191 protein-coding genes, 1 tRNA gene, 1 other RNA gene and 3 pseudogenes are annotated in these 193,187 nt (G+C 69.1%); 111 read left to right on the top strand and 85 right to left on the bottom strand.

Annotation, left to right across the window (positions count from 1 at the left end):
• Nucleotides 1–175 precede the first annotated feature (175 nt).
• The 3 genes from P7A99_RS11900 to P7A99_RS11890 are packed head-to-tail and all read right to left on the bottom strand — an operon-like array spanning nt 176 to nt 2,268.
• Nucleotides 176–1,093: a DUF4198 domain-containing protein gene (locus tag P7A99_RS11900; RefSeq protein ID WP_277794064.1), complete on the bottom strand. Its 918-nt coding sequence runs from the start codon at nt 1,091–1,093 to the stop codon at nt 176–178.
• Nucleotides 1,094–1,109: 16 nt separating this feature from the next.
• A complete protein-coding gene (locus P7A99_RS11895) occupies nt 1,110–1,622 on the bottom strand; it encodes a DUF2271 domain-containing protein (RefSeq protein ID WP_109100570.1) in 513 nt (170 codons plus the stop codon).
• A gap of 16 nt (nt 1,623–1,638) precedes the next feature.
• Nucleotides 1,639–2,268: a PepSY-associated TM helix domain-containing protein gene (locus P7A99_RS11890; protein ID WP_277794063.1), complete on the bottom strand. Its 630-nt coding sequence runs from the start codon at nt 2,266–2,268 to the stop codon at nt 1,639–1,641.
• A gap of 170 nt (nt 2,269–2,438) precedes the next feature.
• Here P7A99_RS11890 and cytX point away from each other — a divergent pair, with 170 nt between their 5' ends.
• From cytX to P7A99_RS11860, 6 genes are all read left to right on the top strand, one after another.
• Entirely contained in the window at nt 2,439–3,722 is a 1,284-nt protein-coding gene (cytX, locus tag P7A99_RS11885) for a putative hydroxymethylpyrimidine transporter CytX (RefSeq protein WP_277794062.1), read from the top strand.
• Nucleotides 3,723–3,843: 121 nt separating this feature from the next.
• Nucleotides 3,844–5,766, top strand: a complete 1,923-nt coding sequence (locus tag P7A99_RS11880) for a M61 family metallopeptidase (protein ID WP_277794061.1) — start codon at nt 3,844–3,846, stop codon at nt 5,764–5,766.
• A gap of 88 nt (nt 5,767–5,854) precedes the next feature.
• On the top strand, nt 5,855–7,654 hold the full coding sequence (locus P7A99_RS11875) for a DUF885 domain-containing protein (RefSeq protein WP_277794060.1): 1,800 nt from the start codon (nt 5,855–5,857) through the stop codon (nt 7,652–7,654).
• Nucleotides 7,655–7,907: 253 nt separating this feature from the next.
• Nucleotides 7,908–10,319 (top strand): glycoside hydrolase family 3 N-terminal domain-containing protein, encoded by a 2,412-nt coding sequence (locus P7A99_RS11870; RefSeq protein WP_277794059.1) that lies wholly within the window; start codon nt 7,908–7,910, stop codon nt 10,317–10,319.
• Nucleotides 10,320–10,498: 179 nt separating this feature from the next.
• A complete protein-coding gene (locus P7A99_RS11865) occupies nt 10,499–12,418 on the top strand; it encodes a sialate O-acetylesterase (RefSeq protein ID WP_277794058.1) in 1,920 nt (639 codons plus the stop codon).
• Entirely contained in the window at nt 12,415–15,279 is a 2,865-nt protein-coding gene (locus tag P7A99_RS11860; protein WP_277794057.1) for a glycosyl hydrolase 115 family protein, read from the top strand. The genes P7A99_RS11865 and P7A99_RS11860 overlap by 4 nt, the downstream gene beginning before the upstream one ends.
• Nucleotides 15,280–15,444: 165 nt before the next feature.
• Here the strand turns inward: P7A99_RS11860 and P7A99_RS11855 are convergent, their stop codons facing one another.
• Nucleotides 15,445–16,077: an energy transducer TonB gene (locus tag P7A99_RS11855; RefSeq protein ID WP_277794056.1), complete on the bottom strand. Its 633-nt coding sequence runs from the start codon at nt 16,075–16,077 to the stop codon at nt 15,445–15,447.
• Nucleotides 16,078–16,205: 128 nt separating this feature from the next.
• Nucleotides 16,206–18,257: a TonB-dependent receptor domain-containing protein gene (locus P7A99_RS11850; RefSeq protein ID WP_277794055.1), complete on the bottom strand. Its 2,052-nt coding sequence runs from the start codon at nt 18,255–18,257 to the stop codon at nt 16,206–16,208.
• Nucleotides 18,258–18,496: 239 nt separating this feature from the next.
• On the opposite strand from P7A99_RS11850, the gene P7A99_RS11845 reads away from it, so the two are divergent.
• Nucleotides 18,497–19,027 carry a dihydrofolate reductase family protein gene (locus P7A99_RS11845; RefSeq protein WP_277794054.1) on the top strand — a complete coding sequence of 177 codons (531 nt, stop codon included), beginning with the start codon at nt 18,497–18,499 and terminating at the stop codon, nt 19,025–19,027.
• Between the two features lie 178 nt (nt 19,028–19,205).
• On the opposite strand, the gene P7A99_RS11840 is transcribed toward P7A99_RS11845, so the two are convergent.
• A complete protein-coding gene (locus P7A99_RS11840) occupies nt 19,206–21,002 on the bottom strand; it encodes a DUF885 domain-containing protein (protein WP_277794053.1) in 1,797 nt (598 codons plus the stop codon).
• Nucleotides 21,003–21,102: 100 nt separating this feature from the next.
• Between P7A99_RS11840 and P7A99_RS11835 the strand changes: the two genes are divergently transcribed.
• The 5 genes and pseudogenes from P7A99_RS11835 to P7A99_RS11815 form a co-directional block, all read left to right on the top strand.
• The gene (locus P7A99_RS11835) at nt 21,103–21,525 is read left to right on the top strand and encodes a DUF2946 family protein (RefSeq protein ID WP_277794052.1); all 423 of its coding nucleotides are present in this window, start codon (nt 21,103–21,105) and stop codon (nt 21,523–21,525) included.
• 120 nt (nt 21,526–21,645) lie between these two features.
• Nucleotides 21,646–23,691 (top strand): TonB-dependent receptor family protein, encoded by a 2,046-nt coding sequence (locus tag P7A99_RS11830; protein WP_277794051.1) that lies wholly within the window; start codon nt 21,646–21,648, stop codon nt 23,689–23,691.
• 27 nt (nt 23,692–23,718) lie between these two features.
• Nucleotides 23,719–24,174, top strand: a complete 456-nt coding sequence (locus P7A99_RS11825) for a copper chaperone PCu(A)C (protein ID WP_277794050.1) — start codon at nt 23,719–23,721, stop codon at nt 24,172–24,174.
• A 2-nt stretch (nt 24,175–24,176) separates the two neighbouring features.
• Nucleotides 24,177–24,755, top strand: coding sequence for an SCO family protein (locus tag P7A99_RS11820; RefSeq protein WP_277794049.1), 579 nt, complete (start codon nt 24,177–24,179; stop codon nt 24,753–24,755).
• 8 nt (nt 24,756–24,763) lie between these two features.
• Nucleotides 24,764–24,877 (top strand): annotated as a pseudogene (locus tag P7A99_RS11815) (hypothetical protein); the annotation flags it as partial.
• 14 nt (nt 24,878–24,891) lie between these two features.
• On the opposite strand, the gene P7A99_RS11810 reads toward P7A99_RS11815, so the two are convergent.
• Together P7A99_RS11810 and P7A99_RS11805 are read right to left on the bottom strand one after the other, a co-directional pair.
• Nucleotides 24,892–25,869: a zinc-binding dehydrogenase gene (locus tag P7A99_RS11810; RefSeq protein WP_277794048.1), complete on the bottom strand. Its 978-nt coding sequence runs from the start codon at nt 25,867–25,869 to the stop codon at nt 24,892–24,894.
• Nucleotides 25,870–25,902: 33 nt separating this feature from the next.
• A complete protein-coding gene (locus tag P7A99_RS11805) occupies nt 25,903–26,496 on the bottom strand; it encodes a TetR/AcrR family transcriptional regulator (RefSeq protein WP_277794047.1) in 594 nt (197 codons plus the stop codon).
• Between the two features lie 302 nt (nt 26,497–26,798).
• On the opposite strand from P7A99_RS11805, the gene P7A99_RS11800 reads away from it, so the two are divergent.
• A complete protein-coding gene (locus tag P7A99_RS11800; RefSeq protein WP_277794046.1) occupies nt 26,799–27,860 on the top strand; it encodes an LGFP repeat-containing protein in 1,062 nt (353 codons plus the stop codon).
• Between the two features lie 39 nt (nt 27,861–27,899).
• Here P7A99_RS11800 and P7A99_RS11795 read toward each other — a convergent pair whose 3' ends face one another.
• Entirely contained in the window at nt 27,900–28,652 is a 753-nt protein-coding gene (locus tag P7A99_RS11795) for a FadR/GntR family transcriptional regulator (protein ID WP_109100550.1), read from the bottom strand.
• 102 nt (nt 28,653–28,754) lie between these two features.
• On the bottom strand, nt 28,755–29,966 hold the full coding sequence (gene manD / locus P7A99_RS11790; RefSeq protein WP_277794045.1) for a D-mannonate dehydratase ManD: 1,212 nt from the start codon (nt 29,964–29,966) through the stop codon (nt 28,755–28,757).
• A 220-nt stretch (nt 29,967–30,186) separates the two neighbouring features.
• Here manD and P7A99_RS11785 point away from each other — a divergent pair, with 220 nt between their 5' ends.
• The 3 genes from P7A99_RS11785 (at nt 30,187) to P7A99_RS11775 (ending at nt 36,328) form a co-directional block, all read left to right on the top strand.
• Nucleotides 30,187–32,328 (top strand): alpha-glucuronidase family glycosyl hydrolase, encoded by a 2,142-nt coding sequence (locus P7A99_RS11785; RefSeq protein ID WP_277794044.1) that lies wholly within the window; start codon nt 30,187–30,189, stop codon nt 32,326–32,328.
• A gap of 286 nt (nt 32,329–32,614) precedes the next feature.
• A complete protein-coding gene (locus P7A99_RS11780; protein WP_277794043.1) occupies nt 32,615–34,819 on the top strand; it encodes a TonB-dependent receptor in 2,205 nt (734 codons plus the stop codon).
• 192 nt (nt 34,820–35,011) lie between these two features.
• Nucleotides 35,012–36,328, top strand: coding sequence for an amidohydrolase (locus P7A99_RS11775; RefSeq protein WP_277794042.1), 1,317 nt, complete (start codon nt 35,012–35,014; stop codon nt 36,326–36,328).
• A gap of 226 nt (nt 36,329–36,554) precedes the next feature.
• On the opposite strand, the gene P7A99_RS11765 is transcribed toward P7A99_RS11775, so the two are convergent.
• From P7A99_RS11765 to P7A99_RS11715, 11 genes are all read right to left on the bottom strand, one after another.
• Nucleotides 36,555–37,217, bottom strand: coding sequence for a TetR family transcriptional regulator (locus tag P7A99_RS11765; RefSeq protein ID WP_431307663.1), 663 nt, complete (start codon nt 37,215–37,217; stop codon nt 36,555–36,557).
• 20 nt (nt 37,218–37,237) lie between these two features.
• Nucleotides 37,238–38,437 (bottom strand): urate hydroxylase PuuD, encoded by a 1,200-nt coding sequence (locus P7A99_RS11760; RefSeq protein ID WP_277794040.1) that lies wholly within the window; start codon nt 38,435–38,437, stop codon nt 37,238–37,240.
• The gene (gene uraD / locus P7A99_RS11755) at nt 38,438–38,959 is read right to left on the bottom strand and encodes a 2-oxo-4-hydroxy-4-carboxy-5-ureidoimidazoline decarboxylase (protein ID WP_277794039.1); all 522 of its coding nucleotides are present in this window, start codon (nt 38,957–38,959) and stop codon (nt 38,438–38,440) included.
• The gene (gene puuE, locus P7A99_RS11750; protein WP_277794038.1) at nt 38,956–39,867 is read right to left on the bottom strand and encodes an allantoinase PuuE; all 912 of its coding nucleotides are present in this window, start codon (nt 39,865–39,867) and stop codon (nt 38,956–38,958) included. Before puuE ends, uraD begins: the two co-directional genes overlap by 4 nt.
• Before the next feature lie 139 nt (nt 39,868–40,006).
• A complete protein-coding gene (locus P7A99_RS11745) occupies nt 40,007–41,224 on the bottom strand; it encodes a pyridoxal-phosphate-dependent aminotransferase family protein (protein WP_277794037.1) in 1,218 nt (405 codons plus the stop codon).
• Nucleotides 41,221–42,450, bottom strand: a complete 1,230-nt coding sequence (locus P7A99_RS11740; protein WP_431307665.1) for an allantoate amidohydrolase — start codon at nt 42,448–42,450, stop codon at nt 41,221–41,223. The genes P7A99_RS11745 and P7A99_RS11740 overlap by 4 nt, the downstream gene beginning before the upstream one ends.
• Before the next feature lie 335 nt (nt 42,451–42,785).
• Nucleotides 42,786–43,880 carry a mechanosensitive ion channel family protein gene (locus P7A99_RS11735; RefSeq protein ID WP_277794035.1) on the bottom strand — a complete coding sequence of 365 codons (1,095 nt, stop codon included), beginning with the start codon at nt 43,878–43,880 and terminating at the stop codon, nt 42,786–42,788.
• Nucleotides 43,881–43,929: 49 nt separating this feature from the next.
• Nucleotides 43,930–44,658: an anti-sigma factor gene (locus P7A99_RS11730; RefSeq protein WP_277794034.1), complete on the bottom strand. Its 729-nt coding sequence runs from the start codon at nt 44,656–44,658 to the stop codon at nt 43,930–43,932.
• The gene (locus P7A99_RS11725) at nt 44,655–45,185 is read right to left on the bottom strand and encodes a sigma-70 family RNA polymerase sigma factor (RefSeq protein ID WP_277794073.1); all 531 of its coding nucleotides are present in this window, start codon (nt 45,183–45,185) and stop codon (nt 44,655–44,657) included. The genes P7A99_RS11730 and P7A99_RS11725 overlap by 4 nt, the downstream gene beginning before the upstream one ends.
• Nucleotides 45,186–45,275: 90 nt before the next feature.
• Entirely contained in the window at nt 45,276–45,686 is a 411-nt protein-coding gene (locus tag P7A99_RS11720) for a DUF2177 family protein (protein ID WP_277794033.1), read from the bottom strand.
• 14 nt (nt 45,687–45,700) lie between these two features.
• Entirely contained in the window at nt 45,701–46,789 is a 1,089-nt protein-coding gene (locus tag P7A99_RS11715) for an SAM-dependent methyltransferase (RefSeq protein ID WP_277794032.1), read from the bottom strand.
• Nucleotides 46,790–46,936: 147 nt separating this feature from the next.
• On the opposite strand from P7A99_RS11715, the gene P7A99_RS11710 reads away from it, so the two are divergent.
• A complete protein-coding gene (locus P7A99_RS11710) occupies nt 46,937–48,277 on the top strand; it encodes an NAD(P)/FAD-dependent oxidoreductase (RefSeq protein WP_277794031.1) in 1,341 nt (446 codons plus the stop codon).
• Nucleotides 48,274–49,041: a DUF1365 domain-containing protein gene (locus P7A99_RS11705; RefSeq protein WP_277794030.1), complete on the top strand. Its 768-nt coding sequence runs from the start codon at nt 48,274–48,276 to the stop codon at nt 49,039–49,041. Before P7A99_RS11710 ends, P7A99_RS11705 begins: the two co-directional genes overlap by 4 nt.
• A gap of 90 nt (nt 49,042–49,131) precedes the next feature.
• Here P7A99_RS11705 and P7A99_RS11700 read toward each other — a convergent pair whose 3' ends face one another.
• On the bottom strand, nt 49,132–52,542 hold the full coding sequence (locus P7A99_RS11700) for a TonB-dependent receptor (RefSeq protein ID WP_277794029.1): 3,411 nt from the start codon (nt 52,540–52,542) through the stop codon (nt 49,132–49,134).
• A 472-nt stretch (nt 52,543–53,014) separates the two neighbouring features.
• On the opposite strand from P7A99_RS11700, the gene P7A99_RS11695 reads away from it, so the two are divergent.
• The 4 genes from P7A99_RS11695 (at nt 53,015) to P7A99_RS11680 (ending at nt 56,127) form a co-directional block, all read left to right on the top strand.
• Complete coding sequence (locus P7A99_RS11695; protein ID WP_277794028.1) at nt 53,015–53,551, top strand: RNA polymerase sigma factor; 537 nt, start codon at nt 53,015–53,017, stop codon at nt 53,549–53,551.
• Entirely contained in the window at nt 53,548–54,573 is a 1,026-nt protein-coding gene (locus P7A99_RS11690) for a FecR family protein (RefSeq protein WP_277794027.1), read from the top strand. The genes P7A99_RS11695 and P7A99_RS11690 overlap by 4 nt, the downstream gene beginning before the upstream one ends.
• A 90-nt stretch (nt 54,574–54,663) precedes the next feature.
• Complete coding sequence (locus P7A99_RS11685) at nt 54,664–55,227, top strand: helix-turn-helix transcriptional regulator (RefSeq protein ID WP_277794026.1); 564 nt, start codon at nt 54,664–54,666, stop codon at nt 55,225–55,227.
• 36 nt (nt 55,228–55,263) lie between these two features.
• On the top strand, nt 55,264–56,127 hold the full coding sequence (locus P7A99_RS11680) for an alpha/beta fold hydrolase (protein ID WP_277794025.1): 864 nt from the start codon (nt 55,264–55,266) through the stop codon (nt 56,125–56,127).
• Nucleotides 56,128–56,131: 4 nt separating this feature from the next.
• On the opposite strand, the gene P7A99_RS11675 is transcribed toward P7A99_RS11680, so the two are convergent.
• From P7A99_RS11675 to trmFO, 3 genes are all read right to left on the bottom strand, one after another.
• Nucleotides 56,132–56,539 (bottom strand): helix-turn-helix domain-containing protein, encoded by a 408-nt coding sequence (locus tag P7A99_RS11675; protein WP_277794024.1) that lies wholly within the window; start codon nt 56,537–56,539, stop codon nt 56,132–56,134.
• Nucleotides 56,540–56,546: 7 nt separating this feature from the next.
• Nucleotides 56,547–57,251 (bottom strand): hypothetical protein, encoded by a 705-nt coding sequence (locus P7A99_RS11670; protein ID WP_277794023.1) that lies wholly within the window; start codon nt 57,249–57,251, stop codon nt 56,547–56,549.
• Between the two features lie 116 nt (nt 57,252–57,367).
• A complete protein-coding gene (gene trmFO, locus P7A99_RS11665; RefSeq protein ID WP_277794022.1) occupies nt 57,368–58,756 on the bottom strand; it encodes a methylenetetrahydrofolate--tRNA-(uracil(54)-C(5))-methyltransferase (FADH(2)-oxidizing) TrmFO in 1,389 nt (462 codons plus the stop codon).
• An 86-nt stretch (nt 58,757–58,842) separates the two neighbouring features.
• Between trmFO and P7A99_RS11660 the strand changes: the two genes are divergently transcribed.
• The 4 genes from P7A99_RS11660 to P7A99_RS11645 all read left to right on the top strand — a co-directional run bounded on the left by P7A99_RS11660 (nt 58,843) and on the right by P7A99_RS11645 (nt 62,539).
• Nucleotides 58,843–59,793, top strand: coding sequence for a hypothetical protein (locus P7A99_RS11660; RefSeq protein WP_277794021.1), 951 nt, complete (start codon nt 58,843–58,845; stop codon nt 59,791–59,793).
• A gap of 115 nt (nt 59,794–59,908) precedes the next feature.
• Nucleotides 59,909–60,688: a hypothetical protein gene (locus P7A99_RS11655; RefSeq protein ID WP_277794020.1), complete on the top strand. Its 780-nt coding sequence runs from the start codon at nt 59,909–59,911 to the stop codon at nt 60,686–60,688.
• Nucleotides 60,689–60,690: 2 nt separating this feature from the next.
• Complete coding sequence (locus P7A99_RS11650; protein WP_277794019.1) at nt 60,691–61,548, top strand: hypothetical protein; 858 nt, start codon at nt 60,691–60,693, stop codon at nt 61,546–61,548.
• 70 nt (nt 61,549–61,618) lie between these two features.
• The gene (locus P7A99_RS11645; RefSeq protein ID WP_277794018.1) at nt 61,619–62,539 is read left to right on the top strand and encodes a hypothetical protein; all 921 of its coding nucleotides are present in this window, start codon (nt 61,619–61,621) and stop codon (nt 62,537–62,539) included.
• Between the two features lie 78 nt (nt 62,540–62,617).
• On the opposite strand, the gene uvrA is transcribed toward P7A99_RS11645, so the two are convergent.
• On the bottom strand, nt 62,618–65,527 hold the full coding sequence (gene uvrA / locus P7A99_RS11640) for an excinuclease ABC subunit UvrA (protein ID WP_277794017.1): 2,910 nt from the start codon (nt 65,525–65,527) through the stop codon (nt 62,618–62,620).
• A 312-nt stretch (nt 65,528–65,839) separates the two neighbouring features.
• Between uvrA and P7A99_RS11635 the strand changes: the two genes are divergently transcribed.
• Both P7A99_RS11635 and P7A99_RS11630 read left to right on the top strand, forming a co-directional pair.
• A complete protein-coding gene (locus P7A99_RS11635) occupies nt 65,840–66,460 on the top strand; it encodes a hypothetical protein (protein ID WP_277794016.1) in 621 nt (206 codons plus the stop codon).
• 123 nt (nt 66,461–66,583) lie between these two features.
• Entirely contained in the window at nt 66,584–68,164 is a 1,581-nt protein-coding gene (locus P7A99_RS11630; protein WP_277794015.1) for an ABC-F family ATP-binding cassette domain-containing protein, read from the top strand.
• A gap of 137 nt (nt 68,165–68,301) precedes the next feature.
• On the opposite strand, the gene P7A99_RS11625 is transcribed toward P7A99_RS11630, so the two are convergent.
• Both P7A99_RS11625 and P7A99_RS11620 read right to left on the bottom strand, forming a co-directional pair.
• Complete coding sequence (locus tag P7A99_RS11625) at nt 68,302–68,832, bottom strand: nucleoside 2-deoxyribosyltransferase domain-containing protein (protein WP_277794014.1); 531 nt, start codon at nt 68,830–68,832, stop codon at nt 68,302–68,304.
• Nucleotides 68,833–68,905: 73 nt separating this feature from the next.
• Nucleotides 68,906–68,995, bottom strand: a tRNA-Ser gene (locus tag P7A99_RS11620).
• A 157-nt stretch (nt 68,996–69,152) separates the two neighbouring features.
• On the opposite strand from P7A99_RS11620, the gene msrA (P7A99_RS11615) reads away from it, so the two are divergent.
• Together msrA (P7A99_RS11615) and P7A99_RS11610 are read left to right on the top strand one after the other, a co-directional pair.
• On the top strand, nt 69,153–69,803 hold the full coding sequence (gene msrA / locus P7A99_RS11615; protein ID WP_277794013.1) for a peptide-methionine (S)-S-oxide reductase MsrA: 651 nt from the start codon (nt 69,153–69,155) through the stop codon (nt 69,801–69,803).
• A complete protein-coding gene (locus tag P7A99_RS11610) occupies nt 69,803–70,150 on the top strand; it encodes an MmcQ/YjbR family DNA-binding protein (RefSeq protein WP_277794012.1) in 348 nt (115 codons plus the stop codon). The genes msrA (P7A99_RS11615) and P7A99_RS11610 overlap by 1 nt, the downstream gene beginning before the upstream one ends.
• 132 nt (nt 70,151–70,282) lie before the next feature.
• Here P7A99_RS11610 and P7A99_RS11605 read toward each other — a convergent pair whose 3' ends face one another.
• From P7A99_RS11605 to P7A99_RS11580, 6 genes are all read right to left on the bottom strand, one after another.
• Nucleotides 70,283–71,032, bottom strand: coding sequence for a DUF599 domain-containing protein (locus tag P7A99_RS11605; protein WP_277794011.1), 750 nt, complete (start codon nt 71,030–71,032; stop codon nt 70,283–70,285).
• Nucleotides 71,033–71,091: 59 nt separating this feature from the next.
• Nucleotides 71,092–72,534 carry an MFS transporter gene (locus P7A99_RS11600; RefSeq protein WP_277794010.1) on the bottom strand — a complete coding sequence of 481 codons (1,443 nt, stop codon included), beginning with the start codon at nt 72,532–72,534 and terminating at the stop codon, nt 71,092–71,094.
• 74 nt (nt 72,535–72,608) lie between these two features.
• Complete coding sequence (locus P7A99_RS11595) at nt 72,609–72,764, bottom strand: DUF3309 family protein (protein ID WP_058347217.1); 156 nt, start codon at nt 72,762–72,764, stop codon at nt 72,609–72,611.
• 101 nt (nt 72,765–72,865) lie between these two features.
• Nucleotides 72,866–73,258: a DUF983 domain-containing protein gene (locus tag P7A99_RS11590; RefSeq protein ID WP_109100849.1), complete on the bottom strand. Its 393-nt coding sequence runs from the start codon at nt 73,256–73,258 to the stop codon at nt 72,866–72,868.
• A gap of 312 nt (nt 73,259–73,570) precedes the next feature.
• On the bottom strand, nt 73,571–73,705 hold the full coding sequence (locus P7A99_RS11585; RefSeq protein WP_101712307.1) for an entericidin A/B family lipoprotein: 135 nt from the start codon (nt 73,703–73,705) through the stop codon (nt 73,571–73,573).
• Between the two features lie 104 nt (nt 73,706–73,809).
• On the bottom strand, nt 73,810–74,373 hold the full coding sequence (locus P7A99_RS11580; RefSeq protein ID WP_277794009.1) for a beta/gamma crystallin-related protein: 564 nt from the start codon (nt 74,371–74,373) through the stop codon (nt 73,810–73,812).
• Between the two features lie 158 nt (nt 74,374–74,531).
• Between P7A99_RS11580 and P7A99_RS11575 the strand changes: the two genes are divergently transcribed.
• The 3 genes from P7A99_RS11575 to P7A99_RS11565 all read left to right on the top strand — a co-directional run bounded on the left by P7A99_RS11575 (nt 74,532) and on the right by P7A99_RS11565 (nt 76,128).
• A complete protein-coding gene (locus P7A99_RS11575) occupies nt 74,532–75,074 on the top strand; it encodes an Ig-like domain-containing protein (protein WP_277794008.1) in 543 nt (180 codons plus the stop codon).
• 84 nt (nt 75,075–75,158) lie between these two features.
• Entirely contained in the window at nt 75,159–75,611 is a 453-nt protein-coding gene (locus P7A99_RS11570) for a hypothetical protein (RefSeq protein ID WP_277794007.1), read from the top strand.
• Between the two features lie 136 nt (nt 75,612–75,747).
• A complete protein-coding gene (locus P7A99_RS11565) occupies nt 75,748–76,128 on the top strand; it encodes a DUF4282 domain-containing protein (protein WP_277794006.1) in 381 nt (126 codons plus the stop codon).
• A 182-nt stretch (nt 76,129–76,310) separates the two neighbouring features.
• Here P7A99_RS11565 and P7A99_RS11560 read toward each other — a convergent pair whose 3' ends face one another.
• The 4 genes from P7A99_RS11560 to P7A99_RS11545 form a co-directional block, all read right to left on the bottom strand.
• Entirely contained in the window at nt 76,311–77,369 is a 1,059-nt protein-coding gene (locus P7A99_RS11560) for an endo-1,4-beta-xylanase (RefSeq protein ID WP_277794005.1), read from the bottom strand.
• Nucleotides 77,370–77,572: 203 nt separating this feature from the next.
• A complete protein-coding gene (locus P7A99_RS11555) occupies nt 77,573–77,989 on the bottom strand; it encodes a flagellar export protein FliJ (RefSeq protein ID WP_277794004.1) in 417 nt (138 codons plus the stop codon).
• 26 nt (nt 77,990–78,015) lie between these two features.
• Nucleotides 78,016–79,350 carry a flagellar protein export ATPase FliI gene (gene fliI, locus P7A99_RS11550; protein ID WP_058347208.1) on the bottom strand — a complete coding sequence of 445 codons (1,335 nt, stop codon included), beginning with the start codon at nt 79,348–79,350 and terminating at the stop codon, nt 78,016–78,018.
• A 58-nt stretch (nt 79,351–79,408) separates the two neighbouring features.
• Nucleotides 79,409–80,419, bottom strand: a complete 1,011-nt coding sequence (locus tag P7A99_RS11545) for an alpha/beta hydrolase family protein (protein WP_277794003.1) — start codon at nt 80,417–80,419, stop codon at nt 79,409–79,411.
• 116 nt (nt 80,420–80,535) lie between these two features.
• Between P7A99_RS11545 and P7A99_RS11540 the strand changes: the two genes are divergently transcribed.
• The 3 genes from P7A99_RS11540 to P7A99_RS11530 all read left to right on the top strand — a co-directional run bounded on the left by P7A99_RS11540 (nt 80,536) and on the right by P7A99_RS11530 (nt 84,077).
• Nucleotides 80,536–81,309, top strand: coding sequence for a LytTR family DNA-binding domain-containing protein (locus P7A99_RS11540; protein WP_277794002.1), 774 nt, complete (start codon nt 80,536–80,538; stop codon nt 81,307–81,309).
• Between the two features lie 406 nt (nt 81,310–81,715).
• On the top strand, nt 81,716–82,411 hold the full coding sequence (ctrA, locus tag P7A99_RS11535) for a response regulator transcription factor CtrA (protein WP_058347205.1): 696 nt from the start codon (nt 81,716–81,718) through the stop codon (nt 82,409–82,411).
• Between the two features lie 253 nt (nt 82,412–82,664).
• Nucleotides 82,665–84,077: a M23 family metallopeptidase gene (locus tag P7A99_RS11530; protein ID WP_277794001.1), complete on the top strand. Its 1,413-nt coding sequence runs from the start codon at nt 82,665–82,667 to the stop codon at nt 84,075–84,077.
• On the opposite strand, the gene P7A99_RS11525 is transcribed toward P7A99_RS11530, so the two are convergent.
• Nucleotides 84,074–86,188, bottom strand: a complete 2,115-nt coding sequence (locus P7A99_RS11525) for a phosphocholine-specific phospholipase C (protein WP_277794000.1) — start codon at nt 86,186–86,188, stop codon at nt 84,074–84,076. The two genes, P7A99_RS11530 and P7A99_RS11525, sit on opposite strands and share 4 nt — an antisense overlap.
• A 250-nt stretch (nt 86,189–86,438) precedes the next feature.
• Between P7A99_RS11525 and P7A99_RS11520 the strand changes: the two genes are divergently transcribed.
• Nucleotides 86,439–87,320 (top strand): DMT family transporter, encoded by an 882-nt coding sequence (locus P7A99_RS11520; protein ID WP_277794072.1) that lies wholly within the window; start codon nt 86,439–86,441, stop codon nt 87,318–87,320.
• A 199-nt stretch (nt 87,321–87,519) separates the two neighbouring features.
• Here the strand turns inward: P7A99_RS11520 and P7A99_RS11515 are convergent, their stop codons facing one another.
• Nucleotides 87,520–88,626, bottom strand: a complete 1,107-nt coding sequence (locus P7A99_RS11515) for a Zn-dependent alcohol dehydrogenase (RefSeq protein ID WP_277793999.1) — start codon at nt 88,624–88,626, stop codon at nt 87,520–87,522.
• 250 nt (nt 88,627–88,876) lie between these two features.
• Nucleotides 88,877–89,347, bottom strand: coding sequence for a chemotaxis protein CheW (locus P7A99_RS11510; RefSeq protein WP_277793998.1), 471 nt, complete (start codon nt 89,345–89,347; stop codon nt 88,877–88,879).
• A 178-nt stretch (nt 89,348–89,525) separates the two neighbouring features.
• On the opposite strand from P7A99_RS11510, the gene P7A99_RS11505 reads away from it, so the two are divergent.
• The 4 genes and pseudogenes from P7A99_RS11505 (at nt 89,526) to P7A99_RS11490 (ending at nt 92,108) form a co-directional block, all read left to right on the top strand.
• Nucleotides 89,526–89,918, top strand: a complete 393-nt coding sequence (locus P7A99_RS11505; protein WP_277793997.1) for a hypothetical protein — start codon at nt 89,526–89,528, stop codon at nt 89,916–89,918.
• A gap of 140 nt (nt 89,919–90,058) precedes the next feature.
• A pseudogene (locus P7A99_RS11500) lies at nt 90,059–90,205 on the top strand (hypothetical protein); the annotation flags it as partial.
• Nucleotides 90,206–90,427: 222 nt separating this feature from the next.
• The gene (locus P7A99_RS11495; protein WP_277793996.1) at nt 90,428–91,120 is read left to right on the top strand and encodes an MgtC/SapB family protein; all 693 of its coding nucleotides are present in this window, start codon (nt 90,428–90,430) and stop codon (nt 91,118–91,120) included.
• A 55-nt stretch (nt 91,121–91,175) separates the two neighbouring features.
• The gene (locus P7A99_RS11490) at nt 91,176–92,108 is read left to right on the top strand and encodes a nucleoside hydrolase (RefSeq protein ID WP_277793995.1); all 933 of its coding nucleotides are present in this window, start codon (nt 91,176–91,178) and stop codon (nt 92,106–92,108) included.
• A gap of 112 nt (nt 92,109–92,220) precedes the next feature.
• Here the strand turns inward: P7A99_RS11490 and P7A99_RS11485 are convergent, their stop codons facing one another.
• On the bottom strand, nt 92,221–93,651 hold the full coding sequence (locus P7A99_RS11485; RefSeq protein WP_431307662.1) for a M20/M25/M40 family metallo-hydrolase: 1,431 nt from the start codon (nt 93,649–93,651) through the stop codon (nt 92,221–92,223).
• Between the two features lie 147 nt (nt 93,652–93,798).
• Here P7A99_RS11485 and ruvC point away from each other — a divergent pair, with 147 nt between their 5' ends.
• The 15 genes from ruvC to folP all read left to right on the top strand — a co-directional run bounded on the left by ruvC (nt 93,799) and on the right by folP (nt 107,791).
• Complete coding sequence (ruvC, locus tag P7A99_RS11480) at nt 93,799–94,314, top strand: crossover junction endodeoxyribonuclease RuvC (RefSeq protein WP_199229210.1); 516 nt, start codon at nt 93,799–93,801, stop codon at nt 94,312–94,314.
• Nucleotides 94,311–94,931, top strand: coding sequence for a Holliday junction branch migration protein RuvA (gene ruvA / locus P7A99_RS11475; protein ID WP_277793994.1), 621 nt, complete (start codon nt 94,311–94,313; stop codon nt 94,929–94,931). The genes ruvC and ruvA overlap by 4 nt, the downstream gene beginning before the upstream one ends.
• Nucleotides 94,932–95,073: 142 nt before the next feature.
• The gene (ruvB, locus tag P7A99_RS11470) at nt 95,074–96,120 is read left to right on the top strand and encodes a Holliday junction branch migration DNA helicase RuvB (protein WP_277793993.1); all 1,047 of its coding nucleotides are present in this window, start codon (nt 95,074–95,076) and stop codon (nt 96,118–96,120) included.
• A 151-nt stretch (nt 96,121–96,271) separates the two neighbouring features.
• Nucleotides 96,272–96,724 carry a tol-pal system-associated acyl-CoA thioesterase gene (ybgC, locus tag P7A99_RS11465; protein WP_277793992.1) on the top strand — a complete coding sequence of 151 codons (453 nt, stop codon included), beginning with the start codon at nt 96,272–96,274 and terminating at the stop codon, nt 96,722–96,724.
• A gap of 201 nt (nt 96,725–96,925) precedes the next feature.
• Complete coding sequence (tolQ, locus tag P7A99_RS11460; protein WP_101720150.1) at nt 96,926–97,624, top strand: protein TolQ; 699 nt, start codon at nt 96,926–96,928, stop codon at nt 97,622–97,624.
• A 4-nt stretch (nt 97,625–97,628) separates the two neighbouring features.
• Nucleotides 97,629–98,153: an ExbD/TolR family protein gene (locus P7A99_RS11455; RefSeq protein WP_277793991.1), complete on the top strand. Its 525-nt coding sequence runs from the start codon at nt 97,629–97,631 to the stop codon at nt 98,151–98,153.
• A 16-nt stretch (nt 98,154–98,169) separates the two neighbouring features.
• Entirely contained in the window at nt 98,170–99,036 is an 867-nt protein-coding gene (locus P7A99_RS11450) for an energy transducer TonB (protein ID WP_277793990.1), read from the top strand.
• Between the two features lie 46 nt (nt 99,037–99,082).
• Entirely contained in the window at nt 99,083–100,420 is a 1,338-nt protein-coding gene (gene tolB, locus P7A99_RS11445; RefSeq protein ID WP_277793989.1) for a Tol-Pal system beta propeller repeat protein TolB, read from the top strand.
• Between the two features lie 213 nt (nt 100,421–100,633).
• Nucleotides 100,634–101,206, top strand: coding sequence for a peptidoglycan-associated lipoprotein Pal (gene pal / locus P7A99_RS11440; RefSeq protein ID WP_277793988.1), 573 nt, complete (start codon nt 100,634–100,636; stop codon nt 101,204–101,206).
• A gap of 109 nt (nt 101,207–101,315) precedes the next feature.
• A complete protein-coding gene (ybgF, locus tag P7A99_RS11435) occupies nt 101,316–102,170 on the top strand; it encodes a tol-pal system protein YbgF (RefSeq protein WP_277793987.1) in 855 nt (284 codons plus the stop codon).
• Entirely contained in the window at nt 102,158–103,378 is a 1,221-nt protein-coding gene (tilS, locus tag P7A99_RS11430; RefSeq protein ID WP_431307661.1) for a tRNA lysidine(34) synthetase TilS, read from the top strand. The genes ybgF and tilS overlap by 13 nt, the downstream gene beginning before the upstream one ends.
• Nucleotides 103,379–103,454: 76 nt before the next feature.
• The gene (gene ftsH, locus P7A99_RS11425) at nt 103,455–105,332 is read left to right on the top strand and encodes an ATP-dependent zinc metalloprotease FtsH (protein WP_277793986.1); all 1,878 of its coding nucleotides are present in this window, start codon (nt 103,455–103,457) and stop codon (nt 105,330–105,332) included.
• A gap of 81 nt (nt 105,333–105,413) precedes the next feature.
• Complete coding sequence (locus P7A99_RS11420; protein WP_277793985.1) at nt 105,414–106,427, top strand: alpha/beta fold hydrolase; 1,014 nt, start codon at nt 105,414–105,416, stop codon at nt 106,425–106,427.
• Between the two features lie 37 nt (nt 106,428–106,464).
• Nucleotides 106,465–106,947, top strand: coding sequence for a YbjN domain-containing protein (locus tag P7A99_RS11415; protein WP_277793984.1), 483 nt, complete (start codon nt 106,465–106,467; stop codon nt 106,945–106,947).
• 31 nt (nt 106,948–106,978) lie between these two features.
• Nucleotides 106,979–107,791 carry a dihydropteroate synthase gene (folP, locus tag P7A99_RS11410; protein WP_277793983.1) on the top strand — a complete coding sequence of 271 codons (813 nt, stop codon included), beginning with the start codon at nt 106,979–106,981 and terminating at the stop codon, nt 107,789–107,791.
• Nucleotides 107,792–107,822: 31 nt separating this feature from the next.
• Here the strand turns inward: folP and P7A99_RS11405 are convergent, their stop codons facing one another.
• Genes P7A99_RS11405 through P7A99_RS11395 form a run of 3 tightly spaced genes read right to left on the bottom strand, consistent with a single transcriptional unit; the run spans nt 107,823 to nt 109,599 of the window.
• Nucleotides 107,823–108,731 (bottom strand): acyl-CoA desaturase, encoded by a 909-nt coding sequence (locus P7A99_RS11405; RefSeq protein WP_277793982.1) that lies wholly within the window; start codon nt 108,729–108,731, stop codon nt 107,823–107,825.
• Nucleotides 108,728–109,165, bottom strand: coding sequence for a hypothetical protein (locus P7A99_RS11400; RefSeq protein WP_277793981.1), 438 nt, complete (start codon nt 109,163–109,165; stop codon nt 108,728–108,730). Before P7A99_RS11400 ends, P7A99_RS11405 begins: the two co-directional genes overlap by 4 nt.
• Nucleotides 109,162–109,599: a hypothetical protein gene (locus P7A99_RS11395; RefSeq protein WP_277793980.1), complete on the bottom strand. Its 438-nt coding sequence runs from the start codon at nt 109,597–109,599 to the stop codon at nt 109,162–109,164. Before P7A99_RS11395 ends, P7A99_RS11400 begins: the two co-directional genes overlap by 4 nt.
• Nucleotides 109,600–109,685: 86 nt before the next feature.
• Here P7A99_RS11395 and P7A99_RS11390 point away from each other — a divergent pair, with 86 nt between their 5' ends.
• The 3 genes from P7A99_RS11390 (at nt 109,686) to P7A99_RS11380 (ending at nt 110,988) form a co-directional block, all read left to right on the top strand.
• Nucleotides 109,686–110,000, top strand: coding sequence for a metalloregulator ArsR/SmtB family transcription factor (locus tag P7A99_RS11390; protein ID WP_277793979.1), 315 nt, complete (start codon nt 109,686–109,688; stop codon nt 109,998–110,000).
• A gap of 67 nt (nt 110,001–110,067) precedes the next feature.
• Entirely contained in the window at nt 110,068–110,478 is a 411-nt protein-coding gene (locus P7A99_RS11385) for an MliC family protein (protein ID WP_116568121.1), read from the top strand.
• A 69-nt stretch (nt 110,479–110,547) separates the two neighbouring features.
• A complete protein-coding gene (locus P7A99_RS11380; RefSeq protein WP_277793978.1) occupies nt 110,548–110,988 on the top strand; it encodes a hypothetical protein in 441 nt (146 codons plus the stop codon).
• Between the two features lie 86 nt (nt 110,989–111,074).
• On the opposite strand, the gene P7A99_RS11375 is transcribed toward P7A99_RS11380, so the two are convergent.
• Both P7A99_RS11375 and P7A99_RS11370 read right to left on the bottom strand, forming a co-directional pair.
• Entirely contained in the window at nt 111,075–111,818 is a 744-nt protein-coding gene (locus P7A99_RS11375) for a DNA polymerase III subunit epsilon (RefSeq protein WP_277793977.1), read from the bottom strand.
• A gap of 56 nt (nt 111,819–111,874) precedes the next feature.
• Nucleotides 111,875–112,774: a hypothetical protein gene (locus P7A99_RS11370; protein ID WP_277793976.1), complete on the bottom strand. Its 900-nt coding sequence runs from the start codon at nt 112,772–112,774 to the stop codon at nt 111,875–111,877.
• 69 nt (nt 112,775–112,843) lie between these two features.
• Between P7A99_RS11370 and P7A99_RS11365 the strand changes: the two genes are divergently transcribed.
• Both P7A99_RS11365 and P7A99_RS11360 read left to right on the top strand, forming a co-directional pair.
• Nucleotides 112,844–113,173: a DUF1491 family protein gene (locus P7A99_RS11365; RefSeq protein WP_109100886.1), complete on the top strand. Its 330-nt coding sequence runs from the start codon at nt 112,844–112,846 to the stop codon at nt 113,171–113,173.
• 129 nt (nt 113,174–113,302) lie between these two features.
• Entirely contained in the window at nt 113,303–113,683 is a 381-nt protein-coding gene (locus tag P7A99_RS11360; protein WP_058347174.1) for a hypothetical protein, read from the top strand.
• A gap of 16 nt (nt 113,684–113,699) precedes the next feature.
• Here P7A99_RS11360 and P7A99_RS11355 read toward each other — a convergent pair whose 3' ends face one another.
• Nucleotides 113,700–113,837 carry a hypothetical protein gene (locus P7A99_RS11355; protein WP_165256844.1) on the bottom strand — a complete coding sequence of 46 codons (138 nt, stop codon included), beginning with the start codon at nt 113,835–113,837 and terminating at the stop codon, nt 113,700–113,702.
• 209 nt (nt 113,838–114,046) lie between these two features.
• Here P7A99_RS11355 and P7A99_RS11350 point away from each other — a divergent pair, with 209 nt between their 5' ends.
• The 4 genes from P7A99_RS11350 (at nt 114,047) to P7A99_RS11335 (ending at nt 119,872) form a co-directional block, all read left to right on the top strand.
• Nucleotides 114,047–115,615 (top strand): hypothetical protein, encoded by a 1,569-nt coding sequence (locus P7A99_RS11350; RefSeq protein WP_277793975.1) that lies wholly within the window; start codon nt 114,047–114,049, stop codon nt 115,613–115,615.
• Nucleotides 115,616–115,698: 83 nt separating this feature from the next.
• Nucleotides 115,699–117,315 carry a hypothetical protein gene (locus P7A99_RS11345; RefSeq protein WP_277793974.1) on the top strand — a complete coding sequence of 539 codons (1,617 nt, stop codon included), beginning with the start codon at nt 115,699–115,701 and terminating at the stop codon, nt 117,313–117,315.
• 9 nt (nt 117,316–117,324) lie between these two features.
• Nucleotides 117,325–118,923 (top strand): peptide chain release factor 3, encoded by a 1,599-nt coding sequence (locus tag P7A99_RS11340; protein WP_277793973.1) that lies wholly within the window; start codon nt 117,325–117,327, stop codon nt 118,921–118,923.
• 85 nt (nt 118,924–119,008) lie between these two features.
• A complete protein-coding gene (locus P7A99_RS11335; RefSeq protein WP_277793972.1) occupies nt 119,009–119,872 on the top strand; it encodes a TonB family protein in 864 nt (287 codons plus the stop codon).
• 39 nt (nt 119,873–119,911) lie between these two features.
• On the opposite strand, the gene P7A99_RS11330 is transcribed toward P7A99_RS11335, so the two are convergent.
• From P7A99_RS11330 to P7A99_RS11320, 3 genes are all read right to left on the bottom strand, one after another.
• Nucleotides 119,912–120,700: a hypothetical protein gene (locus P7A99_RS11330; protein WP_277793971.1), complete on the bottom strand. Its 789-nt coding sequence runs from the start codon at nt 120,698–120,700 to the stop codon at nt 119,912–119,914.
• Nucleotides 120,701–120,717: 17 nt separating this feature from the next.
• On the bottom strand, nt 120,718–121,920 hold the full coding sequence (locus P7A99_RS11325) for a hypothetical protein (protein WP_277793970.1): 1,203 nt from the start codon (nt 121,918–121,920) through the stop codon (nt 120,718–120,720).
• A gap of 71 nt (nt 121,921–121,991) precedes the next feature.
• Nucleotides 121,992–123,218, bottom strand: coding sequence for a glycosyl hydrolase 53 family protein (locus tag P7A99_RS11320; RefSeq protein ID WP_277793969.1), 1,227 nt, complete (start codon nt 123,216–123,218; stop codon nt 121,992–121,994).
• 167 nt (nt 123,219–123,385) lie between these two features.
• Here P7A99_RS11320 and P7A99_RS11315 point away from each other — a divergent pair, with 167 nt between their 5' ends.
• A complete protein-coding gene (locus P7A99_RS11315) occupies nt 123,386–123,766 on the top strand; it encodes a methylglyoxal synthase (protein ID WP_277793968.1) in 381 nt (126 codons plus the stop codon).
• A 137-nt stretch (nt 123,767–123,903) separates the two neighbouring features.
• Here P7A99_RS11315 and P7A99_RS11310 read toward each other — a convergent pair whose 3' ends face one another.
• Nucleotides 123,904–124,389: a ribonuclease H gene (locus tag P7A99_RS11310; RefSeq protein ID WP_277793967.1), complete on the bottom strand. Its 486-nt coding sequence runs from the start codon at nt 124,387–124,389 to the stop codon at nt 123,904–123,906.
• A 373-nt stretch (nt 124,390–124,762) separates the two neighbouring features.
• Between P7A99_RS11310 and P7A99_RS11305 the strand changes: the two genes are divergently transcribed.
• Together P7A99_RS11305 and P7A99_RS11300 are read left to right on the top strand one after the other, a co-directional pair.
• Nucleotides 124,763–126,145 (top strand): hypothetical protein, encoded by a 1,383-nt coding sequence (locus tag P7A99_RS11305; protein WP_277793966.1) that lies wholly within the window; start codon nt 124,763–124,765, stop codon nt 126,143–126,145.
• 58 nt (nt 126,146–126,203) lie between these two features.
• The gene (locus tag P7A99_RS11300; protein ID WP_277793965.1) at nt 126,204–126,509 is read left to right on the top strand and encodes a hypothetical protein; all 306 of its coding nucleotides are present in this window, start codon (nt 126,204–126,206) and stop codon (nt 126,507–126,509) included.
• A 73-nt stretch (nt 126,510–126,582) separates the two neighbouring features.
• Here P7A99_RS11300 and P7A99_RS11295 read toward each other — a convergent pair whose 3' ends face one another.
• Nucleotides 126,583–127,236, bottom strand: a complete 654-nt coding sequence (locus P7A99_RS11295; RefSeq protein ID WP_277793964.1) for a J domain-containing protein — start codon at nt 127,234–127,236, stop codon at nt 126,583–126,585.
• 58 nt (nt 127,237–127,294) lie between these two features.
• On the opposite strand from P7A99_RS11295, the gene P7A99_RS11290 reads away from it, so the two are divergent.
• Both P7A99_RS11290 and cdd read left to right on the top strand, forming a co-directional pair.
• Nucleotides 127,295–127,567, top strand: a complete 273-nt coding sequence (locus tag P7A99_RS11290; protein ID WP_165257973.1) for a BolA family protein — start codon at nt 127,295–127,297, stop codon at nt 127,565–127,567.
• 89 nt (nt 127,568–127,656) lie between these two features.
• Entirely contained in the window at nt 127,657–128,088 is a 432-nt protein-coding gene (cdd, locus tag P7A99_RS11285) for a cytidine deaminase (protein ID WP_277793963.1), read from the top strand.
• A gap of 152 nt (nt 128,089–128,240) precedes the next feature.
• On the opposite strand, the gene P7A99_RS11280 is transcribed toward cdd, so the two are convergent.
• The 3 genes from P7A99_RS11280 to P7A99_RS11270 form a co-directional block, all read right to left on the bottom strand.
• On the bottom strand, nt 128,241–128,462 hold the full coding sequence (locus P7A99_RS11280) for a YdcH family protein (RefSeq protein WP_058346540.1): 222 nt from the start codon (nt 128,460–128,462) through the stop codon (nt 128,241–128,243).
• Between the two features lie 94 nt (nt 128,463–128,556).
• Nucleotides 128,557–129,006 (bottom strand): TIGR02444 family protein, encoded by a 450-nt coding sequence (locus tag P7A99_RS11275; protein WP_277793962.1) that lies wholly within the window; start codon nt 129,004–129,006, stop codon nt 128,557–128,559.
• A 5-nt stretch (nt 129,007–129,011) separates the two neighbouring features.
• Complete coding sequence (locus tag P7A99_RS11270; protein WP_277793961.1) at nt 129,012–129,629, bottom strand: UbiX family flavin prenyltransferase; 618 nt, start codon at nt 129,627–129,629, stop codon at nt 129,012–129,014.
• A gap of 133 nt (nt 129,630–129,762) precedes the next feature.
• Between P7A99_RS11270 and P7A99_RS11265 the strand changes: the two genes are divergently transcribed.
• Nucleotides 129,763–129,936, top strand: a complete 174-nt coding sequence (locus P7A99_RS11265; protein WP_058346543.1) for a YdcH family protein — start codon at nt 129,763–129,765, stop codon at nt 129,934–129,936.
• 145 nt (nt 129,937–130,081) lie between these two features.
• Here P7A99_RS11265 and P7A99_RS11260 read toward each other — a convergent pair whose 3' ends face one another.
• Together P7A99_RS11260 and P7A99_RS11255 are read right to left on the bottom strand one after the other, a co-directional pair.
• Nucleotides 130,082–130,795 (bottom strand): DUF1013 domain-containing protein, encoded by a 714-nt coding sequence (locus P7A99_RS11260; protein ID WP_277793960.1) that lies wholly within the window; start codon nt 130,793–130,795, stop codon nt 130,082–130,084.
• A 277-nt stretch (nt 130,796–131,072) separates the two neighbouring features.
• The gene (locus P7A99_RS11255) at nt 131,073–132,047 is read right to left on the bottom strand and encodes an NAD(P)H-quinone oxidoreductase (RefSeq protein WP_277793959.1); all 975 of its coding nucleotides are present in this window, start codon (nt 132,045–132,047) and stop codon (nt 131,073–131,075) included.
• Nucleotides 132,048–132,122: 75 nt separating this feature from the next.
• Between P7A99_RS11255 and P7A99_RS11250 the strand changes: the two genes are divergently transcribed.
• The 7 genes from P7A99_RS11250 (at nt 132,123) to P7A99_RS11220 (ending at nt 137,789) form a co-directional block, all read left to right on the top strand.
• A complete protein-coding gene (locus P7A99_RS11250; RefSeq protein ID WP_101712357.1) occupies nt 132,123–132,329 on the top strand; it encodes a DUF1192 domain-containing protein in 207 nt (68 codons plus the stop codon).
• Nucleotides 132,330–132,483: 154 nt separating this feature from the next.
• Nucleotides 132,484–132,996: a DUF1465 family protein gene (locus P7A99_RS11245; RefSeq protein WP_058350123.1), complete on the top strand. Its 513-nt coding sequence runs from the start codon at nt 132,484–132,486 to the stop codon at nt 132,994–132,996.
• A gap of 41 nt (nt 132,997–133,037) precedes the next feature.
• Entirely contained in the window at nt 133,038–133,877 is an 840-nt protein-coding gene (gene thiD, locus P7A99_RS11240; protein WP_431307660.1) for a bifunctional hydroxymethylpyrimidine kinase/phosphomethylpyrimidine kinase, read from the top strand.
• Nucleotides 133,874–134,458 (top strand): nucleotidyltransferase family protein, encoded by a 585-nt coding sequence (locus P7A99_RS11235; protein ID WP_277794068.1) that lies wholly within the window; start codon nt 133,874–133,876, stop codon nt 134,456–134,458. Before thiD ends, P7A99_RS11235 begins: the two co-directional genes overlap by 4 nt.
• A 157-nt stretch (nt 134,459–134,615) precedes the next feature.
• Entirely contained in the window at nt 134,616–136,238 is a 1,623-nt protein-coding gene (locus tag P7A99_RS11230; protein WP_277793958.1) for a family 43 glycosylhydrolase, read from the top strand.
• A 99-nt stretch (nt 136,239–136,337) separates the two neighbouring features.
• A complete protein-coding gene (locus P7A99_RS11225; RefSeq protein ID WP_277793957.1) occupies nt 136,338–136,952 on the top strand; it encodes a DJ-1/PfpI family protein in 615 nt (204 codons plus the stop codon).
• A gap of 15 nt (nt 136,953–136,967) precedes the next feature.
• Nucleotides 136,968–137,789 carry a PhzF family phenazine biosynthesis protein gene (locus tag P7A99_RS11220; protein ID WP_277793956.1) on the top strand — a complete coding sequence of 274 codons (822 nt, stop codon included), beginning with the start codon at nt 136,968–136,970 and terminating at the stop codon, nt 137,787–137,789.
• A 9-nt stretch (nt 137,790–137,798) separates the two neighbouring features.
• Here P7A99_RS11220 and P7A99_RS11215 read toward each other — a convergent pair whose 3' ends face one another.
• Both P7A99_RS11215 and P7A99_RS11210 read right to left on the bottom strand, forming a co-directional pair.
• Entirely contained in the window at nt 137,799–138,146 is a 348-nt protein-coding gene (locus P7A99_RS11215; RefSeq protein ID WP_277793955.1) for a hypothetical protein, read from the bottom strand.
• Between the two features lie 144 nt (nt 138,147–138,290).
• The gene (locus P7A99_RS11210; protein WP_277793954.1) at nt 138,291–140,177 is read right to left on the bottom strand and encodes an ATP-binding protein; all 1,887 of its coding nucleotides are present in this window, start codon (nt 140,175–140,177) and stop codon (nt 138,291–138,293) included.
• Nucleotides 140,178–140,413: 236 nt separating this feature from the next.
• Here P7A99_RS11210 and P7A99_RS11205 point away from each other — a divergent pair, with 236 nt between their 5' ends.
• From P7A99_RS11205 to P7A99_RS11175, 7 genes are all read left to right on the top strand, one after another.
• Entirely contained in the window at nt 140,414–140,677 is a 264-nt protein-coding gene (locus P7A99_RS11205) for a hypothetical protein (RefSeq protein WP_431307659.1), read from the top strand.
• 60 nt (nt 140,678–140,737) lie between these two features.
• The gene (locus tag P7A99_RS11200; RefSeq protein ID WP_277793952.1) at nt 140,738–141,163 is read left to right on the top strand and encodes a hypothetical protein; all 426 of its coding nucleotides are present in this window, start codon (nt 140,738–140,740) and stop codon (nt 141,161–141,163) included.
• Nucleotides 141,164–141,310: 147 nt separating this feature from the next.
• A complete protein-coding gene (locus tag P7A99_RS11195; protein WP_277793951.1) occupies nt 141,311–142,501 on the top strand; it encodes a phosphoserine transaminase in 1,191 nt (396 codons plus the stop codon).
• A gap of 5 nt (nt 142,502–142,506) precedes the next feature.
• Nucleotides 142,507–142,986, top strand: a complete 480-nt coding sequence (locus P7A99_RS11190) for a hypothetical protein (RefSeq protein WP_277793950.1) — start codon at nt 142,507–142,509, stop codon at nt 142,984–142,986.
• A gap of 57 nt (nt 142,987–143,043) precedes the next feature.
• Nucleotides 143,044–144,624, top strand: coding sequence for a phosphoglycerate dehydrogenase (gene serA, locus P7A99_RS11185; RefSeq protein ID WP_277794067.1), 1,581 nt, complete (start codon nt 143,044–143,046; stop codon nt 144,622–144,624).
• A 311-nt stretch (nt 144,625–144,935) separates the two neighbouring features.
• Nucleotides 144,936–145,304 carry a VanZ family protein gene (locus P7A99_RS11180; RefSeq protein WP_277793949.1) on the top strand — a complete coding sequence of 123 codons (369 nt, stop codon included), beginning with the start codon at nt 144,936–144,938 and terminating at the stop codon, nt 145,302–145,304.
• Between the two features lie 37 nt (nt 145,305–145,341).
• Nucleotides 145,342–146,433, top strand: a complete 1,092-nt coding sequence (locus tag P7A99_RS11175) for an acyltransferase family protein (protein ID WP_277793948.1) — start codon at nt 145,342–145,344, stop codon at nt 146,431–146,433.
• A 24-nt stretch (nt 146,434–146,457) separates the two neighbouring features.
• Here P7A99_RS11175 and P7A99_RS11170 read toward each other — a convergent pair whose 3' ends face one another.
• The 4 genes from P7A99_RS11170 to P7A99_RS11155 all read right to left on the bottom strand — a co-directional run bounded on the left by P7A99_RS11170 (nt 146,458) and on the right by P7A99_RS11155 (nt 148,830).
• Nucleotides 146,458–147,162 (bottom strand): HAD family hydrolase, encoded by a 705-nt coding sequence (locus P7A99_RS11170; RefSeq protein WP_277793947.1) that lies wholly within the window; start codon nt 147,160–147,162, stop codon nt 146,458–146,460.
• Between the two features lie 14 nt (nt 147,163–147,176).
• On the bottom strand, nt 147,177–148,043 hold the full coding sequence (locus P7A99_RS11165) for a dienelactone hydrolase family protein (RefSeq protein WP_277793946.1): 867 nt from the start codon (nt 148,041–148,043) through the stop codon (nt 147,177–147,179).
• A gap of 234 nt (nt 148,044–148,277) precedes the next feature.
• Nucleotides 148,278–148,436 (bottom strand): hypothetical protein, encoded by a 159-nt coding sequence (locus P7A99_RS11160; RefSeq protein ID WP_277793945.1) that lies wholly within the window; start codon nt 148,434–148,436, stop codon nt 148,278–148,280.
• A 103-nt stretch (nt 148,437–148,539) separates the two neighbouring features.
• The gene (locus P7A99_RS11155; RefSeq protein ID WP_277793944.1) at nt 148,540–148,830 is read right to left on the bottom strand and encodes a DUF1272 domain-containing protein; all 291 of its coding nucleotides are present in this window, start codon (nt 148,828–148,830) and stop codon (nt 148,540–148,542) included.
• Between the two features lie 243 nt (nt 148,831–149,073).
• Between P7A99_RS11155 and carA the strand changes: the two genes are divergently transcribed.
• Together carA and P7A99_RS11145 are read left to right on the top strand one after the other, a co-directional pair.
• Nucleotides 149,074–150,240: a glutamine-hydrolyzing carbamoyl-phosphate synthase small subunit gene (gene carA / locus P7A99_RS11150; RefSeq protein ID WP_277793943.1), complete on the top strand. Its 1,167-nt coding sequence runs from the start codon at nt 149,074–149,076 to the stop codon at nt 150,238–150,240.
• 134 nt (nt 150,241–150,374) lie between these two features.
• Nucleotides 150,375–150,779: a hypothetical protein gene (locus tag P7A99_RS11145; protein WP_277793942.1), complete on the top strand. Its 405-nt coding sequence runs from the start codon at nt 150,375–150,377 to the stop codon at nt 150,777–150,779.
• A 172-nt stretch (nt 150,780–150,951) separates the two neighbouring features.
• Here P7A99_RS11145 and P7A99_RS11140 read toward each other — a convergent pair whose 3' ends face one another.
• The 3 genes from P7A99_RS11140 to P7A99_RS11130 all read right to left on the bottom strand — a co-directional run bounded on the left by P7A99_RS11140 (nt 150,952) and on the right by P7A99_RS11130 (nt 153,852).
• Nucleotides 150,952–152,568 (bottom strand): carboxylesterase/lipase family protein, encoded by a 1,617-nt coding sequence (locus tag P7A99_RS11140; RefSeq protein ID WP_277793941.1) that lies wholly within the window; start codon nt 152,566–152,568, stop codon nt 150,952–150,954.
• Between the two features lie 258 nt (nt 152,569–152,826).
• Entirely contained in the window at nt 152,827–153,441 is a 615-nt protein-coding gene (locus P7A99_RS11135) for a pyridoxamine 5'-phosphate oxidase family protein (protein ID WP_277793940.1), read from the bottom strand.
• A gap of 48 nt (nt 153,442–153,489) precedes the next feature.
• Complete coding sequence (locus P7A99_RS11130; protein WP_240621608.1) at nt 153,490–153,852, bottom strand: response regulator; 363 nt, start codon at nt 153,850–153,852, stop codon at nt 153,490–153,492.
• Between the two features lie 233 nt (nt 153,853–154,085).
• Between P7A99_RS11130 and P7A99_RS11125 the strand changes: the two genes are divergently transcribed.
• The 3 genes from P7A99_RS11125 to P7A99_RS11115 are packed head-to-tail and all read left to right on the top strand — an operon-like array spanning nt 154,086 to nt 156,396.
• Entirely contained in the window at nt 154,086–154,889 is an 804-nt protein-coding gene (locus P7A99_RS11125; protein ID WP_277793939.1) for a crotonase/enoyl-CoA hydratase family protein, read from the top strand.
• 3 nt (nt 154,890–154,892) lie between these two features.
• A complete protein-coding gene (locus tag P7A99_RS11120) occupies nt 154,893–155,495 on the top strand; it encodes a DUF3052 family protein (RefSeq protein ID WP_277793938.1) in 603 nt (200 codons plus the stop codon).
• Between the two features lie 4 nt (nt 155,496–155,499).
• Nucleotides 155,500–156,396, top strand: a complete 897-nt coding sequence (locus tag P7A99_RS11115; RefSeq protein ID WP_277793937.1) for a bestrophin family protein — start codon at nt 155,500–155,502, stop codon at nt 156,394–156,396.
• Nucleotides 156,397–156,544: 148 nt separating this feature from the next.
• On the opposite strand, the gene P7A99_RS11110 is transcribed toward P7A99_RS11115, so the two are convergent.
• Complete coding sequence (locus P7A99_RS11110) at nt 156,545–157,120, bottom strand: hypothetical protein (protein ID WP_277793936.1); 576 nt, start codon at nt 157,118–157,120, stop codon at nt 156,545–156,547.
• 172 nt (nt 157,121–157,292) lie between these two features.
• On the opposite strand from P7A99_RS11110, the gene P7A99_RS11105 reads away from it, so the two are divergent.
• A complete protein-coding gene (locus tag P7A99_RS11105) occupies nt 157,293–157,754 on the top strand; it encodes a hypothetical protein (protein ID WP_277793935.1) in 462 nt (153 codons plus the stop codon).
• Between the two features lie 20 nt (nt 157,755–157,774).
• Here the strand turns inward: P7A99_RS11105 and P7A99_RS11100 are convergent, their stop codons facing one another.
• Nucleotides 157,775–159,250, bottom strand: a complete 1,476-nt coding sequence (locus tag P7A99_RS11100; protein ID WP_277793934.1) for a flavin-containing monooxygenase — start codon at nt 159,248–159,250, stop codon at nt 157,775–157,777.
• 158 nt (nt 159,251–159,408) lie between these two features.
• On the opposite strand from P7A99_RS11100, the gene P7A99_RS11095 reads away from it, so the two are divergent.
• Genes P7A99_RS11095 through P7A99_RS11085 form a run of 3 tightly spaced genes read left to right on the top strand, consistent with a single transcriptional unit; the run spans nt 159,409 to nt 161,629 of the window.
• A complete protein-coding gene (locus P7A99_RS11095; protein ID WP_277793933.1) occupies nt 159,409–160,302 on the top strand; it encodes a DMT family transporter in 894 nt (297 codons plus the stop codon).
• Nucleotides 160,299–161,024 carry an N-acetylmuramoyl-L-alanine amidase gene (locus P7A99_RS11090; protein WP_277793932.1) on the top strand — a complete coding sequence of 242 codons (726 nt, stop codon included), beginning with the start codon at nt 160,299–160,301 and terminating at the stop codon, nt 161,022–161,024. The genes P7A99_RS11095 and P7A99_RS11090 overlap by 4 nt, the downstream gene beginning before the upstream one ends.
• Nucleotides 161,024–161,629: an FMN-binding negative transcriptional regulator gene (locus tag P7A99_RS11085; protein WP_277793931.1), complete on the top strand. Its 606-nt coding sequence runs from the start codon at nt 161,024–161,026 to the stop codon at nt 161,627–161,629. Before P7A99_RS11090 ends, P7A99_RS11085 begins: the two co-directional genes overlap by 1 nt.
• Before the next feature lie 20 nt (nt 161,630–161,649).
• On the opposite strand, the gene P7A99_RS11080 is transcribed toward P7A99_RS11085, so the two are convergent.
• Nucleotides 161,650–161,925, bottom strand: a complete 276-nt coding sequence (locus P7A99_RS11080) for a type II toxin-antitoxin system Phd/YefM family antitoxin (protein WP_277793930.1) — start codon at nt 161,923–161,925, stop codon at nt 161,650–161,652.
• Nucleotides 161,926–162,019: 94 nt separating this feature from the next.
• Here P7A99_RS11080 and rnpB point away from each other — a divergent pair.
• The 9 genes from rnpB (at nt 162,020) to murD (ending at nt 171,635) form a co-directional block, all read left to right on the top strand.
• An RNA gene (gene rnpB / locus P7A99_RS11075) (RNase P RNA component class A) lies at nt 162,020–162,403 on the top strand.
• 268 nt (nt 162,404–162,671) lie between these two features.
• Entirely contained in the window at nt 162,672–163,139 is a 468-nt protein-coding gene (locus P7A99_RS11070; protein WP_277793929.1) for a division/cell wall cluster transcriptional repressor MraZ, read from the top strand.
• The gene (gene rsmH / locus P7A99_RS11065; protein WP_277793928.1) at nt 163,136–164,077 is read left to right on the top strand and encodes a 16S rRNA (cytosine(1402)-N(4))-methyltransferase RsmH; all 942 of its coding nucleotides are present in this window, start codon (nt 163,136–163,138) and stop codon (nt 164,075–164,077) included. The genes P7A99_RS11070 and rsmH overlap by 4 nt, the downstream gene beginning before the upstream one ends.
• A complete protein-coding gene (gene ftsL, locus P7A99_RS11060) occupies nt 164,074–164,505 on the top strand; it encodes a cell division protein FtsL (RefSeq protein WP_277793927.1) in 432 nt (143 codons plus the stop codon). The genes rsmH and ftsL overlap by 4 nt, the downstream gene beginning before the upstream one ends.
• A complete protein-coding gene (locus P7A99_RS11055) occupies nt 164,502–166,265 on the top strand; it encodes a peptidoglycan D,D-transpeptidase FtsI family protein (RefSeq protein ID WP_277793926.1) in 1,764 nt (587 codons plus the stop codon). Before ftsL ends, P7A99_RS11055 begins: the two co-directional genes overlap by 4 nt.
• A complete protein-coding gene (locus P7A99_RS11050) occupies nt 166,262–167,719 on the top strand; it encodes a UDP-N-acetylmuramoyl-L-alanyl-D-glutamate--2,6-diaminopimelate ligase (protein WP_277793925.1) in 1,458 nt (485 codons plus the stop codon). Before P7A99_RS11055 ends, P7A99_RS11050 begins: the two co-directional genes overlap by 4 nt.
• Nucleotides 167,712–169,097 (top strand): UDP-N-acetylmuramoyl-tripeptide--D-alanyl-D-alanine ligase, encoded by a 1,386-nt coding sequence (locus P7A99_RS11045; protein ID WP_277793924.1) that lies wholly within the window; start codon nt 167,712–167,714, stop codon nt 169,095–169,097. The genes P7A99_RS11050 and P7A99_RS11045 overlap by 8 nt, the downstream gene beginning before the upstream one ends.
• Nucleotides 169,097–170,212 (top strand): phospho-N-acetylmuramoyl-pentapeptide-transferase, encoded by a 1,116-nt coding sequence (gene mraY / locus P7A99_RS11040; protein ID WP_277793923.1) that lies wholly within the window; start codon nt 169,097–169,099, stop codon nt 170,210–170,212. Before P7A99_RS11045 ends, mraY begins: the two co-directional genes overlap by 1 nt.
• A gap of 13 nt (nt 170,213–170,225) precedes the next feature.
• A complete protein-coding gene (gene murD, locus P7A99_RS11035; RefSeq protein ID WP_277793922.1) occupies nt 170,226–171,635 on the top strand; it encodes a UDP-N-acetylmuramoyl-L-alanine--D-glutamate ligase in 1,410 nt (469 codons plus the stop codon).
• 147 nt (nt 171,636–171,782) lie between these two features.
• On the opposite strand, the gene P7A99_RS11025 is transcribed toward murD, so the two are convergent.
• A complete protein-coding gene (locus P7A99_RS11025; RefSeq protein WP_277793921.1) occupies nt 171,783–172,238 on the bottom strand; it encodes a hypothetical protein in 456 nt (151 codons plus the stop codon).
• 328 nt (nt 172,239–172,566) lie between these two features.
• Here P7A99_RS11025 and P7A99_RS11020 point away from each other — a divergent pair, with 328 nt between their 5' ends.
• The 4 genes from P7A99_RS11020 to P7A99_RS11005 all read left to right on the top strand — a co-directional run bounded on the left by P7A99_RS11020 (nt 172,567) and on the right by P7A99_RS11005 (nt 176,860).
• Nucleotides 172,567–173,712: an alpha/beta fold hydrolase gene (locus P7A99_RS11020; protein ID WP_277793920.1), complete on the top strand. Its 1,146-nt coding sequence runs from the start codon at nt 172,567–172,569 to the stop codon at nt 173,710–173,712.
• 81 nt (nt 173,713–173,793) lie between these two features.
• Nucleotides 173,794–174,966: a putative lipid II flippase FtsW gene (gene ftsW, locus P7A99_RS11015; protein WP_101720078.1), complete on the top strand. Its 1,173-nt coding sequence runs from the start codon at nt 173,794–173,796 to the stop codon at nt 174,964–174,966.
• A gap of 76 nt (nt 174,967–175,042) precedes the next feature.
• Nucleotides 175,043–176,131 (top strand): undecaprenyldiphospho-muramoylpentapeptide beta-N-acetylglucosaminyltransferase, encoded by a 1,089-nt coding sequence (gene murG, locus P7A99_RS11010; protein WP_277793919.1) that lies wholly within the window; start codon nt 175,043–175,045, stop codon nt 176,129–176,131.
• Between the two features lie 114 nt (nt 176,132–176,245).
• The gene (locus P7A99_RS11005; protein WP_277793918.1) at nt 176,246–176,860 is read left to right on the top strand and encodes a DUF1134 domain-containing protein; all 615 of its coding nucleotides are present in this window, start codon (nt 176,246–176,248) and stop codon (nt 176,858–176,860) included.
• Nucleotides 176,861–176,888: 28 nt separating this feature from the next.
• Here the strand turns inward: P7A99_RS11005 and P7A99_RS11000 are convergent, their stop codons facing one another.
• The 7 genes from P7A99_RS11000 to P7A99_RS10970 form a co-directional block, all read right to left on the bottom strand.
• Complete coding sequence (locus P7A99_RS11000) at nt 176,889–177,905, bottom strand: hypothetical protein (RefSeq protein WP_277793917.1); 1,017 nt, start codon at nt 177,903–177,905, stop codon at nt 176,889–176,891.
• A gap of 268 nt (nt 177,906–178,173) precedes the next feature.
• Complete coding sequence (locus P7A99_RS10995; protein WP_277793916.1) at nt 178,174–179,634, bottom strand: DUF4139 domain-containing protein; 1,461 nt, start codon at nt 179,632–179,634, stop codon at nt 178,174–178,176.
• Nucleotides 179,635–179,930: 296 nt separating this feature from the next.
• On the bottom strand, nt 179,931–181,244 hold the full coding sequence (locus P7A99_RS10990) for a DUF4139 domain-containing protein (protein WP_431307664.1): 1,314 nt from the start codon (nt 181,242–181,244) through the stop codon (nt 179,931–179,933).
• A 279-nt stretch (nt 181,245–181,523) separates the two neighbouring features.
• Nucleotides 181,524–182,114 (bottom strand): peptide-methionine (S)-S-oxide reductase MsrA, encoded by a 591-nt coding sequence (msrA, locus tag P7A99_RS10985; protein ID WP_431307658.1) that lies wholly within the window; start codon nt 182,112–182,114, stop codon nt 181,524–181,526.
• A gap of 61 nt (nt 182,115–182,175) precedes the next feature.
• Nucleotides 182,176–182,463 carry a hypothetical protein gene (locus tag P7A99_RS10980; RefSeq protein WP_277793914.1) on the bottom strand — a complete coding sequence of 96 codons (288 nt, stop codon included), beginning with the start codon at nt 182,461–182,463 and terminating at the stop codon, nt 182,176–182,178.
• A complete protein-coding gene (locus P7A99_RS10975; RefSeq protein WP_101715332.1) occupies nt 182,448–182,744 on the bottom strand; it encodes a hypothetical protein in 297 nt (98 codons plus the stop codon). The genes P7A99_RS10980 and P7A99_RS10975 overlap by 16 nt, the downstream gene beginning before the upstream one ends.
• A 372-nt stretch (nt 182,745–183,116) precedes the next feature.
• Entirely contained in the window at nt 183,117–184,307 is a 1,191-nt protein-coding gene (locus P7A99_RS10970) for an acetyl-CoA C-acyltransferase (RefSeq protein ID WP_277793913.1), read from the bottom strand.
• Nucleotides 184,308–184,561: 254 nt separating this feature from the next.
• Between P7A99_RS10970 and P7A99_RS10965 the strand changes: the two genes are divergently transcribed.
• Nucleotides 184,562–185,068: a winged helix-turn-helix transcriptional regulator gene (locus P7A99_RS10965; RefSeq protein WP_277794065.1), complete on the top strand. Its 507-nt coding sequence runs from the start codon at nt 184,562–184,564 to the stop codon at nt 185,066–185,068.
• A 5-nt stretch (nt 185,069–185,073) separates the two neighbouring features.
• Here P7A99_RS10965 and P7A99_RS10960 read toward each other — a convergent pair whose 3' ends face one another.
• Both P7A99_RS10960 and P7A99_RS10955 read right to left on the bottom strand, forming a co-directional pair.
• Nucleotides 185,074–185,292, bottom strand: coding sequence for an MbtH family protein (locus P7A99_RS10960; RefSeq protein WP_277793912.1), 219 nt, complete (start codon nt 185,290–185,292; stop codon nt 185,074–185,076).
• A gap of 314 nt (nt 185,293–185,606) precedes the next feature.
• Complete coding sequence (locus P7A99_RS10955) at nt 185,607–186,059, bottom strand: DUF3617 domain-containing protein (RefSeq protein ID WP_277793911.1); 453 nt, start codon at nt 186,057–186,059, stop codon at nt 185,607–185,609.
• A 213-nt stretch (nt 186,060–186,272) separates the two neighbouring features.
• Between P7A99_RS10955 and rpmB the strand changes: the two genes are divergently transcribed.
• Nucleotides 186,273–186,572 (top strand): 50S ribosomal protein L28, encoded by a 300-nt coding sequence (rpmB, locus tag P7A99_RS10950; RefSeq protein ID WP_277793910.1) that lies wholly within the window; start codon nt 186,273–186,275, stop codon nt 186,570–186,572.
• A gap of 392 nt (nt 186,573–186,964) precedes the next feature.
• Here rpmB and P7A99_RS10940 read toward each other — a convergent pair whose 3' ends face one another.
• The 4 genes from P7A99_RS10940 to cobT form a co-directional block, all read right to left on the bottom strand.
• The gene (locus P7A99_RS10940) at nt 186,965–187,267 is read right to left on the bottom strand and encodes a hypothetical protein (RefSeq protein ID WP_058346489.1); all 303 of its coding nucleotides are present in this window, start codon (nt 187,265–187,267) and stop codon (nt 186,965–186,967) included.
• Nucleotides 187,268–187,556: 289 nt separating this feature from the next.
• Nucleotides 187,557–187,868: a hypothetical protein gene (locus P7A99_RS10935; RefSeq protein WP_277793909.1), complete on the bottom strand. Its 312-nt coding sequence runs from the start codon at nt 187,866–187,868 to the stop codon at nt 187,557–187,559.
• A 473-nt stretch (nt 187,869–188,341) separates the two neighbouring features.
• Nucleotides 188,342–189,412, bottom strand: a complete 1,071-nt coding sequence (locus tag P7A99_RS10930; protein WP_277793908.1) for an esterase-like activity of phytase family protein — start codon at nt 189,410–189,412, stop codon at nt 188,342–188,344.
• Complete coding sequence (gene cobT / locus P7A99_RS10925) at nt 189,409–191,337, bottom strand: cobaltochelatase subunit CobT (protein ID WP_277793907.1); 1,929 nt, start codon at nt 191,335–191,337, stop codon at nt 189,409–189,411. Before cobT ends, P7A99_RS10930 begins: the two co-directional genes overlap by 4 nt.
• Before the next feature lie 110 nt (nt 191,338–191,447).
• Here cobT and P7A99_RS10920 point away from each other — a divergent pair, with 110 nt between their 5' ends.
• Nucleotides 191,448–191,627: a DUF1328 family protein gene (locus P7A99_RS10920; RefSeq protein WP_058346966.1), complete on the top strand. Its 180-nt coding sequence runs from the start codon at nt 191,448–191,450 to the stop codon at nt 191,625–191,627.
• 180 nt (nt 191,628–191,807) lie between these two features.
• Here P7A99_RS10920 and P7A99_RS10915 read toward each other — a convergent pair whose 3' ends face one another.
• Nucleotides 191,808–192,947, bottom strand: coding sequence for a DUF3089 domain-containing protein (locus P7A99_RS10915; protein ID WP_277793906.1), 1,140 nt, complete (start codon nt 192,945–192,947; stop codon nt 191,808–191,810).
• 78 nt (nt 192,948–193,025) lie between these two features.
• Here P7A99_RS10915 and P7A99_RS25200 point away from each other — a divergent pair.
• Nucleotides 193,026–193,112 (top strand): annotated as a pseudogene (locus tag P7A99_RS25200) (hypothetical protein); the annotation flags it as partial.
• Nucleotides 193,113–193,187 lie beyond the last annotated feature (75 nt).

The following is a 193,187-nucleotide window of genomic DNA, read 5'->3' as shown; positions in this document are numbered from 1 at the left end:
GGGGGGTGTGGGGGTTTATTCCTCGCCCCCCCCCGGGGGGGGGGGGTGGGGGCCCGCGGCGGGGGGGGGGGGGCGGCGGCGCGCACGGCGCTCCGTCCCTCGCCCCCTCCGTCACGGCGCTGATAGCGCCGCGCCACCTCCCCCGTTGGCACGGGGGAGGAGCTAGGTCGTCAGATCAAGGACGCTGGGCTTCCAGGGTCGCGGTGTAGCTGGCCGAGAAGCCGTTGCCGGCCAGGGCCGTCGGGGCCTGGGGCTGACCGCCGGGAGCGCCGCCGCCCGGACCGCCCGGACCACCTTGGCCGCCGGGGCCGCCCGGAGGGCCGCCCATGCCGCCGCGGCCGGTCTCGCCGGTGCGGACGCTGGCGTTCATCCAGTACATGCCGGCTTCCGGCAGGGTGACCTTGAACGCGCCGTCAGCGCCGGTCTTGACCTTGATCTCGCCCGGCGTGGCGCGATAGCGCGAGTTGCCCGGCACGATGGTCACTTCCAGGTCGGCGGCGGGCTTGCCGTCGATCAGGAACTTGAAGGTCGCCGCTTCCGTGGCCACCAAATCGTTGGGGTGGGTGACGGGAACCAGCTCCAGGCCCTTGCCGGTCGGCTTCAGCACCGTGTCGGTCGGGGCACCGCGGGTGACGAAGGTTTCGTTGCGGTTGAAGCTCTTGATCGTCTTCAGGTCGGCGGCGCCGGCCGGAACCTGCTTGGCGAAGTCGTCGGCGCTGCCGCGGAAGCGCTTCACTGCACCGTTCTCGGTCCAGCTGGCCATCACGCTGTTGGAGGCGGTGCCGATCTTGTAGGTGCCGGGCTTGGCCAGTTCGACGTCGAACACCGAGCGGTACTGGCCGGTGGCGGCGTTCTTCAGCGGCTCGGTCGTGCCGTCCGGGGTGGTGATGACCACGCCGTCCACGCGCATGGCGCGGTGGTCGGGGTAGAACAGTTCGTTGGAGATGGCCGCGTCGACGGTCACCCACGAGCCTTCGCCCGACAGGATGGTGGCCGAGGGGACGAACCAGGCGCGGTGGGCGTGGGCCGCCAGCGGCAGGGTCAGGGCGACGGTCGCCGCCGTGAGGGCGAGAAGGCGCTTGCGAAGGGTCATGGCGTTTCTCTCTTGCTTATTTGACGGTGACCGAGACGGCGCCGAGCTCGGCCGTCCCCTTGGCGGAGGCGGTCTTGCCGGGCTTGCCCCAGGTGAACGGCACGCGCACGGCCTCGTGGCCGCCGACTTCGCGGGCGGCTTCGACCACCAGGGTGTAGGCGCCCGGCTTCAGCTTCGACAGCTGGCTCTTGGCGCCGCTGAAGGTCAGCTTCTGCGGGCCCGGGGCGCGAGTGGCCGAGGAGATGCCGTCGGCCGGGAAGCTCATGGTGCGCCCAGCCTTGCGCCACCACTGGCGCATGTCCTTCAGCCACTTCTCGCCCTTGTCTTCCTTGGAGTCCGGATCGTACCAGACGGCCAGGGTGGCGGCGGCGGTGGCGTCGGGCGCCTCGACCCAGATGGCGACGTAGGGCTTGTGATACTCGGCCACCGAAAGGCGCGGGATCTCGACGGTGACGTTGAGGTCGGCGGCCATCGCCGGAGCGCCGACGGCGGCGCCGGCGAAGGTCAGCAGGGAGACGGTGCGCTTCACGGAAGGCGGCCTTTCTCTAAAGGTGGACGAACAGGATGATGATCAGGAGCGGAATGGCCAGCCCCGCGGCGGTCAGCGGCCAGGTCATCGGCCGCCCGCGGGCGTGGAATTGAAGCAGGATCAGGCCGGTGACGGTGAAGATCACGCAGGCGCCGGCGAAGATGTCGATGAACCAGCTCCAGGCCTTGCCGGTGTTGCGGCCCTTGTGCAGGTCGTTGAGCAGGCTGACCGAGCCGCGGGTGGTCTTCTCGTGCTCGACGGCGCCGGTCTCGCGGTCGATGGCGATCCAGGCGTCGCCGCCGGGACGGGCCAGGGCCAGATAGACCTCGGCGTCGGACCATTCGCCGACGCGGCGGGCGATGTCGGCGTCTACGGCCTTGTCGAGCCAGGTCTCGACCTTGATTGGCAGGGGGCGCTTGCCCTCGGTGGGGCCCAACGCCAGCTCGGCGATCAGTTCGGGCGGCAGGGTCGCCTTCCTGCTGACGACCTTGGGCTCGGCCTCGATCGAGCCGGCGTGGTTCAGGGTGAAGCCGGTGATCGCGAACAGCAGCATGCCCACGAGGCTGATCGCCGCGCTGATCCAGTGCCACTGGTGCAACTGTTTCAGCCAGAAGGAGCGGCGGTTCTGTTCGGCGGCGGCTTTCACGGGATTCCGGAACGGACGAGCTTCAGTGCCGCCGTCCATACTTGAGAGCGACTTGCAATTACAAGACCCGATCGCCGTATGGCCGCGATTGGAAACATTTGCTCACGGATCGGTCCGGGGGGAGGGGTCCCCGCTTTCGCCGGGATTTTACGGAAGGAGAGAGGCGAGCTATGCCTCCCGCCATGGCCAAGCTCGACGACACCTATGATCCGCTGACCCCCGTTCCGGCCGAGCGTCGGGTGTTCGGGGCGCGCGACGCATTTTCGCTGTGGTTCAGCCTGGGCATCGGCCTGCTGGTGCTGCAGGCCGGGGCGTTCCTGGTTCCGGGACTGAGTCTCGGCATGGCGCTGGCGGCGATCGTCACCGGCTCGGTGCTGGGCGCCCTGCTGCTGGCGGCGGCCGGGGTGGTCGGGGCCGACACCGGGCTTTCGGCCATGGGGACGCTGCGGCTGGCCCTGGGCGCGCGCGGCGCGGCCGTTCCGGCGGTGCTGAACGCAGTGCAGCTGGTCGGCTGGGGCGCATTCGAGATCATCGCCATGCGCGACGCCGCCGACGCCCTGGCCAGGCAGACCTTCGGCCTGTCCAACCCGCTGGCCTGGACGGTGCTGTTCGGGGCGCTTGCGACCTGGCTGGCCTTCATGGGGCCGGTGTCGTTCGTGCGGCGCTTCCTGCGCGCCTGGGGCCTGTGGCTGCTGCTGGGCGGGGCCGGCTGGCTGACCTGGCGGTTGCTGTCCCAGCACGACCTGGCCGCACTGTTCGCCAAGGCCGGCACCGGCGAGATGAGCTTCGGCGCGGGCGTTGACCTGGTCGTGGCCATGCCGCTGTCCTGGCTGCCGCTGATCGCCGACTACACGCGCTTTGGCCGCTCGCCGGGCCGGATGTTCCGCGGCAGCGCCGCCGGCTACCTCTTGGCCAACATCTGGTTCATGGGCCTGGGCGCCTGCTACGCCCTGGCCGCCGGGAGCGGGGAGGGGCTGCTGCTGACTGCTTTAGCCGCAGCGGGCGGCGGGATCGCCCTCCTGCTGATCGTCGTCGACGAGACCGACAACGCCTTCGCCGACATCCATTCCGCCGCCGTCTCGACGGCCACCCTGGCGCCGGTGCGGCCCGCGCGCCTGGCCCTGGCCTTCGGCGCGCTGTGCACCCTGATCGCCCTCCTGGCGCCGCTTGCCCGCTATGAAGGCTTCCTGCTGCTGATCGGCTCGGTGTTCGCGCCGCTGTTCGGCGTGCTGCTGACCGACCATTTCGTCGTGCGCCGCCGCAAGGCCGAAGCCGCCACGGCCTTCGCCTGGGGCCTGAACCTGCCGGGACTTCTGGCCTGGGCGGCCGGCGTCGCGGCCTATCAGGGCTTCAGCCGCCTGGCCCCGCAGCTGGGCGCGACCCTGCCGGCGCTGGCGGTTGCGGCGCTCGCCTATCTGTTGCTGGGGTTGATCCAGCGGCGTCCGAAGGCCTGAACGACCAGCGTCGCCGTAACGCCGTCCGGCCAAGTTCGTCTCGACAAGTGGGCCTTAACAAAAGAAACATCCAGGCTTCTTACCGCGAGGGGACGTTCGCGGGCTGCATTGGGGTGGTTTCTTGAAAGCGCTTTTCTTCTCGGTCTCGCTTCTGTCGCTGGTCGGCGGCGCTGCTCTCGCCCAGGACTACCTGCCGCAACCGGCCGCCCCGACGCCGCCGATCGTGGCTCCGCAGGACGTGGCCTATCCGGGCGTGCTGAAGCTCTACGTCGACGCCACCGACCTCGAGCGCAAGATCTTCGACATCAAGCTGACCCTGCCGGTCGCCAAGCCGGGTCCGATGACCCTGTACTATCCGCAGTGGGTTCCGGGCGGCCACTCGCCGCGTAACGACATCGACAAGCTGGCGGGCCTGGTGATCACGGCCAATGGCCAGACGATCCCTTGGAAGCGCGACGTGGTCGAGGTCAACGCCTTCCACATCGACGTGCCGGCCGGCGTGACCGAGCTCTCCGTCGCCTACAAGTTCCTGTCGCCGGTCGAGACCAAGGTCGGCCGCATGGTCATGACGCCGGACATGCTGAACCTGCAGTGGCTGCAGATGACCATGTACCCGGCCGGCCACTTCACCCGCCGCATCACGGTGGAGCCGACCGTCAAGCTGCCGGAAGGCTTCCAGTTCGCCTCGGCCCTGGAGGTCGACAAGACGCAGGGCCAGGTCACCAGCTTCAAGCCGACCACGGTCGAGACCCTGGTGGACTCGCCGATGTTCGCCGGCCGCTACTTCAAGTCGGTCGAGCTGGATCCGGGCGGCAAGGTTCCGGTGCGCCTGAACATGATCGCCGACAAGCCCGAGCTGCTCGAGTACAAGCCCGAGCAGTTGCAGGCCCACAAGAACCTCGTGCAGCAGGCCTACAAGCTGTACGGCTCGCACCACTACGACCACTACGACTTCCTGGTCGCCCTGTCGGACCAGCTGGGCGGCATCGGCCTGGAGCACCACCAGTCGAGCGAGAACCGCGTCGCGCCGAAGTACTTCACCGATTGGGACAAGTCCTATGTCGGCCGCGACCTGCTCCCGCACGAGTTCACGCACTCGTGGAACGGCAAGTTCCGCCGCGGGGCCGACCTGTGGACCCCGACCCTCAACACCCCGATGCGCGACAGCCTGATGTGGGTCTACGAGGGCCAGACCCAGTACTGGGGCTATGTGCTGTCGTCGCGTTCGGGCCTGCTGACCAAGGAGCAGACGCTCGATTCCATCGCCATGACGGCGGCCCTGTACGACAACCGTCGCGGCCGCGACTGGCGTCCCGTGCAGGACACCACCAACGACCCGATCATCGCCAGCCGCAAGCCGCTGTCGTGGCTGAGCTTCCAGCGCAGCGAGGACTATTACTCGGAAGGCCAGCTGGTCTGGCTCGACGCCGACACGCTGATCCGCGAGAAGACCGGCGGCAAGAAATCGCTCGACGACTTCGCCAAGGCCTTCTTCGGCGTCGCCGATGGCTCGTACGTGTCGCACACCTACACCTTCGACGACGTGGTGGCGGCGCTGAACGGCGTGGTCCCCTATGACTGGGCGACCTTCCTGAAGGACCGCATCGAGGGCGTGAACCCCAAGGCTCCGCTCGATGGCCTGACGCGCGGCGGCTACAAGCTGGTCTATACCGACACGCCCACCGACTACTTCAAGGTCTCCGAGACCCGCGGCAAGAACACCAACCTGGCCTATTCGATCGGCCTGACGGTGGGCTCGGACGCGGTGCTGACCGACGTGCAGTGGGACGGCCCCGCCTTCAAGGCCGGCCTGACCCAGGGCCTGACCGTGGTGGCCGTCAACGGCGACACCTATGACGCCGAGAAGCTGAAGGCCGCCGTCAAGGCGACCGCCAAGGGCGTTCCGGTCGAGCTGCTGGTCAAGGAAGGCTCGCGCTACCGCACCGTGAAGCTCGATTACAGCGGCGGCCTGCGCTACCCGCGCCTGGAGCGCATCGCCGGCACGCCGGCGCGCCTGGACGACATCCTGGCCGCCCGCAAGTAAGCATAGAGCCGTCCGGCGTCCGGGGCCGCGAGGCGCCGGACGGCTTTGTTCTCCCAGACGCGCGGCCGCGCCTGTTCTGGAAGAACCCATGTCCGATTCCACGAAATTCGATCGCCGACAGCTCCTGGTCGGCGCGACCGCCGCCGCCGTCTCGACGGCCCTGCCGGCCATCGCCGCCCCGAAAGGCGAGGCCGCCAAGCTCTACGCCCTGTTCGACGCCTTCTTCGATGAAGACCTGACCGAGAGCCCGGAACAGGCGACCAACCTCGGCCTCGACACCGGCGCCCATGCCGGCGCGCGCACGAAGCTTGGCGACCGCTCGATCGCCGCCTGGCTCAAGGAGCGCAAGGAGCCGGCCCAGCGGCTTAAGCGCCTGAAGGCCGTCGACCGCAAGGCGCTGTCGGGCGAGGACGCCGTCAACTACGACACCGCCGCCTACTATTACGGCGCGCGCGACAAGGCTTCGGGCTTCGACTACGGCGCGGTGTCGCGGCCGTTCGTGGTGACCCAGTTCTACGGCGGCTATTCGTCGGTTCCCAGCTTCCTGGACAACAAGCACGAGGTGAAGTCTGCGGCCGACGCCGACAGCTATCTCGCCCGCATGGCCGGGTTCGCCGGCGTGCTCGACCAGGAAAGCGAGCGGGTGCGGGCCGATGCGGCCAAGGGCGTGATCCCGTCGGACTTCATCCTCGACAAGGCCATCGGCCAGCTGAAGCAGTTCCGCGCCCTGCCGCCGGAAAAGAACGTGCTGGTCGCCTCGATGGCCCGGCGCGCCAAGGCCTATGGCGACTACGACGCCAAGGCCGCCGCCCTGCTGGCCAGCGCGATCCACCCGGCGCTGGACCGCCAGATCGAGACCCTGACCGCCGTCCGCGCCAAGGCCGTGCACGAGGCCGGCATGAACCGCTTCAAGGACGGCGACGCCTTCTACGCCGCCCTGCTGCGCATCTACACCACCACCGAGAAGACCCCCGACGAGGTCCATCGCCTCGGTCTGGAGGAGGGCGCGCAGATCCAGGCGCGCATGGACGAGATCCTCAAGAAGCGTGGCTTCACGCAAGGCTCGGTCGGTCAGCGCATGGCCGCGCTCAAGGACCTGCCGGGCGAGAGCTATCCCAACACCGACGAGGGCCGCGCCCAGATCCTGGCCTATTGCAACCGCCTGATCGCCGAGATGCAGCCCAAGCTGCCGCAGTGGTTCGGGATCACGCCGAAGATCCCGGTCGAGGTGCGCCGCATCCCGCCCTACACCGAGGCCGGCTCGTCGGGCGGCTATTACGAGCGCCCGCCGCTGGACGGCTCGCGCCCCGGGGCCTTCTACATCAACCTGCGCGACACGGCCGAGCGTCCCCGCTACGCCCTGCCGACCCTGACCTATCACGAGGCCGCGCCGGGCCACCATTTCCAGCTGGCCCTGACCGCCGAGGGCAGCCTGCCGCGCCTGCGCCAGAACATGTTCTTTTCGGCCAACACCGAGGGCTGGGCGCTCTATGCCGAGCAGGTGGCCATGGAGATGGGCCTGTACGAGACCGACGACCTGGGCCTGCTGGGCATGTACCAGGCGCGGCTGTTCCGGGCCTCGCGCTGCGTGGTCGACACCGGCATCCACGCCAAGGGCTGGAGCCGCGAGAAGGCCATCGCCTACATGGTCGAGACCGGCGGCGACGACGAGGGGCGCATCACCCGCGAGGTCGAACGCTATTGCGCCAACCCGGCCCAGGCTTGCTCCTACAAGGTGGGCCACACCGTCTGGGCCGCCCTGCGCGAGCGCACCAAGGCTCGTCTCGGCGGCAAGTTCGACATCCGCAAGTACCACGACACCGCCCTGCTGGTCGGCCCGACCCCGCTGACCGTGCTGGAGAGCGTGGTCGACGCCTGGTCGGGGTGACCTGAGCTTTCCTCTCCCATGGGGAGAGGAGGGGACCCGCCGCTTGCGGCGGGGAGGTGAGGGGGTACGCCTTTGGCCGTCTAAATCCCTCATCCTCCCACGCCTGACGGCGCGGCCCCCGCCCTCTCCCTCAAGGAAAGAGATAAACGAAAGTGACCGGTAACATTAGGGCTTGAGTGGTCTGACAAGCTCTCCCATAGTGTCAGGCAAGACGGCGCGAAGCCGCCGTGACAGACGCTGGGGAAACGCAAGGATGACCACCACCCTTACTCGCCGCACGCTGGGTGTCAGCCTGGCCGCTCTCGGCGCCGCGATGGCGCCGGCGGTCCGCGCTGCTCCGAAGCCAGCGGACGGCAAGGCGCTCTACAAGGATCCCGCCCAGCCGGTCGACGCGCGGGTCAAGGACCTGCTCTCGCGGATGACGCTGGAGGAGAAGGCCGCCCAGCTGATCGGCATCTGGCTGACCAAGGCCGCGATCCAGACGCCGACCGGCGACTTCTCGCCCGAGACGGCGACCAAGAATTTCCCCAATGGCCTGGGCCAGATCTCGCGCCCGACCGACCGTCGGGGTCTCAAGCCGACGACCGAGGTCAACGCCGCCGCCGGGGCCGAGGACGGCTCGGTGGGCCGCAATGCCCCGCAGACCGCGAAATACGTCAACGCCGCCCAGAAGTGGGCGATGGAAAGCACGCGCCTGGGCATCCCGATGCTGATGCACGACGAGGCCCTGCACGGCTATGTCGCGCGTGATGCGACCAGCTTCCCGCAGTCGATCGCCCTGGCCTCGACCTTCGATCCCGAGCTGGTCGAGCAGGTGTTCTCGGTGGCCGCCAAGGAGATGCGCGCCCGGGGCTCCAACATCGCGCTTGCTCCCGTCGTCGACGTGGCCCGCGATCCGCGCTGGGGCCGCATCGAGGAGACCTATGGCGAGGACCCGCACGTCTGCGCCGAGATGGGCCTGGCCGCCATCCGCGGCTTCCAGGGCAAGACCCTGCCGCTGGCGCCCGACAAGGTGTTCGTCACCCTCAAGCACATGACCGGCCACGGTCAGCCCGAGAACGGCACCAATGTCGGCCCGGCCCAGATCGCCGAGCGGACCCTGCGCGAGAACTTCTTCCCGCCGTTCGAACGGGCGGTGAAGGAGCTGCCCGTGCGCTCGGTCATGCCCAGCTACAACGAGATCGACGGGGTGCCCTCGCACGCCAATCGCTGGCTGCTGACCGATATCCTGCGCGGCGAGTGGGGCTTCCAGGGCGCGACGATGAGCGACTACTTCGCCATCAAGGAGATCATCACCCGCCACAAGCTGACCGACCAGCTGGCCGACACGGCGGTGATGGCGATCAACGCCGGCGTCGACGTCGAACTGCCCGACGGCGAGGCCTATGTGCTGCTGCCGCAGCTGGTGCGGTCGGGTCGCATCCCCGAGGCCGCCGTCGACGCGGCCGTGGCGCGGGTGCTGAAGATCAAGTTCGAAGGCGGCCTGTTCGAAAATCCGTATGCGGATGAAAAGGCCGCCGACGCCAAGACCGCCACGCCGCAAGCCGTCGCCCTCGCCCGCGAGGCGGCCCGGAAGGCGGTGGTGCTGCTGAAGAACGACAAGGGCCTGCTGCCGCTGGACGGCAGGAAGATCAAGCGCCTGGCGCTCCTGGGCACGCACGCCAAGGACACCCCGATCGGCGGCTATTCCGACGAGCCGCGCCACGTGGTCTCGGTGCTGGAGGGCCTGACCGCCGAGGCCAAGGCGCAAGGGTTCGCCCTCGACTACGCCGAGGCCGTGCGGATCACCGAAAAGCGCGTCTGGGCCGCCGACGAGGTCAAGCTGGTCGACCCGGCCGTCAACGCCAGGCTGATCGCCGAAGCGGTCGAGGTGGCCAAGAAGGCCGACGTCGTCGTCATGGTGCTGGGCGACAACGAGCAGACCAGCCGCGAAGCCTGGGCCGACAATCACCTGGGCGACCGCGACAGCCTGGATCTGGTGGGCCAGCAGAACGACCTGGCCCGCGCCATCTTCGCCCTCGGCAAGCCGACCGTGGTGCTGCTGCTGAACGGCCGTCCGCTGTCGGTGAACCTGCTGGCCGAGAAGGCCGACGCCCTGGTCGAGGGCTGGTACCTGGGCCAGGAGACCGGCAACGCCGCCGCCGACGTGCTGTTCGGCCGGGCCAATCCGGGCGGCAAGCTGCCGGTCAGCATCGCCCGCGACGTCGGCCAGCTGCCGATCTACTACAACCGCAAGCCCACGGCCCGCCGCGGTTACCTGTTCGACCGCGCCACCAGCCCGCTCTATCCGTTCGGCTTCGGGCTTTCCTACACCCGCTTCGAGATCGCCGCGCCGCGCCTGTCCAAGGCCCGTATCGGCCAGGGCGAGAGCACGACGGTGTCGGTCGAGGTGACCAACACCGGCAAGGTCGCCGGCGACGAAGTGGTGCAGCTTTACGTCCACGACGAGGCGGCCTCGGTCACCCGTCCGGTGCTGGAGCTGAAGCACTTCAAGCGCGTCACCCTGGCCCCCGGCGAGAAGAAGACGGTGAGCTTCGAGGTGAAGCCGTCGGACTTGTGGATGTGGAACCTGGCCATGAAGCGGGTTGTCGAGCCGGGCGATTTCTCGATCCTCGTCGGGCCGAACTCGGTGGACCTGAAGTCGGCGAAGCTGACGGTGGCTTGAAGACGCTCTCCCTGAAGGGGGAGCTGTCGGCGAAGCCGACTGAGGGGGAAGTCGTTGCTGAAGCGGCTAGCGCTGCGGAAGCTGAAAACGGTCCCCCTCCGGCCCTCTGGGCCACCTCCCCCAGGAGGGGGAGGATCTAGAACAACGAGCCGCCGCAGGCGGCCGAGGGAGTTGACCACATGCGCCGTGTCGCGCCGATCCTGCTGGCCGCCTTGGCGGCCACGCCCGCCGCCGCCCAGGGGCCGTTGCTGAACGGGCTGTTCGCCGACCATGCGGTGGTGCAGCGGGGCCGGCCCCTGCCGGTGTTCGGCGAGGCCAGGCCCGGCGAGGCGGTGACCGTCACTCTTGGCGACAGGACGGCCACGGCCAAGGCCGGCGCGAACGGCGCCTGGCGCGTCGACCTGCCGGCGATGACGGCCGGCGGGCCCTACACCCTGGAGGCCAGGGCCGCCTCGGGCGCGAGCCAGACGGTCAGCGACGTGCTGGTCGGCGACGTCTGGCTGTGCTCGGGCCAGTCGAACATGGAGCTGCCGGTCGAGCGCGGCAACAACTCGTGGTCCGAGATCCGCTCGGCCAATGACGACGGCCTGCGCATGGCCTATGTCGACCACGCTGACAGCCGCTCGCCACGCACGACCTTCACGAAGGCGCCGGCCTGGAAGGCGGCCAAGCCCGATGCGGTGGGGTCGTTCTCGGCCGCCTGCTACTACATGGCTCGCGAACTGCGGAAGACCGACAAGACGCCGCTGGGGCTGGTTCACGCCTCCTGGGGCGGGTCGGCCATCGAGGCCTGGCTGAGCCCGGCCGCCCTGCGCAAGGCCGGCGACTACGGCAATGACATCGCCACGCTCGAGCTGTCCCTCAAGGACCGCCCGGCCGCCGACCGCCGCTGGGGCGAGACCATCAAGGCCTGGTGGAGCCTGCGCCACAAGGGCGCGGCCGGCGGCCCGTGGGCCGGCGACGGCGCCTGGACGCCTGCGCCGCAGGGGCTGGGTGTCTGGGAAAGCTGGGGCGTGCCGGCCCTGGCCGACTTCAACGGCATGGTCTGGTTCGAGACCACGGCGACCCTGACGGCGGCGCAGGCGAAAGGCGCGGCCAGCCTCGAGATCGGCATGGTCGACGAGGTCGACACCACCTTCGTCAACGGCGTCGGGGTCGGCTCGACCTCCGGCGCGGGCACGGTGCGGACTTATCCGGTGGCGGCCGGGACGCTGAAGGCCGGCGCCAACCGCATCGTCGTCTCGGCGCTGGACACCTACGCCAACGGCGGGATGTACGGCGAGGCCGCCCGCGCCCTGGTGCTGGCCGACGGGACGCGGATCCCGCTGACGAGCTGGCGCTACCAGATCGAGCCGAAGGAAACCGGCGAGCCGCCGCGCGCGCCTTGGGACACGCTGTCGGGCGTCTCGACCCTCTACAACGGCATGCTGGCGCCGATGGGCCCTTACGCCTTCAAGGGCTTCGCCTGGTACCAGGGCGAGAGCAACACCGGCCGGCCCCAGACCTACGAGCCGCTCTTACGCGAACTGCTGGCCGAACGGCGCGTGGGCCAGGCCGCCGACATGCCGGCCCTGGTCGTGCAGTTGGCCAATTACGGCAAGCCGCAGCTGGCGCCGGAGGATTCCTGGTGGGCCCAGGTGCGCGAGGCCCAGCGCCTGGCCGTGGCCAAGGACGGCCACGCGGCCCTGGCCGTCATCACCGACATCGGCGATCCCTCCGACATCCACCCCACCAACAAGCAGGACGTCGGCAAGCGCCTGGCCCGGGGCGCCAAGCGCCTGGCGGGGCAGGCGGTGACCACTGGTCCTTCGCCGGTCGCCGCCCGCCGCATGGGTCAGACGGTCGAGGTGGTCTTCGAGCAGGTGGCCGAGCGCCTGGCAACCCGCGGTTCCGACAAGGCCATCGGCTTTGAGCTATGCGACGCGATCGGCTGCCGCTTTGCCGACGCCCGGGTCGAGGGCGACAGGGCGGTGGTCGCCATCCCCGCCGGCCTGACGCCGATCAGGGTGCGGTTCGCCTGGGCCGATGCGCCGACCTTCAACGTCTTCGACATGGCCGGCCTGCCGCTGGGCCCGTTCGAGATCGCAGTCGCCCCGTGAGCAAGGGCGCGACGGGACTTCGCACCGCCGTCTCGGCTCTCGCGCTCGCCGCCGCCGTGGCGGCCGCGGCGGCGCTGGCGGCCCCGACCGCCGCGCGGTCTGCCGAACCCGCCGCCGTGTCGGAAAAGCCCGTCGTCGGCGGCTTTCCGCTGATCGAAGGCGGCAAGCCCGCCCGGGTCGAGGCCGACGTCACCGACTGGCCCGGCGTGCTGCGCGCGGTGCAGGGGCTGCGCGGCGACCTCTCCAAGCTTTCCGGCGGCGCCCAGCCGGCCAAGGACGCGCCGGTCGTCATCGTCGGGACCCTGGGCCGGAGCGCCCAGATCGACGCCCTGGTCGCGGCCGGCAAGCTGGACGTCTCGGCCCTGAAGGGCCGCTGGGAGGGCTTCGTCCAGCAGGTGGTCGAAAACCCGCGACCGGGCGTGGCCCGCGCCCTGGTCATCGTCGGCGCCGACAAGCGCGGGACGATCTTCGGCGCCTATGACCTTTCCGAACGGGCCGGCGTCTCGCCCTGGACCTGGTGGGCCGACGTGCCGGTCCCGGTGCGCCGCGACCTCTCCGTCGCGCCCGGCGCCCGGCTGCAGGCGCCGAAGGTCAAGTACCGGGGCATCTTCCTCAACGACGAGAACCCGGCCCTGTATGGCTGGGCCAACAAGACGTTCGGCGGCTTCAACCACGCCTTCTACGAGCGGGTCTACGAGCTCGTGCTGCGGCTGAAGGGCGACTATCTGTGGCCGGCCATGTGGGGCAAGGCGCTCTATGACGACGACCCGCTGAACGCCGTGCTGGCCGACGAGATGGGCGTGGTGATCGGAACCTCGCACCACGAACCGATGATGCGGGCCCACGTCGAGTGGGAGCGCTACGGCCAGGGGCCGTGGGACTACTCGAAGAACCCGCAGGCCCTGCGCCGCTTCTGGCGCGAGGGCGTCGAGCGAATGGGCGCCAACGAGAGCCTTGTCACGGTCGGCATGCGCGGCGACGGCGACGAGCCGATGACGCAAGGCACGGCCACCAAGCTCTTGGAGACCATCGTCGCCGACCAGCGGAAGATCATCGGCGAGGTCACCGGCAAGGACCCGTCGGCCACCCCGCAGGTCTGGGCGCTCTACAAGGAGGTGCAGGACTATTACGACGCCGGGATGCGGGTTCCGGATGACGTGACCCTGCTGTTCGCCGACGACAACTGGGGCAACATCCGGCGCTTGCCCAAAGCCGGCGAGACGCGGCCTGGCGGCTACGGCGTCTACTACCACTTCGACTATGTGGGCGGGCCCCGGAACTACAAGTGGCTCAACACCAACCAGATCGAGCGTACCTGGGAGCAGATGAAGCGCGCCGACGACCACGGCGCCGATCGGCTGTGGATCGTCAATGTCGGCGACCTCAAGCCGATGGAGCTGCCTACCGAGTTCTTCCTCGACCTGGCCTGGGACCCGGCCGCCATGCCGGTCGAAAAGCTTTCGACCTATACCCGCGACTGGGCGGCGGCGCAGTTCGGGCCTGAGCACGCGGTCGAGATCGCGGCGCTGCTGGACGGCTATACGAAGCTCAATGCGCGGCGAAAGCCCGAGCTGATCGACGCGGCGACCTTCAGCCTGGTCAATTTCCGCGAGGCCGAACGGGTGGAGGCCGAATGGGGCGACCTGGAGGCCCGCGCCGAAGCGGTGCGCAAGGCGCTGCCCAAGGCTCAGGACGACGCCTTCTTCCAGCTGGTCTGGTTTCCGATCGCTGCGGCGGCCAACTTCAATCGACTCTACATCGCCGTAGGTCGGCACCGCCTCTATGACCTCCAAGAACGCAGCAGCCACCTGGACGAGGTCGATCGGGTCGAGGAACTTTTCGCCCGCGACGCGGAACTGACCCGCCAGCATGACGCCATCGCCGGCGGCAAGTGGGTCCACATGATGGATCAGACCCACATCGGCTACAGCGGCTGGCAGCAGCCCGATCGCAACATCATGCCCAAGGTGGCCCGCAAGGGAGTCTATCGCGGCAGCAAGGTCGGGGTGGCCGTCGAGGGGCGCGAGGCCAGGGTCGAGGATGACGGACGGGCCGACCTGCCGCCGCTGAGCCCTTGGAGCGCGGCCTCGCGCTGGATCGACGTCTTCAATCGTGGTCCGGCCAGGATCGCCTTCGAGGCGACCACCGACCTGGCTTGGCTGAAGATCGCGCGGGGCGAGGCGGGACCGTGGGGCGACACGCGGCTGGAGGTCTCGGTCGATTGGGCCAAGGCGCCGACGGGCGTCCACCGCGTTCCGATCACCATCAAGGGATCGGGCGGACAGACCGCGGTCGTGACGGCGGTGGTCGACAACACGCCCCGCAAGCCGGTCAGGGGCGCCTTCGTCGAGGCGGGCGGACCGCTGGCCATCGAGGCCGAGCACCATGCGCGGGCGACCTTGGCGGACGGCGTGTCGTGGAAGACCATCCCCAACCTCGGCCGCACGCTGTCGGGCGTGGCCGGCTATCCGACCACGGCCGCGCCCAGCGCGCCGGGCAAGGGCCCCATGCTCGAATATCTGGTCGACTTCGAGAAGGCCGGGCCCGTCGACCTGACCGTGCTGGTTTCGCCGGGGCTCGACGTCACGGGCGGGACGGGCCCGCGCTTCGCCGTGTCGATCGACGACGCGGCGCCGGTGGTGGTCAACACCATTCCCGACCCGTCCGAGAAGGCCTGGGACAAGGCTGTGGCGGATAACATCCGTTCATTGACGATTTCGCTGAGTATCCCGTCGGCGGGTGCGCACCGGGTGCGGCTGTGGCGGGTGGACCCGGGCGTGGTGTTCCAGCGGCTGGTGATCTCGCGCGGGACGGCGCCGGGGAGTTATCTCGGGCCGGTGGAGGGGATGCGGGCCAAGTGATCCTTCTCCCCTTGCGGGAGAAGGTGGCGGCCGAAGGCCGACGGATGAGGGGTCTCTCAAACATGAGATGCTGCATCCAGCCTACCTGCCGTCGCAACGGACGGGGCTTTCGACCCCTCACCCGACCCGCTTCGCGGGCCACCCTCTCCCGCAAGGGGAGAGGGATCATCTGGACAACGAAAACTCCACCGGCGCGTCCATCTCGATCCGCTCGCCCTTGATTGTGTGCGGCGGCGCAGGAAACGGATCGGCCCGGGCGACCATGGCGCGGACCTCGGCGTCGAGCAGCGCATGGCCCGTGGGGCCGGTGAGGCGGCAGTCCAGCACGTGGCCGGTGCGGTCGAGGACAAAGGTCACCTGGGCCACGCCCTGCTGTTTTCGCATGCGGGCGGCCTTGGGATAGGTCTTGTGGGCTTCCAGCCAGGCCCGGACCCTCGCTGCGTAGGCGGTGCTGGTTCCGGCGTGGGCCTGCACGCTGTCGGCGTCGCGCCGGCCGGCGGGCGGCTTGGCGGCCGAGGCGTCCATGGCCCGGGCGGCGGCCGGCACGGCGGCCTGGGCTGCGGCGGGCGGCGTCGGGCGCGGCGGCGCTTCGGAAGGCGGGGCAGGAGAGGGCGGCGCGGGCGCGGCCTGGGTCAGCCAGCCGTCGGGACGCGGCGGCAGCGGCTTGGGCGCGGGCTTTTCCGGTTGCGAGGGCTGCGGCGGCGCAGGCTCGGCCTCCGGCGTCGGGGCCGGCGCGGCGTCGGGCGAGGTGGCGTTGTCGAGGCTTTCGAGGGCCGGATCGCCCAGGGAGATCAGCATGGCTGCGTCGTCCATGGGCGCGAGGACGGGCCTTTGCTCCCACTGGACGACGGCAAGCCCGAGGGCGCCGTTGATGACCAACGACGCCCCCGTCGCCCAGGCTCGAACGTGCCAGGGCGTCTTCATGGTCAGAACGTCTTGCCGAGCGTGAGCTTGACCTTCCGGCCCTCGGCGTCGAGCGACGACAGGTGGCGGCGGAAGTTCTTGTCGAACAGGTTGTCGACCCCCGCCTGCACCTCCAGGCCCTTCAGCGCGCCCTCCTGCGGCTTCCAGGTCAGGAACAGGTTGTGCACCGAGTAGCCCGGCGTGCGCAGCGAGGCGGTGGTGGTCTCGTTCTGGTCGTCGGCGAACTCGCCGCGCCAGCCGGCCGTCAGGTTGTAGGCCGGGAAGACGTAGCCGACCGTCAGGTTCAGGGTGTCGGCCGGGATGGTGTTCAGGGCCGCGCCCGTCGTGCGGTTCTCACCGTCGATCACCGACAGAGCGCCGCGCACGAACAGCTGCTTGGCGCCGTACTCGGCCTCGACCTCGACGCCCGAATAGCGGGCCTCGCCGATGTTGACGAAGTAGCTCGACGTGGCCGTGCCGCGGGCGATCAGGTTGCTGACGTCGTTGCGGAAGAGGGTGGTCTTGATCCGCGCCTGGTCGCCCTGGCCGAACAGGTTGCGGAACTGCAGCGTGCCGCCGACCTCGTAGTTGTCCGACTCCTCGGGCTTGAGGTTCAGGCTGTAGTTGGTCGAGGCCGTCGCGGTGCGGCTGTAGATCTCGTCCAGCACCGGCATGCGCACGGTGTGGGCGATGGAGCCGAACACCGAGGCCCATTCGGTCAGGCTGTAGAGGGCGGCGATCTTCGGCGAGACGCCGTCGTCATTGACCTTCTTGCTGGTCGTGACACCCAGGCCTGGCTGCAGCTTGGTCCAGTCGACGCGAACGCCGGGGATCACGGTCAGCTTGCCGTAGGTGATCTCGCCCTGGGCGAAGAGGCCGTACTTCTCCATGTCGCCTTCGGGGTGGGTGGCCGCCCCGTGGTTGGTGCCGGTGGCGGTGCGGCGCGGATTGCGGCGCTCCTGCTTGTAGGCCTGGGCGCCGACGGTCAGGAACGCGACGCCGTCGCCGGCGAACTGGAACTCCGAGGTGTTCTGGGCGCGGCCCTGATAGGTCTTGTACGAGAACTCCGACTCCAGCACCCCCGACAGGAAGGTGGTGTCGGTCTGGTTGACCTTGCTGTTGGCGTAGGAGACCTGGGCCTCGAAATCGAGCAGGTCATTGCCCTCGAAGGCGTTCTGGTAGCCGATCACGGCGGTGTCGTCGGTGGTCTTGCGACGCACGGGCGTCGTGGCCATGGCCTCGGACTGGTCGTAGATCTGGACGCTGTCGTTCTTCCAGTTCTGGTACGAGGCCCAGACGCTGTGGTCCTTGCCGAAGGTGTAGCGGCCCTTCAGCAGGTAGCTGTCGGAGGTGGCGTTGGAGGCCGGCACGACCTGGCCATTGCCGTTCTCGTACTCGTCGCTGCGGCGGCTGGTGTACATGCCCAGCACTTCCAGCTTTTCGGTCGGCTTGAAGGCCAGGATGCCCGAGCCGAAGCGGGCCTCGGCGTTGCTCTCGACGCCGCCGCGCAGGCGCACGGCGAAGCGGTCGTCGCCTTGCAGGAAGTCCGAGGCGTCCTTGCTGGTGAAGCTGACCACGCCGGCCAGGGCGCCGGCGCCATAGAGGGTGGAGGAGGCCGGGCCGCGCAGCACCTCGACGCGCTTGTAGAGCTCGGGGTCGCTGAAGAACGCGCCCATCCGATACTGCTCGAAGAACTTCGTGACGCCGTCGATCTGCATCAGGATGCGGCTGTCGCTGTCGGCCAGGCCCGTGCCCATGCCGCGGATGTTGAAGCCCTGGCCCAGGGCGCCGACGCCGCCCATGGTGTTGACGCCGGGGATGCCGGCCAGCAGGTCGCCGATGGTCGACGCCTGGGCCTGGTCGATGGCGTCCTGGTCGAGCGTGGTCACGGCCTGGGGCGTGTCGATCGCCACCTTCTCCTGGCCGGCCGAGACGACGACCTTGCCCAGCGACAGCTTGCTGGTGGTGACGGCCTCTTCGGGCGCGTCGGCGGTCTGGCCGTGGGCGAGGCCGACGAGAACGAGATTGGCGACGCCGGCCAGCAACAGGCCGCGCGTCCGGTTGGAAATGCGCATACGACTATCCCCGTATATATAGCGAATAAGAATCATTCGCACTGCATGGGCGAGCGACTCCCGACAGAGCGCTTCGCCGAACGGCGACGCTTTTGGTCGCCTTTCCGCCTTAATGCAAGTGACTCTTAATAGCGAGTTGCTGCGTGGCCGCAAAGCTGGGCCGAGGCAGGGGCTTTGCGCCCGGCCGCTTTTCCGCGCAACCTCCCGCCAGGCCCTTCGAAGAGGCCGGGGAGATCGCCATGGCCAAGCTCGTCTTCGGAATGAACCAGTCCCTCGACGGCTATGTCGACCACGCGGGTTTCGGTCCGGATCCCGTGCTGTTCCAATACTTCGTCGACCAGGCGCGGAGCCTGACGGGCAGCCTCTATGGGCGTCGCCTCTACGAGATCATGAGCTATTGGGACGAGGACCATCCTGATTGGGACGGGCCTCGGCGCGAATTCGCGGCGGCCTGGCGCGGCTGTCCGAAATGGGTGGTGTCGCGCTCGCTGAAGTCGGTGGGTCCGAACGCGTCGTTGCTCGAGGGCGACCTGGAGACAGCCGTCCGGGCGCTGAAGGACAGCCATGACGGAGTGATCGAGGTCGGCGGGCCCGACCTAGCCCGTAGCCTGACCGCGCTTGGCCTGATCGACGAATACAAGATCTACCTGCACCCCGTGGTGCTGGGCGAGGGCTCGCCGTTTTTCGCGGGATCCAGGCCCAAGCTGCGGCTGGTGGACAGCATGCGGATCGGGGAGGAGACCGTCAGGCTGACCTATGCGCCGGCTTAGCGGCAAAGGGGCGGATACTTCACGCGTCATCCCGGCCGGAGGACCGCGTAGCGGGCCGCAGAGCCGGGACCCAGGGGCCGCCTGCGGTGCGCCCGCCCCTGGGTCCCGGATAAGCCCTGCGGGCTTTCCGGGATGACGAGCCGTTTGGGTGAGATGGCGCTCTAGGGAGCGCCGATCCTCAACTTCCCCGCCACTCGTCGATCACCGAGGCCAGGACGTCGAGCGGCATGGTGCCGGCGGTCAGGCCCGTGTCGTGGAAGCCCTTCAGGCTGAACTTGTCGCCCAGGCGCTTTTCGGCGCGGGCGCGACTGTCGGTCCAGGTGCGCCAGCCCAGCATGTAGCTCGACGCCTGGCCCGGCTGGACGCAGTAGCGCTCGACCTCGCGGGTGACCGAGCTTTCGGCGTCGCCCAGGGTGTCCGACATGTAGGCGATGGCCCTCTCGCGGCCCCAGCGCTTGGCGTGGATGCCGGAGTCGAGCACCAGCCGCGAGGCGCGGAACAGCATCGAGGCGATGTAGCCCAACTGGCCCAGCGGGTCGTCCTTGTAGGCGCCCATCTCGTCGGCCAACTGCTCGGCATAGAGCGCCCAGCCTTCGGAATAGCCCGAGAAGATCGGCAGGCGGCGCAGGGTGGGAATGCCCGGCGCCTCCATCATCAGGGCGTTTTGCAGGTGGTGGCCGGGAATGGCCTCGTGGAACACCAGGGTCGGCAGATCGAAGCGCGGCTGCTCGGCCGTGTCGCGCAGATTGATCGAGAACAGGCCGGGGCGCGAGCCGTCCAGGCTGGGCGGGGTGTAGTAGGCGCCGGGCGCGCCGCTCTCGATCGACGGCGGGATGCGCTGGATCTTCACCCCGGCCTTGGGCAGGCGGCCGAAATAGCCGGGCAGGCGTTCGCGCATGGCCTGGGTCTTGGCCTCGAGGTCGGCCAGCAGGGCGGCGCGCCCGGCCTCGTCGTTGGGATAGAGGTTGGCCGGATCGCGGCGCAGGGCGGCGATGCGGGCGCCGACCGGGCCCTTGGTCAGGCCGCGGGCCTTGAGGATGGCGTCGGCGCGGGCGTTGAACCGGGCCACCAGTTCCAGGCCGAGGCGATGGATCTCCTCGCCGGCCAGGTCGGTGGTCGTCGCCGAACGCACGGCGTAGCGGTAGTAGGCCTCGCCGTCCGGCAGGCGCCAGACGCCCGCATCGTGCGTCGCGGTGGGCAGGGCGGCGGTCAGCAGCTCGGCCTGGCGGCGCAGGGCCGGATAGACCTCGGCCTCGACGATCTTCGTCGCGCGGGCCTCCCAGTCGCCGGGGATCGTGGCGGTGCGGCGGGTCAGGCCGGTGACCAGCTCGGACCTGGCCGGAGCCGGCGCCAGCAGGGCCGAGAATTGCGAGAGCGTGGTGCGCAGCACGAAGTCGGGCGGGGTGGCCCCCTTGGCGAAGTCGGCGCGGGCGCGGGCGGTCTCCTGGTCGAGCAGTCCGGCGAAGGCCGACAGGCGAGACAGATAGGCCTCGGCGTCATCCTTGGTCTTCACCGGATGGGTGTCGGCCAGGAAGCTGGGCACGGCGCGATAGGCGCCCGACAGCTGCGAGACGACGTAGGGCACGGCGACGCCGACGTTCGGATCGCCGAACGGCATGGCGTAGCTCTGCAAGGTGGTGTCGGCCAGATAGGCGGCCGAGCGGTGGTTGACCCGGTCCATGCCGGTCAGGGCCTTGGCGTCGAAGGTGGCCAACTGGGTCTGAAGATCGACGAACAGCTGGCGGGTGCGGGCGATCCCGGCCGGCGAGCGGTCGTCCAGCTTGCCGCGCGCGGCGGCGTTGGGGCCGGCGTCCATGCCGGTCAGCGTCATCAGCTGCGGCGAGTCGAGCATCGCCTTCTGGATCAGCCCCTCCAGCACGGCGGTCAGCCGTTCGCCCTCGGTCTCGCGGGCCAGGGCGGGGAGGGGCGCGGCCAGGGCGGCGGCGGAGGCGAGGAAAGAACGACGGTCGATCATGGGTTCGGTTGTACCTCGCGCCGTGTTTCGCGCCAGGGATGATGTGGCTGGGACCGAATGTCCAAGGACAACCCGCGCTGCTTGAGCTAAAGCCTGAAGGGTGACCCGGCCGACCTTCCATCGCTGGACGAACGCCCGCGCCGTCTTCATGACGCTCGCGGCGCTGGCGGTCGCCTTGAAGGTGCTGATCCCGGCCGGCTTCATGACCGCGCCGGAGCCCCGCAACGCCTTGCCCTTCGCCCTGGTGCTGTGCACCGGCCAGGGGGCCATGGTCGTCGCGCCCGGCGAGCGCCTGGATCACCACAAGGACGGTTCGGACGAGAAGCCCGCCGACGCGCCCTGCGCCTTCGCGGCCCTGGGCGTGGCCATGGGCGCGCCGCCGGCCGACCTGGCCGTCGCGCCAGTCGAGTTCGTCGCCTATGCCGACCAGCCGCAGCCTGCCCGCGTCGTCCATCTGGCCCCCGGCCGGGGCCTGGCCGCGCCGCCGCTGCCGGCCAGAGGTCCTCCCAGCCTGCTGATCTGACCGCCGGTCTCGTGACCGGTGGAGCGCCCGGCCGCGCGCCGGGCTCGCAACGCCGCGCGAGACCGCGTGGCCTGATCCGCCCGCTGATGGTCGCGCAAGGCGCGGCCCAAGGACCTGAAGATGAAATCCGTTCTATTGGCCGCCTGCGCATTGTCCGCGCTCGCGCCCGCCGCCGCCCTGGCCGCGCCCGACGACAGCGAAGGCGTCGTCTCGTCGGTGATCGTCACCGCCCGCCGCAACGCCGAGGACCCCTCCGTCGTCGCCGACGCCCGCAAGCGCCTGTCGGAGACCCCCGGCGCGGTGTCGGTGATCTCGCAGGAGGCCTATGCCAGCCGCCAGGCCCTGGCGCTGGACGACATGCTGCGCGACGCCCCCGGCGTTTACGCCCAGCGCAAGTGGGGCGGGGACGTGCGCATCTCGATCCGCGGCTCAGGGATAGGCAACGCCAGCCACAATCGCGGCCTGCTGCTGGCCCAGGACGGCGTGCCGCTGAACGAGGCCGACGGCTATGGCGACAGCCAGATCGCCGACCCGCTGAACACCCGCTATGCCGAGGTCTATCGCGGGGGCAACGCCCTGCGCTTCGGCGGCGCCTTGCTGGGCGGGGCGATCAACATGGTCACGCCCACGGGCAAGGACGCCGGCTTCAACGCCCGCCTGCGCGTCGACGGCGGCTCGTTCGGCCTGATCCGCGAGCACGCCGCGATCGCCGGCGAGAAGGGCGACTGGGATCTCTATGCCGCCGCCACCAACCAGACCAGCCAGGGCTGGCGCTCGCAGAGCCAGCAGAACATCCAGTTCGCCACCCTGAACCTGGGGCGCAGCTTCGGTCAGGACCGCGAGGTGCGCTTCATCCTCAACGGCTCCAACATCGCCCAGGAAATCCCCGGCGCCCTGACCCTGGCCCAGTTCCAGGCCAATCCGCGCCAGAGCGCCGCCGCCAGCCTCGCCAACGACCAGGCCCGCAACCAGCGCGGCCTGCGCGGCTCGCTGCGCACGACCTGGCGGCTGGACGAGCACACGGTGTTCCAGGGCGCGGTCTATGCGGTGTGGAAGGACCTGGACCACCCGATCTTCCAGGTCATCGACCAGCAGAGCCGCAACTACGGCGCCTTCGGGCGGCTGGACTGGGACGGCGAAGTCGGCGGGCTGAAGGCCGACGCCTATCTGGGCGCCTGGTACCGCCAGGGCGACCTGGACTCGGCCTTCTATACCAACGTCCGGGGCGGACGCGGCGCGCTGCAGTCGCTGGCGCAGCAGAACGCCAAGGCCGCCGACGTGTTCGGGGAAGGGCGCCTCTTCGTCACCGACCACGTGATCCTGGTCGGGGGCCTGACCTGGGGCCGGGCCGAGCGCGACTACCAGAGCTTCAAGGTTCCGGCCGTGGCCTCGACCTTCAACCTGACGGCCGACAAGGACTACGAGTGGGTTTCGCCGCGCGTGGGCGTGCTGTGGCAGGGCGACGACGGTTCGCAGCTGTTCGCCAACGTCACCCGCTCGGTGGAGCCACCCAACTTCAGCTCGCTGTCGCCGAGCAATGTGGGCTTCGCGCCGATCCGGGCGCAGGAGGCCTGGACCGCCGAGGCCGGCGCGCGCGGCCATCGCGGAGCGTTCACCTACGACCTGACCGCCTATCGCGCCAAGCTGAAGAACGAGCTCTTGCAGTTCGCCGTCGACAGCCAGCACCCGGCCGCCACCTTCAACGCCGACGACACGATCCACCAGGGGATCGAGGCGGCGCTGGACTGGGCCTTCGCGCCGCGCTGGCGCCTGCGCCAGACCTATACCCTGTCGGACTTCCGCTTCGACGGCGACGCCCAGTACGGCGACAACCGCCTGCCCATCGTGCCCAAGCACTTCTACCGGGCGGAGCTGCGCTATGACGCAGCCGCCGGCTGGTTCCTGGCTCCGTCGGTGGAGTGGTCCGCCAGCGACCAATGGATCGACTACAAGAACACCAGGACCGCGCCGTCCTACGCGATCCTCAACCTCAACGCCGGCTGGAAGGCGACCGACAAGGTCTCGCTGTTCCTCGACGCCCGCAACCTGACGGACGAGGCCTATGTCTCCAACGTCCAGGCGGCCACCACCTGGACCGCCGTCACCGCAGCCGTCTGGCCCGGCGACGGCCGCTCGGTGTTCGGCGGCGTCACCGTCTCGTTCTGACGCTATCCTTCCCCCAAGGAGTTCGTGATGACCCTTTCGAAACTGATGATCGCGGCGGCGGTGCTGGCGACCCTGCCGCTCGCCGCCCAGGCCGCGCCGCCCGCCCGGGTGGCGCCCAAGGTCGCCGTCGAGGGCGCCTGGTGCCGGGCCGCGCCCAAGGGCGCGCCGGCCGGCGGCTGCTACCTGACCCTGACCGCCTCGGCCGCCGATCAGCTGGTGTCGGTGGAAACCCCGGCGGCGGCCCGGGCCGAAATCCACACCATGTCGATGGACGGCGGGGTGATGCGTATGCGCAAGCTCTCGGAAGGCCTGCCGCTGCCGGCCGGCCAGGCCGTGGCGCTGAAGCCCGGGGCCGAGCACCTGATGGTGATCGGTCCCAAGATCGATCTGGCGGTGGGCGCCAGCGTGCCGCTGACCCTGCGGTTCAAGTCGGCCCCGCCGGTGACGATCAACGCGCCGGTCAAGGCCGTGGGAGGCAAGTAGACGTGCGTATCCTGTCCAAACTCGTCCTGGCGGCGCTGATCTGCGCCGCGCCCCTGGCCGCCTGCGACCGCACGGCCGAACACGCCAAGGCCAACGCCTCGGCCAAGGTCGGGGGAGCGTTCCAGCTGGTCGACCAGAACGGCAAGGCCGTCACCGAGAAGGACCTGCTGGGCAAGCCGACGGCGATCTTCTTCGGCTTCACCTTCTGCCCGGAGGTGTGCCCCACGACCCTGACCGAGATGACCGGCTGGCTGAAGGACCTGGGCCCCGACGCCGACAAGCTGAACGTGGTGTTCGTCTCGGTCGACCCCGAGCGCGACACGCCCGAGCAATTGAAGCTCTATCTGTCGAACTTCGATCACCGCATCCGGGGCCTGACCGGCACGACGGCCCAGACCGACGCGGCGGCCAAGGCCTACCGCGTCTATCACCGCAAGGTGGCGATCGAGGGTGGGGAGTACACGGTCGACCACTCGTCGGCGGTCTACCTGTTCGACGCCAAGGGCCAGTTCGTCGAGCCGATAGGTTATGGCAGCCCGCCCGAGCGGGGGCTGGCGCAGCTGAGGGCGTTGCTGAAGTAGAGGCTCAAATAGCTCGTCATCCCGGCCGCAGCGAAGCGGAGAGCCGGGACCCAGGAGCAACCGCAATGCGCCGGCCCCTGGGTCCCGGGTCTACGGCGCTACGCGCCTTCGCCCGGGATGACGAAACAGGAGTGCATCAAGGCCGCAGCAGCACCTTGCCGGTCTTGCCCGGGGTCAGCGAGGCCTTCACGGCGTCGGACACCTGGTCGAGGCCGTAGACGCCGTCGGTGGGCAGCTTCAGCTTGCCGGTCGCCACCTGGGTCAAGAGTTCACCGATCAGCTTGCGACGCAGGTCCGGGGCCATGTTGGCCGAGACGGTCGAGCCCCAGAAGCCCTTCACGGTCAGCTGCTTGAAGATCACCGTGCCCGACGAGATCTGCATCGGCTCGCCGGTCATAGAGCCGAACGAGACCAAGAGGCCGTTCTCGCCCAACAGGTCGGCCATGTCGCCCGAGGCGGTTCCTCCGATGGAGTCGACGGCGGCCTTGATCGGCGCGCCGCCGGTGATCTCGGCGACCTTCTTCTTCCAGTCGGCGTCGGCGGTGGAGACGGCGTTGTCGATGCCGAGCTCCGCCAGTTCAGCGACGCCCGCGTCGCGGCGCACCAGGTTGATGACGTTGGCGCCGCGGGCCTTGGCCAGCATGGCCAGGGTCTTGCCGACCGCGCCGTTGGCGGTGTTCTGGGCGACCCAGTCGCCGGCCTCGACATTGAGGGTCTCGAGCAGGGTGATGGCGCTGAACGGCATGGCTATCAGCTGGGCGGCGGCCTCGTCGGGAATGGCGTCGGGCACGGGCACGAGACCGGCGGCCGAGGCGACGAAGTACTCGGCCCAGCTGCCGTGCACGCCGGCTACGGCGAAGCGCTGGCCGACCAGGGCCGCATCGACGCCTTCGCCGACGGCGTCGACGATGCCGACCGCCTCGCTGCCGCCGATCGCGGGCAGGGCGGGCTTGTAGCCGTAGTTGCCGCGCACGGTCCAAAGGTCGTGGTTGTGGATCGGCGACAGCAGGGTGCGCACCCGCACCTTGCCGGGACCGGGCTCGGGAACGGGGCTGTCGGCCAGGGCCAGGACTTCGGCCGGATCGCCGAACACGTTGTGGATCGCGCTGCGCATGGGTCTTCTCCTTGTTATTGTGAGGGGCGCGGCTCAGGCGGCCGCGAGCAGGATCTCGGTGGTGGCCAGCGCCTCGCGCAGGGGCGCCTGGTCCTTGGAAAGCTTGGCCAGGATGGCCGCGCCCAGCCACAGGGCGTACATCGCCCGGGCCGTGGCGACCGGATCGCCTGAGCCGGGCAGGGAGCCGTCGTCGCGGCCTTCGACGATGACGGCGGCGATGCGGCGCACCAGGCGCTCGACCCCGGTGTCGAGGATCCGCCGCATGTCTTCCGAGAGGTCGGAGATCTCGGCGCCCAGCTTCACCACCAGGCAGCGGTCGGCCATGCCGCAGGCGGTGTCGCCGTCCAGCCAGACGTTCCAGTAGGCCATCAGGCGCTGGCGGCCGCTGCCGGGCGCGTCGAACAGGGCGGCCAGCTTGGCCCCGTATTCGGCGCAGTAGTCCTCCAGCAGGGCGCAGCCGAACGCCTCCTTGGAGGCGAAGTAATAGTAGAACGAGCCCTTGGGCACGCCGCTGGCGTCCAGCAGCTCCTTCAGGCCCATGCCGCCGAAGCCCTGGCGCAGCACCAGCTCGCGGCCCACGGCCAGGGTGTGTTCGCGGGTGATCTCGGATTTCTTGCGGGCGGTCATGACTCCCATATAGGAAATAATAGACCGGTCGTCTAGTTTGGGTCTCACGTCCGTTCACGGGAATGTTGGCGGCGGCGGGCGAGACGGTGAAAGTCAGGGCGTCCGGAAGACGGTGATCAACGATTATGAAGCTAATTCAATGCGGTATCCCGATCCACCAAGCTTGGCTCAAAGCCTGACGGCGTCGTGCTCGCTCAAAATGCAAGCGCAACCATAGCGCGATATGTTGATCGAGCGTCGCTGCGACAATTCGCGCATGACGTGTATCGTCCCGCCGCCCATAACGGGCTGGGAGAGAGACAATGGGTTCGACCGCGACTCTGGCGCCGGGAAAAATCAAGATCACCCAGGTCAACGACCTGACCAACATCGCCACGCGCTTTCCGCTGCTGTCGGCGCCCGTGGTGGCGATCAACGCCAAGCACCAGGCCCTGGGCGGCGACGCCGGCTGGCTCGGCAAGGCGACGATCGGCCACGCGATCACGCCCAACAAGAAAGGCTGGTACCGGCACTATCAGCACGGTTCGATCTACTGGTCGCAGCCCACCGGCGCGCACGAGGTGCACGGCCTGATCCGCGACAAGTGGGCGGCCATGGGCTGGGAGAACAGCTTCCTGGGCTTCCCCACCAGCGACGAACTGCAGGGCGGCGGCAACGGGCGCCTGTCCACCTTCCAGGGCGGGGTGGTCTATTGGTCGCCGACGACCGGCGCGCACGAGGTGCACGGCCTGATCCTCGAAAAGTACAAGCAGCTGGGCGCCGAGAAGTCGTTCCTGGGCTATCCGGTGTCGGACGAGCTGGACCTGGGCGTCAACAACGGCCGGATCAGCAATTTCGAGCGCGGCCAGATCGCATGGTCGCCGGCTCTGGGCGCGGCCACCTCCGCAACCTCCTACCAGCCCGGAGCCTCGACCGGCACGCCGGGGCTGAAGCCCCTGGGCATCGGCGGCGACGGGGCGCCCGACGTCCGCCGTCGTCTGTCCTGCGCCGTGCACATGGAGCTGACCGACGACGAGACCTTCGGGTCCGATGAGCGCGCCAGCGCCGACCGCCAGAACGAGGCCGTTCTGACCAGCGACCTGATGCAGGACGTCATGGTCATGGAGAAGGGCTGCGGCGGTGAAATGCGGGTCGAGCTGAAGCTGATCGGCCAGGCCAAGCTCAACGGCGACGTGGTGGTCCAGGGCACGGCGCTGCTCTTCGAGGGCACCAGCGAGTCCACCAGCGACCTCGACGGCGATCTGGAGTTCACCGTCCTGGTGCCGCGCGACGGCGTCATCTCTCGCACCGTCACCGTCTGGAACGAGGACGAAGGCGGCGACAAGGGCGTGATCACCATGACGTTCAGCAACGTCGCGGCCTGACGCGGTCGATCTCCCGGCCCTCCCCAGCGGAGGGTCGGGTCAGATCGCCACGCGCTTGGCGATGGCGTCGCGGCGGGCGTTGGTTTCCTGCTGGGCGCGCTCGACCGCCTCGGTTTCGGTGGCGTGCAGCAGGTGCTCGATGACCCGTTCGAGGTGGTCGCGCATGGCTTGGCGGGCGGCGGCCGGGTCGCGGGCCTTCAGGGCCTCGACCACGCGGCGGTGCTCGGCGATGCGGGGCTCCAGGCCCATGCCGCGGGCGCGGGTCAGGATGTTGCGGGCCAGGGCGGAGCGGTTGCGCCAGTCCCACAGGTTCTCGATCGTGGCGATGATGGCGCCGTTGCCGGTGGCCGCGGCGATGACGAGGTGGAACTCGCGGTCGGCGTCCTCGCCCCGGATCTCCTCTTCCTCGTGCATGCGCTCGAGCAGGCTCTCCAGCTGGGCGATCTGCTCCTCGGTGATCGAGGTGGCGGCCAGGGCGGCGGCCTCGCCCTCGAACAGGCGGCGGGCCTCGATCAGCTCGAAGGCGCCGATCTCGGTCTCGCGCTCGGCGGCTTGCGGGGCCACGGGGCGCACGTCGCCGGTGACATAGATGCCCAGGCCGTGGCGGGCCTCGATCATGCCCAGCATTTCCAGGGCGATCATCGCCTCGCGCAGGGTGGGGCGGGAGACGCCGAACTGTTCGGCCAGTTCGCGCTCGGTCGGCAGGCGGTCGCCCAGCTTGTACTGGCCCGCCTCGATGGCGTCGGCGACGGTGTCCGCGATCTTGCGGTAGAGCTTGACGTTGTCCGACATGGCTTCCTGGAATCGACGCGCGGAACCGATGGTCCCTCACCGATAACATAACCCTTGTCGGACGCCGCCGCTATTTGGTCTGACAAGATCGCATCGGCGATCTCACCAGTCGTGCATCGAGCCGTCCTCGCGGCGGGCCACCGGCAGGTAGGCGCGGCTGTAGGGATATTTGGCGGCCAGGTCCTCGTCGATGTCGACGCCCAGGCCCGGCGCCTCGCCGGGGTGCAGCATGCCGTCCTCGAAGCTGTAGGCGTGGGGGAACACAGCGTCGGTTTCGGCCGTGTGGCGCATGTATTCCTGGATGCCGAAATTGGGGATCGACAGGTCGAAGTGCAGGGCCGCGGCCATGCACACCGGCGACAGGTCGGTGGCCCCGTGGCAGCCGGTGCGCACGCCGTGCATGTCGGCGAAGGCGGCGACGCGGCGCAGGTGGGTGATGCCGCCGGCATGGACCACGGTGGCGCGGATGTAGTCGATCAGCTGTTCCTCGATCAGCTGCTTGCAGTCCCAGATCGAGTTGAAGATCTCGCCGACCGCCAGGGGCGTCGTCGTATGCTGGCGGATCAGGCGGAAATTGGCTTGGTTCTCGGCCGGAGTGGCGTCTTCCATCCAGAACGGACGGTAGGGCTCGATGTCCTTGCCCAGGCGGCCGGCCTCGATGGGGGTGAGACGATGGTGCACGTCGTGCAGCAGATGGACGTCCCAGCCCAGCTTTTCTCGCGCCGCTTCGAACAACGGCGGCACGCTGCGCAGATACTTTTCGGTCGACCAGACGCTTTCGCTGGGCAGGGCCGCGTCGGCCGGCTCGTAGAAGAAGCGGTCCTTGGAGACGCCGTAGACGGTCTTCAGGCCCGGCACGCCCGACTGCAGCCGGATGGCCTTGTAACCCTGCTCTACATAGGCCTGGGCGTTGTCGAGGGTTTCCTCGATGCTGGCGCCGTTGGCGTGGCCGTAGACCATGACGCCGGTGCGGCAGGCCCCGCCCAGCAGCTGGTACAGCGGCAGGTTCGCGACCTTGGCCTTGATGTCCCACAGGGCCATGTCGACGGCGGCGATGGCCGACATCGTCACCGGCCCGCGCCGCCAGTAGGCGCCCTTGTAGAGGTACTGCCAGATGTCCTCGATCTGGTGGGCGTCGCGGCCGATCAGGCAGGGAATGACGTGGTCGTTGAGGTAACTGGCCACGGCCAGCTCCCGGCCGTTCAAGGTGGCGTCGCCGATGCCGTAGACGCCGTCGCTGGTCTCGATCTTCAGGGTGACGAAGTTGCGGCCCGGACAGGTGACGATGACCCTGGCGGCGGTGATCTTGAGCATCGGCGTCTTTCTGCGGCGGCGCCGGTAAGGCCGGCGACGAGGTCTTGGCGGGCGAGCGGCCCGCGAGCGATCTTGCTCCTTTCGTTTAAACGCGGCGGGGAGGTTGTCAATCCATTGGTCAGACCAATAAGGTGCCGGAGACTCGACCACCTCGCCGGACATGCGGCGACAGCTTCAGGCCGCGAAGACGGCCGACCCAGATGATCGACGGGGAGATGCGATGCGACCCAGCCACCTGTTTCGAGGGCTCTGCCTGGCCGCCGGCCTGCTGCTGGCGCCGCTGATCGCCCGGGCCGAGGACGGCCATGAGCTGTGGCTCCGCTATCGGCCGGTGGAGGCGAGCGCGGCGGGCGCCTACCGCGCTTCGGTGGGAGCCGTCGCTCCCGTGGCCGACACGCCGACCCTGAAGCTTGCCCGCGCCGAGCTCGAACGGGGCCTGGCCGGTCTGCTGGGCGAGCGCCGCGACGGCGGCGGGGAGATCCTGCTGGGCACGCCGAAATCCTCACCCCGGATCGCCGCGCTGAAGCTGCCGCTCGAAACGGCCGGGGACGAGGGCTTCCGCATCCGCACCCTGGCCGACGGCGGACGACCGCTCACGGTGATCGCCGCCAACACCGACGTCGGCGTGCTGCACGGCGTCTATCGCTATCTGGCGCTGATCCAGACCCGGCAGGCGGTCGACCGGCTGGACCTGCTCGACGCGCCCAAGGTCCGCTACCGCCTGCTGAACCACTGGGACAACCTGGATCGCAGCGTCGAGCGCGGCTATGCGGGCCAGTCGATCTGGGACTGGTGGCGGCTGCCGGACGTCAAGGATCCCCGGTATGTCGACTACGCCCGCGCCAACGCCTCGATCGGGATAAACGGGGCGGTGCTCAACAACGTCAACGCCAAGTCCGACAGCCTGACCGCGCCCTATATCGCCAAGGCCGCGGCCCTGGCCGACGCGTTCCGACCCTACGGGATCAAGGTCTATCTGTCGGCGCGGTTCTCCTCGCCGATCGAGATCGGGGGTCTGAAGACCGCCGACCCGCTGGACCCGGCCGTGCGGGCCTTCTGGAAGGCCAAGGCCGACGAGATCTACAAGGCCATTCCCGACTTCGGCGGCTTCCTGGTGAAGGCCAATTCCGAAGGCCAGCCGGGCCCGCAGGACTATGGCCGCACCCATGCCGACGGGGCCAACATGCTGGCGCAGGCCGTGGGGCCGCACGGCGGGATCGTGATGTGGCGGGCCTTCGTCTATTCGCACGAGCAGCCCGACGACCGCGCCAAGCAGGGCTATTCGGAGTTCAAGCCGTTCGACGGCCAGTTCGCCGAAAACGTCATCGTTCAGGTCAAGAACGGGGCGATCGACTTCCAGCCGCGCGAGCCGTTCCACCCGCTGTTCGGGGCGATGCCGAAGACCAACCTCGGCATGGAGTTCCAGATCACCAAGGAATATCTCGGCTTCTCCACGCACCTGGCCTACCTCGGGACCATGTGGGAGGAGGTGCTGAAGGCCGACACCTTTGCCGCCGGTAGGGGCTCGACCGTGGCCAAGGTGGTCGACGGCAAGCTGCATGGTTGCAGCCGCACCCTGATGGCGGGGGTGGCCAATATCGGGTCCGACCGCAACTGGAGCGGATCGCAGTTCGACCAGGCCAACTGGTACGCCTTCGGGCGGCTGGCCTGGGATCCGGAAGCCTCTTCGGAGGCTGTCGCCCGCGACTGGGCGGCCATGACCTTCACGCCTGACAGGCGCTTCACCGGGCCGGCCGTGAAGATGATGATGGGCTCGCGCGAGGCGGTGGTCGACTACATGACCCCGATGGGCCTGCACCACCTGATGGGGCGCAGCCATCACTATGGTCCAGGGCCCTGGGTGGCCGGCGGCGAGCGCGCCGACTGGACCAGCGTCTACTACCACAAGGCCGACAAGGCGGGGATCGGCTTCGACCGCACGGCCAAGGGCAGCGACGCGGTGGCCCAGTACGCCCCGCCGGTGGCGGCCGCCTTCTCGGATCTGTCGAAGGTCGACGAGAAGGACCTGCTGTGGTTCCACCACCTGCCGTGGGACTACCGCACCAGGTCCGGCCGGCCGCTGTGGGACGAACTGGTGATCCGCTATTCGCGCGGGGTGAAGGCGGTCGACGGCATGCAGGCGACCTGGTCGGATCTTTCGCCCTATGTCGACGCCGAGCGTCATGGCGAGGTGGCGACCTACCTGGCCATTCAGTACCGCGAGGCCCAGTGGTGGCGCGACGCTTCGGTCGCCTATTTCCAGTCGATCAACGGCCTGCCCCTGCCCAAGGGCGAGGCGCCGCCGCCGCTGAGCCTGGAGGCCTACGAGGCGATTGCATTTCCCTACGCGCCGGGGATCTGAGGGGTGCCGATCCTCATCCGATCTTCCCCGCGAAGGCGGGGATCCAAGCCGAGTTGGCGGCGGCCCGGTGGAGATTTCATCCTGAAATTCAGCTTGGGTCCCCGCCTTCGCGGGGAAGATCGGGGGTTGTTGGCTGTGCAGGGGGTGTAGCGCCCATTCCGCGGGCATCGATATCGATTCAAATAATATCGATACAAAAGCGTTGACATATTTTCGCCGCGTACCCCAGCCTGGGGACCGACCCGCCTTCAGAGCGGGCGCTCTCATGCATGCACTGGGGAATGTTATGCGTACCGACCTCAAGATACTGCTTTCCACGGCGGCGCTGGCCGCCCTGGCCGCGCCGCTGGGGGCGGCCGCCCAGACGCCTGCCGCCAAGCCTGCGGCCGACGAGACCGTCGAAGAGATCGTCGTCACCGCGCTCAAGCGCTCGACCACCCTCCAGACCACCCCGATGAGCATCAGCGCCGTCACCGGCGACAGCCTGCAGAAGATCGGCGCCACCGGCCTGCAGGACTATTTCCGCTCGGTGCCGGGCGTGAACCTGACCCAGGGCCAGCTGGGCCAAAGCCGCGTGACCATCCGCGGCGTGCAGGGCTCGGGCGAGGCCACCACCGGCCTCTATTACGACGAGACCTCGGTCACCGGCCCCTCGGGCACGACCCAGGACCCGGCCAACAACGCCGCCGACCTCAACCTGTTCGACGTCGAGCGGGTGGAAGTTCTGCGCGGCCCGCAGGGCACGCTGTACGGCGGCGGCTCGATGGGCGGCACCATCCGGGTGATCTACGCCAAGCCCGACAGCAGCCAGTTCGGCGCCTCGATCGAAGGCCAGGCCAGCGCCACCAAGGGCGGTTCGCGTGGCTCGTACCTGAAGGCCATGGGCAACATCCCGCTGATCGAGGGCAAGCTGGCCGCCCGCATCGTGGCCTATACCGAGGACCGTCCGGGCTTCGTCGACAACGTCCGCACCGGCGCCAAGAACATCAACGACAGCCACGCCGACGGCTATCGCGCCATGCTGGGCTTCACGCCCACCGACGACATCTCGCTGGTCGTCACCAAGGTTCACCAGAACTCGTCGGCCGACGACCTGGAAGGCTGGTACGACCGCCTGGGCGGCTACAACACCGACAGCGCCGTGAAGCTGCCGCTCGACACCGAGATGGACATGACCAGCGTCACCGGCAAATGGTCTAGCCCGGTCGGCGAGGTCACCGCCTCGAGCGCCTACTACAAGTACGACATGCTGCGGACGATCGACTTCACTCCGCAGTACAAGCCCTATATCGGCAGCGCCAACGGGGTGATCGGCTACCAGCCGGCCTATCTGGGCGCCTGGAACCACGAGTTGCGGCTGTCGTCGAAGGGCGAGGGCCAGCTGCAATGGACGGTCGGCGGCTACATGGAGCTGCGCAAGGACCACATCGACAGCAACACGGTGCTGACCAGCCTGACCACGGGCCAGCCCTACAGCCCGATGCAGTACCTGCAGGGCCGCTACGTCAACACCGGCGTCAAGCAGACCGCCCAGTTCGGCGAGGCGACCTGGACGCCGCCGCAGGTCGAGGGCCTGTCGCTGACGGTGGGCGCGCGCCACTACGACTACACCAAGACCACCGGCAGCGCCGGCACCAAGAGGAACGTGCTGACCGGCGCCGCGCCGGCCGCCTATTCCGAACAGACCGCCGAGGCCTCGGGCTGGGTCTACAAGTTCAACGCCAGCTACAAGATCACCTCCGACGTCATGGTCTACGCCACGGCGGCCGAGGGCTTCCGGCCGGGCGGGGCCAACAACGTGCCGGGCCTCAATAGCGCGCTGGTGGTCTACAATCCCGACAGCCTGTGGAACTACGAAGCGGGCGTGAAGACCACTTGGCTGGGCGGCAAGCTGACGGCCAACGCCGCCGCCTACCGCATCGACTGGAAGGACCGCCAGACCAGCGCCATGACGGCCGACGGTCTCTACCAGTTCATCACCAACGCCGGCGCGGCGCGGATCGAGGGCCTGGAACTGGAGGTCGCGGCCCGTCCGATCCACGGCCTGACCCTCAACGGCTCGATCGGCTACACCAAGGCCGAGCTGACCGAGGATCAGGCCAACGCCAACATCCTGGTCGACGGCTCGACCGGCAAGAAGGGCGACCGCATCGCCAACGTGCCCGACTGGACGGCCTCGGCCTCGGCCCAGTACGTCTGGCCGCTGCCGGTCGCCGGCCTCAACGGCCTGCTGCGCGCCGACTACGCCTATACCGGCGAGATGGTCTCCACCTTCCGGCCGACCTACGTCTATTTCGACAAGTTCGGCAGCTTCTCGACCGTGAACCTGCGGGCCGGCGTCGAGGCCGAGGACTGGGGCGTCTACGCCTTCGTGACCAACCTCACCGACGCCGAGGGGATCATGAACAAGAACAGCAACGTCGGGTACCAGGACCTGCTTTATGGATTGACCCCACGCACCGTCGGGGTGAACGCCCGTAGGAAGTTCTGATCCTAGATGTTCTCCCTTCCCCCTTTGATGGGGGAAGGGCCGGGGATGGGGGTGACACGGGTTCAGGACCTGGCTCCGCTGGGGTGACGTCCACCGCCGCTTCCACCCCCAACCCCGCCCTTCCCCCATCAAGGGGGAAGGGAGCGTTTGCGTAACGACAGAAGGAAGGGCGCGGCCCGCCGCGCGAGCAGCATGACCTCCAAGACCTTCACCCTCGCCGCCGCCATGGCCCTGCTGGCCGCGCCGGCTGTCGCGGCCCCTCTGAACGTTCCGGCGACCAAGGCGGCCATCAAGGCCCAGCTCGACCGCGACTACCCGCAGCTCGACGCGCTCTACAAGGACCTGCACGCCCACCCCGAGGTCGGCTTCCAGGAGGTCGAGACCGCCAGGAAGCTGGCCGAGCAGATGCGCGCGCTGGGCTTCACGGTCACCGAAGGCGTCGGCAAGACCGGCGTGGTGGCGGTGCTGAAGAACGGGGAGGGGCCCAGCGTGCTGGTCCGCACCGAGCTCGACGCCCTGCCGATGGAGGAGAAGACGGGCCTGCCCTACGCCAGCCGGGCCAAGACCACCTGGAACGGCGCGGAGGTGTTCGTCGCCCACTCCTGCGGCCACGACGTGCACATGGCCGCCTGGATCGGCGCGGCCCGCCAGCTTGTGGCCCAGAAGGCCAAGTGGAAGGGCACGCTGGTGTTCGTCGCCCAGCCCTCGGAAGAGACGGTCAGCGGCGCCAAGGCGATGATCAACGACGGCTTCTTCCAGAAGTTCGGCAAGCCCGACTACGGTTTCGCCCTGCACGTCGGCCCCGGCGCGGCGGGGCAGGTCTATTACAAGGCCGGCGTCCTGACCTCGACCTCAGACGCCCTGGAGCTGACCTTCAACGGCCGCGGCGCCCACGGCTCGATGCCCGCCGCCTCGATCGACCCGGTGATGATGGCCGCTCGCTTCACCGTCGACGTGCAGAGCGTGATCAGCCGCGAGAAGGATCCGGCGGCGTTCGGCGTGGTCACCGTTGGCTCGATCCAGGCCGGCAGCGCAGGCAACATCATCCCCGACAAGGCCAAGGTGCGCGGCACCATCCGCACCCAGGACGACGGCGTGCGCGACAAGATCCTGGCCGGGGTGACCCGCACCGCCAAGGCCGTGGCCGAGATGTCGGGCGCGCCGGCCCCCGATCTGGAGATCGTTCCGGGCGGCAAGGCAGTGGTCAATGACGCAGCCCTGACCGAAAAGACCGCCGCCGTCTTCAAGGCCGCCTTCGGCAAGGACGCGGTCGCCGTGCCGTCGCCCGGCTCGGCCAGCGAGGACTATTCGGAGTTCATCATCGCAGGCGTGCCGTCGGTCTATTTCTCGATCGGCGGCTTCGATCCCAAGGCGATGGCCGATGCGAAGGCGGCCGGCAAGCCGCTGCCCGTCAACCACTCGCCCTTCTTCGCCCCGGTCCCCGAGCCGTCGATCCGCACAGGCGTGGAGGCGATGACGCTGGCGGTCATGAATGTGATGGCGAAGTAGGGGTCAGTCACTTTCGGGTGGGGGCGTCTCTTCGGACGTCCCCCACGACAGAAGCCATGTCTTCATGCGGTCGTGTGGAATGATGTGACCCGCTTCCAGATCAGCAATTCCTTCCTGATCGGCGGCATTGTCGCTGTCTGAGAAAGGGAGCTGCATACGTTGCAGGCTAACACGATCGCCTGAGTATGTGTCCAAAGATCCTCCCCCTTCAGGGGGAGGATCCTGATCAAGCCGCCGTCAGATACCCCTCCAGCACGTCCAGCGCGTGCTGGAGCCTGGCCCGGCGCCATTCGGCGGTGCTCATGTCGGTGTCGAGCGTGACCGACAGCGACCAGCCGTTGGCCAGGTGGAAGCGGCTCATGGCCGCGATGGTGACGTAGATCTGGATCGGGTCGAGGTTGTCGCGGAACAGGCCCTGTTCCTGGCCGCTCTCGATCAGGCGCTCGATGGTGCGACGCAGGGGGAAGGCCGTCTCGGTGACCTTGCGGCTCTGCGCGACGAACTTGCCCTGCATCAGGTTCTCGTTGCGCAGCAGGCCCTCGAAGCGGGGGTTCTTCTCAAAATACTCGAAAGTGAAGCGCTGAAGTTCGAGGAAGCCTTCCAGCGGCTTGTCGAAGTCGATCTTCAGCTCGGCCTCGCGGTTGCGCAGGTCCTCGTAGGCGGCTTCCAGCACGGCGACATAGAGGCCCTTCTTGTCGCCGAAGTAGTGGTAGAGCATGCGGATGTTGCACTTGGCGGCCTTGACGATCCGCTCGATGCGCGCGCCCGCGAAGCCGGCCTGGGAAAACTCCTTCGACGCCGCCGACATGATCGCCTTGCGCGTCCGCTCGGCGTTGCGCTTGCGCGGCGCCGGGGCGTCGGGGGCGGCCTCGTGATCGGCGTCTGACAAGGCGAGTGTCTCCAGGGACGTCAGGGCAGTTTGGCGCCGGATTCGATCCAGGCGCCAAGCTTGGCGCGCTCCTCATCGGTCATATGGGTCTCGTTGCCAAGCGGCATGCTGGTGCTGACCACGGCGCGTTCCTTGATCTTGGGCGCATAGCGGGCGATGTGTTCGGGACTGTCGAAAGTCACGCCATTGGGCGGGGCGCCGAAGCCGCGGTGCGTGGGCTTGGCGGCGTGGCAGGTCACGCAGTGCTGTTCCATGATCGCCTGGGCCTCGAAGAAGCTGACCGGGCCCAGCACGGCGGGCGTCTTGGGCTTCTGGCTGGCGATCACGCTGACGGCGAACATCAGCATGGCTCCATAGAACAGGAAGTCGTGCCGGATGATCCCATGGTGGCGCAGGTTGAAGAAGTGGCGGATCGAGATCCCCGCAGCGCCCACCAGCGCCAGCAGCAGCCAGGCCAGCGGGTGGCCGGTGATCGCCGGATAGTGGTTGCTGATCATGATGAACAGGATCGGCAGGGTCATGTAGTTGTTGTGCACCGAGCGCTGCTTGCCCGCCGCGCCCAGGCGCGGATCGACCTCGCGGCCCGCCAGCATGTCGGCGACGATCTTCCGCTGGTTGGGAATGATCGTCAGGAAGACATTGGCCGCCATGGCCGTGCCGATGATGGCGCCGACATGGATGAAGGCCCCGCGGTCGGTGAAGAGGTGTTGCAGGGCGTACGCCGCGCCGATCAGGGCGCTGAACCACACCAGGCCGAACAGGCGCGGGCGCTCTACCAGCGGCGAGCGGCACAGGCCTTCGTAGACGGCCAGGCCGCCGAAGATGAAGACAAGGCCCACGCCGACCGCCTGCCAGTGGCTGAAGGCGTGCTTGGCCGGGTCGATCAGGTAGACCGGCGCGCCCCAGTAGTAGAGCACGAACAGCAAGGCGAAGCCCGACAGCCAGGTGGTGTAGGCCTCCCACTTGAACCAGTGCAGGTGGCTGGGCATGTGGGCCGGCGCGGTCATGTACTTCTGCGAGTGGTAGAAGCCGCCGCCATGCACGGCCCACAGCTCGCCTTTCACCCCATCCTTGGGGGGCCTTCCATCCAAGGACTCTGGGGCGCGCAGATTGTTGTCGAGCCAGACGAAGTAGAACGAGGCGCCGATCCAGGCGACGCCCGCGATCACGTGCAGCCAGCGGAGCGCCAGGTTCAGCCAGGCGGCGAGGTCGTAGTCCATCTATTGCGTCACCGCGTCCTGGATGCGGAGCTTGGAGATCAGGCCGATCTGCTGGATCGCCTCGGCGATCTCGGCCTCGCGGTCGTTGGAAAGGCGCGCCTGCATGGCCCGCAGGATCGAGGTCTTGTCGTTCAGCCGCACGGCGATGATGAACGGAAAGCCGAAGGTCTTGCCGTAGGCGGCGTTTAGGTCGTGGAAGCGGGCGAACTCCTCGGGCGTCAGCTTGTCGAGACCGGCGCCGGCCTGTTCGGCCGTGCTCTCGGCGGTCAGCTGCCTGGCGATCGCCGCCTTGCCGGCCAGTTCGGGGTGGGCGCGGATCAGGGCCAGCCTGTCGTCGAGGGGGGCGGCGTTCAGCACCTCCATCATCGCGCCGTGCATGGCCTCGACGCTGTCGAAGGGGCGGGCGCTCCAGGCGCGCTCGACCACCCAGGGCGACAGCTCGAAGGCGAAGCCCAGGGCGGTGACGAAGCCCGTCTGGTTCATGCTGTTGAGCAGGGCCAGGGTCAGGGGCGGGGCGCTCATCCCTTGGCTCCGTACGGATGGGTCGCGATCCAGTGGCGGGCGATGTCGATGCGCTTGGCCACCCAGACCTTGTCGTGGCTGGCGATGTGCTCGAGGAACCGTCGCAGGGCCATGATCCGGGCCGGCTTGCCGACGATGCGGCAGTGCAGGCCGATGCTCATCATCTTCGGCGCGGTCTCGCCCTCCAGATAGAGGGCGTCGAAGGCGTCGCGCAGATAGGCGAAGAACTGGTCGCCGCTGTTGAAGCCCTGGGGCGCGGCGAAACGCATGTCGTTGGTGTCGAGCGTGTAGGGCACGATCAGCTGGGGCCGGCCATGCTGGCTGTCCCAGTAGGGCAGGTCGTCGCTATAGCTGTCGGCGTCGTAGACGAAGCCGCCTTCCTGGGCGACCAGGCGGGCGGTGTTAGGGCTGGTGCGGCCCTGATACCAGCCGAGCGGACGTTCCCCCGTCAGGCGCTTGTGCACCTCGATGGCTTTTTCGATGTGCTCGCGCTCGAGATCTGCGGGGAAGTGCTGGTAATCGATCCAGCGATAGCCGTGGCTGGCGATCTCCCAGCCCGACTTCATCATCGCCTCGACGACGTCGGGCGCGCGCTCCATGGCCTGGGCGACGCCGTAGACGGTCAGCGGCAGGCCGAATTCCTCGAACAATCGCCGGATGCGCCAGAAGCCGGCGCGCGAGCCGTATTCATAGAGGCTCTCCATCGACATGTGGCGCATGCCCTCGATGGGCTGGGCGCCGACCATCTCCGACAGGAAGTATTCGCTGACCTTGTCGCCGTGCAGCACGCTGCGCTCGGCGCCTTCCTCGTAGTTCAGCACGAACTGCACGGCCACGCGCGCGCCGTCCGGCCACTGGGCGTGCGGCGGGTGCTCGCCATAGCCGGCGAGGTCGCGGGGGTAGGTCATGCCAAGACCCTCCCCCTGAAGGGGGAGGTGGCCGCGCAGCGGTCGGAGGGGGAAGTCGTTTCCCGAGCCTGCCGAACTTCCCCCTCCGTCGCCTTCGGCGACACCTCCCCCTTCGGGGAGAGGGTCTTGAAGCGCACGCTCATCCGAACACCCCCAGAGCCGCATCCACGCCCGCGCCGGCCGGGGCGGCGAAACCTTCCCAGCGCAGCACCGCCTCCAGCGCCGCCAGGGTCTGCAGCACCGCGTGCTTGCGGGCGTTCACGCCCATCGTCCCGATCCGCCAGATCTTGCCGGCGAGGGGACCGAAGGCCGCGCCGATCTCGATCTCGAACTCGGTGCGCATGCGGGCCTTCACCCGGTCGTAGTCGACGCCGGCCGGGGCGATCACGCCGGTGACGTTGCTCATCTTGTGGGCCTGGTCGCCGTAGACTTCGAGGCCCATGGCCTCGATGCCGGCGGTCATGGCGGCGCCGGCCTGGGCATGGCGCGCGAAGCGGGCTTCGAGCCCTTCCTCCAGCACGATGCGGGCGCATTCGCGGGCGGCGAACAGCATGCTGGCCGCCTCGGTATGGTGGTTCAGCCGCTTGTCCGACCAGTAGTCCATGATCATGGCCAGGTCGAAATAGTTGGAGGCGATGCGGCGGCCGTTCCCGGTCATGCCGGCCGTCGCCAGGCCCTTCTCCACGTGGCGGCGGGAGAAGATGTGGTCGGCGGCCTTGTCGCTGATGGTGATCGGGGCCGAGCCGGACGGGCCGCCCATGCACTTCTGCAGACCGCCCGTGACGATGTCGGCCTTCCAGGCGTCGACCGGCACGCTCATGCCGCCCAGGGTGGCGGTGGCGTCGACATAGAGCAGCGCGCCGTGGCGCTGGCAGATCTCGCCGATCGCCTCGATCGGCTGGGCGATGGTGGTCGAGGTGTCGCCGTGCACGCAGGCCACCAGCCGCGGCTTCACGCGCGCGACCGCGTCCTCCACCGCCTGGGGATCGACGACCTTGCCCCATTCGCCCTCGACGAAGGTGACGCGCGCGTCGCAGCGCTCGGCGATCTCGGCCAGCAGCAGGCCAAAGCGCCCGGCGTTGACCACCACGATGTCGTCGCCGGGCACCAGGGTCGAGACCAGCGCCGCTTCGATGCCGGCCCGCGAGGTGCCGTCGACCACGAAGGTCCATTGGTTCGAGGTCTGGAAGACGCCGCGATACAGCGCCATGACCTCGTTCATGTAGCCGGTGAACTCGGGGTCGAACTGGCCCAGCAGCTGCACCGACATGGCCCGCAGCACGCGCGGGTGCACGTTGATCGGGCCGGGACCCATCAGCAGGCGGGCGGGGTGGTCGAGTTCTTTGAAGGTGGTCATGCTTGCGTCTTCGAGAAATCGTTGTTCATCGCCAGCTTCTCGACGAAGCCGACCATGGCCCGGGCGGCCAGGGCGCAGTCGGCGTCGGTAACGGCTTCGGCGGGGTTGTGGCTGATCCCGCCCTCGCAGCGGATGAACAGCATGGCGGTGGGGCAGAGGTCGGCGATGACCATGGCGTCGTGGCCGGCGCCGCTGGGCAGGCGGCGGTCGGGCTGATCCAGATCGCCGACGGCCGCGGCCAGCAGGTCGGCCAGGTCCGCGTCGCACGGGCTTTCGGCCAGTTCCTGCATCAGGGTGACGCTGACCTTCAGGCCGCGCCGTTCGGCGATGGCCTCGATCTCGGCCGTGATCGCCGCGACGGCGGCGTCGCGGGTGGCCGAGGTCTCGGCGCGGATGTCCATCGAGAACTCGGCGGCGCCGGGAATGACGTTGAAGGCGCCGGGCAGGGCGGTCATCCGGCCGACGGTGCCGACCAGGCCATCGATCCCGCCCAGCGGGCCCTCGCGGCAGATGCGTTCGAGCGCCAGCACCGCCTCGGCGGCGGCGGGGCCGGGGTCCTTGCGCAGGCCCATGGGCGTGGTGCCGGCGTGGCCAGCCTGGCCCTTGAACCGCACCAGGATCCGCTTCTGGGCGGCGATGGCGGTGACGACGCCCAGGGCCAGGCCCTCGGCCTCCAGCACCGGACCCTGCTCGATATGGGCCTCGAGGAAGGCGAAGACCTCGCCCGGCTTGCGGGCGGCCTCGACGAGGCGGGTGGGGTCCAGGCCGAAGGCGGCGTAGGCCTCGGCCAGGCTCACACCGTCCGCGTCGGTCATCTCGACCACATAGGGATCGACCGTGCCGGCGACGGCGCGGCTGCAGGCCATGGAGGCGGGAAAGCGCGAGCCCTCCTCGTCGCCGAACGCAATGGCTTCGAGCGCGAAGGGCAGGCGGCGGCCCTGGCGATAGAAGGTCTCGATCAGGTCGACGGCCAGCATCACGCCCAGCGCGCCGTCATAGCGGCCGCCGTTGCGCACGCTGTCGATGTGCGAGCCGATCAAGAGGGCCGGGGCGCCGGGGGGCTCGCCTTCATAACGGCCGACCAGGTTGCCGGCCGGATCGAGGCGGACGGACATGCCGGCCTCCTCCATCCAGAACTTCAGGGTGTCGAGGGCGGCCTTGTGGGCCGGGGTGAGGAAGCGGCGAACGAGCATGTCGTCGGCCTCGCTGAAAGGCGCCGCGCCCATCAGGTCGCAGCGGGCCTTGGCTCTGACGCCGATCTCGAACGCTTGAGTCACTCCGCTCCCCGCCGTTTCGTCGCCCCACCCGATAGCAGGCTGCGCCCGCCGGTCTCCCCCGGCAAGCGCCTCGACGGCGAAGTCTCCGCCGAATGCCCGCGCAAGCGCCAGCCGCACGCGCGGGCGCCTGCTTGTAAGTCATAAATCACTTACTTGGTGTCTGTCTCCCTTCCCCCTTTGATGGGGGGCGGGGATGGGGGTGACGGCGTTTCAGGCGTTGGTGCGAGCTGAACCGCCGCAGCCACCCCGACCCCAGCCATTCCCCATCAAGGGGGAGGGAGCTTTCAGGCCTCCGCCGCCAGCGCCAGGCGCTTCTTCGGGAAGGCGTCGGGCAGTTCCTCGCGCAGGAAGGCCATCATCTTCTCGCGCACCTCGCAGCGCAGGTCGAAGGTGGTGGGGGCGTTACGGGCGCTGACCAGGCAGCGCACCTCCATGACTTCGGGCGTGATGTCGGTGACGGCCAGGTTGACGACCTTGCCGTCCCAGCGCGGCGAGGCCTTGGCGATCTCCTCCAGCTTCTCGCGCAGGCGGTCGACCGGGGCGGACGGGTCGACATAGAGCATGGCGGTGCCGATCAGAGCGGCGCTTTCGCGGGTCCAGTTCTGGAACGGGGTCTGGATGAAGTAGCTGAGCGGCAGGACCATCCGCCGCCAGTCCCACAGGCGCACCACCACGTAGGTGGCGTTGATCTCTTCGATGTTGCCCCACTCCTTCTCGACGATGACGGCGTCGTCGATGCGGATCGGCTGGGTGACGGCGATCTGGATGCCGGCGATCAGGTTGGTCAAAAGGGGTTGCAGCGCCAGACCCACGATCAGCGAGGCCGCGCCGCCGGCGGCCAGCAGGCTGACGCCCCATTGGCGCACGCCGGGGATGGTCATCAGCGCCAGGGCCAGGGTGAAGATGCCGATCAGGATCGCCATCGCCCGGCGCAGGATGCGGATCTGGGTGATGTGCTTGCGGGCCAGCAGGTTGTCTTCGACGTCGACCTTGAAGCCGCGCATGTAGAGCGCGGCGCCGATGTCGAGGGCGGTCATGGCCATCCAGCCCAGCAGGATGATGAACATCACCAGCAGCAGGTGCTTGGCCGTGGCGGCCTGGGCCACGTCGAGCGGCGCGATCGACACCGCCGCGCCCAGGGCGGCGACGATGAAGGCCATGCGCGTGGGGCGGCGGGTGCGGGCGATCATCGCCTGCCAGAAGGCGTCGCGCTTGGCGAAGCCGTGGCGCACGATCCGCACGGCGACGGCGTGGACGGCCAGGGCGAGGGCGATCGCGGCGACGATCAGCACCAGGCTGACGATCCAGGGCGGGGCCCAGGCGATCAGCCACACGGAGTCGTTCAGCCAGTCAGGCAGCCAGGCGGGAAGATCCTTCATGACCGGGGCCAACGCGCCCGGGCCCTTATGGCTCCCCGAAAAACGCCGTTCAGGCCTTGGCGAACTTGCCCGCCGCGCGCACCGAGCCGGTGGCCACGCCGGTGGGCGAGCCGCCGATCGGCTCGTCGGTGACGGCCAGCAGGGCGGTGTAGGTTCCCTCGCCGCGCAGGTCCTTCGGCATCGGGATACGCATCGGCTTGTCCATCGGGATCACGCCCAGCGAGATCGCTTTCTGGCCCTCGGGGATGATCCACAGTTCGGCGTCGCGGCCTTCCGGCATCTTCATGCCCATCGGCGTCAGCATCACCTGGTCCATGCCGTGGTCGAGGGTGGCGACGATCATCGGTTTGTTGGTGGCCGGATCGGCGATCAGCGCCACCTCGGCCGCCTGCGGCCTGGCGGGGGCCGGCGTCGCGGCCGGCGGCAGGGCAGGGCGCGGCAGGATGGCGATGACCACGCAGGCGGCCGCCAGGGCCATGGCGCCGGCGGTCAGGCCACGCCACAGGGCGACGTTGCTCCAGGCCGAGGGCTTCAGCGGTTCGGCGACCAGGGCCTGGATGCGCGGCCACAGGCCTTCGGAGGGCTGCACGCCGGCGACGTCGGCGGCCAGGGGCGTCAGGCGCTCCTCCCACCAGGCCACCGAGCGGGCGAAGGCCGGATCGATGCTGAGCCGGCGTTCGGCCTCGGCGCGCTCGGACGCATCCAGCACGCCCAGAACGTACTCGCCGGCGAGGGGGCGCTCTTCACCTTCGGGCGGGATGTCGGTCGCGTCGGTCATGCTTCGAGACAGGCCCGCAGGCTGATCAGGCTGCGCCGGATCCAGCTTTTCATGGTGCCCAGCGGCACGCCGACCGCCTGGGCGAGGGCGTCATAGGTCAGGCCCTCGAAGAAGGCCTTGCGAACGGCGCCGGAATGCTTGGGGTCGAGCTGGTCGAGGCAGCCGTCGAGGCGGAGGCGATCCTCGTCGGCCTCGACCCGGGCCGAGGCCAGGGGCGCGGCGTCGGGCAGGGCCTCGGCCTCCTCGACGCCGGCCATGACGCGGGTCCCGCGCGAGCGCAGCCGGTCGATGGCGCGATTGCGGGCCAGGCTGACCAGCCAGGTGATCGGGCTGGCCTTCTCCGGGTCGAATCGGTCGGCCTTGTTCCACACCGTCAGATAGACGTCCTGCAACACGTCCTCGGCCTCCTCGCGATCGTTCAAGATACGCAAGACGACCCCCAATAGCTTCGCGGAGGTGTGGCGATAGACGTATTTAAGGGCGTCGTGGTCGCGGTTGGCGACGCGGGCGATGGCCCGCGATAGCAAGGCGCGGCTGCTGTCAGCGTCCAAGCGACGTCCCCTCCGGCATGATGCCCAGGGTGGACGCTCGCATGCTGTCCCGGGGCTGGCAACGGCCTACCGCCCGGCGAACCGACTGGCGACGAAATAGCCCGCCGAGGCCGCCGCCGTGGTGACGAAGGCGCCCCAGGCCATGTCGGCCAGGGTGACGGCCGTCGACCAGGTCTTCAGCGTCGCCTGGTTGGTCAGGTCGTAGGTGGCGTAGGCGGCCAGACCGAACAGGGCGGCGTTGGTCAGGAGGCGCGGCCAGCCGCCGTCGGGGCGCAGCGCCGGAACCAGCGCGAACCATGTCACCGCCCCGATATAGATCAGATAGAAGGCGACCGCCGGCGGCAGGCTGGGGGTGTCGGCCATCAGGGTCCCGATGCGCGGCCGATAGAGGCGGTCGGCCATCTGGGTCAGCCAGACGGCGTCCAGCGCCAGGAAGACGACGGCGGTCGACAGGTAGCCGAGAGCGTAGCGCAGCATTTTCGGGGACTCCTTCAGGCCACGGGCCGCAGGCGATAGTGGCTGACGCCCCATTCGGCGCCGCCGCGATGGCGAAACAGGCCCGCCGTGGCCAGGAAGAACAGCCGCCAGCGCCGCCGCCAGATTCGCGCGTCGGCGCCGTAGACCTGCGTCAGCAGGGGATCGATCGTGGCGCGGGCCGCGTCGAACCGTTCCAGCCAGTGCTCGGCGGTGCGGGCGTAGTGGGTTCCGCTCCAGCGCCAGTCCATGGCCACCTCGAACAGGTCGGGAAACTGCCGGGGCAGGTCGTGGCTGGGCATGATCCCGCCGCTGAAGAAGTGGCGGGCGATCCAGTCGTCCGGGTCCTCGGTCTCGAAGCGATAGGGCGTCGCGGCGTGGGTGAAGACGTGCAGGAACAGCAGGCCGTCGGGCTTCAGCCAGGTCCGCACGCGGCTCAGCAGCGCGCGCCAGTTGGTCATGTGCTCGAACATCTCGACCGAGACCACGCGGTCGAAGCGGCGGGCGGTGTCGAAGACGTTCATGTCGGCGGTGACGACGGAAAGGTTGGATAGCCCGCGCTCGGCCGCGCGGGCCTGGATGAAGGCCCGTTGCGAGGTCGAGTTCGAGACCGCCGTGATCGTCGAGGCGGGAAAGCGCTCGGCCATCCACAGCGACAGCGAGCCCCAGCCGCAGCCCAGTTCCAGCACGTCCTGGCCGTCGCGCAGATCGGCATGGGTCTGGGTTTCGCGCAGGGCGGCTTCCTCGGCCTGGGCCAGGGTCTCCACGCCCGGCGGATAGAGCGCGCTGGAATACTTGAGGCGCGGCCCCAGCACCGCCTCGAAGAAGGCGGCCGGCAGTTCGTAGTGTTGGGCGTTGGCGTCGGCGGTGTGGGTGGCGATCGGGCGGTCGCTCATGGCTTCGGCGAACAGAGCGCCTGCGTCCGGCGGAGCGCGATCCAGCGATCGCCGGGCCCCGGCCACCAGCCGGTCGATGGCGAAACGCGACAGGAAGTCGGGAACCGGCGCGTCCTGGGCCAACCGCGCCAGGGCCTGGATCGGCCCGCCGCCGCTGCGGCCGCGGCCAGGGTCCAGCGCGGCGTCGGGCAGGTTGGTCGTGTCGGTCATCGGTCCTCCGTCGCTGGCGGGCGGCCGCCTTTCCGTCGGGGCGGCGACCTTCGACGGGGAGTTACGCGGAACATCGTCATCCGGATGCGTCCAGGCGCGGCTTTGCTTCGTAGCTGCCAGCGAAGCCTTGCCGACAGGAGCCGCGCCTTGCCGACCCACGCCTCGTTTCCCCGCCAGCGCATCGCGGTGGTCGGCTCCGGGATCTCCGGCCTGTCGGCCGCCTGGCTGCTGTCCAAGCGCCACGAGGTCGTGCTGTACGAGGCCGACGGCCGGCTGGGCGGCCATGCCCATACGGTGCAGGCCGGCGGGACCGCGGTCGACACCGGCTTCATCGTCTACAACGAGCCGAACTATCCCAACCTGACGGCCCTGTTCGCGCACCTGGGCGTGGAAACGGCCGCCAGCGACATGTCGTTCGGGGTGTCGCTGGACGACGGGGCGCTGGAATATTCGTCCAGCAACCTGCTTGCCCAGAAGCGCAACCTGGTGAATCCGCGCTTCCTGGGCATGCTGATCGACGTGATGCGCTTCTACCGGTCGGGCACGCGCGACGCGCGCGCGCTGGAGGCCGACGGCGGTTTCTGCCGGCTGGCGGACTATCTCGACGCGCAGGGGTTCGGCCGGGCTTTTCAGGAAGACCACCTGCTGCCCCAGGCGGCGGCGATCTGGTCGGCCTCGCTGCGCGACATCCGCGAGTTTCCGGCCGGGGCCTTCCTGCGGTTCTTCGACAATCACGGGCTGATGCTGCCGATCGATAAGCGGCCGATCTGGCGGACGGTGGCCGGCGGCAGCGCTCGCTACGTCGCCGCCCTGGCGGCCGACATGGACGGCGAGATCCTGCTGTCGCGGCCGGTCCGGCGGGTTCTGCGCCATGCCGACCACGTGGTCGTCGAGGACGGGGCGGGGCAGACGAGAAGCTTCGACCAGGTGGTGATCGCCGCCCATGCCGACCAGGCCCTGGCCATGCTGGCGCGGCCGACGGCCGAGGAGACGGCCTTGCTGGGCGCCTTCCGCTACAGCCGCAATCGCGCGGTGCTGCACCGGGATCAAGGTTTGATGCCGCGCCGGAGCGCCGCCTGGGCCAGCTGGAACCATGTCGGCCAGAGGGGCGCGCGGGGCGAGGGCGGGGTCACCTACTGGATGAACCGGTTGCAGCCGCTGGGCGAGGCCGATCCTTGCTTCCTGTCGCTCAACCCTGATCGCGCGCCGGGTGCGGTGCTGCACGACCAGGTCTATGAGCATCCCCTGTTCGACGGCCCGGCCATGGCGGCTCAGGCGCGGCTGTGGTCGTTGCAGGGGACGCGCCGAACCTGGTTCGCCGGCGCCTATTTCGGCTCGGGCTTCCACGAGGACGGCCTGCAGGCGGGCCTGGCCGTGGCCGAGCAACTGGGCGGCGTGCGCCGGCCCTGGCGGGTGGCCGAGCCGTCGGGCCGGATCTTCCTGGGCGAGGCGTCGGCGGCGCGGGACGAAGAGGCGCTGGTCGCATGAGCCTGAACTCGGCCCTCTACAGCGGCGTCGTGGTCCATGCGCGCGACCGTCCCCGGCGGCACCGGCTGCGCTACCGCGTGTTCATGCTGCTGCTCGATCTCGACGAGTTGGACGCGGCGGGCCGGGCCTTGCGCCTTTTCTCGCACAACGCCCTGAACCTGCTCAGCTACCATGATCGCGACCATGCCGGCCGCCTGGGCGCGCCGGTGAAGCCGCAGGTCGAGGCGCTGCTGGCGGCGCGCGGGCTGTCATCGCCGGGCGGCCGGATCATGGCCCTGTGCATGCCGCGCGTGCTGGGCCACGGCTTCAACCCGCTGACGGTCTATTTCTGCCACGACGGCGAGGGACAGCTGGCGGCGGTGGTCTATGCGGTCAGCAACACCTTCGGCGAGCGCCACGACTACGTGCTGCCGGCGGCCGCACGCGACGACGGGCTGGTGGTCCAGGGCTGCGACAAGACCTTCTACGTCTCGCCGTTCCTGCCGATGGACCTGCGCTACGCCTTCACGATCGCGCCGCCCGGCGAAGGCGTGCGGGTGGGGGTCGACGTCCATGACGATACCGGGCGGGTGCTGTCGGCCAGCTTCTCGGGACGACGCGAGCCCCTCGGCGACGGCGCCCTGCTGCGCGCGGCTCTGGGCCATCCCTGGCAGATGGCCGGGGTGCTGGCGGCGATCCACTGGGAGGCGGTGAAGATCCTGCTGAAGGGCTTTCGCTTCTTCGCCAATCCCCGGCTGGGCCAAGAAAAGGCGGCGCGGACTTAAAGTTCGCCCCCTCTTCACCAAAAAAGAAAAAGCGGCGCGGACTTAAGGTCCGCGCCGCCAGTCGTTCCGGGGAGAAAGACGCGATCGGCGTCAGTAGACGAAGCGCGCGCCCATGAAGACCGAGCGGCCGGTGGCGGCGTAGCGCGACACGACCGGATCGTCCTGATAGGCCCAGCGCTCTTCTTTCTGGTCCGTCAGGTTGAGGGCTTCCAGCGACAGGGTGATGTTCTTGGTCAGCTTGTAGGTGGCCGAACCGTCGAGGTTGAAGGTCTTCTTGCTGCCCGCGAAATCGTTGACCAGCGGGCTGTCGCAATAGCCCGGGTCGCAGGTGCCGGCGGCGACCGGATAGGTCTGGCTGTAGCCCTTGCGGTAGGACGACGACAGGCGGGCCGAGAACTTCTCGACTTCATAGAAGACCGTGAAGTTGAAGGCGTCCGGCGAGGCGCCCGTGAACGGGGCCTTGGCGGTGATCGGGGCCGCGCCCGTGCGGGCGTTGGCCGGGGTGACGATGTATTCCAGTTCCGACTCCAGGTGAGTGGCGTTGAACTGGACGCCCAGGTTCTTGAAGTACCAGGGCAGGAAGGTCAGGTTCTGCTGGTAGTTGACCTCGACGCCGCGGATGTAGCCGCCCGGCGCGTTGTCGAACTGGCGGATGTCGAAGGTGTTGTCGGCGTCGATATAGGCCAGGGCGTTGACGTTGGTCTGGGCGGCCCGCAGGGCGGCGATGCCCGCGGCGTCCAGGATCTGGCTCAGCGGGGCGTTGTTGATCAGGGTCTGCGGGAAGTTGTTGATCTGCTTGTCGAAGACCGCGACCGACACCAGGGCGCCCGAGGTGAAGTACCACTCGAAGCTCAGGTCGTAGTTGACCGCACGGAACGGGTCGAGCTTCGGGTTGCCGACGGTCATCGTGCCGCCGACCACGGCGCCGGCGCCGGTGGGCACGCTGATCGCCGTCACCGAGGGCGACAGGTTGCCGAGCATCGGGCGGGCCATGACCTTGGCCGCGCCGAAACGGATGTACATGTTGTCGGCCACCTCGTAGGCGGCGTTCAGCGACGGCAGGACGTCGGTGTACTTGTTCTCGCCCGAGATCGGCCGCGAGCCGTTGGTCAGGCCCGAGGATTCCAGCTCGGTGATGGCGTAGCGGGTGCCGATGTTGCCGCGCAGTTCGCGCCCGAACAGTTCGGTGTTGTAGTCGAACTGGACGAAGGCGCCGGTATCCTTTTCCTCGACCGAGTAGCGGTTGGCCGCGCTGCTCAGGTACGACAGGCGCCAGTCGCCCCACTTGTTGACGCAGTTACAGTCGAAGTCGAACAGGCTGACCATCTTCTGCAGGTCGGGCGCCAGGAAGGCGGTGGTGCCGCCGGACGGGACGTCCAGGCCGGTGCCCCAGTTGATGACCTTGCTGACCGAAGCGATGTTGGTGCCGGCTTCCTTCAGGCTGGGGTTCAGGGTCTCGCCGCTCAGACGGCGATACTCGGCGGTGTCGAAGCCGTACTTGCGCTGGCTGACGCCGAACCGGATCGCGTAGTTGTCGTCCAGGTCGTACTTGAAGTCGAAGCGCAGGGTCTCGTAGTCGTTGTTGGTGAAGCGCTGGAAGTGGCGCAGGGCCGAGTAGCCCTTCACGAAGTCCCAGGCCGAGGCCTGGGTGGCGTCGAAGCCCAGGTTCAGCAGCGGCATGTCGCCGCCGCCGCGGGCGTCGTAGACGAGGTAGTCGTCGCCGGCCACGCCCTGGCCCGAGTCCAGGCGGATGAAGTCGGCAAGCAGGCCTTGGGTCTTGTTCTTCGACGACGACTTGCCCCAGACGGCGCTCATCGTGAAGTTGTCGCTGAACTCGTGGTCCAGCTTCAGCGACGACTGGCGGAAGTAGGTCGTGAAGAACGCCGCGTCGGCGGCCGAGCGCAGGTCGACATTGCCCAGCTTCAGATAGTCGGCGTTGGCCCCGGTCGGCGACAGCGCCGCATCGATCAGGCGCACGCTGGGACGGCCGATGAACTTGTCGACCATCGCAGTGCCGTTCGCGCTGGGCACGTAACCCACCGACGAGACGGAGTTGTAGTAGTCGTACGGATCGAGGTTGAACGGGTTGTAGCTGTTGGTCGTGCCGGCGACCAGGCCGCCGCCGTTCAGCTGCTGGCCGCAGTCGATGGCGTCGCGGACTTCGTTGGCGGCCTGCGCGGCGCACGACGCGTAGAACGCCCGCTTCTGGGCGGCAGTGGTGGCCGGGTTCAGCGTGTAGAAGGGGTTGCCGGTGCTGTTGTTGGTGTTGTTGCGGTTCAGGCCGACGGTCTGGACCTGGTAGTTGACCGACGACTGCTGCAGCTCCGAATAGACCCAGTCGTACGAAATGGTCGTGCGGCTGGTCGGGCGCCATTGCAGGGCGCCGGTCAGGCCCAGGCGCTCCTGCTCCAGGTCCTGCTGGTTCAGCGTGGCCAGGGCGGGAATGCGGGTCAGCGGACCGGGCGCGGTGATCGTGCCGGTGCCGGTCAGGCTGGTGGCGTTGGTCGTCGCGCTCGAGGGATTGTTGATCAGGTTGTAGGCGGCCGCGTTCGAGCCCACCAGCATCGAGCAGATCGCCGTGTTGGTGATGTTGATGCCCGGGATCACGCCGCCGTTGCAGGCGGTGCCGGTCGGGGCGGCGAAGCCCTGCCGGCGCGGCGAGGTGGCGGTCGAGTTGGTCGCCAGGAAGGTCGACTGGCGATAGGTGTAGTCCGACTGGCCGGCCTGGCGCTGATAGCTGTCGATGATCTGGTTGCGCTTGTTGTAGGCGACCGAGAACAGCGCGCCGAAGTCGCCCCAGTTGGTTTCCCAGCGATCGGAGACGAGGCCCGCGAAGCGCGGCGAGTGGGTGCCGCCGTTCTTATAGTAGGCGTCCTGCACCGACAGGGCCAGGCGGCGGTCCTTGAAGTTCAGCGGCTTGCCGGTCTCCAGGTCGACCGTGGCGCCGAGCGAGCCTTCGTCGGTCTCGGCCGAGGCGGTCTTCTGCACCTTCAGGGCGCTGAACAGCTCGGAGGCGAAGGTGTTGAAGTCGAACCCGCGCGAGCGGTTGGCGGCGTCGCCGGCGATCGACGGGCCGGCCGTCGACAGGGCTTCCAGGCCGTTCAGGCGAACGCGGGTGAAGTCGCTGCCCAGGCCGCGGACGGTGATGGTGCGGCCTTCGCCGTTCTCACGGTCTACCGACACCCCCGGCAGGCGCTGCAGCGACTCGGCGAGGTTGGCGTCGGGGAAGTCGGCGATGTCCTCGGCGTTGATGGCGTCGACCATCACGTTCGAGCTGCGCTTCAGGCTGAGGGCGCTTTGCAGGGCGGCGCGGTAGCCGGTGACGACGACTTCCTCGACCGCGGTCTCCTCGGTCTGGCCCGAGGCCTGAGCGGCGGGGGCGGCGTCTTGAGCGAAGGCGGTTCCGGCCAGCAGCAGGCTGCCGGCGATGGTCAGGGCGCCGAGCGACGCACGATCGCACAGCACGCGGGCGCGGCTTCGCCGCGAAGTGACTTGCAACATATTCCCTCCCAGTTTCTTCCCGACGGGGAGGCTCTTGAGCGGCCGACCCGTGATCTCGTTTCTTAGTGGTAGCGTTATCCGCCACCGGTGTCATTAAAATAGCTACCGGTGTCATTAAGCCGAATTGACCGAGCGGGATCAAACTAAAAACGGCCGTTCGGTGGCGAAGCCGGCAAATCCGCGGCGCGGCGTAGCGGCAAAGCAACAAAACGCGGGTTTGCGAGCTTGGCGCACGGTATCGAGCGGCGCGACCGCGCCCGGCCAAAGGCGGCCTGGCCGGCCCCCGTGGCGTGGAATCGGTTCGCGCGCCGTAGCCGTTGGGGTGGTTCTCGGCGATGCTGTGCGGCCGCGATCCGCGGTGACGGAATTTCGTTGGGGGCGATGAGGGTTTCGGCGCCGGCTGCGTGTTCTGGGGGAGACCCGCGCCTCGACCGTCCGGCCGAGCGCCGGAACGGCGTGAGTGGAGCGTAAGGTGGCGGCAGCCCATCCGCAGTCGACGGAAGGTCCAAGGGCGGCGGCCGACCCGGCGCGCGCGCTTGCCCTGCAGACGGCCGTGACCGCCTTCTTCCGTCGCCGCCTGGGCGCCGACGCCGAGGTCGAGGACCTGGTGCAGGAAGTGTTCGTGCGGGCCGCCGATCAGCTGGGCCTCGACGACGAGGAGTACGCCCGCGCCTATGTGTTTCGCACCGCCGCCAGCGTCTGGGCCGATCGCCACCGGCGGCGGCTGGCCAGGCGCACCGACCAGCACGTGCCGTTCGATCCCGAGCGCCACGGCGAGACCGACGACGATCCGGCAAGCCGGTTCGACGCCCGGGAGGCCCTGCGCGCGGCCAGCGCCGCCCTGCTGACCCTGCCCGAGCGTACGCGGACGATCTTTGTGCTGCGGCGGATCGAGGGCATGACCGTCCGCGAGATCGCCAGCCGCCTGGGCATTTCAGGCAGCGCCGTCGAGAAACACACGGCCAAGGCGCTGGAACGCCTGCTGGCCCATGCGGGGGACCTGCGATGAGCGCCTATCCCCTGGATGCGGAAGACATGGCCCGCCTGCCGCGCGAAGAGGCGGCGGCGCTGCTGTGGCTGAACGTCGACGAGTCGGATCCGGACCAGGCCGCCGTTCTCGACGCCTGGCTGGATCGGGAGCCCGGCAATCGGGAGGCCTGGCTGCGCGCCCAGGCGATCTGGAGCGGCTTCGACGAGGTCGGCGACGAGGCGACGATGCGGACGCTGCGCCGCCGCGCCAGGAAGGCAGCCGTGCGTCTTCCCTCGCCGCGCTGGATGGCGGCGGCGGCTGTGTTTGTGGTCGCCGTCGGGCTTGGACTGTGGCTGGCCGAGCGTCCCGTCCCGCCATCGCCGCCGCCGGTCCCGCAGGCGATCGCCATGTTCGGCGAGCCCGATCTCGTCGCGACCGGGGCGACGCAGACCTTCGACCTGCCGGACGGCAGCAAGGCCAGCCTCGCGCCGGGCAGCGCCCTCGATCTGGCCTACGATCATGGCGGCCGCGCGATACGGCTGGTGCGGGGGCGGGCGTTCTTCGACGTCGCCCCCGACCGCGAGCGGCCGTTCACGGTCGAGGCCGGCGGGCGCAGGATCACCGCCCTGGGCACGCGCTTCGACGTTCGCCTCGACCAGGGGCCGCTACGGGTGACCCTGGTCGAGGGTCAGGTCTCGGTGGCCCGCACGCCCGACGCCCTCGACGGACCCGGACGGCCCGTGGTGCTGGCCCCGGGTCGGCAGCTGACCGCGGCCCACGGGCGCGACATCGTCGCTCCGGCCGACGAGGCCGAGGCCGCGGCCTGGCGCGAGACCTCGATCACCTTCGAGGACAGGCCGCTGTCGGAGGTGACGGCCGAACTGAACCGCCACAGCGCCGGCAAGCTGGTCGTCGAAGACCCGGAGGTGGCGGCCATGCGGCTGACGGGCCGCTTCCGCACCGGCGATCCGCGACGCTTTCTTCGCACCGTGTCCCAGGTCCTGCCGGTGCGCGGCGAGGCGGCGGGGCCCGGCCGCTACAGGATCGTCCGGGCCGACTGAAGCAATCGAAAGAGCGCCGGTGTGGGTTTTGCCGGCCGCTGCGTGTTCTCCCCCGGGAGCCGGTCGAGCTCCGGTCGAGGGGACGAGGCGATGGAACGGCAGATCGTTCGCGAGCAGGCTTCGGCCAGGGTCGGCGCGCTGCTGGAGGAGATACAGCAGCGGCTGCTCAGCGACGTCGAGGGCGCCCGGCGACTGCTCGACCAGGCGATCCTGGTGTTGCAGGCGCCGCCCCTGGCCGAAGCGGCGCGGAGCGGCGGGCTGGCGCCGTGGCAGGCCCGTCGGGTCGCCAGCTATATAGACGACAACCTCGAGCGCGGCCTGACCGTGGCCGAACTGGCCGCGGCCGCCGGGGTCCGGTCGGGCTATTTCGGCAAGGCCTTCAAGAGCAGCTTCGGCGTCAGTCCCCACGCCATGGTCGTGCAGCGGCGCGTGGCGCGAGCCAAGATCCTGATCGCCCAGGGCGAGGATCCGCTGAAGGACATCGCCCTGGCCTGCGGCTTCTCCGACCAGTCGCACCTGACCAATCGCTTTCACCGCCTGGTGGGGATGACGCCGAACGCCTGGCGGCGCCTGCATGCGGGGGCGCTGGAGTTCGGTGACCGCGACGACGATCACGGCGGCTCCGTCCAACTCCCGCGGCGCGCGCAGGCCTAGGCTGCCGGCGGTTCAACCCTGCCTTCGAGGTCTTTCATGAACGCCGTCGCTTCAGTCCATCGCGCCGTCTCGGCCCCAAACCAGTTCGTCGAGGTTGGCGGCCGCACCCTGGCCTACCGCTCGATCGGCGAGGGCCGGCCGCTGGTGCTGTGCACCCGCTTTCGGGGCAACATGGACGTCTGGGATCCCGCCTTCCTCGACGGCCTGGCCGACGAGGGCTTCCGGGTGATCACCTTCGACTATTCGGGCCTTGGCCTGTCGACCGGCGAGGCGACCTACAATCCCGCCGAGATGGCCCGCGATCCGATCGACCTGATGACCGCCCTCGACATCAGCGACGTCGTGCTTGGCGGCTGGTCGCTGGGCGGCATGGCGGCCCAGGTGGCCTTCGCCGTGGCCGGCGCGCGTATCAGCCACCTGCTGCTGATCGGCACCACCCCGCCCGGGCCGTTGGTCAAGCCGGCCGAGCAGCTGTTCTTCGACACCGCCGTCATCGAGGACTATGCGCTGAAGGAAGAAGAGATCCTGTTCTTCGAGCCGAAGTCACAGGCCAGCCGCAAGGCCGCCGCCGAATCCTCGGCCCGCATCGCCGAACGGACGCAGGGGCGTTCGCCTCCGGTGCCGATCGCGTTTGCCCGCGCCAATATCGGCGCCGGGCCCAAGAACCCGATCTTTCCCGCCGACGCGGTGCTGGAGGTTCTGAAGACCACAGACAAGCCGATCCTGCATCTGGGCGGCGACCACGACATCATCTTCCCGGTCGAGAACTGGTACGCCCTGAACCAGGCGCTGCCGACGCTGCACCTGATCACCTATCCCTCGGCCGGGCACGGCCCCCAGCACCAGTATCCGCGCGCCTCGGCCGAGCACATCGCAAGCTTCGTGCGCTCGACCCGCTAAAGGTTCAGAGGGACGCCTGGCGTCGTTCGCGACGCCAGGCGTTCGGCGGCGCGCCCTCGCGTCGCCTGAAGACGCGCGACAGGTGGGCCTGGTCGCTGAAGCCGCAGCTGGCGGCGATGCCGCACAGCGGCTCGTCGGTGGTCAGCATGATCCGCTTGGCGCGGGCGAGGCGGCGTTCGACGACATACTTCTGCGGCGACAGGCCGAAGGTCGCCTTGAAGGCGCGCGAGAAATAGGACGGGCTGAGGCGCGCGGCGCGGGCCAGATCGACGACGCGGATCGTCGCCTCCAGCCGGCGCTCGACATGGGCCGCTGCGCGGCTGGCCTGCCAGGGCGCGAGGCCGGCTGGCCTTGCGCCCACGAAGGCGCCGGGCGGCGCGAGGCCGCCCGGTTCGGGATCGTAGAAGCACATCCGCCGCTCAGCGGGTGATCTTGCCGGGCAGGCTGAGGTCGCCCGAGGCCACGTCGAAGATGTCGGAGATGCACAGCAGCGGCGCGTGCAGGTTGGCGTTGACCTTCAGCGCCGAGGTGACGCCGTCGAACTTCACGCCCTCGACCGCGCCGATGACGCCGGCCGGCACGCTGACCTCGACGGTGTCGGTGGCCAGGGTGGTGGGATAGGTCGGGCTGTCGATCAGCAGCGGCACGCCGGGCCAGGTGGCCGGCACCTTGGGTTTGGCCCCTTCGGGGATGTCGCGGACCTTCAGCGCGCCCTTGCCGCAGGCGTCGTCGGGAACCAGGACCACCCAGTGCGGGTGCCAGACGTGACGGTTGACCCCGCCATAGGCCGCGTCGTCGAAGTCGGGGTGGAAGGTCACCGCCAAGGCGAGAATGCCCTGGCCGCCCTCGAAACCGACGCTGCCGCTGTCGAGCGAGGTGGGCCACACGTAGCTCCACACCGCGCTGCCGGCGAACTGGCCGACGGCCTTGGGCTTCATCTCGCCGGCCTTGCCGCGCACCTGCACGCGGAAGACGACGTCCGGGCCGACGCTCTTGACCTCGGTGCGGACGATGTCGAAGGACGCCATGATCGCGTCCTTGGTCGGCGAGACCACGTCCTGGGCTAGGGCGGGGGCGGCGAGGAGGGCCGTGGCGGCGACGGCGGCGCTGAACTTGCGGAGCATGGGCGATCTCGCATGAGACGCCGCGCTGTAGTGGCGCGGCCGGGAACGCCAAGGTTCCACGGCCGCGCTTTTCCGCCTTGGATCGGGCGGAGGCCTATTTCTTCAAATCCCGGGGATCAGTTCCCCAGCCAGGCGTCCAGGTCCTTCAGCGCCCGGATGCTCATCAGTCGCTTCTTGGCGCGGCCGCGTTCCTTGAGCGGGATCTTCTTGCCGTCCTCGTCGACCTTTGGGGCCTCGAGCGGCGGCAGCAGGCCGTAGTTGATGTTCATCGGCTGGAAGGAGCCGCCGTCCATGTGCCCGCCGGTGATATGCTCGACGAGAGCGCCCAGGGCGGTGGTCGCGGGCGGGGCCTCCAGCGAACCGCCCTTGCGCTCGGCGGCGGCGAAACGACCGGCCAGCAGGCCGATGGCGGCGCTCTCCACATAGCCCTCGACGCCGGTCACCTGGCCGGCGAAGCGCATGCGCGGCGCGGCCTTCAGGCGCAGGGCCTTGTCCAGCAGCTTGGGCGAGTTGATGAAGGTGTTGCGGTGCAGGCCGCCAAGGCGCGCGAACTGGGCGTTCTCCAGGCCCGGGATCATGCGGAAGGTCTCGGCCTGGACGCCGTGCTTCAGCTTGGTCTGGAAGCCGACCATGTTCCACAGGGTGCCCAGGGCGTTATCCTGGCGCAGCTGGACGATGGCGTAGGACTTCACGGTCGGGTCGCGCGGGTTGGTCAGGCCGACGGGCTTCATCGGACCATGGCGCAGGGTTTCGCGGCCGCGTTCGGCCATCACCTCGATCGGCAGGCAGCCGTCGAAATAGGGGACGTTCTCCCACTCCTTGAACTCGGCCTTGGGGCCGGCCAGCAGGGCGTCGATGAAGGCCTCGTACTGCTCCTTGTTCATGGGGCAGTTGATGTAGGCGGCCGCGTCGCCGCCGGGGCCTTCCTTGTCGTAGCGCGACTGGCGCCAGGCGACGTCCATGTTCACGGACTCAAGGTGGATGATCGGCGCGATGGCGTCGAAGAACGACAGCTGGCCTTCGCCCGACAGGTCGAGCACCGCCTGGGCCAGGGCCGGCGAGGTCAGCGGGCCGGTGGCGACGATGACGTTGTCCCAGTCCTGCGGCGGCAGGCCGGCGATCTCCTCGCGGACGATCGTGACCAGCGAGTGGGCTTCCAGGCGGCGGGTGACCTCCTCGGAGAAACCGTCGCGGTCGACCGCCAGGGCGCCGCCGGCCGGCACCTGGTGCTGGTCGGCCGCCGACATGATGATCGAGTCGCAGCGGCGCATCTCGGCGTGCAGCAAACCGACGGCGTTGAACTGCCAGTCGTCCGAGCGGAACGAGTTGGAACACACCATCTCGGCCAGGCCGTCGGTCTGGTGGGCGTCGGTGGTGACTTTGCCGCTGGCGTCGTCCTTGCGCATCTCGTGCAGGATGACGGGAACGCCGGCCTGGGCGATCTGCCAGGCGGCCTCGGAACCAGCGAGGCCGCCGCCGATCACGTGAATGGGGGAGGTGGTCATGGCGTCCTCATACCTCCGCCCTCGCCAAGACGGAACCGCCGTGTAAGCTCGCGCGCAGCGAGTATGGGGTTCTGGGGGTCTTCAGGGTGGCGAAGAAGTTTTCCGCGGCGTCGGCGGCAGTGTCGGGCTGGGCGCTGATCGGGCGCGAGCCGGTGGCGGTTCTGGTGTGGAGCGGGGTGATCCTGTTCGGGCTGATCCTGCCCCTGGTGCTGCTCTTCCTGCCTATGCTGGACAGCATCCTCCGCCTTATCCAGATCGTCGGCCCGACGACCGACCCGGAGAACCCTGAGGTCATGTCGCGGGCCATGGAGCTGCAGGCCCGCATGGGGCTGGTCAATCTGGCTTCGATGGTGCTGAACGTCCTCGTGCCGGTCGTCATTGTCGCCGCGGTCTTTCGCGCGGTGCTGGCGCCCGAGGACCGGCGGGGCTTCTATCTCCGCATCGGCGCGGCCGAAGGCTGGATGATGCTGATCTATCTGGTGTTCCTGTTCGGCGCCTATTTCGCGATGTTCGTCGCCTTCGTGCCCGCCTTGCTGCTCGGCGGAGTCGGCTACTTCGCCATGGCGGCCGGCGGTGACACAGAGGCTGGCGCGGTGGTCGGCGTCCTCATGGGCTTGCTGGGCCTGCTCGCCGGCTGGGGCGCACTGCTATGGGCCCTGCTGCGGCTTTCGATGGCGCTGCCGATGACCTTCGCCGGGCGCAGCTTCCTGCTGTTCGAATCCTGGGGCCTGACCAGGGGCCAGGCGCCCCGCCTGTTCGGCATGGTGCTGCTGATGGGGTTGACCAGCGCCGTCTTCCAGCTGGTGGTGACGACGATCATGATCGCTGTCGCGGTCTTCGCCGGCATGGGGATTGTCGGTCGTCTGCAGACGGCGCGCTCGGCGGCCGAGGTCCTGCCGCTGCTGTGGCCGTTCCTGGCAGCGGCCGTTCCCGTGGCGGCCGTCGTCCAGGCGGTGATGATCACGGTCGCCGCCGCGCCCTTCGCCCGCGCTTATCAGGGCCTGAAGGGCGTGGAGGAGGTCGAGGCGGCCGTCTGACAGCGGCGCCCGGGCCACGGCGCGGCAAAATCCACGCTGACCGGCGCGCGACTCGTCGTTTGATGACGCCGCGCACGCTAGGATGGCGATGGCTGTTCGAGGGATCTGGAACGACATGGGCGAGGCATCGATCGCGATCGGCGCGACGGCGCGGGCCGGGATCGACGGCGTGGGCCGTCTGACGCCGCGCACCTGGGCGGCGTTGGCCGTGGCCTGCCTGATCGGCTTGTTTGGCCGCTATCTCGGCGCGGCCTGGATCCTGCCGGCCGATTTCGTCGCCGCCGCCCTGGCCTACGGCGCGCTCTATCGCGCCGCCTTCGACGGTCCGGCGGGCCTGGTCGGACTGCGCTGCGGACGCGAGGAGGCGCTGATCGCCGGCGTGCAGCTGCTGCTGGGCCTGGTGTTCCTGGTCGTGGCCGTCGTGCTGCTGGTGCTGGTCGGGGCCGTGGCCTTGGGCGTAGCCCGCGCCGCGGCTCCCGGCTTTGACGCCACTTCCGCCGAGGCCTGGCGGGCGGCGCTGTCAGGACCGCTGGCCGCCTTCGTCACCGCCCTGGCCCCGCTGGCCAGCCTTGCGGTCCTGGCCTGGCTGGCCGCGCGCCTGGCCCTGGCGCCGGCCGCCTCAATCGCCGCCGGACGCCTGCGGGTGCTCAGCGCCTTCGACCTGACCGAGGGACGGGCGGGCCTGCTGGTGGTGCTGGGCCTGATCTTCTATCTGCCCAGCGTGCTGATCGCGGCCAGCGGCAAGGCCGCCTTCGATGGCGTCGGCGCATGGCTGGTGCAGGTGGCGGCCGTCGGTCTCTACTATTTCTGTGTCGCTCCCGCCTGGACGGCGGCCTGCGTCCACGTCTACAGACACGCTCCGAGCTTGGCCGTCGCCCAGCCGTCAGAAGCCTGATCATGATCGCCTTGTCGCCCGTCGCCGCCGCCCTGGAAGGGCCGCGCACCATGCGCCGCCACCCCGTCTCCCTGCTGATCTGGGGCGGGCTCTATCTCGGCTCGCTGATCCTGCTGTCGGTGCTGCTGGTCGCCGTGTTCGGCGACGAGGTGCGGCGCGACCTCGCCCAGACCACCTTCACCGCCGACCCCCGCGAAGTGCTGCAGCTGATCTCTCACCTGGGCGGGGCCATGGCGCTGATCATCCTGCTGGCCGCCGCCATGAGCGCGGTGCTGGCCGGGGCGATCCTGCGGTCGGTCATGCACCCCGAACAGAGCCAGGGCGCTTATCTGCGCCTGGGCGCCGACGAGGTCCGGCTGTTCGTGGTGGCCCTGATCGCCTGGGCCGCGGCGCTGTTCGTCGCCGCCATCCCCAGCGGCGCCCTGACCCTGCTGACGGCCACCGTCGCCGGCGCCGGCGCGCGCGGTCTGTCGGCCTGGATCGCCTTCCTCGGCGGCCTGGCGGTGATCGGCCTGTCGATGTGGGTGGGCGTGCGCCTGTCGCTGCTGTCGCCCCAGACCTTCGCCGAGGGCCGCATCAACGTCCGCGAATCCTGGGTGCTGACCCACGGCCACTTCTGGGGCCTCCTGGGCATGTTCGTGCTGAACCTGCTGATGGCCCTGGGCGCGACCATGGCGATGACGCTGGTCGGCGGCCTGCTGACGGGCGTGATCGCCCTGATCGGCGGCGGCTCCAAGCTGTTCGTGATCCTGGGCCTGCTGGTCAACCTGCTGATCGCGCCGCTGATTGTCACCGTCCAGACGGTGATCCTGACCGCCGGTCCCGCGCGCGCCTATCGCCAGCTGCACCCCGATATTTGATCGGCGGGACCTGTCCCTCGTCATCGAAGCTTGTTACCCGTGGATCCACTAGGGTTTGCAAGGGGCTAAGATGAAGACCTTCTCGGCGACGGACGCGGCCATTTCCGGCTTCGGTCTCGTGCGCGAGCATCCGAAGGCCGTGGGGGTCTGGGTGCTGATCTCGACGATCGTGTCGGCCGTCGTGGCGTTGATCACCGTGGGGCTGTTCGGGCCCCAGCTGGAGGCGTTCGCCAACCTCAGCCAGAACAGCGCCTCGCCCGATCCGGCCGAGACCCTGCGGCTGATGAGCGGCCTGGCCCCGGCGATGTTCTGTTCGCTGATCTACAGCATCGCCTTCTATTCGGTGCTGATGGCGGCGATCTATCGCGCGACCCTGCGCCCGGCCGACAGCCGCCAGGCCTATCTGCGCTTCGGCGCCGATGAACTGCGCCAGGCCGGGGTGTCGATCCTGCTGGTGCTGCTGTTCTTCGCGGCCTATCTCGGCATCGTGCTGCTGCTGGCGATCCTGATCGGTGTGCTGTCGGCTATTTCCAAGCCCCTCGGCGGCCTGGCCGCCGTGCTGCTGGTGCCGGCGGGCCTGGGCGCGCTGCTGTACTTCGCCGTCCGCCTGTCGCTGGCCAACGTGCTGACCTTCGCCAAGGGCAAGATCGACATCTTCGGCTCCATGGCCCTGACCAAGGGCCGCTTCTGGCCGATGTTCGGCGCCTATCTCGTGGCGACGATCCTGGCCGTCGTGGTCTATCTGCTGCTGTTCCTGATCGTGACCCTGCTGGGCGGCGCGCTGAGCGGCTTCAACATGGAGACCCTGAGCGATCTGATGCAGTCGCAGACCACGTCTCTGGAAAGCCTGATGACGCCGACCGGCATTCTCAGCCTGGCCGTCGGCGGCCTGATCGCGGTGCTGACCAGCGTGACGATCTATACGCCCTCGGCGATGATCTATCGCGAGATCGGCGCCGATCCGACGACCGAGAGCGACTACTTCGCCTGACCGGCGACATGCAGGGCGCAACAAAAGAGGCCGGCGGAGCGATCCGCCGGCCTTTCTCGTTTCCGGGCTAGGCTGTGATCAGGCCCGTTTGGTCTTCTTCAAGTCGGCCACGCGCGCCAACCGGCGCTCCTCGTGCTTGGCCAGCAGTTCCTTGAGGTACTTGCCGGTCCAACTGGCCTCGACCTTGGCCACGTCCTGGGGCGAGCCCACGGCGACGATCTGGCCGCCGCCGTCGCCGCCCTCCGGGCCGAAGTCCAGCAGCCAGTCGGCGGTCTTGATGACATCGAGATTGTGCTCGATCACCACCACCGTGTTGCCCTGGTCGGCCAGCTCGTGCAGCACCTCGAGCAGCTTCTTGGTGTCCTCGAAGTGCAGGCCCGTGGTGGGCTCGTCGAGGATGTAGAGCGTGCGGCCGGTGGCCCGGCGCGACAGTTCCTTGGACAGCTTCACCCGCTGGGCCTCGCCGCCCGACAGCGTCGTCGCCTGCTGGCCCACCTTGATGTAGCTGAGGCCCACGCGCTTGAGGGTCTCCATCTTGTCGCGGATCGGCGGCACGGCCTTGAAGAAGTCGGCGGCCTCTTCCACCGTCATGTCCAGCACGTCGGCGATGGTCTTGCCCTTGAACAGCACGTCCAGGGTCTCGCGATTGTAGCGCTTGCCCTTGCAGATGTCGCAGGTGACGTAGACGTCGGGCAGGAAGTGCATCTCGATCTTGATGACGCCGTCGCCCTGGCAGGCCTCGCAGCGGCCGCCCTTGACGTTGAAGCTGAACCGGCCGGGTCCGTAGCCGCGCGCCTTGCTCTCCGGCAGTTGGGCGAACCAGTCGCGGATCGGGCCGAAGGCGCCGGTATAGGTGGCCGGGTTCGAGCGCGGGGTGCGGCCGATCGGCGACTGGTCGATGTCGATGACCTTGTCGAAGTTCTCCAGGCCCTCGATCCGCTCGTGCGCCGCCGGGGCGTCGCTGGCGTTGTTCAGGCGGCGCGCGGCGGCCTTGTAGAGGGTCTCGATCGTGAAGGTCGACTTGCCGCCGCCCGAGACGCCGGTGATGCAGGTGAAGGTGCCCACGGGGATTTCCCCGGTCACGTCCTTCAGGTTGTTGCCCTTGGCCCCGATGACCTTGAGCGTCTTCTTCTTGTTGATCGGGCGGCGCTCTTCGGGGACGGCGATCTCGCGCTCGCCGGTCAGGTACTGGCCGGTGACGCTGGCCGGGTTGGCCATGATCTGGTCGGGCGTGCCCTGGGCGACGATCTCGCCGCCATGGACGCCGGCGGCCGGGCCCATGTCGATCACGTAGTCGGCGGTGAGGATGGCCTCCTCGTCGTGCTCGACGACGAGCACCGAGTTGCCCAGGTCCCGCAGGCCCTGCAGCGATTGCAGCAGGCGGGTGTTGTCGCGCTGGTGCAGGCCGATCGAGGGCTCGTCGAGCACGTAGAGCACGCCGGTCAGGCCGCTGCCGATCTGGCTGGCCAGGCGGATGCGCTGGCTCTCGCCGCCCGACAGAGTGCCCGAGCCGCGCGACAGGTTGAGATAGTCGAGGCCGACGTCGACCAGGAACCGCAGGCGATCGTTGATCTCCTTCAGGATCCGCCGGGCGATCTCCAGCTGCTTGTCGCTGAGGTGGCCTTCCAGGGCGCTGAACCAGTCGCGGGCCGGACGGATGGCCAGGTTCGAGACGGCGGCGATGTCGAGACCGTGCACCTTCACGGCCAGGGCTTCGGGCTTCAGGCGCTTGCCACCGCAGGCCTCGCAGGGGGTGTCGGACTGGTAGCGGCCGAGCTCTTCACGGACCCACGAAGAGTCCGTCTCGCGCCAGCGGCGTTCCAGGTTCGGCAGCACGCCCTCGAAGGGCTTGTCGACCTCGTACTTGCGGGCGTTGTCGTCGTAGGTGAACTTGATCTTCTCGCCCTTGGAGCCGTTCAGCACCACGGTCCGGGCCTTTTCCGGCAGCTTGTACCAGGGCTCGTCCATCGAGAAGCCGTAGTGGCGCGCCAGGGCCTGCAGGGTCTGGGTGTAGAGCGGCGAAGGTCCCTTCGCCCAAGGGGCGACCGCGCCCTTGTGCAGGCTCTTGTCCTTGTCCGGTATGATCAGGTCGGCGTCGAAGGCCAGCTTCGCGCCCAGGCCGTCGCAGGTGGGGCAGGCGCCCGCCGGATTGTTGAACGAAAAGAGGCGCGGCTCGATCTCGGCGATGGTGAAGCCGCTGACCGGGCAGGCGAAGCGTTCGGAGAACAGAAGGCGCTTGGGCTCCTTCTCACCTTCCTCGATGGTCGCCCATTCGGCCACCGCCAGGCCGTCGGCCAGGCGCAGGGCCTGCTCCAGGGAGTCAGCCAGGCGCTGCTCCATGCCGGCCTTGGTCACCACGCGGTCCACGACCACGTCGATGTCGTGCTTGAACTTCTTGTCGAGGGCCGGAGCGTCCTCGATCGGATAGTATTCGCCGTCGATCTTCAGCCGCTGGAAGCCGGCCTTCTGCCACTCAGCGATCTCCTTCCTGTACTCGCCCTTGCGGTCGCGAACGACGGGGGCCAGCAGGTAGAGGCGCGTGCCTTCGGGCAGGACGGTGATCTTGTCGACCATCTGGCTGATGGTCTGGCTCTCGATCGGCAGGCCGGTGGCCGGCGAGTACGGCACGCCCACCCGCGCCCACAGCAGGCGCATGTAGTCGTGGATCTCGGTCACCGTGCCGACGGTCGAACGCGGGTTGCGCGAGGTGGTCTTCTGCTCGATCGAGATGGCGGGCGACAGGCCCTCGATCAAATCCACGTCCGGCTTGCTCATCAGTTCCAGGAACTGGCGGGCATAGGCCGACAGGCTCTCGACATAGCGGCGCTGGCCCTCGGCATAGATGGTGTCGAAGGCCAGCGAGCTCTTGCCCGAGCCCGACAGGCCGGTCAGCACGACCAGCTCGCCGCGCGGAATGTCGACGTTGACGTCCTTGAGATTGTGCTCGCGGGCGCCGCGGACGCGGATGAAGTTCAGTTGCTCGGCCATGGTGTCCGGAACGCTCGAAGGTCGGATTGGGAGCCGCGTGGGGAGCGCGGCGCAGCGGCTATATGTAGGGTTCTGGCGCGGCATTAACACAAGAACAAGATGCGAACAAACGCCGCAGCCATCCTGCTGCCAATCCTGCTGACACCAGATGTCAGCAGATGGGGTCGCGAAGGGCGCAAAGCGGGCGCCGCGCGGTCGAATTTCGGACGCCATCGAAGCGTGACTGTTGGGCGTCGGACAATCTTCGGTGGCGGGGCGATGGGGCGGGGGCGGACAGGCGCTGGACGATGGGCGATCGCCGTCCCGGCGGGTGTGGCGGCGAACCTGCTGCTGATCGGCCTGCTGTCGCTGGTCGAGCGGGAGACGCCGCTGTCCGAGATCCCGCCCATGCTGTTCGAGATCGACAGGCTGGAGGACGAGCCGCTTCCGGCCGAGAAGCGCGCGTCGGCCAAGGCGGCGTCATCTGCTGCCCGCTCGCACAAGGCGTCTTCGCGACCGGCCGCGCAGTCTGGAGCGATCGCCGCGTCCGGTGAAGGCGAGGCCGCTCCGACGGCCGGGCCAGACGCTCCGGCCATCGACCCGGCGTGGAAGGTCGACCCCAAGGCCGTCGACCGCTGGAAGCTGACAGAAGGCAACCCGAAGTTCCGCTGGGGCCGCTATCAACGCGCCTGCCAGGGCCTCTCCAGCGAGCACCTGACCGACGAGGAGAAGGACAGATGCTGGGGCGGCTTCGCGGCCAAGGCGCCGCCGACGGAGCTGGGGCCGTCGGGGCGGCGCGGTCCGCGCCCGCCTTCGCGCTTCGACGCCCAGGCCCGCCAGCAGGAGCGCTGCCGGGGCTACCGCGGTTCGATCACGCCGGGATCGAAGTCCGGCTCGGTGCTCGGCTTCGGCGGCGTCGCCGATCCGCCCCGCCTGCGCGACGGCGGCTGCTGAGGCGCCGCTTGCCCAGCGGCGTCTCAACCTCTACATCCGCTGCTCCACCCCTGATGGAGGCCGCCATGATCAGCCAGACGGAAGACCGCTTCGTCCTTCCCGTTTCCCTGCTCGTGGTTTCCCATGCCTGTCTTCATCACTCTGGATTCCGTTTCCGCCGCCGCGCCTGACGGCCGCGTTCTCTTCGAAAACCTGAACCTGTCGGTTGGCGCCGAGCGCGTCGGCCTGGTCGGTCGCAACGGCGCGGGCAAGTCGACCCTGCTGGCGCTGATCGCCGGCGTGCGTGCGCCCTTGGTCGGAACCGTCGCCCGCTCGGGGACGATCGGCGTGCTCGACCAGACGCCGGACCTGGCGCCGGACGCGATCCTGGCCGACCGCCTGGGCGTGGGCGAAGCCTGGCGGCGGCTGTCGCGCATCGAGGCGGGGCAGGGCGAAGACGCCGACTTCGCCGAAGCCGACTGGACCCTGCCGTCGCGGCTGGATGAGGCTTTGGCGCAGGTCGGGCTCGGCGGCCTGGATCCCGACCGCCCGGCGAGCGCGCTCAGCGGCGGCCAGCAGACCCGCGCGGGCCTGGCCGCCCTGCTGCTGGCCGCGCCGGACCTGATCCTGCTGGACGAGCCGACCAACCACCTCGACGCCCAGGCCCGCGATCTGGTGGCGCAGGTGCTAGAGCGCTGGAAGGGCGGGGCGATCGTCGCCAGCCACGACCGTTCCTTGCTTCGCGGCATGGACCGCATCGTCGAGATCACCAGCCTGGGCGCGGCCAGCTATGGCGGCGGCTACGACCTCTATGCCGAGCGCAAGGCGGCCGAGGTCGAGGCCGCCGGCCGGGCCCTGGAGAGCGCCGAGCGCGACGAGCGCCGCGCCGCCCGCGAGGCCCAGGCCGCCATCGAGCGCAAGGCCCGCCGCGACGCCGCCGGCAAGCGTTTCGCCGCCAGGGGATCCGAACCCAAGATCCTGCTCGGCGCCCGGGCCGAGCGGGCCGAGAACACCGGCGGCAAGGAGCGCCGCCTGGCCGAGCGCCTGCAGACCAGCGCCCGCGAGGCGGTGGAGACGGCGCAGGCCCGCGTCGAGCGCGCCCGGACCCTGGGCTTTGACCTGCCGCCCACCGGCCTGCCGGCGGGCCGGCTGGTGCTGGCCATGGAGGACGTGGCCTTTGCCTGGCCTGGCCGTCCGCCGGTGCTGGACGACGTCTCGCTACGCATCGCCGGTCCCGAGCGGGTGGCCGTGCGCGGTCCGAACGGCGCGGGCAAGTCGACCCTTCTGAACCTGGCCGCCGGGGTGCTGGCGCCGACGGCGGGCACGGTGACGCGCGGTGTCCCGGCGGTGATGCTCGACCAGTCGCTGGCGATCCTGCGCGACGACGAGACGCTATTGCAGGCCTTTCTGCGCCTCCACCCGAGCGCCGATCGCAACCTGGCCCAGGCCGCCCTGGCCCGCTTCCTGTTCCGCAACAGCGCCGCCGACCGGCTGGCCGGCGCCTTGAGCGGCGGCGAGCGCCTGCGCGCGGCTCTCGCCTGCGTTCTGGCCGGCCCGACCCCGCCGCAGCTCTTGATCCTCGACGAGCCGACCAACCACCTGGACCTCGACTCGGTGGCGGCCGTGGAGGTGGCGCTCGCCGGCTACGACGGCGCGCTGCTGGTCGTCAGCCACGACGAGGATTTCCTGGACGGGATCGGCGTGGAGCGGGCGGTGGGGCTCTAAGATCCTCCCCCCCGAAGGGGGAGGTGGCCCGGAGGGCCGGAGGGGGAAGTCGCTGCTGACGTTGGGGCGGTCTCTGGCTCACAGGCCACATCCCCCTCCGTCGGCTTCGCCGACACCTCCCCCTTCAGGGGGAGGGTCTATCGGGCGACCCGCGCCTTAACCTCGGCGATCAGCGCGTCCAGCGTCTCCACCTGCTTGACCCCGTACCGCTCGGCGGTGATGTCGACATTGCCCTTGCGCCAGAAGCCTTCGGGGCACAGCACGACCAGCTTACCCGTCCGCGCGTGCAGGCCCATTTCCAGCAGGCTGATCGGGGCCTGCGAGCCGGGCGTCAGGTAGAGCACGATGACGTCGGCGCTCTCCAGCGCGGCCAGTTCCCATTCCACCTGGCGGCGGAACTCCGGCTCCTGGGCGACCGGCTTCCAGGCCGGGTTCCAGTCGGGGCGGCGCGGATTGAGGATCACCACGTCCTGGTCGGAGAGGGCGGCGATGATCTGGGCCTGCCAATCGACGGCCTTGCCCATGTCGATGCTGCCGCCCAGGAACACGCGCGGCTTGTCGTGCGCGGCGGGCAGGGCCTCGGGCGAGGTCACGACGGTCGGGGCGGCCAGGGCGGCGGTCGCCGTGGACAGGGCGATGGCGGCGGTGAGAAGGGCGGCGCGGATCATGACGCGGTTCTACGCCGGACGCGCGACGGCGGCCACGAAACTCGACGGAACAGTGATTTCGAAGGGAAGGGCGTGGCGGTGAGAGAGGGATTCGAACCCTCGATAGAGTTTCCCCTATACACGCGTTCCAGGCGTGCGCCTTCAACCACTCGGCCACCTCACCAGCGCACTCGGGTCGGGGGCGGTTGAGACCCCCGGCGCGGGAAGGGGCGCAATATACTCAGGCAGCGACTCGTAGCAAGCGCCGTTACGGGATGAAAACGAGCCTGCGACGACTTATATCGGCGGGCAAGGAACTCCCGCCTCCGAAAGGCCCCGCCATGCTGTTCAAGAAAAGCCTCGAGATGCCCACCGTCGACACCGCCCTGCCGGGGCGCGAGGCGGCCATTCCGACCGCCCAGACCCACTTCGTCAACGGCGCCCAGCTGAAGGGCCCCTATGCCGACGGCCTGGAGACGGCCGTGTTCGCCATGGGCTGCTTCTGGGGCGTCGAGCGCGTGTTCTGGAAGGTGCCGGGCGTGCTGGTCACCGCCGCCGGCTACGCCGCGGGCATCACCCCGAACCCGACCTATGAAGAGGTCTGCTCGGGCCGCACCGGGCACACCGAAGTGGTGCTGGTGGTGTTCGACCCCAAGGTCGTCACCTACGAGGCCCTGCTGAAGGTGTTCTGGGAGAATCACGACCCGACCCAGGGCATGCGCCAGGGCAACGACATCGGCACCCAGTACCGCTCCGGCATCTACGCCACCAACGACGCCCAGGCCGCCGCCGCCGTGGCCAGCAAGGAAGCCTATCAGGTCGCCCTGTCGGCCAAGGGGCTGGGCGATATCACCACCGAGATCGCCGCCGCCGGCCCGTTCTACTTCGCCGAGGACTATCACCAGCAGTACCTGGCCAAGAACCCGGGCGGCTACTGTGGCATCGGCGGCACCGGCGTGACCTGCCCGATCGGCGTGGGCGTCGAGGCCTGATGACCCCCGAGGCCTTCCACGCCGCCGCCATGGCGCTGCCCGCGGCGACCATGACCGTCCAGTGGGGCGACGACCAGGTCTACAAGGTCGGCGACAAGATGTTCGCCGTCATGGGGCCGGGCGCCGCCCAGGGCGGGGTGTCGTTCAAGGTCTCGGACGTCGCCTTCGAGGTGCTGACCGAAACGGGGCGGGCCATTCCCGCCCCGTATCTCGCCCGCGCCAAGTGGGTGAAGCTGGACGACCTGGCCGCGTTCGACGACGCCGAGGTCGCCGACTGGCTGAAGAGCGCCCACGCGCTGGTTGCCGCCAAGCTGACGAAGAAGGTGCGGACGCAGCTGGGGCTCTAAGAGAAATCCTCCCCCTATGGGGGAGGTGGCCCGGAGGGCCGGAGGGGGGACGTTCTCAGCTTTTGCTGAGCGGGCCGACCTTCCCCCTCCGTCGCCTTTGGCGACACCTCCCCCTTCAGGGGGAGGATCTTATTAAATCCGATCCTCCGGCGGCTCCTCCGCCTTGCTCCGCATGTGCGGGCCGTGCACCACCGGCTGGCGCTCGAGGATCTGGCGGACCTTGCGCACGGCCACCGAGGCGCGGCTGCGGCGCTGGCGCCAGACCAGCAGGACCAACGCCCCGAGGCTGGCCGCCAGGAAGGCGTAGGGGCCCAGCAGCCAGGCGGCCGCCGCCAGGGCGAAATAGTAGCCGCGAACGCCCGCGTTGAACGCCGACAGGGCCGGATTGAGGATGCCGCCGGCGGCCTCGGCATATTCGGCCAGCACGGCCGGGGGCGACCAGACGGGCGTCGCGCCGATGGCGGCCAGGCAGTAGTTCATCTGGCGCAGCGCCCAGATGAAATCGAGCAGCCCCCGCGCCAGGGTCAGCAAAACGAGGCCCAGCTTGATCTGGAACATCACCGGCGTGGTCTCGGCCAGCACCTTCAGGCCTTCGACGCTTTTCAGCGCCGCGTCGCCGCCGAACAGCACGCCGGCCGCCGCGGCGATCAGGATCAGGTTCGACGAGGCGAAGAAGCTGGCCGAGTTGATGGCGTGGCCAAGAAGCTGGCCGTCCAGCAGGGCGACCTCGCGCACCGCCATCTCGGTCATCCACCGGCGGCGGATCACCGTCATGTCGGTGTTGATCAGGTTCTTGCCCTGGCCCAGGCGCCGCAGCAGCGGCTCGTAGAACAGCCAGGCGAAGACGAAGAGCCCGAGGGCCAGGATGTCGAGAATCGGCATGGTGGACGCTGCGAAGGAACGGGAGTCGACGACAGGGGATATCGGGCGGGGCGCGCGGGTCAATCCTCGGCGATGAGGCTGTGTCTTGCGGTGTCACGCAACAGGACCGAGACGACGAGGCCCACGGTCATGATCGCGGCGACATAGAGGTAGAAGCCGCTCTCGATCCCGCCGTGCTTGAAGGCCAGGCCGACCATCTCGGCGGTGCCGCCGAACAGCACGTTGGCCACGGCGTAGGGCAGGGCCACGCCGAGGGCGCGCACGTGGGCGGGAAAGAGCTCGGCCTTCACCACGGCGCTGATCGAGGTGTAGCCCGACTGGAAGGTCATGCCGACGATGATCAGGGCCAAAGCGACGCCGATGGAGTCGGTGGCGGCGATGCCGCTCATGATCGGCCAGATGGTCAGGGCCCCGCCGGCATAGGCGGCGATCAGCAGCGGCTTGCGGCCCACCTTGTCCGACAGCCAGCCGGCGATCGGCTGCATCAGCATGAAGACGATCATGCTGATGGCGCTGATCTCGGAGGCGGCGGCCTTGTCGAACCCGGCCGTGTTGACCAGGAACTTCTGCATGTACGTCGTGTAGACATAGAAGGTCAGCGAGCCGCCGGCGGTCAGGCCCATGATCATCAGGGTCTCGCGCGGGTGGCGGGCCAGCAGCGGCGCGATCAGTGTGGCGAAGAAGGCGACCAGGAAGGCGCCGGCCAGCACCTGGGGAACCAGGCCCGGCCGGGCCAGCACCCAGCCGCCGGCCGCCAGGGTCAGCACGAAGAACAGGCTGGCGAGGTTGCGTTGCGACTTGCCGATGCCCTCGGCCGGCTTGTCGGCGGCCTTGAACGAGGCGCTTTCGTCCAGGCCCCGGCGGATCCAGAACACCACCACGGCCAGCAGGGCGCCGATCACGAACGGGATGCGCCAGCCCCAGGCGGCCAGGTCGTCCTTGTGCAGCAGGCGTTGCAGGATGATCAGCACGGCCAGCGCAATCAGCTGGCCGGCGATCAGGGTCACATAGTGGAAGCTGGACCAGAAGCCGCGGCGGCTCCTGCCGGCCATCTCGCTCATATAGGTGGCGCTGGCGCCGTATTCGCCGCCCACCGACAGGCCTTGCAGCACGCGGGCGATCAGCAGAACGGCCGGGGCGAAGAGGCCGATGGTCTTGTAATCGGGCGTGACGGCGATGATCAGCGCCCCGGCGCACATCAGCGACACCGAGACGCTCAGGGCCGCACGGCGCCCCGAGCGGTCGGCGTAGTGGCCCATCAGCCAGGCCCCGACGGGGCGGGCCACGAACCCCAGGAAGAACACCGCCGCGGCCTGCAGCAGCTGCACGGTCTGATCGCCCTTGGGGAAGAAGTGCGGGGCGAAATAGAGGGTGAAGGCGGCGTAGGCGAACCAGTCGTACCATTCGACGAGATTGCCGGCCGACCCGCCGAGTATGGCCCGTGCGCGCTGCGCCGGGGTCAGGGTCACGGCGGCGGGCTGCGGCGCGGCGGCGTCGGTCATGCGGGCTCCCCTCGTCGGCCCTGGGCCGTTGGCAGAACCTTATGCGCGTTCGCCGCCGCGCTCCAAGAGCGGCGTCAGATCCTGCCGATGAGCACCAGGATAATGATGATCACCAGAACAAGGCCGAGACCGCCGCTGGGGAAATAGCCCCACGAGCGGCTGTGGCCCCAGGTGGGCAGGGCGCCGATCAGGGCCAGGATCAGGATGATGATGAGAATGGTGCCGAGCATTCGGGTCTCCCAGGTATGCCGGCGAACCGTGTTCGGTCCGCCTGGACTTCGGGGAGGGAATGCGGCCTGTGCGGCGACGGTTCCGCCGCCGCTAGTTCGCCTCAGCCGCCGGGGGCGTCCTCGGCCTTGCGCAGGCCGTTGGCCCACAGGGCCCCGATCACCGCGCCCTTGACCCGGGGCAGCAGCATCAGGGTCAGGGCCGCCAGCGGCAGGATGGTCAGCGGCGCGACCAGCCACGGCGAGGCCTGCCAGATGAACGGGAACAGCAGCAGCGGGGCCACGAACAGATGGCCGACGATCAGGATCGTGAAATAGGCGGGACCGTCGTCGGCGGGGTAGGCGGCCAGATGGTGGCCGCAGGCCTCGCAATCGAACTCGACCTTCAGGTAGCGCGAATACAGCTTGCCCTCGCCGCAGTTGGGGCAGCGATGGCGGACGCCTCTTTTCATGCCGGTCAGGACGCTGGGTACGGGTCGGTCGGTCATGGCGTCCATATGGCTCCGGCGACGCTTGGTGCAAATAGCACTTTCGGTCGCATGTGCGCTTTGGAAGCAGATATTCAGCCCTGAAATGGGCGATTGTCGAAAGACTTCATCCTCAGCGCGTGTCGCGTGCGAATGAATCTGCCGGCAAGGTTAATGGTGGGCGGCTTCCGGTTAAGCTTTAAACGTCGAACGTCGTCATGCGGATTTACTTGCCGCGACGCCGGAAACTCTGGGTCGCCATTGCGGCCAGGATGGGGCGAGCCGGCGCGCCTGCCCTGCGACAAAACGCCGGCCCCCTTTCGAGGTCTCTCGAGGCGAAGGCTATTTGGCGTCGCGAGCGGTGTCGGCGACCGCGCGGCCGGCGGCCGAGACGTCGCGGCCCACGCCTTCGATGGTGTTGCAGGCCGAGACCAGCAGGGCGGCCGCGGCGGCGGCGAGGACGATGATCTTGCGCATGGGCGTTTCCCCGAATGAAAAGGCGCGCGGAGCTTAGCCGCCCCGCGCGCCGCTTCAAGGTCGAGTTCTCGACCAAATTAGGGCGGGCGAAATCAGGTCCGAGATCAGCGGATCCGGCGGATCGAGCTGACGCGGTCGTTCATGTCGCGCGGGAAGACGCCCATGTCGGCCGACACCCGCCAGCAGCGGCCGCGGAAGTAGGCGTCGTCGCACAGCTCCCACTCGCCGCGACGGATCTGGATCGACGAGGCCTTGTCGTTGAAGCCGATCTGAACGAAGTCGGGCATGTCGCCGCGAACCTCGTAGGCGCGGCCGCCATAACCGGCGTGCTCGAACAGCACAGCGTCGGCGCCGCGGCCGCCGCCCCAACCGGAGCCGCCGGGACCGCCCGGACGACCGCCGCCGCGGACGCACACGAGGCGGCCGTCCTGGTTCTCCATCTCGCGGCAGTCGGCGCTGGCGCTCGACCATTGCCAGCGGCCGCGACGGTCACGGCACTCGGCGGTGATCTCGCCGCGGCGAACGTTGATGTTGCGGCAGCTCTGCTCGTAGGAGCCGCGGGGGCGCTCGTCATAGCGGTCGCCGCGGCCGGGACCTTGGGCGAGGGCGGGGGCGGCCGTGGCGGCGAGGGCGCTCGTCGCGGCGATCAGGGCGAGGGCGGTGCGCATGGCGAGGGTCTCCCGAAAGGCCGGCCTCGAAGCCGGTTGATGCGGCCAAGCTAGTATCGCGGCGCGTGAACGTCACCTGAATGAAAACCTTGTAACGAAAGGGCGACGTCGCCGAACGGCGCCTTGAGAAGGCCGCGCTTGATCGCCATTGTCAGGGCATGCGCACAGCCGTTCTCGCCCCTTCTGTCCTGGCCGTCCTCGCCGTCGCGGGGGGCGCGCTGGCGCAAGCGCCGCGACCCGAGCCGACCCCGGTGTCGCCGGTGACGGTCATGCCGCCGACCCTGCCGCCGAAGGTGACCGCCACCTGGCCGGCGGCCGGCGAGACGATCGCGCCGGGGATCCTGGTTCTGAAGGTCGGCTTCGATCAGAAGATGACGCCCGGAGCCTGGAACTACGCAGCGGGCTCAAGCGGCGAAAAGCCCGAATGCGTGCGTGCGCCGCGCCTGCTGAACGACGGCCGCACCTTCGTCCTGCTGTGCAGCACCAAGCCGGGCAAGAGCTATGCGGTCACCTTCAACGGCGTGCGCGAGGGCGGCTTCGCCAACGAGGCCGAGAACCCCGCGCTGACGGCGGAACTGGCGTTCACGACCAGCAAGGATCCGTCGGTCTACACCCTGAAGTCGGCGATGAAGGCGGCCGGGCTGAAGGACGACGAAGCCCCGATCCAGGAAGCGCCCAAGCTTGTCGCCACGACCCCGTGAGGTCGCGATCACGCGCTGTTTCGGAACCGTTACAAACCGACCTGCGTTGGTTGATCGGGCAGGGGCCCTCCGACGGAGCGCAATATGAAGACGAAGTTTGCTTACCTCGCCGCCGCCGCGACCCTTTCGCTGGCCGGCGCCGCCTACGCTCAAGACGCCACGCAGCCGCCGGCCGATCCGGCCGCCGCCTCGCAGCCTTCGACCACCAGCAGCACCACTTCGACCACCACCACCACGACCCCGGCTGACAGCAGCGCCGCGGCCGCCGGTCAGGCCGGTACGCCGTCTTCGGCCACTGTCTCGGGCGACGTCGCGGTCGGCACCGAGATCAAGGACCCCGCCGGCGCCGTCGTCGGCACGGTCAGCGGAACCTCGACGGGCGCCGACGGCTCGGCCAATGTCGTGGTCGCCAGCGGCGACAAGAAGTTCGCCCTGCCCAAGGCCAGCCTGAGCGCCGGCGCCGACGGCAGCGTGAGCACCACGGCCACCAAGGCCCAGATCGACGCGGCCCTGGCCGGCGCTGCGGCTCCGAAGTAACGGGTCCGCGTAACAGCGTCCCTTCTTCCGAACACGCACGAGGCCCGCCCGGCATTGCCGAGCGGGCCTCACGCTGCTAGCGATGCAGCGTAAACTTCGGCGGTCTCCGCCAGTCCGCTGACATGAGGTGTGTCGGATGGCTCCGGCCAGGAAATCCAAGGCGCGTGGTTCGGGCGCGCTGTTCTGGGATCTGTTGACCTTCGACCGACTGGTGACCGGGCCGGTTGTCCACCTGATCTACTGGGCGGGCCTGGGCGTCGTGGCCCTGTTCGCCTTTTCCGTCGTCGGCGCGGCCGTGGGCCTGGCGCTGAAGGAGCCGGGCGTTTCCTCGCTGCTGCTGGCCTTCCCGGTGCTGATCGCCGGCCTGCTGGTCGCCGCCGGCATGGTGCTGCTGTGGCGCGCCTTCTGCGAATTCTACGTCGCCGTCTTCCGCATCAGCGAAGACCTGCGCGCCCTGCGCCAGGCCAACGACGCCGACCACGCCGTAGCCAGCAGCGTTCGCGGTCCGGGCGGCTGAGGGCCGTGGATCCGGTTTCGCGCCGGGGCGGCTTCCAACTCCGTTAGATCCCCGCGCAGGCGGGGACCCAAGCCGATGTTCAGGATCTGGAACGGTCGAGCAGCCGTCTCCAACGCCGCTTGGATCCCCGCCTGCGCGGGGATGCTCGGAGATAATGGGCCTGTTTACGGGCCAGTGGGCGCCTAGCTCCGCCTGAACGCCTCCACTAGCGCCGCCGCGGCCGCCTTGGGGCGGCCGGCGTCGTCGAACGGCGCGGGAGCGTCCGACGCGTTCTCCTTCTTCAGCCACGAATCCTTGTCGCGCAGGCCCCACAGGGTGAAGGCGAACCGCTGGCGCTCGGGCAGGGCCATGAACGCCTCGGCCGCCTCGCCGTAGGTGCGGGCCTGGCGGCGCTCCAGCTCGGCGCGGCCCAGCAGCTTGTTGTCGGCGCGCACCAGCGACACGTCCAGTTCGGAGAGGTGGATCGGCAGGCCAAGGCTGGCCAGATCCTTCATCATGGTGGTGATCTCGCCGGGCCGGATGTCGGCGGCGACGTGCATCTGGGTGCCGATCCCGGTCAGCGGCGCGCCGGAGGCCAGCAGGCGCTCGGCCAGCTTCATGAAGGTGGCCCGCTTGCGGGGCATGTATTCGAGATTGTAGTCGTTGAGCAGCAGCGTCGCGCCGGGGTCGGCCTCGCGCGCCGTGCGGAAGGCGAGAGCGATGTGGTCGAAGTCGCCGAGGCGTTTGGACCAGAGGCTGGTTCGCCAGCCGTCGCCGTCTTCGGCCACGGCCTCGTTGACCACGTCCCAGCCGACCACCTTGCTGCGATAGCGTCCGGCCACGGCCAGGATGTAGTTGCGATAGGCCTGCTCGAAACTGACCCGGTTTTCGTCCAGCCGCTCGAAGGCCTCGGGGGCCTGGGCGTACCAGACCAGCACGTGGCCCAGCAGCGCCATGCCGTTGGCCTGGGCGAAGGCGGCGATCCTGTCGGGGGCGTCGAAGCGGAAAGAGCCGTCCGGCTGGACGATATATTCCATCTTCATCTGCCACTCGGGCGTTAGCTGATTGACCTGGCGGCGCAGCAAGTCGGCCAGGGCCGGATCGTCCAGGTGCAGGGCCTGGACCGAGGATCCGATCCGGAACGGCGAGACCGTCTTCAGCGGCGCCAGGTTGGCCGGGACCGGCTGACCTTGCGCCTTCTGGCCGCAGGCGGCCAGCGCCAGGCTGGAGCCGAGCACGGTGCGGCGTGAGACGTCGGACATCGTTTGCTCCCTGGCGATCGGCGCGAGGAAAGCACGGGGAGGTTGGGGAAGGGTGAACCGGATTATCCCTCTCCCCTTGCGGGAGAGGGTGGCCTCGCGGAGCGAGGTCGGGTGAGGGGTCTCTCAGAAGCTTGCGGAGAGGCCGTGCGACCCCTCATCCGTCGGCTGGCGCCGACACCTTCTCCCACAAGGGGAGAAGGAACCTATCGGCCCATCGCCGCGCGGCGCAGGCCCAGCTCGTCGAGCGCGGCCATTTCCAGCTTGCCGACCTTCTTCATCATCGCGACCTTGGCGGTCTCGGCGACGTGTTCGTACTTCTTGAGGTTCTCGAAGGCCATCGACAGGGCGTCGCGGGCGCCGGTTTCCTCAATGCCGATCTGGTCGATTTCCAGCAGGGTCTCGGCGCGGCGCACTTCCAGGCCCTTGCGGTAGCCGATCATGTACCAGCCGGCCGAGGCGTCGCCCTCGGCGTTGCGCATCTCGATCTCGGCTTCGGCGTCCATCGTGGCCAGGCGCATCTGCGCGGCTTCGCGGCGGTCGACCACCTCGGCCAGGCGCTTCTGCAGCGTCTCTACCTCGTGGTTCGAGATGCGGATCAGGGAGGCGGCCCACTTGGTCATGCTGGGTTACTCGACACGCTGGCGCTTCAGGCGGCGCTTTGGAGAATCTGGCCGAGGAAGTTGAACGAATCGTCAAGACTCGTGGCTTCGTCGGGGTTCTGGCTGAGGAAAGCCTCGACCGCCGGATTGAGCTGGATGGCCCGGTCGACAGTGGGGTCGGCGCCGGCGCGATAGGCGCCGATGCGGATCAGCTCTTCCATGTTGGAATAGGCCGACAGCACCTGGCGGGCGGATTTGACGATGTCGCGCTCGTGCGGCAGCTGGCAGCCCGGCATGGTCCGGCTGATCGACTTCAGCACGTTGATGGCCGGGAAGCGGCCGCGCTCGGCGATCGAACGCTCCATGACGATGTGGCCGTCGAGAATGCCGCGCGCGGCGTCGGCGATCGGTTCGTTGTGGTCGTCGCCGTCCACCAGCACGGTGAAGAGAGCGGTGATCGGGGCGGCCGTCGTGCCGTCGGCGCGAATGGGGCCGGGTCCAGCCCGCTCAAGGAGCTTGGGCAGTTCGGTGAATACGGTGGGGGTGTAGCCCTTGGTGGTCGGCGGCTCGCCGGCGGCCAGGCCGATCTCGCGCTGGGCCATGGCGAAGCGGGTCACCGAGTCCATCAGGCAGAGGACCTCCTGGTCCTGGTCGCGCAGGAACTCGGCGATGGCCAGGGTCATGTAGGCGGCCTGGCGGCGGGTCAGGGCCGGCTCGTCCGAGGTGGCGACCACGACGATGGCGCGGCGCAGGCCTTCCTCGCCCAGGGTCTCCTCGATGAACTCGCGCACCTCGCGGCCGCGTTCGCCGATCAGGCCGACGACGACGGCGTCGCAGGTGGCCTCTTTCGCCAGCATCGACAGCAGCACCGACTTGCCGACGCCGGAACCGGCGAAGATGCCCAGGCGCTGGCCGCGGCAGGTGGTGGTGAAGACGTTCATCGAGCGCACGCCCAGGTCCAGGCGCTCGCCCACCCGGCCGCGGGCGTGGGCCGGCGGCGGCGGGGTCTTCAGCGGATAGGGAACCTCGCCCTGCGGCAGGGGCCCGAGACCGTCGATCGGCTCGCCGAAAGCGTTGATGATGCGACCCAGCCAAGCCTTGGTCGGGCGCACGGTGGCGCCTTCGGGCATGATGCGGATCTCGGCGCCGGGGGCCACGCCCTCGACCGGGCCGAAGGGCATGAGCAAGGCGCGGGTCTCGCGGAAACCCACCACCTCGGCCGGCAGGGTCGGGGCGCCGATGCGCTCGATCTCGACCCGGGCGCCGACCGCCAGGCGCGTCAGGCCGCCGCGAGCCTCGATCAGGAGGCCGTTGACGGCCGCCACGCGTCCGAAGACGGTCAGCGGGTCAAGACGTTCGACGGCGGCGATGAGACTGCGCAAGACGGCTCCTTGGGCGACCCGCGCAGACTCGGCCATCATGGTTAATCGGGCATGAAATTCAGCGTTCGCCGACGCCCAGTTGGGTGGCGAAGAATGTCGCAACCCGGGCGTTGAAGTCGGCGTGAAAAGCCGCCCGATCGAAGCCCGGAGCGCTTGTGCACAAAGGCTGGGGCAACTGTTTGGCCGCCTGCGGCCCGCAGGGCGCCAGGAAGTCGAAATGTCGCGCCCCCGCAACGACGCGATAGTCGTGGGCGCTGGGCAGGGCGCGATGCACGGCCTCGGCGTAGTCGTCGCCCGGCAGGATCTCGTCGTCGGCGGCCTTCCACAGTTGCAGCGGCTGGGTGACGCCCTTCAGGCCCGGCTTGCCGAAGGTGAAGCCCAGCGCGGGCGCGGCGGAGACCACGGCCTTGATCCGCGCATCATGGGTCCAGCGCCCGGCCAGGGCGCCGGCCGGCAGCGGCTTGCCGGCGCTGAGACGGCAGTCGTAGTTGGCCGGATGTTTCAGGCAGTGCTCGGGGAAGGTCGCCGCCAGGTTCGGTTCGCCGCCGGCGGCCGCCAGCACCGTGAAGCCGCCCGACGAGAAGCCGAAGGCGCCGACCTTGGCCGGGTCGAGCCGCGCGTGCATCGGCGAGGCGTCCAGCATGTAGCCGATCAGCACGGAAAGCTGGCGGGGGCGCTCGGCCATGTCCAGCGCCCGGCTCTGGTCGCGGTAGTTGTCGCCGGTGTGGGTCAGGGCGGCGACGGCGAAGCCCTTCTTCACCAGCGCGGCGGCGGTGTCGTAGTGGCCGCCGAACCAGCCGCCGTTGCCGTGGGACATGACCACCAGCGGCAGGGTCTTACCCGAGATCGGCGCGCCGGCGGCGACGGGCAGGCTCTCCATGCCGCCGGCCGGGGCGGTCTCGGGCGTGTCGGTGGGGTACCAGACCCCGACCTCGATCGGCGGGCCGGCGGGATCGGGCGCGGACAGGCGCATGAAGCCGACATGGGGTTCGGCAGCCCAGGTGGGGGTGGAGACCGCTCCGGCGAAGGCGAGGGTGGCGAGCAGGGCGAGAAGGCGAGGGGAACGCATGGAGAGCTCCGGTTGGCGATGACCCTCGATTGCGGCCCGATCCCTTGCGCCGCCACGCTTCATGCGTGAACGGGCGAATGGGTTCGCCAAGCGGCGAACGGCGCTATAGATCGGCCATGACCGCAAAGCCGCCCATCCTGGGAACTGCCCGCGAATGGGCGATCGACCTTTCCGTCGCCACGGCGGTGGGGGTGTTCCTGGGCGTGGTCGGACCGTTCGGCAGCTACTTCAACGGCCCCGTCCTCGCGCGCGCGTTCTATTGGGCGGGGTGCTTCTGGGCCGGGGTGGTGATCTTCGGCCTTTCGATCCGCCTGGCGATCGTCGCCGCTGAACGGCTGAAGGTTCCGGCCTGGCTGATGGTCGGCGGGGCGATCCTGATCGGTTGCGGTTTGCAGACGGCGATCGTGGCGCCGCTGGCCTCGACCCTGTGGCCGTTCCTCAAGTCGCTGTCGCTGCTGGACTGGTACGGCCAGTGCCTGGCGATCTCGGCGCCGATCGCGGCGGGCTTTACCTATCTTCGTGCGCGCCTGCAGGCCGCGCGGGTGGTTCCCGTGATCCCGGGCGCGCCGGCCGAGCCGGCGCTCGTTCCCTCGAGCGTCCTCTATCTGAAGATGGAGGACCACTATGTTCGCGTACGGACCGAAACCGGCTCGCGGCTGGAGGCCGGACCGCTGGCGCGGGTGCTGGCGGGGCTGTCGGGCCTGGACGGTCTGCAGGTGCACCGCTCGTGGTGGGTGGCCCGGCGCGCCGTCGTCGGGGTCGAGCGGGACGGCCGCAACCTGCGCCTGCGGCTGGTCGACGGCGAGGCCGCGCCGATCGCACGGGCCTCGGTGGCCCGCCTGCGGGCGGCCGGATGGCTGACCGATGGGGAATCGGCCGCGACCGGGTGACGCGGAGATCGCCCGCTCAAGCTTTCGAGCGCATGCGGTCCGCACGCGGAAGGCGAAAAAATGGGTCGAAAATTCCAGCGACAGAACGCCGCAATCTCGCCCTAAAGACGAACGGAGCCTTGAGGCTTCTTAACGCGGTAACGGCGTCCGATCCCCTGTTAACCCTTGGGTTTGCTGGCTTTTCACCATGCCAAGGCGCAGCTTGAAAACCGCCTGCGGCCAATGTGCACAACGGTTTTCTGGGCGCTTGCACCCGATTCGCAAATCATATTAACCATTTCGCCAGACGACGCGTTCACCATTAACCAGTCTTAAATTAACTGTCCGCCAGATTGGTGGACGGGTTTCACCGGCGGTTGTCCGCCTAGCTGTCGAATAAGCGCCGCCTCATGGCGGGGAGGGTTTCATGCGGGTACTGTTGATCGAGGATGACAGCGCCACCGCGCAGACGATCGAGCTGATGCTGAAGTCGGAAGGCTTCAACGTCTACACGACCGACCTGGGCGAAGAAGGCGTCGACCTGGGCAAGATCTATGACTACGACCTGATCCTGCTCGACCTGAACCTTCCCGACATGAGCGGCATCGACGTGCTGCGCACCCTGCGCGTGGCCAAGGTCAACACGCCGATCATGATCCTGTCGGGCACGGCCGAAATCGACACGAAGGTTAAGACCTTCGCCGGCGGCGCCGACGACTACATGACCAAGCCCTTCCACAAGGACGAGATGATCGCCCGCATCCATGCGGTGGTCCGTCGTTCGAAGGGTCACGCCCAGTCGGTCATCAAGACCGGCGACATCATCGTCAACCTGGACGCCAAGACGGTGGAAGTGAACGGCAACCGCGTTCACCTGACCGGCAAGGAATACCAGATGCTGGAGCTGCTCTCCCTGCGCAAGGGCACGACCCTGACCAAGGAGATGTTCCTCAACCACCTGTACGGCGGCATGGACGAGCCGGAACTGAAGATCATCGACGTCTTCATCTGCAAGCTGCGCAAGAAGCTGGCGGCCTCGGCCCAGGGCAAGCACCACATCGAAACCGTCTGGGGCCGCGGCTACGTGCTGCGCGACCCGAACGAGCAGGTCAGCGCCGCCTGATTTTTCGCTCGCGCGAAACCCGAAATTCGACAGAAGACGCCCGCTGCTCGCAGCGGGCGTTTTTCTTTTTCCGGCTCTCGTTTTCCGAGCCGGGACAACGGGTTAACCATATCCGTGACAAAACGTCCAAAGCACCGGATAGTCCTTGATCGGCGGCCCCTGCGCCGTCATGTTCCGGCCCGACGATTGCTGGGGGGCTTCCCGGCAGTGCCGTTCCTGTACGAAAACGGCATCGCTACCGAACGGGGGACCGATGCAGGAATTTGATCCGCGACGCCCGACGATGCGTCTCGCGCCGCGGCTGTTCACCGCTGTCGCCGGTCTGGCCGCTCTGGCGCTGGGCTGGAAGCTGACGGCGGGCGACGCGCCGCAAGCCGTGGTCGCCACCCATGCGCCGCTGGACGCGGCCGCCATGGTGGCGCTGCAGCACGTGGCCTTCGCGCAGGCCGAAGCCCAGCCCGGCTTCGACCGTCCCGAAACCGTTTCCGTAAAGGTCCGTCCCGGCGAGACCCTGCAAGGCGCCGTGCAGCGCTCGGGCGTCGGCGCCGACGAGGCCAACCAGGTGGTCAGCACGCTGCAAAGCGCCATGGACACCGTCAACATCAAGGCCGGCATGGCCTTCGAGGCCGCCATCGCCCGTCGCCGCGACAACGACCGCGGCCCGGCCCGCCTGGTCGGCCTGTCGATGCGCACCAGCCCGTCCTCGACCGTCACCGTGTCGCGCACCTTCGACGGCGCGCTGAAGCTGCGCGAGATCGAGGAAGAGGTCCGCGACGAGACCAAGGTTTCCTGCGGCGCCATGAACGGCTCGTTCTACGAGAGCGTGGCGGCCGTCGGCGGCAGCCCGGCGGTGATCAGCCAGGCGGCCAAGCTGTTCTCGCACAAGATCGACTTCTCGCGCGACATCAAGGACGGCGACCAGTTCTGCCTGGTGTTCGACCGCAAGGTCACCGAGAGCGGCCGCACCATCGAGGCCGGCGACCTGGAGTACGCCGAGGTCAAGGGCCAGCGCTTCTACGCCTTCGAGCGCGACGGCAAGACCCAGTTCTTCGACGAGAGCGGCAAGAACATCAAAGGCTTCCTGCTGCGCACCCCGGTCGACGGGGCCCGCATCACCTCGACCTTCGGCATGCGCCGCCACCCGATCCTGGGCTATGCCCGCGGCCACAAGGGCGTCGACTTTGGCGCCGGCACCGGCACCCCGATCCTCGCCGCCGGCGACGGCGTGGTGCTGGAGGCCAAGCGCTGGGCCGGCTACGGCAACTGGCTGCGCATCCGGCACGCCGGCAACTGGGATACCGGCTACGCCCACATCTCGCGCTACGCCAAGGGCATCCGTCCGGGCATGCGCGTCTCGCAGGGCCAGGTCGTGGCCTATGTCGGCTCGACCGGCATGTCGACCGGCCCGCACCTGCACTACGAGGTCTGGCTGAACGGTCAGCGCGTCAACCCGATCGGCGCCAAGGTGCCGCAGGGCACGGTGCTGTCGGGCGGCGAGCTGGCGGCGTTCAAGGCCAAGAAGGCCCGCGTCGACACCCTGCTGGCTCAGGCCGGCCGTGAGGACAGCAACTACGCCCAGGCCTCCAACGCGACCGCATCCAGCAAGGACACTCCGCGCCTGGCCCTGGCCGAGCTGAAGTCGCCCAATACGAGCCGGCTGCGCTAGCGCGACAGCGGGGCCGACCCGCCCATCAACGGATCGCTGTGCGAGTGTCGGCCCGACTCCGCGCGTCCCACGGCGCGGCGGCGCCAGGACGGGCGCTCTTCGCAGCGGGCCGACAGGTCGTACCAGTCGGCGCCCGTCGGCCATTCGCGGTTCCGCGTCTCGCCCGCCGCCAGCGTCACCGTCCAGGGCTTGGGCCTCAGCAAGCCGGCCGGCTCGATGGTCACCGTGCGCGCCTCCGAACTGGTGTTGTAGAGGGCCATCGCCACCGTCTTCCCGTTGAGGTTGGGGACGATCAGCCATTCCAGCCCGTCGGACGGCTCGCCCGCATAGTGTCGGTGGAAGCTGTTGGGGCCTAGCAGCCACAGGTCGTAGGCGCCTGCCGGCCAGGCGTCCTTGAGCTGTCCGCCCGCGCCCAGGGTGTAGCGGCGCGGCGGCTGGTCCAGGCGCAGGCGGTCATAGACGTGCAGCACGGCCCCGGCGGCGCCGGGATTGTTCAGGAGCAGGCTCGCCGCCCCGTCGCCGATCCTGGCGTACACCTCCAGTCGGTAGGGCAATGCGCGCGAGTAGCGCGTGCCGATTTCCTGATAGGGCGCCCGGACCGCGGCCGGCGTCGGCGGGGTCGTGGTGTTCTTCTTGCGGGCGGCGAAGCGCGCCGCCTTGGCCAGGGTCTGCATGTCCAGCATCGCGGCAGGCGGGTCGGCGTTCGGCGTCGCGAAGTTGAAGCACGAGGTCAGGTCGCCGCACACTGCTCGCCGCCAGGGCGAGATGTTGGGCTCGGCCACGCCGAAGCGGGTTTCCAGGAAGCGGATCACCGAGGTGTGGTCGAAGACCTCGCTGTTGACCCAGCCGCCTCGGCTCCAGGGCGAGATCACGTACATCGGCACCCGCGGGCCCAGGCCGTAGGGGCGGCCCATCAGGTCGTCACGCTCGGCCTTGGCCTCGGTCGGATTGCGCACGAGGTGATACTCGCCGGCCGTATCCACGGTCGAACCGCCCAGTTCCTTGCCGGCGGCGTCGCGCGACGGCGGGGCGGGCGGCGGGACGTGGTCGAAGAAGCCGTCGTTCTCGTCGAACATCACCAGCAGCGCCGTTCGCGACCAGACCTTGCTGTTCAGGGTCAGGGCGTCGAGCACCCGGGCCAGGTAGAAGGCGCCTTGGGCCGGGCTGGACGGGCCCGGATGCTCGGAGTCGGCGGCCGGGGCGATGATCCACGAGACCTGGGGCAGGCGCCCGGACAGCACGTCCTGGCGCAGCCCGTCCAGATGCCAGGTCGACAGGGCCAGGTCCTTGAGCCGCTGATCCGAGCCGGGGGCGCCGGCATGGGCGGCGCGATAGGCCGCGAACCCCGCCAGCGGGTTGTCGGTGAAGTTGTCGGCCATGTCCTGGTAGATGCGCCAGCTGACGCCCGCTTCCAGCAGCCGTTCGGGATAGGTGGTCCAGCGATAGGACTCCGCCGCGCCGCCCTTGTCCGGAAAATCGTCGTGCGAGTTCGAGATCGACGGCCCGCTGGCCTGGCCCGCGCCGTCGTTGGTTCCGCTCCACAGGAACAGGCGGTTGGTGTTGGTGCCGGTCTGGGTCGAGCAGTGATAGGCGTCACACAGGGTGAATTCCTGGGCCAGGGCGTACTGGAAGGGGATTTCGGCCTTGGTGTAGTAGCCCATGGAGTGGGGCCGCTTGGCGACCGGCCAGCGGTCCATGCGCCCCTCGTCCCAGGCGTCCTGGGCGTCGGCCCAGCCATGCGGCGTGCCCTCGACGCGGATCAGGTCGCCAAACGGACCGGTGCTGAGCGCGAAGGGCGCGATCACGTCGGGGCCGCCCTGCTGGCCATAGGCCTGGAGGAACGCCGTGCCGTCCTTGCGTCCGGGCGCATCGCGCACCGGAACGGGGAAACGGTCGCCGAAGCCGCGCACCCCGGCCATGGCCCCGAAATAGTGGTCGAAGCTGCGGTTCTCCTGCATCAGGATCACCACGTGCTCCACGTCCTGAATCGTGCCCGTGCGGTCGTCGGCGTCGATCGCGGCGGCGCGGGCCAGGGTCGAGGCGAGGAAGGTCGGCAGGGCGCCGGCGGCGGCCCCGCCCAGCAGCAGGCCGCGGCGATCGATGTCGGACAAGGCGAATCTCCCCCTCTGGAGCACTGCCGGTAGCATGTCGCGCCTGGCGATCTCGTGACAGCGCGCACAAGGGCGGCCCCGCGGTTGAAGCCCGGCGGCGAGGAGCCTAGAAGCGGGGCGCAGACATAATCGCCGCCCCGCTTTCCGTGGGGCGGCGATGCTTTTTCCGACAAGGCCCGCCCCCGTGACTTCGCCCAGCGTGACCTCGCCCCGCGTCGATCTCTACCGTGATCGCCGCTTCGTCATCGGCATGGCGGTGCTGTGCTGCCTGCTGTGGGGCAGCGCCTTTCCGGCGGTGAAGGCCGGCTATGCGATGCTGCACGTGGCCAAGACCGACACGGCCGCCCAGATGCTGTTCGCCGGCTGGCGCTTCCTGGCGGCCGGCGCGATCCTGCTGGTGCTGGCCGGCCTGACCGGCAAGTCGCTGGTCCCGCCGCGCGACCAGGCGCCCAAGGTGGTGGCTCTGGGGATCGTCCAGACCACGGTGCAGTACGTCTTCTTCTATATCGGCCTGGCCCACGCCACCGGCGTGAAGTCGTCGATCATGAACTCCACCGGCGCCTTCTTCGGCGTGATCCTGGCCCATTTCCTCTACGCCAACGACCGCCTGACCCGGCGCAAGGCGCTTGGCTGCCTGCTGGGTTTCCTGGGCGTGCTGGCGGTGAATCTGGGCGGAAAGGGCCTGGATTTCGAGTTCAGCCTGCTGGGCGAAGGCTTCGTGGTCATCGCCGCCTTCGTGCTGGCCGCCGCCGGCATCTGGGGCAAGACCATCTCGCAGAAGATGGACGCCATGGTCATGACCGGCTGGCAGCTGGCCATCGGCGGTGGGGCCCTGCTGGCGATCGGCTTCGCCTTCGGCGGCCGGCTGGAGGGCTTCGACATCCGCTCGCTGGCCCTGCTGGCCTACATGGCCGGCCTGTCGGCGGCCGCCTTCGCCCTCTGGAGCCTGCTCCTGAAGCACAACCCGGTGGGCATGCTGGCGGTGTTCAACTTCCTGATCCCGGTGTTCGGGGTGCTGCTGTCGGCGCTCTTCCTGCACGAGCCGGTGCTGGCCTGGAAGAACGCCGCCGCCCTGGCCCTGGTCTGCGCGGGAATCTGGCTGGTGACGCGGAAGGGACGGAAAAGAGCGTAGACCCCTCTCTCTTTGAGAGAGGGAGGGACCCGCCGCGAAGCGGTGGGAGGGTGAGAGGTTTCACCGTTGGCCGGGAAACCCCTCGAACCTGCAGCGCTGACTGGTGGCGCCCGATCGTCGCGCTAGTCGGACAGGCTGAAACCTCTCACCCTCCCATGGCTCCGCCATGGGCCCCTCCCTCTCTCTCAGAGAGAGGGATTTAATTGTCGAACACGATCACCGACCTGGCCAGTTCGCCTCGCTTCAGCTCCTCGAAGGCGTCGTTGACGTCTTCCAGCTTGATGCGCCGGGCGATCAGCTCGTCGAGCTTCAGCTTGCCGTTCATGTAGAAGTCGACGAAGCGCGGCATGTCGACCGGGAAGCGGTTGGAACCCATGTAGCTGCCCTGGATCTTCTTCTCGCCGAGGAAGTCGGGGCCGTGCAGCTCGATCATCGTGCCGACCGGGATCATGCCGATGATGTTGGCCGTGCCGCCCCGGCGCAGCATCTTGAACGACTGCTCGGCGGTGACCTTCAGGCCGATGGCCTCGAAGCTGTGGTGGACGCCGCCGCTGGTCAGTTCCTGCACCTGCTTGACCACGTCGCCGTCATTGGCGTCGATCACGTCCGTCGCGCCGAAAGTGCGGGCCAGGGCCAGCTTCGAGGGCTGGCGGTCGATCGCGATGATCCGGCCCGCGCCGGCGATGGCCGCGCCGTTGATGGTGGCCAGGCCCACGCCGCCGCAGCCGATGACGGCCACGGTCTCGCCCGGCTGGACCTTGGACGTGTGGATCACCGCGCCGATGCCGGTGGTCACCGAGCAGCCGATCAGGGCGGCGCGGTCGAACGGCATGTCCTTGCGGATGGCCACGCACGCATGCTCGTGCACCAGCATCAGTTCGGCGAAGGACGACAGGTTCAGGAACTGGGCCATCGGGCCGCGCCCGTTTGCGGCGCTCAGGTCTTCCTTGAAGAGACGCGGCTCCGAACCCTTCGGCCGCTTGGTCTCCGAGCTGGTGCACAGGCTCATGTGGCCGGTGAGGCAGACCTCGCAGTGGCCGCAATAGACCGACAGGCAGGTGATGACATGGTCGCCGACCTTGACGGTGCGCACCTCGTCGCCGACCGCCTCGACGATCCCGGCGCTCTCGTGGCCCAGCACGGCGGGCAGGGGGTGGGGGTAGGAGCCTTCGACGAAGTGCAGGTCGGAGTGGCAGACGCCGGCGGCCTTGGTGCGGATCAGCACCTCGCGCGGGCCCGGCTTGCCGATGGCCACGTTCTCGATGACGAGGGGCTTGCCCACCTCGCGCAGCACCGCAGCCTTCATCCGCTCGTCTCCCGCTTTATGGTTGTGCGGCAGACCCTAGCCCCGGCGGAGGGGCGAGCGGAAGAGGCTATCGAAACATTTGTTTGAAGGGGGCGTCGGCGCCAAACCTGATCCTGCTTCCCTGGGCCTCGTGCCCAGGGCCCATCGTTCAGCCGCTCAGATCTTTCAGGACGGACGAGGTCTGAGCGGTCGCCGGCATGGGCCCTCGCCACAGGGGCGAGGCAAGCGAAAGAAAGAGACGTTTGAAACCCTAGGCCGCCAGGTCGATCGGGCGCTCGGGCAGGATGGCGTCGACGGTCAGCAGAACCACCATGGCGGTTTCGGTGGTGATCACGGCCGAGACCAGGGCCGAGGCTTCGTCGCCGACCGACGGCGGCGGGCTGATCTGGCTGGCTTCGACGATGAAGCTGTCGCACACGGCGTCGACCAGCAGGCCGGCCACGTCGCGGCCGTTCTCGACGACGATGATCACCTGGCGCGGACCGTCCTGGGCCGGACCCTTGCCGAGGCGGGCCGACAGGTCGATGACCGGCATCACCTGGCCGCGCAGGTTGATGACGCCGCGCACGTGCGGCGGGGCGTCGGGCAGCGGGGTGGGGGGCGTGACGCCGCGGATCTCGCGAACCGTGCCGACCGGCACGCAATAGGTCTGGGCGCCGACCTCGAACGACAGCACCTGCAGGGCTTCGCCGGGGGTATAGGCCGTGTTGTTGCTCGACATCGCTTTCGTCCGCCTTCGTCGCGTCGATGGCCTTCTGGCCACGTTCGAGCAAAAGCATCGCCCAGAAAGGTGAACAAAAAAGGCGCCTTGGCGCAGCTTTCCACCTGACAGCTTCGTTCACACGGGGTTCAGGCGCGGACGCGCAGGCTTGGGACAAGCTTTTCCGAAGGAGGCCGCCATGGCTTTCAAACCGCTCAAGATCTTCGGGGGCGCCGCCGCCGGCCTCGCCGCCCTGACCATGATCGCCGCCAGCACCCAGGCCTCGGCCGACGACTGGCGCCGCCACCGCCACCGTGATCGCGGCAACGACGCCGCGGCCGCCGCCATTGTCGGCGGCATCGTGGGCCTGGCCATCGGCTCGTCGCTGAACAACGACCGCCGTGACCGGGGTTATTACGACCGCGGCTATTACGGCCGTCCGGCCTATGGCTACGACTACGGCTATCGCGCCCCGCCGCCGCGCTATGGTTATGGCTACGGCTACGGCCGCCGCCACCGCAGCGACTGTTGGACCACCCGTGACTACGACCGCTACAGCGGCTCGGTCTACGAACGCACGGTCTGCCGCTAAGGCCGCTTCAGCCCCGGCGCCGAATCCTCGGCGCCGGGGCTTGCCACTGAGAACAAAAAATGAACATTGTGGCGCCTCCGGTTCCTGAAGAGGCCAGTCCCATGTCCGCCGCCGCCATCGTTCCCGACCGCCAGGAAGTGGCCCTGGCCGCACTGCTGGGCGCCTGGCGCACCCTTCGCGCCGCCGGCCTGGAGGAGGCCGAAGTCCAGGCCCTGTTCCTCCAGATCGCCGACCGCCCCGAGGACGTCGCCCGCCGCCTGCGCAAGATGGTCAACGGCTTCAGCTGATTTTTCGGGGGCGCGCGCATCCGTCCGGCGACGGCCGCCGTAGCTGTGAACATGGAGGCGGCGTCCACGTGAGGGCGCCGCCCTGCCGCGCGCCCGCCGACCCCCGTCCCCCACCCTGGAGGCGGGCGAGCCGGGGTTCCTTCCGCCTCTTTCCCCCGTTGGAGGCGGAAGGGCCTTGGGCGAGCCGGCGAACCTCTTGCCCCGCTTGGCCGTTTCACCGCCATGGACGGCGCTTCCCTGCAATATGTGCTGCCCGTGCTGGGCGCCCTGGCCGCCGGGGCGGTGGTCGGGTTCGAGCGCGAGTACCGCTCGCGTCCCGCCGGCCTGCGCACCCACATGCTGGTGTCGCTGGCCTCGGCCCTGCTGATGCTGGCGGCCGTGCACCAGCTGAAATGGATGGGCGACACGCCGCTGGAGACGGTGCGCATCGATCCCGTCCGCATGGCCCATGGGGTGCTGACCGGCGTCGGCTTCCTGTGCGGCGGCGTCATCTTCCAGCAGGGCGTTTCGGTGCACGGCCTGACGACCGCGGCCTCGCTGTGGATCACCTCGGCGCTGGGCATGCTGTTTGGCATGGCGCTGTACGACCTGGCGATCGCCGGCACGGTGCTCAGCGTCGTGGTGCTCAGCGCCGCCCGCTGGCTGGACCGCCACATGCCGCAGAAGAACTATGCCGAGATCGCCGTGCGCTTTCGCCGCGACGCCCTGGTCGACGAGGCGCAACTGCGCGGGCTTCTTGCGATCTATGAGCTGGAAGGGGGGCGCATCAATCAGCGCCTGATCGGCGGCGGGACCCTGTTCGAGCTGGCCGGCTCGTTCTCGGGCAAGGGAACCCTGCGGCTGGGCGAACTGGCCCGGCGCCTGGAGGAAGACCAGCGCGTGGTCGAGTTCGACATCCTGCCCAGAAAGGACTGAACGACGCTCGCCGACGGCTTCCGGGCGCGCCCGCTGATCGGCTATGATCGCGGCCATGGCGCTTCGTCTGCACATCGACACCGACTGCGGCGTGGACGACGCTCTCGCCCTGGCCCTGCTGGCGCGGGCGCGCGAGGCCGTCGAGGTGGGCTCGGTCTCGGCCGTGTTCGGCAACACCTATGTCGACCAGGCCGCCGCCAACGCCCGGGGCGTGCTGCGTCTCGCCGGCTGCGCGGCCGAGGTCTATATCGGCGCCGGCGCGGGGCTGGCCCGGCGTCGGGTCGAGCGGATGCGCCCGGCCCACGGTCCGGACGGCCTGAACGGCGCCGGCTTTTCCCAGCGCTGGAAGCTGCCCGAACTGGATCGCGGCCACGGCGTCAGCCTGCTGGCCTTCCTGGCGCGGCGACGGGTGAAGGGCCTGTTCCTGGGGCCGCTGACCAATCTGGCGCTGGGCCTGCTGGACGATCCGGCCGCCTTTCGTGGTTGGTCGCCGACGATCATGGCCGGCGCCTTCGCGGTGCAGGGCAAGGCCGCCGGCGGAGCCGACTTCAACAGCTGGAGCGATCCCGAGGCCCTGGCCCGGATCCTGGAGGCGGGGGTCAGGCCGCGCCTCGTGCCGCTGGACGTCACCAGTCTGGTCACCATCACCGCCGCCGACCTCGACAGCGGCGCGCGCTGCTGCGGCAGCCCGCTGTCGGCGCGGCTGAGCCGGGCGGCCGGGCCCTATATCGCCTTCCACCAGAAGGCCTGGAGCGCGGAGGGCTGTCACCCGCATGACGCCGTCGCCGCCGCCAGCCTGGTGTCGCCCGAGGCCTTCACCTTCGAGCCGGCGCGCCTGCGCGTGGTCTTGGATGGCGACCGCCAGGGCCGCATCGAGCGCGTCGAGGGCGAGCCCAACGCCGAGGTCTGCGTGTCGGTGGACGCCCCGGCGGTGCGGGCGCTGATCCTCAAGGCCCTGTTCGGCTGGGTGGAGATGGCGGGGGTGTAGTGGGGGCGGAAACCTCGTCCTTCGACAAGCTCAGGATGAGGTTTCACTGCTGCCTCGGCCTCAAGAATGGTCCTCACCCTGAGCCTGTCGAAGGGCGAGGACCACGCACTGCCTACTTCCCGCCCGCGTAGTCCTTGACCAGCGCGTAGAGGAAATCCCGCCCGTCATAGAGCGATTTCACCCGCATGCGCTCGTTGAGGCCGTGCACGCCGTCGCCGTCCGCATTGCCGAACAGGCCGCTGACGCCATAGGTCGGGATGCCCGCGGCGTTGGTGTGCACGCCGTCGGTGGCGCCGGTCAGCAGGATCGGCACGATCGGCACGCCGGGCCACTGCTTGGCGGCGTTCTTCTGGATCGGGCCCATGATGGCGGGCGTCAGGGCCGGCGGCGGCGAGACCGGCTTGGCCTCGTGGGCAAGGGTGACGGTGACGGCCGGGTCGGCGACCAGCTCGGTCAGCTTGGCCTTCACCTCCTCGACCGGCGTGCCTGGCAGGATGCGGCAGTTGATGTTGGCGGCAGCGCGCTGGGGCAGGGCGTTGGGCGCGTGGCCGGCGTTGACCATGGTGGCTACGCAGGTGGTGCGCAGGATCGAGTTCCAGCCGGCGTCCCTGGTCAGCACCTTCAGGGCCTCGGGGTCCTCGACATTGGCGACCAGGGCCTTCATGGCGGCAGCCTGGTCGGCCGGCACCCGGGCCTGCATCTGGGTGAAGTAGCCGCGCGTGGCGTCGATGAAGCGGGTCGGGAACTGGTAGGCGCCGATGCGGCCGACGGCGCCCGTCAGGTGATAGATGGCGTTGTCGGCCACGGGGCGGCTGGAGTGGCCGCCGGGGTTGGTCGCCGTCAGGGTAAAGTCCTGGTAGACCTTCTCGCCGGCCTGGACCTCGAGCACGATCTCCTTGCCGGTCTCGTCCAGCAGGCCGTCGGCGCCCTCGTTCAGCGCGAACTCGGCGTCGACCAGCGGACGGTGGTTCTTCACCAGGTCCTCGATGCCGTTATAGCCCTCGCTCTCCTCGCCGCAGGTCAGCGCCATCTTGATGTCGCGCTTGGGCTTGAAGCCGCTTTGCTTGAGGCGGACCAGGGTGTCGGCCCAGATGGCCGCCTGCGCCTTGTCGTCCGAAGTGCCGCGTCCGTAGAAGTAGCCGTTTTCCTCGACCAGCTTGAACGGGTCGCGCGTCCAGTCCTCGCGCTTGGCCTCGACCACGTCGATGTGGGCCAGAAGCAGCATGGGCTTGGACTTGGCGTCGGTCCCGCGCAGCACGGCGACTAGGCTGCCCTCGCGCGGATATTTCGGATCGACCACGACCTTGACGTCGCCCTCCGGATAGCCGGCGGCCTTCAGGCGCGCGCCCATGGCCTCGGCGGCGGCGGTGCAGCTGCCCTTCGACAGGGTGGTGTCGATCTCCACAAGCTCCTTGTAGAGCGCGCGGAAAGCCGTCTGGTCGGCGCGGGGCGTGACCTGCGGGCCGGGCGTCGGCTGGGCGTGGGCCAGAACGGGCAGGGCGGCGAGGGCCGCGGTGGTGGCGAAAAGGGCCTTCAGGCGCATGGTCCGACCTTCGAGTGTCGCAAAACGTGGCCGGAACAGGAGCGGGCTTCGCCTCGCTGCGCAAGCCACATGCTTGAAAACCAGGGCCTGGCGTTAACCCGTGCTTAAGCATGACGCGGCTTTTCCTGGCGACAGGAAAGGGCGAGACTGCGAGAACACATGATGAACGCGAATCGCCCCTTGCGCATCCTCGGCCTCGATCCGGGCCTCCGCCGCACCGGCTGGGGCGTGATCGGCGTGGCCGGCTCGCGCATCACCCACATCGCCCACGGCGTCATCGCGCCCGACGAGAAGGCCGCCTTCTCCGACCGCCTGCTGACCCTGTTCGAGGGCGTCTGCGCGGTGATCGAGCAGCACGCGCCCGACGAGGCGGCGGTGGAAGAGACCTTCGTCAACACCAACGCACAGTCGACGCTGAAGCTGGGCCATGCGCGCGCGGCCTCGATGATCGCCCCGGCCCGCGCCGGCCTGATCGTCGCCGAATACTCCGCGCCCGTGGTCAAGAAGGCGGTGGTGGGCACCGGCGCGGCCGACAAGGCCCAGGTCGCCTTCATGATCGCCCGCCTGCTGCCGACCGCGGGCTCGCCCACGGCCGACGCCGCCGATGCGCTTGCGGTGGCCATCGCCCACGCCCACGCCCGCACCGCCCGGAGAGTCGCATGATCGGACGCCTGAGAGGGGCCGTCGCCGAGGTCGGCGAGGAAGAGGCCCTGATCGACGTCATGGGCGTCGGCTACATCGTCCGCTGCGGCCAGCGCACCCTCCAGCGGCTGCCGGCCCTGGGCGAGGAGACGCTCGTCCATGTCGAAAGCCAGTGGAGCGAGAACCAGGGCCTGCGCCTGTACGGCTTCTCCACCCGCGACGATCGCCGGGCCTTCGTGCTGCTGCAGGCGATCCAGGGCGTGGGGCCCAAGGCCGCCATGGCCGTGCTCGACGTGCTGTCGCCGGCCGAACTGGCCAGCGCGGTGGCGCGTGAGGACAAGGCCGCCGTCGGGCGCGCCAACGGCGTGGGTCCGAAACTCGCCCTGCGCATCGTCACCGAGCTGAAGGGCAAGCCGATCACCGATGGTCCGGTGCTGACAGCCGCGCCCACGACAAGCGCAGCTCCGTCCGCCCCCGCCAAGCCCGCCGCCACCGGCGACGCCGTCGCCGCCCTGATGGGCCTGGGCGTGGCCGAGGTGAACGCCCGTCGCGTGGTCGAGGCGGCTGCTGCGAAGCTGGGGGATGAGGCGTCCGTGCAGGCGCTGATCAAGGCCGGCCTTCAGGAGCTGGGCCGATGAGCTGGCTTCGTGAAACCACTTCCCCCTCCGTCGGCTTCGCCGACACCTCCCCCTTCAGGGGGAGGGTCTTGGCGCGAGCGACCCTCCCCCTGAAGGGGGAGGTGGCCCGGAGGGCCGGAGGGGGAAGTCAGGGAAGCGCCCAATGACCCGCATCGTTTCCGGCGAAGCTCAGCACGGCGAGCAGATCCCCGGCGCAACCGACCGCGCCCTGAGGCCCCAGACCCTGGTCGAGTTCGTCGGTCAGGAGCAGGCCAAGGCCAATCTGCGGATCTTCATCGAGGCGGCCAAGGGACGGGGCGAGTCGCTCGACCACGTGCTGCTGTTTGGCCCTCCCGGCCTGGGCAAGACCACCCTGGCCCAGATCGTCGCCCGCGAGCTGGGCGTGAACTTCCGCGCCACCTCCGGCCCGGTGCTGAACAAGCCCGGCGACCTGGCCGCGATCCTGACCAATCTCGAGCCCAACGACGTCCTGTTCATCGACGAGATCCACCGGCTGTCGTCCAACGTCGAGGAGATCCTCTATCCGGCGATGGAGGACCACGTGCTCGACCTGGTGATCGGGGAGGGGCCGTCGGCCCGCTCGATCCGCATCGATCTGGCGCCCTTCACCCTGGTCGCGGCCACCACGCGGGCGGGCATGCTGGCGACGCCCCTGCGCGACCGTTTCGGCATTCCGGTGCGGCTGGAGTTCTACACCCCGCGAGAGCTGCGCCACGTGCTGCTGCACGGCGCGCGCAAGATGGGCGCGCCGCTGTCGGACGACGGCGCCGACGAGATCGCCAAGCGGGCCCGCGGCACGCCGCGCGTCGCCGGCCGCCTGCTGCGCCGGGTGCGCGACTTCGCCACCGCCGACGGGGCGCAGGTGATCGACCGCAAGGCCGCGGCCATGGCCCTGGCCCGTCTGGAGGTCGACGAGAGCGGTCTCGACAGCCTCGACCGCCGCTATCTGCGGGCAATGATCGAGCACTATGGCGGCGGGCCGGTGGGCGTGGAGACCATCGCCTACGCCATCGCCGAGGCTCGCGACGCGGTCGAGGACGTGATCGAGCCCTACCTGATGCAGCAGGGCTTCATCCAGCGCACGCCGCGCGGCCGCATGGCCTGCGGCAAGGCCTATCTGCACCTGGGTCTGACCCCGCCCGCCGCGCCCCCGGGGGCGCAGGGCGGGCTGTTCGGGGATGACGCTTGAAACCCTTCTCCCTGAGGGAGAAGGAGGGGCCCGCGCCCGCAGGGCGTGGGAGGATGAGGGGTTTCGCCCTCGACCGCCTTAACCCCTCACCCTCCCATGCTTCGCATGGGCCCCTCCCTCTCCCTCTGGGAGAGGGGAGCAAAGGTGCGCCATGACCGATCTTCCCCAACCCACCGCCGGCGTCTTCGTCGGGACCGAGCACCAGCTGCCCGTCCGCATCTATTACGAGGACACCGACTTTTCGGGGATCGTCTATCACGCCAACTACCTGCGCTATTTCGAGCGGGGGCGCAGCGACTTCTTCCGGATGATCGGGGTGTCGCACACCGAGCTGGCGGCCATCGACACGGCCTTCGCCATCACCCGCATGGAGATCGACTTCAAGCGCGCGGCGAGGGTCGACGACGCCCTGGTGGTGCACACGGTGTGGAACCGCATCAAGGGCGTGCGCCTGCTGGCCAGGCAGTGGATCACGCGCGGCGAGGAGCTGGTCTGCGCGGCCAATGTCGAGGCCGTCTGCATCAGCCTGGATGGCCGCCCACGCAAGCCGTCGGCCGAGATGACCGCCAAGGTCACGCCCTGGCTCGCTGCGGAAGAGAACTGACGACGCCTGCGTGACAATGAAGATCGCGGGTCGGTGAAAAATGGGCCGCTTGCAACCAATGTCATAGTTTCAACATTGCGCCGCTTCATGCAGTAAGGCGCAGACCAATCACCTTAGTGCCTGGAGCGCATTCGGGCGGGCAAACGCACACACTTCGCCCGAAGCGCCCTAGATTGACGCCCGAACGGAACAGGACCCCGCATGGACGCCGCCGCCAGCCCCGAAAGCTTCTCCTTCATCACGCTGTTCCTGAACGCCGACTGGGTGGTCAAGCTGGTGATGATCGGTCTGATCCTCGCCTCGCTGGGCTCCTGGGCGGTCATTCTCGACAAGCTGTTCCGTTTCTCGGCGCTGAACCGCGCCGCCGACCGCTTCGAGGAGCAGGTCGGTTCGGGCCGCTCGCTCGAGGACGTCGCCGGCGAGGCCGGCTCGAACCCGCGCCACGCCCTGCCGCGCATGCTGCAGGCCGCCCTCAAGGAATGGCGCGAAGCCAAGACCAAGGGCGTGCAGAGCGAAGGCCAGGTGGCCCTGCTGTCCCAGCGCATCGACCGCGTGCTCGACACCCAGATCGCCCGCGAGAGCGCTAAGGCCGAAGAGGGCCTGGGCAGCCTGGCGATCGTCGCCACCGCCTCGCCGTTCATCGGCCTGTTCGGCACGGTCTGGGGCATCATGCACGCCTTCCAGAGCATCGCCGCGGCCAAGAACACCTCGCTGACCGTCGTGGCTCCGGCCATCGCCGAGGCCCTGTTCGCCACCGCCGTCGGCCTGATCGCCGCCATCCCGGCCTATATCGCCTACAACAAGTTCTCGACCGACGCCTCGAAGTACGCCGGCCGCCTGGAGAACTTCGCCGACGACCTGTCGACCGCCATCCAGCGTCGCCTCAGCGAGCGGGTCTGATCCCATGGCGATGTCCGCAAACGACGCCTTCGCCACCTCGGGCGGCGGCCGGGGCCGCCGTCGACGCCGGCGCGGCAAGGGGGCCCTGTCCGAGATCAACGTCACCCCGCTGGTCGACGTCATGCTGGTGCTGCTGATCATCTTCATGATCAGCGCCCCGCTGCTGACCTCGGGCGTGGAGCTGGAGCTGCCCAAGACCGAGGCCGGCGCGCTGAAGAACGAGCAGGAGCCGATCACCGTGTCGGTCCGCCACGACGGCGCGGTGTTCATCGGCGAGGACCAGGCGCCGTTCACCGAGTTCGCCTCGATCGTCTCGGCCAAGGCCGGCGACGCCAACGACAAGCCGATCTATGTGCGCGCCGACGGCAAGGCCCCCTACGAGGTGGTCGCCCAGGTCATGGCCGCCCTGTCCAAGGCCGGCTTCACCAAGATCAACCTGCTGACCGACACCGGCGGCCCGTCGTCGGGTGCCGCCCCGCAGGACGCCCAGCCGGTGGCCGGCGGCGGCGACCTGCGCCCGGCCCAGTAGGGAATAGCCAAGCCTGATGCGGGAAGAACGCAACAAGCTGTCTCCGGCCCTGCTGGGCTCGGTCGCGCTCCACGCCGCGGTGGTGGCGGCGGTGATGATCGGCTGGCCGTGGAAGACGTCCAAGAAGATCGTCATCGGCGAGAGCGTGCCGGTGACCATCGTCACCGAGGGGCCGACCAATGTGCGCCCGGCCATCGAGGACCCTGTCGAGCAGCCGGCCGAGACCATCGAGCCGGTTCCCGAGGCCACGCCCGAGCCGCCGGCTCCGACCCCGGCGCCCCAACCCCAGCCGGCGCCGCCCAAGCCGCAGCCCGCGCCGACGCCCAAGCCTCAACCGACGCCGCCGCCCAAGCCCGCGCCGACCCCGACGCCCAAGCCGCAGCAGCCGCAGCCCAAGCCGACCCCGAAGCCGACCCCGGCCAAGCCCGAGCCCGACTTCTTCTCGTCGCTGGAAAAGACGCTGTCCAAGACCGCCAAGCCGGCCGGCAAGCCCGCCTCGTCCGCGCCCAAGGGCCAGACCAACCGTCCGGAGACCGCCACCCAGGCCCGCCCGGGCGCGGGCCAGATGACGGCCATGCAGGCCGCGGCGATCAGCGGCATGAAGGACGAGATCCAGCGGCGCTGGAACCCCAACTGCGAGGTCGTGGGCGGCGGTTCGATGCAGATCAAGCTCAGCTTCAAGCTGGCCAGCAACGGCCGCGTCCAGGGCCAGGTGACGGCCGGCGGGGCCGAGAACTCCGGCGACGCCATCGTCAAGACCGAGGCCGAGCGGGCGATCCGCGCCGTCTTCCAGTCGGCGCCGTTCGAAGGCCTGCCGCCGGACTATTACAACACGCAGCTGAACCTGAACTTCAAGGCGCGCGACGCCTGCGCCGCGCGTTAGGCGTTCCAGGGACGCCGCAAAGAGAAGAATGGAAGGAAGCCCGACGATGATCGCCAAGAGCGCCCGCGCCAAGCGGACCCTCGCCACGCCGCTCCTCGCCGTGACCCTCGCCCTGACGGGCGGCGTGTTCGCGGCCGCCCTGCCGGGCGTGGCGGCGGCCCAGATCGAGATCGACATCGACAAGGGCGCGGTCAAGCCGATGCCCGTGGCGATCCCGGCCTTCGCCGGCGCCCAGCGCGGCGCCGACATCGCCCAGGTCATCAGCGGCAATCTCGAGCGCTCGGGCCTGTTCCAGCCGCTCAACGTGGCCGGGGTACCCGACAAGCTGACCGACGTGAACGTGCAGCCGCGCTTCACCGACTGGCAGGGCACCGGCGCCCAGGCCCTGATCAACGGCCAGGTCACGGTCGGCGCCGACGGCTCGCTGCGCGTCGACTTCCGCCTGTGGGACACCTTCAGCCAGCAGCAGCTCCTGGGCCTGCAATTCACCTCGACGGCCGAGAACTGGCGCCGCGTGGCTCATAAGATCAGCGACGCGGTCTATGAGCGCCTGACCGGCGAGAAGGGCTATTTCGACACCCGCGTGGCCTTCGTCGCCGAGAGCGGCCCCAAGCTCAATCGCGTCAAGCGCCTGGGCATCATGGACCAGGACGGCGCCAACCCGCAGTTCATCACCGACGGCTCGTCGATCGTGATGACCCCGCGCTTCTCGGCTACCAGCCAGGAGCTGACCTACATGGCCCTGCGGCCGACGGGGTCGAGCATCTATCTGCTGAATCTGCAGACCAACCGCCAGGAGACGGTCGGCCGCTTCCCCGGCATGGTGTTCGCCCCGCGCTTCTCGCCCGACGGCAAGAAGGTGGCCTTCTCGGTCGAGAAGGGCGGCAATAGCGACATCTACGTGCTCGACCTGCGCACCCGCCAGTCGACCCGCATCACCACCGACCCGGCCATCGACACCTCGCCGTCGTTCTCGCCGGACGGCAGCAAGATCGTGTTCAACTCCGACCGCGGCGGCCAGGCCCAGCTCTATGTGATGAACGCCGACGGCTCGGGCGTGCGCCGCATCTCCTACGGCGGCGGCCGCTATACGACGCCGGTGTGGAGCCCGCGTGGCGACTACATCGCCTTCACCAAGCAGACCGGCGGTCAGTTCCATATCGGCGTCATGCGCACTGACGGCGGTGACGAGCGCCTCTTGACCACCAGCTATCTGGACGAGGGCCCCACCTGGGCGCCGAACGGGCGGGTGCTGATGTTCTTCCGCGAGAGCTCGGCAGGCAATCCGCGTCTCTGGACCGTCGACATCACCGGCCGAATCCTGCGTCCTGCCGCCTATCCGGGCGCGGCGTCCGACCCGGCCTGGTCGCCGCTGCTGGACTGATTTCGGGCGTGGAAAGCGGCGGAATAAGAAGGTTTCGCAACTTTCCACAGCCTCGGCGCGTTGGAGCGTGGCTGTTCATCCGTCGTTCACCCGACAGGTGAAACGAGGTGGAACAGCGTCCGATTGACGCCATCGTGAGGTCCAGGGAACGTTTTTGCGGGGCGGAGCAAGAGCAGCGCCGGTAAGAGTTTTGAACCCAGGCCGTACCTAGACTTGAGGAGATACTGGATGAGCTTCGACACCAAGAGCGCCGCCCGACTGGCGCTGATCGGTCTGGCCGTCGCTTCGCTGGCCGCCTGTACGCGCCCGAAGCCCGCCGGTCCGGTCGAAACCCCGCCCGCCCCGACCCAACCGGCCGCCCCGGAACAGCCCTACACCCCGCCGCCGGCCCCGGGCCCGGTCGACCAGGGTCCGCTGCCGGGCACGGTGCAGGACTTCGTCGTCAACGTCGGCGACCGCGTCTACTTCGACACCGACTCCTACTCGGTCCGCGCCGACGCCCAGCCGGTGCTGGCCGGCCAGGCCCAGTGGCTCGCCCGCTACTCGGCCGTTCGCGTCCGCATCGAAGGCAACGCCGACGAACGCGGCACCCGTGAGTACAACCTGGCCCTTGGCGCCCGCCGCGCCAACGCCGTCCGCGAGTTCCTGATCGGCCAAGGCGTCGCCGCCTCGCGCATCGAGACGATCTCGTTCGGCAAGGAGCGTCCGCTGGATCCGGGCACCACCGAAGACGCGTGGGCCAAGAACCGCAACAGCCGCACCGCCATCACCGAAGGCGCGCGCTAAGGCTCACCGCCTGATCTGAACGAAGGCCCTCCTCCTAGCGGAGGGGGGCCTTTTTTCTGGCCGCGTTTCTGGCCGCACTTTTGTCCGCAACCGGGGCATAATCGTCGACATGAAGCTGATAACCGCGCTCCTCGCCTCCGTCCTGCCGGTCGTTCTGGCCGCCGCCGTCGCCGCGCCGGCCCTGGCCCAGACGCCGATGCCCGATCCGCTGGACGACCGCTCGGCCAAGCGCATCGAGAAGATGGAGAAGGTCGTGCGCGAGCTGCGGGCGATCGTCTTCCAGGGCCGCGACACGGGCAAGCCCGTCGTCGTCCAGACCGCCGAGACCGACGCCCAGATCGCCGCCCTCAACGAGCGGATCAACGACCTGGAGCAGACCATCCAGCGGATGAACGGACAGAACGAAGTCCTGACCCACGACATCGACCAGGCCCGCCGCGGCGGCGAGGCCCAGAAGGCCCGCGCCGACCAGCTGGAGCAGCGCCTGGCCGCCCTTGAAGGCAAGATCACGACGCTGGAGACCGCCGCCGCCAACGCCGCGGCCGCCCAGGTCGCCGCTCCGCCGGCGGTGGCCGCCGATCCGGCCACGGCCTTCAAGCAGGCCCGCCAGATGCTGCTGGACGGCGACTACGCCGGCGCCGAGAACGCTTTCGGCGGCTTCGTCTCGGCCTATCCCGACGACGCCAAGGCGCCCGAGGCTCGCTACTGGCTGGGCGAAACCCAGTTCGTGCGCGAGGCCTATGGCGACGCAGCCGGTTCCTACCTCGGCGCCGTGCGTGGCTGGCCGCAGACCAGCTGGGCGCCCAATGCGGTGCTGAAGCTGTCGCGCTCGCTGGTGGCGCTGAAGAAGCCCGCCGACGCCTGCCGCACGCTCGACGAGCTGGCCAAGCGCTATCCCAAGGCGCCGGCCGACGTGGTCGGCAAGGCCAAGAGCACCCGCACCCAGGCCAAGTGCGCGGCCTGATCGAAGACTTCGACGCCGTTTTGAAACGGCGGCTGCGGCCAGGGGCGACCACGCCCCTGGCCGTCGGCTTTTCGGGCGGCAGCGACAGCCTGGCCCTGCTGCGCCTGACCCTGGGCTGGGCGGCGACGGCGAACCGGCCCGTCCTGGCCCTGACCGTCGATCACGGCCTCAACCCCGCCAGCCCGGACTGGACGGCGGACGCCTTGGCCAAGGCCCGGGCTCTTGGGGCGCAGGTGCGCGCCCTGCACTGGACGGGCGACAAGCCTTCGACCGGCGTGGCGGCGGCCGCCCGAGCCGCCCGCCACGCCCTGCTGGCCACGGCCGCTCGCGAGGCCGGAGCTGGCGTCCTGCTGCTGGGCCACACCGCCGACGACCGGCTGGAGGCCGCGCGGATGCGGGCCGAGGGCTCGACCACCTCCGATCCGCGCCAATGGGCGCCGTCGCCGGCCTGGCCGCAGGGGCGGGGGGTCTTCCTGCTGCGGCCGCTGCTGGCGGCGCGCCGCGGGGCTTTGCGCGACTGGCTGTCCGAGCATGGCGAGACCTGGCTGGAGGATCCGGCCAACGCCGATATTCGCTCCCCCCGGGCCAGGGCCCGCGCCGTTCTGACGGGCGAGGACGCCGGCGTTCCGCCGATCCCGCCCGATCCGCCGCCGCCGACCGGCTTCGCGGGCGAGCACGCCCTGCGCCTTTCACGCCAGGCTTCCGCCGCCCAGATCGCCGCCGCCTGCCTGTGCGCGGCAGGCACGACCACGCCGCCGCGCGGCGACCGCCTCGAACGCCTGACGGCCCGGTTGCGGGCGGGCGAGGATTTCACCGCGACCCTGGCCGGGGCTCGCATCGTCGCCGACGCGGCCGGCGTTCTTTTCGTCCGCGAGGCGGGGGAGGGGCGCAGGGGCGGCCTTTCGCCGCTGCTGCTGGCCGCCGGCGAGGCGGGTGTCTGGGACGGCCGGTATGAGATCACCGCCGGCGCCGGGCACGTCGCCATCCGCCCGCTGGGCGGGCTGGCGAGCCGTCTGCCGGCGGACGAAAGGCAAGCGCTGAAAGGGTTTCCGGTGCCTGTCCGCCCGGGCCTGCCGGCGGCGGTCGATGCGTCTGGGGCGGTCTCTAGCCCGATCCTTGCAAGGGACGCGGCGATCCGCGCGCGCGTGCTGATCCGGGAAAGGTTCGAGGCCGCGACCGGCTTCATCGATCAAGAACCCGCGACATGACATCGCGCGCGTGGCGAAAAGCCTTCCGCCGTCCTATCTTGGGTCGACGAGCGCTATCTTTGGGAAGACGACGCGTATGAATCTGAGGAATGTCGCCATCTGGCTTGGGGTCGTTTTCGTCCTCATCATGGCCTACAGCGTCTTGCAGCGTGGCGGTCCGACCGGGCGCGCCGGCGAGATCAGCTATTCGCAGCTGCTCAAGAACATCGATGCGGGCCAGGTCAAGTCGGCCGAGATCAACGGCCAGCAGGTCAAGGTCACCGCCCCCGACGGCAAGACGACCACCGTCAATGCGCCGCCCAACAGCGAAGACCTGATCAAGCGCCTGGAAGCGCGCAACGCCGAGATCAAGATCCAGGACGGCGGCCGCTTCAGCCTGGTCAACCTGCTGCTGAACATGCTGCCGATCCTGCTGCTGATCGGCGTGTGGATCTTCTTCATGCGCCAGATGCAGGGCGGCACGAAGGGCGCGATGGGCTTCGGCAAGTCCAAGGCCCGCCTGCTGACCGAGAACAAGAACCGCGTGCTGTTCGACGATGTCGCCGGCGTGGACGAGGCCAAGGAAGAGCTGCAGGAGGTCGTCGACTTCCTGAAGGATCCGGCCAAGTTCCAGCGCCTGGGCGGCAAGATCCCGAAGGGCGCCCTGCTGGTCGGTCCTCCCGGTACGGGTAAGACCCTGATCGCCCGCGCCGTGGCGGGCGAGGCCGGCGTGCCGTTCTTCACCATCTCTGGTTCGGACTTCGTCGAGATGTTCGTCGGCGTCGGCGCCAGCCGCGTGCGCGACATGTTCGAGCAGGCCAAGAAGAACGCCCCCTGCATCATCTTCATCGACGAAATCGACGCCGTCGGCCGCCATCGCGGCGCCGGCCTGGGCGGCGGCAACGACGAGCGCGAGCAGACCCTCAACCAGCTGCTGGTCGAGATGGACGGCTTCGAGGCCAACGAAGGCATCATCCTGATCGCCGCCACCAACCGTCCCGACGTTCTGGACCCCGCGCTGCTGCGTCCGGGCCGCTTCGACCGCCAGGTCGTGGTGCCCAACCCCGACGTCGCCGGCCGCGAGAAAATCCTGCGCGTGCACATGAAGAACGTGCCCCTGGCCGCCGACGTCGAGGTCAAGACCCTGGCGCGCGGCACCCCCGGCTTCTCGGGCGCGGACCTGGCCAACCTCGTCAACGAGGCGGCCCTGACCGCCGCGCGCAAGAACCGCCGCATGGTCACCATGCACGACTTCGAGCACGCCAAGGACAAGGTCATGATGGGCGCCGAGCGCCGCTCGATGGCCATGAGCGAGGACGAGAAGAAGCTGACGGCCTACCACGAGGGCGGCCACGCCCTGGTGGCCCTGAACGTCCCGGTCGCCGACCCGGTCCACAAGGCCACCATCGTGCCGCGCGGCCGCGCTCTCGGCATGGTCATGCAGCTGCCGGAAGGCGACCGCTACTCGATGAGCTACGACCAGATGACCTCGCGCCTGGCCATCATGATGGCCGGCCGGGTGGCGGAAGAGCTGATCTTCGGCAAGGAGAAGATCACCTCGGGCGCGTCGAGCGACATCAGCGCGGCCACCAACCTGGCCCGCAACATGGTCACCCGCTGGGGCTTCTCCGACGACCTGGGCACCGTGGCCTATGGCGATAACCAGGAAGAGGTGTTCCTGGGCCACTCGGTCGCGCGCACCCAGAACGTCTCCGGCGAGACCATGAAGAAGATCGACAGCGAGATCCGCCGCCTGGTGAAGACCGGCGAGGACGACGCCCGTCGCATCCTCACCGAGAAGCTGGAAGACCTGCACTCGGTGGCCAAGGCCCTGCTGGAGTACGAAACCCTGAGCGGCGAGGAGATCGTCGGCGTCACCAAGGGCATCGCGCCCAACCGCGAGGAACCCGAGGAGAAGAAGCCGACCGGGCCGGTCGCCTCGGTGCCGGTCTCGCCGACGGGCGTCACTGCCTGACGGTCGATCAACTGATCGAATAATGCGAAAGCCGGATCCGCATCGCGGGTCCGGCTTTTGTTTTGCGCGTTAGGTAGCCCCATGAAGACCGCTCTCGTCGCCGCCCTACTGGCGCTGTCGCTTCCGATCGCCGCCGCCGATCGCGTTTGGGCCGCCGAGCCCGCCGCCGTCGGGATCGCGCTGGAGAACTATGCCTATCCGCATCCCGTGGCCTTCCTGCCGCTGGAGCATGGCGGCCACGCGGTGCGCATGGCCTATATGGACGTCGCCCCGACGGGCCGGGCCAACGGCCGCGCCGTGCTGCTGCTGCACGGCCGCAACTTCCCCGCCGGCTATTGGGCGCCGACGATCAAGGCCCTGGCCGCCGCCGGCTATCGGGTGGTCGCTCCCGACCAGATCCAATTCGGCAAGTCCTCCAAACTCGACGACGTTCCGGTCAGCTTCGACCGCATGGTCCAGGACACCGCCGCCCTGCTGGACCACCTGAAGATCGACAAGGTCGACGTCGTAGCCCACTCGATGGGCAACCATGTGGGCGTGCGCTGGTCCCTGGCCCATGCCGACCGCACCGGGCGCCTGGTCATGTACGGCCCCGTCGGGCTGGAGGACTACCGCCTCTACACGCCTTCGGTTCCGCTGGAAAAATTGGTCGCCGACGACGAGGCCAAGGGGCCGGATGCCTATCTCAGCGAGCTGATGACCAGCTACGGCCTGACCCTGCCGCGCGAGGCCATGACGCCCTATGTCGAACTGCGCGAGGGCCTCAAGCGCTCGGGCGACTGGCCGCGCTACGCCCGCAGCTTCGCCGCAAGCGCGGTGGCCATCCGCGACCAGCCCTATCTGCAGGACGTGCCCAAGGTGTCGGTCCCCGTCCTGATCCTGGCTGGCGAGCGCGACGGCACGGCGCCGGGCAAGGGCTATGCGAAACCGCAGGACAAGCCGAAGTTCGGCCACGTGCTGGCCCGCGCCCAGGCCCTGGCCCCGACGATGAAGGACGCCCGGGTCGAGGCCTTCGACGCCGGCCACCTGCTGCACCTGGAGCGCACCGAGCGCTTCAACGCCGTGGTTCTGGCCTTCCTTGACGAAGGCCGGTAGAGCTTTCCTTCGAAGCTGAAATAAAAAGGGAAAGCGCATGAAGACGTCGATGCTGGGCCTTCTGGCCGGAGCGATGCTCGCGATCACCCCCGCCGCCGCACTGGCGGCTCCCGGAGACATCCATGTCGACGGCATGACCGGCCCCGAGGTGGTCAAGTGGCTGCAGGACGGCGGCTACAAGGCCGAGCTGACCAAGGACGACGCCGGCGACCCGATGATCAAGAGCGCCGCCGGCGGCGTGAACTTCATCATCTACTTCTACGACTGCACCGCCAAGCCGCGCTGCAAGGCCATCCAGTTCTCGGCCAGCTTCGACCTGAAGCAGCCGATGTCGGCGGCCAGGATCAACGAGTGGAACACCAAGAACCGCTATCTGAAGGCCTATATCGACGACGAAGGCGACCCCTACGTCCAGTACGACGTCAATCTGAACGCCGGCCGGACCAAGGCCGTGCTCGACGATGACTTCGGCGTCTGGACCTCGATGATCGACGATTTCACGACCTTCATCGGCTGGTGACGCCGCCGGGGCATGGGGCTAAACCGGCCCCATGATCCAAGCCGTTCCAAGCGTCATGGGCGTGGTCAACGTCACGCCCGACAGCTTCTCGGACGGCGGCCGGTTCTTCGATCCCGCCGCCGCCCTGTCCCACGCCCGCCAGCTGATCGACGACGGTGCGTCGATCCTCGACATCGGCGGCGAGAGCACCCGGCCCGGCTCGGCCCCGGTGTCCGAGGCCGACGAGATCGCCCGGGTGGTCCCGCTGATCCGCGCCATCCGCGCCGAGAGCGACGTGACGATCTCGATCGACACCATGAAGCCGGGCGTCGCCCGCGCCGCCGTCGAGGCCGGCGCGGCCATCTGGAACGACGTCGCGGCCCTGCGTTTCGCGCCCGACGCTCCCGAGGTGGCCGCAGAGCTGGGCTGCGAAGTGATCCTCATGCACATGCGCGGCGAGCCGGGCACCATGCAGGACGAGCCGCGCTATGACGACGTGGTCGCCGAGGTCGAGGCCTTCCTGCTGGCCCGGGCGCTGACCGCCATGGCCGCCGGCGTCGAGCGCGAGAAGATCTGGCTCGATCCCGGCATCGGCTTTGGCAAGACGCTCGAGCACAACCTGGCCCTGCTGGCCGCCCTGCCGCGCTTCAACGCCTTGGGCTATCGCGTTCTGCTGGGCGCCAGCCGCAAGCGCTTCATCGCCGCCATCGACCCCCGCGCCCAGGACGCCCGCGACCGCCTGGGCGGCTCTCTGGCCGTGCACCTGCATGGCGCGGCCTGCGGCGTGGAGGCCGTGCGCGTCCATGACGTGCGCGAGATGAGCCAGGCCCTGGCGGTATGGAAGGCGATCGGGGCGGCGGGGTGATCCCCTCAGTCGCTCCGCCAGAAGGCGAGCCCTAAGCTCGCGCCAGCTCCGGCCGCTCGGGCAAGGTCTCGGGAGTCCGGACGTTCCAGGCGAGACCAAGCCGCTCCAGCAGGCGGATCAGCGCGAAGCCCCAGTCGGCCTGGCCGGGATAGAGGCCGATGCGCGCCGAGCCTGGCCAGGCGTGGTGGTTGTTGTGCCAGGCCTCGCCCATGGTCGGGATCGCCGCCCAGGGCACGTCGTGGGCCTGGACGCCCGAGGTTTCGACCAGCCAGCTTTGCGGACCCGTCCGATGGGCCAGGCGGCCGACGTACCAGTGTCCGGTCACCGACACGCAGACCCGTGCGGCCACGCCCCACAGCAGCCAGGACCAGCCGCCCAGTGCGAAGAGGACCAGCGCGACGGGAAGCTGCTGCAACATCCAGGTGCGCTCCAGCAGCCGGTAGAAGCGGTCCTGCGCGATGTGGGCCGGGATCGCCTGGCGCGGCGGGGTATCGAGGACGAGGCGGCCGTGCAGGTTCCAGGCGTAGTCGGTCCAGAAGTCGGCGCGGTTGGAAAGGTACGGGTGGCAGGCGTCCTGCCGCTGGCCCCAGTCGCGCAGGTCGTGGGCGGCGATCATGCCCAGCGGGCCGCTCATGCCCACCAGCGTGCCCAGCCACATCATCAGCCGGTCCAGCCAGCGCGGGCTTTCGAAGCTGCCGTGGATCAGCCGGCGATGAAAGCCGACCGAATGGCCGATCAGTAGGGTCGCGCCGGTCAGCAGGATAAAGACGGCCAGACCGCTCCAAGTGAAGAAGAACGGCGCGGCCAGGGTCCCGGCCAGCATCGCGCCTTGCCAGAGCGAGGTGGCCGGCGACCAGATGACGCGGCCGTTCAGGGCGTCGCCGCCGGCGTCGGGCGCGATCGAGTGCACGGCATAGGGATCGTCGTGGTGGACGCTCATTGCGAGGCTCCTTTGCGGTCGTAGGCGACGTGCACGACGATCCAGCCGACGACGGCGCCGGCCGCCGCCTGGCTGACGAGCATGAAGATCAGCCTGAGGGTTTCCTCGGCGGTCTTGTGAGGCTCTGCGCCGATCCACGCGCCGAGAGGGAGGGAGGACAGGACCGCACCGGCCAGGGCGCCGATCCGGCGCGAGCGGGCGCCGAAGAAATGCAGGACCGTCCCCACGGGAAGCCCGACCAGCAACAGGCCGCCGACCCACAGGAAGGGCGCATAGAAGAAGCCGCCGAGGGCGATGACCGGAGCAAACTCCGGCGGTCCGGTGAACAGGGCCACGACGAACAGCCAGCCGGCGACCAGGACGGTCCCCGCCGAGGCTCCGACGAGCAGGGCGGCGACGAGTTGGCCGCCGTTGGTGCGGGCCGGGGCGCTCATGCTCGCGCCCGGTAGGCGAAAGCGACGGTCAGGAGGCCGATCAGGCCGCCGATGGCGACCAGGCCCACGCAGAAGGCCCAGGGAGATCCCACGAGGTCCTGAGGCAGGCGGTCGCCGCAGGACAACAGCACGGCGGCGACCGCCAGGGCCGTCAGCACGGCGCCGGTCGCCGCGCCTGCTCCCGGAGAGCGGACGCCCCGCCGATGAAGCCACCACCAGACGGGACCGCCGAGCAGGCAAAGGCCGGTCAGCCAGACTGGAGCGGAAACGGCGAGGGCGATCGCGGCGATGTACAAGGCCAGGCTGCCGCTCGTCGGCACAGACATGGCGAAGGCCATTGTCGTCGTCAGCAGGGCGCCGGTCCCCGCGCCGAGGATCAGGGCTGAGACGACGTCGCCCCTGGTCGGCCGGGCTGGGCGAGGCGGCGGATGCATGGGGCGCTCCTTCTTCGAATAAGTGATTCCTTAAATACCTCATCGCTAGTTTGCAAGCGATTAGCGAACCGCTTAAATACGCATTCATGCAACGCGTGTTCGAAGCCCTGTCGTCGACGGTCCGGCGCAAGATCCTGGCCTATCTGGCCCATGCCGACCTGACGGCGGGCGAGATCGCCTCGCGCTTCGAGATATCCAAGCCGGCGGTCTCGCAGCACCTGTCGATCCTGGAGGCTGCGGGGCTGGTCAGCAGCGATAAGCGCGGCCAGTTCGTGCACTACAGCCTGGTGCGCGACAGTCTGGTCAACACGCTGACCGAGTTCGTGCAGGAGGTCTGCCCGGTCTCGCGGCCGCTGAAGGCCGAAAGCGCGCGCCTGAAGGCCGACCGCGACGCCGACTGATCGGCAACGACGTCGGGCGGCCGACGTTATAGGCTCATCGAACCTTTGCTTTTCGGGGAGCACGCCGATGATCCGTCCGTTGTTCGTCGCCGGCCTGGCCGTCCTGGCCCTGGCCGCCTGCGAGAAGAAGACCGAGGCGCCCAAGCCCGCGCCCACGCCCGACAACCTGGCCCAGAGCCCCGCGCCGCCGGCCGCGCCCGCCGCCGCCGAGCCCAAGCAGATCGTCTATGCCTGCGCCGACGGCAGCGTGCTGAAGGCGACCTATCCCGACGACAAGACCGCCGTGGTCGAATACGGCGACAAGACCCGCACCCTGACCGTGGCCATGTCGGCCAGCGGCGCGCGCTATGTGGGCGAGGGCCTGCAGTGGTGGACCAAGGGCATGACCGAGGGGATGGTCGCGCCGCTCAAGGACGGCGAAGACGTCGCCAGCGCCAAGCCGGTCGAATGCATGGCCCCATCCGACGCAGGGAAGTAGGGGGGCGGCGGCGCGTCGCGCGCCTGGGCCGGAGATTGCGGAGACGGAAGCTGTGCAATATCAAATTGCATGGATGAAGCCGATCCGCGCCCTTCGATCGAGCTAAGGCCCGCGACGTCCACGCTCGTCGTGCTGGGCGTTCTCGTCAGCCCGGTGTTGGTCATAGGCGTCGTCAGCTGGACGTATCAGGTTGAACAGCTGATCGGAGCCGGGATGCTGGCGCTGGGAGCCCTGGTCTGGGGCTCGGTTGCGACCATCCGCATCAGCGTTCGAAACGGGCTGATCGTTCGCAAGGTGTTCTGGCGCACGACGTGGAGCATCGCCAGCGCCGAAGCCTTGATCGAACGCGGACGAGGCGGCGGTGCGTCATTCATCCCCGCGGTGCTGATCAAGCGAAGGTCTACGGGCGAGAAGGTTGGGGAAATACTGGCGCCGCAATTTCACGCGGAGGCGCTGGCCGCATTCGCCGCCGCCGTGGAGGCCGGCGGCGGCCAATCCCGGATCCGATAGCCACCCTGGCTGGACCTTGGGAAATGCGGGTCCGGGCGCGGCCTCGGGCATGTCAGCAGCCGTCCCGCCGAGGGCTGAGGCGTAGCTCAAAGCAGCGTCCGCTGCGCCGGCTCCGCGGCCGCCGTCGGCGCGGCCTCGCCGCGGCGGCGCAGTTCGGTCTCGGCGCTGAAGCGCACGTCGGGGTCGCGGTCCTGGGCCAGCGTTCGCAGCGCCTCGTCGCCGATCAGGCCCCAGGCCTTGCCGCGCTCGGGGCCCTTGGGCGCGCGGGGCAGCAGGCCCGGCTCTGCGCTCCAGGCCAGGAGCTGCTCCAGCGAGGCCTCGCTGAGCATGTCGCGCAGGTGATGGGCGGTGACATAGGCGTCGGGCAGGGCGCGGTGGGCCGGCAGGCCCAGGGCGTGGACCAGGCCCTCGGGCCTGCGCTGGTAGCGCAGCATCTGGTTGGAGAAGCTGGTCAGCTGCGGCCACAGGCGCAGGGCGCATTTCCAGGTGCAGATCCACGCCGTTCCGCCCGCCAGGGCCGGCGTGCAGTAGCGCTGCTCGAACGAGGCGCGATGCGCAGCGAGGGCCGCGACGCCGCCTTCGGGCTTCAGCACAGGGGAGGCGGCGTTCTTCCAGAACGGCGCGCCGGCCACCTCTTCGTCGAGGATGTGGTGAACGGCCATGGTTTCCGGCGAGATCGGGCGGCCGGGATTGACCAGCAGCGAACCGCGATCCTCGTCCACACGCCAGAGGCCGTCGGGCCCTCGCACGACGTCCTGCCAGCCGATCTCGCAGACGTCCTGCGGTCCGTTGCCGGCGGTCTCGAGGTCGATGACGCGGATGCGTGTCATCGGCTGAATATGGGCCTTGACGGTCCGGGGGCCAAACGGCCCTGCGCCAGAACCTGTCAGCTGACTCGCAGGAAGGCGCGGCCGGCGGCGAAATCGCCGACCTCGACATAGGCCCGGCGCACGATCTCGCGGCCGCCGCGGGCCTGGATCACGAACTCGACGATGATCGCCTCGCGCGGGTCCAGCCGCGCGATGGCGTCGCCGGCTTCGCGCGGAAAGCGGAAGGTCATGCCGGTCTTGGCGCCGGTCGGCAGCAGGGTGGGGGCAGGGGCGGTGTCGCGCGTCTCGGGCGCGAACATCCGGGTGGCCGCGCGCGGGGCGGCGTTGTCGGCGAGGCTCCCGCCGGCGCGGGCCCTCAGATAGGGGCCGAGCGTGAGGGTCGGATCGCGCATGACCAGCCGCGCGGTATAGGGCTGGGCGCCGTCGGCGAAGGTCGCCACGGCCAGCAGCTCGGTGTTGCGGCCGGCCAGGCCGAACATCAGCCGGTCGCCGCCGAAGCTCGCGGCCTGCGACAGCCGCCAGAACGGGATGGTCGCCGAACTGGCGCGGTCGGCCTGCCAGCTGGCCCGGTCGCCCGGATAGTTCATCCGCTGCAGCAGGGCGTAGCCCTCGAAGGCCTTGCGCACGCGGCCGGCGGCGGTGGTCAGGTCCTTGGAGCCGCAGGGCACCGAGGCGGCCTTGGCGTGGGCGCGCTGCTGCACGCCGTCGAGTTGCTGGGCGCTGGCGCCGGCGCGAAGGGCCGCGCCGCGGGCCTGCACTCGGCCGGCGTCGAGGGCGCGCGACAGCGAGGCGCTGAACAGGCCGCAACGGGCGCCGGCGGCGCTCATCAGGCTGCGTTCGTAGAAAACGTCGGAGGGGGTGGCCGTCGCCGTCTGGGCCGAGCCGAGCACGGCTGTGGCGACGAGCGTCGCCGCCAGGCGCCGCTTTCGCGGGGCGGAGGTCTTCACGGTGGCCATTTTCTCGTATTCTGCGAGAGAGGATATTCGAGCGGACCTTAGCCGCTCCTGGTTGCGGTTCGGTTAGCAATGCTTCTTTCGACGGATCTTTGGGTGGGCGCGCTGATCCGCCGCGCCGAGCTGGGCGGGGCCTTCGCCATGGTCGTGCGCAAGGGCGACGCCCGGGCGGGCGCGGTGCTGGTCAAGGTGGTCGACCGCAAGGCCGGCACGGTGCGGCTCTACAGCGAGGCCACGCGCGGCGATGGCGAGCGGGTGTGGATGCAGCCCACCAAGTCCGACTTCGAGCCTGATCTCGACGCCTATGCCGAGCGCGCCGCCCGCATCGACCCCGATGTCTGGGTGGTCGAGATCGAGGATCGCGAAGGTCGCCATTTCCTGACCGAGGCGGTCGAGGGCTGAGCGGGCGGCGAGGCGACAGGCCGCACGGCGTTTGCGCAATCGTCCACAGCGTTAACCTTGCCGCTAAACCAGACCTAAAGTAGAGCGCGGCAGGATGTCGCAGGTCACCAGCAGCCCCGCCATCCGCCCATGCTCTTCCTGATGAACGACGTCGTGCTCAGCCTGGACGCCGCCGAACTGTCGCCGCCGATGACGCGCGACCGTTTCGCCGCTCTGTCGCTGAACTTCGTCGCCGAGCTGGGCAAGGAGCTCTATGCCGAGGAGCCGCTGCTGCACCACAAGCAGGTGGAAAAGGCCAAGCGCCTGGCGGCCCTGATCATCGCCAAGGCGCCGGAGATCAATGCGGTGCTGTTCGTCGCGCCGGCGCGCGGCTGCCTGATCGAGCAGGTGCAGGTGCGCTACGCCCAGATCGGTCTGGAAGTCATGGGCGCGCTGCACCAGCGTCAGAAGGCGGGCCAACTGACCAATCTCGAGGCCGATCGCCAGGTCTGGCGTCGGCTGGCGGCCTGACGTCGCCGGCGGGCCGCTACATCAGCAGGCCGGCCACGATGTTCAGGACGAGGGCGATCACCACCAGTCCGGCCAGCACCGTGCCCAGGCAGAGCGCGCTCTGCCCCAGGGGACGACGACGGATGTGATCGCGAGGGTCTTCGGCCAGGGCCATGTCGTTTCCTCCGTCGCCCCGACGGCTCTCGGGGGCCGAACGTCGGCGACAAGGCAAGCATGACTCCAAATCCCCAAGTTGAATAGGGGCATTTCGAACGCCCGTTCGTCGGGCGCCGGAACATTTCGCGAGCTTGACGAACCTCCCTGGGTTGCCAGCGCCGGACCGCTCTCGCTAGGTTCGGGCCCAGTATCGGGGGCTTTGCTTAGATGACGGAACGGACAGCGCGGTCGGCGGGGGCGCCGACGCGGCGGGCGATGGTGCTGGGGGCGGCCGCCACCCCCTTGCTGTGGGCGGCCGGGCTGTGGGCGGCCGGAGCGGCCTCGACCCGCGCCGCCGCGCCCGAGGGGCGATGGAGGGTCGCTTCATCCGCCAACTTCAACGTCTACAGCGCCGGCGACGAGCGCCAACTGCGCGCCTACACGCTTATGCTCGAAGACTTCGACATGACGCTGCGCTTCATGCACGGGCTGTCGCTGGACAAGGCCGCCGACCGCAAGCTCGATGTCCACCTGATCGACAACAAGGCCGAGCTGCGGGTCACCTATCCAGACGCTCACGAGGACTGGGCCGGCTACTACGTGGCCACCTCGCGCGACGTCGTCTGTGTCGCCCTGCGCCCGCGCCGGGTGTCTAGCCAGGACGACGACAGCAACGACATCACGATGCACGAGTACGCGCACCACTTCATGCGCCGCAACCTCACCTATGCCTATGCGCCGTGGCTGGTCGAGGGCTATGCCGAGTATGTCGCGACCACCCTGTTCAAGGGCGACGAGATCATCGTCGGCAAGATCAACGCCAATCGCGGCAGCTGGCTGATGAACGCCGGATGGCTGCCGCTGGAAGACCTTTTGACCAAGCGCTCCGGCGAGATCGTCTCGGAGCGGCGCAACAATTACTATCCCCAGGCCTGGCTGCTGACCCACTACTTCATGGGCGACAAGAAGCGGAAGGCGCAGCTGGAGGCCTATATCCGGGCGGTCGGCGAGGGGACGGGTTCGGTCGAGGCCATGGAGAAGGCCACCGGCATGACCCTGGCCGAGCTGACCCTGGCCCTGCGCGCCTACACCAAGGGCGATCTGCCGCTGCAGGGTTTCAGCCGCACGCGCAAGCGCGAGGTGCCGATCACCGTCACCCGCCTGCCGGCCTCGGCCGACGACCTGGTGCTGCAGCGCGTGCGCATGGCCCATGACGACTTCGACAAGGACGGCGCGGCCTTCGTCGGCGAGATCCGCAAGGTCGCCGAGCGCTATCCCGGCGACGCCTATGCCGAGCTGACCCTGGCGCGGGCCGAGCAGCTGGCCGGCGATCCGGAGGCGGGCATGGCCATCCTCGACCGCCGCCTGGCCGCCGATCCGGCCGACCTGCTGGCGCTGGAGTACAAGGCGCTGGGCCTGCTGGCCAAGGCCGGCAAGCAGCCCGACGACGCCGCGGCGCTGAACAAGGCCGCCGGCGCGGTGCTGGCCAAGGCCTTCCAGGTCGATTCCAACCGCTACCAGATCCTGCTCGCCTTCGCCCGCAGCCGGAAGACCGCGCCCGGCTATCCCAGCGACAACGTCATGGAAGCGCTGCTGCTGGCCAACGAGCTGGCGCCGCAGGTTTCTGAGGTGACGATGGAGACGGTCCAGGCCCTGGCCGCCCGCCGGGAGTACGGCCACGCCGCCTTCCTGCTGAAGCCGCTGGTCAACGATCCGCACGGCCGGCGCAGCGAGCGGGCGGTGCAGTTGCTCAAGGAGCTGGAGACCAAGGCGGCCGCGGGGAAGTCAGCCGCCTGAGACACGGCGTCGGGCGAAGCTGGAGCTTGCCCGACGCCAGGATGTCCGGCAAAGCTCAACGTGTAATTGTGCAGGGGGCGAGCTTGGCGTCGCGGGTTTTCGGGGTCGGTCTGGTCTTGGCGGCGGCTTTGGGCGCCTGGGCTCCAGCCTGGGGGCAGGGCGGCGGCGTGGCGGCCGCTCCGCCCGTCGTTCAGGCCGACGCGCCCGGCCGCTGGATCCGAGGCGAGAGCGAGCACTTCATCGTCTATTCGGACCGCAGCGAGGCCCTGATCCGCCGCTACGTGACGATGCTGGAGGACTTCGACAGCGTTCTGCGGACGCTGCACGGCAAGACCGACGCCGAGACCCCCCGCAAGCTGCCGCTCTATCTGCTGTCGAGCTCGCGCCAGCTGCGGCGGACGATCCCCGGCGCCGACGAGCGCATGCAGGGCGTCTATCTGACCGGCGTCGAGGACATCTTCGTCCTGGCCATCCGCGACGACAACAACGGCTACGACCGCAACAACGGCGACGACACAGTGCTGCACGAGTACACGCACCATTTCATGATGCAGTACTTCCCCGACGCCTATCCGGGCTGGATGGTCGAGGGGCTGGCCGAGTACTACAAGACCATCGACCTGCAGATGAAGAAGGTGCAGATCGGCGACTTCAGCCGCGGGCGCGCCAGTTCGCTGCTGAACGACAAGTGGCTGCCGATGTCGGACCTCTTGTCCAAGCGGCCGTCGCAGTTCGATCGCGATCAGGTGCTGACCTACTACGCGCAGTCCTGGCTGCTGACCCACTATGTCTGGAGCGACAAGGAACGCCGCAAGAAGCTCCAGGTCTATCTCGACCTGGTCCGTGACCACGGCGACCCGATGGCCAGCTGGACCAAGGTCTATGGCCAGGACGGGCCGGCCCTGGAAAAGGCCCTGCGCACCTACATGAACAAGCCCCTGCTGGCGCTGAACCTGACGCGCGAGCCGCCGAAGCCGCAGATCGCCTTCTCGCGCCTGCCGGCCGGCGCCGACGACCTGATCCTGGAGATCCAGCAGCTGAAGCTGGGCGTGGCCAAGGCCGAGGCGCCGGCCCTGCTGGCCAAGTTCCAGGAGGCGGCGGCCAAGCGTCCGAACGAATACTACAGCCGCCTGGCCCTGGCGCGGGCCGAGATCGAGCTGGGCGACCGCGCCAAGGGCGAGGCCATCCTCAAGACCCTGCTGGACGAGCGGCCCAGCGACCTGGAGACGCTTCAGGTCATGGCCTACAGCCGGCTGGAGACCGCCCGGCGGATGGCCCGCACCCCCGCCGACCGCGACAAGGCCAAGGCGATCTACGCCGACGCCGCGAACTATCTGGGCCGGGCCCACAAGGTCGACGGCGACAACTACCTGACGCTCTACGGCTACGCCGAGACCAAGTCGATGGACCGCGAGCCGTCGCAGAATACGCTCAACGTCGCGTTCCGGGCGGCGACGATCGCGCCGCAGAACCCCGCCATCCGCATGAACGCCGCCCGCCTGTTCATTCGGGCCAAGCAGTACGAGATCGCGCGCGAGCTGCTGGAGCCCGTGGCCGGCAATCCGCACGGCGGCGTGCAGGCCAGACGCGCGACCCAGCTGTTGACCACGCTCGAGGGCAAGGCCGACGGCGAGGCCCTGAAGCCTTCGACCGCCGCCGCGGCCTCGGGGGAAGGTGACAAGGACGCGTCGGGGGGGTAACTGCGCGGGATGAGCACCTCTCCCGCCGCTGAAGCCGCCCGTCGGCGCACCTTCGCCATCATCAGCCACCCCGACGCCGGCAAGACGACGCTGACGGAAAACCTGCTGCTGGCCGGCGGGGCGATCCGTGCGGCCGGCGCCGTGCGCGCGCGCGGCCAGGCCCGCCGCACCCAGTCGGACTGGATGAAGATCGAGCGCGAGCGCGGGATCTCGGTGTCGGCCTCGGTGATGACGTTCGACCACGACGGCCTGATGTTCAACCTGCTGGACACCCCGGGCCACGAGGACTTCTCGGAAGACACCTACCGCACCCTGACCGCCGCCGACGCGGCCGTCATGGTGCTGGACGCCGCCAAGGGCATCGAGCCCCAGACCCTGAAGCTGTTCGAGGTGTGCCGCCTGCGCGACATCCCGATCATCACCTTCATCAACAAGATGGACCGCGAGGCCCAGGATCCGTTCGAGCTGCTCGACGAGGTCTCGTCCAAGCTGGCCCTCGACCCCGCGCCGCTCTACTGGCCGGCCGGCTCGGGCGGTCGGTTCAAGGGCATGCTCGACCTGCGCAGCCAGCAGTTCATTCCCTACGCCAAGAAGAGCTCGACCGACGAGGAGGGGCATCCCGACCCCGTCGCCTTCAACGGCAACGCCATCGTCCAGTACCTCGACCCGGACGAGCGCTCGGAGCTGGAAGACAACGCCATGCTGGTCACCGAGGCCGGCAAGCCGTTCGACGTGCAGTCGTTCCTCGAAGGCCACATGACCCCGGTGTTCTTCGGCTCGGCCCTGCGCCACTTCGGCGTCGACCAGCTGCTGGCCGGCATCGGCGCCTATGCGCCGGCCCCCAAGCCGGCCAAGGCCAGCAAGGCCGGGGCCGAGACCCACGTCGCTCCGGGCGACAACGAGGTGTCGGGCTTCGTGTTCAAGGTCCAGGCCAATATGGACCCCAATCACCGCGACCGGATCGCCTTCCTGCGCCTGACCAGCGGCCGCTTCACGCGCGGCATGAAGCTGAAGGCCCAGAACACCGGCAAGGCCATGAGCGTCAACGCGCCAATTATGTTCTTCGCCTCCGACCGCGAACTGGCCGAGGACGCCTTCGCCGGCGACGTGATCGGCATTCCGAACCATGGCGTGCTGCGGGTGGGCGACAGCCTGTCGGAGACCGGCGCCCTGCGCTTCGCCGGCCTGCCCAACTTCGCCCCGGAAATCCTGCGCCGCGTGCGCGTGAAGGATCCGCTGAAGGCCAAGCACCTGAAGAAGGCGCTGGAGGGCCTGGCCGAGGAAGGCGTCACCCAGCTGTTCCGCCCGATGATCGGCAGCGACTTCATCGTCGGGGCCGTCGGCCAGCTGCAGTTCGAGGTCATGGCCGACCGCCTGGGCAACGAGTACCAGCTGGACGTGATCTTCGAGGCCAGCCCCTATGCCGAGGCCCGCTGGCTGGTCGGCGAGCGCGCCGACGTCGAGGACTTTGAGAACAAGCACAAGTCGGCCATGGGCCGCGACATCGACGACCAGCCGGTGTTCCTGGGCAAGAGCGCCTGGGAGATCGGCTACGTCGCCGAGCGCTATCCGAAGGTGCGCTTCGAGCGGACCAAGGAGCGGGGCTGAGGCTCCATCCCGGCTTTCCCGCCGCCCTTCTCGTGGTAGAGCTTTCGCGCGACGCTCGTCTTTGGCGGGCGTCGGCGGAGGGGCGATGCGGTTCTTGGGCTTGGGTCTGGCGGCGCTGGCCGCCGTCGTCGCGTCGCCGGCTCTGGCCGAGCGGCTTTCCACGGACGCCGACTACGTCCTGCCCGCCGGCCGCCATTTCTTTCCCGATCGCTCGCTGCGCTTGCAGATCGAAGGTTGGACGCGGCTGCGCTGCGCGGTCCATGAGGCCGGCGCGGTGGGCGACTGCGTCGTCGTCGGCGAGTCGGCCGTCGACCTGGGATTCGGCGATGCGGCGCTGAAGGCCTCTCGGGTGGCGCGCCTGACATCGCCCGCCCAGCCGGGCGATGTGGTCTACATCCATCTTGAATTCCGGTTTCCGGGCGGCGGCGCCCGAACGGTCGAGACCTCGGTGACGCCGCCGCAGCGCGCGACCATCGAGGCCGCGCGACCCGCCCTGGCCGAGCCGATCGGCATGGCCCTGGTCTCATGCGAGGCGCCGGTGAGCGGCGCGGGACCCCTGACCCGCTGTCGCGCGCTGGCCGAGGCGCCGTTGAATGACGGCTACGGCGCGGCCGGCGCGGCCCTGGCCGAGCGGGCCTACGTCTCGGCCCTGCCGCCGATGGCCCCCAGGGTCAAGGTCGCCATCCGGCCCGGGGACCGGCCCCGCAGGCCCCACACCTATACGGTCGAGGAGTACGACCTGGAGCCGGTCGGCGACCTTGCGACCCTGCCGCCCGCTCCGTCGGAACCGGTGTGGCTGAACTGCGCCCTGGGCGCCGACAACCGGCTGCGAGGCTGCCGACCGGACGGCCCCGAGGCCTCGAAGGAAGCGACCGCCGCGGCGCTGGCCCTAGCTAGGCGTCTTCGTTTCGCTCGCTGGACGACCTTCGTCATCAATTGGGGCCAGTAGGGCGCAAGCGGGGCTAGCCCGGACCGGCCTCGGCCGCCTTCAGGCGCTGATAGACGGTCTGGATCTCCGGATCGGTCGGCGAGATGGCATAGGCCTTGGCCGCCGCGCGGCGGCCTCGACCAGGTCGGGCGGGGCGCCGCCCTTGCGCTCGAAGCGGTCGATCCAGGCCGCCGCCTCCACCGTCGCCAGCATGGCGATCTCGGTCTGGGAAGCGGCCGCCTTGGAGCGCCAGAAGTCCCGCGCGGTCTCGATCGCCCGGTTAGGATGCCCGCCCTGGCGCTGGAACCAGGCCAGGTGCAGGGCGATGTCCGACCACGGCGCGCCGCACGAATTGGCCAGTTCGCGCCAGGACTGGGCCAGCTGGGCGCCTTGGCGATGCAGCTCGTTGCGCTTCAGCGCCCGCACCCACGGACCGCGCAGGGCGCGCTCGGGCAGCATGCCGGCGCGGCGGGCTGTCTCGGCGGCGTGAACGGCTTCCAGGTCGGCGACCGAGGCGAAAGGCCTGGGATACTCCGCGCCGAGTTCCTCGCGCATCTTCTGGTGGGCCCGTTCCTGTGGCGAGACGGCGGCCCTGACGGCGGCGACGGCCGGATGATCGGGGCGCGGCGCCACCAGCAGGCCGTCGGGCAGTCGGCCGAACGGGAACCGCACCCGGCCCATCGTCCCGCCGCAGACCAGCGCCTGGCGGGCCAGATCGACTTCCAGGATCGGCAGGGGCTCGTCGCACTCGCCGTCGTCCAGCGCGCAGCCGTGGAGCAGGGCCGGATCGGCCGCGTCGCTCTTCAGCCAGCGTTGCAGCAGGCGCCCGTCGATCTCCACTTCACTCACGCTATGGTCTCCGGGCGTCACGGGGCGGGGCTTGGCCCGTGCAGATATGGCTTGGCGCCGGCGGCGTCGACCCTCAGCGGCGGGTCTTCGTCACGCCGACCCAGCCACCGATCCGTTTCGCCGACGCCTGTCCCAATCCAGGCTAGCACCTGCTCGACGGGGATCGGATCGGCCGGCGCCAGGCGCAACTGGGTGACGAGGTCCCCGGGGCGCACCTTGCCGTCGATGATCGGCAGCAGGCGGGCATCCGCGCCGCGCTCGCTCCAGCCGAACGGCGACCAGTCGCTGGGTACGACTTTCAGCGCCAGATAGCGGCGGGGCGGGTCGCCGGGGCGGCAGGGCAGGACGGGGCCCAGCATTTCCGAACCGAAGATGTCCAGGGCCAAGTCCATGTAGGCGATCTTGTGGCCGCCGATCATGCGTGGACGGCAGGGAGGGGTCGCTCCGGCGGCGACGGGCGAGACTTCGTAGATGGCAGCGTCCGAAAAGCGGGCGAAGACATCGGCCGGCGCGGCGGTCAGGCGCACCTGGTCCTCGCCCTGGCCGCCCCGCAGCAGGCGCAGCCGCCGCACCAGCAGGTCCTGGTCGGCCTGTCCGCGCGCGACCGGCTCCCAATGCGTGATGCGCCGCTCGCCGTCGAGAAAGACCAGATAGTCGAGGCCGGGGTCGAGCATAGGCGGCGCGGCGCCATCGGAGTAGCGCGGTCGCTCCATGGGGCCTTCGATGTCGGTTCGACGGTCGGCGAGGCTTCCGCGGTGCAGGAACAGGAAACCGGCATGGCGACGGTGAGCCCTGCGGCTGTCTATCCCCCAGGTCGCTTTCCACAGGTCCAGGCGGCGGCTGTGCAGGAACGTCGGATCCACCGGAAAGGCGCCGTCCAGCAGAGCCGGGAAGCGCTTCTGCGGCTGGCCCTTGAAGGTCTCGATCAGATCGAGATCATAGCGTCGGCTGCGCTCGAAGGCGGTGCAGACATCGCCGTCCAGCCAGCCCGGCGCGTCCTGGCGCAGCCAGGCGGCCAGGCGCACCACGAAGCAAGGCGGCGTCCAGGCGGGCGTCGGACGGACGAGGGCCACGTCGGCGGCGTCTCTATACTCCGCGACGCCGGCTGGGCTTCGCAGCTGCGCCAGGCTCGGGGGCGGCGGCTCGTAATAGGTCGTCGCCAGGGCCTGGCCGGCCCAGGCGAGACCGAGGGCCAGCAAGGCCGTCCGCAAGCGCTTCAAGGCGTCCCCTCCCCAAGGTGTTCGCCTTTGGATTACGCTCGTAAATACATTTCAGGTCAAGCCGCGCGGCCTCACGCCTTCTTCAGTCCGTAGTCCCGCGCCATCTGGCGATAGAGCTCCATGAAGGCGTTGGCGTCGTAGCGGCCGCCGTGGTCGGTCTTCTCGGGATGCGGCGGCGGGGCGCCGGCGATCGCCGCGCCGGGGGCCTCGGCGGCGTTGATGCCCTGCGACAGCAGGTTGGGGCGCGGGCCCTCGCCGGCGTTCTTGCCGTCCTGGTCGAAGATCGCCTCCTGGTGTCGGGTGGGCTCCCAGATGAACGTGCCCCAGCCGCGCTGGCCCGGCGCGTCGAACACCAGGTCGTTCACGTAGCGCTTTCGGCTGGAATATTCGGCCACGTAGAAGCCGTGGTCGCGATAGCGCTCGCCGAACCGCGCGAAGGTGTTGGCCCAGTCTCCCTCGGCCGCCTGCTGGTAGCAGGAGAAGCCCGTGGCGTCGAAGCGCACGCCGCGCGCCAGCAGGCTGTCCATCCAGTGGCTGACGATGGTCCAGTGGCGGCCCAGATGGTTGTGCAGGCTGGTCTTCACGCCGGGCACGGCCTCGCGCGAGGCGTCCAGGCCCGCGCTGAGCAGCTTGGCCAGCTTGTCGAAGCCGCCGGCGTCGGGAACGTTCAGGTGCACCGCGTCGGTGGCCGGGTTGCCGGTGGGGACGGGCAGGGGCACGCGGCCGTCGGGCCACAGCATGCCGAAGGTGATCTCGTTGCCGATCACCACCATGTCGGGCTTGGCGCCGGCCTTCATCAGCGCACCCAGCACCTGGCGGGTGTGGTCGCCCACGGCCTTGACCAGGGCGTCGAACGACAGGTCCTTCCAGGCGGCGGGCTTGCCCTGCTTCTGAGGATCGGCCCAGGTGTCGCTGTAGTGGAAGCTGATCGTCAGGTGCATGCCGGCGGCCTTGATCCGCTTGGCCATGCCGACGGTCTGGGCCACGCCCGCCCACGGGTCGGTCTTGCGCCGGGCCGAATAGCCGTTCTCGGGATTGACGAAGACGCGGATCTTGATGGCGTTGAAACCCGCCTCGCCCAGGATCGCCAGGATGTCCTGCCGGCGACCGTTCGCAAAGAACTGCGCGCCGTCGGCCTCGTCCTGCGGGATCCAGGTGATGTCGGCGCCCAGCAGGAACGGGCCGGGGCGGGCGCCTGGCCCCCTTGCCTCGGATTGGGCCGCGAGCGCCATCGGCGCGGCCGACAGCAGGGGCAGGGCGGTCAGGCCCGCGGCGAAGGCGCGGCGGTCGAGGGTCATCGGCGGCTTCCTCCAGGGACCGCCTATGATCGCGGTCTCATTATTTGAGATATCGTTTCAATATATATCCTAGCGGCAATGCGCGCCAAAAGGGAAGGGCGCGTCGGGCTGGCGGCGACCACGCCAGCCGCTATAGGAGGGACGTTCGCAACCGGAGCCGTTCCCGCATGACCCGCCAGCTCGCCATCGGCCTCGTGGCCCACGACGACAAGAAGGCCGACCTCGTGGCCTGGGCCAAGGCGAACGCGGCCTTCCTGGAAAAGAACATCCTCTACGGCACCGGCACCACCGGCGGCCGGGTGCTCGAGGCGCTGCCGCAACTGCAACTGACCCGCCTCAAGAGCGGCCCCCTGGGCGGCGACCAGCAGCTGGGCGCGATGATCGCCGAGGGGCGGCTGGATATCCTGATCTTCTTCGTCGACCCGCTGTCGCCGCAGCCGCACGACGTCGACGTCAAGGCGCTGATCCGCCTGGCGACGCTGGCCGACATCCCGTTCGCCTGTAATGCGGCGACGGCGACGCTGGTGGTGAAGGGGCTCGCTGCCTGATCCCTCTCCCCTTGTGGGAGAGGGTGGCCTCCCGGAGGGAGGTCGGGTGAGGGGTCTCTCAGACATTGCGGAGAGGCCTTTCGACCCCTCATCCGTCGGCCTTCGGCCGCCACCTTCTCCCGCAAGGGGAGAAGGGTCTAGGTGGGAAACTTCATCAGGTTCGGCTTGGGGATCGCGGCCTTGAAGCTGCCGCGGCTCTTGGACGTATCCAGGCCGAACTCGGCCCAGGCGGCCAGGAAGCCGGTCTGGGGCGCGCTCGCCGCCAGCGGGACCAGGTTCAGCGAGGATCGCGCGGCGACCAGGGCGCGGGCGGCGGCCCAGGCTTCGGGCTCGGCCGTGGCGTAGGCGCCGTCGCTGGCCACCAGTTCGCCGGCCAGGGCCGGATCGGCGAAGCGCAGCGTCACGGGCGTATCGGCCGGCAGGTCAGAGAGGCTGGTCAGCGCCTCGATCACGGCCGACAGGCTCATCCTGGCGAAGGAGGTGCGGCGCTCGCCGCCGGCGGCGCCCTTGATCGCGGCCGCGCCCGACTCGCTGTCCAGCTTCCTGACGAACGCCCAGCCGCCATAGCCGGGGTCCTGCTTGCAGAGGGCGGAGGTCCAGAGAGTCACGGCGGGGCTGGTCATGGCCGTTTCCTAGCGTTTCACGCACCGATCCGCCACTCCGGCCGGTAATCACCCTGAACAAAATGTAAACAAGGTCCTAAATCTTATAGTTAACGTCATTTTCATATCAGTGAACGCCGTTATAAATTGTGCGATCGCACGATCCGCTGGCGGCGGTGCATGAAGCAAAAAGCGTGCCAAAATGGGTCAAAATCGGCCGCGTGAGCGGCCGGGCGGCGATCAAAGTTAATGTGATCTGAATATTCGTGGTTAATCGCCGATTCATACCGGTTAACCCCTTGTTAAGAGCGTTGGCTCCGGTTTTGCTGATCTTGCGTCAAATCCATCCCGGCCGTGCCGGGGTGGGACGATCCGGATGCGGAGTACGCGAGCGATGTTCGAATTCGTGGGGCGCGATCTGAAGCGGCTGCTGGGCGTCGAGGGCCAGGGACGGGTGTCCCATGCCGCCGCTCACCGCGAGGGCCTGACCGGCGGCGACACCGCGCTGCTGGAGCTGATGGACCTGCGGCTGCTGACCAATGAAGCGCGCGCCGCCGACGTGGCCGCCGGCCGCATCGGCTGCAAGGACCGCGCGGTCCGCCTGCTGGAAGCCGCCGTGGTCTGGCGTGAGGTGGCCCGGCGCACCGGTGACGCCGCCGCCCTGCGCAAGGGCGCGGCCCAGGCCGAAGCCGCCGCCAAGCTGGCCGACGCCGAACGCAAGCCTGATCTGGTCTGCGCCGCCCGCTGCGAACAGTCGGTGCTGGCCATGCTGGGGGCCGAACTGTTCGGCGACGAGGGGCTGCACGCCGCAGCCGGCGCCACGCTTTCCCTGGCCAAGGCCACCAACGGTCCGCATTCGGGCCTGGCCGCCAGCCTGCTGGCCGCCGTCGACGGCCGCATGGCCCTTTCCGAGAACGACATCGACCGCGCCCTGGCCGCGGCCCAGGCTTTCGAGGCGCCTCTGGCCCTGATGGGCGGCGGGCGCGGAGCAAAGGCCGGCGGCGGTCGCCTGCAACTGGCCGACCTGCGCGCCGCCCGCATCGATCTTCTGCTGGCCTGCGCCGTGCGCCTGAAGGACCGCGCCCTGGTCGAGGTCGCCCTGTCCGAGGTCCGCACAGCCGTCGCCGCCCTGGATCCCGATTTCGAGCCCCTGACATGGTCGCGCCTGGAGCTGCTGCGCGCCGAGGCCCTGGCCCGGCTGGGCGACTATGACGGCGAGCTGTCGCTGATCGCCGACGCCGTCGAGGCCGCCACCCAGGCGCTGGAGCCTCTGGACCCTGGTCACAGCCCGCTGGACTGGGCCCGCGCCCAGGCTTCGCTGGGCGAGGCCCTGCAGGTGATGGGCGAGGCGACCACCTCCGAGCGCTGCTTCGAGCAGGCGGTCACCTGCTTCGATCGCGCCACCCACATCGTGAAGGTGCAGCCGGCGCTGACCCTGCGCGCCGCCGTTGCCAACAACCGCGCCCTCAGCCTGGCGCGCTGCGCGGAGCTGACCGCCGATCTGGCCGTGCTCGACGCCGCCGAGATGGCCTTCAAGGCCGAACTGGCCGAACAGCCGGGCGCGCGCGACCCGGCCGGCTGGGCCGTGGCCCAGATGAACCTGGCCCGCCTCTATGAGGCCCGGGTCGAGATCACCGGCCGCGACGACGGTCGCCTGGACCGCGCCGCCACCGCCCTGGCCGTGGCTTTCGACGTCTTCGCCGAGCTTGGCCTGCGGTCGCTGACCGACATGGCGGCCCAGGGGTTGCAACGGATCAAGCAGGCGAACGCCGCCTGACCCGAAATGAAACGCGGAGCCCTGACGGGCCATCCGACAAGAGCATAGGGAAGATACAGTGATCGCTTCGTTCGTTCTCGCCGCCGCCGTCACCACCGCCGCTCCGGCCCTGCAGGCCGAGCCGCAGGCCCGCGTGGTCCAGGTGGCGCAACCGCGCGAAGCTGTCGCCCTGCTCAGCTGCATGGTGAAGTCGAACGGCGGCCTGGCCGATTGCAGCGTTCAGGCCGAAAGCCCTCGTGACCTGGGCGTCGGCGACGCGGCCTTGCAGATGGCTTCCCAGATCCAGGTCGACCTGCTGGGCCCGGACGGCAAGAGCCGCGCCGGCTCGTTCATCGACGTGCCGATCCGCATCCGCATCCGCTGAGGACGATAAGCCCTCCGGGGCAGCGGCCTTCGACCCCCGCCTTTGGGCGGGGGTTTTGCGTTTCAGGGTCCGCCTACTTGGCCAGGCCCGACTTCTGCAGGGTCTTGTAGGCCTTGATCACGCGCTGGAGCTTGTGCTCGGCGCTGCGGTCGCCGCCGTTCATGTCGGGGTGGCAGCGCTTGAGCAGTTCCTTGTAGCGCGTGCGGATGGCCTGGGCGTCGGCGTCGGCGTCCAGATCCATGTCGGCCAGGGCCTGGCGTTCCAGCTTGCCCAGGGCCCGGCCCGTGCCGGCCGATTCCGCCCGGCGCTGCTGGGCGCGGAACAGGCCGAAGGGGTCGGCCATGTTGCGGGCGTCGCGGGCGGCGGCGGCGGCGGCCTCGCGCGAGCCGGCATCGGCCTTCATGCTCCAGGTTGGCCGGCCGCCGGTCATTTTCTCGCGTTCCTGCTCGGCGCGAATCTGACCCTCGTTCATGCCGGCGTAGAAGTTCCAGTTCTTGTTGTACTCGGCCGCGTGCTGCTGGCAGAAGTTGTAGTACTGGCCAGGCAGGTCGCGGCTCTTGGGCGCCTTGGCCTCGGCCGGGCGCAGGCAGTCGGCGTGGTCGCAGCGCTTCTGGCCGGGCTTGAGCTTGTAGACGTCGTCCGCGCGCGGACCCTCCTCCTCGCCCGGCTTGGGCGGGCGGACTCGGATGTCGAAGAACTTGGGGCGATACTCGAACGCGCGGCTCATGGCGCTTAGAGTAAGCGCAGGCTATTTCCGTTCAAGGATTGACATGCCGGAGATCACCATGGGCGCCGTCGCAGACGCCATCGAAGCCAAGCTCACCGCCGCTTTTTCGCCCACCAGGCTGGAGCTGGTGGACGACAGCGACCGCCATAGCGGCCATTCGGGTCATCGCGAGGGCGGCGAGAGCCACTTCAACCTGACGATCGAGGCCCAGGCCTTTGCCGGCAAGCCCCGCGTGGCCCGCCAGCGGCTGATCTTCCAGGCCCTGCGCGAGGAGATGGCCGGCCCGGTGCACGCCCTGTCGATCGTCGCCCTGGCGCCGGGCGAAAGCTGAACCAGGAGGTGCGGTTTGCGCTTGCATAACCGCGCCGCGACTGATTGCCTCGGTTCCCGGCGCGATCCTGCCGGGATCCGAGGGATGGCATGAGCGCCGCACGACTTTCTTCCGACTTTTCCGGCTCCGACGAAGCCGCCATCGCCGCGCGGCTGCCGGCCTATCTGGCGCGGTCCTACGCCCGCTATTCCAACTTCACCGTCGCCAGCGCCGTGGTCGACGACCAGGGCGGCGTGCACTTCGGCGTCAACGTCGAGAACGCGGCCTATCCGTCGGGCACCTGCGCCGAGCAGACCGCCATCGGGGCGATGATCACCGCCGGCGGTCGCAGGATCGAGCGCGTCTACATCGCCGCCGGCTCCGACGCCGTGGTCCAGCCCTGCGGCGCCTGTCGCCAGCGCATCGGCGAGTTCGCCGCCAAGACCTGCGAGATCGTCTCGGTGCAGGGCGGCGCGGCCACGGTGCGCACGCCGTTCTGGAGCCTGCTGCCCGAGGCGTTCGGGCCGGGGGATCTGGAGTAGGGGAGAAGACAAGATCTTCCCCCTGAAGGGGGAGGTGGCCCGGAGGGCCGGAGGGGGGGAAGTTTCTAATGAGATTGAGGTGGCTGCTCGTCAGCAGCCCCTTCCCCCTCAGTCGCTTCGCGACAGCTCCCCCTTCAGGGAGAGCATTTTGTTCAAGCAATAATGTCCGGCGTCACCTGGTCTTCCAGGCGCACGATCTCGTCCTTCAAAGCGAGCTTGCGGCGCTTGAGGCGGGCGATCTGCAGCATGTCGGGCTGGGGGCGTTCCTCCAGGGCCGAAACGGCGTCCGACAGGTCCTGATGCTCTTCGCGCAGGGTCGCCAGGCGGCGCTCCACCGCGATGACGGTGTCTTCCGAAGGATCGTCGTCGTTCATGGACGTTCCTCCCGTGGGCCCCTGTCCGAAGGCGGTGATAGATAGCAAAGCCTGACGGTCGGTAAAGGCCTCTCTGGGACCTTCAGGGGGACCTTCAGGCGAGGGCGTCGGCAAGTCTCGCCAGAGCCGCCTCGTGGGCCGGGGCGCCGGTGGCCCGCGCCGCCGCCAGCAGGGCGCCATAGACGTCGCGCGTGGCGTCGACCGGGCCGCAGGTCGCCTCCAGGCTTTCCATCAGCAGCTTCTCGCCGGCCAGCTCGGCGGCCTTGACCTGCTCGCGGAAGGTCTCCCGGGCGGTGTCGTCGATGTGGGGGCGCGAGGGCTTCAGCGCCCGGCGCACCCCGCGCAGGGGCGCGCCGACCTCGGCGTCCCAGGCGCAGACCAGCTCCGCCGCGCGCGGCAGGTCGACGGGGCGGCCCTCCAGCGCCGCCCAGGCGGCCCACAGCAGGAACGGCACGTTCTGGCCGTGGACGTCCTGCAGGTGCAGGCACGCGACTGCGACAGGCTGTCGCGCATAGACGGAAAGCGCCCAGTCCCAGAACCGCATAGCCGTTAATTTTCGTCCGCTTGATTGACGGTCGGAAGGTCCTCGCCCCAGCGCTTCACCGGGCCCCAGGTCAGGCCGAAGAGGTCGAGTGCACGGCCAACCGACTGGTCGACCATCTCCTCGATCGAGGCGGGCTTGGCATAGAACGCGGGAACCGGCGGGGCGATCACGGCGCCCATCTCGGCCAGCTGGGTCAGGGTGCGCAGGTGGCCCAGGTGCAGCGGGCTTTCACGCACCATCAGCACCAGCGGCCGGCGTTCCTTCAGCACCACGTCGGCGGCGCGGGTCAGCAGGGACGAGGTCACGCCGGTGGCGATCTCGCTCATGGTCCGCACCGAGCAGGGGGCGACGATCATGCCCAGGGTGCGGAAGGAGCCCGAGGCGATCGAGGCGCCGACGTCGCCCACGCGGTGCACGACGTCGGCCATGGCCGCGACGTCGCCGACCGCAAGGCCGGTTTCCTGGGTCAGGGTCAGGGCCGCCGACTTGCTCATGACGAGGTGGCTTTCGACCCCCAGATCGCGGCAGGCGGCCAGGGTCCGCAGGCCGTACAGCGCCCCCGAGGCGCCGGAAATTCCGACGACCAGGCGGGGCTTTAAGGTGGGGGCTGCGGCGTCCGTCATGGTGAATTTTCGTCCGTCACGGGATTAAGCGGCGCCGCGTCAAGCGCTGCTGGTTGCAATCATATGTGATCTGACAGTCCGGGCCAGCGGGTGTTCACTCCCTCGGTCAACAGCCCAAAAGGAGGCCGAACCGATGGCCATCGAATCCCGTATCCGCGAGCTGGGGTCCCGTCACGAGAACCTCGACCGCACGATCCAGGAGGAGACCAACCGTCCGGGTAGCGACGCCACCAGGCTCCGAGAGCTCAAGCGGCAGAAGCTCAGGCTCAAGGAGGAGATAGAGGGACTTCGAGCCCGGCTCCACTAGGGCCTGCCTGTTTCCGCGGGAAACAGATTAGCAGGCTCGCCCACAGAACATTTGGAGCGTGCCGAGCCACGCTCCGGCCGAAAGGCATAGAAAAGGCCCATCCGAGCGTCGGATGGGCCTTTTTGCTGTCCGGTTCGGACGAGGATCAGTCCTCGTCTTCCTCGTCGTCGACATTGCCCGAGAACGAGCCGAACACGTCTTCGGCCTTCGGCTCGGCGCGCGAGGCGCGGATGTCGCGTTCTTCCTGCTCTTCCTCGGTGAGGTAGGCGGTCTCAGTCGCCGGACGCAGGGTCGGGTCTTCGGCGACGATGCCCTTCTTGGCGTCGTCCTTGGCCTTCTTCTCGGCGGCCTTCTTTACGAGGGCGTCGAGTTCCAGCTGGCCGACGAGGCCCAGGGTCACCGGGTCGACCGGCTTGATGTTGGCCGCGTTCCAGTGGGTGCGGTTGCGCACCTGCTCGATGGTGGCCTTGGTCGTGCCGAGGATCTTGGAGATCTGGGCGTCGGTCACTTCCGGGTGGTGGCGGATGAACCAGGCGATGGCGTCCGGACGGTCCTGGCGACGCGACACCGGGGTGTAGCGCGGGGCCTTCTTGGCCGGCTTCAGCAGCTCGGCGTGACGGCTGACCTGGGCCTTCATGCGGTAGTTCGGGTTGCCCTGGGCCTTGTCCAGTTCTTCGCGGGTCAGCTGGCCGTTGCCGATGGGGTCGGCGCCGCGGATGTCGCGCGCCACTTCGCCGTCGGCGATGCCGCGGACTTCCAGCGGGTGCAGGCCGCAGAAGTCGGCGATCTGCTCGAAGCTCAGCGAGGTGTTGTCCACGAGCCAGACGGCGGTCGCCTTGGGCATCAGGATCTCGGACATGCGGTCCTCCAGAAATGACGGCGCCCGACCTTTCGGCCGGGCGGGGTTGTTCAACACCGAGCTATAATGCGGTTCCGCGCGAAAGGGAACGGGGATCGATCATCTGTCGTCGGTCTCGGGATCCTCCCCCCGAAGGGGGAGGTGGCCCGAAGGGCCGGAGGGGGAAGCGGCTTCTGACCCGCCGCAATAACTTCCCCCTCAGTCGCTCCGCGACAGCTCCCCCTTCAGGGGGAGCATCTTGAGGCGCGAGCTCACACCTCTTGGATGATGGAAAGTCTTAGGCGGTGAGCACCACCTTGCCCACGTGTTCGCCGGCTTCCAGGTGGGCGTGGGCCTTGGCGGCGTCGGCCAGCGGGAAGGTGGCGTCGACGATCGGCGTCAGCTTGCCGGCCGCGATCCACGGCCACACCGTGCGCTCGACTTCGCCGGCCAGGCGGGCCTTCTCGTCGGCTGGGCGGGGGCGCAGGGTCGAGCCGGTGATCACCGCCCGCTTCTGCATCACCTTCATCACCGGCACCTCCAGCGTCCCGCCGGCCAGGGCGGCGATGTAGACGATGCGGCCGCCGGTCTTCAGGGCGTCGAGGTTCTTGTCGAAATAGGCGGCGCCGACCATGTCGAGCACCACGTCGACCCCGCCGGCCGCCTTGGCGATCTGCGCGAAGTCCTCGGTCTTGGCGTCGACGGCGAGATCCGCGCCCAGTTCCAGCGCCTTGGCCTTCTTGTCGGCGCCGCGGCCGGTGGCGATGACGGTCGCGCCGGCCGCCTTGGCCATGGCGATCGCCGTTGTCCCGATACCGGACGTGCCACCATGAATCAAAATGGTCTCGCCAGGCTTCAGCGCGCCATGTTCGAACACGTTGGCGAAGACGGTGAAGACGGTCTCGGGCAGGGCCGCGGCCTGGACGAAATCGAAGCCTTCGGGGATCGGCAGGGCCTGGCGGGCGTCGACCACGGCGTACTGCGCGTAACCGCCGCCGCCCAGCAGGGCGCAGACCTTGTCGCCGACCTTCCAGCGCCCCGCGGCGACCTCGACCTCGCCGGCGACCTCGAGCCCCAGCGTGGTCGGCGCGCCCGGCGGCGGGGGGTAGAAACCCAGGCGCTGCAAGAGGTCGGGGCGATTGACGCCGGCCGCATGCACGCGGATCAGGATCTCGCCGGGGCCCGGCGTGGGGCGTTCGACCTCTACCGGGCGCAGGGCGTCGGCCGCCCCTTTTCCGCCCTCGATCTCGATCGCGGTCATGGTCTGGGACATCGGCCTGTCGCTCCGTCGCGCTTGCTTTGGGCCCTAGGTAGGCGTCTCATGTCCGGTCGGAAAGGGAGGTCATCCATGATCGAAGAGCCGGTCGAGCCGCGCGCGTTTCGCGGCGACGCGCTGAACACGGCCACGCACGAGGATCTCGAGATCTACGGCGTGCGCGAACTGGAAGAGCGGATCGAGGCCCTGGAAGCCGAGATCGCCCGCACCAAGGCCCAACTCAGCAAGAAGAAAGCGGGACGCGCGGCGGCCGATGCGCTGTTTGGTCGCCTAGACTAACGAAAGGTTTACGCTAGCAGTGGACGCTGATCGTGCGCCTGCCGGTCGCACCGATTCGGGCGGTCGCGAAACGGGACGTTAAGACTTGGCACGGGGGTTGCAGTTCACCCCCACAAGCGAGACGTCCTCGCGGCCTTTGGGGCATTGAGTAGACATGACCGATCCGAACGCGTCCACGGCCCCCTGGCGGGCGGGAGTCATCCAGGACTTCGCCCGCTCGGAATTGTTCGACCGCACCTTCGACGAGGGCATGCTGCTGGTCGAGGAGACCGCGGCCTATCTCGACGGGGCCGGCCGTCACGACAGCAAGATCCTCTCGCGTAACGCCGCCCTGGCCTATGCGAGCGAGAGCATGCGCCTGACCACCCGCCTGATGCAGGTGGCCTCGTGGCTGCTGGTGCAGCGCGCGGTGAAGGAAGGCGAGATGGCTCCCGAGGCCGCCTGCGCCGAGAACTACCGCCTGGCGCTGGAGGCCGGCGAGCAGCAGGCCGCCGTCGAGGATCTGCCCTTCGGCCTCGTCAGCCTGCTGCAACGCTCCGAGCGCCTGTACGAGCGCGTCCGCCACCTGGACCAGCGCATGTATGTCGAGGCCGCCGCCGTCGACGAGGCCCCGCGCCCCGTCCAGGCCCAGTTCGACCGCCTGACCGCCGCCTTCGGCGCGGCCTGACACCGGTTCAACCGCGTTCAAAAGCGGGGTAGGAGAGGCGCGTGACCCAAGCGCCTTCCTCCGACTCGCCTTCGTTCCTGGGCCGCGTGCTCGTCCTGGCCGGATCCGATTCCGGCGGCGGCGCGGGCATCCAGGCCGACATCAAGACCATCACCGCGCTCGGCGGCTATGCGGCAACGGCCATCACCGCCGTCACCGTGCAGAACACCCTGGGCGTCACCGGCGTGCATCCGATCCCGCTCGAGGTGATCGAGGCCCAGGCCCGCGCCGTGCTCGACGACATCGGCGCCGACGCTTTCAAGACCGGCATGCTGGGCGACGTGGGCGTGGTCGAGACCGTGGCCCGGGTGCTGGCCAGCGCGCCGCAGGTTCCGGCCGTGGTCGATCCGGTGATGATCGCCAAGGGCGGCGCGTCGCTGCTGGCCGAGCAGGCGATCGATGCGGTCAAGTCGCTGATGATCCCGGGCGCTGCCCTGCTGACCCCCAACGCGCCCGAGGCCAGCGCCCTGACCGGGCTTTCGGTCGAGACCATCGACGACCAGCGCCGCGCCGGCGAGGCGCTGCTGGCCCTGGGCGCCAAGGCCGTGCTGATGAAGGGCGGCCATGTTGCCAACAAGAGCGAAAAAGGAATCGAGCGGGTCGTCGACCTGCTGATCACTCCGGAGGGCGAAACCAGCTTCGAGGGCGAGCGGATCGACACCCGCCACACCCACGGCACCGGCTGCACCCTGGCCTCGGCGATCGCCACGGGGCTGTCGCAAGGCCTGCCGCTGACCGACGCCGTCGCCCGGGCCTGGAACTACGTCCACGAGGCCATGCTGCGCGCCCCGGGCCTGGGCAAGGGCCACGGCCCGCTCGACCACGCCTGGCCGGTGCGCTGATGAGCGACCTCGAAGCTCGCCTGATCGAGATCGTCCGCGCCACGCCGACGACGATGCAGGTGCTGCGCACCGTCCGCGATCTCGACCTGCCCGACTGGATGATCTTCTCCGGCGCCGTCTATCAGCCGGTGTTCAACAGCCTGACGGGCCGGCCGCTGGACTACGGCATCAAGGACTACGACGTCGCCTATCACGACGACAGCGACACCTCGTACGAAGCCGAGGACGTGGTGATCCAGCACGTGGCCGCCGCCTTCGAGCCGCCACTGCGCGAGCTGGTCGAGGTGCGCAACCAGGCCCGGGTGCATCTGTGGTTCGAGAAGAAGTTCGGCGCCGACGAACCCTATCCGGCCCTGCGTTCCAGCGCCGAGGCCCTGGAGCGGTTCGTGGCCACGGCCTTCTGCGTCGGCGTGCGGCTGGAGGCGGACGACGCCTTGCGAGTCTGGGCGCCGTTCGGCTTGGACGACCTCTTCGCCATGCGCCTGCGGCCCAACCCGCTACGGGTCAAGGGCGCGGGCGGCTGGGCGCGCACCACCGGCTCGGCCAAGGCCCGCTGGCCGGAGATCACCGTCGAGGGGTGAGCGGCGTGATCCTCAAGGTTGGCTCGGCGGATCAGTAGAAACCTCATCCTGAGCTTGTCGAAGGACAAGGTTTCGTCCCTTCGGACCGTGCGCTCTGGACGTCCGGCGCACAGCGCTCTACGGGAATTGATAGCGCTATCATTTTTGTGAGCGACCCATGGCCCTGCCGCGCCGCACCCTGTTCAAAGGCCTTCTGGCGGGCGCCGCCGCCGCGCCGGCGTTGGCGGCCCAGGCCAATCCGCTTGAGAAGGCCCAGGCGAGCTGGGGCAAGGGTCCCGACGGCCGCCGCGTCGCCGATCTGGGCGACGGGACCTATCTGAACCCGATCATCAGCGGCGATCACCCCGATCCGACGATCCTCAAGGACGGCGAGGTCTATTACATGACCTTCTCGTCGTTCCTGGCCTATCCGGGGCTGGTGATCTGGAAGTCGACGGATCTGGTGAACTGGACCCCGGTCGGTCCGGCGCTGAAAAAGCCGCTGGGCACGATCTGGGCGGTCGACCTCGTCAAGCACGAGGGCCGCTACTTCATCTACATCCCGGCCGACCCAACGGGGCAGGGGTGGTCGATCTTCGCCATCTGGGCCGACAGCATCGAGGGGCCGTGGAGCGATCCGGTCGATCTGAAGATCAGCGGCTGCATCGATCCGGGCCACGTCGTCGGCGAGGACGGCAAGCGCTATCTGTTCGTCAACGGCGTGCGCAAGATCCGCCTGACCGACGACGGCCTGGCCACCGACGGCCAGCTGGAAAAGGCCTACGACCCCTGGCGCTATCCCGACGACTGGATCGTCGAGAACTTCGCGCCCGAAGGCCCCAAGCTGCTGCGCCACAATGGCTGGTTCTACCTGATCACGGCCGTGGGCGGCACGGCGGGTCCGGTGACCGGCCACATGGTCATCGCCGCCCGCTCGCGCTCGGTGCACGGGCCCTGGGAGCACTGTCCGCACAATCCGCTGGTGCGCACCCGAAGCAAGGACGAGCCGTGGTGGTCGCGCGGCCACGCCAGTCTGGTCGAAGGCCCCGGCGACGACTGGTGGATGGTCTATCACGGCTATGAGAACGGCTACTGGACGCTAGGCCGCCAGACCCTGCTGGAGCCGATCGAGTGGACCGCCGACGGCTGGTTCCGGCCGCTGGGCGGGGATCTCTCCAAGCCGCTCCGCAAGCCGCGCGGCGGCAAGGCCGGGCCCTCGGGCCTGTCGTTGAGCGACGACTTCTCGGCCGACCGCATGGGCGTGCAGTGGGCCTTCCATGAGCCGAAGCCGGACGAAGCGTCCCGCTTGGCCTACGTCGGCAAGGCGCTGACCCTGAAGGGCAGGGGAGGCTCGCCGATCGACAGTTCGCCGCTGACCTGCATCGTCGGCGACCGCTCGTACGAGGCCGAGATCTCGCTGGAACTGACCGGCGAGGCCGAGGCGGGGATCCTGCTGTTCTACAATCACAAGGCCTTCGTGGGCCTGGGCTTTTCGCCGATCGCGCTCAAGACCTTCCAGTATTCGGAGGAGCTGGCCTGGGCGCGCATCCCGCACGAGCGCCGCAAGGTGCGCCTGAAGATTCGCAACGACGAGCACGTCGTCACCTACTGGTACTCCTACGACGACGGGGCGACCTGGACGCGTCACGGCACGCGGATGGAGGTCTCGGGCCTGCATCACAACGTGTTCGGCGGCTTCATCAGCCTGAAGATCGGGATCTACGCGGCGGGGAGCGGCCAGGCGACGCTGCGGGATTTCGTCTACCGCGCCGGCCTGCCGAAGGTGGCCGAGAGCGCCTGAGGGACCCGCTGGAGGAGTATTGTCACTGTGGCAATACTCCTTTTGCTTCATGAATCATTGCCCGCTACCGCTGTGGTCTCGCCCTGAAGGGAGGCCCCTGTGCGGATCGCGGTCCTGACGTTCGACGGCTTCAACGAGCTCGACTCGTTCATCGCCTCGGCGATCCTCAATCGCATGAAGGCCCACGGCTGGGCGGCCTATATCACGTCGCCGACGCCGGAAGTGACCTCGCTGAACGGCGTGACCGTGCAGCGCCAGCAGCCGCTGGAGTTCGCCGCCGAGGCCGACGCCGTACTGATCGGCAGCGGCTCGAAGACCCGCCAGATCGCCGCCGACGAAGACCTGCTGTCGCGCATTGTGCTCGATCCGTCGCGCCAGCTGATCGGCGCGCAATGCTCGGGAACCCTGCTGCTGGCCAGGCTCGGCCTGATCGGCGACCTGCCGGCCTGCACCGACCTGACGACCAGGCCGTGGGTCGTCGAGGCGGGCGTGAAGGTGCTGGACGCGCCGTTCGTCGCCCACGGCAATGTCGCTACCGCCGGCGGGTGTCTGGCCTCGCAGTATCTGGCCGCCTGGACCATCGCGCGCCTCGCGGGCCTGGAACAGGCGCAGGCGGCCATCCACTACGTCGCGCCGGTGGGGGAAAAGGACGTTTACGTCGCCCGCGCCCTGGCCGCGATCACGCCCCATCTGCCGGCCGCCAGCGCCGCCTGACCTGAAGGAGCTCCCATGCGCCAATGGACCATCGACGCCTTCGCGTCCGCGCCCTTCAAGGGCAATCCGGCCTGCGTGGTCGAGCCGTTCGACGTCTGGCCGAGCGACGCCTGGATGCAGGCCCTGGCGGCCGAGAACAACCAGGCCGAGACGGCCTTCCTGCTGAAGACCGCCGATCCGGCGCGTTTCGGCCTGCGCTGGTTCACCCCGGCCCGGGAGGCGCCGCTGTGCGGCCACGCCACCCTGGCCTCGGCCCACGCCCTGTTCGCCGAGCTGGGCGTCGATGTGGAGGTGCTGGCCTTCGACACCCTGTCGGGCGAACTGCGGGTGCGGCGTGACGGCGAGCGGCTGGAGATGGACTTTCCGGCTAATCCGCCGCGCCGGGTCGATATTCCGGCGGGTCTGGCCGAGGCCCTGGGCGCGCCGGTGGTCGAGGCCTGGGCCGGGGCCTATCTGGTGGCCGTGCTGGAGGACGAGGCGGTCGTTCGGAGACTGGAGCCCGATTTCGCCGCCCTCAATCGCGTCGAAAGCGGCGCGACCGACGGCAAGGGCCAAGTCATCGCCGTGGCGCTGGCCGACGAAGGGCGACCCTATGCGGTGGTCAGCCGCTTCTTCGCGCCGGCGGCCGGGATCCCCGAGGATCCGACCACGGGGTCGGCTCACTGCATCCTGATGCCGCTGTACGGCGACAAGCTGGGCAAGGAAGCGCTGGAGTTCCACCAGGCCTATCCCGGCCGGGGCGGGGACCTTTCATGCGAAAGCCGCGGCACGCGCGTGATCCTGCGCGGCCGCGGCCTCACTGTGGTGGAGAGCCGGCTCCGGGTGGAGCCGGCCTGAGCGTAGACGTTACCAGCGGTTGGGAGCGCCGCGGCCGTAGCCGTGGCCGTAGTCGCGGTCGTTACGCTCGTAGCGGATCTGGGCGCCGATGCGATCCAGGCGACGGTCGAGGTCGGCGCGTTCCCAGCCGTTCAGGCCGCCGGCGCGGTAGCGGTACTCGAGACGGGCCACTTCGCGCAGCTCGCCGTGCAGGCGGCGGGCTTCGTGGCGGGTCAGGTCGCCGGTGCGCACGCCGCGGTCGATCCGCTGCTCCAGTTGCGCCTGGCGCTGGTTGACGGGCTGGGCCATGGCCGCGGCGGGGACGGTGGCGGCCGCCAGGGCCGAGACCGCAACGATCGGGAGAATGATCTTCTTCATCGGTTCGGTTCCTTTCAACTTGTTCGCCGTCGATGGCGGCGGCGTTGATGAGAAGAAACCACGTCCCGCCTGAAGCGGTTCTGAGCCTGTCGTTATGTTCGGTTCATCTACCTGAAGTCGTTGTCACGATCGCGGCGCGAGCGGTCAGGCCGCCTCGGCCGCGCTGAGGCGGGCGGCCGAAGCCACGGCGTCCTCGATGGCGGTGTAGAGCTTGGTGACCTCGATCGGCTTGGCCACGTGGCCGTCCATGCCGGCCGCCAGATAGCCCTCGACCTGATGGACCAGAGCGTTGGCGGTGACCGCCACGATCGGGGTGCGCGGGCGGCCCTCGGCCTTTTCCAGAGCGCGGATCGTGCGGGCGGCCTCGACGCCGTCCATCACCGGCATGTGGATGTCCATCAGGATCACGTCGTGGCCGCCGTTGCGCCAGGCCTCGATGCAGGCGGCGCCGTCGGCGACCAGCGCCACCTCGGCCCCGATGGGCGCCAGCACGGCGGCGATGACCTTCTGGTTGGTCTGGTTGTCGTCGGCGGCCAGCACGCGCAGGCGGCGCGGGGCGCTGTCGTCGACAGGCTCGGCGGCGACCGGCGGCGCGGCCGCGGCCTCGCCCTGGCCGCGCGGCATCGCCACGACGACGGTGAAGGTCGAGCCCTGGCCCTCGCGGCTCTGCACGTGGATGCCCCCGCCCATGACGGCGGCCAGCTCGCGGCAGATCGACAGGCCCAGGCCAGAGCCGCCGAAGCGGCGGGTGGTCGAGCTGTCGGCCTGGACGAACTTGTCGAACAGGCGCGGCACGATGTCGGCGGCGATGCCGATGCCGGTGTCGGTGACGTCGATGCGCAGGCCCGAGCCATCCTCGGCCGAGGCGAAGCGCACCGAGACTGCGCCCTCGAGCGTGAACTTCAGGGCGTTGGAGACCAGGTTGTTGAGGATCTGGCGAAGGCGGTCGGCGTCGCCGCGCCAGCCGCCCAGGGCTTCGGGAGCGACCATGACGCCGAACTCCAGGCCCTTTTCGCGGGCCTGGCCGACGAAGGTCTCGCGCAGCGAGGCCGCCAGGGTGGAAAGGTCGAAGTCGCGCTCGACCAGCTCCAGGCGGCCGGCCTCGATCTTCGACAGGTCGAGCACGTCGTTGAGCACGGCCAGCAAGAGGCCGCCGGATTCGCGGATCACCGACAGGCGCTCGCGCTGCTTGGGCGACAGGTCGTCCATGGCCATCACTTCGGTCATGGCCAGCACGCCGTTCAGCGGCGTGCGGATCTCGTGGCTCATATTGGCCAGGAAGTGCGACTTCAGCACGTTGGCGGCGTTGGCGTCGTCGCGGGCCTTGACCAGCTCGCCCATGGCCGAGCGCAGGTCGTGGTCGTTGGCCTCCAGGCGCGAGACCAGGTGGTTGAAGCTGTCGGTCAGGCTGTGGAAGACGTCGTCGTCGCTGGCCTGCTGGACGGGGCTGTAGCGGCCGCCCTGGGCCATGTCGTGCATGGCGTCCGACAGGCGCTGCATCGGGCGGGTCATCCGCCGGGCCAGGCTGTTGGCCAGCAGGATCGCCAGCCCCGCGGCCCCGAAGAACAGGGCGCCGGTCAAGGCCAGGTCGCGGGCCAGGATTTCGACCAGGCTGGGCTGGCGGGCCACCAGGAGCAACTCGCCGACCTTGCGGCCCTGCAGCACGACCGGACGGGTAAGGGTTTCGACATTGGCCTCGTTGTCGACGCCGATGCGGGCGACGGTCTGGCCGGAAATGTCGGTGAGGCGGGCGCCGGCCACGTGCGGGGCGCGGATGACGGCGTCGAGGGCGCGGCTGGCGCCGGCGGAGTTATGGTCGGCCAGGGCCGGGGCGGCGCCGGCGGCCACCATCTCGGCCAGGACGCGGTGGTTCTCGCGGGCTTCCTGCCGCGCGACGCTCCATTGCTGGAGCATGAAGCACAGGCAGGCGGCGGTCAGCGCCGCAACCGTGGTGCCCAGCGCCACGCCGGCGATTCGCGCCTGCAAAGGCGCGTGAGCAGCGGCTTCCGAATTTCGGCGCGTGTCGTCCATGGCCCTTCCGCAGGTCAAACATGGCCATTTTGCCGCAAGGTTCCTAACGACTCGCTTCCAGCCCCAGGTGCAGTCGCGACAAAACAACGCTAGGGCGCATTTTCGATTGCGGCGACGTTAATGATTCGTTTACCTATTCACTCGGTTCTCTGGAGGAGTCGGGTGTGGAAAAAGTTTTTGTAGCTCAACGAGTCGCCAACAAGCTTTGGGCGACTGAAAACGCCGTCGATGGCGCGATGGTGCAAGCCGCCGAACTGATGGCGGATCTGCTGAAGGCCCGTAAGGATCTGGGTCTGTCGGCGGTCGTCGGTGACAAGGCCAGCGCCAAGCTGGTCGAGGCCCTGGCCGCGCTGGGAGAAGCCCGCAGCGCCATGGTCGACATGCACAACGAGCTCAGCGAAGTGAAGCTCCGCGTGGGTATTCGCACCAAGCTGGTCGGCGTCGAAGAAAAGACCGAGGAAGATATCAAGACCCTCGGCTCGCTTCGCGGCGTCGCCTAAAGCGCAGGTTGCAAGACTTTAACTTAGCAGGGCCCCTAATGTGAGTTAGGGGCCTTTTGCATGTTCGTCTTTCTCATCGCGCCGTTGATCTGGACCGCCATCCTGGCGCTGGTGCTCTTCGCGTGGGTGAAGGGCGGCCAGGCCGAGCGCCTGGGCGGCGCGGCGGTGGTGGCGAGCGCGCTGGTGGCCTTCCTGATCCATCGCCTGCTGCCCGACAGCGCCCAGCCCGTGGCCCTGCTGGCCGACGAGGCGGCGCTGGCGGCGGCCTTCTTGTTCCTGGCCATGCGCTTCGTCAGCCCGTGGATCGGCGTGGCGATGATCCTGCAGGCCGTGCAGTTCAGCCTTCACGCCTTCTACCTGGTGGTCGAGCGGCCGCACGACACGCTCTACAAGGCGGTCAACAACGTCAACACGATCGGGGTTTTGCTCTGCATCCTGTTCGGGACGATGGCGGTCATGCGCAAACGGGCCCGAACCGCAAAATAATTGCCCTCGCCGGACGATCGGTCGCGGGGCGTGGAATAAATTTTCAAAATTTCGGTCTTGCCTTCCGGGCTGAAACGCGGTTTCTCGCCGGCGGGCCACGCCCCCCCAACGGGGCGCAGTCCATCTGTAAGGATGGGAGACATCGCTATGACTACCCTCGCCAAGCCGGCAATCCGTCCGGCTCGCCCCGAGTTCTCTTCCGGCCCCTGCGCCAAGCGCCCCGGCTGGTCCCCCGAAAATCTGAGGAACGCGGTCCTCGGCCGTTCGCACCGCTCCAAGCTGGGCAAGGCGCGCCTGAAGGCCGCCATCGACCAGACGCGGCAAGTGCTGGAAGTGCCCGCCGAGTTCCTGATCGGCATCGTCCCCGGTTCGGACACCGGCGCCGTCGAGATGGCGATGTGGTCGATGCTGGGCGCCCGCCCCGTGCAACTGATGGCCTTCGAGTCCTTCGGCAAGGACTGGGTCACGGACGTCACCAAGCAACTGAAGCTGCCGGACGTCGAGGTGCTGAGCGCCCCGTACGGCGAGCTGCCCGACACCGCCAAGGTCGATCCGGCCAAGGATCTGGTCTTCACCTGGAATGGCACGACCTCGGGCGTGCGCGTGCCCAACGCCGACTTCATCTCGGCCGACCGTGAAGGCATCACCATCTGCGACGCCACCAGCGCCGCCTTCGCCCAGGACCTGGACTGGACCAAGCTCGATGTCGTGACCTTCTCCTGGCAGAAGGCGCTGGGCGGTGAGGGCGCGCACGGGATCCTGATCCTGTCGCCGCGCGCCGTGGCCCGCCTGGAAAGCTACGTCCCGGCCTGGCCGATGCCCAAGCTGTTCCGCATGACCAAGCCAAATAAGGACGGGGGGGCCAAGGTCACGCTCGACCTGTTCGAGGGCGCGACGATCAACACCCCGTCGATGCTGTGCGTGGAAGACGCGCTCGACGCCCTGCAGTGGGGCGCCTCGATCGGCGGCCTGGAAGCCATGCAAGGCCGCGCCGACCAGAACCTCAAGGTGCTGGCCGACTGGGTGGAGAAGACCGACTGGGTCGACTTCCTGGCCGCCAGCCCGGAAATCCGCTCCAACACCTCGGTGTGCCTGAAGGTGGTGGACGCCCAGATCGCCGCCCTGCCCGCCGACGCCCAGGCCGACTTCGCCAAGAAGCTGGCCAGCCTGCTCGAGAAGGAGGGCGCGGCCCTCGACATCGGCGGCTATCGCGACGCTCCGGCCGGCCTGCGCATCTGGTGCGGGGCGACGGTGGAGGCCTCGGACCTCGAGGCCCTGACGCCGTGGCTCGACTGGGCCTTCGCCGAAACCAAGGCGGCCACGCTCCAGGCGGCCTGAAGCCGGTGTTCGCCGATCCCCTGACGCAGCGCCTGGCCGACTTCGTCATCGGCATCGGCATCGACGTCACGGCGGGCGAGCTGCCCGACGACACCTTTCTTCCCGGAGTGGACATCCGCTTCGGGGGACTGGTGATCGACGAGCAGCGGCTCGCCCACCCCGGCGACATCCTGCACGAGGCCGGCCACATCGCCGTCACCGAACCGCAAGGCCGCAAGGCCGAACGGCTCGAACCCTCCGACGGCGAGGAGATGGCTGCCCTGGCGTGGTCCTGGGCCGCGCTCACCCACCTGGAGCTCGACCCCGGCGTGGTCTTCCATCCGGAAGGCTACAAGGGCGACGCCGGGTGGCTGGTCGAGACCTTCACGTCGGGCGGCGCCATCGGCGTGCCCCTGCTCCAGGTCTACGGCCTTGCTCTCGAGCCGCGACAGGCGGCCGAGCGCGGGGTCGCTCCCTTCCCGCACATGCTGCGCTGGCTTCGCTGAGCGCGGCTTTCGAAACAAAGACACAAGCGCGGTCCGACCGCCGACAAGGAACACCTGATCATGGCTCCTCGCGTCCTCATCGCCGACAAGCTCTCCCCCGCCGCCGTCGACATCTTCAAGAACCGCGGCCTCGACTTCGACATCAAGGTCGGCCTGTCGAAAGACGAACTGATCGCCGTCATCGGCGACTATGACGGCATCGCCATCCGCTCGGGCGCCAAGCTCGACAAGGACGTGATCGCCGCCGCCCACAAGCTGCAGGTCATCGCCCGCGCCGGCATCGGCGTCGACAATGTCGACATCCCGGCCGCCACGGCCAAGGGCATCGTGGTGATGAACACCCCGTTCGGCAACTCGATCACCACGGCCGAGCACGCCATCGCCATGATGTTCGCCCTGGCCCGCCAGATCCCGGCCGCCGACGCCTCCACGCAAGCCGGCAAGTGGGAGAAGAACCGCTTCATGGGCGTGGAGCTGTACGCCAAGACGCTCGGCCTGATCGGCGCCGGCAACATCGGCGGCATCGTCGCCGACCGGGCTCTCGGCCTGAAGATGAAGGTCGTGGCCTACGACCCCTTCCTGTCGCCGGAACGCGCCATCGAGATGGGCGTCGAGAAGGTCGAGCTGGAAGAGCTGCTGGCCCGCGCCGACGTCATCACCCTGCACACCCCGCTGACCGACAAGACCCGCAACATCCTGTCGGCCGAGAACCTGGCCAAGACCAAGAAGGGCGTGCTGATCGTCAACTGCGCCCGCGGCGGCCTGGTCGACGAAGCCGCCCTGCGCAAGCTGCTGGACGAAGGCCACGTGGCGGGCGCGGCCTTCGACGTGTTCGTTACCGAACCGGCCAAGGAAAACCCGCTGTTCGGTTCGGACAAGGTGGTGGCCACCCCGCACCTGGGCGCCTCGACCTCGGAAGCCCAGGAGAACGTGGCCCTGCAGGTGGCCGAGCAGGTCAGCGACTACCTGCTGACCGGCGCCGTGACCAACGCCCTCAACAGCCCCTCGGTCAGCGCCGAGGAAGCCCCGAAGCTGAAGCCGTTCGTGGCCCTGGCCGAGAAGATCGGCGCCCTGGCCGGCCAGATGGTCGACTTCGGCATCAAGGCCATCGACATCGCCTTCGAGGGCGAGGTCTCCAACCTCAACGTCAAGCCGCTGACCTCGGCTGCGCTCGCCGGCGTGCTTAAGCCGATGCTGGCCGAGATCAACATGGTTTCGGCTCCGGCCGTGGCCAAGGAACGCGGCGTGACCGTCTCGGAAAGCCGCCAGGAAAAGAGCCCGACCTACGACTCGCTGCTGCGCGTGACCATCACCACCGAGAAGGGCAAGCGCGCCTTCGCCGGCACGGTGATCGCCGGCGCCCCGCGCGTCATCGAGGTCAAGGGCATGGAGCTGGACGCGGGTTTCTCGCCGGCCATGCTCTACATCAACAACCTCGACAAGCCGGGCTTCATCGGCGCCCTGGGCATGCTGCTGGGCGAAGCGGGCGTGAACATCGCCACCTTCAACCTGGGCCGCGTCTCGGCCGATGAAGACGCCATCGCCCTGGTCGGCGTCGACCAGGCTCCGAGCGAAGAACTGCTGGCTAAGATCCAGGCCCTGCCGCACGTGAAGGAAGCCCGCGCGCTGACTTTCTGAGGATGATCGGGCGGCGGATGGGGCTTGCCCCCGTCCGCTGCTTATTCCTTGCTTTCCTGGGCCTTGTGCCCAGGATCCATGTGTCAGCCTGCTCAGATCTCGACAGGTTGGCCCGGGTTTGAGCGGTTTCCGGCATGGGCCCTCGCCACAAGGGCGAGGGAAGCAGTTGGGGGAAGGCTCGGCGCGAAAGCCTCCGAGCCAGTGCACTTCCCGTGCAGAGCGCGACAAGAATGGCCGCGAACCGCCCACGCGCCATTTTCACGCCCCAGGTGAGCGGCTAGGGCAGGGGCTCGCGTCCTCCAGGAGCCCAGATGTCCCGCAGCTTCAAGCGCAAGATCAACTGGCTGGCCTTCGCCGTGTTCGTGGCGGCCGCCGCCTATGCGTTCTGGAAGGCGATCACGCCGGGCGACGACAGCGTCGGCCTGATCCCGTGGGACAAGGCCAAGCACTTCATCGTCTTCTATGTCCTGGCCGTGCTGGGCTGCCTGGCCCTGCCCAAGAGCCGGCTGTGGCGGATCGGCCTGGTTCTCGTGGCCTTCGGCGGGCTGATCGAGATCGTGCAGCACTTCACCGGTCGCGACATGTCGTGGGGCGACCTGGTGGCCGATTTCTGCGGCGTGACGGCGGCCTACGCCTACAGCCTGGTCGGCGCCATCCGCCGCAGGCTGCCCGCCGGCTGAGCTTGACCGTCGTTACGGCAGAGATCACGACTGCGGCGTGAAGAAGTTCCCGCCGCTCAAGACCGATTCCGACGACATGCTGCACCTGGACGCCCTGCGGGCGCTGGGCGCGGTGCTGATCGTCGTCTTCCACTTCAACCGGTTCATCAATATCGACGGCCGCTGGCAGGCGGTGGACGATACGGTCAAGAGCTTCAGCCTGCTCGTCGACCTGTTCTTCGTGATCTCCGGCTATGTGATCAGCGCCGTCTATACGGGCAGGATCCGCACCGTGTCGGATTTCCGCTGGTTCCTGCAGAAGCGCGTGGCGCGGCTGATGCCGCTGCACTGGTTGACGCTGGGGGTCTTCATCGTCATCGCCGTCGCCGGGGTCATGGGCCTGGTGAACGACCGCGACCCCAGCCGCTACGACCCCGCCTGCGTCGTGCCCAATATCCTGAACCTGCAGGCCTTCGGCATCTGCCGGGCCCAGACCTTCAACTTCGTCAGCTGGTCGATCAGCGCCGAGTGGGCGATGTACCTGCTGCTGCCGCTGCTGCTGTGGCTGGCCATGCGGGGAACGGCCTGGCTGACCCTGGTCACGGCGGTGATTCTGGCGGCGCTGTTCGCCATTCCCGCGCAGCAGCCCTTCCACATGTGGACCGCCGACTTCGGCATCGCCCGGGCCGCGCCCGGCTTCCTGGTCGGCATGATCGCCTACAAGATCCGCGGGCCGCTGGGCCGCCTGCCCGGTGCGAAGTGGTGGTTCTTCGCCTCCTGCGTCGCCTTCATCGCCGGCTGCGCCGTGCAGATGGATCGCGATGTGCTGCTGTTCGTCTGTTACGCCGTCGGCTTGCTGGGCGTGGCGGCCGACAACGCCCCCGTGAAGCCCGGCCCCGTGGTGCGCTGGCTGGCGCCCTGGGGACAGCTGTCCTACTCGGTCTACATGCTCCACCCGATCGTGCTGAAGATCGCCCTGAACTGGGTGGGTCTGGGGATGCTGCACCTGGACGGCGACGTCATGCGCCTGTGGTGCCTGGCCTGGGGCCTGGTGTTGATCCCGGTCAGCTATGCGTCGCTGATGTATTTCGAGAAGCCCGCGCGCGATGCGATCGCGGGCTGGGGAAAGAAAAAGAAACCTCTCCCATAGCGAGGGCTGGGTGTTGGGAGAAGGTCACGACCTCGAAACGTGATCCACGAACGCCGGCAGCTCGCCGATCGAGGCCAGTTCCACATAGCGCGGATGGTTCTGCGGCGCCTCGGCCGCCTCGTGGGCCCAGACCAGCGGGTAGGGGATCAGCGCGCCCCAGGCGCCGGCCTCCAGGGCCGGCAGGATGTCCGAGCGCATCGAGTTGCCGGCCATCAAGCCCTGCTCGGCGCCGGTGCCATAGCGCTCGAACACCCGGCGATAGGTGCCCGCGTCCTTCTCCGAAACGATCTCGACCGCGGCGAACAGGTCGCCCAGGCCCGAGGCGGCCAGTTTCTGCTCCTGGTGCAGGAGGTCGCCCTTGGTGATCAGGATCAGGCGGTAGCGCTTGGAAAGCTCGGCCAGCGCCCGCTCGACGCCCGGCAGGGGCTCGACCGGCTCGGTCAGCATCTCGCGGCCCACGGCCAGGATCTCGCGGATCACGCGGGTGGAGACCGCGCCGTCCGTCAGGTCCAGCGCGGTCTCGATCATCGACAGGGTGAAGCCCTTGGCCCCGTAGCCATAGACTCGCAGGTTGCGCTTCTCGGCCACGGCCAACTGGCTGTTGATCCGCTCCTCGTCGCCGAAGTCGGACAGCAGCTCGACGAACCGCTTGTGGGTCAGGCGGAACAGGCTTTCGCAGTGCCAGAGGGTGTCGTCGGCGTCGACGCCGACCGTGGTGATGAGGCTCATGCCCTCCGTCTACATCAGCGCAGGGCGCGCTTGTAGAGGTCCAGAAGGTTGGTCCAGGCCTGTTCGGCGGCGGCCTCGTTGTAGACCTGGCTGCCCTTGACCGTCCAACCGTGGGCGGCGCCGGCGAAGACCTCGACCTTGGCCGGGCGCTTGGCCTCCGCGAAGGCCGCCTTCAGCTTGTCCTTCGCGTCGGGCTCCTTCTTGTCGTCGTTGTCGGCGACTTCGATCAGGTACTCGGCGTGGGTCTTGGGGATCAGCAGGTGCGGGCTGGTCGGCTGGTCGGTGACCAGGCCCCCGCCGTGGAAGCTGGCGACGGCGGCGATGCGGCCCGGCGCGGCGGCGGCGGTGCGGAACGACAGCGGTCCGCCCATGCAGTAGCCCTGCACGCCGATCTTGCGGCCCTTGTCGGTTTCCTTCTGCGCGTCGAGGAAGGCCACATAGGCCAGGGCGTCGCGGTCGGTGCCTTCCGGCGTGACCGTGGCGCGCAGGGGCGTGATCTTGGCGCGGTCTTCGGGGTTGGCGAAGTTGAAGGTCCCATCGATCACCGGGGCCTTCTTGGCGCGATAATAGAGGTTGGGCACCAGCACCACGTAGCCGGCGGCGGCCAGGCGGCGGCCCATGTCGCGGAACACCGGCCGCAGGCTCATAACGTCGGGCCAGATCAGCACGGCTGGCCACTTGCCCTTGCCGGCCGGCTTGAACAGGGCCGCGTCGGCCTCGCCGTCGGGCGTCTTGATGACGACGTCGGTCTCGACGACCTTGTCGTCGGCGCGGGCGGCCGTGGCGGCCAGGCCCCCGGCCGCGGCGGTCATCAGGCCGAACGTGCGGCGCGAGACGCGGGGGTCATGAACCAGGCCGGGGTGGATGTCGTCGTCGCACATCGGGAGCGCTCCTCTCTAGCGGGCGCTCGCACGGTGCACGACCCGACGCCGAAGGCAATCGGATGCTGTGCTTTAGGTTGGATCTCAGATCTTACGAAACCGAGCTTCCCCGCGAAGGCGGTGATCCAAGCCGAGTCCATGGATGGCCAATGGCCGCGCTCCATCCCGGACCGTCAGCTTGGGTCCCCGCCTTCGCGGGGAAAGACGGTTCTGGGGGAAGTCTCGGAGAAGGCTTCAGAAGCTGAGCGCGAGGAACAGCACGCCGCTGATCACCACGCCCGCGGCGAGCAGCATGGCGATGGCCTGGCCGGCCAGGCTCTGACCGGGAAGTCGCGTCCAGGCGATCTTCGGCGCGCGCTTTTGGGCGGCTCGATCGTGGACGGCGGCGGTCATGATTCCATCTCCTCGTTTAAGCCCAAGCTTGTGGGGCCTGACGAGTTAACGAGCCTGAACCGCCGGCGGATGCAGGCGTGCGACCGATTGATCCAGGGTGCGCCTAAAGGGTCACACTCCAGCCGTCCCGGCCGCTGCCGGGCGGCGGGGGCCTGGCGCAGGCCGTGTGGGCCTTGTTGACCCGCCGAAGCGAGGCGGGAAAGCGGTGCAGCTTGCTGTCGGGGCGGATCGGCCGCGCCACCAGGTCGCCCTCGCAATTGGGGCAGACGCCGTGGAATCGGGTCTCCGCGCAGTCGGCGCAGAAGGTGCATTCGAAGGTGCAGATACGGGCCTCGCCACTGTGGGGCGGCAGGTCGCGGTCGCAGCACTCGCAATTGGGGCGCAGTTCGAGCAAGGGCCGTCCTCCCGTGTTCTTATGCGTTGAAGCCCCGCACCATAAGGGCTTGAGGACCCTCCGCGCGAGGGGGCGCGTTGAGAGATCACGGGAATGTGGGGCGGGCGGCGAAAAGCCGTGATCCGAGGGGTTGACCCCCCCGCCCGCGCCCCCTAAACACCCCGCCGTTTGCGCGGCGGGCGGGGTTCTCCCTGGCCCGCCTTTTTGCAACAATAACCACGCGTTCTGGAGGCGCTTCTCGAGATGTCCCAAGACCTTCTCCCCGGCGTCACCGGCGTTCTGGTTCTGGCCGACGGCACCGTCCTGCAGGGCGTGGGCTGCGGCGCGGTCGGCGATGCGGTCGGCGAGGTGTGCTTCAACACCGCCATGACCGGCTACCAGGAAATCCTGACCGACCCGTCCTACATGGCCCAGATCGTGGCCTTCACCTTCCCGCACGTCGGCAATGTCGGCACGAACAGCGAAGACGTCGAACAGGTCACGGGCGTGGCCGAGACGGCCGCTCGCGGCGCGATCTTCCGCGACGTCCCGACCGATCCGGCCAACTGGCGCGCCAACAGCGATTTCGACGGCTGGATGCAGCGCCGCGGCGTCGTCGGCCTGGCCGGCGTCGACACCCGCGCCCTGACCCGCAAGATCCGCGAGACCGGCATGCCGCACGGCGTCATCGCCCACGCGCCCGACGGCAAGTTCGACCTCGACGCCCTGAAGGCCAAGGCCCGCGACTGGTCGGGCGTCGTCGGCCTCGATCTCGCCAAGGACGCCTCGACCACCCAGACCTTCACCTGGGACGAGGGCCTGTGGTCGTGGCCGGCGGGCTACGCCAAGCTCGAACAACCCAAGTACGAAGTGGTCGTCATCGACTACGGCGTGAAGCGCAACATCCTGCGCGCCCTGGCTCACGTGGGGGCCCGCGCCACCGTCGTTCCGGCCAGCACCTCGGCCGAGGACATCCTGGCCCGCAATCCCGACGGCGTTCTGCTGTCCAACGGCCCGGGCGACCCGGCCGCGACCGGCGAGTACGCCGTGCCGGAAATCCAGAAGCTGGTCGCCAGCGGCAAGCCGGTGTTCGGCATCTGCCTGGGCCACCAGATGCTGGCCCTGGCCCTGGGCGCCAAGACCGTGAAGATGGAACAGGGCCACCACGGCGCCAACCACCCGGTCAAGGACCTGACCACGGGCAAGGTCGAGATCGTCTCGATGAACCACGGCTTCACCGTGGACAGCGAAAGCCTGCCCGAGCCGGTTCAGGAGACCCACGTCTCGCTGTTCGACGGCACCAACGCCGGCATCGCCCTGAAGGACAAGCCGGTGTTCAGCGTCCAGCACCACCCGGAAGCCTCGCCCGGCCCGACCGACAGCCTCTATATCTTCGAGCGCTTCGCCGGCCTGATGGACAAGGCGAAGTAGGACGAGACGCCCCGCTGAGAAGCGGGGCGTTTTTCGTTTCGGGTCCTGTCACGAAACCATCGCCCAGGGTTCACGCACCGATTGAGCGGCCCGTGTTAGCGTTTTCGCCGTTCCCCAATCCTCGCGAGGACGGCATGAGCGCCTATGAACGCATCGGCGGCGAGGCCGCCGCCCAGTCGGTGATCGACGACTTCTTCCAGCGCGCCCAGGGCGATGAGCGGCTTTCGGGCCTGTTCGGCGGCGAGATCGCGCCCGGCGCCCGCGCCGTGGTGGCCGGCGCCCTCGATCCCGAGACCGGCGAGGCGCGCGGCGATCTGGAGCTGGCCCAGGTGTGGTTCGGCGCCAATGCGCTGGAGGACGACGAACTCGACCTGATCATCGGCCATCTGGCCGCCGCCCTCGAAGCCGCCGGGATCGACGACGAGATCACCGCCGACGTCGCCGACCAGATCGAACTCCTCCGCGACCTGGCCCTGGGGCCGGACGAAGAAGACTACGACGACGAGGATGAAGACGAGGAAGGCGAAGTGGCGGCCTGACCTGATCCTTCTCCCCTTGCGGGAGAAGGTGTCGCCGTAGGCGACGGATGAGGGGTCTCTCAAACCTCGGACGTCGCGCCAAGTGATCCGCTGGTCGCAGCGGATAGGCTTTTCGACCCCTCACCCGACCTCCCTCCGGGAGGCCACCCTCTCCCGCAAGGGGAGAGGGGATTTACGTCCCAAACTGGGTGAACGGCACCTTGTTGAACAGCTCCCGCTCGCCGCCGCGGGGGTCGTCGGCCATGCGGGTGGTTTCGTTGAACACCAGGGTCTGGCGGCGGGGCAGGGTGTAGGGCTCCCATTTGGGAATGGCCGCGCAGTTGGGATCGCCGGTGCGGGCGAAGGCGACGAAGGCGTCCATCATGGTGTCGGACATCGCCTGGCTGCGGGCGTCGGTTCCGACGATGGCCCCCTTGGCGTCTAGCGTGCCGAAGACGAGGCAGATGTCGAGCGTGTGCGGCGCGCCCCAGATCCCGCCGTCCTTGGGCGACTTCCAGTCCAGTTGGTAGACGAAGGCCGGGGCGCGGGTCGGGGCGCGTGCCTCGGCCTGAAGGATGGCCGCCTTCCACGAGCGGCCGGCCGTCGAGGCGGCGAAATAGACGTCCGACGGCGAATAGTGCGGATACATCTGGCGATAGGCCGCCACCACCGTGGCCGGGTCGATGTCGATGCGGGCGTTGAACTGGCTGGGCAGCTTCTCGACCACCTGGGCCCAGGTCATGTCGAACACCTTGGGATCGGAGCCGACGAAGCCGCGGGTCTCGTCGTGGGTGTTGCCGCAGATCAGCGGCACGTCCAGGCCTTGGGGCGCCGCATCGGGGAAGAACGGGTGGCGGGTCAGCGAGCGCTCGTCGAGGACGGGACCCATATAGACCCCGCCCGAGCCGGCCACGGGATCGACCGCTTTGAGGCCGTTCAGCAGCTGGTCGGCGGGCAGGGCGCGCAAGGTCGCCAGGTCGTTGATCCCCAGCTTCTCCAGGAACAGCTTGGCGCGCTTGGTGGCGTTGAACGGCCCGCCGGCGGTGACCTGCTGGCCGCTCATGGTGACGGCGCGGTGGAACAGGCCCTTGGCGGCCGGCATGGCCAGCAGGGTGGCGATCTTGGCCCCGCCGCCGGATTGGCCAAACAGCATGACCCGGTCGGGATCGCCGCCGAAGGCCTCGATGTTGTCGCGCACCCATTGCAGGGCCAGGACGAGGTCGAGCTGGCCGACATTGCCGCTGTCGGCGACGCTGGGATCGTCGAACAGGCGGGCCAGATAGAGATAACCGAAGGCGTTCAGGCGGTGGTTGACGGTGACCACCACGACGTCGCCGCGCTTGGCCAGCTTCGTCCCGTCGTACCAGGGGCTGCCGCCCGAACCGCCGTTGTAGGCGCCGCCGTGGATGTAGAACATCACCGGCCGCTTGCCGCCGTCGGCCAGGCCGGTCTTGGACGCCTTGGCCGGCGTCCAGACGTTGAGGAACAGGCAGTCCTCCGACAGGGTCTCGCCTTCCTCGCCCTTGCCGGTCTGCATCGAGGCCGCGCCGTAGGCCAGGGCGTCGGCGACGCCGGTCCAGGGGGGGGGCTTGCGGGGCGGGGCAAAGCGACCCGCTCCGCCCGTGTCGGCCCCGTAGCGCAGGCCCTTGAACACATGGACGCCGTCGGCGGTGGTCGCGCCCCGTACCTTGCCGGCGGCGGTGGTCACGATCGGCGAGCGGGCAGGACCGGTGGGCTTGGCGGCGTGGGCGGGCAGGGCGCCGGCGGCGGCGGCCGCGCCGGCGGCCAGCAGCAGGCTGCGACGATCCATGGGGTGTTCCTCCGGCGCTTCTGACGAGCTTGCGCCATGGCTAGCACGAACCATGACACCGGTGACAATCCATTTTGCGCAAGGCTGCCCCTCTCCCCTTGCGGGAGAGGGTGGGCTCGCGAAGCGAGGTCGGGTGAGGGGTCTCTCAGGCCTTTCCGTCATGGTCGTGAAAGCGATGGCGGTGTTGGGCGTTTGAGAGACCCCTCATCCGTCGGCCTTCGGCCGCCACCTTCTCCCGCAAGGGGAGAAGGACGATCATCACCACATCGACGCGGCCGCCCGCGCGGGCCAGGTCTCGTCATAGGTCGGTCCGCCGACCTCGCCGTCGGTGATGGAGGCCAGCATCGCCCCGGCGCTGGGCAAGCTCTTGGCGTCGACGTGAGCCTCAGCGTTCCACAGCCCGGCCCGCATCACCGCGCGGGCGCACTGGAAATAGCATTCCTCGATGGTCACGATCAGCGCGGTGCGCGGCGCCTTGCCGTCGACCGCCAGCCCCGCCAGCAGGTCTGCATCGGCGCTGATCACCGCGCGGCCGTTGACCCGGAAGGTCGTGCCCGAGCCGGGGATCAGGAACAACAGCGCCACGCGCGGATCGCGGATGATGTTGCGTAAGGAGTCGATGCGGTTGTTGCCGCGCCGGTCGGGCAGGACCAGCGTGCGGTCGTCGGCGATGGTCACCAGGCCGTGGGCGTCGCCGCGCGGGCTGCAGTCCAGGCCCTCGGGGCCGACCGTGGCCAGGGCCAGGAACGGCGAGGCCTCGACCAGGCGGCGGTAGTCGCTCGTCAGCCGATCGCTGACCTTGGCGGTGGAGGCCGCCACCGGCGCTGAGCTGTAGATCGCCTCCAGCGCCTCCAGGGTGTCGATGATCGCCATGCGCCGTCTCCCGTTCGGCGGGAGCCTAGCAGCGGCGGGCCGGGCCTGTCAGGCGCGGCGGTCCAGCGCCTGCTGGCAGGCCTCGGCCAGGCGGCGGGGCGAGATCGGCTTGTCGACGATGGTGCGGCGGGCGTCGGCCAGTTGGTTGGCGTTGCCGGTGACGAACACCGTCGGGATGCGCCCCAGCTTGGCCTCGATGGCCTCGACCGCCTCCAGCCCGGTGCCGCCGATGATGCGGAAGTCGGCGGTGATCAAATCTGGGGCGCGGGCCAGGGCGCAGGTCAGCGCTTCCTGCGGACTGTCGGCGATGTCGAAGCTTGAATAGCCCTGGGCGGCCAGAAGGGCCTCGACCTCGAGCGCGATGAGGATCTCGTCCTCGATGATGAGCGCGTGGCCTTGGGACCGTTTCACTGCACTTAACGCCAATCCGCTGTCGTCCCTTACAAGACTACAACCCGAACTTTCAGTTCTCGCCAATCGATTTCGCGCGTCGCTCCTCAGAAATGTGTTGCTGCACGCACGAGCGCTCACGCCCGCGTGATGGCGCCGCCCGCGCCGCGAGAGCGGGCCGGGGCCGTTTCCCTCCCAGGCCGAAAGCCTTTATGCAGTTGGAAAAACAAGACGAGCAGGAGCGCCCCCTACCCATGACCCAACCGCTGGTCCTCACCGAGAAGCGTGGCCATGTCGCCATCCTCACCCTCAACCGCCCCGAGGCGCTGAACGCCCTGGGCGCGCCAGGCGACGGCGACCAGGTGGCGGCCGCCTGCGAGGCGATCAACGACGACCAGGACGTTCGCTGCGTGATCCTGACGGGCGCGGGCAAGGCCTTCTCGGCCGGCGGCGATGTCAAGGCGATGAAGGCCCGCGAGGGCGCCTTCGGCGGCAATGGCGTGGCCGTGCGCGACGGCTACCGCAAGAACATCCACCGCATCGTGCGGGCCATCTACGGCCTGGAGGTCCCGTCGATCGCGGCGGTCAACGGCGCGGCCATCGGCCTGGGCTGCGACGTGGCCTGCATGACCGACATCCGTATCGCAGCCGATACGGCCAAGTTCGGCGTGACCTTCCTGAAGCTCGGCCTGATCCCCGGCGACGGCGGCGCCTGGCTGATGCCGCGCACCGTGGGCATGAGCCGCGCGGCCGAGCTGCTGTTCACCGGCGACGTCATCGACGCGGCCAAGGCGGCCGAGTGGGGCCTGATCAGCCGCGCCGTGCCCTCGGCCGACCTGATGGGCGAGGCCCTGGCCCTGGCCGAACGGATCGCTCAGCAGCCGCCTCACGCCTTGCGCATGGCCAAGAGTCTGCTCAAGCACGGCCAGACGGCGAGCTATGACACCCTGATGGAGATGAGCGCCGCCGCTCAGGCCATCGCCCACCACACCGAGGACCACATGGAAGGCGTCGACGCCATTCTCGAAAAGCGCCAACCCACGTTCCGGGGCGCCTGAGGCATGGGTAAGGAAGCGCGGGCCTGGGGCCAGCTCAGCGACGGCGAAAGCGACGGCAAGCTTCTGTGGGAGCCGCCCAAGCTGATCTTCCGCGGGGCGGTGCGGGGCATCTACCAGGGCCACGCCCTGCGCGACATCCGCGCCGAGGGCGACGACATCGTCCTGTCCGACGGCACGCGCTTCAGCCTCGATCCCGGCCAGGCCGAAAAGTGGGTGCACGCCATCCTCAATCCGCCCACGCGACTGGACAAGCTGGGCGTCAAGCCGGGCATGACCGTGGTGGTCGACGGCGTCGACGACGAGGCCTTCCTCGATGAACTCTCGACTCGCGTCGACGCCGAGGTGGGGACCGGCGAGGACTTCGAGGACGTCGACCTGCTGTTCCTGGCCGCCGACGACCTGGGCCAACTGGATCGGCTGGAAGACCTGCAAGGCGCCCTGGCCGAGAAGGGCGCCATCTGGGTTGTCTCTCAGAAGGGCAAGACCGCGCCGCTGAAGGATGTCGACGTCATGGCGGCCGCCCGGGGCATGGGCCTGGTCGACACCAAGGTCTGCGCCTTCTCCAAGACCCACACGGCCCTGCGTTTCGTGCGTCGCAAGGGCTGAGGCGATGATCGTCGGCCGGCGCGCGGGCCTTCTCGAAATCGCCTTCGCCCTGCGCGGCTCGATCCTGCTCAGCATCGCCGGAAGGCTTGCGGTGCTGCTGCTGGTGTCGATCGTCGCGGTGCTGACGGCCCAGCGCTGGCCAGCGGCGCTGGAGCGGCTGAACGCGCTGCCCTTCACGCTGATCGGCCTGTCGCTGTCGATCTTCATGAGTTTCCGGAACAACGCCTGCTACGACCGCTGGTGGGAGGCGCGAAAGCTCTGGGGCGGCCTGATCATCGCCGCCCGCAGCTTCGCGCGGCAGACGCAGGGATTGCCGGCCGAGAAGCGCGAGCCTCTGCTGCTGGGCCTGGCGGGTTTCGCCGGCGGGCTGGCGGCGCGCCTGCGGGGCGGAGACGAGCGGGCGGCGATCGCGCGCTGGCGCGAGGTTGCGAACCTGGCGGCCGCGCCCAATCCGACCGATGCGATGCTGGCCGCCGTCGGCGCTGACTGCGCCCGGCTGGAAGGAGAGGGCGCCGTGACCCCGATTCACCTGTCGGTGCTGGAGGCCCGGCTGACCGAGCTCAGCCACGTCCAGGCCGCGTGCGAACGGATCAAGGCCACGCCGTCGCCCTTCTCCTATTCGCTGATGCTGCACCGTACGGCGCACGTCTTCTGCCTGCTGCTGCCGTTCGCCCTGGCCCACGCGCTGGGCTGGTGGACGCCGGCCCTGGTGCTGCTGATCGGCTACACCTTCTTCGGCCTCGACGCTCTCGGCGACCAGCTGGAAGACCCGTTCGGCCTGGAGGACAACGACCTGCCGCTGGACGCCATGGTCCGCACGGTCGAGCGCGACCTGCTGTTCTCGCTGGGCCGGGAAGACCTGCCGCCGGTGATCGAGGCCAAGGGGTATCGGCTGACGTGATCAGACCCTCCCCCCGGAAGGGGAGGTGGCCCGGAGGGCCGGTGGGGAAAGGTTCTGCTGAGGTTGGGGAAGGTTACTGGCTCTCAAGCCACATCCCCCACCGTCGGCTTCGCCGACACCTCCCCCTTCAGGGGGAGGGTCTTTTGGCCTAGAACCGCTGCTTGCAACCCTGCCTCTGGTGAACGCCGCGCAGGAAGCCGCGGCGGGCGAGGCCCGCGTCGCCGAGGGCCTCCAGGTGGCGATCGGCGGGGGCCGCGCCGGAGATTTCGCGCACCAGGCTGCGGAAGGGGATGATCGAATTGACGATCGCCTTGCCGCCGGCCTCGGCCAGCTTGCCGGTGCGGTTTTCCGTGTATTCGTTGCCGGTCTGGTAGTCGGGGCCCAGCACGTCGTTCAGGCGCTGGATCTCGACGACAAGCTTGGCGCAGGTCTTCAGACCCTTGAGGCTGTAAGGATCGGCCAGGGCTTCTTCCAGAACCGGCGGGATCTTCTTCTTCGACAGGCCGACGTCGCGGGCCGGCTGAGTGCCGATCTCCATCGACTTCTCGCGCCACCCGTCGGGCCGGCCGTCGCCGTCCGAATCCTTGCCGGGAGGCGGGGGAGGCTTGCTGGCCGCGGCGGCCTGGGGCGACTTGGCGGGATAGGCCGGCTGAGCCGTGGCGCAGCCCGTCGCCATGGACGCCGCCGCGCCCAGGATCGCAAATTTCGTCAGAACCGCCCGCATGACACCCCGCTCCACTGCTTCGCGCCCATCATAAGGTGATGAACGCTGATCAGGAACGGCAAGCTGAACCTTGGGTTCCACGGCGCCCGGCGCCATTCGCGGCATTGATTTACATGTTTGTAAATTGTACCGAAGGTTGTGCATAAACAAATCAACCACTAGGGAGGTACCAATGTCCTGGATCTCGCGTCTGTTCGCGCTGGTCGCGATGGCGGGGGCGCTCGTCGCCACCGGCGCTCAAGCCCAGGTGATCACGCCCAATCCGACGACGTTCACGGTCGCCGGCTCGATGACCATCGAAGCCGCGGCGGGCTGCGACTATGTCATGACCTTCGACGTGCCGGCGGGGGGCGCCTCCGCGACCGTCACCAACGCCGCCATTACAGGCGGCTACGGCTGCGAACAGATGAGCTTCACCGGCCTGCCGTGGAACGTGCGGTTGGGCCCCCAGAAGCTCTACATCGACAACTTCGGGATGATGTTCGGCCCAGTCCACCCGACCGGCTCGCAGACCCTGGAAGTCAACTGGGGCAACGGCTCGCCCGGCGGGGGCTTCTTCTACACCCAGCTGTCGTTCCTGACGACCTGGAGCTATTTCCAGGTCAGCTCGGGCACGCCGATCGTCATCAACTGACGCGCCGGAGGCGGCGGCCGTCAGGCCGCCGCTTTCGCTCGCTTGCGCCAGAACCGCATGACGCCGTCGTCCAGCTTGCCCAAACGCAGGGCGGCCAGGTCGAGGGCGTAGTTCTGGTGCACCTTCCACGGCGCCTTGGTTCCCTGCTTGGGGAACTTGTCCATCGCCCGCTGCACATAGCCCGACGAGAAGTCGAGCCAGGGAACCGCGGCCATGTCGGGCTGGTCCAGGTGGGGCACGCAGATGTCCATGCCCGCCCGGTCCATGTGGTTGAGCAGCCGGCAGACATATTCGCTGGTCAGGTCGGCCTTCAGCGTCCACGAGGCGTTGGTGTAGCCGAAGGCCGAGGCCAGGTTCGGCACGTCGCTGAACATCATGCCCTTGTAGCTGAAGCCCTTGGCCAGATCGACGGAGGCGCCGTCGACCACCACCTCCATGCCGCTCAGGAGCTGCATGCGCAGGCCGGTGGCCGTGACGACGATGTCGGCCTCCAGGGTCTTGCCCGATTTCAGCTTGAGCCCTTGCTCGGTGAAGGTGTCGATGTGGTCCGTGACCACCGAGGCCGAGCCGTTCTTGATCGAGGCGAACAGATCGGCGTCCGGCACCAGGCACAGCCGCTGGTCCCAGGGATTGTAGCGCGGCGTGAAGTGGGTCTCGACGTCGTAGTCCTTGGGCAGTTGGTCGCGGACCAGATTGATCAGCCGCTCCTTGGTCTTTTCCGGCTTCTTCCGGGCCAGGTTGAAGAACAGCATGGTGATCAGCACGTTCTTCCAGCGCGTGATCCCGTAGGCGGTCATGGCCGGCAGTTTCGCCCGCATCCAGTTGGCCAGGCCGTCCTCGGCCGGACGCGAGACCACATAGGTCGGCGAGCGCTGCAGCATGGTGACGTGGGCGGCGGTCCTGGCCATTTCCGGCACGATGGTTACCGCCGTCGCGCCGCTGCCGATCACCACGACCTTCTTGCCGGCGTAGTCGAGGTCCTCGGGCCAGTGCTGCGGGTGGACGATGGTCCCCTTGAAGCGCTCGGTCCCCTCGAAGTCGGGCGTGTAGCCGGCGTCATAGGCGTAGTAGCCGGCGCACATGTAGAGGAAGCCGCAGGCGATCTCGACCGTCTCACCAGAGTCGATCCGCTCGGCCTGCACCGTCCAGGTGGCGGTCTCGCTGCTCCATTCGGCGCGGCGCACCTTGTGGCGGAAGCGGATGTGCGCGTTCACCCCGGCCTCGGTGGCGGTTTCGCGCACGTAGTTCAGGATCGACGGGCCGTCGGCGATGGCTTTCGCCTGCCGCCACGGCTTGAAGGCGTAGCCAAGGGTGTACATGTCGCTGTCGGACCGGATGCCGGGATAGCGGAACAGGTCCCAGGTGCCGCCGATGGCGTCGCGGGCCTCAAGGATCGCGTAGGTCTTGCCCGGGCAGCGTCGCGTCAGGTGATGCGCCGCGCCGATGCCCGACAGGCCCGCCCCGACGATCAGGACGTCGAAATACTCCGTGCTCATGGCCGTCTCCGTCCCCGTGGTCCGGTGAGCCCGGATCCTGTTTTAAGTGAACGATGTTCACCAGCAAACGACCGTTTGGACCCGACGTCAATTGCGGCGCGTGCGATGGCGTCGGTTTTCATTGCGCATGGTCCTCGTGCCCGCGTATGCGGAAGGTCATGTCCCTACGCGACTTCGGCCTGTTGGTGCTGATCTGCCTGATCTGGGCCAGCAACAACATCGTCTCCAAGATCGTGGTCGCCCACTGGGGCGTGCCGCCGCTGTTCTATGCGGCGGTGCGCTTTGCCTTGGTCGCGGCGGTGACGCTGCCGTGGCTGCTGCCCGCGCCCCGGCCGACCTGGCGGATGCTGGTGGTCGGCGTGCTGATGGGGGCGGGGGGTTTTGCGCTGCTGTTCATGGGCTTCAAGACCGCCTCGCCGTCGGCGGCGGCGGTGGTGGTGCAGGCCGGCGTGCCCTTCACCACCCTGCTGTCGGTGCTGATGCTGGGCGAGAAGATCCACTGGCGGCGGGGGATCGGCATCGCCCTGACCCTGGCCGGCGCGCTGATCGTGATCTGGAACCCGCGCGGCTTTTCGCTGTCGATGGGCCTGTGGCTGGTGGTGGCCTCGGCCCTGGCCGGCTCGCTGGGCGCGGTGATGATGAAGCAGATCCAGCGGGTGAAGCCGTTGCAGCTGCAGGCCTGGGTGGGCTTCACCTCGGTCTGGCTGCTGGCCGCCGCCAGCCTCGCCCTGGAGCCCGGCGCCAGCGACAAGGCCTTCGAGGCCGGCTGGCCGTTCGTGGCCGCCGTGGCCTATTCGGCGCTGGTGGTGTCGGTGATCGCCCACACCGGCTATTACGGGCTGATCCAGCGCTACGAGGCCAACCTGATCGCTCCGCTCACCCTGATGACGCCGCTGATGACCATCGGTCTTGGCGTCGCCATCACCCATGACCATTTCGACCTGCGCATGGGCCTGGGCGCGGCCCTGGCCCTCGCCGGCGTGCTGATCGTGGCCCTGCGCCGCAACCAGGTGACGCCGCTACTGATGTTTCTCAAGGACCGCTCGCAATGACCATCGTCGAGGCCCCGTCGCCGAACTTCGACGCCCGCAAGGCCGTGCCCGACACCGTCGTGCTGCACTATACCGGCATGCAGAGCGGCGAGGCGGCCATCGAGCGCCTGCGTGATCCCGAGGCCAAGGTCAGCGCTCACTACGTCGTGGAAGAAGACGGCCGGGTGTTTCGCCTGGTGGCCGAGGAGCGGCGGGCCTGGCACGCCGGCGCGGCCTTCTGGAAGGGCGTCAAGGACATCAACTCGTCCTCGATCGGCATCGAGATCGTCAATCCCGGCCACGAGTTCGGCTATCGCGCCTTTCCCGACGCCCAGATCGCCTCGGTGATCAACCTGCTGGCCGACATCCGCTCGCGCTGGACCATCGACGACGACCGCATCATCGGCCATTCCGACGTCGCCCCCGCGCGCAAGATCGATCCGGGCGAACTGTTCCCGTGGAAGCGCCTGGCCGAGAGCGGCCATGGCCTGTGGGTCGAGCCGCCGTCCTCGCCCGGCGCGCCGCTGGGCCGGGGCGAGGAGGGGACCGGCGTCTTCGCGCTGCAAGCGGGCCTCACGCGCCTGGGCTTCGACTGCGCGCCGTCTGGCCAGTACGACGAGTGGACGGAGACGGTGGTCGCCGCCTTCCAGCGCCACTGGCTGCAGACCCGCTTCGACGGCGTCGCCGACGGCGAGACCCGCGCGCGGCTGGTGGGTCTGCTGCGGGCGGCGGCGGGCGCCTGATGCATCCGGCCAGGGCTTTCCACGTCGAGGACCGCGCGCGCCTGCTCGCCTTCTTCGCCGAGCATTCGTTCGTGACGCTGTGCGCCAGCGTCGGCGGCCGGCCGTTCGTGGCCCAGGCGCCGGTGGTGGTGCGCGACCTGGGTGAGGACGGCCTCTTTCTCGACTTCCACCTGTCGCGCCGCAACGAGCTGGCCCCGGCGGTGGTGACGGGCTTTTCCGCCATCGCCGTGGCCAGTGGCGCGCACGCCTATGTCAGCCCCGACTGGTACGGTACGCAGGACCACGCGCCGACCTGGAACTATGTCTCGGCCGAGGCCGAGGGCTTCGTTACGCCGCTGTCGGACGCCGAGACGGTTCAACTGCTCGACGACCTGGCCGCCCAGGAGGAGGCGCTCCTGGCGCCCAAGCCCGCCTGGACGCGCGACAAGCTGTCGGGGGCCCGGTTCGAGGGGCTGTTCAAAGGTATTGTCGGCGCGCGGCTGCACGTCGAGCGCCTGGAAGGCACCTTCAAGCTCGGCCAGAACAAGTCGCAGGCCGAGCGCGTGGGCGTGATCGAAGCGCTGGGCGATCACCCCGTGGCGGACTGGATGCGGGGCGAGGGTTAGATCGTCAGCACTGGCGCGCCTTAGAGGGCCAATTGTCGGTCGCTGGTGAGTAGCAGTGCGCCCTCGAACATCGCGATGATCTCGTCGGCGAACATGGTGTCGAAGTCGTCCGGGACCATGCCCTCGCCGTCCATGAACCCGATCCGTCGCGCGGCCGGGCGGTCCTCGGCCTGAAGTGGCACGACCTTGACCATGGGCTTGCCGGCCTTGGCTATAATGAAGGCTTCGCCGTCGGCGGCCTGCTCGACGAGGCGCGAGAGGTGGGTCTTGGCCTCGTGGATGTTGACGGTGCGCATCCGCGGCTCCGTGAACTAAGTCCGGTTAGTTTAGTCCATCGCGCCAAGATCGCCAATTGACCGCCGCCCTATCCGCCGTCAAAGAGAGCGCGGACCAGATGGCCGGGCGATCGCGGTATCCCGCAAGGGAGTCGAGGAAAGTCCGGGCTCCACGGTGACAAGGCGGTGGGTAACGCCCACCGGGAGCGATCCCAGGGAAAGCGCCACAGAAAGCAAACCTCCTCCCTACGGGGCGGGAAGGGTGAAAGGGTGGGGTAAGAGCCCACCGCGGACCTGGCGACAGGGACGGCATGGCAAGCCCCGCCTGGAGCAAGACCGAATAGGGATCCCGCGCCGGTTCGCCGGCTAGGTCGTCACTGGCCGAGAGGATCCGGGTTGGTCGCCAGAGTCGTCCAGCAATGGGCGGCCAAGAGGAATGATCGTCGCGTCCCTGTTCACAGGGGCGGCACAGAACCCGGCTTACAGGCCGTCTGGTCCATCAAACTTTCCGCAACCCCAAGCGCCCCAAGGCCCACCGAAATGGGCCGCGATGGGATGCGTCTGTGCGCGAGTCTGTGGATAGAAATTCAGTTGTCTGTATGTTCCGAAATTAACCAATTTAAGCGGTTCGATATTACCGCTAGCGCCTTTGAATTCCTGGCGAAATGGCCCCTGGTGTCATTGTTTCCCACTTCATCCCATGTTAACCCATTCGGGCCGGTCGGACTCGTGCTGGGGCGACCGTGTTTTGGGCAAGGGTTGGCGGGGTGTTCCTCTCGACGTTCGAGAAGCAGCTGGACAGCAAACGGCGCCTCGTGGTGCCGCAGGAGTTCCGCGCCGCCGTCTCGGGCCCCTTCGACGGCATTTTCTGCTTCCCCTCGATCGAGGCCGACTGCCTGGAAGCCGGCGGCAAGGCCCTGTTCGACCGCTATCAGTCGGTGATCGACGAGCTGCCCTTCGGTGACCCGGTGCGCTCGGCGCTGGAAACCAGCGTCCTGGGCGGCATGGCTCGCCTGTCGTTCGACACCGCCGGCCGCATCACCCTGCCCGACGTTCTGTGCGACATGTTCGGCCTTACGGACGAAGTGACGATCGTGGGTCTGGGCGAGCGCTTCCAGATCTGGTCGCGCGACGCGTTCCAGGCTCACCGCGCGGCTCAACGCGAACTGGCCCGCGACGGTCTGGCCGCCCTGCGCGCCCAGCAGCGCACCGCGCGCCTGGGAGGCGCCGCATGAGCGCCGCCCCGCACATCTCGGTCCTGCTGAGCGAAGTCGTTCAGGCGCTCGACGCCAAGCCGGGCGACATGATCCTCGACGGCACCTTCGGCGCCGGCGGCTACACCCGCGCGATCCTGGCCAGCGGCGCCTCGGTCACGGCCTTCGACCGCGATCCGACAGTGCAGCGCTTCACGGCCGATCTTCCCGCGACGGATGGTCGCTTTCGGCTGATTCAGGACCGTTTCTCGCAAATCACCGCCTATTTTGGGCCTGCGTCGGTGGACGGCGTAACCCTGGATCTTGGCGTGTCTTCCATGCAGCTCGACGAGGCCGAGCGCGGCTTCTCCTTCATGCGCGACGGTCCGCTGGACATGCGCATGGGCGACGACGGCCCCACGGCGGCCGATCTGGTCAACACGCTCGACCAGACCGAGCTGGCCCGCATTCTCTATGTCTATGGCGAGGAGCACGCCTCGCGCCGCGTGGCCAGCTTCATCGTGAAGCGTCGCGCCGAGAAGCCGTTCACCCGCACGCTGGACCTGGCCGAGGTGATCGAGCGGTCGCTGGGCGGTCGCAAGGGCGCCAAGGTTCACCCTGCTACGCGCTCGTTCCAGGGTCTGCGCATCGCCGTCAATGACGAGCTGGGCGAGCTGGAAGCGGGCCTGGCCGCCGCCGAGGCGGTGCTGAAGCCGGGCGGTCGCCTGGCGGTGGTGACCTTCCATTCGCTGGAAGACCGCATCGTGAAGAACTTCCTGGCCGAGCGCGCCGGCCGCACGCCGGGCGGTTCGCGCCACGCGCCGCCGACCGCCGCCGGCGCGCCCGCCAGCTTCAAGTTGATCTCGACCAAGGCCATCGCGCCGGGCGAGGAGGAGCTGGCCGTCAATCCGCGCGCCCGCTCGTCCAAGCTGCGCGCCGCCGTCCGCACCGAGGCCCCCGTCTGGGAGGCCTCGGCGTGAGGATTTCAGAGATCTTCCATCGCCGCGTCCGCGGCTTTCGCGTGGTCGATATCGTCGGCGTCGGGGTGCTGCTGACCCTGGTGCTGGGCGTCTACATGGCCAAGGCCTTCGCCGGTCGCGAGCGCGCCGAGATCGCCTCGGTCGAGCGCCAGATCGAGGAAGAGCGCATCAAGGTGCGCCTGCTGAAAGCCGAGGTCGCTCACCTGGAGCAGCCGCGCCGCATCGAATCCCTGGCCCAGGCCGCTCAGCTGGCCCCGATCGCGCCCGATCGCGAAACCAGCGAAGACGCGCTGATCGACGTGGCCCGCAAGCCGGTCCCCGCCTCGAAGCTGCCCGCCCCGCCGGTCGCCGCCAAGGCCGATCCGGCCCTGGCCGCCGCCGACGCTCCCGACGGCGTCACCACCGGCGCCGAGGAGGCTCCGCGATGAGCCTGGCCAACCTCGTTCCCCACGGCGGCGGTCCGGCCTGGCGCTGGCTGATCGAGCGCGTCTGGCGCCTGGAACACGCCTTCGAGCGCTCGCGCGCCGCGGCCAAGCCCGAAGACGACACCAGCATCCGCATCTTCTTCGTCCTGGCCCTGTTCGCCTGCGCCTTCATGGTGCTGGCCGTCGGCGCCACCTGGGCGGCGGTGTTCTCCAACGCCGGCAAGAACGGCGGCTTCCTGGCGGCCATGGAAGGCGCGCGCGGCGATCTCGTCGACCGCGAGGGCAAGCTGCTGGCCGTCGACCTGACCCACTACGCGCTCTACATCGACCCCAAGGAAGTCTGGGACGCCAAGGCCACCCGCGTCGCCCTGGGCAAGGCCCTGCCGCAGGTGCCGGCCAAGCGCCTGGACAAGGCCATCTTCGGCGATCGCCGCACCTTCCTGCTGGGCGGTCTCGACCCGGCCCAGAAGGACGCCATCTTCAACCTGGGCCTGCCGGGCGTGGAGTTCGAGGAGCAGGCCCGCCGCGTCTATCCGCTGGGCGGCTCGGCCGCGCACTTCGTCGGCTTCGTCGACGGCGGCGGCAAGGGCCTGGCCGGCGCCGAGGGCGCGCTGAACGACGACATCCATGCGGCCGCCGCCAAGGGCGAGGGCGCCGCCCCGATCGCTCTGTCGATCGACCTGCGCGTCCAGGCCGCCCTCGAGGACGAGCTGCGCAAGGCCGCCCTGGAGTTCGGCCCCAAGGGCGCAGTCGGCATCGTCACCAACGTCCACACCGGCGAGATCCTGGGCCTGGCCAGCTATCCTGACTTCGACCCGAACGATCCGGGCAAGGCCAGCGACGACGCCAAGCTGAACCGCGCGGCCGCCTCGGTCTACGAGATGGGCTCGACCTTCAAGGCCTTCACCGTCGCCATCGGCCTGGACACCGGCGTGGCCACGCCCAGCTCGACCTTCGACGCGCGCGAGCCCTACAAGCTGGGCTACCGCACGATCCACGACTACCACGCCTCGCGGAAGATCCTGACCCTGGTCGAGGTGTTCCAGCACTCGTCCAACATCGGCACCGCGCGCCTGGCCGAGGGCGTCGGCGCCCAGCGGCTGAGCCAGTATTACAACAATCTGGGCCTGACCAAGCCGGCCAAGGTGGAGCTGCGCGAGTCCGCCCGTCCGCTGACCCCGAAGAAGTGGGACACCGACGCGGTGGCCTCCACCTCGTTCGGCCACGGCATGAACGTCAGCCCGCTGGCCCTGGCCCGCGCGTTCGGCCCGCTGCTGAACGGCGGCACCATGCCGCCGCTGACCATCCGCAAGCTGCCGCCCGGCGTGCGCCCGGAAGGTCCGCGCGTGCTGTCGGAAGAGACCTCGCAGCAGATGCTGCAGATCATGCGCGCCAATGTCACCGGCGGCAGCGGCAAGACCGCCGACGTCAAGGGCCTGTCGGTCGGCGGCAAGACCGGCACCGGCGAGAAGTACGATCCGTCGATCCGCGGCTACAACCACCAGCGTCAGGTCTCGTCCTTCGCCGCGGTGTTCCCCACCGAGGGGCCGATGGAGGCCGACCGCTATTTCGTCCTGATCCTGCTGGATGAACCGCACGGCACGGCCAAGACCTTCGGCTTCTCGACCGGCGGCTGGGTGGCCACGCCGGCCGCCGGCCGGGTCATCGACCGCATCGCCCCGTTCCTCGGCGTCCAGCGCCGGAACGAACTCATCATCGCCGGCGCCCAGCCGAAAGCCACCACGCCAGGGGCGGGACTTTGATCAAGACGCTTTCACAGATCCTGCACCGTCCGTTCGACGCTGACCCGGCCATCGCCGGCGTCACCGCCGACAGCCGCAAGGTGCGTGAAGGCTTCCTGTTCGCCGCCCTGCCGGGCAGCAAGGTCGACGGCCGCAGCTTCATTCCGGGCGCGATCGCCTCGGGCGCCGCCGCCGTCCTGGCTCCCGACGACGTCACCGATCTTTCGGTGCCGACCGCCCACGCGACCGACATCCGCCGCGCCTACGCGCTGGCCGCCGCGGAGTTCTGGATCGCCCAGCCGGCCACGGTGATCGCGGTCACCGGCACCAACGGCAAGACCTCGGTCGCCGGATTCGCCCGCCAGATCCTGGCCCTGCTGGGCAAGAAGGCCGCCAGCATGGGCACGCTGGGCGTCGTCGTCAGCGCCCCGGGCGTTCCCGACGAGCAACTGACCCCGCCGGGCCTGACCACGCCCGACGCCGCCGACGTCGCCGAGATGGCCGCCAAGCTCGCGCAGATGGGCGTCACCCATCTGGCCGTCGAAGCCTCGTCGCACGGCATCGATCAGCGTCGCCTGGACGGGCTGAAGATCAGCGCCGCCGGCTTCACCAACTTCACCCAGGACCACCTCGACTATCACGGCACCATGGGCTGCTACCGGGCCGCCAAGCTGCGCCTGTTCGAGGCCCTGCTGCCGCGCGGCGCGACCGCCGTGCTGAACGCCGACAGCGACGCCTTCCCCGCCTTCGCCGCCGCCGCCGTGACCTCGGGCGAGACCATCCTGTCGGTGGGCGAGCAAGGGCAGGGCCTGAAGCTGATCTCGCGCGAGCCGACCCCGTGGGGTCAGCTGCTGAAGATCGCCGCCCAGGACCGTGAGTTCGAGGTGAAGCTGCCGCTGGCCGGCGACTTCCAGGCCTCCAACGTGCTGGTCGCCGCGGGTCTCGTCCTGGCCACGGGCGAGGACCTGGACGCCGTGCTCGCCGCCCTGGAAAAGCTCGAAGGCGCGGCCGGCCGGCTGCAGCGCGTGGGCAAGGGGACCGGCAAGGGCGAGGCCTATGTCGACTACGCCCACACCCCCGACGGCCTGGAGACGGTGCTGAAGGCCCTGCGTCCGCACGTTCGCGGCAAGCTGGTGGCGGTGTTCGGCGCCGGCGGAGACCGTGACCGCACCAAGCGTCCGCAGATGGGCGAGATCGCCGCCCGCCTGGCCGACGTGGCCATCGTCACCGACGACAATCCGCGTTCGGAAGATCCCGCCAGCATCCGCGCCGCCATCCTTGCCGCCGCCCCCGGCGCGCGCGAGATCGGCGACCGCCGCGAGGCCATCCGCGCGGGCGTGGCCCTGCTGGAGGACGGCGACGTGCTGGTCGTGGCCGGCAAGGGTCATGAGCAGGGCCAGCTGGTGGCCGGCGTCAACCACCCCTTCGACGACGTGGCCGAAACCCTGAGCGCGCTGGAGGCCGTCAATGGCTGACGTGCTCTGGACCGCTGAAGAGATCGCAGCCGCGACGGGCGGGAAGGTCGAGGGCGACTTCTCCGCGACCGGCGTGTCGATCGACAGCCGCAGCATCGAGCCGGGCGACCTGTTCGTCGCCCTGGCCGGCGTGCGCGACGGCCACGAGTTCGTCGCTCAGACGGCTGAGAAGGGCGCGGCCGGGGCCCTGGTCTCGCAAGCCGTCGCGACCCCCGCCGTCGTCGTGCCCGACACCTTCAAGGCGCTGGAAGCCCTGGGCGTCGCCGCCCGCGAGCGCGCGCCCCAGGCCCGTCGCGGCGCCGTGACCGGCTCGGTCGGCAAGACCAGCGTCACCCGCGCCGTCGAGGCCGGCCTGCGCCGCGCCGGCAAGGCCCATGCCTCGGTGAAGAGCTACAACAATCACCTCGGCGTGCCGCTGACCCTGGCCCGCATGCCGCGCGACACGCAGCGGGCGGTGTTCGAGGTCGGCATGAACCACGCCGACGAGATCACCCCGCTGTCGAAGTTCATCCGCCCGCATGCGGTGGCCATCACTACCGTCGGTCCGGTGCACCTGGAGAACTTCGCCGACGGCGAGATCGGCGTGGCGCGCGCGAAGGCCGAAATCTTCGACGGGCTGGAGCCCGGCGGCGTCGCCGTGCTGAACGCCGACAATCAATGGTTCGACCTTCTGAAGGCCGAGGCCGAGAAGGCCGGCGCGACCGTCCGCAGCTTCGGCCGTGACGGGACCAGCGCCCGCCTCGTCGACTTCTTGGTCGAGGGCGCCGGCGCAACCGTCGTCGCGCAGCTGGACGGCCAGGCCGTGTCGTTCCCGATCCGCCAGACCGGCGTGCACTGGGGCCCCAACAGCCTGTGCGTGCTGCTGATGCTGGAAGCCCTGGGCGTCGACCGCGCCACGGCCCTGGCGGCCCTGGCCGAGTTCGCGCCGATCGAGGGCCGCGGGGCCGAGCAGACGGTCGCCATCGACGGCGGGTCGTTCACCCTGGTTGACGAGAGCTACAACGCCAATCCGGTGTCGATGCAGGCGGCCCTGGCCACCCTGGGCGCGCGCAAGGTCGCCGGCCGCCGGATGGTGGCCCTGACCGATATGCTGGAGCTGGGCGAGGGCAGCCCGCGCTTCCACGCCGATCTGGCGGGGCCGATCGCTCAAGCGGGCATCGACCTGGTGTTCTGCGCCGGGCCGTTAATGATGTCGCTGTGGAACGCGCTTCCGCAGGAGCGCCGGGGCGGCTATGCGGACGCCGCGCCCGCGTTGGCGCAGCAGATCGTCTCGGCCATGCAGCCGGGCGACGTGGTGATGGTGAAGGGGTCGAACGGGTCACGGGCCGGAGCAATCGCCGCCGCCCTGTCCGCGCTCGGCCGGCGGGAACAAGTCTGATGCTGTACTTCCTCTACGAATGGCTCTCGCGCGGCGGGCACGAGCACGTGCCGGTCCTGAACCTGCTCAAGTACCTGACCTTCCGCACCGGCATGTCGATGCTGACGGCCTACATCGTGGCCGTGGCCATGGGCTCGCGCTTCATCCGCTGGATGAAGGCCAAGCAGGGCAAGGGCCAGCCGATCCGCACCGACGGCATCGAGCGCCACGTGCTCGAGAAATCCGGAACGCCCACCATGGGCGGCTTCATGATCCTGGCCGGCCTGTTCGTCGGCTTGCTGCTGTTCGCCGATCTGCGCAACGTCCACGTCTGGGTGGTGCTGGGCATCACCGCCGCCTTCGGCGTGCTGGGCTTCATGGACGACTACGCCAAGGTCACCAAGCAGACGACCGCCGGCCTTTCCAGCGGCCAGAAGCTGGTCGCCCAGTTCATCGTCTCGATCCTGGCGGCCGTGGCCCTGATCATCTTCGCCCCGAAGTCGCAGATGACGCCGGGCCTGGAGACCTCGCTGGTCTTCCCGATCCTCAAGAACCTGGTGATCAATCTCGGCTGGTTCTACGTGGCCTTCGCCGCCTTCACGATCGCCGGCTTCTCCAACGCCGTGAACCTGACCGACGGCCTGGACGGCCTGGCCATCGTGCCGGTGATGTTCGCCGCCTCGACCTTCGGCCTGATCGCCTACCTCGTCGGCAACTACAAGTTCGCCGACTATCTGAACCTGCACTTCGTGCCGAGCGTCGGCGAGCTGGCGGTGGTCTGCGGCGCCATCATCGGCGGCGGCATGGGCTTCCTCTGGTATAACGCGCCCCCGGCCAAGATCTTCATGGGCGACACCGGCTCGCTGGCCCTGGGCGGCGCGCTGGGCTCGATCGCCGTCTGCGCCAAGCACGAGCTGGTTCTGGGCATCGTCGGCGGCCTGTTCGTGGCCGAGGCGCTGTCGGTGATGATCCAGGTCGCCTACTTCAAGAAGACCGGCAAGCGCATCTTCCTGATGGCGCCGATCCATCACCATTTCGAAAAGCTGGGCTGGGCCGAGAGCACCGTCGTCGTCCGTTTCTGGATCGTCGCCATGATGCTGTCGTTCGTCGGTCTGGCCACGCTGAAGCTGCGCTAGGGGAGGGCGTAGGATGATCCCGGTCCGTGGGTTCGAGGACAAGACGGTCGCGGTGTTCGGCCTGGGCCGCACCGGCCTGACGGCCGCGCGCGCCCTGATCGCCGGCGGCGCCAAGGTGGCGCTGTGGGACGAGAAGGAAGCCAGCCGCGAGGCCGCGCGCGCCGAGGGCCTGCCGGTCGTCGATCTCTCGACCGCGGACTGGAGCCAGTTCGCCGCCCTGATGCTGTCACCGGGCGTGCCGCTGACCCATCCCAAGCCCCACTGGACCGTCGACAAGGCCAAGGCGGCCGGGGTCGAGATCCTTGGCGACGTCGAGCTCTTCGCCCGCACGGTCAACGCCGCGCCCGAGCACAAGAAGCCGAAGATCATCGCCATCACCGGCACCAACGGCAAGTCGACGACCACGGCCCTGATCGGCCACCTGTGCAAGCAGGCCGGCCGCGACACCCGCGTCGGTGGCAACATCGGCGCCGGCATTCTGGGCCTGGAAGACATGCACGGCGGCGCGGTCTACGTGCTGGAGCTGTCGAGCTACCAGCTGGACCTGACCTCCAGCCTGCACGCCGACGCCACGGTGCTGCTCAACCTGTCGCCCGACCACATCGACCGCCACGGTTCGATGGAAGGCTATATCGCCGCCAAGCGCCGCATCTTCCTCAACCAGGGCAAGGGCGACACGGCGATCATCGGCGTCGACGATCCCTGGTGCCAGCAGATCTGCACCGAGATCACCGCCGCCAACCGCCGCACCATCTGGCCGATCAGCGCCGGCAAGGCCATGGGCCGGGGCGTCTACGCCCTGCAGGGCGTGCTGTACGACGCCACCGGCGAGCGGGTGACGGAAATGGCCGATCTTCTTCGCGCAAGAAGCTTGCCCGGCCGCCACAACTGGCAGAACGCCGCGGCCGCCTACGCCGCCGCCATCGCCATCGGCATCCCGCCGGTCCAGGCGGTCGACGGCCTGATGACCTTCCCAGGGCTCGCCCACCGCATGGAGACGGTCGGCAAGATCGGCAAGGTCGCCTTCGTCAACGACAGCAAGGCCACCAACGCCGACGCCGCCCGCCAGGCGATGTCGAGCTATCCCAAGTTCTACTGGATCGCCGGCGGCGTGCCCAAGGCCGGCGGCATCGCCAACCTCGTCGACCTGTTTCCGCGCGTGGCCGGCGCCTACCTGATCGGCCAGGCCGCCGAAGAGTTCGGCCGGACGCTCGAGGGCAAGGCCCCGGTCAAGCAGTGCGGCGACATCGAGACCGCCGTCGCCGCCGCCCACGCCGACGCCGCCGCCACGGGCCAGGACGCTATCGTCCTGCTGTCGCCGGCCTGCGCCTCGTTCGACCAGTTCAGCGACTTCGAGGCCCGCGGCGAAGCCTTCCGGGCGGCGGTGAACGGCCTGGTGAAGCCCAAGGCCAAGCGGGCTTAAGTCGCCCGTACAATTGGCGTCATCCCGGAAAGCGCGCAGCGCTTATCCGGGACCCAGGAGCCAAGCGCAGTGCGGCCGCCCCTGGGTCCCGGCTCTCCGCTTCGCTGCGGCCGGGATGACGAATGCTTTTGCGGAAAGCCGGTCGCCCTACCTCAGCACCCCGCGCTTGCCCATCGCCCAGGCGTACCAGGTGAAGAACGCCAGCAGCGCGGCGATGACGGCGCTGGTGATCGCCATCTGCTGGCCCATCACCTTGCCGCCGTCGGTCAGGGCGTAGGTGTAGAGCAGGCTGACCAGGAACGCCGCCAGCGAAACGGCGAAGACGCCGAACGCCAGCTTGCGGCGCAGCAGCACCAGAACCGAGGCCCCGAACGCCCCGAACACGCCGATGGCCCACACGCCGGTCATCCAGGCGGGCATCTGCCGATAGTGCGCGATTTGGTCGGGGGTCATGCCGGCGCTGGCCATGTAGGCTTCGCCCTGGGTCATGCTCATCACGAAGTCGAAGACGCCGATGGCGTTGAACAGGACGGCGACCACGCCGACCAGCCAGACGTGCCACGGGGTCTTGCCCCCGGCGGACAGGGTGTTCACTGCGGTCATCAAGCCCTCCCAAGCTGGACCGTTGAAGGAGCAGCATCCACCGGTTTCGTCGGCGCGTCCAGCAATCGGAGATCGTCGGTACGCGAAGGTCCTCCCCCTGAAGGGGGAGGTGGCCCGAAGGGCCGGAGGGGGAAGTGTCTGATGAAGTCGACAGCAGCCGCTCACCCCGCAATTGCTTCCCCCTCAGTCGCTCCGCGACAGCTCCCCCTTCAGGGGGAGCATCTCGATGGAAGGGCTCGTGGCAGGCGGTTGTATTGAAAATTACACTTGTAGAGTCGGTCTCATTCATCGCAGTCTACGATTGTAAATTTCACACCAGGGGCACTGCATGGGCACTCTCAAGATATGGCTGCGTCGGGGCGCGATCGGCGTTGCGGCGGCGGCGATCGCGGTCGTGGGAGGCGCGGCGGCGACGCGGGCGTTCTTCCAGCATCAGACGGCCGAGCGGCTGCGGATCGACGCCAAGGACGGCATCCAGGAAAGCGGCTTCGTCAAGCTGCCCAGCGGTGAGCAATGGGTGGTGATCCGGGGCGAGAACATCAACAACCCCGTGCTGCTGGTCGTGCACGGCGGCGGCATGCCGACCTCGCTGTTCGCCGAGGACTACAAGAGCTGGGAGAAGGACTTCACGGTCGTTCACTGGGACCGCCGCGACCACGCCAAGAGCCTGGCCCGCGCGGGCGGCAAGATCGATCCGAACCAGGGCCTGGACAGCTTCGTGGCCGACGGCCTGGCCCTGACCGATCATCTGCGCAACAAGCTGCACAAGCCGCGCATCGCCGTGATGGGCTGGTCGTGGGGCTCGCGCGTGTCGCTGACCATGGCCCGCAAGCGGCCCGATCTGTTCTCGGTCTATGTCGGCACGGGCCAGGCGGTCGACAATTCCGGCCGCGACCGGCACGTCTACGACCACATGCTGGCGGTGGCCAAGACCGGCAAGCATCCCGAGCTGCTGGCCAAGCTGACCGCCCTGGGGCCGCCGCCCTACGATCCGCCCAGCCGCTGGAAGGAGGTCGACGCCCTCGAGCCGGTCTATCTGAAGACGGAGGGCCCAAGGAAGAGCGACGCCCAGCTCTATCGCCAGGCGCTGGCCATGCCCGACTGGAGCATCACCGATCTCCTGACCCACAAGGACGCCGGCAGGATCGTCCGCCGCCAGCGCTCGCTGGCCGTCTACAACGCCAACCACGTCTGGAAGGCAGCGCCCTTGGGCCGGGACTTCGCCATGCCGATGGTGCTGATCCAGGGCGAGTACGACCATCCTGACTTCGTCAAACCCTGGTTCGACGGCTTGCAGGCGCCGAGCAAGGAGCTGGTGGTGCTGCCGGGTACGGGCCACGCCGCCATCCAGATGCAGTCGGTGCGCTTCGGCAAGGCCCTGCATGATCACGTGCTGCCGCTGGCCAAGGCCTGGGAGTACGGTCGCCCGGCCGACGCTCCCACGGCCCAGCCCGAGGTCAAGCCTGTGGGATAGCGGGGAAAAATCGCGCCGGCCGTGATTTCGTCGCGGCCGGCGGCAAGACTCGATTAACCGTAACGCCCGACTCTTGCCCCCATGCGCCAGCAGACCGCCCACGCCTTCGCCCGGACCGACCGCTCGCCCCTCGGGGTGTGGTGGTGGACGACCGATCGCTGGCTGCTGGGCGCAACCGCGATCCTGGTGACGCTGGGCGTGCTTTTGTCGTTCGCCTCCAGCCCGGCTGCCGCCCAGCGGATCGGCATCGACGACCAGTTCCACTTCGCCATCCGCCAGCTGGTGTTCGGCGTGGGCGCGGCGACCATCGTGCTGGCCGTGTCGATGCTCAGCCCCAAGGGCATCCGGCGGGCGGCGTTCTTCATCTACATCGTGGCGATCGGCGTCATGGCGGCCCTGCCGTTCATCGGCCACAGCGCCAAGGGCGCGGCCCGCTGGCTGATGATCGGCGGCTTCACCTTCCAGCCGTCGGAATTCATGAAGCCGGCCCTGATCATCCTGGTCTCGTGGATGTTCGCCGAGGGCCAGAAGGGCGAGGGCGTGCCCGGCGTGTCGATCGCGTTTGGCCTCTATTTCATCGCCGTGGCCCTGCTCCTGATGCAGCCCGACGTCGGCCAGACCGTGCTGATCACCATCGCCTTCGGGGCCGCGTTCTGGATGGCGGGGGTGCCGATCTCGTGGATCATGGGCCTGGGCGCGGTGGCGCTGGGCGGGCTGGCCTCGACCTACTTCCTGTTCGACCACGTGCACGCCCGCGTGCAGAAGTTCCTCAGCCCCGACCAGGCCGACACCCACCAGGTGACCCGCGCCGCCGAGGCCATCCATGCCGGCGGCCTGTTCGGGCGGGGTCCGGGCGAGGGCGTCATGAAACGCCACGTGCCCGACCTGCACACCGACTTCATCTATTCGGTCGCCGCCGAGGAGTACGGCCTCGTTTTCTCGCTGGCCCTGATCAGCCTGTTCGCCTTCATCGTGGTGCGCGGGCTCTACAAGTCGATGAAGCTCGCCGACCCCTTCGAGCAGGTCGCTTCGGCCGGGCTTTTCGTCCTCCTGGGCCAGCAGACGTTCATCAATGTCGCTGTGAACTTGAACATGATCCCGACCAAGGGCATGACCCTACCGTTCATCAGCTACGGCGGCTCGTCGATGCTGGCCATGGGGCTCACCCTGGGTATGGCGCTGGCGCTGACGCGCAAGCGGCCCGGGTCCTATGGCGGCGGCGGACCGTTCGGCCAGACCGGCGCCTTCGACTGAAGGCTCTCGGGTTAGGGAGACTGCAGTTGCGTAACACCTTCCTGGTTTCCGCCATGCGTTCGGCGGATCTGGCCTGATGAGCGGCAAGCTGGCGATCGTCGCCGCCGGGGGCACCGGCGGCCACATGTTTCCCGCCCAGGCGCTGTCGGAAGCCCTGATCGGCCGCGGCTGGCGCGTGGTCTTGGCCACCGACGAGCGCGGGGCGTTCTACGCCGACAAGTTCCCGGCCGAGGAGCGGCTGGCCCTGTCGGCCGCCACCGCCAAGGCCGGCGACCCGATCGGCATGATCAAGGCCGGCATCGCGGTCACCCAGGGCGTGCTGCAGGCCAAGCAGGCCTTTGCCCGCCTGAACCCGTCGATCGTGGTCGGTTTCGGCGGCTATCCGGCCCTGCCGGCGCTGCTGGCGGCGCTGCTGGAAAAGCGCCCCACCGTGATCCACGAGCAGAACGCGGTGTTGGGCCGCGTGAACCGCTTCCTGGCGCCCTATGTCACCGAAGTGGCCTGCGCCTTCCCGACCCTGCAGATGGCCAAGCCGGCCGTGAAGGCCCGCGCCCATGTGGTGGGCAGCCCGGTGCGCCCGGAGATCCGCGACTTGGCGCAGGTCGCCTATCTGCCGCCCGAGGTGCAGCTGCGCATCCTGGTCACCGGCGGCAGCCAGGGCGCACGCCTGCTGTCGGAGCTGGTGCCCGAGGCCATCGCCAAGCTGCCCGAAGAGATGCGCGGCCGCATGAAGGTGTTCCAGCAGGCCCGCGCCGAGAGCATGGAGCACGCCCGCAAGATCTATCGCAACGCCATGGTCGACTGCGAGGTCGCGCCGTTCTTCCGCGACATGGCCGGGCGTCTGCGCCAGAGCCACATCGTCGTCGGCCGCGCCGGTTCGTCGACCTGCTGCGAGCTGGCCGTGGCCGGCCGTCCGTCGATCCTGGTGCCGCTGAAGATCGCCGCCGACGACCACCAGCGCTTCAACGCCAAGCTGCTGGAAGAGGCCGGCGGCGCGGCCGTGTGCCTTGAGGACGAACTGACGGTCGACGCCCTGGCCGGGGCGCTGAACGCCCTGCTCAAGAGCCCCGAGCGCCTGGCCCGCATGGCCAAGGGCGCCCGCTCGGTGGCCGTGCCGGACGCAGCCGAGCACCTGGCGGACCTGGTGGAGCGCACCGCGCGCTGAGCTTTCGAGCCCGGGGTGCGGGGAACATGCTTAACCCGCCGTTAAGCAACGCGCCCCAAACCCGACATGAAAGCCTGTGACAGTGCCGACACGTTGGAGCTGCGAGAAAGACACATGGACCGCCGCAAGCTGATCCTTTCGGGCATGGCCACGGGCCTGTCCTCCGCCGGCCTGGGCGCCTGCGCGAGCACCTCGCAGCCGCGCAACCCCGATCCGAACGGTCCGGCCTACGACACCGGCGCGGCGGCGACCTACTCGGCCGACGAAATGGTCCGCGCGACGTCCGACTTCCTGGGCGTCACGGCCGAGAGCGCCGGCGCGGCGATCGAGCGGATCTTCCGCGAGCGTGGCCAGCCCACGGGCTACGTCGCCGGCGAGGAAGGCTCGGCCGCCATCGCTGTGGGCCTGCGCTACGGCCGCGGCCTGCTCTACATGAAGAACCGTCCCACCCAGGAAGTGTACTGGCAGGGCCCGTCGGTGGGCTGGGACTGGGGCGGCAACGCCAGCCGCGTCTTCACCCTGTGCTATAACCTGCAATATCCGGACGCCATCTTCCGCCGCTTCCCCGGCGTCGAGGGCAGCGCCTATCTCGTGGGCGGCCTGGGCGTGAACTATCAGAAGGCCGACACCATCGTCCTGGCCCCGATCCGCGCGGGCGTGGGCCTGCGTCTGGGCGCCAACGTCGGCTACCTGGCCTACAGCCGCCAGCGCAACATCCTGCCGTTCTAAGGCGGCAGGCCGGTCTTCACCGGCTTCGTCAGAAGCCGGTGAAGTATTCGGCGATCGCCGCATCGACGGGTTCGAGCTTGAAGTCCGGCGCGGCGGCGCGGTCCAGCGCGTTGCGGATCTGCCAGGCGCTGCGCCCGACGTGCAGCCCCATGCCCCGAAGTTCTCCGACGATGGCCTCGCGGGTGGCCTCGTCCACGGCCTTGTTGCTGCGCAGCCGCGCCTGGTCCAGCCGCCAGCCGAAGATGCCGTCGGGCGTCAGCTCGATCACCGCGCCCGGCTCGGGCAGCCACTCGTAGATGGCGCTGCGCCGGTCGAGCGCGTCGTCGATGTAGTTCTCCAGACAGTTGCGATAGCGGCGGGCCGCGTCGCGGATGGCCGCCGCGTCCGCCAGGGGCCGCAGCCGCGCGGTGCCCGGATGCGGCGGCGCCGGCGGGTCGAGACGGAAGTCCTCGGCCACCAGGGCGAACAGGGCCTTGGTGTCGGGCGCACGAGCCCAGGCGGCGATGCGCTCGGTCAGCACCGCCGGCGACAGGCGACGCGACAGGGCCGCATGCGCCTCGGCCAGCAGCACCGCCTGGGCGGGACCCATCCGCATCGGCCCTCCGCCGTGGATGCGCACGGCCGGCGGCAGGGCGTCGAGCGTGCGCACCTCGTCGGGCGTTATCGCCGGCGCGTGGCGCAGCCGCTTGGCGGCGGCCGGTTCGGTCATCAGCACCAGCAGCACGCGGTAGTCGGCCGGGCTCCAGGCGATCTCGCCCAGGTGCTCCAGCGCCCGGCGCAGGCCGTCGGGCGCCGGATCAAGCACAAGGCGCACGGCCTTGCGCAGCGGCTCCTCCAGCAGGCGGGCGACCTCCAGCGGCGCAGGGCCGGCGGGCTCGACCGCCAGCATCAGGCAGACCAGGTGGCGCCGCGCGGCGGGGGCGGTCAGGAACGGCGTATGGGGCGCGGGCCACAGGGTGGCCAGCGTGTCGGCATAGTCTGGCGCGATCAGGCGCAGCAGCGGCGAAGCCGTCGCGGACGGCCCGGCCAGGGGCAGGATGGACATCGAAGAGCTCCGGACGCGGCCGGAGCGGCCGCGATCAGCGGTTGGAAACGGTGGGGCGAAGGGCCGGGCGCGCCTTGGTCGACGCGCGCCATTCCGCCGTCATCGGCGGCTTCAGCTGTGCGACGAGGAAGGTCATGCGGCGGTTCGGCTCCGGAGTTCTGATCGGGAGGCGGCAAATGTCATGCGTCGCGCGCCGCCGCAAGACCGGTGTTCGCCGATCCTGCGCATCGCTTGGTTGCTGTGGCGCTTGTGACACGCCGGGATGGTGTCAGCCCGCGTGCTTGACGGCGTAGCGGAAGACCCGGCTCTCGCCCGGCTTCAGCGTGACCCGCCAGGCCACCTGGCCCTGGCGGATGTCGTGCTTGGACGGCTCGGACACCACCTTGAAGAACTCGACGTTCGGGTCGTGGCGAACCTCGAAGGTGACCGGGATAGACTTGTTGTTGGCGAGGTCGACCTCGTAGGTGCGCCGCACCGTCGTCTTGCCGGCCCGCTTGTCCTCGACGAGGCGCGGACGCATGCGCACGTCCATGCCCCAGCCGATCGCCAGGTCGACCGGTTCGCCGACCGCCACGTCGCGCACGGCCTGCTCGCCGGCGAAGGCGGGGACGTCGCCGATCGTCTCCATCACCGACAGGGCGCCGGAGGGCAGGGGCTTGCCCAGGCCTTCGGCGGCCTTGTTGTCGAGGCGCAGCACCACCTGCGGCGGCCGCACGGGCTGATCGTCGTCATAGCTGTTCCAGGGGCTGACCGTCGTGACGTAGAGCCGCTGGTAGCGGACGTCCTTCTGGTCGAGGAAGGCCATCTGCTTGGTCTGCCGCGCCGCCACCGTCACCGGTTCGGGCAGGGTGTAGAGCTTGTAGTCGCCCAGGTCGGACTGCTCGGCCATGGTGCGCTTGGCCGCCACGGCCGAGCGCATCTCCATGGCCGGCGCGGGCGGCGGCGGGGGAGGGGGCGGAGGCGGCGGGGCCATCATCGCCGGCATGCCGCCCACATCCATCGGGATCGCCTGGCCGTGCGTGGTGGTGTCCATCGGCCAGCAGTCGCGGCGCACCGGAACCACGCGCGCGCGGTTGATCCTGACCGGCACGCGCGACAGCTTGCCGGCCACCAGTTGGGTGGGCGCGTCGGCGAAGCTGGTGCCCGAGCTGTTCATCAGGGTCAGCCAGCCCAGCAGGTCCAGCGTCCGGCCGTCGGGATTGAGGGTGGCGACATAGTCGGCCTGCCAGTTCACGCCGATCGCCAGATAGGTCAGGGTCAGGGCGTAGCGCCCGGCCATCGGCACGTCGATCAGCGCCGACAGGGCGGGCTTGCTGGACAGGCCGTCGGGGGCGCGGTCGAACACCAGGCGCTCGGCCCCGCCCGAGCAGCCCAGAACCTCGACGCCCTCGGCGGTGCGGACCATCAGGCCGGAGGGGCCCTGGACCAGGGTGGCGTCGACGCTGGACTGGCGGCCGGTCTCGCGGTTGGTGCGCACCACCTTGACCGGCTTGCCGAGCGAGCGCTCGACGAGGGTTCCGGGGCTGAGCAGGGCGTAGTCGTAGTTCCGTTCCACCGCGCCGGAGGGCAGGCCTTCGATGGCTGCGCTCTGTGAGATCAGGCCCTCGGCCACGCCGTCGAAGCGCAGGGTGTGGCGGCCGGCGGGCAGCTCGACCGTGCGGGTCTCGCTGACCAGGACGAGGCCCTTCTCGAAGGCCTGCTGCTTTTCCCAGGGCGACAGCTTCTGCACCGGGCCCTGGCCGTCGCGATAGAGGGTGACGGCGACGGCTTCGGCGGCGGGCGAGGCGATGATGTCCGCCCAAGAGGCGCTAGGGGCGGCGAGAGGGAGGGACAGAAGGGCGAGGGCGGCGAGGGCGCAGCGCAGCCCCAGATCCTCCCCCCGAAGGGGGAGGTGTCGGCGAAGCCGACGGAGGGGGGAGCAGCCGCTATCGCCAGCGACCGCACATCTCTCCGCAGGGACTTCCCCCTCCGGCCCTCCGGGCCACCTCCCCCTTCGGGGGGAGGATCTGGTCGCGCGCCCCATCCTCACCAGCCGTTGTCCACCGTGAAGGTCAGGACGGTCTCGCCGTTGGCGGGGACGGGCACGCTCCAGGCCAGGGTGCGGGCGTCGATGCGGCGGCTGGGCAGGCTTTCGTCGGTGACCTTGCCGTCACGCCACAGGCCGGCCTGGCGCAGCTCGACCGTCACCGCCTCGGGGCGGGCGTTGCGCACCAGGTACTTCATCACGTAGCGCGAGCGGGTCTTGGAGATCTTTTCCTGCGAGACCAGGGTCGCCTGGCTGGAGACGTCGAAGGCCTCGCCGGTCTTGATCGACAGTTCCGAGCCGGCCGAGGTGTGGCCGATATTGTTCTCGCCGATGAACTTGGGATCGCCCGCCTGGTCGCGCATGTAGACGCGCATGGTCCCGGCCGGCAGCTGGTCGCCCAGGCCCTTCAGCCTGGAATTGCTGAACTGGATGGCGGTGATGGCCTTCTGCGGGTTGGCGTCGGTGGAGAAGCCGTACTCGCGCACCTCGTAGACCTTCTTGGCCGCCACGCCCTGGGCGCTCAGGAAGCCGACCTGCTTGCTCTGGTTGGAGGCGATCGTGGTCCGCTCGGGCAGGGGATAGATGTAATAGTCGGCGATGCGCTCGCGGTCGCTGCCTTCGGTCCCGGCCGAGGTGGCGCCGCCGTTATAGCCGCCGCCGTTGTTGAACTGGCTGACATTGCCGGCCACCAGCTGGGTCTGGGCGTTCTCGAAGGCCGTGCCGGAGTTGTTCTGCAGGGTGATCCAGCCTTGCAGGTCCAGCGCGCCCTTCTTCTCGTCGAACAGGGCGACGTAGTCGGCCGCCCACGACAGGCCCGAGGTCAGGTAGCTGAGCGTCACCGGCGTGGGACCGGCCTTGTCGGCGTTGACCGTCACCGACAGGGTGGGGCGGGCGCGCAGGGTCTCGGGCACCTTGTCGAAGATCACCCGGGTGGGCACGCCGTCGTCGCGCAGCACCTCGATGCGGTCGCCGATCTTCAGCACCACGCCCTCGTTGGCGGCCAGGACGGTGGCGGTCTCGGTGGTTTCCTTGCCGTCGCCGGGATTGGTGCGGACGATCTTGATCTGCCGCCCGACCGCCTTCTCCATCAGCTTGTCGGGGGTGAGCAGGTCGTAGTCGAAGTTCTGCTCGACCACGCCCAGGGTGGGCGAGGACAGGCTGACGGTCTCGGGCCGGATGGCGGCCGAGACGTCCTTGAACTCCAGCCGCTGGCGGCCGGCGGCGACGTCGATGGTCCGCTGGTCCTGAACGAGCGCCAGGTTGCTGTTGTAGATGGTGACCGAGACCTTCGGCGCGGTCTGGGCGAGCGCCATCTGGAAGGGGGCGGAAGCGGCGGCCACGCAGGCGGTGGCGAACAAAGCGGCGCGAAGCATCGGCGCGGCGTCTCCCTCTATCGTTGCAGCCACGTTTCCATGCCCGCGAGGGAATGTCGAGAGATTAGGTTTGTAATTTTGAATACTCCCCCTGAAGGGGGAGTTGTCGCGAAGCGACTGAGGGGGAAGGAATTGCGGAGTCTGCGTTTGTCGCCGACTCATCAGCAACTTCCCCCTCCGGCCCTCCGGGCCACCTCCCCCTTCAGGGGGAGGGTTGGATTACTTCCCCCAAACCTGCGCCAGCCGGCGATCACGGCCGCAGCCGGTGCGGTAGAGGTGGTATTCCACCGCGTTGTTCCTGGCGTAGTCGCGGTGATAGGCCTCGGCCGGCCAGAAGGTCTGCAGCGGCAGGATCTGGGCCTTCATCGTGCCGGTCTTCAGGCGCTGGGCGGCCAGGGTGCGCGAGCGTTCGGCGGCGGGGCGCTGATCGGCGTCGACGAAGACGGCGGGGCGGTAGGAGGGACCGCGGTCGCAGAACTGGCCGCCGTCGTCGGTGGGGTCCACCAGCTTCCAGTAGCGCGACAGCAGATAGGCATACTCGATCTTGGCCGGGTCGTAGGTGACGCGGACGGCCTCGTAGTGGCCGCTGCGCTCGCTGGTCACGTCGCGGTAGGTCGGGTTCTTGACGTGGCCGCCGGTATAGCCGCTCTCGACCTTCACGACGCCGGGGATGCCGCGCATGTCGTTCTCCATGCACCAGAAGCAGCCGCCGGCGAAGACGGCGGTCTTGGTGGCGGCGGAGGCGGACGCCGGCAGGGCGGCCAGGGGCGCGGCCAACAGGGCCAGGGCGATGAGGAGGCGACGGATCATGGGCGGTCCTTTCAGAAGCTCGAGATAGGTACGGATCGAGCCGGCGAAAGGATGGAGGCGATCAGCGCCAGCCGTGGCCCACGCCCCGCACCACCGGAACCGACGCCAGGCGCGCGGCCAGGACCTGGGCCCGGTCGTCGCCCTGGTCGTCGATCTCCAGGCGGATGGCGATGTCAGCGCCCTCGGGCTGGGCGGTCAGGGCGCGCAGGCGCACCTGCTGCACGCTGGCCACGCCCAGCACCCGCATCAGGGCGTCGGGCGTGTCTTCGGCGGTCACCAGGAAGAGACGGCGTTTGTCGTCTTCCGATTTGAGCTCGCTTACGTCGCCAAGACTCACGGGCGCACCCACTGGTGTTCCACGCTGGCCGAGTTGACGCCGGGCCAGGCGGCCAGGTCGCGGGCGAGCAGGCGGGCGGCCTGGTCGCCGAGGCGACGCACGCGCAAGCTGGCCTCGACCAGCTGGCCGACGGGCTTGAGGGACAGGTTGCACAGCTCGGCGCCGCAGTCGGCCAGGCTCTGGCGGACGGCGTCCAGCGCGCTGGGCGCGTCCTGGGCCGACAAGAACAGCTGGTGGACGGTGACGCCGTCGTCGTCGCTGTGGAAGGCGGGTGGGGAAGGCAGGTAGCTCATGTTCGAAGATCCTTTTGAGTTTGAGGACCGTCGGACCACGCAACGAAAAAGCCCCGCTCCTTTCGGAGGCGGGGCTTTTTCGGATCTTGTGATCCTTCGGCTTGGTTTTCCAGGGAGGTCCCTAGTCTGCGCGCCGTTTTTGCCCCGTCCTGACAGGCACGGTTTTAATCTGGTTCATCTTCGACATCATGGCGCACCACATCGCGACGCCGGCCGAGAGGCCAGTCGTAAAGAGCGCGATGGTAATCAGGTGCGAGGGCATGAAGTCGGAAGGGTTCCAAGAAGGCTTGCAGGTCAACAGGTAACGCTTGCCGGCCCGCCGCGCAAGCTCTTGCCGCGCGGCGGGCCAAAATGCCTCATGTTGGGCACAAATTAGGCGAGTTCGATCGCCATGGCCGTGGCCTCGCCGCCGCCGATGCACAGCGAGGCCAGGCCGCGCTTGGCCTTGCGGGCCTGAAGCGCCGAGATCAGCGTGCACAGAATGCGGGCGCCGGACGCGCCGATCGGATGGCCCAGGGCGCAGGCGCCGCCATTGACGTTCAGCTTGTCGTCCGGGATGCCCAGTTCCTTCTGGGCGATCATCGCCACCACGGCGAAGGCTTCGTTGACCTCGAACAGGTCGACGTCGGCGACGCTCCAGCCGGCGCGGTCCAGCGCCTTCTTCATCGCCGGCACGGGGGCGGTGGTGAAGAGGCTCGGCTCGTGGGCGTGGGCGGCGTGGCTGACGACCGTGGCGACGACCGGCAGGCCCAGGGCTTCGGCGACGCTCTTGCGGGTCATGACGAGGGCGGCCGCGCCGTCGCTGATCGAGCTGGAGTTGGCGGCCGTGATCGCCCCGTCGCGCGAGAAGGCCGGGCGCAGGGTGGGGATCTTGGCGGGATCGGCCTTCAGCGGCTGCTCGTCCCTGTCGACGGTCTCCGTGCCCTTGCGGGTGGTGACCGACACAGGCGCGATCTCAGCGGCGAAGGCGCCGCTCTCGACGGCGGCCTTGGCCTTTGCGAGGCCCTTGGTCGCGTAGTCGTCCATGGCCTCGCGGGTGAACTGATAGTCGGCCGCGGTGTCCTCGGCGAAGGCGCCCATCAGCTTGCCGGGGCTGTAGGCGTCCTCCAGGCCGTCGAGGTACATCGAATCCCAGATCTGGTCGTGGCCGATGCGGGCCCCGCCGCGGTGCTTGGCCATCAGGTAGGGCGCGCCGGTCATGCTCTCCATGCCGCCGGCGACGATGACGTCGGCGCTGCCGGCCAGCAGGGCGTCGTGAGCCATGATCGCGGCCTGCATGCCGCTGCCGCACATCTTGTTGACCGTCGTGGCCTCGACCGACTTGGGCAGGCCCGCGCCCAGGGCGGCCTGGCGGGCCGGCGCCTGGCCAAGGCCGGCCGGCAGCACGCAGCCCATGATGATCTGGTCGACCTTGTCGCCCGCGACGCCCGCGCGCTCTAGGGCGGCCTTGACGGCGGTCGCGGCCAGTTCGGTGGCCTTCACCCCGCCCAGCGCGCCCTGGAAGCCGCCCATCGGCGTGCGGGCGAAGCTGGCGATCACCACAGGATCGGCGCGATTGGACATGGACGAACTCCCGATACGTTTGTTTTGCGGTGGAATAGGCCCTCTATCGGCCTGCTTGCGCAAGCGCCTTGCGCGTGAGTGGACGCGATAGTCGGGCGCAAGAAGCGGCCGGCGGCGGAAGGGCGTCTCCCGTCGTCGGCCGGTCAGTCGAGCAATGAACCGAGAGAGTCAATTGCGATAAGAAACTTACCTAGGTTCGTACTCAAAAGCAACGCCCCTTGCATTCCCTCGCGGAACGCCGCACCTTCCCGTCCATGGGCCGCACCGCCGACTATAGCCAGCAACGCTGCGCCATCGCCGCCACCCTCGAGGTCGTCGGCGATCCCTGGACCCTGCTGATCCTGCGCGACGCCTTCCAGGGCGTGCGGCGCTTCGAGCAGTGGCAGGAGCGGCTGGGCGTGGCCCGCAACGTGCTGGCCGCGCGGCTCAAAAGCCTGGTCGGCTATGGTGTGATGGAGACGCGCCGCTATTCCGAGCGTCCGCCGCGCCACGAATACGTGCTGACCGCCAAGGGGCGCGACCTGTCGAACGTGCTGCTGACCATGGCCGAATGGGGCGATCGCCACGTCTATGGCGTGGGAAACGGCCCGGTGCATTTCGTGCACAAGACCTGCGGCTGCGACTTTCACCCCAAGCTGGCCTGCGAGGCCTGCGGTCAGGTGGTCGACGGCCGCGACCTGTCGCGGGTGATCCACGACGATCCTGGCCCGACCGTGGCGCAGGCCCTGGAGGCCGTGGCGGTGAAGGTGGCGGCCGAGTAGGGCCCTTAGGACCGCTCGCGGTCCATCTTGTCGCGCAGGCTCTTGGGGCGCATGTCGGTCCAGACTTCCTCGATATACTTCAGGCAATCGCTCTTGAGGCCCGTGAAGCCGGTGCTCTGCCAGCCCAGCGGTAGTTCGCGGTCGGCGGGCCAGATCGAGTACTGCTCCTCGTGGTTCATAACCACGACGTACCGGGTCAGATCTTCCCGCTCGGCGTCCTGCATGGCTCGGCCCCGTCTTCATAGGTGAGGGGCGAAGCTCGGCCGAGCGGCGCCGGCTGTCAATCGCACAGGTGGAGCATGGTCGCGGCGCGCCGCTTGGTTGTGGCGAGCATGCGGGTTGGTGGGGGTAACCGAAAGGCGTCCACAGCCAAGTTAACGGCAAGGCTTGAAGCGCGGGAACGCGCACGAAACGAATCAGGACCGAATCGCTGACACGGTCCGATTCGGGATTTGTTCCCTACAAGCTATTGTAGCTTAACGGCGCTTAACCACAACGGCGTTCCGCGAGCGCCGGCGAAGGGCGCTCGCACGCGGCCTTACTTCACGTCGGCGGGGCAGGTGGCTGAGAGGCGCTTGGCGTTCATGACGCCGGCCAGGGGCATGCCATCGACGGTCTTCATCTTGATGTCGAGCTTGAAGCTCTCGGGGGTGTAGCTGCCCTTGGCGTTGACCGGGGCGGCGCGGCCCTTCTTGTCGGTCCACGTGCCCTTGAGGGCGATCTTGCCGTCGTCGACCTGGTTGGTGGTGTATTCGCACTTGTAGCGGCGCGTGCAGATGCCCTTGGAGAACTGGGCGGCGTCGGCCGGCTTGATGCACTTGTCCTCGTTGCCGATCGGGATGATGCCGATGCGGTAGCTGTATTCCCAATGGCCCGGGAGAATCGTCGGCTTGGAAGCGGCGGCCTGCGCCGTCGCGGTCGCGGTCATTCCCAGGGCCAGGGCGGCCACGGAAGCGGCGAGGGCGGGGGCGGCGAGGGCGATGAGACGCATGCGGTCGAACTCCTTCATGGCCGCGTATATAAGTGGCCGCAGATGAACCGCGATTGAAGGCGCGGTGATGGCGGGCGTTTAAGCCCCATGCGCCTTGACTCTGGCAGGCTCCATCGCCTATATCGCCCCCTCTCGCGCGGCGGACCTGTCCGGAAGCGCGCCTGACATTATGTTCGCGGGGCCTTCGGCTTCGCCTAGCCCAAGGTACTCGTCATGTCGCGCCGTTGCGAACTCACGGGCGTCGGTCCGATGATCGGCCACAACGTGAGCCACTCGAACATCAAGACCAAGCGCCGCTTCCTGCCGGCTCTGTCGCCTGCCACGCTGCAGTCGGACTCGCTGGGTCAATCCTTCAAGCTGCGCATCAGCAACGCTGCCCTGCGCACCCTGGACTTCAAGGGCGGCCTGGACGTGTTCCTGCTGGGCGCCAAGGACGAGCAGCTGTCGCCGCGCGCCCTGAAGATCAAGGCCCAGGTGAAGGCCAAGGCCAAGGCCGCCGCGCAAGCCGCCTAAGCCTTTCGGCCCTCCAGTCCTTAAGGATTGGCGGTCGAATACGAAAAGCCCGCCAGGTTCGCCTGGCGGGCTTTTTCGCGTTTTTCTATCTGGCCCTCTCTCTGAGAGAGAGGGAGGGGCCCGCCGCGAAGCGGTGGGAGGGTGAGAGGTGACAAACTCTCCGGATAGGGCGTCTGGGAGGGTGAGCTTTCCCTCCTGCTTTGGCTCCAGGGCGTCGCTTCTGCGGAGGGGGCGCAGCTGGAGGTTTCGAGGTCTGCCGGCCAGCGGTGAAACCTCTCACCCTCCCACGCCTTCGGCGCGGGCCCCTCCCTCTCTCAAAGAGAGAGGGAAACAAAAAAGCCGCCGTCGCGGGGCGACGGCGGCTCTTGAAGCCTTGCGGGGCTGGCTGCGCCTTAGCGGGCGGCCATTTCCAGCGGCTTGGCCGGGTTGGCGGCGTTGTAGGCGATCAGGTCGGCGTCGCCGAGCTTGGCGACGGCGTCGTTGACCGACGAGCGGACGCAGGCCGGGTACAGGTACATGGCCAGCGACTCGCCGCGGACGTCCTGCCAGCAGACGGTCGAGGCGGCCTTGACGATGTCGGCGCGGACGTCGGCGGCGGCGCGGCCGGCGACCTTGACGCGGACTTCGGCGGCGCCGGCCGGGGCGGCGGCCAGCAGGGCCAGGGCGGAGAGAGCGAGAGCGGCGGAGCGGATCATGGGTGGGATTCCGGGTCGGGCGGCGCTTTCAAGCGCGCGGTTCAGATCGACCGCTTCCCGACGCGTTCCTCCGGCGACTGGTCCAGGATCTCGCCCGCTCTGTCGCCGGAGAACAGCCATAGCTCATCGCTGATCAGTTATCAACAGTCATGTTGCCGCAACCTGTGAGCGAAGTCATTGATTTCACGCGTTTGTTACCGGTGTCATGGTCGGCGCTCCAGGCAAGCAAAAGCCCGCGGAGCGGGGGCTCCGCGGGCTCTGGTCCCGATGGGCTAAGGCGTGAGAGCGCTTAGCGGGCCGAGGCGGTCTTCACCAGACCGTTCGAGCGCCATTGGGTCTTGTCGTAGGCGGTCAGGGTCGGGCTGCCGACCTTTTCGACGGCGGCGCGGGCCACGTCGCGGATGCAGTAGGGCAGCACGTCGGCGCCGTAGGTGGTCGAGCCGTTGTCTTCCTGGCACACCGAGGTGGCGGCCTTGACGATGTCGGCGTGCACGGCGGCGGTGGTGCGGCCGGCGACCTTCACGGTGACTTCACCGGCGAAAGCGGCGGGGGCGCTCAGGAGAGCGATGGCCGAAGCGGCCAGAACAAACACACGTTGCATTTCAGTCATTCCGGAAAGGGGGTTGGGATCAACCTCCTCCCGATGCGTTCCTCTGACGGCCGACCGGATCTCGCCAGTTCGTCGCCGTCACGAACTAGATAGTGCTGACAGCGTTGTCATATCAAGTGCCTTTTTGGCTCCCGGTGTCAATTTTTTACGACGCCGGCGAACGGTGCGTGCGCAAAAGGCAGGATGTGCAGCAAATAAGCGCCTCAAAACCGGTTAGTTTCAGGTGAAATTATCCCTTTATCGTGTCGCTGCGTGCGAGCCTGGACCCGACTTCGGGCTATCGGCGGGAAGGTCCTGACCCCGATGGCGGCGGTGAGCGGCAGGGCCGCCCAACGGGCGATCCCGGGCTTTGAGGCGGAGGCGCCGACGGGCCGCTGTTGCCCAGGCACCACAACCGACGGCTGGGTTTGGCGGCGATCGCGGTGAAAAAGCGCGACTCGGAGCCGGCGCCCCTGCCGCTCTGGCTAGCGGCGCTTCTTCTTCGGCGGAGCGGGAGGCGGCGCCGGCTGGGGAGGCGGCGGGGTCCAGTCGAAGGCCAGCAGCAGGGTGCGCTGGTTCATCGACCCGCCGTTGTCGTCCGACAGCAGGTAGATCCGCGTGGCCCCATTTGGGCCGGCGGCCAGGGCGACGCCCTCGAAATTGTCGCGAGTGACCTGGCCGTCCAGCATCAGGGTGGCCAGGGGATACTGCTTGGCCGCCGGCAGCAGCGGATCGGGCAGGAAGCGCACTTGGGCGCGCCAGCCGCGCACGGGGTCGTAGGCCCGGTGCAGGGTGGCCAGGGCCTTGCCCTGGAAAGCGGCGAAGCCCGACAGGCCCCAGGTGAAGTCGTTGGGCGTCTGCGGGGCGATCGACTGGCAGCTGGCCGACAGCCGGCACAGCCAGGCCTCACCCTCCTCGCCGCCGACCAGATAGGCGTCGGGGCCGGCGGCCGGATAGGCGGTGATCGCCTCCATGCCCTCGTTGTCGGGGAAGACGGTGGCGGGCTTGGGGGCGGGAGCAGGGCGGCTCCACTGGCCGTCGGCGCCGACGGCGTAGCGCCAGATGCGGTGATCGCGCTCGAAGCTGACCAGGCGCTCGCCGTTGGGCAGGCGGGCCAGGCCCTCGGCGTCGCCCTCGGTCTTGCCGCGCAGGCCCTGGCCGTCGACGCCCAGCAGGGGCGACAGCTTGCCGTCGGTGAGGCCTACGAGGCGGCCGTTGGCGTCGAGCTGGAGCTTGGCCGAGAAGCGGTCGCCGTCGTCGGTGATCGCCTCCAGGCCGTTGCCGTCGGTGAGGATCAGGTCCGACAGGCCATGCAGGCGGCTGGTGTCGGCGCTGGTGATGTGGATGCCGCCGGCATAGACGAAGCGGCCGACGGCCGTCTGGCTGGCGTCCGAGGCGTTCAGCGGCACGGGGGTGGTGGTGAGACCGATCTCCGGCCCGACCTTGACCGGGGCGGCGGGCAGCACGACGGGCGGCGGCGGGGCGGGCTTGGGCCCGCACTGGGCCAGCATGCCGCCGGCCAGGCCCAGGACGAGCAGGCTGCGCAGTCCGATCACGCCGAAACCTTGCGGGCGGCCTTGGGAGCCTGGGGCACGACGGTGGGCGGCGGCGGCAGCAGGCCGCGGGCGCGCACGGCCGTGCGCGGCTCCTCGTCGAACAGGGCGGCCAGCTGCTCGACCAGCACCCCGCCCAGTTGCTCGACGTCGACGATGGTGACCGCGCGGCGGTAGTAGCGGGTGACGTCGTGGCCGATGCCGATGGCGATCAGCTCGACGGGGCTCTTGCCCTCGATCTCGGCGATGACCTGCCGCAAATGCCGCTCCAGATAGTGGCCCGAATTGACGCTGAGGGTGGAGTCGTCCACCGGCGCGCCGTCGGAAATCACCATCAGAATGCGGCGGGCTTCGGGCCGGCCGATGATCCGCTGGTGCGCCCACATCAGGGCTTCGCCGTCGATGTTCTCCTTCAGCAGACCCTCGCGCATCATCAGGCCCAGGTTCTTGCGCGCCCGACGCCAGGGCGCGTCGGCGGCCTTGTAGACGATGTGGCGCAGGTCGTTCAGGCGGCCGGGCGAGGGCGGCTTGCCGGCCTTGATCCATTCGTCGCGGCTGGTCCCGCCCTTCCAGGCGCGGGTGGTGAAGCCCAGCACCTCGGTCTTGACGCCGCAGCGTTCCAGCGTGCGGGCCAGGATGTCGGCGCAGACGGCGGCGACCATGATCGGGCGGCCGCGCATCGAGCCGGAGTTGTCGATCAGCAGGGTCACGACCGTGTCGCGGAACTCCTGGTCCTCTTCCTGCTTGAACGACAGCGGCGCGGTGGGGTCGATGATCACCCGCGTCAGCCGGGCGACGTCGAGCATCCCTTCCTCGAGGTCGAAGGTCCAGGCGCGGTTCTGCTGCGCCAGCAGGCGGCGCTGCAGCTTGTTGGCCAGGCGCGAAACGACGCTGGAGAGGGCCGACAGCTGCTGGTCGAGATAGGCCCGCAGGCGCGTCAGCTCGTCCGGATCGCACAGCTCCTCGGCCGAGACCACCTCGTCATAGGCCGTGGTGAACACCTTGTAGGCCGGCTCGCCGCCCTTGTCGGCCGACGAGTCCGGACGGGCGGGCTTGGCGCCGTCGCCCATGTCGGGCGTCTCGTCGCTGTCCTGCGGCTCGCCCTCCTGCTCGGACTGGACGATCTCCTCGTCGCCGGCCTGGCTCTCGCGGTCCGAGGACTCGCTTTCCTGCGGCGAGGAGCCGTCGGTCTGCTCGCCCTCGCCGTCGCCCTGATCGTCGTCGGCGGTGTCGGTGGGGTTGTCGTCGTCGCCCTCGTCTTCGTCGGAGCTCTCGGTGGCGTCGTTGACGTCGTCGCCAAGGTCGAGGTCGCGCAGGATCTGGCGGGTGACCTTGGCGAAGGCGGCCTGGTCGTCGACGGCGGCGGCCAGACGGTCGAGGTCCTTGCCGGCCTTGCTCTCGATATCGGCGCGCAGGATCTCGACCAGGGCCTTCGCGCCATCGGGCGGGGCGTCGCCGGTCAGGCGCTCGCGCACCATCAGGCCCAGGATCTCGGCCATGGGGGCGTTGTTGCGGTCGAAGGCGACGGCGCGGGTCAGGCCCTGCTTTTCGAGGCGGGTCTCGAGCACGCTGGTCAGGTTGGCGCGCACCCCGCCCAGGGCGTTGGCGCCGATGGCCTCGATGCGGGCCTGTTCCAGCGACTCGTAGATCGCCTGGGCGTCGGGCGCGGCCGGACGAGAGCGGGCGTGGGTCGACGGGTCGTGGTGGGCCAGGCGCAGGGCGATCTGGTCGGCCATGCCGCGCAGGCGGGCGGCGTCGGGGCCGGACAGGTCGCGCGGCGGATGCGGCAGCACGGCGCGGTTGCCCACGAGGCCCGGCGACTCGCCCGAAAACACGATCTCAAGGTCCGGCGTCTCGGCGAGCGAGCGGGCGGCGTGCGCCAGGGCGCGCTTGAAGGGTTCGGTGGGGTTCTCGGGCTTGGCGGCCATGGCTTTGGAGTTAGCGGCGCGCGCCCTCGAACACAAGGAACGACGCGCGCCAAGGCGACGTTGATCCTGTGAAGCCTGCATCACGCGGGCCCAGTGCAAGGAGCTTACCCATGCTGAAATGGGCTCTGATCTTCGCCGTGGTGGCCATCATCGCCGGCGCGCTCGGTTTCACCGGCATCGCGGGCGCCGCGGCCGGCGTCGCCAAGATCCTGTTCTTCCTGTTCCTAGTGATCTTCCTGGTGGCCCTCGTGCTGGGCATGGGGATCTTCAAGGGCGTGACGGGGAAATGACCCGGATCCTTCTCCCCCTGCGGGAGAAGGTGTCGGCGTTAGCCGACGGATGAGGGGTCTCTCAGACGCAGAACGCCGCGACAGCTGAAAAGCCGCCGCGGCGTTTCTGTTGGTGCGACCCCTCACCCGACCCCGCTCCGCGGGGCCACCCTCTCCCGCAAGGGGAGAGGGACTTGATTGCTACTTCCAGCCCTTCCCCTGCGCTTCCACCAGCGCCACCAGGTCGCCCATGGCCAGGTTGACGTCGGCCAAGTGCAGGCCCCAGGCCTTCAGCGGCGAGCCCAGCACCATCAGGTCGCCGGGGATGTCGTCGACGCGTGGGTCGGCCGGGTCGCCGTGGACCTTGATCGCCAGGTAGTCGTAAGGGCCGCTGGTCGCGCACTCGGCGGTCACCAGGCCGGGCGTCGAGACGAAGGTCGTGGTCACGTCCTGGCCCTTCACCCAAGGCGTCTTGCGCGGCGCGCCAGCGATGGTCTTGTCGCTGAAATAGCTGTGCAGGGGCGCCTCGCCGCCGGCCAGGGCCGCGGGGTTGACGCAGGCCGCACGCTTGGCGCCTTCAGCCTTGCCGAAGAAGGCCGGCTCGGCCGGCGGGCTCGAGGCGCGGAACGACACGTAGGAGACGATGCAGCCGGTCTGGCCCGGCTGGCGGCACATCTTGATCCCGCCATAGGCGTCGGTCGCCGGATCGATGGGCGTGTTCATGCCGATGATCAGGGCCGAGACCAGCTGCTTCTGGATCGGCTTGCCGTCGATCTCCTCGGCCAGCAGGCGCAGCAGCACGCGCGAGCCCTGCGAGTGGCCGATCAGCACGACGCCGCGGCCGCGGTTGTCGCGGGCCAGATAGTCCTTCCAGGCGTCGAGCACGTCATTGTAGGCGAGGTTCTCGTCGCCGGGCGAAGCCTTGCCCTGCATCACCTGGCGCAGGGCCGCCAGGGTGACCTGCCGGTACATCGGCGCGAAGGTGCGGCAAACCTGGCCGAAACGCGCGAACTGCTGCTCGGCGACGATGGTCTCGGCCGGATCGATGGTCATGTCGCTGTTGCCGCCCTTGTCGGTCGACACGGTCGGATAGACGTAGAAGCAGTCGATCGGGGCCTTGGGATCGGCCTTGAAGGTTTCCACCCTGGTCGACCCGTCGGCGGCGACGATGGTGGCGGTCTGGTCCTGGGCGCAGGCGTCCTGGCGGCCGGGGCGGCACAGCCAGGCGGCGTCCTGGGTGTAGTCGTTCTTCGGCTGAGGGCCCGTCGGCGCCGGCTGGGCGCAGGCTGCTCCGGCCAGCCCCATGGAGACCGCGAGCGCGGCCCAGATCGTCTTGTGCATTTCCATCCCCTCGCAGGCCGAACGGCCGTTTGGCGGGGAGGATGGCTTGAGAGGAAGAGAAGGGGAAGTCGAAGTTCTCTCCTCCCCCGTGAAACGGGGGAGGGGGACCGCGAAGCGGTGGAGGGGGCGAGACTGGGCTCCGTGCCGGTGGTGGGCCCCCCCCCCCCCGGCGCCGGAGGCCCGCCCCCCCCCCCCCCCGGTGAGGGGGGGGCGGGCGAGGCGGCGCCCCCACCTACTAAA

The organism is Caulobacter endophyticus (genome assembly GCF_029543245.1).
Lineage (GTDB): Bacteria > Pseudomonadota > Alphaproteobacteria > Caulobacterales > Caulobacteraceae > Caulobacter > Caulobacter endophyticus_A.
The sequence above is the reverse complement of the archived record's forward strand: the minus strand, read 5'-3'. Positions and strand labels throughout refer to the sequence as shown.

Coding starts and splice junctions, on each gene's coding strand:
- P7A99_RS11900 (WP_277794064.1), bottom strand. CDS start 1,093: ATGACCCTTCGCAAGCGCCTTCTCGCCCTCACGGCGGCGACCGTCGCC.
- cytX (WP_277794062.1), top strand. CDS start 2,439: ATGCCTCCCGCCATGGCCAAGCTCGACGACACCTATGATCCGCTGACC.
- P7A99_RS11875 (WP_277794060.1), top strand. CDS start 5,855: ATGTCCGATTCCACGAAATTCGATCGCCGACAGCTCCTGGTCGGCGCG.
- P7A99_RS11870 (WP_277794059.1), top strand. CDS start 7,908: ATGACCACCACCCTTACTCGCCGCACGCTGGGTGTCAGCCTGGCCGCT.
- P7A99_RS11865 (WP_277794058.1), top strand. CDS start 10,499: ATGCGCCGTGTCGCGCCGATCCTGCTGGCCGCCTTGGCGGCCACGCCC.
- P7A99_RS11855 (WP_277794056.1), bottom strand. CDS start 16,077: ATGCTGATCTCCCTGGGCGATCCGGCCCTCGAAAGCCTCGACAACGCC.
- P7A99_RS11850 (WP_277794055.1), bottom strand. CDS start 18,257: ATGCGCATTTCCAACCGGACGCGCGGCCTGTTGCTGGCCGGCGTCGCC.
- P7A99_RS11845 (WP_277794054.1), top strand. CDS start 18,497: ATGGCCAAGCTCGTCTTCGGAATGAACCAGTCCCTCGACGGCTATGTC.
- P7A99_RS11840 (WP_277794053.1), bottom strand. CDS start 21,002: ATGATCGACCGTCGTTCTTTCCTCGCCTCCGCCGCCGCCCTGGCCGCG.
- P7A99_RS11830 (WP_277794051.1), top strand. CDS start 21,646: ATGAAATCCGTTCTATTGGCCGCCTGCGCATTGTCCGCGCTCGCGCCC.
- P7A99_RS11825 (WP_277794050.1), top strand. CDS start 23,719: ATGACCCTTTCGAAACTGATGATCGCGGCGGCGGTGCTGGCGACCCTG.
- P7A99_RS11810 (WP_277794048.1), bottom strand. CDS start 25,869: ATGCGCAGCGCGATCCACAACGTGTTCGGCGATCCGGCCGAAGTCCTG.
- P7A99_RS11805 (WP_277794047.1), bottom strand. CDS start 26,496: ATGACCGCCCGCAAGAAATCCGAGATCACCCGCGAACACACCCTGGCC.
- P7A99_RS11800 (WP_277794046.1), top strand. CDS start 26,799: ATGGGTTCGACCGCGACTCTGGCGCCGGGAAAAATCAAGATCACCCAG.
- P7A99_RS11795 (WP_109100550.1), bottom strand. CDS start 28,652: ATGTCGGACAACGTCAAGCTCTACCGCAAGATCGCGGACACCGTCGCC.
- manD (WP_277794045.1), bottom strand. CDS start 29,966: ATGCTCAAGATCACCGCCGCCAGGGTCATCGTCACCTGTCCGGGCCGC.
- P7A99_RS11785 (WP_277794044.1), top strand. CDS start 30,187: ATGCGACCCAGCCACCTGTTTCGAGGGCTCTGCCTGGCCGCCGGCCTG.
- P7A99_RS11780 (WP_277794043.1), top strand. CDS start 32,615: ATGCGTACCGACCTCAAGATACTGCTTTCCACGGCGGCGCTGGCCGCC.
- P7A99_RS11775 (WP_277794042.1), top strand. CDS start 35,012: ATGACCTCCAAGACCTTCACCCTCGCCGCCGCCATGGCCCTGCTGGCC.
- P7A99_RS11760 (WP_277794040.1), bottom strand. CDS start 38,437: ATGGACTACGACCTCGCCGCCTGGCTGAACCTGGCGCTCCGCTGGCTG.
- uraD (WP_277794039.1), bottom strand. CDS start 38,959: ATGAGCGCCCCGCCCCTGACCCTGGCCCTGCTCAACAGCATGAACCAG.
- puuE (WP_277794038.1), bottom strand. CDS start 39,867: ATGACCTACCCCCGCGACCTCGCCGGCTATGGCGAGCACCCGCCGCAC.
- P7A99_RS11745 (WP_277794037.1), bottom strand. CDS start 41,224: ATGACCACCTTCAAAGAACTCGACCACCCCGCCCGCCTGCTGATGGGT.
- P7A99_RS11740 (WP_431307665.1), bottom strand. CDS start 42,450: ATGGGCGCGGCGCCTTTCAGCGAGGCCGACGACATGCTCGTTCGCCGC.
- P7A99_RS11735 (WP_277794035.1), bottom strand. CDS start 43,880: ATGAAGGATCTTCCCGCCTGGCTGCCTGACTGGCTGAACGACTCCGTG.
- P7A99_RS11730 (WP_277794034.1), bottom strand. CDS start 44,658: ATGACCGACGCGACCGACATCCCGCCCGAAGGTGAAGAGCGCCCCCTC.
- P7A99_RS11720 (WP_277794033.1), bottom strand. CDS start 45,686: ATGCTGCGCTACGCTCTCGGCTACCTGTCGACCGCCGTCGTCTTCCTG.
- P7A99_RS11715 (WP_277794032.1), bottom strand. CDS start 46,789: ATGACCGACACGACCAACCTGCCCGACGCCGCGCTGGACCCTGGCCGC.
- P7A99_RS11705 (WP_277794030.1), top strand. CDS start 48,274: ATGAGCCTGAACTCGGCCCTCTACAGCGGCGTCGTGGTCCATGCGCGC.
- P7A99_RS11700 (WP_277794029.1), bottom strand. CDS start 52,542: ATGTTGCAAGTCACTTCGCGGCGAAGCCGCGCCCGCGTGCTGTGCGAT.
- P7A99_RS11690 (WP_277794027.1), top strand. CDS start 53,548: ATGAGCGCCTATCCCCTGGATGCGGAAGACATGGCCCGCCTGCCGCGC.
- P7A99_RS11685 (WP_277794026.1), top strand. CDS start 54,664: ATGGAACGGCAGATCGTTCGCGAGCAGGCTTCGGCCAGGGTCGGCGCG.
- P7A99_RS11680 (WP_277794025.1), top strand. CDS start 55,264: ATGAACGCCGTCGCTTCAGTCCATCGCGCCGTCTCGGCCCCAAACCAG.
- P7A99_RS11675 (WP_277794024.1), bottom strand. CDS start 56,539: ATGTGCTTCTACGATCCCGAACCGGGCGGCCTCGCGCCGCCCGGCGCC.
- P7A99_RS11670 (WP_277794023.1), bottom strand. CDS start 57,251: ATGCTCCGCAAGTTCAGCGCCGCCGTCGCCGCCACGGCCCTCCTCGCC.
- trmFO (WP_277794022.1), bottom strand. CDS start 58,756: ATGACCACCTCCCCCATTCACGTGATCGGCGGCGGCCTCGCTGGTTCC.
- P7A99_RS11655 (WP_277794020.1), top strand. CDS start 59,909: ATGGGCGAGGCATCGATCGCGATCGGCGCGACGGCGCGGGCCGGGATC.
- P7A99_RS11650 (WP_277794019.1), top strand. CDS start 60,691: ATGATCGCCTTGTCGCCCGTCGCCGCCGCCCTGGAAGGGCCGCGCACC.
- P7A99_RS11645 (WP_277794018.1), top strand. CDS start 61,619: ATGAAGACCTTCTCGGCGACGGACGCGGCCATTTCCGGCTTCGGTCTC.
- uvrA (WP_277794017.1), bottom strand. CDS start 65,527: ATGGCCGAGCAACTGAACTTCATCCGCGTCCGCGGCGCCCGCGAGCAC.
- P7A99_RS11630 (WP_277794015.1), top strand. CDS start 66,584: ATGCCTGTCTTCATCACTCTGGATTCCGTTTCCGCCGCCGCGCCTGAC.
- P7A99_RS11625 (WP_277794014.1), bottom strand. CDS start 68,832: ATGATCCGCGCCGCCCTTCTCACCGCCGCCATCGCCCTGTCCACGGCG.
- msrA (WP_277794013.1), top strand. CDS start 69,153: ATGCTGTTCAAGAAAAGCCTCGAGATGCCCACCGTCGACACCGCCCTG.
- P7A99_RS11610 (WP_277794012.1), top strand. CDS start 69,803: ATGACCCCCGAGGCCTTCCACGCCGCCGCCATGGCGCTGCCCGCGGCG.
- P7A99_RS11605 (WP_277794011.1), bottom strand. CDS start 71,032: ATGCCGATTCTCGACATCCTGGCCCTCGGGCTCTTCGTCTTCGCCTGG.
- P7A99_RS11600 (WP_277794010.1), bottom strand. CDS start 72,534: ATGACCGACGCCGCCGCGCCGCAGCCCGCCGCCGTGACCCTGACCCCG.
- P7A99_RS11595 (WP_058347217.1), bottom strand. CDS start 72,764: ATGCTCGGCACCATTCTCATCATCATCCTGATCCTGGCCCTGATCGGC.
- P7A99_RS11590 (WP_109100849.1), bottom strand. CDS start 73,258: ATGGACGCCATGACCGACCGACCCGTACCCAGCGTCCTGACCGGCATG.
- P7A99_RS11585 (WP_101712307.1), bottom strand. CDS start 73,705: ATGCGCAAGATCATCGTCCTCGCCGCCGCCGCGGCCGCCCTGCTGGTC.
- P7A99_RS11580 (WP_277794009.1), bottom strand. CDS start 74,373: ATGCGCACCGCCCTCGCCCTGATCGCCGCGACGAGCGCCCTCGCCGCC.
- P7A99_RS11575 (WP_277794008.1), top strand. CDS start 74,532: ATGCGCACAGCCGTTCTCGCCCCTTCTGTCCTGGCCGTCCTCGCCGTC.
- P7A99_RS11570 (WP_277794007.1), top strand. CDS start 75,159: ATGAAGACGAAGTTTGCTTACCTCGCCGCCGCCGCGACCCTTTCGCTG.
- P7A99_RS11565 (WP_277794006.1), top strand. CDS start 75,748: ATGGCTCCGGCCAGGAAATCCAAGGCGCGTGGTTCGGGCGCGCTGTTC.
- P7A99_RS11560 (WP_277794005.1), bottom strand. CDS start 77,369: ATGTCCGACGTCTCACGCCGCACCGTGCTCGGCTCCAGCCTGGCGCTG.
- P7A99_RS11555 (WP_277794004.1), bottom strand. CDS start 77,989: ATGACCAAGTGGGCCGCCTCCCTGATCCGCATCTCGAACCACGAGGTA.
- P7A99_RS11545 (WP_277794003.1), bottom strand. CDS start 80,419: ATGCGTTCCCCTCGCCTTCTCGCCCTGCTCGCCACCCTCGCCTTCGCC.
- P7A99_RS11540 (WP_277794002.1), top strand. CDS start 80,536: ATGACCGCAAAGCCGCCCATCCTGGGAACTGCCCGCGAATGGGCGATC.
- ctrA (WP_058347205.1), top strand. CDS start 81,716: ATGCGGGTACTGTTGATCGAGGATGACAGCGCCACCGCGCAGACGATC.
- P7A99_RS11530 (WP_277794001.1), top strand. CDS start 82,665: ATGCAGGAATTTGATCCGCGACGCCCGACGATGCGTCTCGCGCCGCGG.
- P7A99_RS11520 (WP_277794072.1), top strand. CDS start 86,439: ATGGCGGTGCTGTGCTGCCTGCTGTGGGGCAGCGCCTTTCCGGCGGTG.
- P7A99_RS11515 (WP_277793999.1), bottom strand. CDS start 88,626: ATGAAGGCTGCGGTGCTGCGCGAGGTGGGCAAGCCCCTCGTCATCGAG.
- P7A99_RS11510 (WP_277793998.1), bottom strand. CDS start 89,347: ATGTCGAGCAACAACACGGCCTATACCCCCGGCGAAGCCCTGCAGGTG.
- P7A99_RS11505 (WP_277793997.1), top strand. CDS start 89,526: ATGGCTTTCAAACCGCTCAAGATCTTCGGGGGCGCCGCCGCCGGCCTC.
- P7A99_RS11495 (WP_277793996.1), top strand. CDS start 90,428: ATGGACGGCGCTTCCCTGCAATATGTGCTGCCCGTGCTGGGCGCCCTG.
- P7A99_RS11490 (WP_277793995.1), top strand. CDS start 91,176: ATGGCGCTTCGTCTGCACATCGACACCGACTGCGGCGTGGACGACGCT.
- P7A99_RS11485 (WP_431307662.1), bottom strand. CDS start 93,651: ATGCGCCTGAAGGCCCTTTTCGCCACCACCGCGGCCCTCGCCGCCCTG.
- ruvA (WP_277793994.1), top strand. CDS start 94,311: ATGATCGGACGCCTGAGAGGGGCCGTCGCCGAGGTCGGCGAGGAAGAG.
- ruvB (WP_277793993.1), top strand. CDS start 95,074: ATGACCCGCATCGTTTCCGGCGAAGCTCAGCACGGCGAGCAGATCCCC.
- ybgC (WP_277793992.1), top strand. CDS start 96,272: ATGACCGATCTTCCCCAACCCACCGCCGGCGTCTTCGTCGGGACCGAG.
- tolQ (WP_101720150.1), top strand. CDS start 96,926: ATGGACGCCGCCGCCAGCCCCGAAAGCTTCTCCTTCATCACGCTGTTC.
- P7A99_RS11455 (WP_277793991.1), top strand. CDS start 97,629: ATGGCGATGTCCGCAAACGACGCCTTCGCCACCTCGGGCGGCGGCCGG.
- P7A99_RS11450 (WP_277793990.1), top strand. CDS start 98,170: ATGCGGGAAGAACGCAACAAGCTGTCTCCGGCCCTGCTGGGCTCGGTC.
- tolB (WP_277793989.1), top strand. CDS start 99,083: ATGATCGCCAAGAGCGCCCGCGCCAAGCGGACCCTCGCCACGCCGCTC.
- ybgF (WP_277793987.1), top strand. CDS start 101,316: ATGAAGCTGATAACCGCGCTCCTCGCCTCCGTCCTGCCGGTCGTTCTG.
- ftsH (WP_277793986.1), top strand. CDS start 103,455: ATGAATCTGAGGAATGTCGCCATCTGGCTTGGGGTCGTTTTCGTCCTC.
- P7A99_RS11420 (WP_277793985.1), top strand. CDS start 105,414: ATGAAGACCGCTCTCGTCGCCGCCCTACTGGCGCTGTCGCTTCCGATC.
- P7A99_RS11415 (WP_277793984.1), top strand. CDS start 106,465: ATGAAGACGTCGATGCTGGGCCTTCTGGCCGGAGCGATGCTCGCGATC.
- folP (WP_277793983.1), top strand. CDS start 106,979: ATGATCCAAGCCGTTCCAAGCGTCATGGGCGTGGTCAACGTCACGCCC.
- P7A99_RS11405 (WP_277793982.1), bottom strand. CDS start 108,731: ATGAGCGTCCACCACGACGATCCCTATGCCGTGCACTCGATCGCGCCC.
- P7A99_RS11400 (WP_277793981.1), bottom strand. CDS start 109,165: ATGAGCGCCCCGGCCCGCACCAACGGCGGCCAACTCGTCGCCGCCCTG.
- P7A99_RS11395 (WP_277793980.1), bottom strand. CDS start 109,599: ATGCATCCGCCGCCTCGCCCAGCCCGGCCGACCAGGGGCGACGTCGTC.
- P7A99_RS11390 (WP_277793979.1), top strand. CDS start 109,686: ATGCAACGCGTGTTCGAAGCCCTGTCGTCGACGGTCCGGCGCAAGATC.
- P7A99_RS11385 (WP_116568121.1), top strand. CDS start 110,068: ATGATCCGTCCGTTGTTCGTCGCCGGCCTGGCCGTCCTGGCCCTGGCC.
- P7A99_RS11380 (WP_277793978.1), top strand. CDS start 110,548: ATGGATGAAGCCGATCCGCGCCCTTCGATCGAGCTAAGGCCCGCGACG.
- P7A99_RS11375 (WP_277793977.1), bottom strand. CDS start 111,818: ATGACACGCATCCGCGTCATCGACCTCGAGACCGCCGGCAACGGACCG.
- P7A99_RS11370 (WP_277793976.1), bottom strand. CDS start 112,774: ATGGCCACCGTGAAGACCTCCGCCCCGCGAAAGCGGCGCCTGGCGGCG.
- P7A99_RS11365 (WP_109100886.1), top strand. CDS start 112,844: ATGCTTCTTTCGACGGATCTTTGGGTGGGCGCGCTGATCCGCCGCGCC.
- P7A99_RS11360 (WP_058347174.1), top strand. CDS start 113,303: ATGCTCTTCCTGATGAACGACGTCGTGCTCAGCCTGGACGCCGCCGAA.
- P7A99_RS11355 (WP_165256844.1), bottom strand. CDS start 113,837: ATGGCCCTGGCCGAAGACCCTCGCGATCACATCCGTCGTCGTCCCCTG.
- P7A99_RS11350 (WP_277793975.1), top strand. CDS start 114,047: ATGACGGAACGGACAGCGCGGTCGGCGGGGGCGCCGACGCGGCGGGCG.
- P7A99_RS11340 (WP_277793973.1), top strand. CDS start 117,325: ATGAGCACCTCTCCCGCCGCTGAAGCCGCCCGTCGGCGCACCTTCGCC.
- P7A99_RS11335 (WP_277793972.1), top strand. CDS start 119,009: ATGCGGTTCTTGGGCTTGGGTCTGGCGGCGCTGGCCGCCGTCGTCGCG.
- P7A99_RS11320 (WP_277793969.1), bottom strand. CDS start 123,218: ATGACCCTCGACCGCCGCGCCTTCGCCGCGGGCCTGACCGCCCTGCCC.
- P7A99_RS11315 (WP_277793968.1), top strand. CDS start 123,386: ATGACCCGCCAGCTCGCCATCGGCCTCGTGGCCCACGACGACAAGAAG.
- P7A99_RS11310 (WP_277793967.1), bottom strand. CDS start 124,389: ATGACCAGCCCCGCCGTGACTCTCTGGACCTCCGCCCTCTGCAAGCAG.
- P7A99_RS11305 (WP_277793966.1), top strand. CDS start 124,763: ATGTTCGAATTCGTGGGGCGCGATCTGAAGCGGCTGCTGGGCGTCGAG.
- P7A99_RS11295 (WP_277793964.1), bottom strand. CDS start 127,236: ATGAGCCGCGCGTTCGAGTATCGCCCCAAGTTCTTCGACATCCGAGTC.
- P7A99_RS11290 (WP_165257973.1), top strand. CDS start 127,295: ATGGGCGCCGTCGCAGACGCCATCGAAGCCAAGCTCACCGCCGCTTTT.
- cdd (WP_277793963.1), top strand. CDS start 127,657: ATGAGCGCCGCACGACTTTCTTCCGACTTTTCCGGCTCCGACGAAGCC.
- P7A99_RS11280 (WP_058346540.1), bottom strand. CDS start 128,462: ATGAACGACGACGATCCTTCGGAAGACACCGTCATCGCGGTGGAGCGC.
- P7A99_RS11275 (WP_277793962.1), bottom strand. CDS start 129,006: ATGCGGTTCTGGGACTGGGCGCTTTCCGTCTATGCGCGACAGCCTGTC.
- P7A99_RS11270 (WP_277793961.1), bottom strand. CDS start 129,629: ATGACGGACGCCGCAGCCCCCACCTTAAAGCCCCGCCTGGTCGTCGGA.
- P7A99_RS11265 (WP_058346543.1), top strand. CDS start 129,763: ATGGCCATCGAATCCCGTATCCGCGAGCTGGGGTCCCGTCACGAGAAC.
- P7A99_RS11260 (WP_277793960.1), bottom strand. CDS start 130,795: ATGTCCGAGATCCTGATGCCCAAGGCGACCGCCGTCTGGCTCGTGGAC.
- P7A99_RS11255 (WP_277793959.1), bottom strand. CDS start 132,047: ATGTCCCAGACCATGACCGCGATCGAGATCGAGGGCGGAAAAGGGGCG.
- P7A99_RS11250 (WP_101712357.1), top strand. CDS start 132,123: ATGATCGAAGAGCCGGTCGAGCCGCGCGCGTTTCGCGGCGACGCGCTG.
- P7A99_RS11245 (WP_058350123.1), top strand. CDS start 132,484: ATGACCGATCCGAACGCGTCCACGGCCCCCTGGCGGGCGGGAGTCATC.
- P7A99_RS11230 (WP_277793958.1), top strand. CDS start 134,616: ATGGCCCTGCCGCGCCGCACCCTGTTCAAAGGCCTTCTGGCGGGCGCC.
- P7A99_RS11220 (WP_277793956.1), top strand. CDS start 136,968: ATGCGCCAATGGACCATCGACGCCTTCGCGTCCGCGCCCTTCAAGGGC.
- P7A99_RS11215 (WP_277793955.1), bottom strand. CDS start 138,146: ATGAAGAAGATCATTCTCCCGATCGTTGCGGTCTCGGCCCTGGCGGCC.
- P7A99_RS11210 (WP_277793954.1), bottom strand. CDS start 140,177: ATGGACGACACGCGCCGAAATTCGGAAGCCGCTGCTCACGCGCCTTTG.
- P7A99_RS11205 (WP_431307659.1), top strand. CDS start 140,414: ATGGTGCAAGCCGCCGAACTGATGGCGGATCTGCTGAAGGCCCGTAAG.
- P7A99_RS11200 (WP_277793952.1), top strand. CDS start 140,738: ATGTTCGTCTTTCTCATCGCGCCGTTGATCTGGACCGCCATCCTGGCG.
- P7A99_RS11195 (WP_277793951.1), top strand. CDS start 141,311: ATGACTACCCTCGCCAAGCCGGCAATCCGTCCGGCTCGCCCCGAGTTC.
- P7A99_RS11180 (WP_277793949.1), top strand. CDS start 144,936: ATGTCCCGCAGCTTCAAGCGCAAGATCAACTGGCTGGCCTTCGCCGTG.
- P7A99_RS11170 (WP_277793947.1), bottom strand. CDS start 147,162: ATGAGCCTCATCACCACGGTCGGCGTCGACGCCGACGACACCCTCTGG.
- P7A99_RS11165 (WP_277793946.1), bottom strand. CDS start 148,043: ATGTGCGACGACGACATCCACCCCGGCCTGGTTCATGACCCCCGCGTC.
- P7A99_RS11160 (WP_277793945.1), bottom strand. CDS start 148,436: ATGACCGCCGCCGTCCACGATCGAGCCGCCCAAAAGCGCGCGCCGAAG.
- carA (WP_277793943.1), top strand. CDS start 149,074: ATGTCCCAAGACCTTCTCCCCGGCGTCACCGGCGTTCTGGTTCTGGCC.
- P7A99_RS11145 (WP_277793942.1), top strand. CDS start 150,375: ATGAGCGCCTATGAACGCATCGGCGGCGAGGCCGCCGCCCAGTCGGTG.
- P7A99_RS11140 (WP_277793941.1), bottom strand. CDS start 152,568: ATGGATCGTCGCAGCCTGCTGCTGGCCGCCGGCGCGGCCGCCGCCGCC.
- P7A99_RS11135 (WP_277793940.1), bottom strand. CDS start 153,441: ATGGCGATCATCGACACCCTGGAGGCGCTGGAGGCGATCTACAGCTCA.
- P7A99_RS11125 (WP_277793939.1), top strand. CDS start 154,086: ATGACCCAACCGCTGGTCCTCACCGAGAAGCGTGGCCATGTCGCCATC.
- P7A99_RS11120 (WP_277793938.1), top strand. CDS start 154,893: ATGGGTAAGGAAGCGCGGGCCTGGGGCCAGCTCAGCGACGGCGAAAGC.
- P7A99_RS11115 (WP_277793937.1), top strand. CDS start 155,500: ATGATCGTCGGCCGGCGCGCGGGCCTTCTCGAAATCGCCTTCGCCCTG.
- P7A99_RS11110 (WP_277793936.1), bottom strand. CDS start 157,120: ATGCGGGCGGTTCTGACGAAATTTGCGATCCTGGGCGCGGCGGCGTCC.
- P7A99_RS11105 (WP_277793935.1), top strand. CDS start 157,293: ATGTCCTGGATCTCGCGTCTGTTCGCGCTGGTCGCGATGGCGGGGGCG.
- P7A99_RS11100 (WP_277793934.1), bottom strand. CDS start 159,250: ATGAGCACGGAGTATTTCGACGTCCTGATCGTCGGGGCGGGCCTGTCG.
- P7A99_RS11095 (WP_277793933.1), top strand. CDS start 159,409: ATGTCCCTACGCGACTTCGGCCTGTTGGTGCTGATCTGCCTGATCTGG.
- P7A99_RS11090 (WP_277793932.1), top strand. CDS start 160,299: ATGACCATCGTCGAGGCCCCGTCGCCGAACTTCGACGCCCGCAAGGCC.
- P7A99_RS11085 (WP_277793931.1), top strand. CDS start 161,024: ATGCATCCGGCCAGGGCTTTCCACGTCGAGGACCGCGCGCGCCTGCTC.
- P7A99_RS11080 (WP_277793930.1), bottom strand. CDS start 161,925: ATGCGCACCGTCAACATCCACGAGGCCAAGACCCACCTCTCGCGCCTC.
- rsmH (WP_277793928.1), top strand. CDS start 163,136: ATGAGCGCCGCCCCGCACATCTCGGTCCTGCTGAGCGAAGTCGTTCAG.
- P7A99_RS11055 (WP_277793926.1), top strand. CDS start 164,502: ATGAGCCTGGCCAACCTCGTTCCCCACGGCGGCGGTCCGGCCTGGCGC.
- P7A99_RS11045 (WP_277793924.1), top strand. CDS start 167,712: ATGGCTGACGTGCTCTGGACCGCTGAAGAGATCGCAGCCGCGACGGGC.
- mraY (WP_277793923.1), top strand. CDS start 169,097: ATGCTGTACTTCCTCTACGAATGGCTCTCGCGCGGCGGGCACGAGCAC.
- murD (WP_277793922.1), top strand. CDS start 170,226: ATGATCCCGGTCCGTGGGTTCGAGGACAAGACGGTCGCGGTGTTCGGC.
- P7A99_RS11025 (WP_277793921.1), bottom strand. CDS start 172,238: ATGACCGCAGTGAACACCCTGTCCGCCGGGGGCAAGACCCCGTGGCAC.
- P7A99_RS11020 (WP_277793920.1), top strand. CDS start 172,567: ATGGGCACTCTCAAGATATGGCTGCGTCGGGGCGCGATCGGCGTTGCG.
- ftsW (WP_101720078.1), top strand. CDS start 173,794: ATGCGCCAGCAGACCGCCCACGCCTTCGCCCGGACCGACCGCTCGCCC.
- murG (WP_277793919.1), top strand. CDS start 175,043: ATGAGCGGCAAGCTGGCGATCGTCGCCGCCGGGGGCACCGGCGGCCAC.
- P7A99_RS11005 (WP_277793918.1), top strand. CDS start 176,246: ATGGACCGCCGCAAGCTGATCCTTTCGGGCATGGCCACGGGCCTGTCC.
- P7A99_RS11000 (WP_277793917.1), bottom strand. CDS start 177,905: ATGTCCATCCTGCCCCTGGCCGGGCCGTCCGCGACGGCTTCGCCGCTG.
- P7A99_RS10990 (WP_431307664.1), bottom strand. CDS start 181,244: ATGGCGCTCGCCCAGACCGCGCCGAAGGTCTCGGTCACCATCTACAAC.
- msrA (WP_431307658.1), bottom strand. CDS start 182,114: ATGATCCGTCGCCTCCTCATCGCCCTGGCCCTGTTGGCCGCGCCCCTG.
- P7A99_RS10975 (WP_101715332.1), bottom strand. CDS start 182,744: ATGAGCTACCTGCCTTCCCCACCCGCCTTCCACAGCGACGACGACGGC.
- P7A99_RS10970 (WP_277793913.1), bottom strand. CDS start 184,307: ATGTCCAATCGCGCCGATCCTGTGGTGATCGCCAGCTTCGCCCGCACG.
- P7A99_RS10965 (WP_277794065.1), top strand. CDS start 184,562: ATGGGCCGCACCGCCGACTATAGCCAGCAACGCTGCGCCATCGCCGCC.
- P7A99_RS10960 (WP_277793912.1), bottom strand. CDS start 185,292: ATGCAGGACGCCGAGCGGGAAGATCTGACCCGGTACGTCGTGGTTATG.
- P7A99_RS10955 (WP_277793911.1), bottom strand. CDS start 186,059: ATGCGTCTCATCGCCCTCGCCGCCCCCGCCCTCGCCGCTTCCGTGGCC.
- rpmB (WP_277793910.1), top strand. CDS start 186,273: ATGTCGCGCCGTTGCGAACTCACGGGCGTCGGTCCGATGATCGGCCAC.
- P7A99_RS10940 (WP_058346489.1), bottom strand. CDS start 187,267: ATGATCCGCTCCGCCGCTCTCGCTCTCTCCGCCCTGGCCCTGCTGGCC.
- P7A99_RS10935 (WP_277793909.1), bottom strand. CDS start 187,868: ATGCAACGTGTGTTTGTTCTGGCCGCTTCGGCCATCGCTCTCCTGAGC.
- cobT (WP_277793907.1), bottom strand. CDS start 191,337: ATGGCCGCCAAGCCCGAGAACCCCACCGAACCCTTCAAGCGCGCCCTG.
- P7A99_RS10920 (WP_058346966.1), top strand. CDS start 191,448: ATGCTGAAATGGGCTCTGATCTTCGCCGTGGTGGCCATCATCGCCGGC.
- P7A99_RS10915 (WP_277793906.1), bottom strand. CDS start 192,947: ATGCACAAGACGATCTGGGCCGCGCTCGCGGTCTCCATGGGGCTGGCC.